Source organism: Mesorhizobium sp. M0676, assembly GCF_040320535.1.
In the GTDB taxonomy this organism is placed as follows: Bacteria; Pseudomonadota; Alphaproteobacteria; order Rhizobiales; family Rhizobiaceae; genus Mesorhizobium.
This window is the reverse complement of the sequence record NZ_JAMYPU010000008.1, coordinates 1-225276: the sequence shown is the minus strand read 5'-3', so window position 1 is coordinate 225276 and position 225276 is coordinate 1. Positions and strand designations below refer to the sequence as shown.

The window sequence follows — 225276 nt, the reverse complement described above, 5'->3', positions numbered from 1 at the left end:
TCCGCTCCGAAAACAGCGACCGCAAGGTCTCCGATCGCAACAACGAGAACCGCGCCCCGGAACGCGGTGATACACGTCCGCAGCGCGCCAGCAGCAACAGCCGCCCTGCCCGCGGCAACAACCGCGGTGAAGACAATGACGGCACCGTCGGCTTCGGCGACGACATGCCGGCCTTCATGAAGATCGTCGCCAAGGTCTGATCCCATGAGCCGCGGCGTCCCGAGGACGCGCGGCTTGCCTGGACGCGACGGGGATGTGAGATCTGGAGCCCGCTCCAGGATCGGCGCCATGCGCGGTAACTGCAAAACAGGCTCGATCTACCCGATCGCTTCCGGTCTGGAGGCTTAAATAGCCCGTCGATGCTACAGGCTTTTCAGTTCCAGGCGGGATGCCAATAAATCCAGAAACGCCCGAACCTTGGCCGAAGATGACCGGCCTTCCTGCCACAAGGCATGGATCGGCACCGGTGCCGGCTCGAATTCCGTCAAAACCAGTTCGACGAGACCGTCGTCGACCAAATGTCTTATCTGCCACAGAGGCGAGAAGCCCAAACCCAGTCCGTGGATTGCGGCGGCATAGACCGAGGTCATCAGATTGGAGCGAAAAGTGCCTGCGACCTTCACGGTCCGGGGTTTCCCGTCGATCTGAAACGTCCATTCACCTGGACGCTCGTTAGCGGTTCTGATGATGCAACTGTGCTCACTCAGCTGGAAGGGATGGGCCGGCCGGCCACACCGCGCGAAATAGGAAGGCGCGCCGAACACAACGCGCCGCAACGCCCCCAGGCGTTTGGCTTTCAATTTGGAATCCGGCAAATCGCCGATGCGTATTGCCAGGTCGAGACCTTCGGCGCCAAGATCGGCAAATCCATCGGAAAGTTGAAGATCGACCTCGACCCGGGGAAATGTCCGCATGTATTCCGCGATGACAGGCATCAGGACGTTCGGGCCAAACAGAACCGGCGCCCCGATGCGCAGGACGCCTGCCGGCTCCGATCGTTGATTGATCGCCTGAAGTCTTGCGTCGTTTATTTCGTCAACCGCGGGTTTGATCCGGTTGAAAAAGGCTGCTCCGACTTCACTCGGTGTCGAGCGACGCGTTGTCCTGTGGATCAGCTCGACGCCGACTGATTCCTCCAGTGCCGCCAGGGACCGGCTGACCGACTGCAGCGAGCGGTTCAGCCGATGTGCGGCAGTCGTCAGACTTCCATGCTCGACGATCGCGATGAAAGCCTCGAAATCGTCCATCCGGCTCATGTATTCTCCCGATCTTCGACATAATATATCGCAAAAACGGGTAATTGTAACGACAATTGCGACGTCGTACCTCTCTGCAAGTTGTCCCGCGAGGACAGGCTTGATGGAAGGGAATCGTCATGCAAGTAGCCAATCCAACTGTTCTGGTCGTTGGTGCCACAGGCCGAGTTGCGGGACTTGTCGTGCCTGAACTTGTCCGACGCAATGCCAATGTTCGAGCGCTCGTTCGCGACCCTGCGAATGCCGAAAAGGCCAGGAAGCTAGGGGCATCCGAGGTTGCGACAGGAGATTTGCGAAATCGTCAGAGCCTCGAAAGGGCGGTCGAGGGCGTCGACGGCGTCTTTCACATTGGGCCGGCTTTTGCTCCCGATGAAGCAGCCATGGGCGTTGCCATGGTTGAGGCCGCCACGCGAGCAGGAGTTCGAAAGTTCGTCTTCTCGTCGGTGATCCAGCCTACCAATACGCGACTGAAGAACCATGCCAGCAAGGTGCCTGTCGAGGCTGCTCTCTACTCGACAACGATGGAATATACGATTCTGCACCCTGCCAATTTCATGCAGAACCTCGCAGCGGCCTGGCCGTCCGTCGTTGAACATGGTGTTTTCTCGGAACCGTTTCCAAAGACGGCGAAGCTGGCCCGCGTCGACTACCGCGATGTCGCTGAGGTGGCGGCGATCGCCCTAACCGAAGCGCGATTGTCCTACGCGACCCTCGATCTGTGCGCTGACGGCATGCACAGCCGGGAAGACATCGTTGCGATGATGAGTGAGGAACTTGGCCGACCCATCTCTTCTGGTGAGCCGACATTTGGCGAGTGGGCGGCCGAGGCACGCCTTCCCTACAATGAGCGCCAAATGCAGGTGCTGGCCAAAATATACGCCCACTACGCCCACTATGGCCTTGGTGGGAACAGTCTGACATTGCGCGCCGCCCTGGGCCGCGAACCGCGTTCGTTGCGCGGCTTTATTCGAAACCTTGCCCAGCAAATGGCGCAGGCCGCCTGACTGCGCCCAGCCGCGCATACTTCCACTTTTCGAGAAGGAGATATTTGATGCGACCGTCATCCCACAAGGTTTTGAAATCGAGGAAGCTACCGGCCTCTTACAATGCGCTGGTAATGCCATTCGTACTTTCCATCCTGATGTCGTGCATTGTTTCCGCGGTAGCGACGCTGATCAATGCGGGCTGGACAACCGGTTTCGTGGCGACCTGGCCGTATGCATGGGGAGCATCATGGCTAGTGGGCTTTCCAAGTCTGCTGCTGGTCTTGCCGATCGTGCGCCGTATCGTTGCGGCAATTGTCGATCAGCCGACCTCGTAGGCCTTGATTACAGAGTCCGACATGCCAAACAAAAACGGCCCTTGCGGGCCGCTTCTACCTTCGACTGACGGCTCGCAGCGCCATTGTCGGCTTCCGCGACCAGATACCCGTCTTCAAGCGGGCAGCCTTCATGCGCGCCGGCCCTCATGCCGATCGTCCTCCGAGCCCGATCCCGAGCGCTCTCAAATGCAGCCGGCCAGCTTGCACTCTTGGCACGCTCCTATCCTGGCCCGTCCGTCACATCGGGCCGGGCATCATCTTGGTCGGTTTTTCCAGCATCGGAAACTCTGCCTTGCTGCATTTCACGTTCGGGTTGGTCGGACTGAACATGCCGTTCGGATTGTCTCTGAACAGCCAGGCATGAAGGTCGTAGTGGACGAACTCCCTCGGAATGAGCGGATAGTGCCCTTCCATCGGTCCCATGAAGGTCTGGCCAAATAGTTTTGGAGGTTCCTTGGTGTCCGGCGTCAGGGGCACCAGCCATTCCACGCCAACCAATCTCAAGCCTTTCTTGGTCGGCTCGTAGATCAGCACATTGGGGCGCATCGGATCGAGTTTCTGACCGACACTCGGGACGTTGACGAAATGGATGCCCATAGCGCCCTTCGGATAGTCCATTGCGCCCTCGATCCTGTCCCCGCTGTAATAGACGCACCCGACAGTCGACAGATAAAGGTCGCGGACGGCGACCGTGTAGTCTTCATATTTGGCGAGCGATTTCTTCAACGCTTCGATGTCGGCTTTGTTGGCGTCCTCGGCTTGAGCCGTGGCCGCTGCGCACCAAGCAGAGACCAGACCTGTCAAAATGAGGACGCCGCAACGCCCAAAACGAGCTGTTCTTGTCATGCATTCCTCCCAGATTTCCTTATCTGGCCGTGCAGGACCGGGGCCGACTAAGTGACTGCGCGGCCGTTTGTACCGCCCCATCCCTCTGGAACCGCACCAATGCTAATCCCTTCCAAGGCCTCCGGAAAGGGATTATTAGAAATCTCTAATGCGTTAGACCTTTTGGCGGACCACAGGAGCCCAAAAAGAAAGCGGCCCTTGCGGGGCCGCCTTCGCATTTCGATGCCGAACAATTCAGGTCAGCGGCGAAAGCTGGATCTCGACGCGCCGGTTCTGCGCACGGCCGGCCGCCGTTCCATTGGACGCGATCGGACGGGTCTTGCCGAAACCGGTGACGGCGAAGCGGCGCGAATCGACACCTTGGCCCGAGAGATAGTTGGCGACCGCCAATGCACGGCGCTGCGACAGATCGAAATTGTGTTCGTCGCCGCCGGTCGAATCGGTATGGCCGAACACATCGACCGTGGTCTGCTTGAACTTCTTCAGCACCAGCGCAACCGAGTTCAGCACCTGGTAGAAGCCAGGCTTCACCGCATCCTGGTCGACGTTGAAAGTAATGTCGGACGGCATGTTGAGGATGATCTGGTCGCCGGTGCGGGTGACGCTGACGCCGGTGCCTTCGAGCTGGCGGCGCAGTTCAGCCTCGTTCTGGTCCATGGTCGCGCCGATGGCGCCGCCGGCCAGCGCGCCGATACCGGCGCCGATCAGCGCGTTGCGGCGGTCATTGCCGCCGGCAAGCAGGCCGAGGCCCGCGCCCGCCAGGGCGCCAAGGCCGGCGCCGGCTGCGGTGTTCGAAACCTTCTGCTCCCCGGTGTACGGATCGGTCGTGGTGCAGGCACTCACCAGCACAGCCGTCGCAACGGCGACGAGCACAGTCTTTTTCATAGAATCGTCCCTCTCCAAAGCGCGGCCTTTGCGGCTCGCGCATATAAGCCCTTCTCCGGTCTTGTAACATGAAATGCGGCGAAAAACCGAGCGGCGAAAGCGGCTTTTCCCCGCTCGCGCCACTCTTCCGCTTCGGTGGCTGGTGCTGGCCTACCAGAGGTTCTTGCCGTCAATGACGACCACCTCGACCTTATCGAGGTCGAAATCGTCGAACAGCCGCGAATTGACTGATATCTTGGGATTGTCGAAGTCCGGTTTGCCGGTTGACCAGTCCGGTGTTTCGGTGAAGGTGCCGCAGCCGCAAATGGCGCAGAACCCGTGTTTGACGGTCTTCGATCCCCATTGATAGAAGGAAACGTTTTCCGGCGAGCTGGTGAGCTTGAATTGCGACGGAACGTAGTAAGCCCACAGCGAACCGCGCTTGGAGCAGAACGAGCAGGTGCATTGCGTTACCGTCTCGGGCGCCTGCGAGACCTCGAACGTCGTCGCCTTGCAATGACAGCTGGCCTTGATGGTCATGAAAAGCTTTCCTCTCCGTTGCCCGCCACCCATGCGGCAAGGCACCATAAAGGAAGGCTCCTGACAACTGTCTGTCAGCAGGCTCTGATCGATCGAGCCGAGCGGCGCTCTGGCTGAAGCAGGCCCCTCGTCACCTCCCAATCGTCGTCACCTGCCGATATAGGCGGCCAGTTCGTCCGGCGTCCCGTTTGGGAAAGCCTGTTTCAGAAAATCCAGGAACGCCGACACGCGCGCGCTGAGCAGCCGTCGGGAGGGGTAGAGCGTCCATAGAGAGATCTCCGGGCCGTCGATATCCCCCCAATTCACCAGTGTGCCGTCAGCCAGGTCGTGGGCCACCAATGAAATGGGAAGCCGTCCTGCGCCGATGCCGGCTCGCACCGCATCCCGGACCATGATGAGCGTCGACAAGGCGAGGACCGGCTCGATTCTAAGTGTTGCCCGGCCACCTGGTGTCTTCACCTGCCATGTTTGCCGCTCGCCTGTCCCGCGCGCAACGCTAGGAGCGGCGAGCCCATCGGCCGGGCGAGGAAGGTCCGGGCTCGCCACAACGACCAGGCGGTCGCGGAGAAACGCCCGTCCGACCAGGCTTTCATCGGGATCCGGATTGACCCGGATTACCAGATCGTAGCCTTCCTCGATCATATCGACATGCCGGTCTTCGGTGGTCACTTCAAGCCTCACCTCAGGATACCTCAGGGCAAATCCCGCAGCGATCCTCCCCATTGCAGTCTGCGAAAAATGCAAAGGCGCGCTGATCCGCAATCTGCCCTTGGGTCTCTGACCGCCCGAGGCAATCGCCGATGCCGTCTCGTCCAGCTCGGCAAGCAACGCCCCCGTCCGCTCGAAGAGCGCCCGTCCTTCTTCGGTCAGCTTCAGGTTACGCGCACCCCGTTCGAACAGACGCAGATCGAGACTGCTTTCCAATTCGCCAACGCGCCGGGACAACGTTGCCTTGGGCCGGCCGGTGGACCTTGCCGCTTTGCCGAAGCCGCCATGGCGAGCCACGAGGTTAAAATCGGCAAGGGCTAAAAGATCCATGACTGTCCCACCAGTGAGACGACGTGTCTAAAATTGCCGTCTACTGGGCTCTTTGTGAGCCACACATATTGGGACTGTCAAGCAACCCAACAGGAGAAATTCCATGACCATTCTCGTTACCGGCGCCACCGGCAATATCGGCCGCCAAGTCGTCGAACAGCTCGCCAAGCGCGGCGCCGATGTGCGTGCTCTCGTGCGCGATCCGTCGAAAGCCAGTTTTCCGGCAGGCGTATCCGTCGTGCAAGGCGACTTTCTCGATGTCGATTCGCTGCGCAAAGCCATGTCTGGCGTTTCCACGCTGTTTCTCTTGAACGCCGTGGTGCCGGACGAATTCACCCAGGCTTTGATCGCCTTGAACGTCGCCCGATCGGCCGGCATCGAGCGGATCGTCTATCTCTCGGTGATCCACGCTGACGTCTATGTGAACGTGCCGCATTTCGCGGGCAAGTTCGGCGTCGAGCGAATGATCGAGCAGATGGACTTCAAAGCTACGATCTTGCGCCCGGCCTACTTCATCCAGAACGATCTGACGGTCGAAGACGTCATCACCGGCTACGGCACCTATCCAATGCCGATCGGCCCCAAGGGTCTCGCCATGATCGATGCCCGCGATATTGCCGAGGTCGCCGCTCTTGAGCTGCTGCGTCGCGAACGGTCCAAGGAGCCGCTTGCGTTCGAGAGGATCAACCTCGTCGGTCCGCAGACACTGACCGGGACGGACATTGCCGCAATCTGGTCAGACGTACTCGCCCGCCCGATCAGCTACAGCGGCGACAATACGGAGGGTTTTGAGCAAAATCTCAAGCAGTTCCTGCCCGCCTGGATGGCCTACGACATGCGCCTGATGGGCGAGCGTTTCTTCACCGACGGGATGCTCCCCGAGGCCGGCGACGTCGAGCGCCTGACGGCACTTCTGGGTCGCCCACTGCGCCCGTATCGCGACTTCGCCTCAGCACTCGCTGCTTCCGTCTGACGCAAGCGCCTTCAGCACCAAGGCCGGCCTTCCGACGAGAACTGCCACCAGAACTCAGTAGGAACGCGGTGGCACGAACAGGCAGATCGTCTTGCCTGCGTCGAGGCCGGCCTGGTGCGCGCACCAGTGGAAATCGCCGTCGGGTGAGTCCTTGACCCGCTTGTCGCTCATCGGAACGACCTCCCCCGTTCCGGCGATGACATAGCCCTCCGGCTTTTCCAGCACCTCGCCGGTATGGGTGGTGCGGCAGTCGTAGTTTGCGCAGCAGGCGAAGGGATAGCTCCAGCCTTGCGGCTTCGCCGCCGTAGGCTTGGCGTCATGGGCGAAGGCGGGTGCGGTCAGCACCGCCATCGCGATTGCAAAGATCGGGGTGACGAACAAGGAAAACAGGAGTCGGCCAGCCGGTTGAACGGCTCTGGCCGATCGGAGAGTGGCAGCAGACATGGAAGCGTTCCTTTCAAACGAGCATCAAGCGTTTCGCTTGCCCGTTCCCGGAACGTGTCTTCCCAGTGGCCGGATCGTCAGGTCGCAGATATGCCGCGTCCGGCCATAAATGCTTTTTCTCTTCCAGCCCTCGGATGCTGGGCTGATTCCTTGGCCGGCGCAAGAAGTTGCTGCGCGAGGCCGCACATCTACGCCGCTATCTGCAACCGCTGACGAGATCCAAGGCCAGGCTCAACTCCCGGCAGACGGGCAACGAAACAACGGGATTGGCCGTATGTGGTTCCAGCCTATACGTCGCCTGGACCGGCGATCACATGCCCTTCATATTGCGGCAAGTCGTCGGCGATGGTGAACCATGGCGCCTTGGAGCCGACGAAGATGTGCGCGGTCGGCCGGATCGTCGGATCGTCGACCAACGTGCCCATGGCGACATGGACATAGGCGCCGTCGCGGACCAGCGAATACAGCAACGAGCCGCAGCGGCTGCAATGCGCGTCGTGGCCGCTGTCATCGCCGAAATGGATGAGCCCGTGATGCCCTTCGGCAAGGGCAAGTTTCTCGCGCTCGATGCCGGCGAAGGGCTTGAAGGCGGAACCTGTGGTGCGCCGGCAGTTCGAACAATGGCAGATCGCGGCATAGACGAACTCGTCCGCCACTTCATACTGAACCGTGCCGCAAAAGCATTTGCCGGTGAGCCTGCGACTCATGGTTCCTCCTTCGCTCCCCGCCAAGGGATGTTCTTATTCAAGTCAGCCGAGTCGAAAGTGGCGGAAGCGCAGGTATCAGCCATTCGCAGGCCGGCCTCAGCTGAATATGAACATATCCTAGTCGAGGTCGGCCACGGCTTCACCGGCACCGCCCTCGATGCGCTGCGACAACGAGGCTTCCATGAAGTCGTCGAGGTCGCCGTCGAGCACGCTCGACGGGCTGGTGCTCTCGACGCCGGTGCGCAGGTCCTTCACCAACTGGTAGGGCTGCAGCACATAGGAACGAATCTGGTGACCCCAGCCGATGTCGCTCTTCGACGCTTCTGTGGCATTGGCCACCGCTTCGCGCTTCTTCAGCTCTTCCTCGTAAAGGCGCGAGCGCAGCATTTCCCAGGCCTTCGCCTTGTTCTTGTGCTGCGAGCGTTCGGCCTGGCAGGCAACCGCGATGCCGGTAGCGATATGGGTGATGCGAACCGCCGAGTCCGTGGTGTTGACGTGCTGGCCGCCCGAACCGGATGAGCGGTAGGTGTCGATGCGTACATCGGATTCCGAGACGTCGATCTCGATCCTGTCATCGACGACCGGGTAGACCCAGACGCTGGAGAAGGACGTGTGGCGGCGCGCATTGCTGTCATAGGGTGAAATGCGGACCAGGCGATGAACGCCCGACTCGGTCTTCAGCCAGCCATAGGCATTGTGGCCCTTGATCAGGAGCGTGGCGGACTTGATGCCGGCCTCTTCGCCGTCATGGACTTCCAGCACTTCGACCTTGAAACGGCGACGCTCGGCCCAGCGCGTGTACATGCGCAGAAGCATCGAGGCCCAGTCCTGGCTCTCGGTGCCGCCGGCGCCGGCATGGACTTCGAGATAGGTGTCGTTGGCGTCGGCCTCGCCCGACAGCAGCGTCTCGACCTGGCGGGCCTTGGCCTCGCCCTGCATCGAGCGGAGGGCTGCTTCCGCCTCGGCGATCACGCTCTGGTCGCCCTCTTCCTCACCCAGTTCGATCAGGCCGATATTGTCTTCCAGCGCCTGAGTCAGGCTTTTGACGCCGGCGATCCCGTCTTCGAGGCCTTGGCGCTCGCGCATCAGCTTTTGCGCTTCCAGCGGATCATTCCAGAGGCTGGAATCCTCGGCGCGCACGTTCAGGTATTCAAGCCGCTTTATAGCCTGATCCCAGTCAAAGATGCCTCCTCAGCAGGGTGATCGCCTGCCTGATCTCGTCGACAATATTCTGCGTTTCCGCGCGCATGGCTGGTTGTTCTGTCCTGTTTTTGAAGTGGCGCTTGGGTCGGCGCGATACATAGGCACGGCATTGCTGCCTGTAAAGCGAAATGGGCCGGCTCAACAAGCCAGCCCACTCGACGTAAAAAATCAGGTCGTCAGTAGAGTCCGCCGCCGGGTGCCTGGATGGCTTCCGTAGCCTGCGGCGATAGCGGTCCGCCGGCGCCGTTGGACCCGTCGGCGCCCATGCCGATCACCCAATAGCTGTCGGCTGGGCCGGTGCCAGGCTTGAAGGCTTCGATGATGGTGCCGGGATCGCCCGACGCGGCACGCATGCCGGTCTTGCGGTTGATCGCGACCAGGTTCATGCCTTCCGGCACCTTGAAGTCGACATTCGGCGTGCCGTCCAGCGCAACGCGCATGAAGTCCTTGAAGATAGGTGCCGCCAGACCGCCGCCAGTGGCGCCATGGCCGAGACCGCGCGGCGTGTCGTAACCCATGTAAAGGCCGACGACGAGGTTCGGCGTATAGCCGATGAACCAGGCGTCCTTCTCGTCATTGGTCGTTCCGGTCTTGCCGGCGATGTGGCGGCCAAGCTCGGCGATGGTGGCGCCGGTACCGCGCTGGACGACGCCTTCCATCATCGAGGTGATCTGGTAGGCGGTCATCGGATCGAGCACCTGCTCGGAATTGTCGACCAGTTCCGGTTCGGGCTGGTTGTTCCATTCGGGCGCATTGCAACCTTCGCAGCCGCGCTCGTCCTGCTTGAACACGGTCTTGCCGTAGCGGTCCTGGATGCGGTCGATGAGCGAGGGTTTGATCGACTTGCCGCCATTGGCCATGATCGAATAGGCCGACACCATGCGCATCACCGTCGTCTCGCCGGAACCCAGCGCCATCGGCAGATACGGCGCCAGATGGTCGTAGACGCCGAAACGCTCGGCATATTCCACCACCAGCTTCATTCCCATGTCGTTGGCGAGCCGCACCGTCATCAAATTGCGCGACTTTTCGATACCGGAGCGCAAGGTCGCGGGGCCGGCCACCGTGCCGTCATAGTTCTTCGGCGTCCAGGTCGTGTTGCCGCTCTGGATGGTGATCGGTCCGTCCATGATAACCGAGGCCGGCGTATAGCCATTGTCGAGCGCGGCCGAATAGACGATCGGCTTGAAGGACGATCCCGGCTGGCGCATCGCCTGCGTGGCGCGGTTGAACTCCGACTGCGCATAGGAGAAGCCGCCGACCATGGCCAGCACGCGGCCGGTATGTGGATCCATGGCGATCAGGCCGCCCTCCACTTCCGGCACCTGGCGCAACGTGTAGGCGGCTTCCGACCCTTCGTTCTTCTGCACGAAGATGACGTCGCCGGGCTGCAGTACATCGGCCGGAGACTTGGCCTTGACGGTCTTGCCATCGACCACATGGCGCATGGCAAAGCTCATGTCTTCCTTGCTGACGGCGCCTTCGATGCGTTCCTTGACGATATCGCCCGAAATCTGCCGCGTCGGCTGCAGGCCGATGGAAAGGCCGGTCGCCGAGCTGTCGAGCACGACGGCAAGCGACCATTCCGGCACGTCTTCCAGCCCCTTGACGTTGCCCAGCGCCACGCCCCAGTCGCCGGAAGCATCGATATGCGTCACCGGTCCGCGATAGCCGCGCAGCGTGTCGTATTTGAGCAAGCCGTTCTGCATCGACTTGCGGGCGATGAGCTGGATCTTCGGATCGAGTGTCGTGCGCACCGAAAGGCCGCCCTCATAGAGCGCGTTCTCGCCATAGCGCGAGATGATCTGGCGGCGCACTTCCTCGGTGAAATATTCGCCCGCAAACAAATAAGAGCCATTGCGGCGCGGAGTCACGCCGAGCGGCTCGGCCTTGGCCTTGTCGCCTTCCTCGCGCGTCACGTAGCCGTTCTCGACCATCTGGTCGATGACCCAGTTGCGGCGCTCGATGGCGCGGTCGGCATGCTTGAAGGGATGGTAGTTGTTGGGCCCCTTCGGCAGCGACGCCAGATAGGCGGCTTCCGCGACGGTGAGTTCGTTGACCGACTTGTCGAAATAGGTCAGTGCCGCGCCCGCAACGCCATAGGCGCCGAAACCGAAGAAGATTTCGTTGAGATAGAGCTCAAGGATGCGGTCCTTCGAATAAGCCTGCTCGATGCGGAAGGCCAGGATCATCTCCTTGATCTTGCGCTCGTAGGTCTGGTCCGAGGACAAGAGGAAGTTCTTCGCCACCTGCTGGGTGATGGTCGAGGCGCCGACCTGGCGCCTGCCCGAACCCAGATTCTGCAGGTTGACGTAGATGGCGCGGCCAAGCCCGGTGATGTCGATGCCGGGATGGTTGTAGAAATTCTTGTCCTCGGCCGACAGGAACGCCGCCTTGACCCGGTCCGGAACCGCCTGGATCGGCAGATAGAGCCGCCGTTCGCGCGCATATTCGGCCATCAGCGAGCCGTCGGAAGCATGGATGCGGGTCGTCACTGGCGGCTCGTACTTGGCCAGGACCTCGTAGTCGGGCAGGTCTTTCGACAGATGGCTGATGTATATCGCCACGCCCGCGGCGACCATAAGCGCCAGCGTCGTGCCGATACCAAAGAAATAGCCGATAAGACGAATCATGCCCGCTCCAGTCCGAGGTTCGGGAATTTCCTAGACGAAGGCGCCTTTCGCGCAAGCCTTCGCAACTGTCCCGATCCGTGATGGAAAACCCATGTCGCCACCATGTGGGCAAAATACGGCAGTGCCCGGTTTCGGCATCCCCCACCGGAAATAAAAGCGCCTGGTGTTGTCCCCGTGCAACGCTGCCTCCGGTCGTGGGCGGCGGCGACCATCTCAGCCTCCGGTTCCCGTTCCCATCTTGGCGGAGGCAAACAGGGCGACGGCGTTGGTGATGCTCTGCGCCGCCTTGCCGCGCCAGTCGGCGTCGAGCAGTTGCGCCTCATCCTTGGCGTTGGAGAGATAGCCGAGTTCGACCAGCACCGACGGCACATCGGGCGCTTTCAGCACTTTGAAGCCGGCCGAGCGCTGCGGATTGTTGATCAGGCCGACGCTGGTGGACAACTGGCCGACCAGAGTGTGGGCAAAGCTCATCGAGAAATTATGCGTCTCGCGGCGGATCAGGTCGATCAGTATGTCGGTGACTTCCTTGTTGTCGTCCTTGATCACCATGCCGGCGAACTGGTCGGAGAGGTTTTCGCGGTCGGCAAGCGCCTGCGCTTCCGGGTCGGATGCCTTGTCGGAGACGGTATAGACGGTGGCGCCTCTGATACCCTTGACGCTGATCGTGTCGGCATGGATCGAGATCAAAAGGTCGGCCTCGTGCTGCCGGGCGATGCGCACGCGGTCATCGAGCCGCAGGAACTCGTCGGTATCGCGCGTCATGAACACGTCGTAGTTGGCGACGGCGGCGAGCTTGTCGCGCAATTCGGTGGCGAAGGCCAGCGTCACGTTCTTCTCGATGGTGCCGTTGAGGCCTTCGGCGCCACCGTCGATGCCGCCATGGCCGGGATCGATGACGATGGTGAAGCGATGCCCGGGATTGGAGATCGGCCCTGTGCCGACCCTGGAGCCCTTGTCGGTGGAGACGGTCGAGCCAGTGGTCAGCGCCTGGTTGGCAAGGGCTTCGTCGAACTCGCGGTCGGAGGCTGCCGACATGTCGATGGCGATGCGATAGCCTGCGCCGTCCTCGTTCTTGAGCACCTCGAGCTTGTCGACCGAGAACGGCCCCTTGCCGGTCAGGATCAGCCGCGATCCCTCGCCCTGATCGCCATAACGCACCGCTTTGACCAGGCCGCGGGCCTTGGCGTCCTTCGCGCCAATGGCGAATCGGGTGCGCGGCAGGTCCACGACCAGCCGGTTGGGGCCGCGCAGCAGGAACCATTTGATGTCGGGCTCGCGGTCGAAATCGATGACGATGCGCATCTTGGTTGCGTCGCCGGCCATCTTGTAGGCGGTGGCGCCGAGTGGCGAATCGGCGGCGCGTGAAACCGGCGCAAAAGCAAGGCAAAGCGCCAGCAGCAACAGCACACAGGCCGCGCGCAGGAAACGGCCTGCACGGTCATGGCCCTTGTCTGTGGTGCCCGCCAGTCCCATTTCTTTGCAGTCGCTCCCGGTTTGGCGCCTTGCGCCGCGTGGTTGGTCGAAATGCCGGTCAGGCCGCAGACTCGATTAATGATTGGTATCCAGAGAAGGTTAACCAAGCCTTTTCATTGAGGATTAAGGCCTGTGCTTCCGTTACGGCACTGCTTTTTGCCGGCATCCGAAATCGGGGTTGCCTTCCACCCCGTCAAATCATAAAAGCGATGGTGGATCACTGCAATCCTGGAACCGCTTCTCCCGCAGCTTCCTGCTACAGGTCAGATGAAAGGCGGCTCCTTTCGCTCCAGCGAAAAGGCTTAGGTGATCGCGACGAATTTCGCAGGTGTGCGCCCGTGGCGGGGGAATCGCCTGCGTGAGGAAAACGGCCGGGTTTGTTCCCGTGCCGGCTCTGTATGAGCAAACAAGCTGGTCCGGTTCGTCCGGGCTTTGGTTCAAAAGGTTCTGCTGGTGACGATGGCTTCAAGCGCAATCATGGAAAGGTCCGCATCAAACCGCGCCATTGTGGCTGCGGGCGGCACCGCCATGGCGCTCAAGCGGCGTCCGGCGGACATTCAGACATCCGGCACCCACATCCCAGACACGCAGCAGCGGGCTTTGCCTCGCAAGCTGCGGCTGACGGCTGCCGGGAGGAAACGAAATAATGCCCAACAAAATGCTGATAGACGCCTCCCACCCGGAGGAAACACGCGTTGTCGTTATCCGCGGCAACCGTATTGAAGAATTCGACTTTGAATCTCAGGACAAGAAGCAGCTCAAAGGAAACATCTATCTCGCCCGCGTAACGCGCGTCGAACCTTCCCTTCAGGCAGCCTTTGTCGAATATGGCGGCAACCGTCACGGTTTCCTCGCCTTCAGTGAAATTCACCCCGACTATTACCAGATCCCGGTCGCCGATCGTCAGGCTTTGCTGCGCGCTGAAGCGCAGGAAGCCGAGGACGAGGAGAACGAGGACAATGACGGCGACGACCGCCAGAGCCGCGATCGCGGCCGGCGCGGCCGCCGGCGCGGCGGCAAGGGTCGTGAGCGGGGCGAACACAAGCGCGACGCCGGCGCCGATGATGAGAACGGCGAACATGGCGATGCCGGCAGCGATGCCGTCTCCGAAGCGCCTGCTTCCGAGCATGCCGCGGCCAATACCGCCGGGCATGACGATCATGCCGGGCATGGCGACAGCGAAGCCTCCGACGCCGAGACATCCGGGACCGAACCGTCGGAAGGCGGCCCGACATCGATCGCGGCAAGCGTCGAAGCGGATGTGATCTCCGAAGCTGTCCCTGCGGCGGAGCCGGGTGACGAAAGGTCGTCCAGCGAGGCAAGTGGCGAAGCCACCTCCGAGGACAATGATCGCGGCATGCTGGAAGAGGTGCAGTCCTCGCATCCGGACGACCACGAAATCGAATCCGTAGGCGCCGAGGATGCGCTGGAAGAGGTGCGCAGCCGCCGCAAGCCGGTGCGCCGCCAGTACAAGATTCAGGAAGTCATCAAGCGCCGGCAGATTCTGCTGGTGCAGGTGGTCAAGGAAGAGCGCGGCAACAAGGGCGCTGCACTCACCACCTATCTGTCGCTTGCCGGCCGCTATTCCGTGCTGATGCCCAACACCGCACGCGGCGGCGGCATTTCGCGCAAGATCACCAGTGCGGTCGACCGCAAGCGCCTCAAGGAGGTCGTTGCCGATCTCGATGTGCCGCAGGGCATGGGCGTCATCCTGCGCACCGCCGGCGAAAGCCGCACCAAGGCGGAAATCAAGCGCGACTACGAATATCTGATGCGGCTTTGGGAAAACGTCCGCAATCTGACGCTGCAATCCACCGCCCCTGCCCTCGTCTATGAGGAAGGCAGCCTGATCAAGCGCTCGGTGCGCGACCTCTACAACAAGGATATTGACGAGATTCTTGTCTCCGGCGAGGAAGGCTACCGCGAGGCCAAGGATTTCATGCGCATGCTGATGCCGAGCCACGCCAAGGTGGTTCAGCCGTTCCGCGACACGACGCCGATCTTCGTGCGCAACGGCATCGAGGCGCAGCTCGACCGCATGCTGCAGCCGCAGGTGACGCTGAAGAGCGGCGGCTATATCATCATCAACCAGACCGAGGCGCTGGTCGCCATCGACGTCAATTCGGGCCGCTCCACCAAGGAGCACTCGATCGAGGACACCGCTCTCCACACCAACCTTGAAGCGGCGGAAGAAGTCGCCAGGCAATTGAGGCTGCGCGATCTCGCCGGCCTGATCGTCATCGACTTCATCGACATGGAGGAGAACCGCAACAACCGCTCCGTCGAGAAGCGGCTGAAGGATCACCTCAAGAACGACCGTGCCCGAATCCAGGTCGGCCGCATCTCGCATTTCGGCCTGATGGAGATGTCGCGCCAGCGCATCCGCGCCAGCGTGCTGGAATCGACCATGAAGCCGTGCCCACATTGCGGCGGCACCGGCCATGTGCGCTCCGATTCGTCCGTGGCGCTGATGGTGGTGCGGGCGATCGAGGAATTCCTGCTCAAGGATTCGCGCAGCCACATCACGGTGCGGACCCCGGCGGCGACCGCTCTCTATGTGCTCAACCACAAGCGCGGCACGCTGGTGGAACTCGAAAGCCGCTTTGGCCTGACCATCACCGTCGAGGCCGATGATACGGTCGGTGTGCAGCACTACGCGATCTTCCGCGGCGCCATTGCCGAAAAGCCGGAAGGCTTTGTCGAAGCGCGAACCTTCCCGGCCTATGTCGAGCCGGAAGAGCCCGAGGACGAGATCGTCATCGAGGAGGAAGACGACGAGGTTGTGGTACAGGCCGAGCAGCTGCGCCAGGCGCAGCCGCAATCGCAGCAGCAGCAGCCGAGATCGGCTGAGGACGGCGAAGGCCGCGACCGCAAGCGTCGCAAGCGCCGCAGGCGGCGCGGCGGCAAGGATCGCGAACGCGAACATGGCGATCGCGAGCATGGCGCCGAAGGTGCTTCGGTTTCGGCGGCAAGCGACGACTTTGCCGCTGAACCAGGCGATGACGATGCAACACAGCAAGACGAAGCCCAGGTTGGCGCCGTCGAAACGGTGGAAGCATCAGATGACGCCCAGGGCAAGAAGCGCCGTCGCGGCAAGCGCGGCGGCAAGCGCAATCGTCGCGAAGACGGCACGGAGACCGAAGCCGGCGAAACCGCCTCGGTGGCCGAGGCCGCTGAAGTCGGAACGGCCGCAAGCGAGCCCGTAGCAGCCGTAGCGGTTGAAGAAGCAGCGGCTCCCGCCGCGGCGAACGACGACGCTCCAGCCGAAAAGCCGAAGAAGAAGCGCGCTTCAAGGGCAAAGAAGGCTGTGGTGGAAGTCGCCGATGAGACGGCGGCCGAGGCTGCACCGGAAGCTGCCGTCGAAGCTGCCGCCCCCGCTGCGGCCGATGCCGCCACGGAAACGACCGTCGACGACGAGCCCGCCAAGGCTCGCCCGTCACGGCGCAAAGCCGTGGCCGCGGATACCTCCGCGGTGCCGGTGGTTTCCTCCAGCGTTGCCGACGAGGCAAAGGCCGAGGAAAAGCCGAAGCGCGCCGGCTGGTGGCAGCGGAAGGGCTTTTTCTAAGCTATTCAGCCGATTAAAATAGGTTCCTGACAAAAATCCCGCGCCGTTCAAACCACGGCGCGGGATTTTTGCATGCGCGAATGACGGAAGGCGTCAGGGGGCGAAAATCGACCAGTTCATCATCCTGGCCAGTTTTTCCAAGGCGATCGACCCCAGCTTGGAATTGCCGTTGGCGTTCAAGCCCGGCGACCATACGGCGAGCGAAGCAACACCCGGCACGATCCCCAATATGCCGCCGCCGACGCCGCTTTTGCCGGGAATGCCGACACGGAAGGCGAAATCGCCGGAACCGTCATAGTGGCCACAGGTCAGCATCATGGCGCCGATGCGCCGCGCCCGCTCGGCAGACACCACGGAGTGCCCGGTTGCCGGGTTTCTGCCGCCATTGGCGAGGAAGCGGCCGGCCAGCGCCAATTGCCGGCAGCTCATGGCGATGGCGCAATGGTGGAAGTACACGCCCAGCGCCAGCTCCGGTGCATGGTTGAGATTGCCGAAGGATTTCATGTAGTTGGCAAGCGCGAAGTTGCGATAGCCGGTGGCGCGTTCGGAAGCCGCGACCTCGCGGTCGATGATGATCGCTTCGTCATCGGCAAGGAACTGGATGAAGCGCAGGATTTCGCCGATCGCCTCGCGCGGCTGGTGGCCGGCAAGCAGTATGTCGGAGACCACGATGGCGCCGGCATTGATGAACGGATTGCGCGGAATGCCGTTCTCATGCTCGAGCTGCACGATCGAGTTGAACGGATTGCCCGACGGCTCGCGTCCGACACGCTGCCACAGCGCGTCGCCGACATTGCCGAGCGCCAACGTGAGCGTAAACACCTTGGAGATGGACTGGATCGAAAACGCCTGGTCGGCGTCGCCGGCGACCAGCACGCGGCTGTCATTGGTCACCGCGGCAATGCCGAATTTCTTCGGATCGACCTTGCCGAGCTGCGGAATGTAGGTGGCGACCTCGCCGCGATCGGAGCGCTCGGCCATCTCGGCGGCGACGTCGGCCAGCGCTTGTTTAAGATCCGGCATGCTCGTCCCCGCTATTTCAGCCAGCGCTCGATGCGCGCCATCGCCTCGACCATGTCGTCATGGCTGCCGGCATAGGAAAAGCGCATCGTGCGGTGTCCTGCCAGTGGATCGAAATCGCGACCGGGCGTCGCCGCCACATGCGCCTCGGCCAGCATCTTGCGCGCAAAGGCCATGCTGTCATTGGTATGCCGGGTAACATCGCAGAAAGCGTAGAAGGCGCCGTCCATCGGCGCCGCCAAGGGAAATCCGAGTTCCGGAAGGCGCCGCATCAACAGCTCGCGGTTCCAGGCATAGCGCGCCTTCACCGCTTCCAGCTCTTCCGCCGCCTTGAAGGCTTCGATCGCCGCGATCTGCGACAGTTCCGGCGGCGAGATGTAGAGGCTCTGGGCGATGCGCTCGATCGGCCTCACCAGAGCTTCCGGCAGCACCATCCAGCCGATGCGCCATCCGGTCATGCAATAATATTTCGAGAAGGAATTGATCACCGTCACGCCTGAGCCATGGGCCAGCGCCGTGGTGTCGGGCGCGGCATAGGCCAGCCGGTGATAGATTTCGTCCGATATCACCGCGATGCCGAGTTCTTCGGCCGTTCTCACCAGTGCGGACAACTCGTCGACGGGAATGACCGCACCTGTCGGATTGGCCGGGCTGGCGAACAACACACCCTTCAGCGGTTTTTCCCGGTGCGCCGATTTCAAATGTTCGGCATGAAGATAGGCGTCGCTGCCGAGCTCGATCTCGACGATCTGGATACCGAGCGCGGCCATGATGTTGCGGTAGGCCGGATAGCCGGGTGCTGCGATGGCGACGCGGTCGCCGGGATCGAACATCGCAAGGAATGCCAGATTGAAGGCGGCCGACGATCCCGTGGTCACGGCGATCCGGTTCGGCGCGACATCGATCCCGTAATGGTCGCCATAATGCGTGGCGATCGCCTTGCGCAGATCCGCCAGACCGAGCGTGTCGGTATAGCCGATGCGTCCGATCCTCAGCGCATTTGCGGCTGCTTCCCTCACGCCCACGGGCGCCGGATCGGATGGCTGGCCGACGGCCATGGAGACGACAGGCACGCCCGTCGCCTTCAGCCGGTTGGCTTCGGCCAGAATGTCCATGGCGTGAAACGGCTCGACTTCACCGCGGCGCGACAGCGAAACTACCATTTGACCTCCGTCCGGCCCGCCGCTCGAAGCCATGAACCGGCGGCAGCGCCGCACAAATGCCCGATTGATGTGAGGATCACAAGTTCGCCTAGTTTCGGTGCCGTGACTTTTCATCGTTCGCCCGCTCGTTTACCAGTGTACCTCATGCTGAGCCGACCCAAATCGACGATGTCCAAATCTTCCATCGGGAAGACAGCGCGCGGCTTCGCGACGCTTTTGCTTGCGGCCGCCATCGCTGTCACCGGCTCGGTGACGGCCTTCGCCCAGGCGGTGCCGGTCGTGCGCGATGCCGAGATCGAGGCGCTGGTGCGCGACTATGCGCGGCCGATCTTCAAGGCGGCCGGTCTTGCCAATGACGGTGTCGATATCGTTCTGGTCAACGATCAGAGCTTCAACGCCTTCGTTACCGGGCGCCGGCTGTTCATCAACACCGGCGCGCTGATGCAGGCCGAAACGCCCAACGAGATCATCGGCGTCATCGCCCATGAGGCCGGCCACATCGCAGGCGGCCATCAGCAGAAATTGCGCGACCAGCTCGAGCGCGCCAAGACCATGGCCATCATCGCCACGCTGCTTGGCGCCGGCGCCATCGTTGCCGGCGCCACCACCAACAGCCGCGGCCTTGCCGGCGCCGGCATGGGTGTCGCCGCGGGCGGCGGCGAGATGGCGCAGCGCAGCATTCTTGCCTACCAGCGCACCGAAGAGTCGACCGCCGACCGCTCTGCCATCACCTATCTCAATGCCACCGGCCAGTCCGGCATGGGCATGCTGAAGACCTTCGCCCGCTTCCAGAGCGCGCTGTCGCTTTCCGGCACGCAGGTCGATCCCTACCGCATCAGCCACCCGATGCCGCAGGAGCGCATCGCCAATCTCGAAGTGCTGGTCAAGCAGAGCCCTAACGTCGACAAGGTCGATCCGCCGGCACTGCAGCAGCGGCACGACATGATGCGCATCAAGATCGCCGCCTATATGGGCGGCCAGGCCGCGGCCACGCGGCTGATCCGCAAGGCCCCGGGCAGCCTCGCCTCGCGCTATGGCGAAGCGCAGATGGCCTATCTCTACGGCAATCTGGGTGCGGCGCTGACCAAGGCCAATGCACTGATCAAGGAACAGCCGAAGAACCCCTACTTCCAGGAAATGCGCGGCGACATACTGATGAAGGCCAACAAGCCCAAGGACGCCGCGGACGCCTATGCCAAGGCGGTCAGCCTCGATCCGGTGAGGTCGGGCCTGTTGCCCGTTTCTCTCGGCCAGGCGCTGATGGCCATCGGCACGCCCGATTCGCTGAAGAAGGCGGTGGTGCAGATCAACAACGGCCTCGGGCGCGACAAGGAAAACACGGTCGGATACCGCTATCTCGCCCAGGCCTATGGCGAGCTTGGCAACATTCCGGCGGCGGAACTCGCCACCGCCGAGGGCCACTTTTATTCCGGCGATTACACGAATGCGAAAATTTTCGCCATGCGCGCGCAAAAAGACTTGAAGCGCGGCGAGCCCGGCTGGATTCGGGCGCAGGACATCATAAACTACAACCCTTCAGGCAAACTCAAGAAATGAACCTTCCGGTCGCCCGCTGCGACTAGGAAAGATCGGAACCGGCAAGAGGATCAGACGATGAACAAGGCAATATTGCTCGGCACGACGGGAGTGGCGGCTGCTCTTGCCATGCTCGCTTTCGGGTTCGTCGCCGGCAGCCCGCAGGTGGCTAAGGCCGGCACGGCGCAGACCGTGCAGACCGCCTCTGCCGACACCAAGATCGATCGCACCGAGGTCGAGGGTATTATCCGCGACTATCTCCTGAAGAACCCCGAAGTGCTGCTCGAAGTGCAGGAGGCGCTCGAGGCCAAGCAGAAGGAAGAGCAGCGCATAGCCAGCCTCGGCGTCATCGAGAAGGCCAAGTCCGAGATTTTCAACTCGACCTTCGACGGCGTCGTCGGCAATCCGAAGGGCAAGGTCACCATCGTCGAATTCTACGACTACAATTGCGGCTTCTGCAAACGCGCCATCGACGACATGCAGGCTCTGACAAAGGCCGATCCGGAGCTGCGCTTCGTGCTCAAGGAATTCCCGATCCTCGGGCCGGATTCGCAAAAGGCCAGCGTCGTCTCGATGGCTTTCCACCTGATGCATCCGGAGAAATACGGCGAGTTCCACAACGCCCTGCTCGGCGGCCAGGGCCGCGCCACCGAGGCGGCGGCCATCAAGGTTGCGCTGTCGCTAGGCGCCGATGAGGCGAAATTGCGCGAGAAGATGAAGGACCCGACCATCACCGAGGCCTTCGCCAAGACCTTCGACCTTGCCAACAAGCTGGCCATCACCGGAACGCCGTCCTATGTCGTCGGCAATGAAGTTGTGTTCGGCGCGCTCGGCCAGGAAGTGCTGGCTGAAAAGATCGAGGCGGCGAAAGCCGCACTCTGATCTTGCACGCGAGCCTATTTCTCACGGGCACATTTCCGCCTGTTGTGGACAGTGAAAGATCGCACTTGTGCTCTTTCCGCGGGCGGCTATGCCCATTATAGAAGGCCCTGCGCGCCGGCTTGAGGTCGGCGTCGGAAAAGGTCGGCATTTTTGAAAACGATTTTCGTCCTGAACGGCCCCAACCTGAACGCGCTCGGCAAGCGCGAGCCGGGCATCTATGGCGGCAAGACGCTTGCCGCGATCGCCAACGACTGCAAGCAGGCGGGCGCCGCCCTTGGCCTCGAGATTGATTTTCGCCAGTCGAACCATGAGGGCGACCTCGTCGACTGGATCCAGGAAGCCGGCGACAAGGCAGCCGGCATCGTCATCAATCCGGGTGCCTACAGCCACACCTCGATTGCCATTCACGACGCCATCCGCGCTGTCGCGCCGCTGCCCGTCGCCGAAGTTCACCTCTCCAACATCCACGCGCGGGAACCATTCCGCCACGTCTCCATGGTCGCGCCGGTCGCTGTCGGCATGATCTGCGGGTTCGGGCCGCTTGGCTACTCGCTGGCGCTGCAGGCGCTGGCGGCACGCCTATGACCGGCCCACAAACAGAAGGCTCGAAAATGTCGATAAAGAAGACCGGTGTTGACCAGCAACTGATCCGCGATCTCGCGGGCATACTGAACGACACCAATCTCACCGAGATCGAAGTCGAGCTCGGCGACCTGAAGGTGCGCGTGTCGCGCCAGGCGCCGGCCGTCCACGCCATCGCCGCCCCGCAGGCCGGTTATGCTCCGGCAGCGCAGCAGCCCGCGGCGGGCGCGGCTGCCGCACCAGCAGTGGCCGACCCGTCCAAGAACGCGGTCCCCTCGCCGATGGTCGGCACCGCCTATCTCGCGCCCTCGCCCGACGCCAAGGCCTTCATCGAAGTCGGCCAGAAGGTCAAGGAAGGCCAGACGCTGCTGATCATCGAAGCGATGAAGACGATGAACCAGATCCCTTCGCCGCGCGCCGGCACGGTGACGGCGATCCTGTTCGAGGACGGCCAGCCGGTCGAGTACGGCATGCCGCTCGTCGTGATCGAGTAGAGCGGGCCGGATGTTCCAGAAGATCCTCATCGCCAACCGCGGCGAAATCGCGCTTCGGGTGCTGCGCGCCTGCAAGGAACTCGGCATCCAGACCGTGGTCGTGCATTCGACCGCCGACGCTGACGCCATGCATGTCAGGCTCGCCGACGAAAGCGTGTGCATCGGTCCGCCGCCGTCGCGCGACAGCTATCTCAACATCCACCAGATCGTCGCCGCCTGCGAGATCACCGGCGCCGACGCCGTGCATCCGGGCTACGGTTTCCTGTCGGAGAACGCAAAGTTCGCCGATATCCTCGCCGCCCACAACATCACCTTCATCGGTCCGTCGGGCGACCATATCCGCATCATGGGCGACAAGATTGAGGCCAAGCGCACGGCAAAGCGGCTCGGCATTCCGGTTGTGCCGGGCTCCGACGGCGCCGTCACCGATCAAAAGGAAGCCAGGCGCATTGCCGCCGAGATCGGCTATCCCGTGATCATCAAGGCTTCGGCAGGCGGTGGCGGGCGCGGTATGAAGGTCGCCCTTACCGAAGCCGATCTCGAGATCGCCTTGCAGACAGCCAGCACGGAAGCCGGCGCGGCCTTCGGCGACGATGCCGTCTACATCGAGAAATACCTGGAAAAGCCGCGCCACATCGAGGTGCAGGTATTCGGCGACGGCGCCGGCCGCGGCGTGCATTTCGGCGAGCGCGACTGTTCGCTGCAACGCCGCCACCAGAAAGTCTGGGAAGAGGCGCCCTCGCCGGCCCTCAACGCCGAGGAGCGCGCCCGCATCGGCAATATCTGTGCCAAGGCCATCGCCGACCTCGGCTACTCCGGCGCAGGCACCATCGAATTCCTGTACGAGAATGGCGAGTTCTACTTCATCGAGATGAACACGCGGCTGCAGGTCGAGCATCCGGTGACGGAGGCGATCACCGGCATCGATCTCGTCCACGAACAGATCCGCGTTGCCTCCGGCGGCGGGCTTTCGGTGCGCCAGGAGGACATCAAGTTCAACGGCCACGCCATAGAATGCCGCATCAATGCCGAGGACCCGCGCACCTTCACGCCTTCGCCCGGCACGATCACGCATTTCCACACGCCTGGCGGTCTCGGCATCCGCGTCGATTCCGGTGTCTATTCCGGCTACAAGATCCCGCCCTATTATGACAGCCTGATCGGCAAGCTGATCGTGCACGGCCGCAACCGCGTCGAATGCATGATGCGGCTGCGCCGGGCGCTCGACGAGTTCGTCGTCGATGGCATCAAGACGACGCTGCCGCTGTTTCGCGACCTGGTCGGCAATGCCGATATCGCCAATGGCGACTACGACATCCACTGGCTGGAAAAGTATCTGGCCAAAGAGGAATAGCGCCCGACTTGCCGCTATGATGCCGCGATGACCCGTCCTTACGCTCCCGGCTATCGCATTCCGACCGACCTGTTGCTCAAGGCCTATGCCTCGGGCGTCTTCCCGATGGCCGAGAGCGCTTCCGACCCGGAAGTGTTCTGGGTGCGGCCGGAGACGCGCGGCATCATTCCGCTCGATGGCTTCCACACGCCGAAGAGCTTGAAGAAGACGATCCGCAAGCACCCGTTCGACATCCGCTTCGATTTCGATTTCGAGGCGACGATCGACGGCTGCGCCGAAAAGCGCGAGGAGCGCCGCTCGACCTGGATCAACGCGCCGATCCGCGAAGCCTATATCGAGCTGCATCGTCTTGGGCACTGCCATTCGGTCGAGGCATGGCGCGAGGAACGGCTGGTCGGCGGCCTCTATGGCGTCTCGCTCGGTCGCGTGTTCTTCGGCGAAAGCATGTTCGCCCGGGAAACCGACGCGTCCAAGACCTGCCTGTATCATCTGGTCGAGCGGCTGAAGGCGCGCGGCTTTGCCCTGCTCGACACGCAATTCACCACCGAGCATCTCAAACGCTTCGGCGCGGTCGACGTGCCGCGCGTCAAATACGAGAAGATGTTGGCCGACGCGCTGAAGGGCGAAGCCGTTTTTTATCCCTGACCGGAGACCGAGCGGCCGAGCCGGCTCGACCGGTGAAAGGGGTCAGCCCTTCGCGGTTTCCATCGGCGTTTGCGAATGGAACATCATCTTCCAGCCGTTGACACGGTGGACATAGCCAGTGCTGACCAGCGCCGCGTAGGGCTCGCCGTTTTCTCGTGTCGCATGAGCCTCATAGGTCAGCATGATAATGTCGCTGCCGGGCTCGATGATACCCTTGAGGTCGATCTGAAGGTCGCGCCAGCGGTTGGGCTTGGTCGCGGTCTTGGCCAGATCGGCATTGTCCATTGCCTGTGCCATCTCAGGAAATGCCACCAGGCATTCTGTGTCGACATTGGCGGCGTAGTAAGCTTCGTCGCCCGTCCAGAACCCCTTTTCGAGTTCGAGCAGGTCGTCTTTGCTGGCCGTGATCCGTTTGCTGTCCGACATCAGAATATCCTCCAAGCGCGCAAATGCGCGGTCGTCCATTGCCCAACGCATGGTGGCCATGACGGTTCCGGAGGATCAGTTGGTGTTGGTCGCGTCAGGTTCCGTGGGGTCTGGCTGTTCGGCGGCCGGAGCAGCGGCGGGCTTTGGCTTGGACGTGTCGACCTTGGGCGTCTCGGCATTGGCCGCGTCGGGCGGCGGCACATCCGACTTCTGCTTGCAGCCCTTTAGCCAGACGTCATAGACGGCGTGCTCGACGGCGTTTAGGCCGGGGCTCTCGGCGAACATCCAGCCGGTGAAGATGCGGCGGATCTTGCGGTCGAGCGTGATCTCGTCGACTTCGACGAAGGAATCGGTCTTCGGCTCTTCATTCTCCGGCCGCGAATAGCAGATGCGCGGCGTCACCTGCAAAGCGCCGAACTGCACGGTTTCGTCGATGTAGACATCGAAGGTGATGATACGGCCGGTGATCTTGTCGATGCCGGCAAATTCGGCGACCGGATTGGTGATGCGATCGGAGATTGCGGGTGCTGCCGCAGGCGCCTGCGCCGCCGCAAACGCTGTCGGGAACATGGCGACAGCGCCAATTGCCGCCAGTCCGGCCATCGATGTCAGGCTGAAAATGTTCATGCGGAGATACCGGTGGTTTGGGCCCGGGTGATTCTGTCACGCCCAAGGCTATTCGCCGTTGTCATATCAGCAAGCAGCTAAACGCCAATTGTGGCGACAAAGGACCGGCCGGCGGTCAAGAACCAGGCGTCCACGCATCGTAGTCGCCCGTCACCTGCGGACGGTGCTGATTGGTGAGCACGGAACCCTTCGGGCGATAAGCCGCCGGTGTTCCCGTCAGGTTCGGCTCGTGCGCCTTTTCCCATTCGCGCGGGCGATAGTCGTCGCTTGGCGGCGCCACATCGACGCGGTGATGCATCCAGCCGTGCCAGCCCGGAGGGATCGCCGACGCCTCCGAATAATTGGCGTAGATGACCCAGCGGCGGGTGCGGCCTTCCGAATCGACGCCGCCTTCGTAGTAGACATTGCCGGCCCCATCCTGGCCGACCTTGTTGCCGTGGCGCCAGGTGTGAAAACGGGTTCCCAGCGTCTGGCGGTTCCACCAGGTGAAAAACTGCAGAAGGAAAGTTTTCATTCAGATCCTCGCGGGCGCGCGGCGGTGGCTGTTCCCTGCTTATGGCGTCAGGCCTTGGCGAAGGCAAGGGTTTTGCGGCGCCTGCGGCACTGACGACATGCCGAAACGCTCGGTCATTGGCCGATCCATTTCGCACCTGCGAACCGACGCTTGCCAAGCCGGCTGCGTCTTCCTAAAGCTCTCATCGCCCGGCGCTGCCGCATGACCCCGAAAATCGAGATCGATTTTCGGAAAGGATCATGCGCAAACCAAAGTGCTACAGCGTCCTTTGCGCGTCCACGGGACGCGCGGCGCTGTAGTCAACGCCGGCTGCGGGAGGTGAGGAATGGCCCCAGCTGTCGCCAGGATCAGTGCGGAGACAATACGCGCCCGCAAGGGCGGCGTGCCGGTCGTATGCCTTACCGCTTACACCTATCCCGTCGCCCGCCTGCTCGACGATCATGTCGACCTTCTCCTGGTCGGCGACAGCGTTGCCATGGTGCTGCATGGCCACAAGACCACGCTCGGCGCCTCGCTGGAGATGATGATCGCCCATGGCCAGGCCGTGATGCGCGGTTCATCAAAGGCCTGCGTGGTGGTCGATATGCCGGCCGGCAGCTACGAGACTTCAGAAGCGCAAGCCCTCGCCTCGGCGCGCCGCATCTCTGAGGAAACCGGCTGCCAGGGGGTGAAGCTGGAAGGCGGCGGCGACGTCGCCCTCCAGATCGCCGCAATCGTCGCGGCCGGCATTCCAGTGATGGGCCATATCGGCTTGCAGCCGCAATCGGTGGAAAAGGATGGTGGCTACAAGATCAAGGGCCGCACGCCGGGGAATGTTGCCGCGCTCATGCGCGACGCCGACGCGGTCGAGAAAGCCGGCGCGTTTTCGCTGGTCATCGAGGGCACGGTCGAGACCGTTGCCGCCGACCTCACCCGGCGCATTGCCATCCCAACCATCGGCATCGGCGCCAGCCGCGATTGCGACGGCCAGATCCTGGTCATCGACGACATGGTCGGCCTGACGGTCGACCGGGTGCCGAAATTCGTCAAGGAATACGCCGATTTGCGCAGCGTGGTCGCCAATGCCGCAGCGCGCTACGCAGCGGAGGTGCGCAGCCGCACCTTCCCCGGGCCGGGCCACGTCTTTTCAGCCGCAAGCGACAAGGACAAGGCATGAACCGGCCCCCCATCAGCCAGCCGCTCGTCGTCGACACCGTGCTTGGCCTTCGCGCGCAGATCCGCGACTGGCGGCGCCATGGCCTGACCGTTGCCATGGTGCCGACCATGGGCGCTTTGCATGACGGCCATATCTCGCTGGTCAGGGCCGCGCTCGCAACGGCCGATCGCTGCGTCGTCTCGATCTTCGTCAACCCGGCCCAGTTCGCCCCCACTGAAGATCTCGACAAGTATCCGCGGCAGCTGGCCCGCGATCTCGACCGGCTGACCGAGGCCGGCGCACAGCTTGCCTTCACGCCTACGGTTTCCGAAATGTATCCGGCAGGCTTTGCGACGAAGATTTCGGTCGGCGGCCCGTCTTCTGGCCTGGAATCGGATTTCAGGCCGACCTTCTTCGAGGGCGTCGCCACGGTCGTGGCCAAGCTCTTTCTGCAAGCCCTGCCCGACTACGCCATCTTCGGCGAAAAAGACTACCAGCAGCTTTGCGTCGTCCGAAAGCTCTGCCGCGATCTCGACCTTCCGGTGGACATCGTCGGCGCGCCTACCGTGCGCGATGCGCACGGCCTCGCAATGTCGTCGCGCAACGCCTATCTCGACGCCGCCGAACTCGACGTCGCGCGACAGCTCAATGTCATCTTGCGCCAGACGGCGGCAGCGCTCGCGGCCGGTGCCGATGAAAACGGCGTGACCGGTAAAGCCACTGCCGCGCTTCTCGAGGCAGGCTTCGACAGCGTTGACTATGTCGCCGCGCGCGAGAGCCTGACGCTCACCTCGTGGCGGCGTGACGGCGATGGCCGCCTGCTTGCCGCGGCGTGGCTTGGCAGAACCAGGTTGATCGACAATGTGGAAGTTTCCTCATTTATTCCCTGAAAAATTGCAATTCCGTTCACTTTGATTTGTATCGCAGAGCGGCCCGAGTGCTCTTAGACAACGGCTCATCAGGCACGTTCTGGCCATCCCGTAAGCGCTCACAATACACCGAACGCCGCTGTGAGACGTTTCACAGACGTAACCAAGCCGGCTATGTTGTGTGCGACCTCAGGCGGAGACAGTGTGTGACCTGCCACTACGCTGCAATCCTTACGAGGCTCTACGTGTCTGTCCAGGCCAACATATTCGGTCGCGCCCTGCCGCAGATCGTCGAAGCGATTTACGATTCGATTGCCGATGTCGGCCGTTGGCCATCGACGCTTGAATCAATCTGCAAATTGGCGCTCGGCCGGCTTGCCATGCTGGCGGTCGTCGATACGGCGAGAAACTCGGCCCGGTTTTCGACTTCCTGCGGCGATCCGGTCCTGCTTGAGCCGCTGCAGCGCGACTACGCCTGCGAGGTGCCCTTCTTCAAGGCGGTGCCGAAGATGGAAATCGACATGCCGTTCACCGTCGATAGCGTCTACGCCCTGCAAGGCCCTGACGCCCGCCAGAACTGGCTCGAAAGCCGCATCGTGCGCGAGTGGGTGGAACCCAACCGTCTCGACGATTTCTTCTGGGTGGCGCTGATGAAGCAGCCGGTGCGGGCCGGCACGCTGATGGTGGTTACCGACAAGGACAGGCCCCAGATTTCAGCCAGGGATATCGACCTGATGTCCACGCTCGCCCCCCATGTCCGGCGTGCGGTGACCATCGGCGACCTGTTCGAGGCCGAGCGGCGCAAGGCCGACGTCTTTCGCTCCATCCTCGAGAGCCTCGACCATCCGGTGCTGATCGTCGCCGACGATATGCAGATCATTTTCGCCAATCGGGCAGCCGAAGCCCTGCTCACCGAAACCGCCTCAGTGTCCTCGGTGCGCGGCCAGCTGTCCTTCGCCTATGCCAACGCCAACACCGCCATCGGCCGCGCCGTCCAGCTCGGCACGCGCGACGAATTCGCGCTCGGACCGTCCGGCATCAACATTCCGCTGGTGAAGGCCATGTCTCCGGCGGTGGCGCATGTCATGCCTCTGGCGCGACGCGACATTTCGGCCCGCATGTCGCCGCGCGCCGCCGCGGCCATCTTCATTGCCGCCGCCGGCGCCGCATCAGTGCCGGCGCTGGAAGCGATCGCTGCGCTGTTCGGACTGACCGCAGCGGAAAAGCGTGTCGCCGGCCATGTCGCCGCCGGGCTGACACGGCGTGAAATCGCGGTTGCCAGCGGCGTCTCGGACGGCACCGTCAAATCACAGCTGGCAACCATCTTCGACAAGACCGCCACCGGCGACCAGCGAGAGCTGGAACTCCTGATGCGCGAATTGACGCCGCCGCTGCGCTCGGCCTGAAGCCATACTCGGAGCCAATCGTCAAATCTTTCAACTATTTGCCGGTACGCAGGCGTAATCCACAATACCAAGCCGGCATCGTTGCAATTCGGCCAAAATCATGGTGCGGTTCTGCTCCGGTCCGGAGACGGTGCATCGTGCACGACCGGACGTGGAAACGATTTCCTGGGCGGTCCCCGAACTTGATACCGACACGAATTGAACGGCTGCTGCCTTACCTCTTCCTGCTGGCCCTGCTTTGCATCGCGCTCGCTTTCCGTCCGCTACTGCCGGTCGATGAGACGCGCTATCTCAGCGTCGCCTGGGAGATGTATCTCGGTGGACATGTCTTCGTACCGACGATGAACTTTGCGCCCTATCTGCAGAAGCCGCCGCTGTTGTTCTGGCTCATCGATCTCGTCTGGAACATCTTCGGTGTGAGCCGCGCGGCGGCGATGCTCGTCATCTTCGCCGCCTCGTCGCTGGTCATCTGGCTGACGACGCTTCTGGCCAAAACCCTGTTTCCCGAGCGCCAGGACATCGCCAGCCGCATCCCCTGGCTGGTGGCCGGCAGCACCGTCTCTGTCATCTATTCGACCCTGATCCTGTTCGACATGCTTTTGACGGCCTGTGTGGTCGCCGCACTGCTGGCGTTGCTGGGCTTCGCCAGGACCGGCAACCGGTGGCAGGCGGTGCTGGCGGGTCTGTTCATCGGGCTCGGCGTGCTGGCCAAAGGCCCGGTCGTGCTCATTCACATCGGCGCGCCCGTCCTGCTCTATCCCCTCTGGCGTGACCGGCGAGCCGGCCTTGCCCCTTTGCAGTTCTTTGCCGGAGCCGGCCTGGCAATTCTCGCCGCCCTTGTCCCGGTCGCTATATGGCTGGCGCCCGCGACCATCCTGACCAAGGGCAGTTTCGTCTACGATCTCGTCTGGAACCAGTCGGCAGGTCGGGTTACCGGAAGCCTGCACAATTCGCATGGCCGGCCGTTTTACTTTTACCTGATGCTGTTGCCGCTCATGTTCGTGCCCTGGGTCTTTATCCCCCCGGTGTGGCGGCTGAGGCCGGTTGCCCGGATACGCAGCCTGATCGACACGAAATCCCCGGATCTGCGTGCCCTGCGCCTGCTGTCGTTCTCGTTCATTGCGGTGCTGCTGGTCTTCAGCGCCATATCCGGCAAGCAGCCGCACTATGTCGTGCCGGCACTACCGTTCGCGACCATTCTGCTGGGCTACTTCATGGCCGAGATTTCAGTCGCCAGGCTGAGGGCTACGGCCTTTGTCATGCTTGCCCTTTTCGCCATCGGCCACGCCGCCGCCTCGGCGACCGTGTTCATACGCTACGATCTCACGCCGCTGGCGAGCTTCATCGACGAACGAAAGGACGCGGACTGGGCCGTCGCTTACGACTATCAGGGCGAGGTCGGTTTCCTTGGGCGAATAGAGAAGCCATTCGAGAACGCCGACAAGCCCGAGGAATGGCTCAAGTCTCACCCCGGCGGCTACGTCATCGAAAAGCAATCGAAAGATCCGGGCACATCCGAACAGATCGCCTTCCGGCAGCCGGTGGAACGCGGCTATCTGGTCGTGCTGAAAGGACAGCACTGAGCGTTTCGTCGGGCGCCTATCCCAGCGGTTTCTCGAAGATCAGCGCCGGCAACCCCGAACCGCCGCCGCAATCGGCGGTGCTGCCGACCGGCAAAAATCCCTTCGAACGGTAGAAGGCGATGGCCGGCACGTTGGCCTCTTCCACCTCGACGCGCAACCTGTTCGCCTCGGGAAAGCTGGCTTCGACCTCGTCCAGCAAGGCCTGGCCGATGCCTTGCCGCTGGCAGGCCGGCAGTACATAGAGCTGGTTCAGCAGCACGATCTTCGCATCCGTCGTTGCGGCGGCAAAAGCCATGCCGCCGATACGCTTGCCGTCATCGGCGACCAGGAATTCCGAGTTCGGCCTTGTCAGCCGCGCCTTGAGCAAGGCGATCGAATGCCAGTCGTCGGTAATTTCGATCACCCGCTGGGCGCCATAGATCGCGTCGTAGGTTGCGTGCCAGGTTTCGACCAGCAGCGCGCGGACAGCGGCAAGGTCACGTTCGCTGGCGGTGCGGACGAACATTGTTCTATTCGATACCGAGCTTGGCCTTGACCAGATCGTTGACCGCCTGCGGGTTGGCCTTGCCGCCGGTGGCTTTCATCACCTGGCCGACGAACCAGCCGGCCATGGTCGGCTTGGCGCGAGCCTGCTCGACCTTGTCGGGGTTGGCGGCGATGACTTCGTCGACCGCCTTCTCGATGGCGCCGGTGTCCGTGACCTGCTTCATGCCGCGGCTTTCGACCAGCTGGCGCGGATCGCCGCCCTCGTTCCAAACGATCTCGAACAGATCCTTGGCGATCTTGCCGGAGATGGTGCCTTCCTTGATCAGGTCGATCACGGCACCGAGCTGCTCCGGTGTTACAGGAGCATTTTCAATGTCCTTGCCGGCCTTGTTAAGCTGGCCGAGCAGGTCATTGATGACCCAGTTGGCGGCAAGCTTGCCGTCGCGGCCCGAGGCCACCTGCTCGAAATAGTCGGCGATCGGCTTTTCCGACACCAGGATCGAGGCGTCGTAGATCGACAGGCCAAGTGAGGAGATCAGGCGCGCCTTCTTGTCGTCGGGCAGTTCCGGCAACTCCTTGGCCAGCGCGTCGACATAGGCCTGATCGAATTCCAGCGGCAAAAGGTCGGGATCGGGGAAGTAGCGGTAGTCATGCGCCTCTTCCTTGCTGCGCATCGAGCGCGTCTCGCCTTTGACGGCGTCGAACAGCCTGGTTTCCTGATCGATCTTGCCGCCATCCTCGAGGATGGCGATCTGGCGGCGCGCCTCGAACTCGATGGCCTGGCCGATGAAGCGGATCGAGTTGACGTTCTTGATCTCACAGCGCGTACCGAATTCGCCGCCGGGCTTGCGAACGGAGACGTTGACGTCGGCGCGCATCGAACCTTCGTCCATGTTGCCGTCGCAAGTGCCTAGATAGCGCACGATGGTGCGCAGCTTGGTGACATACGCCTTGGCCTCGTCGGCGGAGCGCATGTCGGGCTTGGAGACAATCTCCATCAGCGCCACGCCGGAGCGGTTGAGATCGACATAGGACATGGTCGGATGCTGGTCGTGCATCGACTTGCCGGCGTCCTGCTCCAGGTGCAGGCGCTCGATGCCGATCTCGATGTCCTCGAACTCGCCCTGCCGGTCGGGACCGACCGAAATGACGATCGTGCCTTCGCCAACGATCGGCTGCTTGAACTGCGATATCTGGTAGCCCTGCGGCAGGTCGGGATAGAAATAGTTTTTCCGGTCGAACACCGACTTGTGGTTGATCTGCGCCTTCAATCCGAGGCCGGTACGGATCGCCTGCTTGACGCATTCTTCATTGATGACCGGCAGCATGCCGGGCATGGCCGCGTCGACGAGGCTGACATTGGCGTTGGGCGCCGCGCCGAAAGTCGTCGACGCCCCGGAAAACAGCTTTGCTTCCGAGGTCACCTGCGCATGAACCTCGAGGCCGATGATGATCTCCCAATCGCCGGTAGCGCCGGGAATAAAACGTTTGGCATCGGGCGTGCGGGTATCGATAAGGGTCATGGTGCCTGCGCTTTTGGCTCGCGAAAACTGCGATTTTCGCGAATTTGGGTATCAGTCTTCGCTAGTGCAAACCGCTTCGCGAGACAAGCGCCCAAAGCAGCGCAGAGCAGCGGGCTGGCCTTTTCAGCCCCTTTCGGCCGCTCGGCAACCGATAGAATGAACGCCGCCGGCCGGTATTCGGTCGGCGGTTTCTTCGTCAGGTCAGGCTGTTGCGATGTAGGCCCTGATCTCGTCGGCCTCGCGCTCGACATCCTCGATGCGGCGCTTGACCACGTCGCCGATCGACACGATGCCGTCGAGCAGCCCGTCCTTTTCCACCGGCAGATGGCGGAAACGGCCTTTGGTCATGATCTCCATCACCTCGTTGACCGTGTGGTTCTCGTTGCAGATCTTCACTTTCGGCGTCATCGCCGAGCGTACCGTTATATCAAGTGCGGCAGCGCCTTCCCTGGCAACGACCCGCACGATGTCACGCTCGGAAAGGATGCCGACGATCTTGCGATCGCCGTTGGTGATGACCAGTGCACCGATCTTGTGGTCGGCCAGGATTCGAATGGCTTCGCTGAGCTTTACATTCGGCCCGAGCGTGAACACGTCATGGCCTTTTCTCTCGAGAATTGCCTTAACCGTCATGGCGTCCTCCTCCTCCTGCTTGGCTAGCCAGCTCCCGCCCTGACCGGCTTCACATAAGAGTGAACATCGTGCGCCGTGATCGGTTGCTTTTCAAGTGTGCCAGTGGGGTGTGCCAGTGGGGTGCGCCAATAGAGTGCGCTAGTCGGGGGTGCGCTGGTCGTCGGGGATCTCCCATTCAGGCGCCCGCCAGCGCCGGTCGAACCAGCGCAATCCGAAGAAGCCTGCGACGAGGCCGCCAATGTGCGCTTCCCAGGCGATCTGGCCGGGTTCTCCGAGCCCGAGACCGTAAAGGCCGGTGGCGAGATTGATGACCATCCAGGCGCCGAGAAAATTGACGACGCCGCGCATGCGCAAAACGACTGCGATCGGCAGCACGGGACCGGCAAAGGCCGCCCTGCCGGAGTAGCGGTCGGTACGGAACCCGAAGCGAGCCGCCGCACCCATCATGCCCGATATCGCCCCGGAAGCGCCGACCAGCGGTGCTTCGCCGTATGGATGGACCGCCCAGAACAGCACCACCGCGGCCAGCCCGGTGGCGGCGAAAAACAAGGCGAACCAGAACCAGCCGAGACGGTTGGCCAGCGGCGACCCGAAGGCGGCCAGCGCAACCATGTTGATGGCAATGTGGGCAACTCCACCATGCATGAAGGCATAGGTGAAAGGACGGGTGAAGAGGAACCAGTCGAAACCGTATTGGCCGGTGTAGAGGACCGGAATGAAGGCGCCATCGGTGAGCAATGTTATCTGCTGCTCTTCGGTCAGCACATATTGCTGCAGCAGGAAGACGGCGACGCAGATGCCGATCACCGCCAGCACCACCGGTGGCAGGTTGAACACCGGCTCGCGGCGCGGCGGCGGCGCCTCCGCGGTCTGTTCGGTCTCCAGGGGGCCGGCCGGTTCGCTCATATGCTCTGATCCAGGGATTTGCGTGTCGTCGCGAGCATCTAGGCCATGCCCGGACAAATCACAAACTACGAATCACAACCGCGAATCACCAGGGGCGCGAATCAAAAAGAAGCCGTCCAAGGTTTCCCTTGAACGGCTGGTCGAGCCCCCTGCTCCCCTAAACTATTGACCGAAGTGCTGTTGGTCGTCGCGAAACGACCGCTTCTGGAGTGGTTTTGGTGTGCCATGGCAAGCCTGCGCGCGCAACGTAAACCACTTGTTAACCTTAACGCCCCCGACCCGTGAACAAGTCTTAACGACGCTGGCACGCATCCTGCTCCGGAACGCATGTAGGTCATCGGAGGGCGCCCTTTCTGTTCACCGATGGGACCATCAGACGGCAGAATGCGCGGAGTTTCATAGCATGAACCAGAACGGATCAATCGCGCTGTTCCATTATTGGAATCGCCTGCGTGGTGGACGTCCTGCCCCAAAGCGTTCGGAGATCGAACCTGCCGACATCAAGGCGCTTTTGGCCGACACCTTCATCCTGGAAAGGGATACGCGTGGCGAAGCGGTGTTCCGGCTTGCCGGCACCAGGCTTTGCGCCGGCTACGGCCGCGAGCTCAAGGGTTTTTCGTTCCCCTCGCTATGGCGCGAGAAGGACCAGCGGCTGGTGTCGCGCCTCATTCACGGCGTTTTCGAGCAGAAATCCGTGGTGCTGATCACTTATGAGGGGTTCAGCCGCAACGGCCGTTCCAACCACTTCGAACTGCTTGCGCTGCCGCTCGACGGCGGCGTCGAGAACCCGCGCTGCCTCGGCGTCATCAGCGCCGTGGAAAAGCCGTTCTGGCTGGGCGCCGACCCGATCACCGATGCGCTGATCGATGCCATCCGCGTCATCGATCCCGACAAGGACCCGATGTTCCTGAAAAACCGGCCGGAAATATCCGTTCCGTCGTTGGCTCCCGAACTCGAAGCGCCGGAGACCATCTCGGCGCTCGGTCGGTCGCGCCGTATCCGCCACCTCGTCGTGTTCGACGGCGGGCGCGAGCAATAGTCTCCAAGCCGGCGCTAATCTTAACTATCGGGGGCCCACTTTTCCCCTTTGTTAACCTGCTTGGCTGTAGTTTTTGCCGAGATTCCACGCACGACGCGGGAATGCCAACGGGGTGTAGGCAGTCATGAGGTCAGCGGCGGTCGAATACGCACCGTCCCGCGCCGAAAGGCGTAATTTCCAGCGCGTCCGGGTCAAGATCTACGGGCGCTTCATGCTGGAGGACCGCACCGAGCACCCCTGCCAGGTCGTCGATATGTCGCCGGGCAATGTCGCGCTGCGCACCGAGCGCGTCGGCATGCCGGGCGAAAAAATCATTGCCTATATCGATCATATCGGCCGCATCGAGGGCGTGGTGACGCGCACTTCGCAGGACGGCTTTGCCATGACCGTCATTGCCTCGGATCGCAAGAAGGACAAACTGGCCGCGCAGTTGACCTGGCTCGCCAACAAGCATGAACTCGACCTGCCGGAAGACCGCCGCCACGAACGCGTGGCGCCGCGCAACCCGACAAGCGTGCTGCAGCTCACCGATGGGCGGCAGTACCAGTGCCGCATCATCGACCTGTCGCTGTCGGGCGCGGCGGTCGAGATCGACGTCAAGCCGGCGCTCGGCATCCAGGTGATGCTGGGCACCATGCGTGGCCAGGTGGTGCGTCATTTCGAGGATGGCGTCGCCATCGAATTCGCCGTCATCCAGCGCCCGGAAACGCTCGATTCCGAGTTCAACGCTCCGCGCGCCTGAACGATCGGCAACAGGCAGCAAAAACGAACCGGCCCTGCGCGGCCGGTTTTTGTTGCCGGCGTTCCGCCTGCCTCTGCAGCTTGTAGCGGCACGCAGCAAATCCACGGCTCCACCCGGAAATCCGCGCCCCGACACCGCGGTTTTACGCCGAGACCCTGAACGATTTTATATTAAAATAGGTCAAATTTTACGCGTATTCTATTGAGCTTTTACTCAATGTCTACTTCGGGTTTTTGCGTCAAATAAATCCAGCGCTGTCATTGTCTCCTCAAACGGGGAGACAGACCAATGGCGAAGATTTGGGGCAAGCTGTTGCTCTTGGCAATGGCGATGCAGCTTTCCGCTTGGGGAACTGCGCAAGCAGCAGGACCGGCCTACATGCACACTGGCGGCCGCACGACACAGCCGGTCGGTCACTACGAATTCTGCCAGAAGCTGCCGCAGGAGTGCGCTCAGCGCACGCCGAAGCAGGCACCGGTCGAACTGACCCGCAAGCTGTGGGCGGCGATCGTCGACGTCAACAATTCGGTCAACACCCGGATCGTGCCGCGCACCGATATGGAAATGTGGGGTAAGGAAGAGGTCTGGTCCTATCCCGACAGCGGCTTCGGCGACTGCGAGGACTATGCGCTGGAGAAGCGCCGCGAATTGATGGCGCTCGGCGTTCCCGCCGGCAATCTCTTGATGACCGTGGCGCGCCAACAAAATGGCGACGGCCACGCGGTGCTGACCGTGCGCACCAGCCTCGGCGAGTTCATCCTCGACAATCTGGAGTCCAAGGTGCTGTCCTGGACCGACACCGACTATACATACCTGAAGCGCCAGTCCGACCAGAATTCCGGCGTGTGGGTGACGATCAATGACGGTCGCGCCGACGCGGTTGCCAGCGTCCGCTAGGACGCCATCACAGAGGTCAAGCACATCGAATAATGCGACGTGCCTAACGAGAAAGCCCGGTCGAGTCCCCACCCTCCCCGTCCCCAACGACCGGGTTTTAAGGAGCCGGCCCCGTCCCCGGGCCGGCTCCACCATTTCAGACCATGATCCCGAACCGAAGGACCGCGGCAGCGAAAAGTGAGAACCGGTTTTTGCTGCGCTGACCCGCCGTTCGGAAAAGATCATCGCCAAACAGGAATAGAGTTCAGGCCTTCTTCAGCCCGGCCTTGAAGCGCTTGCCGTTGGCGACATAGTGCGCGGCCGAGGCGCGCAGCCTGGCGACAGCGGCATCGTCCAGCGTCCTGATCACCCGCCCGGGCGAGCCGACGATCAGGCAATTGTCGGGGAACTCCTTGCCTTCGGTGACTAGCGCGCCGGCGCCGACCAGGCAATTCCTGCCGATCCTGGCGCCGTTGAGTACTATGGCGCCCATGCCGATCAGGCTGTTGTCGCCGATCGTGCAGCCATGCAGCAAGGCGCGGTGGCCGATCGTGCAGCCCTGCCCGATCGTCAGGGGAAAACCGGGATCGGTGTGCATCACCGTGTGTTCCTGGACATTGCTGTCGGCGCCGATGACGATCGCCTCGTTGTCGCCGCGGATGACCACGCCAAACCAGAAGCCGGCATTGCGACCGACGCTGATGTCGCCGATCAACGTCGCATCGGGCGCGATCCAGTTGCTGTCGGCATCCTCGAAACGGGGCGATTTTCCGTCGATTACATAGGTCGGCATTTCCAGTCTCCGATTCGTCGCAGCCGGGACAAACCCTAGAACAATCCTGGGAAAACCGCGTAGCGGTTTCCCCAGCAATTGCCTCAAGGCAAATACCGCGCCAGCGATTCCACCAACAGCTGAAGCGCACCAGGAGAGCCAATGCCCCAGGAGGCAATGGCGATCAGCACGATGCCCAGCACCAGCGCCCAGGCGATCACCGTGCAGCCGCAGGACATCAGCATGAGCGTGGAAATGCGGCCTTCGCGCCGCGCATCGAGCGCATCGTTGGCGAGCATGAACGGCCCGGCGCAAGCGGTCGTGGCCAGCGAGCGCAGGATGTACGCCGGCGACACATAAGGCTCGGCAAAGGCAAGCCGGCGGCCCGCCGCCAGTTCCATCACGGACCCGGTAAGCCCGCAGGCTGTGAGCCCGACGGCAAAAGCGAAGAGAACGGGCAGCAGCAGGCTCATCTTTACCTTCCGTTTACCATGAAATCGCACAGTCGCGTCCAGCGCAGCAAGAGCCATGCCGCGGCATGTGTGCCGCCCAGGGACAGAGGGCGGCGACTATGGGGATTGCGATGAAGCAGGCAGCGACCGCAGAAGAGTTCAACGTCGTCGATTCCGTGCTGATGAAGCGGGTGTTCTATGCTTTTGCCGCATTGGCGCTGCTGTCGCTGGCGATCAGCCTTGGCGGAAAATGGTTCGGCCGCTCGATCGCCATGGCCGGCTACACCGACGACACCACGGTCCACAAGGTGGTGATCGGCAACAATGTCATTGCCGTGCCGGCCAACGCCATCCGCTTCCTGCAGGCGCGGCGCGACGGCATCGCTTCGCGCCTCGACCTCTATCTGCGCTATCCCCAGATGGACGGCTACAGCGAAGCCGCACGCGACGATTTCAACCACACGGGCACGGCCAAGAACATCATCTTCCTGTCGTTCGAACCGCAGATGATGTCGCGCGACATGAGCGGCCGTTTCGCGCCGATCTATAGCGCGCTGATCAGCCAGCCCGGCGCGCCCGGCCCCGGCGGGACGACGATTTACGGTTTTACGGAAAAATCAGGCTATCTCAACGAGGTGCTTGCGGTCGCCGGCCGGCCCGGCAAGGACCCGTTCGTCGCCCGCTGCCTGAGCGGACCGAACGCTGAGGAATCGCTGGCGCCCTGCGAGCGCGACATCCAGGTCGGCGACAGCCTCAGCCTGACCTACCGCTTTCCCCGGGAGTTGCTGGGCAACTGGCCGGCGCTTGACGCCGCTATCGTCGCCGAGGCCACGCGCGTCTTAAAGACCGCACGGTAGCGGCCCTCTGCTTTTGTCATACATGGGCGCGAAGCCGCGCGGACCCGAGGATCCGTTCCATGCCCTTAAGGCAGCGAAGCGGTGCAGAATTACTGTTGGGAAGCAGCAGAGGCAGTTCTGGACCGCCACATTCCTGAGCCGAGGCCTGGAATATATCCCAGGGTCTCAGCGACGCCGCTGTGCGGCTGCTTCTCCCCGGGATGACGATGGCGCAGCCGGCTGCCGCCAATCGCCGAAGTCCGTAGCCGTCTGGGCTCAGGCCAGATCGATGTCGAGGATCGCCATCGAGAAATTATAGTCGCCGTCGTCCTCGTCCTTGAAGACGATGCCGAGGAACTCGTCGCCGACATAGACCTCGGCCGAATCTTCCTTGCGCGGCCGCGCCTTCACCTCGAGTTTGGGATTCTGGAAGACGCGCTTGAAATAGGCGTCCAGCTTTCTGATTTCGTCCGGCTTCAAAAGTCTTCTCCGATCGTCGGGCTTGCTCGTTGGAACGCGCTTCTGGCACGTCGACAATGGCGATGTAAAGGCAAGCCGGCTGGATAGAACGCGAACCCTGGGGCCGGATGATTTCAGGTCGAATCCAAATCCGCCTCTAAATCAAGGAGGTAGAGCATGATGTCGTCCGAAAACCGCCTCACACTTTTCGGCATCATGCTTCAGAGGCAACGGCGCCGGCAACCGGACTTCAGTCCGGCGCGCCGGGTGTTGCAAATCAGATGTCGAAGCTGACGACCTGGTCCATCGATTGCGACGGCAAAAGCTGGTCCATCTGGCGCGAAGGCTGGTCGCAGCCGGTCTCGCCGACGACGCGGGCCGGTACGCCGGCAACCGTCTTGTTGTGCGGCACCGGCGACAGCACGACCGAGCCTGCCGCGATCTTCGAGCAATGGCCGATCTCGATATTGCCGAGAATCTTGGCGCCGGCGCCGATCAGTACGCCGTAACGGATCTTGGGGTGGCGGTCGCCGCCGGCCTTGCCCGTGCCGCCCAGCGTCACGCCGTGCAGGATCGACACATCGTCCTCGATCACCGCCGTCTCGCCCACGACGAGGCCGGTGGCGTGGTCGATGAAGATGCCCTTGCCGATGCGGGCGGCCGGGTTGATGTCGGTCTGGAACACCGAGGACGAGCGGCTCTGCAGATAGAGCGCGAAATCCTTGCGGCCCTGATTCCACAGCCAATGTGCCAGCCTGTGCGTCTGGATGGCATGGAAACCCTTGAAATAGAGCACCGGCATGATGAAGCGGTCGCAGGCCGGATCGCGGTCGTAATAGGCCTGGATGTCGACACGCACGATCGACGACCATTCCTTGTCGTCGGCCAGCATCGACTTGAACGTCTGGCGGATGAGGTCGGAGCCGATGTCCTGATGCGCGAGCCGCTCGGCGAGCCGATGGATGACAGCTTCCTCCAGGCTCTCCTGGTTGAGGATGGTCGAATAGAGGAACGCCGCCAGAAGCGGGTCGCGGTTGACCGCGTCCATCGCCTCGTCGCGGATCGAACGCCAGATCGGATCGACCGGCTGCACCATTGTGGGGCGGGCAATCGTAATGCTGTTCATCGACGTCTCCGGCCTGCCGGCTTGTTGTCCGGCCGCACATATAGGCCAGATCATAGCACGATTGAACTCAATTTTCCTTAAGTAGCTCATCAAATGGATTTGGTTCACGCGGATTCAAGCCGCCATGGAAAACGAACCCTTGATCGTGACGGCCGCCGACCGCGTCACTATATTATGTCCACCACCTGTTGATGACCTCCAGCCACAGATGCAGAAAATGACTGATGAAACGGTTCTCTCAGTTGATACAGACGCCCGTCGATTGGCTTTGCAGATCATTGCCAGCTTGGTCAACGTGAAGAAAACTGCCGCAGACCTACTGCTACGACGCGCCGGAGCGTCCGACGATCTCGTCAGAAAGTTCCTAAGCGAAAGGAACTCAGTCACCGGCGCAAGGCAGTCAAAACGTGAATCCGGAGCAGCACTTATCGATGAATTGATGCGCCTGGGGCAAGACGGGACATTTGTTCGCAAAATTATCTCAATAGCCGCAAATTGGGAGGCATTCCATCTCGCGCAAAACGAGTATGATGCACGAGCGACGGTGCAGAAGGCCCGGGAAATGCAGGGGTTGCTTTCTGAAGCCGACGCGAGAGAACGAACAGCATTCGATAAGCGACAAGCTGAGGCCGAACTTCAGAAACGAAAAGCCAACGACGTGCTTATCCAGAATGAGAGCCGGCTCCTTTTGGCGCAGTTCGAACATGCCGCCAAGTCAGATGACGCGCAACAGCGTGGCTATTTTTTAGAAGATTTGCTGAATCGACTTTTTACCGTCCATGGAATTTCGGTAAGCCACGCCTTTCGTAGAAATTCCGGTGCGGAACAGATCGATGCAGCGTTCAGTATGAACGGATGGCACTACATCGTTGAATGCAAATGGAGAGCTAAGCCATCCGACACGAGAGATTTGGACGGATTACTGGGGCTGGTAGGTCGATCGGGTCGACAGACTATGGGGGTTTTTCTTTCAGTCAACAGTTGGTCGGACAATGTCGTGCCAATGCTAAAGCAGAATCAGAACAAGGGCATATTTCTGTTCGACGGCTATGATCTGCGTTGCGTTCTTGATTGCCAAGTCGGGCTGAAAGAACTTTTGGAGGCTAAGGTTGCGGCCCTCAATATCGACGCCGAGCCATATTTTTCGGTGTCTCGTTTGCTGATGTCAAAATAGCTATACGCGTTGGATCGCCTTGAGTCTTTCGTGAGCGGAGTAGTGAGCGTTCCCTTGATCGACGAACCACTGAAGCAGGAACTTTCAGGCTTCTACCGCGCCGAAGGCCGCCACTACCACAACCTCGCCCATATCGAGGCGATGCTGGCGCTGGCCGGGAATTATCGCGCATCGCTGCATGACCCCGAAGCCGTCGAAGCCGCGATCTGGTTCCACGACGCCATCTATGACAGCAAGGCCAAGGACAATGAGGCGCAAAGTGCTGCCCTTGCCGAGGAAAGGCTGGCCGGACGGACCGACGCCGGGCGCCTGGACCGCATCGGCGCGATGATCCTCGCCACATCAACGCATCAGTTGCCGTCGTTTGACGACGCGGCGGCGCTGCGCGACGCCAGCCTGTTCCTAGACATGGATTTGTCGATCCTGGGCGCCGCACCCGACGCCTTCGATGCCTATGAGCGCGCGGTCCGGCGCGAATATGCCTGGGTCGAGGAGCCGATGTGGCGCGCCGGCCGCGGTGCTGTCCTGAAGAGTTTCCTCAGCCGCAACCACATCTTCCACACCGACGAATTCCGGCAGCGATTCGAACCGCAGGCCAGGCAGAACATCGCGCGCTCGATCGAGGCTCTCGCAGCCGAGTGATCGGAATCCCGAAGGCAAGCCAACTCAGTCCGGAAATGTCTCCATGCGCTGCACATACGGCTTGAAGCCGGCGCGTCTGTAGACCAACTGCGCGGCCGGATGGTCGTATGTGTCGGTATGAAGCCAGACCTTTTGCGGCGCCCGCGACCAGATGGCGCGAAGCGCCTGGTCGAGCAGGAACGGGCCGAGCCTGCGACCCTGGAAGGCGGGAACCAGCCCGAAATGAACCAGCTCGACCTCAGGCTGGCCGACGCCGTTGAATTCGCACAGACCAGCGGCCTCGCCCTCGACGCGCAGCACATGGATATGTGTCGAGGGCAGCGCCAGCAGGAGCTCGAGGTCTTCCGCCGGCATGCGCAGCCGCTGGTCCCACTGCACCGGCTCGCCGACAGCGCGGTAGAGGTCGATGTAAGCGGCGCTGTCCAGCCTTTCCAGCGCCACCGTGGTCGCTGCTGCAGGGCTGACGCGTGCAGGCGCCAAATCGCGCGGGCGCATGTCCATATAGGTGACGAGAAGGTCAACCAAAGCGGCACCGCCTCGGGCTGCAAGCCAGACGAAGATCGATCACCTGAAGGCGCCAACGGACTTGGTCGCCGCCCAAACAAAGAACAGGCCGATCACCAACGACAGCCCGTTGAGGATGATACCGACGATGCCGAGGACACGATTGTCGTTTGAACGTCCCAGTGCCATCAAGCCAAAAACCACGCCGGTGATGTGCGCCAGCGGCGCCGCAACGAGAAACACCACCAGAAAAACCCCGCCGAGGACGTTTTGAGCGGCCAGCGACGCCTCGCCTGGCATCAACGCCAGCGTGACCACCGCCGCAAAATCCATTGCGAACGCCAGCAGGGCCAGGATCACCGAGCGTTTGCCGAAGCTGCTCCGCCCCACCACGCCGGGCATTGCTATCGTGCTTCTTCCCCATCCGGCCATTCCTCGTCCCCGATCAGGTGAAAGCGCCTATCGTCGATGCCATTGCCACAAGCAGCAGGAAGCCAATCGCCAGGGAGCCGCCGTTGAGCAGGATGCCGACGACCCCAAGCACGCGGCTATCATTCGAACGCACCAGCGCCATCAGCCCGAAAATCAATCCGGCAATATGCGCCAACGGCCCTGCCAGCAGGAAAACCGCCATGAAGAAAGCCGTGGCGATGTTCTGGGCACGCTCGGATGCGTGGGCCGGCAGCGCCACCATTGTGGTCAGCGCTATCACACCGGCACCGAAGGCGAGCAGCGCCAGGATGACGGAACGCTTGCCGAACTTGCTTGTCACGACGGCGCCCGGCAGAGCGTCGGCGCTTCTTCCCCATTGTGCCATTGTTTGCCACCCCTCGCCGGCCGCCCAATCCATATCGCCCGAAAATCGCTTACCGGTTAAAGCGGATTTTCGGCATAAAACTCCAAAACCCGCTGCTTGAAGGTCTTGTCGCCCACAGCCAGCATATGGTCGCGGCCGTCTATGTGAAACACCTTGGCGTTCGGCATCAGCGCCGCCAGTTCGTCGGGCGAGCCGCCAATATCGTCTGTCGTGCCGACGGCAATCAGCGTCGGTTGGGCGATGCGCGCCATATCGTGTTCGCTGAGCAGTTCGCGCGACGTGGCGATGCAGGCCGCCAATGCCCGGCGGTCGCTGCGCGTCTGATCCGCAAAGGCGCGAAACGAGCGGCCGCGCGGATGGCTGGTGGCGGCCGGATCGTCGGCCAGCAGCGCCTCGGCGATCGGATCCCAGTCGCCGACCCCGTCGACCATGCCGATGCCGAGCCCGCCGAAGACCAGCGTCGCAACCTTGTCCGGATCCGACAGCGCCAGGAACGCCGAAATGCGCGCGCCCATCGAATAGCCCATGACATGGGCGCGCCCGATGCCGAGATGGTCGAGCAGGGCCGCCGCGTCCGAAGCCATTTTGGCCGGGGTGTAGTCGGCCTCGTCATAGCTTTTCGACGACGAGCCGTGGCCGCGATTGTCGAAGGCGATGGCGCGATAGCCGGCATCGTTCAGCGTCTTGAACCAGCCGGGCGATACCCAGTTGACATAGTGGCTGGAGGCAAAGCCGTGGATCATCAGCACCGGATCGCCCGCCCCCGACGCCGGCTGGCGGTCGAGGAAGGCGAAGTCGAACCCGTCATGGGAGAAGAATTGCATCGGGAGCGGCTCAGCCGGCGCCGGGCGTGGGCGCGTTGCCCTTGTCCGATGGCGGCATGCCGGGGCCGGACACCGTGCCGACGGCCGGATGGCGCAGCAGATCGCCATGGTCGATGCCGTTTTTGGCGGCGGTGCCGGCCTTGAGCTCCAGCACGAAGCGCACTGGCACACCCGGCGAGATGACTGCATCGGACAATGGAGTGCCGTGCTTGACGGCCCGGACCTTGCCGTCCTGTCCAACAAAGATCAGGTCGAGCGGCATCGGCGTGTTGTGCATCCAGAAGCCGACCTGCTTCTGCATCTCGAAGACGAACAGCATGCCATGATTGTCGGCCATATCCTGGCGATACATCAGGCCGGCCTCGCGTTCCGAGTCGGTGTCGGCGACTTCGATCGAAAAGGATTTATCGCCGCCTTTCGTCGCCACGACCAAGGGTGTCGGATCGACGGGAAGGATCATCGCCTGACCGCCGGCGATCGTCTGCTGGGATGCGGTCGGCTGCCCGGAATAGAAGTAAGCGGCTGCGGCTACCGCAACGATGACGCAGAGCGCGCCCGCTGTCAGCCAGTTCCTGTACGCCATTGGAAATCCTCGACCAAAGACCATGATCCCTAAAAGTGGTCTCAGGTATTCGGATAAGATCGTGGTGAAACCAAGAAAAAGAGCCGTCCTGACTTCCTCAGGAAGGCTCGCGTCCTAATGCGCGACCGGCAAGGTGCCCATATCGGGGTGAATCTCGGCAGCCATGAGGCCCTTGTCACCGCGTCCGAAACGCACCAGCACGACCTGTCCGGGCCTGAGCTCGGTGATGCCATAGCGGCGCAGCGTCTCCATATGGACGAAGATATCCTCGGTGCCCTCCCCGCGCGTCAGAAAGCCGAAGCCCTTGGTGCGGTTGAACCACTTAACCAGCGCCCGCTCGAGCCCGCTTTCCGGCGTCACCGCCACATGGGTGCGCTGTTCCTGCATCTCGGCCGGATGGATCGCCGTAGTGGTGTCCATGGACAGCACCCGGAACGCCTGCAAACCACGGTCGCCGTGCTTGACAAGGCACACGACACGCGCGCCCTCCAATGCCGTCTGAAAACCGTCCTTTCGAAGGCAGGTGACATGGAGGAGGATGTCGCCCGAAGAACCGTCATCGGGTAGTATGAAACCGTAGCCCTTGGCCACGTCGAACCATTTGATGGCGCCGGCGATTTCGACAAGGTCGGCGCTATCGCCGCCACTGTCGCGCTTCAGGGCGCCGTCAAGGTTCTCATCCCGCCTCGTGAAAGAGGCCTTATCCCCCATAAGAACGCCCCCTTTTTTTCAAGAAAACTGCAAGTGATTCTTGACATTAGATTAACACCGCCGCTTCCGGGGTGTGCAAGACCTGCCGTGCCTTTTTTCACGGTTGAATACAGGAATAGCTGACTTGTTGTTTGCCGGCGTCGCTGCCGGCAGCAATGACGATCCATCAAGGCGGTCAACCGGTCGGCAATTTGCAAGGGATTTTGCCGAAATCGGCAACCACTTGTGTTCGACGCTTTTGTCAGAGCAATCTGATTTTTCCAAAACCGGTGACCACTTTTCCAGTCCGATGCTCGTTGCCCTTCGGCGGGGTGGACCTTATGTTGCCTCGCAACCCAAACATCCCCGAGGAAATCCCATGCGCTACCTCCACACAATGGTCCGTGTCGCCGACGTCGATGTCTCGCTTGATTTCTACTGCAACAAGCTCGGCCTTAAGGAAGTGCGCCGCTACGAAAACGAGCAGGGCCGCTTCACGCTGATCTTCCTCGCCGCCTCCGAGGATGTAGAAAGCGGCATCACTGAGAAGGCGCCGCTGATCGAACTGACCTACAATTGGGATCCGGAGGAGTACAAGGGCGGCCGCAATTTCGGCCATCTCGCCTATGAGGTCGACGACATCTACGCCACCTGCCAGCATCTGATGGACAATGGCGTCATCATCAACCGGCCGCCGCGCGACGGCAACATGGCCTTCGTCAAGTCGCCGGACGGCATCTCCTTCGAACTGCTGCAGAAGGGCCCGGCCAAGCCCAAGGCCGAGCCGTGGGCATCGATGCCGAACACCGGCACCTGGTAGCGATCACGCCATCTTGAGCGAGGCGGCCGCGCCGACAAGCCGGCCGCCTTTGCCATTTCGAGCAACGGCACCTATTTACCTGCCTGTCGCGCCAGCCAAACAAAGCCAGTGCCTCATCCAGGAGAATTCATTTATGCCGACCAGCCGTGCCGATGTCACCACCGCATATGCCAGCCGCTATTTGCAGCAGCTGTGCAAGCACTGGGCGCACAAATTTCCCGTCGAGTTCGATCCAAACCACGGCACCATCGATCTGTCGCTCGGCCGCACGGTTCTCGATGCCGATGCGGCAGCGCTGCATATCACGGTGTCGACGGATGAAAGTGGATCGCTGGAGCGCATGGAGAGCGTCGTTGCCGATCACATCAAGCGCTTCGCCTTCCGCGAGGAGCTGACTTTCGAGTGGAAGCAGGCTCCGGCGACCTGATCTGCTGTCAGCCGCAACGCCGAACGCCGGAAGCTGCCAGCCCCGGACAACGTTATGGCGTCACTTGGTTGCGACGCCATCTGAATTGTCGGAACGACGGATCGATCAGAACTTGTAGTTCAGGCCGATCTTGATCGTATGGGCGTCGATCTTCACCCTTGCGTCGTTGCCCTCGATATCTGTCAAACGGACCTTGCCGAAGTCGAAGTACTGGTATTCCAGCTTCGTGGTCCATTTGTCGGCGAAGGCCCATTCGACACCGCCACCGATCGTATAGCCGAAGCGGCCTCCGCTCCTCGATGCGCTGCTGTCCGGGTCGGGCACCCCGTCAAAATCGAAAGTATCGCCATAACTCAATTTGTAGTGAGTCGCCGCCGCGCCGCCCTTGGCGTAGATCAGCAGCCTGTCGGTGGCGTAGCCCAGACGTGCCGTCAGATCGCCATAGACGCCCAGTTTCGCCGATCCGAAATTGTCCGGCTCTTCGACGATAGTCCTGTCGCCGTCGAGGCCGAGATAGCCCAGATCGGCTTCGACGCCATAGACGAATGCTCCGGACTGCCAGTTGTAACCGGCCTGAACACCGCCGAGGAAGCCGTCGGTATCGACGTCATGGGTCTGACCAAGCTCCTCGTCGAAGAAGGAATCCGTCTGGTCGACCGCGTCACCGCGTCCCCAGCCATAGCCGGCGTTGATGCCGACATAGCCACCCGACCAGACAAACCCTGCCGGCACGGTCTCAATCACGTCGGCGGCGAACGTCGCGCCGCAAGCCGAAATCAGGAAAGTGGATGCGAGAAGCAGACGTTTCATGAAACTCCCCAATGCAGTCGGAAAGAGCATAGCACAGACATGCAGTATTCATTAAGCTGCCCAGGCCGGAAAATCGGAAATTGTTGCAGAAAAACAACTGTTTAGCCGAGACTAATTAGCATCGCAACCGCAACGCAGATCTAAGCGATTCAAAGCGAACGCGCCATCTGCAGCAGCGCCAGCACCGACCGCCAGTTGCGCGCGGTGCCTGGCACTTTCAGAACGCGTGGAATGAGGTTGGCAAACACTGATTTACCCAGCCCGTCTGGCGCTTTGAGGTAGAGCACGTCGCCCTTGACCTCGAAGCTTTCCGGGCCGGTGCATTTTTCGGCAAGCCTGGCGATCTCGTCCGCCGTCGGCTGGCGCTCCAGCGTGTAGGCGTGAAGCTTGGTCGGATCGCCGGCGACTTCCGGATAAGGATTCTCCTTCACCAACCGTTCGAACCAGGAGAGATCGCGCACCATGATGCGCGAGTGAAAGCCCCATTTTTTCTCGAAGGCCGCCTCTATCTGTTTGGTCAGCGTGGCGGCGTCGCCCTTCTTGGTCCGGAACACGACATTGCCGCTCTGCACATAGCTGGCGACATCGGTGAAGCCTAGCGCCTCGAATAACGCCCGCAACTCCGCCATCTGGACGATGCGGTTGCCGCCGACATTGATGCCGGAAAACAGTGCGACGAAGACCACCCTTCGCTCTTCGAGCTTCGGGTGGCAGGCTGTACCGCTCATATGATGAACCCGGCCAGGGTCTCGTTGTCGGTGATGTCCTGATAGTGCACGCCCTCGGCCTCGAAATTCGCCCTCAGCAAATCGAAGTTTCGCCGGTCTTTGGTTTCGATGCCAATAAGCACAGAGCCGAAATTGCGCGCCGATTTCTTCAGATATTCGAAGCGCGCGATGTCGTCGTCGGGACCGAGCAGTTCGAGGAAGTCGCGCAGCGCGCCCGGCCGCTGCGGAAAGCGGATGATAAAATATTTCTTCAGCCCCTCGAAGCGCAGCGCCCGCTCCTTCACGTCGGGCAGCCGCTCGAAATCGAAATTGCCGCCCGACACCACCGCGACGATGGTCTTGCCGCGGATTTCCTTGCGCGAAAAATCCTTCAACGCGTCGATCGCCAAGGCACCGGCCGGCTCCAGCACCACACCTTCGATGTTGAGCATCTCGATCATGGTGGCGCAGAGCCGGTTCTCAGGGATCAGCCGCACCGCCTGAGCAGCGAACTCCTTGAGGTGGCGCAACGGCTCGCGGCCGATCTCGGCCACCGCCGCGCCGTCGACGAAATTGTCGACATTGGCGAGCCGGACGCGCTTGCCGCTGGCGAGGCTCTGATGCAGGCTCGGCGCACCGGCCGGTTCGCAAAAGACGTAGCGCGCGTCACGTTGCTGATCGGCGAAATAGTGCGTCACCCCCGCGGCCAGGCCGCCGCCGCCGACCGGCAGCATGATGATGTCGGGCATGCGCGCGCCTGGCATCTGGTCGGCGATCTCATAGGCGACCGTCGCCTGCCCCTCGATAATATCCTTGTGGTCGAAGGGCGGCACCATATGCGCGCCGGAACTTTCGGTGAATTCGAAGGCGGCGCGGTAGCAGTCGTCGAAGAAGTCGCCGACCAGCCTGATCTCGACGAAATCGCCGCCGAACAGCCGCGTCTTGTCGATCTTTTGCTGCGGCGTCGTCACCGGCATGAAGACCACGCCCTTCTTGCCGAAATGGCGGCAGACGAAGGCAAAGCCCTGCGCATGGTTGCCGGCCGAGGCGCAGACGAACAGCTCGGCCTCGTTGCCGGCGGCAAGCGCCTTGCGGAAAAAGTTGAAGGCGCCGCGGATCTTGTAGGAGCGCACCGGCGAAAGATCCTCGCGCTTCAACAGCACCCGAGCCCCCGTCTTCTTCGACAGATAGTCGTTTTCCTGCAGCGGCGTTTCGGGAAAGATCTCGCGGATCGCGGCTGCGGCGGTGGCGACACGGGAGGAGAAACTGTTCATGGCGCCGTCACCTCTGGATCGAATGGTTCGAAGGCGAAGCCTATTGCACAATTCGCCGTTTGCAGCCACCGATGCGGCGCGGCCGCTTTGACGCGCCAGCAGGAAATCCATTGGAGCCATCTTCATGCCTGTTTCGGCTGTCGCCCTGAAGACCGTAGACCTTCCTGAATTCGGCGAGCCAACAGTGATGCCGCTAGTTCAGCGGCGGACCTACGAAGCGCGCATCGAGGCTCTGCTGGCGCGCGGCGCCAAGGCCGGGCTCGACGCCTTTGCCGTCTATGGCGACCGCGAGCACGCGGCCAATGTCGCCTATCTCAGTGGTTACGATCCGCGTTTCGAGGAGACGTTGCTGGTCATCGTCCCCGGCAGCCAGTCAAAGCTTCTCGTCGGCAATGAGGGCTGGGGCTATGCCGAAATCTGCGACGGGCCTTACGAGCGCGTCCTCTACCAGACCTTCTCGCTGCCGGCGCAGCCACGCGACCGCTCGGCCTCTCTATCCGACACGCTTGCCGCCTGCGGCCTGAAGGCCGGCCAGAAAATCGGCGCCATCGGCTGGAAGCCGTTCGGCCCCGGCGATGGCGGCTTTGGCGAGACGACGCTCGACCTGCCGTCCTTCATCGCCGATACGCTGCGCACACTGGCCGGAGACAGAGGCGCGGTGGTCAACGCCGCCAACCTGTTGATGAACCCATCCGACGGCCTACGCGCCATCAACGAGGCAGACCAATTGGCGTCCTTCGAATTCGCCGCGACCTTTTCCTCGCAGGGCCTGCGCAACGTGCTTGGGAATATCGAGCCCGGCATGAGCGAATTGCAGGCCGCGCGGCTGATGGGGATCAACGGCCTGCCCCTGTGCTGCCACCCGATGCTGTCCGCCGGCAGGCGTGCGCCCTACGGCTTGCCTAGCCCGCGCCTCGACATCATCAAGCGCGGCGATCCCGTCACCATGGCCTATGGCATCCAGGGCTCGCTCAACGCCCGCGCTGGCTTCCTGGTCGAGAGCGCCGCGGAACTGCCGCGCGAGATAGACGATTATGTCGACAAGCTGGTTGCGCCCTATTTCGCCGCCGTCGTCGACTGGTACGAGACCATCGGCATCGGCGTTGCCGGCGGCGTGCTGTGGAAAGCCGTGCACGACCGCATAGGCGACCCGTTCTTCGGCGTCTCGCTCAACCCCGGCCATCTCGTTCACATCGACGAATGGATGCATTCGCCGGTGTTTTCGGGCTCGGACATCAAGCTGCAATCGCGCATGGCGCTGCAGGTCGACATCATTCCGGCGACCGGAACCAGCTATTTCACCACCAACATCGAAGACGGTATCGCGCTTGCCGATGAGTCCCTGCGCGAGGAGATCGCGGCCCGCTATCCCGAGGCATGGCGCCGCATCGAGGCGCGCCGCGCCTTCATGCGCGACGTGCTGGGCATCAGGCTCAAACCCGAGGTATTGCCCTTCTCCAACATTCCGGCGTTCCTGCCGCCATTCTGGCTTTCGCGCAACAGTGCGATGGCTGTGACCCGACGCTGACCACATTTCGGCTGGACACGACTTACTTCTGCCGCACTCTCACTGTCCGGGAGGTGTCGCGGAGGGTAGACGGGCCGAGGGTAGACAGGCCTTTGGGCCTCAAAGTGAATTCTAAGTGAATTCATCTTTCGATTGGAATTTTTGACGTGCGTTTGAAGACAATTTGCATTCTTGCACTTGCCCTGTTGATCGCCGGCTGCGGCGGCCGCAAAACCGAGGAACTGCTCGGCAGCGCCGTCATGTCCACGCCGGTGACCGAAATCTCGGGCAATCACTCGATCTTCATTGCCACCACACGCAAGAAATCCGACGATCCCAACAAAGTTTTCGACGGCGAACGCTCGGCGACGCTGAACTACGCCCGCGTCACCGTCACCGTTCCCGGCACCCACCAGACCGGCCAGATCGAGCGCCGCTCGCGCGGCAAGTCGAACGACCCGGCGAAATACTTCATGGCTTCCGAGGTCGTCGGCTACGATGCGCAGCCTCAATTCTCAAGCGCGCTCAACGCCGACATCGCCGCGCGCGGCGGCCGCGTCATGGTCTTCGTGCATGGCTACAACACCGGCTTCGACGACGCGGTCTACCGCCTGACCCAGATCGTCCACGATTCCGGCTATCCCGGCACGCCGGTGCTGTTTTCCTGGGCATCGGGCGCCAGAACCACCGACTATGTCTATGACAAGGAAAGCGCCAGCGCCGCCCGCGATCAGCTGGAGGTGACATTGCGCATGCTGCAGCAGTCCGGCGCGCGGCGCATCGACATCGTCGCCCACTCGCTCGGAACCTGGGTGACCATGGAAACGCTTCGCCAGATGGCCATCACCGGCGACCGCGATCTCGGCGGCAAGCTCGGCGATGTCGTGCTGGCCTCTCCCGACATCGACGTCGACGTCTTCAAGAGCCAGATGCGCCGCTACGGCAAGCCGGACAAGCCGTTCATCCTGCTGCTCTCCGACGACGACCGGGCGCTGCGGCTCTCGGGCCTGATCGCCGGCTCGCGGCCACGCGTCGGCGACTACAAGGATGCCGCCGACCTCGCCGCTTATGGCGTCACCGTGGTCGACCTCTCCAAGGTCAAGGGAGGCGACAGCTTCAACCACACCAAATTCGCCGACAATCCCGAACTGGTGAAGATGATCGGCCAGCGGCTGCGCGAGGATGACGGCTTTGCCAGCGACCAGACGGTGACCGACCGTATCAGCGCGCTCGGACAATAAGGCTGTCGCCTTGCGGCGACCGTCGCCGCGTGAGGTTGCGAATGCCGCTCGGCCCGATCACTTTCAACTGGACCGGGCCGGTCTCTGCCTCTACGACATTGAAATCGGCGCCAATGCGCCAGCGGGAGCCCGCGTGAACGAGCGTTGGAAGACTGTCCTGGTCCTTGCGTTCGCGCTCGCTGCCGCCGGCTGCGCCGGCCCGAACACCCATGACCTGTTGAACAAGACGACGGTTTCGGTGCCTGCCTCCGACATCGCGGCCACCCACGAAATTTTCGTCGCCACCACCCGCAAGCAGGCGACCAAGGACCCACGCCAGGTGTTCGATGGCGATCGCTCGCTGACCACCAGCTACGCCCGCGTCGACGTCACCGTGCCGAAGGTCCACCAGGTCGGCGCCATCGAGCGCGCCAAGGGCTCGGCCAATTCGAACCCGGCCAAGCAATTCACCGCCACCGACGTCGTCCACTATGGCGACGCCTCGCAATTCGCCAAGGCCGTCGGCGCCAACATCACCATGAATGGCGACCGCGCGCTGGTCTTCGTCCACGGCTTCAACAACGGCTTCGACGATGGGGTCTACCGGCTGACACAGATCGCCCACGACACCGAATATCCGGGTACGCCGATCTTGTTTTCGTGGGCTTCGAGCGGCAAGACCACGGGCTATATCTACGACAAGGACAGCGCCAACGCCGCGCGCGACGACCTCGAGGCGACGCTCAGGATGCTCGCCAAGACAAAGGTCAAGAGCATCGACATCATCGCGCATTCGATGGGAACCTGGGTGACGATGGAAGCGCTGCGCCAGCTCGCCATCACCGGCGACCGCGATCTCGACGGCAAGCTCGGCCGTGTCGTCCTGGCATCGCCCGATATCGATGTCGACGTCTTCAAGAAGCAGATGATCCGCTACGGCAAGCCCGACAGGCCGTTCGTCATCCTGCTTTCCGCCGACGACCGTGCTCTGAGACTGTCCAGTCTGCTATCCGGCGACAAGCCGCGCGTCGGCGACTACGGCAACGCCGCCGACATTGCCAGTTACGGCGTCGTTGTGGCCGACCTCAGCCAGATCAAGGGCGGCGACCGCCTGAACCACGCCAAATTCGCCGACAACCCGTTCCTGGTGCAATTGCTCGGCGACGGTCTGCGCGCTCCAGCCGGCCTGGCATCGGACGAACCCACGCAGGGCCAGATCGACAATCTCGGCCGAGGCCTCGGCAAGGCAGTCGGATCCGTCGCCGAGATCATCATCACCACGCCATTCAAGGTGCTGACCATCGCCACCGGCGGATGAGAGCCAAGCACCGGGCTGATCTCAGATAAAAAGATCGACCTTCTGGAACGTCGTCACGTCGATCAGGCCGACATCGGAAATCCTGAGCTCCGGAATGACGACCAGCGCCAGCAGCGAGTGCTGCATGTAGGCGTTGTTGAGCGAGCAGCCCATCTTGCGCATCGCCTCGGTCAGTTTCTCCGCCTTGACCGCCACGATTTCCGCCCGCTCGTCCGACATCAGCCCGGCGATCGGCATTTCGACCAGCGCAAGCTCCTTGCCCTTCGAAAACAGCACCACGCCCCCGCCGACCTCGCCCAGCCGGTTGACGGCCAGCGCCATGTCTTCCTTGTTGGTGCCGACGCAGATGATGTGGTGGGCATCATGTGCGACGCTCGACGCCATGGCGCAGTCGCCCATATAGCCGAAGCCTGAGACGAAGGCATTGGTGACGCCGCCGGTGCCGCGGTGGCGCTCGACCAGCGCGATCTGGCAGATGTCGTTGCGGCGGTCCATGGCGACCAGCCCGTCCTCGACCGGCAGGTCGGCCTCCAGCGCCCGCGTCGGCGCCTGGTTTTCGATCACGCCGATGACCCGCACCCGCACCTCGTTGGCGCCCTTGGGCGCCGCAATGTCGAAGTCGCCTGGCTTCAGCTTCTTGCCGAGCTTGACGGTGTTCTTCGCCGATTTGGGGTAATCATAGGCCGGAATGTCGATCTCGAGCTTGCCGCCCTTGGCCAGCCTGATACCGCGGCCATAGACCTCGTCGATGGTCATGGCGGCAAGATCGGAGACGATCAGCAGATCGGCCAGCCGTCCCGGCGCGATCGAGCCCAGTTCGCGCTCCAGCTTGAAATGCTGGGCGGTATTCAGCGTCGCCATCTGGATCGCCGTCACCGGCTTCAATCCCTGTTGGATGGCGTGGCGCACCACCCGGTCCATATGGCCTTCATGCACCAGCGTGCCGGAATGGCTGTCGTCGGTGCACAGGATGAAGTTGCGCGGGTCGAGACCGCTCTCGGTCACCGCCTTGATCTGCGAGGCAACATCGTACCAGGCCGAGCCCAGCCGCAGCATTGCCTTCATACCCTGGCGCACACGGGCGATTGCGTCCTCGGCGCGTGTGCCTTCATGGTCGTCCTCCGGCCCGCCGGCGACATAGCCATGGAACGGCAGGCCGAGATCGCGCGACGCATAGTGGCCGCCGACCGTCTTGCCGGCCTTGATCGTTGCGGCGATCTCGCCCGACATGACCGGATCATTGGCCACGACACCGGGAAAATTCATCACTTCGCCGAGCCCGATGATGTTTTCCCAGGTCATCGCCTCGGTGACATCGGCGACCGTCAGTTCGGCCCCGGCATGCTCCAGACCCGGCGCCGACGGCACGCAGGACGGCATCTGGACGTGCACGTTGATCGGCATGGCGACGGCCTCGTCATGCATCAGCCGCACGCCGGGCAGGCCCAGCACGTTGGCGATCTCATGCGGATCGATGAACATCGAGGTGGTGCCGTGCGGGATGACGGCGCGGCAGAACTCGGTCACCGTCACCATGCCGCTCTCGACATGCATGTGCGCGTCGCACAGGCCGGGCACGAGATAGCGGCCGCCGGCATCGACCACCTTGGTGCCCTGGCCGATGGCATGGCTGGCATTCGGCCCGCAATAGGCGAAGCGGCCGCCGGCAACGGCGATGTCGGTGCCGGCTATGATTTCGCCGGAGTGCACGTTCACCCAGCGGCCGTTGCGAATGACGAGATCGGCAGGCTTGCGCCCCGTCGCGACGTCGACCAGATGCGTCGCCATCTCGGTCCAGGGCTTGGGTTTCGTCGCCGACGGCTGCTTGGCCATGAAAGACTCCTGTTTGCCAGACTGTGCCAAGCCGGCAAGGTTTTGGCCAGCGATCACGGACGAAATCCGCTCGATGAGAATTCGCCGGCGGATGCGCTGCACCTGTTCACACCGGCGAGCGTCACGGCGGTCATTCAGTTTGGCTTGTGCCGGCACTTATGCTACTATTCTGCCGACGGTGCTGATTTGCGCCGACGACCCGCCGCGAGGCGGGTTTTTGTTGTGATGAGGCCGAAACCTCCTGAGGTGAAGTCATGACCCGGTTCCTGAAAGCACTCGCCTTCGTCACCCTGTTCCTGATCTCGGCCGGCTTTGCATCCGCCGAGGAACGTTGGCAGACCTTGCCCGAACCGGCGGCCATGCCCAAGCCTGAACAGAGCGGATATGCGCCGGTCAACGGCATTCAGATGTACTACGCCGTTTTCGGCGCCGGTGATCCGATTTTCCTGATCCATGGCGGCCTTGGCCATGGCGACATCTGGGCAAGCCAGGTGGCGACCATGTCCAAGACGCACAAGGTTATTATCGCCGACAGCCGCGGCCATGGCCGCTCTACCCGCACCGAGCAGGCTTACGGCTATGACCTCATGGCGTCGGACTATCTTGCGCTGCTCGACTATCTCAAGATCGACAAGACCGCTCTTGTCGGCTGGAGCGACGGCGGCATTATCGGCATCGACATCGCGCTGCATCATCCGGAGCGGCTGACACGGCTCTTTGCGCAGGCCGCCAACGTCACCACCGATGGCGTCGATCCGGGTGTGCTGACCAACAAGACCTTTGCCGCCTATATCGACCGCTCGGGCCGCGACTACAAGAAACTGTCGAAGACTCCCGACCAGTACGATGCCTTCGTGGCGCAGATCAGCCACATGTGGGAGTCGGAGCCGGCCTGGACCAAGGAACAGCTCGGCAAGATAACCACGCCGACCGCGATCGTTGCCGGCGACCATGACGAGGCGATCAAGCGCGAACACACCGAATACATGGCCTCCGTCATTCCGGGCGCCAAGCTCATCATCCTGCCCAACGCCAGCCATTTCGCCATGCTGCAGGCGCCGGACGAATATAGCAAGGCGGCGCTGGACTTCATCGACGCCAAATAGCGCCTCCCAAGATAGAGCACCCAGCGCAGCAACGGGTGCTTCCGATTGTTGAACAATGGGTTCCGTTTTGCGGCGAATAGGATTACCTTCCGGCAAGGCGCCTTCTGAACCGCCTTTTCGGAGAACTCGATGCGGTGTCTGACGATTGCCAGTGCCGGATTCCTGATCGCTCTGGCCGCGCCGGCATTCGCCGCCGACCCGATGGCGGTGCCGATGACCGAACCAGGCTTCGACTGGACCGGCTACTATGCCGGCCTGCAGGCCGGCTACGGCTGGGGCCAGTCCGACATATCAGTGACGGAAGGCGCGCCGTTTTCCATCTCGCCCGACATTGACGGCGGTTTCGTCGGCGGCCATGTCGCCGGCCTGTGGCAGTTCGATCAGGCGGTGCTCGGCGCCGAGGCGGAGCTCAATTATTCCGCCGTCGACGGTACGGCGGTATCAGGCCTTGGAAGCACATTCCGCACGGACATCAAGTGGTTCGGATCTGTAAACGCCAAAGCGGGCTTCGCCATGGACCGCGTGCTGGTCTATGGCGTCGGCGGCGTCGCCTTTGCCGGCATCGAAACTTCGCAAGTCGCGGGCGCGTCGTTCGCCGGCACACGCACGAATGTCGGCTGGACCTTGGGCGCCGGCGTTGACTATGCGCTGACCGACAAATTCATCGTCGGCGCGCAATATCGCTATTACGATTTCGGCTCCGAGCACTATGACGTGGCGGAACCCTTCAACGATCGGGATCAGGATGTGAAACTGAACGCGGTCGGTATCAATCTCAGCTACAAATTCTGAGCGTTCTCGGCGACTGAGATTTTCGCGACAACCAATTGTTTTGAAATCACGAACCCCCTTTCATGAGTTCGACACTCGGCAAAAGATGGCTTGACGGGTTTTCGCTGGCGTCTGAAAAGGGCTGGCCTGCGGACGTGGCGGAATTGGTAGACGCAAGGGACTTAAAATCCCTCGATCTCTGATCGTACGGGTTCGATTCCCGTCGTCCGCACCAATTGAAATACTTAGGATTCGTTCTGTACGAACTGACTGGCTACCATAGAAAAGGCTGACGCGGGTAGCCGTAGGGCAGCCGGGATACAAAGCCGGGAACTGCCATGCTGGATTTTCAAGACTTGGTCGCTCATTGGGAAGCTCTGCTAAATCAGCAGTTGAGGCCGAGATGCAGGAAAGCCTAAGCCTAGACTTCAAGACACTGCGGTTGGAAAACAGGGGCCCGCTTTCACAGCTCACGAACAACCAACTAAGGATGGTCGGGCGGCGTTGGCAAAAGCACTGTCAGCCTTCCAATTCGGCCGGTGGTGTTTTGGTGTTCGGTATTGGCTGCCGTAAGAACAGTGACGGGCTGACTGCGCAACTGCGCTTGAGCCAATCCCGAACTGGAAAGTAGCCCCTTCGGTCGTAAGCTCGGCAGTTGGGGATCTACTGCAGCCGAAAAACGACGGTATCCGTGTCCGGATTTGCATCGAATGCCGACCAAAACGCCGGTTTCATAGTCATCGACGTGCCACGGTCGGAACGTCGACCACACCGCAGCGATCAAATGCTATATTAGAAGCGTGCTGGTAGCTCTTCATACGCTATGGAGCATGTCGACATCGAGGATGCCTTCCGAAGGATCTCCGTACGGGAACTTACAATGACATGAGAAATACGCGTCGTCCGGCCTTAACGGTCATTATGACATCAGGATGTGGCTGCAGAACGTCTCAAAGACCTTTGCGAGCCGCTTATCATATCGATGCCACTAGGGCTTGGCTTTGATAAATCGCATTGGCAGAGAAGAGGGACAAAACTGAAGAGGTTTTAACACTCTTGCTGGAATACCTGCTGCAACACTCCTGTCGGTAGCGACCGACCGCGCGGCCAGGCCAAGGCACTCCCTTAGGAGCCGGCTGGGGCCGCAGCGGCCCCAACCCGGTGGGCATGCTCCGTCGCGATTTTAAGAAGAGTTGCAGCCGTTTCCTGTGGCGTCCAACCTTGCGCTTCTGACGCAGTCACCAAGGCCGCAAACGCGGCTTCTAATGCGACTTCACAGTTCACCTCACGGTCTGGGCTATCCTCTGGCAATATCGGGGGTTCGACGGATTGGGACATTGTGACTTCTTTCAAAGGGGGAAAACCCGCCGCCCCAGCCTTTTGCCACTAGAAAATTTCAGCAAAGGATCATTCCAGCTATCAGCAGCGTGATTAGAACTGACAACGGCACGGCCAGAAGACCGACCAACTCAACATTTCTTGTGTTTTGTCGCTTGTCCATCTTCGTCGCCCGCATGTCGTTGGCTTTGGCATCTTGCCGTCAACGTGCAGCTGTTGGAACCAACCACAAGTGCCGCTGATCGGAGATTCAGTCGGTGCTGCATATTAGCAACACATTGTGGAACGATCGGGCGGCATCAGCCAATTGCTTTTGAATGCCCTTGCACTTGCTTCGTACGATTCCGTACAGTTTCCCCCATTGGGGAGGCGGCCGATGGACCATGACGAGGAAGGCTACAGCATTGACGCCTTCGATTTCGATGTGGTGTGCGAGACCTTCAGGAGATCCGTTCGGGAGCTGAACCTGGCTGAAGAGCATTGGGTAGACCACGCGAAGGCGCTCCTACGGGAATTCACCGACAGCGCACCTGATGACGACATGATTAGCCGGATCGTCGGGCGCTAGTGGCCTATACAGCCCTAGTTGGTTAGAATCGTACCCCGGTCCTGCCACGGAAACCTTTTCCAAGGTTTGCCGCGTCATAGAGGCGTCACAGAAGCTCTTGGAACAGATTGCCCAGCGCGGAGGGCCCTATGACGAAAAAGCTCGCCACCGTGAGGCAGCGGGCAGTTTTGGGACAAACAGAAATGGGAACAATGGACCCCCGAATTGCCAACGGGCCATCGCCAATGCCGTCAGAGAGCCCTGCCTGGACGTGTGGAGTCCTGTCCGGCCCTCGCCATTGATTTCGTCGGCAAGCTTGTCTTTGGCCTCGTCATAGGAGTTGGCATCGGGATGGCAATCGCCGGCTGCCAAGGATGCCGGGCCGCTGGCCGACCCATCAGTTAGGCGTCCGTAGCCAGAGCGTTATAAAGCAGCAAACACGCCAGGATAGGAACGGCGCTGCCTAGCAGCTGGTCTGCCGTGAGGCCGGAAAAATAGACAAGATGAAACGTCACCATCGCTCTACCAATCACGGTTCGGAACACTGCCGAATTAACCGTTAGCCGACGCTAATGTTCCGCTCTGGACTCACTACCGCTTTGGAAGAATCCTGCATCAGCGCCCCGCCGACCTTGATCTCAACGTCGGTGCCACAAGGCTTTCCTTCGTTCGCATGGTTCGCAGAGATTAGCACGATCGCATACTCTCATCTCATCCGGCGTCGTCTCCCTCACAAAGCAGCGCCGGTAAGGCTCGGCGACCTTCTTGTTTGTCCCGTGTGCCAAAGGAGGTCGCCGGGCCTGCCGTTGCTCATCTTTGCTGGTGGTTGCTCCTGATGGCTGCGCTTGGCGCCGTCGCCCTACTGCTACCTGCGGGATAAGGCCGGCGAGCCCTCTTGTCAGGCAGTCCGGCATGTAGGATTATAGTCCTCGTTGCGGCGACCCCTCAATGGAGAGCGCCAATGGCCAGAACCAAACCTTCGGAACAACTTTCCCGGGCTGAAATCGAGCGCTTCCTGGCGGCAGCCGAAGCGCTGCACAAGAGCATCGTCGGGCCGCTCCTGGCGTACCACGGCGAGCACTACCAAGCTCTACGTAAGGTCCATGGACCCCTGTTGAAGTCGATCGAGACCATCACCGGCCAGAAGTCGAAGTTCATCCAGTGGAACGGGACAGGACCGGCACAGCCCCGGGACAAGCCTCCGGGCTAAGTCTCCTCCCGGAAATCCAGCAGCTTGGCATGGCGAAGCTTCTCCTCGCCCTTCAGGAACCGCACGCGGCCGACCAGGCCCGGCTTTAGCCATTCGGCTTTGTCACTTTTGAGCCCTTTCGGCGCCGGCCCGCCAATCTTGCCTTGCACGCGGTCCCATAGGCGCTGGCGCTTGTCCGCCTTGAAGGTGACGAAGGCGCCGCCGGCATAGTGGCCTTTGTCGGCCATCAGCACCATGGCAGGCTTGCCGGGCTCGCGCTGCACGCCGATGATGTCCATCTCCTTTTCGGCATAGCACTTGATCTTGCGCCAGTTCGTCGTCGTACCCGACCGATACTTGCTGCCCTTCCGCTTTGAAACGATACCTTCAAGCCCAGCCTGGTCGACCAGATGAAAGACGGCGTCGCCAGTGCCCGGCATCGCTTCGCTGAACTGAATTCGGCCGCCGTCCGGGATCAACGCCCGGAGTATCTCGCGACGGTCTTCCACCGGCGTGTTCCGCAAGTCATGCCCGTTCAGGTGCAAGAGGTCGAATGCTAGCAGATACAGATCGCGCGACGGCTTGCGGCTGGTCGCGGCTGATTGATGCGCATGGAAGTCGGATAGGCCAGCCTCATTGATCGTAATGGTCTCGCCGTCGATGATGAAGTCTTTCGCCTCGATCGCTTCCGCCTCACCGGCAAGTTGGATGTAGCGGCCCGTCCAATCATAACCGTTCTTAGTGATCAGCCGAATCCCGTCATCATCCTTGATGACCTGGGTGCGGTAGCCATCGAATTTGATCTCATGAATCCATTCATCGCCCATCGGCGGCGTGTCGACCAGTTCGGGTTCCATGGGCTTAATGAATTTCAGACGCATGCACTGACTCGCAGAACTGCGACTTCAATTAGCTAGCGCTAAATTAGTTCCGGAACATTTTAGACGAATTGGATGTTTGAAGGGCTATGAAGATCGAAGCCGACCAATGCCGGGCAGCGCTGACGCTCATCCGGCGCACAATGGAAGAGCACTGTCCTCCTGGCGTGCTGCCGAGCGAAGAGATGGTCAATGGGCTCTATGGTCCGGAACTGATGCATGAGGCGGAAGCCATTGCCGCCGGCATCGTCGCAACCATTGACCAGCTGCAATTGCACGTGATGAAACCGCCGCCCCCTAGTATCAAATAGAGACCGACACAGGGAAGGTCGCTTGGCCGCGCGATCGTGGGCTCGCAACGACCGGCGAGGCGATGCCGGCCTCACCAAGGGTTACAGCCCTCGACCAGCAGCGAAGGCGGCTCGCGGCAGTGCAACGCCCGAAGTGTTTCGAGACGACGATGTCCACCGAGCGTAGCCAGCGCGCGTCGTGCTGCACAAGGACCGAGGCAGCGGCACGGCCGCCCGGGTTACTCCAAAGGCGGCTCTTCGCTCTGTGGAGCCAAAACGGTGATATCCATCCTGGCGATTGTCGATGCGGCGCGCCCCTGGGCGCCAGAATCCGTGTCGCCACTTTCTGCCGCCATTGCCTTGGCGCGATGTCCTACGCTGTCTGCGCTTTTGCCTGGCGCAAATCCTTCGCCCGGTTCTGTCTTTGCGGGTTTCGGTCGAGTTTCAGCTGCCTGCCGATGTTGGTTTCCAATCGCCGAGACCATTGATACCTCCCCTTGATGAGGCCGCGACTGTACCTGTCAAGGCTGTAGCGAGGCTGATCACTTAAGTGATCGGGTTGCGCCCGCTCGTAGTGGCCCTCCGATCACTGGGCTCTCGATGCCTTGGCGCTCGCGGACGTCTGGTCGGGTGGGAAGTTCAAACTCAGCCGCCCTTTGCGGCACCGGCTTCGCCCGACAACTAGGAACGATTTCGGCCGCCATGTGTTACGCAATCATGAATCTCGCGGATCCCGGATCAACAATGGCAACCGATCTTTTCACGATGCAACTCGCTGATGCTCAGCAGCGCATCAAACAGACCGAGTTCGCGCTGGTACTCAGCGAGAAAATGGTGGCTGAGAACCTCGCTTTATCCAGCAGGATACGATCGGCGAGGCGGCGTGTCCTGAAGGCCGGAAGGCCTCTGGCGACAGTCGACTCAACAAGCTGAAAGAGTTCTTCAAATGATCTCGACCCAGTCGGGACGTGGGAGAGCTTGCCGGTAACCTTAGCGGTAATCGGCCGAGTCGCAGCAGGAAGCGCGCCGAAAACTTGCTCGACGAAGACTGCGGCGTCGCTATGAACGCTACGGCTCAGTTGAGGCAGCACTTCGAAATCACGGCTATTGACCTGCTGAGCTATCAGTTTCCCTCGATCTCTAATGGTATGGGTTCTCCGCACCACCCTTCGCTCTTCGAGCTTCGGGTAGCACGCCACCAAGGCAGCCATCTCAAACGTCGAGATAGCCGGCGGCGACGAGCATTGCCTTGTACCGTTGGGCAAATCGGCTGGGCAAACGGCTGAGGTAACTTGACGCGCCAATATCCCAATGCGCGCCCAGTTCGCGGTCGAAGGCAGCCGGGTCGAATTGCAGCAAGCCGCTGCGTGGGTAGACCGTGAATTCTCCGAAGATCGGCTCCCCCTCCTCCTCGTAGAAATCGACACGCACCATGTCGAACTCGCTGCCGAGCGCCTCGGCTGCCTCGATCATCCGCGCCAGGCTCTTGGGAGGGGGAATTTCCAGGCTCGAGTCGATCGCGCCCTGGACGATGTTCAGCGGGCGCCAATCGCGATCCAGGTGGGCGGTATTCTTGACCGTGGAACGGAAGGCGACGACGACGATGTAGGCGACGCGGCCAGCCAGCACACAGAATTTGTAGTCGACCGGGTCATAATCCTGGTCCTTGCCGACAAGCGCTTCGACGAAAACCCGCCGCTCTATGTGCGCATAGCTGCGCTCCAGCTTGCGGGCGCCATAGGTTTGGCCAAGGTATTCCGTCATCTCGGCAATGATCGCCTCCCGGTCGGCGTTGGCCGGATCGCGAACGATGACATTCATGGCGCAACCGTGGTTGCATTTGACGGCGTAGGGGATTTTCAGGTCATCGAAGGGGATCTGGCGCGGATCGTCGCCCTGCCACAGCACCTCCGGGATGGCGAGCCCGGGAAGCCGCTCCCTGACGATTTCCTTGGACTTGAGCTTGTCGAGAAGGCCGATAAAGCGAGGATCGTCATCGAAAATCTTGCGCCAGTGGACCTTTTCCGTGAACGTCACCGGGGCTGCAAAATTCGGCAGATGCCGCATTCGCTCAAGGAAACGCTGGGTCAACCGGCGATAGCGGACAAGCAGCGCGGCGTTCAGCAACAGGAGAGATGCCCGCGCGCTGTTTCGCTTCAGCCATGCCTTTGCGCCACGCGCCATTCAGGTGTCCTTGCAACTTGCGCAACTTCATCCGCGAAGTGGACGGCCACCCTGCCCGCAGCAGTGAGGCACGTCGAGCTTCGCCGAGCTAGCCCTTCATCGGGTACAGTTTCAAATGCTGGATCAGGATGATCGTCTTGGCATCGATGATGCGGCCGTCTGAAATGCCGGCCAGCGCTTCATCAAGCCGCATTTCCAGAACCTCGATGTCCTCGCCCTCGTCGGCCGCGCCGCCGCCGGCCGAGATGCGGTCGGCGGGTGAATAGCGCGCCACGAAGAACCATAGCCGTTCGGTGACGCTGCCCGGGCTCATATAGGGGGAAAACAGCCGCTCGATGTTCTGTAGGCGATAGCCGAGCTCTTCCTCGGCCTCCTTGAGGATGGCGGTTTCGGGATCGTTTTTGTCGAGCAGGCCGGCGCAGGCCTCGATCAGCGGTTCGCGGTGGCCGGTGACGTAGGCGGGGTAGCGGAACTGCCGCACCAGAAGCACCGTCTGACGCTCGGGATCGAAAGGCAGGATCACCGCGCCGTCGCCACGATCGTAGGTCTGGCGAATCTGCGTCTCCCACTGCCCGTCTCGCCGACGGTAATCGAGAACGGTCTTCTTCAGGACCGCCCAGTCGTCGGACAGGACTTCCTCCGAGCGGATGCGGATACGATCTTCCATGATGAGCTCCAAGCTGTCGGCGCCATGGCGTAACCGCGAACGGTTTTGCGCGCAACCGGAACGGCGAAGCTTTCACCGCCTCGTGTCTGGTGCCGGCAACTGCCATCGCCTAAATAGCTGCAGTCCCTCTCCGGAGTTTTTTGATGACCGCAGCGCTTTTCCAGCCGATCGTCCTCGATGGCCTGACCTTTCCGAATCGTATCGCGGTGGCGCCGATGTGCCAGTATTCCGCCGAAGACGGCTCGGCCAGCGACTGGCATCTCTATCACTGGATGAACCTGGCGATGTCGGGCGCCGGCATGGTCACCGTCGAGATGACCGACGTCGAACGGCGCGGCCGCATCACTCATGGCTGCCTCGGCCTCTATTCCGACGACAACGAGGCGGCCGCCCGGCGCACGCTGGATGCAGCAAGGCGCGTCGCCGCGCCGGAAACGAAATTCGGCATTCAGCTTGCCCATGCCGGCCGCAAGGCCTCCAACCGAAAGCCCTGGGAAGGCGGCGGCCCATTGCAGCCGGGCGAGGATCCCTGGCAGACCGTCTCAGCCTCGGCCGTCGCCTATGACACCGGCTGGAATGTGCCGCATGCGCTGGAGGAGGATGAAATCCTGCAGCTCATCGAGCGCTTCACTCAAGCCGCGAGGCGGGCCGAGCGCGCCGGCTTCGACTTCCTTGAGTTGCACGCCGCGCACGGCTATCTGATCTTCCAGTTCCTGTCGCCGCTCTCCAACCAGCGCACCGACCGCTGGGGCGGCTCGCTGGAAAACCGCATGCGTTTCCTCATCGAGATCGCCAAATCGGTGAGGAAGGCAGTTCCAAACCTGATGCTTGGCGCCCGCCTGTCGGTAAAGGACTGGGTCGATGGCGGCTTCGAGGTCGACGAGGCGATCGAGGTGGCCAAAGCCTTGAAGGCGCTTGATGTTGCCTATATCTGCTGTTCGAGCGGCGGCAATTCGCCGTTGCAGAAGCTGCCGACCGGCGCCGGCTATCAGGTGCATCTGGCCGAAGCGGTGCGCAAGGGCGCCGGCATCCCGACACGGGCTGTCGGCCTGATCGACGATCCCGCGCAGGCAGAAGCGATCGTCGCCGACGGCCGCGCCGACATGGTCGCGCTGGCCCGCGCCTTCCTCGCCGATCCGCGCTGGGGCTGGCGCGCCGCCGCCACCTTCAGCGAGAAAATCCATCCCGCGCCACAGCTCGCCCGCTCGGTGACGACGATGCAGCATTGGACGAAGGGCTGAACAGGCAGCGCCGACGGATGCGCCAAACGCATCTGCTGGACAGATTGCCGCAGCTTCGCTTTAATCCGCCCGCTATAGTCCCTGGGGGCAGGCCGCCTTGGCGGCCGGATTGGGAGCAAAGTCCATGGCATCAAGGGCAATCTATCCGGCGGCAGCCGCTCTGGTGGTCGCACTGTCGTTCGCCGCGTCGTCTCCGGTCGGCGCGCAATATTGCGAAGGCACGGTGCACGGCCTGTCCAGGCACTACGATCTCGATACCGGCAGCGGGTTTCTCGCCGTGCGCGCACGGCCGAACTCGTCGTCGCGCATGATCGGGCAATTGTTCAACGGCGACCACACCGAGATTTTCGACCGCCGGGGCAACTGGTACCAGGTCGAAATCGGCGGACGGACCGGCTGGGCCAACGCCCACTGGCTGCGCAACGACTGCGGTTACTGAGACCAACGATTGCGGTTGCTGAGACGCCAATGCATGTCGCCCAAAAGTGGGACCCGGTTTTGGGACAACGACATGCATTAAACAGAAATCAAAAGCGCGTCGCAAACGCGACGCGACTTTTGGGCGCAGGCTGACGGCCACTTTTGCAACCATATTGGCTGCTTTGCGTTGCGGCCATCATGGATAACAAACCTTTTGAAACCCCGGTCGTGGTCGAACTCGGCCATGTCGGCAAATATCGCCAGATCCGCAGCACCCAGGAAGCGGCGGAGTGTCTGATGACGGTGTGGCCGCTCAATCGCGGCCCGCGCCATCGTGATGCTCTCGACACTTGCCTCAAAGTGCTGGAAGGTTATCGTTCGACGGCCGATGCACGCAGGGCCTTGATCGAAGCGGCCAAGGAATCGGAAGTGCTGGTTCCCGAAGACCGGCTGCCAGACGCCAAGTTGCATTGAAGCCCAAATTGCAATGAAAAGCGGGCCGCATTGAGCGGACGGACGAACCGGAGGATTTCATGGCGAAGCTGACTTACAAGATCGTCGAGCATGACGGGGGCTGGGCCTACAAGGTCGGTTCGACATTCTCGGAGACATTCCCGACCCACCAGGATGCGCTACGCGCCGCCGAGATCGCCTCGGCCGAACAGCAGATCGCCGGCGCCACGGACGGTATCCAGTATGAGGATGCCGAAGGCAAGTGGCACGACGAACTGGCCGACGGCCGCGACCGGCCGCAGACCGAAGTTTCCGACTGATCTTTGCCCCTCAGCTTTCGCTGCCGGCCTGGATGCTCGCCTAAGCAATCCGTCGGGAATTGCGTCAAAACAAACAGGCGGTACATCCTGCCGGTTAGTCGAAGCCGCGGCTTGATCACTTGCCGCAATATTGATCGTTCACGTTGGGCCTCACATTTCCATAGGGTCCTGACGGGTCGGAGGCGCACGGCCCCGTAGCGCCGCCATAGCCTTGGCTGCCGTCGGCATTGATGCTGCCGGTGGTGCTCTGGTCGACGGTCGATGACTGCTCGTTCCCGAACGGCCACCAGCTGTGATGGTTGGAATACGTGCCGTCCGATGACTGCGCCATCGCCGATGTGGCAAGACCGTTCGTCAGGACGCTTCTGCAAAAACTTTCCTGTACATTGAATTACTCCGTATCTGCCGCCTTGGGTGCGACACGGGGTAAAACCGGATATCAGCCGAATGGTTCAGTGAAATTGTTGTGAGGCTGTGGTGAGGTCTTGGCCGGCGAATGCCCGCTCGGCAATGCGCTTGATGAAGGCGATGACGCGGTCCGGCTCGACGAATTGCGGCATGTGGCCGAGGCCTTCGACCGTCTCGAAATCCAGCCCTTCGATCCTGTCCTTCATCGGCTCCCCATGTATGCGCATGGCGATGACGCGATCGGCTGTCCCGAAGAAAATGCCGGCCGGCATGGCGATCTCTCCATAGCGCTCTTCGATGCGGCCAAGATCCTGTTCGACCGCTACGAAATCGGTGGAGGTCGCATGGAAATGGCTTGGCCTTAGCCCGAGCCATCCGCCGCCATCGATCATGTAGTCGGCGGGAACGGCCTGCGGCGAGAAGATGAACTCCAGTGTCTGCCGCGCATATCTGAGGCTTGTCGGTATCGCGACGGTGTAGGCCATGATCCAGCGCCAAAGCCGCGAACGGATATAGAGCAGGCCCGCTTTCTCGCGGACGCCGGCTTCCAGATGCGTCAGCGGCGCCAGCAAAGCGATGCCGGAAATCGCGCCGGGATGTTCCACGGCCAGGGTCAGCGCGACGGCGCCGCCCAGGGAATGCCCGACCACAAGCGGCCTTTCCAGCGCGAGCGTTTCGATGAAGCGCCCTATGATCTCGGCCTGCTCAGGCAAGCGGCCGGTGGCTCCTTTGGCCCGCACCGAATAGCCCGATCCCGGCCGGTCGAGCGCGATCAGCCGGCAACCGGGGCCGAAGCGGTTGAACAGCGTGTGCTGGAACTGATGAAGCTGGGCGCCAAGTCCGTGCACGAACAGGATCGGCCGTCCCTCGCCCGTTTCGACATAATGGATGCGGCTGCCGTCGATCTCGACGAAGTTTCCGCTGGCCGGCACCAGCCTTTCGGCCTTGGCGGCAATCCAGAGCGTAGCGGCCACCAGACAGGCCACGATGACGAGAGCCAGCACGGACAGGCCGGCAACAAGCCACAGCAGAATCGATACCAGCATGTTTCACCCGGGAGCGGACCGGCGCGCACCATCACCCACTGACGAACGCTCGGCAAGGCAGATGACGGCTTGTGTCGGCATTGCCGCCAGTTCGATGTCGCGCTATCTCAGGCGACCTTCTTTCTGCCTCAGGCGACCTTGTCTGCCAACGGGCCTGTTTGCCGGAGCCTTCCATGCCTGAAATCGTCACTGCCGCCATGCTTGTCATCGGCGACGAGATTCTGTCCGGCCGCACCAAGGATAAAAATATCGGCCACCTCGCCGATATCATGACGGCTATCGGCATCGACCTGAAGGAAGTGCGGATCGTTCCCGACGAGGAGGACGAGATTGTCGCTGCGGTGAATGCCGTACGCGCCCGCTACACCTATGTCTTCACCACCGGCGGCATCGGCCCAACGCATGACGACATCACCGCCGATTCGATTTCCAAGGCTTTTGGGGTGCCGTGCGAATACGACGCCAAGGCCTATGCCATGCTGGGCGAGAGCTATGCCGCGCGCGGCATCGAATACACCGAGGCGCGCAAGCGCATGTCACGCATGCCGCGCGGCGCCGACCATATCGACAATCCGGTCTCCGTCGCGCCCGGCTTTCGCATCGGCAACGTCCATGTCATGGCCGGCGTGCCGGCGATTTTCCAGGCCATGCTCGACAATGTCGTGCCGACGCTGAAGGCCGGCACAAAAATGCTGTCGGCCACCGTCCATTGCCCGTTCGGCGAAGGCCTGATCGGCGGTCCCCTGGGCGACATCCAGAAGGCGCATCCCGACACCGTCATCGGCTCCTATCCGAAATATGGCGACGGCAAGTTCTGGACGGAGCTGGTGGTCCGCGCCCGCAGCCAGGAGGCGCTGGATTCGGCACGCAAGGACGTCGAGGCGATGGTGGCCGGCTTCACCGCCGCCAAGTGACCCTGGGTTCGCGGACCATCGCCGGGCCGGAACCAAGCACCGCACTCCCACGTTTTCCCTCGGGCGCAGCACGCGCTGGCAGATTTGAGGGATTTCGCATGCGCTTCAAGACCATCGTCGCCATATTGCAGAACGAACAGGACGCCGAACGCGTGCTCGACTGCGCCATCCCGCTTGCCGACCGGTTCGAGAGCCATCTCATCGGCATCCATGCCGAAGCGCTGCCCGTTCCCTACACCTCGGCAACCGGCTTCCCCGACACCGAGTTCCTGCAGGTCTCCGCCGACATGAACCGCGAGCGCGCCGAGAAATTGCAGGCGCTTTTCGTTCGGCGGATCGAGAATTCCGGCCTTTCCTTCGAATGGCGCAGCCTCGAGAGCTTTTCCGGCGACAGCGCGCTGACGGGTATTTCCAGCGTGCGCGCCGCCGATCTGATTATTGCCGCGCAGCGCGAGACCGGGGGCGACACGAGCGCCGATGTCGACACGCTGGTTTACGATGCCGGCCGGCCAGTGCTGGTGGTGCCGCATGAGGGGCCGTTGGTCACCACATTCAAACATGTGCTGCTGGCCTGGAACGGCAGCAAGGAGGCGGCGCGTGCCGCCTTCGACGCGCTGCCCTTCATCATCGAGGCCGAAAAGACCGACATTCTGGTCATCGATCCGCCGGATACGCTGGATGACAACCCGGAAGCCGCTGGCGCCGAGATCGCCGCGGCACTCTCCAGGCATGGCGCAACGGTCAGCGTGTCGGTGCAGAAATCGGGTAATGCTTCGGTCGATGACGTCATCCAGACCCGGATCGCCGAGACCGGAGCCGACCTTCTGGTGCTCGGCGCCTACAGCCATTCCTGGCTGCGTCAGCTTTTGTTCGGCGGCGTCACGCGCACCGTGTTGCGCAGCGTGCCGGTTGCGGCCTTTTTGTCGCGGTAACTCCACAGACTGGCCCCGCCCTTGCCAATGCCCTGACTTTCCAGTTAATTCCGCGCGCATTCCACAATGGTGCGCGCGGAGTGCAGAATGTCCCTTCCCGAAAAAGCCTTTCCGGTCTCCTGGGACCAGTTCCACCGCGATGCCCGGGCGCTCGCCTGGCGGCTTGCCGGCGCCAACAAGGGACAGTGGAAGGCCATCGTCTGCATCACCCGTGGCGGCCTGGTTCCCGCCGCCATCATCTCGCGCGAACTCGGAATACGCGTGATCGAGACGGTCTGCGTCGCCTCTTATCACGACTACACCAGCCAGGGGCAGTTGCAGGTGCTGAAGGAGATCACCCCGGCGCTGCTCGCCGATGATGGCGCGGGCGTGCTGATCATCGACGACCTCACCGACACCGGCAAGACGGCAGGCATCGTGCGCGCCATGATGCCCAAGGCGCATTTCGCCACCGTCTACGCCAAGCCGAAAGGCAGGCCGCTGGTCGACACCTTCATCACCGAAGTCAGCCAGGACACCTGGATCTACTTTCCCTGGGACATGGGTTTCACCTACCAGAAGCCGATCGCCGACGATCACGCCGGCTGATTCGCGCCAGCCCCATTTCTGCCCAGACGGCCAAACCCGCCCCGTTTGCTATGAAAACACGCACTGGAAGGCACATTATTCTGTCGAATCGACGCCTGTTGGCGCATTGGACGGTTGGTGTGATGTTTTTTACTTTTAAGACTTACACTTGTCGGTAAGATTCATACGGCGGCTAACGATTCTGAGGGCTGGGGTAGCTTTCACTGATGCTGACGACACCGGCGACACACGACCATCTGGCTGAAAGGGTCCGCAAGCTCTTCGGCACTTCGCCTTGTCGCCTGCAGGTTGCCGCTTTGCCATGGCGCAATAACGACGACGGCGTCGAGATCATGCTGATCACCAGCCGAGACACCGGGCGTTGGGTGCTGCCGAAGGGCTGGCCCGAGGCCAGGGAGCCGCTCTGCGAGGCAGCGGCGCGCGAGGCGGGCGAGGAAGCCGGATTGCGTGGCAAGATTTCGCTTTTCGAGGCCGGTCGTTACTTCTACGCCAAGGCCCTCGCGTCCGGCGAGGAAGTCCCTTGCGAAGTGCTGGTGTTTCCGCTGCAGGTCGAGCACGTTGCCGACCGCTGGAAGGAAAAGCGCGCGCGCACCCGCAAATGGGTCAATGGGGCCGAGGCCGTACGCATGGTCAACGAGCCGGACCTCTGCCAGACCATCGCCCATTTCTGCGGCGATCCCGACAAGTTCGTAGTTAGAGCGTAGCTCACAGCCACCGCTGCATAGTCCTGCGCGCCCGCACCGGTTCTTGCCCCGATTCCGGGCTCGGTGCTTCGCTCCGCGCGCCAGCAATCCGACACTATTCCCTCCCCTTCAGGCCAAGCTTAGCCACAGCTTGACATGCAGGCATTTACCTGCATATTGTGTCTTCAAGATGAGTGAGACCAATGGACGCCGACAAGGTTTTCAAAGCGCTGGGCGACCCGACCCGCAGAATGCTGCTCGATCTTCTGTGTGAGAAGAACGGCCAGACGCTGGGCGAGCTTTGCCAAAACCTCGACATGGCAAGGCAATCCGCGACCCAGCACATCGATCTTCTGGAGGCGGCCAATCTGATCAGCACGGTCAAGCGTGGCCGCGAGAAGCTGCATTTCATCAACCCCGTGCCGCTGCACGAAGTCTACGAGCGGTGGGTGCGAAAATTCGAACGGCAGCGGCTGAGCCTGCTGCACGACCTGAAACAAGAACTCGAAGGAGACGACCAATGACCCGGGAAACCACCAGTTTTGTCTACGTGACCTACATCAGATCGACGCCACAAAAGGTGTTCGAAGCCATCACCAGGCCCGATATCGCCAAGCGCTACTGGGGCCACGAAAACGTCTCCGACTGGAAGCCCGGCTCGAAATGGGAACACATCCGCGCCAATGAGGAACGGACCGTCGAACTCGTCGGCGAGGTCGTCGAAATCTCGCCGCCGACACGCCTGGTCATGAGCTGGGCCAACGCCTCGCAGGCCGACGATCCCACCAAGCATAGCCGGGTGACGTTCGCCATCGAGGAATACGACACCATGGTCAAGCTGACCGTCAGCCATGACGAGCTCGAAGCCGGCAGCGGCATGGCCAAAGGCATCAGCCAAGGCTGGCCGGCCGTGCTGTCCAGTATGAAATCCTTCCTCGAAACCGGCACGGGCATTGACCTTTTCGCCAAGCCGAAATCGGCCTGAAGCAACCGCGGAGAACGACGATGACCAAGCACTTTACCGGCGGCTGCGCCTGCGGCGCGATCCGCTATGAGGCCAGCGGCGAGCCGATCTTTCAGAACCACTGCCAATGCCTCGATTGCCAGAAGCGCAGCGGTACTGGCCATTGTTCCTATGTGACCTTCGGCCGGCGCACTGACGTAAAGATCACCGGCGAGCCGAGCACATGGCGGATGATCGCCGACAGCGGCAATGAAAAAGCCCAGGCCTTTTGCCCGACCTGCGGCACGCCGGTCTACGTAACGTTCGTCGCCATGCCGGAGGTGACGGCGATCCAGGCCACGAGCCTCGACGATCCCGGCCAGTTCGACCCGCAGGCGGTCACCTACACCGTGCGCGGCCACGCCTGGGACACGATCGACCCAGCGCTTCAGCCATTCGAGCGAATGCCTGGATGAACCAAGCAGAGCCCTATCCCTCGGATAGGGCTCTGCGTTCAGCTCAGATCACCAGGCCCTTGGTCAGTTCCAGCGCCTGCCGCTCGAACAGGCGGCGGTAGATGCCGCCCTTCAGCCGGATCAGCTCGTCATGCGAGCCTTCCTCGACGATCTTGCCACTGTCGAACACGAGCAGCCTGTCCAGCGCCCGCACCGTCGACAGACGGTGCGCGACGACCAGCGTCGTGCGGCCGACCATCAGCCGCTCCATCGCCTGCTGGATCAGCACTTCCGATTCCGAATCGAGGCTCGATGTCGCCTCGTCCAGGATCAGGATGCGCGCATCCGCCAGGAAGGCACGTGCGATCGCCACCCGCTGGCGCTCGCCGCCCGACAGTTTCACGCCGCGTTCACCGACCAGCGTGCCGTAGCCCTTCGGCAGGTTGGTGATGAAATCATGCGCGCTGGCGAGCTTCGCGGCATGCTCGATCTCGGCCTGCGTGGCGTCCGGTCGGGCGTAGGCGATGTTTTCCGCCAGCGAGCGGTGGAACAGGATGGGCTCCTGCTGGACGATGGCAATCTGTGCGCGCAGCGACGCCTGTGCAACCTGCGAGATGTCTTGGCCATCTATCAGGATCCTGCCGCCGCTGACATCATAGAGACGCTGGATCAGCTTCACGAAGGTCGTCTTGCCCGAGCCGGAATGGCCGACCAGTCCGACCCGCTCGCCCGCCGCTATCTCCACCGAAAAGTCGCGGTAGAGCGGCAAGCGATGGCTACCATAGTGGAAGGTGACGTTATCGAAGGCGATGTGGCCATGCGTGATCCGGATCGGCTTGGCGCCGGGCCGGTCCTCGACGCCGAGCGGTTGCGACTGGAAATCGACCAGTTCCTCCATGTCGTTGACCGAACGCTGCAAATTGCGGATATGCGTGCCGATGTCCCTGAGGTAGCCCTGCAGCACGAAGAACGAGGTCAGCACGAAGGCGACATCGCCCGCACTTGCCTGGCCCCAGGCCCACAGCATCAGCGACAGGCCGATTACTGCCGTCCGCAGCACCAGCAGCATGGCGCCTTGCGTCGTGCCGTTGATGGTGCCGCGCACCCAGGTGCGGCTGGTCCGCGCGCGCCATTTGGCGACGACCTTGGCAAGCCGCGCTTCCTCGCGCGTCTCGGCGCCGAAACCCTTGACCACGGCATTGCAGCTCACGGCATCGGCAAGCGAGCCGCCAAGCCGCGTATCCCAGCTGTTGGCGAGCCGTGCCGCGGGCGCGACATAGCCGAGCGACAGCAGCGCCGTCACGGTGATGAACAGCAGCGAGCCGACTGCCACGACCAGCCCCATCAGCGGCCAGAACCAGCCGAGCAGCAACGTCGAGCCGACCAGCATGGCGACCGACGGCAGCAACGCAATCAGGATGGTGTCGTTGAGCAGGTCGAGAGCCCACATGCCGCGCGTAACCTTGCGCACCGTCGATCCGGCAAAGCTATTGGCGTGCCAGTCGGTTGAGAAGCGCTGCACGCGATAGAACGCGTCGGCGGCGATGTCGGCCATCATCTTCAGCGTCAGTTCGACAATGCCCATGAAGGCGAGGTTGCGCAGCACCACGCCGGTCAGCGCCAAAGCGATGAGCGCGAAGAACGCCGCCATTGCCGCGTTCCACGCGACATCGTCAGCCAACGCACTGCTGGCGACGGCGTCGACCAGCCGGCCGGAATAGAGCGGCGTCAAGACGTCGGCCAGGGTCGACAGCAGGAAGCTGCCCATGATCAGCGAAAGCCGCCACGGCTGGCGCCGCCAGTGGCTGAGCGTGAAGCCAAGAACGCTGCGAAAGGCGCTTGCACGCAGATCGATTCGAAAACGAGTCATGATGTCATCCGGGCGCAAATCTGCCCGGTCCCGGTAAGGTCTGAAAATTGAAAACCGCGCTGGGCAATTCGCCCGGGGCTGCGGAGGTTCGGCATAGGTGGCGGCGCGCCCGATTCGTCGGGTGGCGACCGGCATCGGCAGAAGCCTGTACTCGACCCGGCATCGGCGCGAAGGACAAACCTTCGCCGGACGCCAGGTGAGACCTAGGCTTCGCGGCCTCGCATTACCATGTGAAATACTGCCATTCGGACCTCCCGCAAGACACTTGCGGAGCGGTCCTTATAGAGACGCCATGAAGGATCGCCAAGGCCGGGCACGTGGCAAAGCGTAACTGGTCCAACCAGTGAGGTGATTTTGCAACAACAGCCGGTCAACCCCCTCGCTATGCCTCATTCCGGGTTGCGATCGAGGCGCATGTAGCGGCCGTCGGTCGATGCCTTGAAGCCCAGCTTCTCATAAAGGCCATGCGCGTCACCGGTCGACAGGCTCCAGTGCGAGACCGTGCTGAGTTCAGGGTGGTCGATGAGCGCCCGCACCAGTTGCGTGCCAATGCCTTGGCCGCGATGCTGCGGCCAGATGATGATGTCGGCGAGATAGGCAAACACCGTACGGTCGGTGATGGCCCGGCCAAAACCGACTTGGTTCCCATCGATATAGGCCGCGGTGCAGAACGAGTTGGCAAAGGCGCGGCGATGAAAGTCATCGCTGCGGCCGGCGCCCCAATAACTCGCCATCAACAGATCGGAGGTCGCCCGGAAATCGATCCGTGACATGTCGAAGCTGATTTCACAGTCGGGCATGGTGCCTCGCAAAGAATGGAGGGCGGCCGAATTCAGTCCGGCCGGTGATTTGGCTGCCCACGTGGCGCGCTTATGGCACCACGAGATAGGCCTTCTGGTCGGCGATCGCGATGGCCACGTGGGTGCCGGAATTGAACTCGACGAAATCGAGCTCCATGCCGTCGCTGAAGATGACGCCGCCCCTGCTCTGCCGCGAAGAAACCACCAGCGGCCGGTCGCGGGTGATGACCCCATGCACAAGCGACACGCCGGTCGTGTTGCTCGGAAACGGTTCGCGCACCGAAAAGAACAGCTGTTCGCCTTCGCGGTCATAGCCTTGCGGCGGCACGGTCGGCACGGAGTTGTCACCATAGGCCGCAGCCAGTCCCGCGGCGCCCGCCATCACCGAGCGTAGCCAGCCGGTAGAGCCGGCGCCCGTGGAGATGATAATGCCGCTCGACGACTGGCGCTCGGTCCTGCCGCCATAGGTCAATTCGTAGCGCGCCGAGACATGCGTCGAGGCGCCAACGAACAGATCGTTGAAGGCGATCAGCCGGCGTCCGTCATTGGAGCGCGCTTCGGCCATCACCACCGCCTGGCGCTTCGCCTTGCCGGCGATCGTAAGGCCGAGGACCTTTTCGGTATCGTCGGCATTCCACGGCAGCAGCACGCCGTCGAAAAGCGCCGGGTTCGGGTTGATGCCGATCAGCGGCTGGTACGGGAGGTACTTCGCGGTGTTGGACACCAGCCCGTCCTGACCGAGCGCGATCACCGCGTCGGAGCCGAATTCGAACTGCGGGACCAGTTCGCGGTCGAGCCGCAACTGTTTGAGGCCTTGGGGAAGCGAACCCATCACCCGGTCGAGCGCCTGGTGATAGACGTCATGCGCCGCCTTGACCAGGTCGAAATTCATGCCGGCCTGCCGGAGATAAAAGCGCGCCTGTCCCTGCGTGTTAAAGCGCGTCGTCAGCTCCTCCAGCTCGGTCTTGCGGGTGACGACGATCACCCGGTCGATCGGCCTGCCGCTCTGGTCGCTTGCCACCCGAGCTTGCCTTTCAGGACCCGGCTTTCGGAGTGGAAAGCTGGCTGAGCGCGCTGGTGAGCATATCAGGCGTGATCGACAGATTGCCGACCGAACCGCCCTTTTCCGCCCAGGCCTTGAAAGCCATCGCCGTCAGCACGTGCGCCGGCGCCGACGAATAGACGGTGAGTTCGAGCTGTTGGGCCTTGGCTTGCGCCTCGGCAAGCGTCAGCTTGTTGCGCGCCTCGGTATCGACCAGCAGCTTGTTGCGTTCGGCAAGCTCGATTTCGGTCGCCAGCTCGCTCTGCTTGATCTCGCGCTCCTTCTCCACGCCCCAGGCACGGCGCCCATAGATCGCGGCATCGGCCTGGCGCTGCAGCGCCTCGCGATATTCGGTCTGGAGCGCCTTGCGGATCTCCGGCGTCGGCTGGACCGAGGTGATGTGAACCTCCTCGATCGACAGGCCGGCGGTCGCGGCAATCGGATCGTTGCGCAGCAGTTCGGCCAGATTGCCACCGAGCTTGGTCACCTCGGCCAGCGCCTGTTCCAGCGTCATGCTCGAAACCACCGCGCGGGCGCGGCTCTGTATCGCCAGCACCAGGCGTTCGGCGATCTTCTCACGGCCGTCGCCGACGACGTCGGCACGGCTGAGCTTGGCGCTGAAATCAAAACCTTCGGCTGCCTTGAGCGGATCGATGATGCGGTAGCTGACCGACCCCTGGATTGCCAGATCCTGAAAATTCGCCGTCGTCTCGGTGAAGATGAAGGGGTTATCGAGCGACGTCACCGGCACCATCGCTATCGTGGTGCCGAACGTGCCGTGCCAGAAGGAGATGCCGCGCCCCTGCTCCCTGATCTTGCCGTTCTTGAAGCGCAGGATGTGATACTCAGGCGTTCCCTTGAAATAGCTGATAAACATGCGCCCCCCAAGGTTCATCAATTCAATCAGATGTTTAGCCGCGATCCCTGAAACGGTTGGTGATGGGATAGCGGCGGTCGCGGCCAAAATTCTTCCGGGTGATCTTCACACCCGGCGCCGCTTGTCGGCGTTTGTACTCGGCAATGTAGAGCAAATGTTCGACGCGCGTCACCGTCGCCCGGTCGTGGCCGCGCGCGACGATGTCGTCGACGCCCATTTCGTTCTCGACCAGGCATTCCAGAATGTCGTCCAGCACCGGATAGGGCGGCAGCGAATCCTGGTCGGTCTGGTTCTCGCGCAATTCCGCCGACGGCGCCTTGTCGATGATATTCCTGGGGATCACCTCGCCTGAGGGACCGAGCGCGCCCGGCGGCACATGGCTGTTGCGCCAGCGCGACAGCGCATAGACCTGCATCTTGTAGAGGTCTTTTATCGGGTTGAAGCCGCCATTCATGTCGCCATAAAGCGTGGCGTAGCCCACCGACATCTCGCTCTTGTTGCCCGTGGTGACGACCATCGAGCCGAACTTGTTGGAAATCGCCATCAGGATCGAGCCGCGCGCGCGGCTCTGTAGATTCTCTTCGGTGATGCCTTCCTTGGTGCCTTCAAAAAGCTGCGCCAGCGTGTGTAGGAAACCCTCGACCGGTTCGAAGATCGGCACGATGTCATAGCGGCAGCCAAGCGCACGGGCGCAATCCTCGGCATCCTTCAGCGAATCCTCCGAGGTATAGCGGTAGGGCATCATCACCGCCCGCAGCCGCTCCTCGCCGAGCGCATCGACGGCCAATGCCGCGCAGATCGCCGAATCGATGCCGCCGGAGAGACCCAGCACGACGTTCTTGAAGCCGTTCTTGTTGACGTAGTCGCGCAGGCCCAGCATGCAGGCACGGTAGTCCGCCTCTTCGCGCTCGGGGATTTTCGACATCGGCCCTTCCGAGCAGACCCAGCCGTCAGAGTTATCTGCATTTTGCGCGCCTGCGGCGACACGGCTGCGCTTCCAGGTGGTGACATCGACAGTTTCCTCGAACTGGCTCATCTGGAAGGCGAGCGTCTTGTCGGCGCCGATGGCAAAAGAGGCGCCGTCGAAGATCAGCTCATCCTGGCCGCCGATCTGATTGGCATAGATCATCGGCAAACCGGTCTCGATGACCTGGCGCATAACGACCTGATGGCGCACGTCCATCTTGGCGCGGTAGTAGGGCGAGCCGTTCGGCACCAGCAGGATTTCCGCGCCGCTCTCGGCCAGGGTTTCACAGATGCCGACGTCGCCCCAGATGTCCTCGCAGATCGGAATTCCGATGCGCACACCACGGAAGTTGACGGGTCCCTGAGCCTCGGGCCCGGCCTGGAAGACGCGCTTCTCGTCGAACTCGCCATAGTTTGGCAAATCGAGCTTGTAGCGCTCGGCGAGGATCTTGCCGCCATCGGCGACGATGATCGAATTGTGGGTGCCGCTCTTGCGCTTCAGCGGCGTGCCGATGATGACGCCCGGCCCGCCATCGGAGGTATCCGCGGCGAAATCCTGAGCGGCCTTCTCGCAAACCTTGAGGAAGGCCGGCTTCAGCACCAGGTCCTCCGGCGGATAACCGGCAAGGAAAAGCTCGGTGTAGAGCACGATGTCGGCGCCCTGGCGGGCGGCATCCGCCCTCGCCTCGCGCGCCTTGGCAAGATTGCCGGCGACATCGCCGACCGTCGGGTTGAGCTGGGCAACGGCGATGCGCAGAATATCGGGTGCGGTCTTCTGGGTCATCTGTGCGGTTTAGCGCGGCAAATTTGCCCGGGCAATGGCGTTCGTTTGGACCAATTCGGTGATCAGTCGTCGCCCATATATTCGCGCAGCGATTGCGGCGAATGGTTCTCTCCGATCGACATCGCCAGAATGCGCGAAATGTGCCGGCGCGGCAGGCCGGTTTCCTGCGCCCATTTGTTGATCTGCGCCTGAATCCTGTCGAGATCCCTCTTCGACGTCGGACTTTCGGCGATGTCGAGGCCGGCGTCACGCAAAGCCGCGACCATATCGGCCGAGATGACGAAGGCGTCCCATTGCAGCCAGCGCAGGAAATACTGGCCGGTGTTGCCGCCAAGCCGGCTGCCATGCTTGCCGAGATACGCCATCAGCCCGACCTGGTCGTCGTCAGGCCACTCCGCGAGGAATTTGCCGAAACCGCCATGTTCCTTCGACACACGCTCAACGAAGGCGGCGTTGTCGCGGACGGATTTGATCTTCTGCGGGTTGCGCACAATCCGTTGATCAGCCGTCAGGTCGTGCCAGAAGTCATCAGGCTGAAACAACAGCCGTTTCGGCTCGAAATGGAGAAACGCGCCCTCGAACCCAGGCCATTTCTGTTCGATAACGCGCCAGACGAAGCCGGCGGCAAATACCCGCTCGGCCATCGTCGACAGGATGCGATCGTCCGTAATGTCGGCAATCGCAGCATTGTCAGGCGCCGGCCCGAGCAGCGAGGTCAGCACCGCGTCGCCGCCTTTGCGTTTTGCTGCACGGGCGCGAATCTTCGCGAAATCGGGCATCCTGCATCCTCGCGCCGCGCTTTTGACGAAACGCCATCTTCCTATATGCAAACGAGGCTGCCAAGCCGACGCTTTTCCTATGGAGACATCCATGCACAAGACCGTGCCAGAACTGGCCAACCGCTGGCTGAAGCGAACGCCGGAGGGCCTCAGCGAGCTCGAGCGGCGGGTGTTGCAGAGCACTGTCGACCGCAAGCCCATCTCGCAGGATATCAACGACAGCCTCACCGGCCTTCAGGGCGCCGGCGACCGGATCGCCGATGCCATTGCCCGCATCGGCGGCTCGTGGACGTTCATCCTGTCCTTCATTGCTTTCCTAGTGCTGTGGATCGGCGCCAATTGGTGGCTGCTCGGGCGAGACTCGTTCGACCCCTACCCCTTCATCTTCCTCAACCTGGTGCTGTCGATGATCGCCGCCTTGCAGGCGCCGGTGATCATGATGTCGCAGAACCGACAGGCCGCGCGCGACCGCATCGACGCCGCGCATGACTATGAGGTCAACCTCAAGGCCGAGATCGAGATCATGGCTCTGCATGAAAAGCTGGACGAACTGCGCCACAGCCAGATCATCGGCGTGCGCGAGGACATCGCGCGCCTGGCCGAACAGGTGAACCGCATAGACGAAAAACTGTCGGGCCGGCAAACCTCTCAATGACCGGGATCGTCCATCACCTCATCGAGCAATATGGGTTGATCGCGGTTTTCATGGGCTGTGTCGCCGAAGGCGAAAGTGCGGCCATCCTCGGCGGCTTCTTCGCCCATCAGCATGTCTTCATCCTCTGGAAGGCTTTCCTCACGGCCGCCATTGGCGCCTTCGTCGGCGACACGTTTTTCTTCATTCTCGGCCGCAGCTTTGCCGACCATCCCAGGGTGCTGAAACTGAAGGCGAGGCCCGGCTTCAACCACGCCTACCGTCTCGTCTCGTCCCATCCCAACATATTCGTCCTGTCCAACCGCTACATCTATGGCCTGCGCCTGGTCGGCGGCATCGCGGCCGGTTTCGCCAGCATTTCGGTAGCGCGCTTCGTTATCCTCAACGCGGTGTCGTCGCTGGTCTGGGCGGCTTTGTTCTGCGGCATCGGCTACGTCTTCGGCCTCGGCGCCGAGCAGATGATAGGCAAGGCACTGCTCCATCACGAACGGCTGCTGATCGCGCTTGCCATAGGCCTGGGTGTCGCCATCCTTGCCTGGCTCATCGCCCGCACCGTCGCCGGTAAGGAGCGCGCCAAGGACGCCCGCGACAGCGAAACCACATCGTAAGGTTCAGTCGTCGTCCTCGACCAGAGCCCGGTCGCCGCGATCGAGGATCAGCGGGATGATGAGATCTTCCTCGTCGGCCAGATGCCGCTTCAGCATGGCAATCAGCCGGCTGTTCTCGTCCGCATAGGCGTCGGCGGCGAAGCGCTGCCTGTCCTCGCTCTCCTCGAGCGTGCGGATGAAGGCGTTCGCCGTCTCGGCGTTGCGCTCCAGCCCCTCATGAATGGTGTGATGGTCGGCATCGAGGATTTCGAAGCCGCGCTTCAGGCGCGGCTCCGCCTTGGCGAAAGCCGGGAAATATTGGTAGTCCTCGACATTGTGGTGGCCGTCGAGATTGCCGAGAAAGTGGTTCAGCCGCGGCGCGAACCAGCGCGCGAAATCCGGCGCCGTCAGCCTGCCTTCGCGATAGTCGCCAATGCCGTTGGTGAGCATGCCGCCCAGCTCTCGGAACATGTCGTGCCGCTGCAGCCACATGTTTGCCATGCCGTGGATGTTGGCGTGGCCCTGCCATGTCTCGCGCGGATATTTTTCCGCCAGCCAGCGCAGGTCTTCCGGCAGGCCGGCTCTTTCAAGCAGCAGAAAATTGGCTTCCACGACGTCAGTCTCCTTTGGTGACTAACATATGGGAGCGTTCAGATCAGATCGGTAGTCCCGTGATGCGCTCGATGAGGGCGATTCCCCAGACGCCGGCGACGATAATAACCGAAATCAGCACCGCCAGCGAGCCGCAGTCCTTGGCGAGCTGGATGTCGACGTTGAACTCGCGACTGAAGGCATCGCAGGCTGCCTCGATGCCGGTGTTCAGCACTTCGACCATGATGAGCAGCAGCACCGCGCCGATCAACAGCGCGTAGCCGCGCCACGAGACCGAGACGAACCAGCCGAGCGGCAGCGCCAGCACCAGCAGCATCAGTTCCTGCTGAAATGCCCTTTCGCTGGCGGCGAGCTTGCGAAAGGCTCGCACAGAATTGAAGTAAGCACCGATCAGCCGCTGCATGCCGCATCCCCTTCGAATCACCGGCAGGGGATATCGCAATGGCTGGATCAAGGGAATAAGGCAGCCGCCGCAAAATCACTCCTCCGCAACCTTGATCGGCGGCGTCGACTTCTCGAACTGCGGCAGTCCATCGTCGATCGTATAGTAATCGCCCTTGTCGCCGACAAAGATGTGGCATTGGCCTTCGAGCCCGGTCGGGTTGTCGAACGATCCGGCCAGAACCGAGACATAGGCATCCTGACCCGGCTTCCAGAACAGCACCGAGCCGCAGATCTTGCAAAAGCCGCGCTTGGCAAAGGAAGACGATTCGTACCAGCTGATGTTGTCGGCGCCGGTTATCGTGATGTCGCCGTCGGCGACGTTGGTCGCGGCGTAAAAATGCCCGCTCTGCTTGCGGCACTGCGAACAGTGGCAATAAATGACTCCGCGCAACGGCCCTCGCGTCTGGAAACGCACGGCTCCACACAGGCAAGATCCGCTGTGGTTGTTGCTCATCCCTGCCTCCACCAGCCATCGTTCACGGCTTCGCCGCTGGCCGAGAGGATTTCAGTTTTGCCGCAGCCGGGCACCGGCAAATGCGACATGGGGTGGGCGTGTTCGGACCTGACCTCAGGATCTTTGCAAACCATTTCTGCAGCCTGCGGTAGAACGGACGCGTTACCTGGCGGCACATTAAGGAAACTTTAGCGCCGGCGCATCTATGGTCGTTGCCAAGCGAATGTCGCGATTGGGGACGTGTCTTTCGCAGGATGATCCGAAATACGGCTGGCACTCTCCGGTCGGCGGCATCTCGCACGGTCTGCGATGGTTCCCAGAGGCAGAGTGAACAGAACATGCAGCCGGCAGCCGTCCAGACCGACCGAAACAGCGACATTGCAACAGCCGTTGTGGCGACCATGCGTCAGCTCGGCGTGCTTGGCCTGCCGCGCAATTACGAAATCTTCTACGAAGCACTGAAAGGCACCAATCGCGAACTCGGCCTGGCCGTCGTCGCGCTGGGCAACCAGCCGACGCAGGACGATCTCGACCGCATCGGCCGCGCTTTCTTTGCCCAGCATCACGGTCCCGGCATTGTCGAGCAGGCGCGCGACGTGCTGGCCAGGGAACTCGAGGACATCGCCTTGCTGCTGCGCAGCGAACGTAGCCATATCGAGAAATACGGCAAGATCCTCGATGAGACGTCGAGTGGCCTCGCCAACCGCAGCCTGCTTTCGCAGGATCTGCTGCAGAAGGTCGCCAGCGCCATGGCGGCAGCCACCAACTCGACCCTCGACCACGGCAAGCAGGTTGCAACCACGCTGAGCGACAAGACGGCGGAACTGGAGAGCGTCAAGTCGAAGCTTGAGGAGTACAAGCGGCTCGCCGACACCGACCCCTTGACCCATATCTGGAACCGCCGCGCCTTCGACAAGCAAATCACGGCGATTTACACCTCCAACAAGGGGATCCTGTTCAACGCCCTGATCCTTGCCGACATCGACCATTTCAAGGGTGTCAACGATCGCTACGGCCACCCGGTCGGCGACAAGATCATCCAGATCGTCGCTGAAATCTTCCAGACCAGCATCCGTGAAGACATGTTCGTTGCCCGCACCGGCGGGGAGGAATTCGCGCTGATCGTCGAGGGCGCCAGCGAGGATACCACTTACGAGATCGCCGAACGCATCCGCGTGCTGATCGAACAGACGCCGTTCACCAGCAGCCAGACCGGCGCCAATTACGGCACGGTGACCGTTTCCATGGGCATCTGCATGGCTTCCGAAGCGGAAAGCCCGGAGGATCTTTACACCAAGGCGGACCGGGCGCTCTACCGCTCCAAGGTTGGCGGGCGCAACCGCGTCACCCGGCACTCGACAATGGCCGGCCGCACCGGCAAGAACTGGCTGCTATACAAGAAAGACTGACGCTTCGGCGTGCAGCCAATTCCCGGGCACAGGCAAATTTATCGGATCCCGCCTCTTTCCATATGAATTTCAGTGGACTATATTTTCCATGGAAAGAGAGAGGCCATGTCTGTTACACAACCCAATGCCGCCCCTGATCTCACCGCGACGGCGGCCGAAAACGCGGTTCTGACCAAGGCCACGCTGCGTGCCGCCGAACTCCTGGATATAACCGCCAGGGTGCTTGCGTCGATCATCGGCGTCTCGGAAGCCACGGTTTCACGCATGCGCAGGCAGGAATTCCTGCTGGAGCGCGGCACCAAGCCGTTCGAACTCGCGGTGCTGTTCGTGCGGCTGTTCCGTTCGCTCGATGCCATTGTCGGCGGTGACGAGACGATAGCCCGGGCATGGCTGAAGAACGCCAACACGGCTTTCGATGGCAGCCCGCTTGAAAAGATCCTCACCATTACCGGGCTTGTCGATGTCATTGCCTATCTGGACTCCCGACGCGCTCTCGTCTGAAGCCGTCCGGCTCGACGGCAAATACTGGCGCATGGTCGAGGCGCAGCACCGCGTCTCGACGCTGAAGATCGTCGACACGCTGGACGAACAGGCGCTGCTCGAGGATCTGATCGAGGAGACCAAGCCGCAGATCCCCATGGAATGCCGGCATCTCCACTATCTCTTGGCGACGCCCTTCCGCTACGGCTCGATCTATCCCTACGGCTCGCGCTTCCGCCGCGCCGGCCGCACCCTGGGCGTCTACTATGCGGCGGAGACGATCATGACGGCGGTCGCCGAAATGGCCTTCTACCGCCTGCTGTTCTTCGCCGATTCGCCCGACACGCCATGGCCGCGCGACGCCGCCGAATACACCGCCTTCGCCGCCGCGATCCATACCGACAATGCCATCGACCTGACGCGGCCGCCGCTCGACCGCGATCGGGCCCATTGGACGCATCCGACCGACTATGCCGCCAGCCAGGCGATTGCCGATGTCGCGCGTGAGGCTGGGCTGGAGGCGATCCGTTACCGTTCGGCGCGCGACCCGAAGGGCGTCAATGTGGCGCTGCTGACATGCCGCGGCTTTACCAAGGCCAAGCCGCTGGAGCCGCACACATGGCGCATCCGGCTAGGCTCCCTCGGCGTCCAGGGGATCTGCGAATTTCCGGAAAGGCGCATCGAGTTTTCCAGAACCGCCTTCGCCAATGATCCCCGGCTCAACGGATTGTGCTGGGAACGCGGGCGTTGATCAAACGAAAAAGCGCCGGATTTCTCTGGCGCTTATCATTTCAATTCTGAAAACGGGTTCAGCCGTTAGCCACCTGCTTGTGCTGCACCGGATGGCTCTTCTTCAAGAGATCCGACACCAGGAACGCCAGCTCGATCGCCTGGTCGGCGTTGAGGCGCGGGTCGCAATGGGTGTGATAGCGGTCCTGCAGCTCCTCGGCGGTGATGGCGCGGGCGCCGCCGGTGCATTCGGTGACGTTCTTGCCGGTCATCTCGACATGGATGCCGCCGGGGTGCGTGCCTTCGGCGCGATGCACCTCGAAGAAGGTCTGCACTTCCTTGAGGATGCGGTCGAACGGCCGCGTCTTGTAGCCGGCAGCCTCGATCGTATTGCCGTGCATCGGGTCGGACGACCACACGACGCTGCGACCTTCCTTCTGCACCGCGCGCACCAGCTTCGGCAGATGGTCGGCGACCTTGTCGGAGCCGAAGCGGGCGATCAGCGTCAGCCGGCCCGGCTCGTTCTCCGGATTGAGCAGGTCGATGAGCTCCAGCAGGCCGTCAGTCGTCAGCGACGGGCCGCATTTGAGGCCGAGCGGGTTCTTGATGCCGCGGCAATATTCGACATGCGCATGGTCGGGCTGTCGGGTGCGGTCGCCGATCCAGATCATGTGGCCCGACGTTGCGTACCAGTCGCCGGAGGTCGAATCGACGCGGGTCAGCGCCTCTTCATAGCCGAGCAGCAGCGCCTCGTGACTGGTGTAAAAGTCGGTCTCGCGCAGCGCGTAGTTGGTCTCCGAGGTGATGCCGACGGCCTTCATGAAGTCCATCGTCTCGGTGATGCGGTTGGCGAGCATGCCATACTTCTCGCCTTGCGGGCTGTCGGAGACGAAGCCCAGCATCCAGCGATGCACATTCTCCAGGCTGGCGTAGCCGCCTTGGGCGAAGGCACGCAGCAGGTTAAGCGTCGCCGCCGACTGGCGGTAGGCCATTTCCTGGCGGGCCGGGTCGGGAATACGCGACTTGGGGTCGAACTCGATGCCGTTGATGATGTCGCCACGGTAGCTTGGCAGCGTCACCTCGCCCTTGGTCTCATTGTCGGACGAGCGCGGCTTGGCGAACTGGCCGGCGACACGGCCGACCTTCACCACCGGCTGCGCGCCGGCAAAGGTCAGCACCACCGACATCTGCAGGAAGACGCGGAAGAAGTCGCGGATGTTGTCGGCGCCATGTTCGGCGAAACTCTCGGCGCAATCGCCGCCCTGCAGAAGGAATGCGTCGCCGGCAGCGACAGCCGCAAGCTGCTTCTTCAGCTTGCGCGCCTCACCGGCAAAAACCAGCGGCGGAAAGGTGGCGAGCTGGGCTTCCGTGTTCTTCAGCGCGGCGAGGTCCGGATAGGCAGGAACCTGCTTGATCGGCTTTGCTCTCCAAGAATTCGGCGACCATTTCGTCATCGCTGCACCCAAACGCTCTTTCCAGCAGGCTTTTGCCCGCCATTCCCGCCCCATATGGGGATGGCGGCTCCATACACGAAGCCGATTTTCTATTCTAGACCGGAATTCAAGCGCTGGCGAATGGTAGCCGGCGGGCTATGCGGCCTTCTCCACCAGCCGCGCCAACTGCGTCATGACGACAGCCGAGCCCGCCAGACGCTTCTCGGCTGTCGGCCAGTCGCGGATGAAGACCACGCTGTGGTCGGCCCTGATCTTGGCCAGCGAGCCCTGTTCGCCGATGTACTTGACCAGCCCGACCGGGTTGGAAAACTCGCGCTTGCGGAAATGGATGACGACGCCCTTGGGGCCGGCATCGAGCTTTTCGACATTGGCCCTGCGGCAGAGCGCCTTGATGAAGACGATCTTGAGCAGATGCTTCACTTCCTCCGGCAGCGGGCCGAAGCGGTCGATCAGCTCGGCGCCGAAAGCATCGATCTCCCCCGTGTTTTCGAGATCGCCAAGGCGGCGGTAGAGCGCCAGCCTGAGCTGCAGGTCCGGCACGTAGCTTTCCGGGATCATGACAGCCGTACCGACAGCGATCTGCGGCGACCAGCCGCCGTCCTGGACCTCGCCGGAGTCCTTCACCTCGGCCACCGCCTCTTCCAGCATCTGCTGGTAAAGCTCGAAGCCGACCTCCTTGATATGGCCGGACTGTTCTTCGCCGAGAAGATTGCCGGCGCCCCTGATGTCGAGGTCGTGGCTGGCGAGCTGGAAGCCGGCGCCAAGCGTGTCCAGCGACTGCAGCACCTTCAGCCGGCGCTCGGCCGTGTCGGTGAGCTTGCGGTTGGCCGGCAGCGTGAACAACGCATATGCCCGCACCTTGGAACGGCCGACGCGGCCGCGCAGCTGGTAGAGCTGCGACAGGCCGAACATATCGGCGCGATGGATGATCAGCGTGTTGGCGGTCGGAATGTCGAGCCCGGATTCGACGATGGTGGTCGACAACAGCACGTCGTACTGGCCGTCATAGAAGGCGTTCATGATGTCGTCGAGTTCGCCCGGCGGCATCTGGCCATGGGCCACCGCCACCTTCAGCTCGGGGACGGATTCGCGCAGGAAATTATGGATTTCGGCGAGATCGCTGATGCGCGGAACGACATAGAAGGAATGGCCGCCGCGGTAGCGTTCGCGCAGCAGCGTCTCGCGGATGACCAGCGGGTCGAAAGGCGAGATGAAGGTCCGCACCGCCATGCGGTCGACCGGCGGCGTGGCGATCAGCGACAGTTCGCGCACGCCGGTCAAGGCAAGCTGCAGCGTGCGCGGGATCGGCGTCGCCGACAACGTCAGCACGTGGACGTCGGTCTTGAGGTCCTTCAGCCGTTCCTTGTGCTTGACGCCAAAATGCTGCTCCTCGTCGATGATCAGCAGGCCGAGATTCTTGAACGAGATCGCCGACCCGAGCAGTGCATGGGTGCCGATGACGATGTCGACCTGCCCCTCGGCGATGGCTTTCTTGGTTTCCACCAGTTCCTTGGCGCCGACCAGCCGCGAGGCCTGGCCGACGCGGATCGGCAGGCCGGAGAAGCGCTGCGAAAAGGTCTTGAAATGCTGGCGCGACAACAGCGTCGTCGGCACCACGACCGCGACCTGGAACCCTTCCATCGCGGCGATGAAGGCGGCGCGCAACGCCACTTCGGTCTTGCCGAAGCCGACATCGCCGCAGATCAGCCGGTCCATCGGCTTGCCGGCGCCGAGATCGTCCACGACGGCATCGATCGCGCCCTGCTGGTCGTCGGTCTCCTCATAGGGAAAGCGCGCCGAGAATTCGCCGTAAAGCCCTTCCGCCGGCACCATGGGCGGCGCGGTACGCATCTGGCGCTCGGCGGCAATGCGGATCAGCTGTCCGGCCATGTCGAGCAGGCGCTTCTTCAGCCGCGCCTTGCGCGACTGCCAGGCGCCGCCGCCGAGCTTGTCCAGCGTCGCCTCGGCTGTGTCAGAGCCGTAGCGCGACAGAAGCTCGATGTTTTCCACCGGCAGGAACAGCCGGTCGTCGCCGGCATAGTGGATTTCCAGGCAGTCATGCGGCGCGCCGACCGCCTCGATGGTGCGCAGGCCGATGAAGCGGCCAATGCCGTGATCGGCGTGGACGACGATGTCGCCGGCCGACAGCGACGACGCCTCGGCGATGAAATCCGACGCGCGCTTCTTGCGCTTCGAGCGGCGGATCAGCCGGTCGCCCAGAATGTCCTGCTCGGCGACGACAACCAGCTGTTCGGTCTCGAAGCCGGATTCCAGCGGCAGCACGGCGAGTGCCGCCTGCCCCGGCTCGAGCTTTTCCGCCTCGGCCAGCGTCGCCACAGGCACCAGATTGCCGAGATGGTGCTCGGCCAGGATCTGGCCAAGCCGATCGAGCGATCCTTCGGTCCAACCGGCGACGATGACCCGCCGGCGTGCCGCGCGCTCGTCGGCAATATGCTTCACCACGACGTCGAAGACGTTGGCGTTGGGGTCGGCACGTTCCTCGGCGAAGCTGCGGCCGTGGCGCGAACCGCCATGGAACACCTTTTTGGCCCCGACATCGGGCGCGTCGAAGGCGGTGAAGTCGATGGCTTCGCGCGGTCCGAGGGACGCTACGAGGTTTTCCGGTGAGAGATAGAGCAGGTCCGGCGCCACCGGCTTGTAGGGCACGGCGTCCTTCAAGGCGGCGTCGGCCTGTTTGCGGCGCGCTTCGTAGTGGTCGAGGATCAGCGTGTGACGCTCAGCCAGCGCTTCGTGCGCCAGATGGTCGAAGATGACAGGCGCATCCGGCAGATAATCAAACGCTGTCTCCAGCCGCTCGTAGAACAGCGGCAGCCAGTGCTCCATGCCGGCAAAGCGCCGCCCTTCGCTCACCGCCGCATAAAGGCCGTCGTCGCGCTGCGGCGCGCCAAAGGCTTCGATATAGGAGCGGCGGAAGCGGCTGATGGTTTCGGGGGTCAGCGCCACTTCACTCATCGCCTGCAGCGCCATCGACTTGCGCTGGCCGGTGGTGCGCTGCGTGGCGGCGTCGAAGACGCGGATCGATTCCAGCGTGTCGCCGAAGAAATCGAGCCGCAGTGCTTCCGTCCAGCCGGGTGCGTAGAGGTCGAGGATGCCGCCGCGCACGGCGAATTCGCCGATACCGCGCACCGTCGGCACCCGCTCGAAGCCGGAAATCTCCAGCCGCGACACCAGCGCGTTCATGTCGATCTGGTTGCCAGGCTTTGCGTGGAAAGTCTGCGCTTCGACCAGATCGGCCGGCGGAATGCGCTGCAGCAGCGCATTGGCAGTGGTCAGGATGACGGCGCGATGCGGCTTTTTTGCCAGCGCGATCATCGCCGTCAGCGCATCGAGCCGCTTGGCGGCGGCATCGGAGCCTGGCGAAACGCGGTCATAGGGCAGGCAATCCCAGGCCGGCAACTCCAGCACCGGCAGGCCGGGGGCGGCAAAGGTCAGCGCCTCGATGATCGACGGCAGGCGCTGGCCGTCGCGCGCCACGAACAGCACCGGTTTGTCAGGCGCAATCTCATGGATCGCCTGCACCAGCGCAAAGGCTTCGTAGCCATCGGCAACGCCGTCGACGATGAACTGGCCGGCGCGGCCTTTCGGCAGACCGATTTTGGGAATGAGGCTCATGGTTGCACGTTTAAAATGTCATGGTCCGGCGCGATGCCAGGATCTTTTGCAGGACGGCACAGTCGATATTCCCGGGAACCGGGCGTTCGCCGGTGACCATGGGCAGGAATTCGGTGTCGGGAATGTCGAGCAGCCTTTCATATTGGTCGATTTCATCGCCGGTCAAGGCGCCGATCTCGTTGTCGGCGAACGTACCGAGGATAAGGTCCATCTCGCGCATCCCGCGATGCCAGGAGCGGAACAACAGCTTGCGGCGCCTGATATCCAGCCCCTCGCTCGATCGTTTCGTCCCGGTCATCGTGCCGCATCCTTGCTTGGTGCGGCGCATATAGCGTGGATAGAGGGCGGTGTCAGCCTTGCAACGCACGGGTGGGCGGCTAAACATCCCGGGTGTGAAGAACACTCCTGACAACGCTGGTGCCGGACACCGCCCGCACTTCACCCTCCCCCTTGTGGGGAGGGTCGGCGAGCACGCTTCGCAAAGCGAAGCGAGTGAGACGGGGTGCGGCGCTGGTGCGCCGCCTTCTTCTGAAGTTAGACGCGCACCTACCCCCACCCCGCTCCGCTTCGCGGATCGACCCTCCCCACAGGGGGGAGGGTAAAGGCATGCGCCCCTCCCTCCTCGACCCTCTCTTCGTCCCCATCACTTCGCTTGCCGGCGTCGGCCCCAAGGTTGGCGCTCTGATCGAGAAGGTGGTGGCGGCCGATCTCGGCGAACGGCCGGCGCGCGCGGGCGACCTGTTGTTCGTGCTGCCGCACACCGTCATCGACCGTCGCAATCGTCCCAGCATCGCGCTTGCGCCTGCAGGCGCCATCGTCACGCTCGACGTGCGCATCGACCGCCACCAGCCGCCGCCGCGCGGCAACCGGTCGGTGCCTTACCGCGTCTATGCCCATGACGACACCGGCGAGATCGGGTTGACCTTCTTCCACGCCCATGCCGCCTATCTCGAAAAAGCGATGCCGGTGGGCGAGCATGTCGTCGTCTCCGGCCGTATGGAATGGTTCAACGGCCGCCCGACCATGGTCCATCCCGACCATATCGCTTTGGCAGGTGACACTGAGAACCTGCCGCTGGTCGAACCGGTCTATCCGCTCACTGCGGGCCTGTCCGGAAAAGTGCTGCGCCGCGCCATCGGCCAGGCGCTCGGCCGGCTGGCGGAATTGCCGGAGTGGCAAGACGACGCCTTCATGCGCAAGCAGACCTTTCCGGCCTTTGCCGACGCGCTCGCCCGCATCCACTATCCCGCGGACCCCCTCGATGTCGCCATCGAGGGGGTGGCATGGCGCCGCCTTGCCTATGACGAGCTTCTCGCCGGCCAGGTCTCGCTGGCGCTGGTGCGGGCAAAGGTGCGCCGGCTGTCGGGCCGGCCGCTGATCGGCGACGGCCGCATCGTCGAGAAACTGCGTGCGGCCCTGCCCTATTCATTGACCGGCAGCCAGGAATTCGCGCTTGCCGAAATCAATGCCGATCTGGCCGACCCCGAGCGCATGCTGCGCCTGCTGCAAGGCGATGTCGGCTCCGGCAAGACGGTGGTGGCGCTGCTCGCCATGGCGCGCGCGGTGGAGGCCGGTGGCCAGGCGGCGTTGATGGCGCCGACCGAAATCCTGGCGCGCCAGCATCTGGCGACAATCACGCCGCTGGCCGAACAGGCCGGCCTGCGCGTCGCCATCCTCACCGGTCGCGAAAAGGGCCGCGAGCGCGCCGATACGCTGGCGGGCCTGGCCAGCGGCGACATCGACATCGTCGTCGGCACCCATGCGCTGTTCCAGGAAGCGGTGACCTATCACGACCTCTTGCTTGCCGTGGTCGACGAGCAACACCGCTTCGGCGTCCACCAGCGGCTTGCCATCACCGCCAAAGGCGACGCCCCGGACATGCTGGTGATGACGGCGACGCCGATCCCGCGCACTCTGGTGCTGACCGCCTTCGGCGACATGGACGTCTCCAAGCTGACGGAAAAGCCGATTGGCCGCCAGCCGATCCGCACCGTCACGCTGCCACTGGAACGGCTGGACGAACTGGTCGGTCGCATGCTGGACGCGGTTGCCGACAGCCAGAAGATCTACTGGATCTGCCCGCTGGTCGAGGAATCCGAAGAGATCAAGTTGATGTCGGCCGAGGACCGTTTTGCCTCGCTGCAGCCCTTGTTCGGCGATCGCATCGGCCTCGTCCACGGCCGCATGAAGGGCGCCGAAAAGGACGAGGCGATGCGCGCGTTCAAGGCCGGCGAAACCCGCATCCTGATCGCCACCACCGTCATCGAGGTCGGCGTCGACGTGCCGGACGCCACCATCATGGTCATCGAGCATGCCGAACGTTTTGGCCTGGCGCAACTGCACCAGCTGCGCGGCCGCGTCGGGCGCGGCGACAAGCCTTCTTCCTGCGTGCTGCTCTACAAGGACCCGCTCGGCGAGACGGCAAAGCGCCGGCTGTCGGTGATGCGCGAGACCGAGGACGGTTTCCTGATCGCCGAAGAGGATCTGAAGCTGCGCGGCGAAGGCGAATTGCTCGGCACCCGCCAGTCCGGCACGCCGGGCTTCCAGGTGGCGCGCATCGAGATGCACGCCGACTTGCTCGAAGCAGCCCGCGACGATGCAAGGCTGGTCCTGTCGCGCGACCCGGAACTACAGTCTGAGCGCGGCGAGGCGCTGCGGCTGCTGCTCTATTTGTTCGGCCGCGACGAGGCCGTGCGGCTCTTGCGTGCCGGCTGAGCACCCTCGGCGATCAGCCCGCCAAGCGGCGGGTTGGCGAGATCTCCGTCGATCGGCTGGCCGTTCATCGTCACCATTTTCGGCTTGACTTCGGGCGCCACCAGCCCGGCCGAGACGATCAGCCTGGCGCCGTCCTCGATCGTCATGTCGAGCAGCACGATGTCGGATTTCGGCACGTACATCAGGAAACCGGTGGTAGGGTTCGGCGTGCACGGCATGAACACGGCGATCATCGGGTCGCCTGCATGGTCGAGCTTCTGGTTGATCTCGGTTTCCTTCTCGCTGGCGACGAAGACCAGCGACCAGACGCCTTTTCGCGGATATTCGACCAGCCCGACCTGGCGGAACATATCGCCCTTGTTCGACAGCACCGTCTGGAAAATCTGCTTCAGCGAACCGTAGATGCCGCGCACCAGCGGCATACGGCCAAGCAGCCGTTCGCCGAAATTGACGATGGCGCGACCGACGATGTTGGCGGTCATGAACCCGATCAGCGTGATCAGCACGAGCGCCACGATCAGGCCGAAGCCGGGCACCGGAAACGGCAAATAGGTGTCGGGGCTGTAGCGCGCCGGAATGTACGGCTTCACCCAGGAATCGACCCAGCCGACGAACGACCAGGCGATATAGGCGGTGATCGCCAGCGGCGCGCAGACGATAAAGCCTGTGAGGAAATAGTTCCTCAGCCGGGTCATGCCGGAAGTTCTGGGAGCATCGGACATGGTTCACCGGGGACGCGGGTTGCAGCGCCACACTAGTGAAGCGGACGGCGCTTTGGAACCGCGAAGTTTTTAAGACCGCCGATGAGCGCCGACTACTCCACCGTCACCGATTTCGCCAGATTGCGCGGCTGGTCGACGTCTGTCCCCATAAACACGGCGGCGTAGTAGGCCAGCATCTGGATCGGCAGCGCATAGATGATCGGCGAGATGATTTCCGGCACGTCGGGCAGGATGATCGTCTCCATCGTCTTGACGCTGACCTGCGCCGCGCCCTTGGCGTCGGTGATCAGGATGATCTTGCCGCCGCGCGCCGCCACTTCCTGCATGTTCGACACGGTCTTTTCGAAGATACGGTCATGCGGCGCGATGACGATGACCGGCATGTTCTCGTCGATCAGCGCGATAGGCCCATGCTTCAGCTCGCCCGCGGCGTAGCCCTCGGCGTGGATGTAGGAGATTTCCTTGAGTTTCAGTGCGCCTTCCATGGCCAGCGGGAAATTGGTGTCGCGTCCGAGATAGAGCACGTCCTTGTAGCGCGAGATTTCGCGCGCGATGCGCTCGATCTGCTCCTCGAGCTTGAGCACCTGGTTGGCGTAGCGAGGCGCCTCCGAAAGAGCGCGCACCAGCGTCTTTTCCTCGTCCTTCGAGATCGTGCCGCGGGCCACGCCGGCGCGCACCGCCAGCGAGGCCAGCACCGAAAGCTGGCAGGTGAAAGCCTTGGTCGAGGCGACGCCGATCTCCGGGCCGGCCAAGGTCGGCAGCACGACATCGGATTCGCGCGCCATGGTCGATTCTCGCACATTGACGATGGCGCCGATCTTCATGCCCGCCTTGCGGCAATAGCGCAGCGAGGCCAGCGTGTCGGCGGTTTCGCCGGACTGCGAAATGAAGAAGGCCGCGTCATCAGCCGATAGCGGCATTTCGCGGTAGCGGAACTCCGAGGCGACATCGATGTCGACCGGCAGCCGCGCATAGCGCTCGAACCAGTATTTGCTGATCAACCCCGCGAGATAGGCGGTGCCGCAGGCCGAGATCGCCAGCCGGCCGATCTTGGCGAAGTCGAACGGCAGCTCCAGCGGCTTCGACACGCCGGAGACGAAATCGACATAATGCGCCAGCGTGTGCGAGATCACTTCCGGCTGTTCATGGATTTCCTTTTCCATGAAATGGCGGCGGTTGCCCTTGTCGACCATGAAGCTGGTCGACAGTGATTGCTGGCGCTTGCGGGCAACCTCTTTGCCGTCGATGTCGAAGATGGTGACGCCATCGCGGCGCACCACCGCCCAGTCGCCGTCTTCAAGGTAGGTGATGGAATTGGTGAAGGGCGCCAGCGCGATGGCGTCGGAGCCCAGAAACATCTCGCCATCGCCATGGCCGACGGCCAGCGGCGGGCCATTGCGGGCGCCGACGATGAGGTCCTCGTCGCCGGTGAACATGATGGCCAGAGCAAAGGCGCCTTCCAGTCGCTTCAGCGCCTGATGCGCCGCCTCGATCGGCTTCAACCCTTTGGCGAGTTCGCGCGCCACCAGGTGCGCCACGACCTCGGTGTCGGTCTGTGATGAGAAGGAATAGCCGTCGCGGATCAGTTCGTCGCGCAGTTCGGCGAAATTCTCGATGATGCCGTTATGAACGATGGCGACGCCGTCGGAAAAATGCGGATGGGCGTTGGTCTCGTTGGGCACGCCATGCGTGGCCCAGCGCGTGTGGCCGATGCCGATCGTGCCATCGAGCGGCTCGTCCTTCAGCCGGCGTTCGAGGTTGATCAGCTTGCCTTCGGCGCGGCGGCGGCCAAGCCGGCCATGCTCGACCGTGGCGACACCGGCCGAGTCATAGCCGCGATATTCCAGCCGCTTCAGCGCATCGACGATGAGCGGCGCGACCTGGCTCTGGCCGACAATTCCGACGATACCGCACATATGCCTGCCCCCAATTCCCGCTGGAAAACCAGTCCCGATGGAAAACCAGCGCTATCTAGGGATTGCCGGCCCGCCGCGAAAGTCACTTTGCATTTCGTCTGGTGTAACGGAACGCTTCTCAACCCGATGCACCATGACACACCGCTCTTGCAATCCGGTTACCGCAATTCCTCGGTTGTTCAATTGCTTCGGCGGTTAATGGTCGGTGCCGGCCTTTTTCTTCGCCGCAGCGGCCGAGGCAAAGCGCTCGCGCAATTCCTTGCCTTTCCCGGGAATGGTCTTCTGGCGGGCGCGGCCGAAGGCCAGCGCATCGTCCGGCACAGTTTCGGTGACGACGCTGCCCGAGGCGATGTAGCCACCCTTGCCGATGGAAACCGGCGCCACCAGCGACGAGTTCGAGCCGACAAAGGCACCCTCGCCGATATCGGTGAAGAACTTTGAATAACCATCATAGTTGCAGGTGATGGTGCCGGCGCCGATATTGGCCCCCGCGCCCACACGGGCATCGCCGATATAGGTCAGATGATTGACCTTGGCGCCCTCCTCGATGACCGCCTGCTTGACCTCGCAGAAATTGCCGACCTTGGCCTTTTGCCTCAGATCGGCGCCAGGCCTGAGCCGCGCGAACGGACCGACGTCGCAATTGGAGGCGATGGTGGCGCCCTCTATGTGGCTGAAAGCGTGTATCTTGGCCCCGGTTGCAATTTTCACGCCCGGGCCGAACCAGACATTGGGCTCGACGATCGTGTCGGCGCCGATTTCGGTGTCGTGCGAGAAATACACGGTCTCCGGCGCGATCAGCGTTACGCCCGACAGCATCGCCTCGTGCCGGCGACGCGTCTGCCAGATGTCTTCCGCCTGCGCCAGTTCGGCTCGGTTGTTGATGCCTAGCGCACTCTCGAAGCTGGTTTCGGTGGCAACGACATCGACGCCCTGCGCGCTGGCGATCTCGACGATGTCGGTGAGATAGAACTCGCCCTTGGCGTTCTTGTTGCCGACCTTGTCGAGCAGTTCGAGCGCATGAGCGCCGGCCACCGCCATCATGCCGGCATTACAGAAGCCGATCTTCTTTTCCTCGGCGGAGCAGTCCTTCTCCTCGCGGATGGCGGTGAGCTTGCCGCCCTTTTCGATCAGCCGGCCATAGCCGGTCGGGCAGGGCGGGCGGAAGCCGATCACCACAACGGCCGCGCCATCGGCAAGCTTTTGCCGCGCGGTCACCAGGGCTTCAGCGTCGATCAGCGGCGTGTCGCCGAACATCACGAGAATGTCGTCATAACCCTTTGATATCGCATCGCGCGCAGCCCGCACGGCATGCGCAGTGCCGAGCCGCTTCTCCTGCACGAAGGTCTCGGCCTTGGGCGCGAATTTCGCCGCCGCCTTGCGCATATCATCGGCGCCATGGCCGATCACCAGCGCCTGGCTGCGGGCGCCGGCGGCCTCGGCCGCTTTCACCACATGGGCGACCATCGGCAGTCCGGCGATCTGGTGCAGCACCTTCGGCATCGCGCTCTTCATGCGCGTGCCTTCACCGGCGGCGAGAATGACGGACAGGCAGGATCTCTGGCTCATGGATGGCAACCGTATGAAAGGGATCAGGAATCGCAGAGTGGTAGCATCTGGCGTCATGCTGCACCAATGCGGTTAAATTCCGGTGAGGTGATGAGGCAGTTCACTCTCGATCAGCGGATCGCTACCCCAGCCGGCCCAGCACCGGAAAATTCTCGAGCAGCCAGTAGGACACCGTCTGCACGCCGCCGGTGAGGAAGAACACGCCGGCGACGACCAGCAGCGCGCCGATGGCTTTTTCGACGCGGCCGAGATGGACGCGGAACCTGCCGAGGAAGCGCATGAAGGCGCCGGAGAACAGGGCAGCAATCAGGAACGGAATGCCGAGGCCAAGCGAATAGGCGGCAAGCAGAAGAGCGCCCTCGCCCACCGTCTCGCGGCCGCCGGCCAAGGTCAGGATCGGCCCCAGCACCGGGCCGATGCACGGCGTCCAGCCAAAGGCGAAGGCCAGCCCCATGACATAGGCGGCGACCATGCTGGCAGGCTTGCCCTGCGACTGAAAGCGCGCCTCGCGCGACAGAAGTGGTATGCGCAGGATGCCGAGGAAATTCAGCCCCATCAGGATGATCAGCACCCCGGCCGCCACCGCCAGCGGCTCCTGCCAGACGCGCAGCCAATGGCCGATGGTCGAGGCGCCAGCGCCGAGCGCCACGAACACGGTGGAGAAACCGAGTACGAAGGCGAGCGAGGAATAGATGAGCGCGCCGCGGGCGCCGGCCTTGGCCGCGACGCCGGCACCGCCACCGCGAAAGTCGTCGACCGACACGCCGGCCATGTAGCAGAGATAGGGCGGCACCAGCGGCAGCACGCAAGGCGACAGGAACGAGATCGCCCCCGCTCCGACCGCGCTGACATAGCCGATGTCCAATGGCATTCCAGAACTCCAGATTCCTTGGCGCCGATATAGCGACGCAAAATCGTGTTCGCCAATCACCATCGTGTGGAATTTGGCTACAGATACGATCCGGCCGGACGAATTGTTGTCGGCCAATCCCAAGTTGACCAAGCCGGGGAAGAAATGTCCCTCGCCGAACGTTCACAAAGCGAAGCCGCGATTTCTGCGCGCTTCGTCGGATCACCAGGGAGATTTCCATGAAAACGATCACCGTCGGCCTGGCCGCCCTTCTGCTCAGCACCGCCGCATCCTTCGCCGCCGAAGCGTGGAAGGAAGCCGAAGTCGGTGGCACCAAGATCTACACCGATGCCAATGGCATGACGCTCTATACCTATGACAAGGACGAGAAGGGCAAGACCAACTGCTACGACAAATGCGCCACCAACTGGCCGCCGCTGAAGGCCGAGGATGGCGCCAAGGCGGACGACGAATGGACCATCGTCGAACGCACCGACGGCACCAAGATGTGGGCCTATGACGGCAAGCCGGTCTACACCTTCATCAAGGACAAGAAGGCCGGTGACATCACCGGCGACGGCGTCGGCGAAGTCTGGCACATCGTCAAGGCCGACTGATCGTCCGAACCTCTATCCCGCACCCCATCGGCGGGACTCGGCTGGCCGCCGGCTCCAAGCGACCCGGCGACCAGTTCGGCATTTACGGGCAGCACGAACTGGTCGCGGCGCCTTTCCCGGTGGCTCGAAACACGAACCCTCCCAGACAAAAATTTTGTGATCTTCTCCATACACTCTAAGAGTGTATTGCGGCACACGCCTCCGCATTTTGGCCGCTTGCCCTTGACCGATCGCAAAAGCGCGGCCATGTGAGCGACCAATTGAATGCGTCACGCAGCGGAATTCTTCTGCCGCCCCACAGCTGATATGAGACCTCATGGACGTCGTCGTCGTCGAATCGCCGGCCAAGGCAAAGACAATCAACAAGTATCTCGGCAAGAACTTCAAGGTTCTGGCCTCGTTCGGCCATGTCCGCGATCTGCCGGCCAAGGATGGTTCGGTGCGTCCCGACGAGGATTTCGCCATGTCCTGGGCGGTCGACACCGCGTCCGGAAAGCGTCTCACCGACATCGCCAACGCGGTCAAGGATGCCGATGGCCTGATCCTCGCCACCGATCCGGATCGCGAGGGCGAAGCCATTTCCTGGCACGTGCTGGAGGTGCTCAAGCAGAAGCGCGTGTTGAAGGACAAGCCGGTCAGCCGCGTCGTCTTCAATGCCATAACCAAGTCGTCGGTGCTGGAAGCGATGGCCAATCCGCGCCAGATCGATGCACCATTGGTCGATGCCTATCTGGCTCGCCGCGCACTCGATTATCTCGTCGGCTTCACGCTGTCGCCGGTGCTGTGGCGCAAATTGCCGGGCGCCCGTTCGGCCGGCCGCGTCCAGTCGGTGGCGCTGCGCCTGGTCTGCGACCGCGAATCCGAGATCGAGCGCTTCATCCGCGAGGAATACTGGCAGATCGCTGCCCTCCTCGGCACGCCACGTAACGACAGCTTCGAGGCGCGGCTGACCGCGTTCGAGCGCAAGAAGCTGCAGAAGCTCGACATCGCCAGCAAGGCGCAGGCCGACGATATCAAGGGCATGCTCGAAGGCGCGACCTTCAAGGCTCTGTCGGTGGAAGCCAAACCGACAAGGCGCAATCCTGGCCCGCCCTTCACCACTTCGACGCTGCAGCAGGCGGCATCGTCGGGCCTCGGCTTTTCGGCGACGCGCACCATGCAGGTGGCGCAGCGCCTCTATGAAGGCATGGAGATCGGCGGCGAGACCACCGGCCTGATCACCTATATGCGAACCGACGGCGTGCAGATGGCGCCGGAGGCGATCGACGCCGCCCGCGACACCATCGCCAAGGAATTCGGCCCAAGATACCTCCCGGAAAAGCCGCGCCAGTACACAGCCAAGGCCAAGAATGCCCAGGAAGCGCACGAGGCGGTCCGCCCGACCGATTTCATGCGCACGCCGGCTTCGGTCAGGCAGTATCTCGATTCCGACCAGCTGCGGCTTTACGAATTGATCTGGAAGCGCGCCATCGCCAGCCAGATGCAGTCGGCCGAGATCGAGCGTACCACGGTCGAAATCGAGGCGGTCAATGGCGCTCGCACCGCGGAGCTTCGCGCCGTCGGTTCCGTCGTTCGCTTCGACGGCTTCATCGCCGCCTACACCGACCAGAAGGACGACGACGCCGAAGACGAGGAAAACCGTCGCCTGCCCGAGATCCGTGCCGGCGAGCAGCTGGCCCGTCAGGCGATCAATGCCACCCAGCACACCACCGAGCCGCCGCCGCGCTACTCCGAGGCGTCGCTGATCAAGAAGCTGGAAGAGCTCGGCATCGGCCGTCCATCGACCTACACCGCGATCCTGAAGACGTTGGAAGACCGCGACTACGTCACCATCGACAAGCGCCGGCTGGTGCCGCAGGCCAAGGGCCGGCTGCTGTCGGCTTTCCTCGAAAGCTTCTTCGAGCGCTATGTCGAATATGACTTCACGGCCTCACTCGAGGAAAAACTTGACGAGATTTCCGACGGCAAGCTCGCCTGGAAGGACGTGCTGCGCGACTTCTGGAAAGATTTTTCCGGCGCCGTCGCCGACATCAAGGAACTGCGCGTCACCGACGTGCTCGATGCGCTGAACGAGGAACTGGCGCCGCTGGTGTTCCCCGCGCGGGAGGATGGCTCGAATCCCCGCATCTGCCCGAAATGCGGCTCCGGCAATCTGTCGCTGAAACTCGGCAAGTTCGGCGCCTTCGTCGGCTGCTCCAACTATCCGGAATGTTCCTTTACCCGCCAGCTCGGCGACGCCGCCAACCCGAATGGCGAGAATGGCGGCGGCGAGGACGGTACCAAGGTGCTCGGCAACGATCCCTACACGGCAGAGGAAATCACGCTGCGCTCAGGCCGCTTCGGTCCTTATATCCAGCGCGGCGACGGCAAGGAAGCCAAGCGCTCCAGCCTGCCCAAGGGCTGGACGCCCGACTCGATCGACCATGAAAAGGCCTTGGCGCTGCTGTCGCTGCCGCGCGATATCGGCAAGCATCCTGAATCCGGCAAGATGATCTCCGCCGGGCTTGGCCGCTATGGTCCATTCGTTTTGCATGATGGCACCTACGCCAATGTCGACAGCATAGAGGATGTGTTCTCGATCGGCCTCAACCGCGCTGTCACCGTGATCGCCGAGAAGCAGCTGAAGGGCAAGGGCGGCCGCAATGGCGGCACTGCGGCGGCGCTGAAGGAACTCGGCGACCATCCCGATGGCGGCGGCAAGATCGTCGTGCGCGATGGCAAATACGGGCCCTATGTCAACTACGGCAAGGTCAACGCGACGCTGCCCAAGGGCAAGGATCCGCAGTCGGTGACGGTCGAAGACGCGCTGGCGCTGATCGCCGAGAAGGAAGCCAAGGGCGGCGGCGGCAAGAAGCCGTTCCGCAAGGCGGCAGCCGCCAAGGCCCCCGCAGCCAAGACAACCACTGGCAAGACAACCACTGGCAAGACAACCACTGGCAAGAAAACCACAGCCAAGAAGTCGGCGACCAAGAAGCCGGCGGCGAAGAAAAAGGGATAGCAGCGTGGCGCGCAGGATCACCGGTAGAAGCCACGGCGATCCGCGCACCGCCGACACGAGGGCCAAGGTCAAAGACGACTACAGGCCTTCGCGTGACGAAATCCTGCGCTACATCGCCGAGAACCCCGACCGCGCGGGAAAACGCGACATCGCCAAGGCGTTCGCGCTGCGCGGTGACGACCGCATCTGGCTGAAGGACATCCTGCGCGACCTGCAGGACGAAGGCATCCTGACCAAGGAGCGCAAACGGCTGGCCCGTGTCGGCGCTCTGCCGCACGTCGCCGTACTCGACATTTTTGGCCGCGACGGCGACGGCATCCTGCTGGCGCATCCGGCGGAGGCCGTCGGCACCGGCGAACCGCCGGTCATCTCGATCCGCGTCTCCCGCGGCGGCAATGGCCCGCAGCCGGGCATTGGCGACCGTGTGCTGGCCAAGACCTTCCCGACCGACGATGCGACCGGGCCCGCCTATACGGGCCGCGTAATGAAGATTTTCGAGAAGCGGACAGATGCCGTGCTGGGCGTCTTCCGTATCCTGAGGGACGGCACCTTCCGAATCGAGCCGGTCGAACGTCGCCAGCCCGAACTGATCGTCGACAAGGAATTCCAGAACGGCGCCAGGAACGGCGACCTTGTCGAGGTCGAGCCGGCGCGGGCCTCCCGGTATGGTTTGCCGCGCGCAAAAGTGCTGGCGGTGCTGGGCTCGCTGACCAGCGAAAAGGCGGTCTCGATGATCGCCATCCACGCGCACGACATTCCGCATATCTTCCCGGCCGACGTCATCGCCGAATCCGAGGCGGTAAAACCGGCGACGCTTGCTCACCGCGAGGACTGGCGCGACCTGCCGCTGGTGACCATCGACCCGGCCGACGCCAAGGACCATGACGACGCCGTCTTCGCCACGCCCGACCTCGACGAGAAGAACCCCGGCGGCGTGATCGCCACGGTGGCGATCGCCGATGTCGCGGCCTATGTCCGCTATGGCACCGCACTCGATCGCGAGGCGCTGAAACGCGGCAATTCTGTCTATTTCCCCGACCGCGTCGTGCCGATGCTGCCAGAGCGCATCTCCAACGACCTGTGCTCGCTGCGCGAAGGCCAGGACCGTCCCGCGCTTGCCGTGCGCATGATTTTTGCCGCCGATGGCCGCAAGCTGCGTCACACCTTCCACCGCGTCATGATGAAATCGGCGGCAAAGCTCGCCTATCCGCAGGCCCAGGCCGCGATAGACGGCCTTCCTGACGACAAGACCGGCCCGATCCTCGATACGGTGCTGAAGCCGCTGTGGGACGCCTACGCCATCCTCAAGCGCGGCCGCGATGGCCGCCAGCCGCTCGAGCTTGATCTGCCGGAGCGCAAGATCCTGCTCAAGCCGGACGGCACCGTCGACCGCGTCATCGTCCCGGAGCGGCTCGACGCCCACAAGCTGATCGAAGAATTCATGATCCAGGCCAATGTCGCCGCCGCCGAAACGCTGGAAGCGAAGAAGCAGGCGCTGGTCTACCGCGTCCACGATGCGCCGTCGCTGGCCAAGCAGGAATCGCTGCGCGAGTTCCTGCAGACGCTCGGCCTGTCGCTGGCGCGTGGCGCGCAGATGCGGCCCGCCCAGTTCAACGGCATTCTCGAGCGCGTGCGTGGCGCCGACAATGAGGGGCTGGTCAACGAAGTGGTGCTGCGCTCGCAGAGTCAGGCCGAATATTCGCCCAAGAACATCGGCCATTTCGGCCTCAACCTGAAGCGCTACGCGCATTTCACCTCGCCGATCCGCCGCTATGCCGATCTGATCGTGCATCGCGGGCTGATTGCCGCACTTGGGCTCGGCCCCGGCGGGCTGACGCAGGACGAAGAGACGCGGCTGGAAGACGTCGCGGTGCTGATCTCGGGCACCGAGCGCCGCGCCATGGCGGCCGAGCGCGACACCGTCGACCGGCTGATCGCCGCCTACCTCGCCGAGCGCATCGACGACCGCTTCGACGCCCGCATTTCGGGCGTCACCAAATCGGGACTATTTGTCCAATTGCCGCAGTTTGGCGCAGATGGCTTCATCCCGGTGTCAAGTCTGGATGGCGATTACTATATATATGACGAAACCGCGCGATCGCTGTTCGGAGAACGCACCGGCAAGGGCTATCAGCTTGCCGACCGCGTCGAGGTTCGCCTGATCGAGGTGGCGCCTATGGCCGGCGCGATGCGTTTCGAGATGCTGACCGACCCGAAGCCCCTGCCCGGCTCCAAACGGTCGTTTCACAAGGCAAAAGGCCGCGCCCGCGCGTCGCAATCGCGCCCGGGGTCGCGCGGCAGGAGACGATAATGGCAAGCGAAATGGGAATCCAGAAGCAGGTTTTCGGCGGCGAACATCATTCGGGCCGAGTCGCCCGCCCGCTGTGGACGGCGATGAAGCGCGGCGCCCTTGGCCGCTGCCCGCATTGCGGCGAAGGCAGGTTGTTCGCCGGCTTCACCAAAAGCGTCGACAAATGCGCCGCGTGCGGTGAGGAGTTCCACCACCACCGCGCCGACGACCTGCCCGCTTATCTCGTCATCGTCATCGTCGGCCACATCGTTCTCGGCGCCTTCATGGGCGTCGAGGCGACGTCGACGCTCTCCATGTGGCAGCACATCGCCATTTGGGTGCCGTTGACCATCGTGCTGTCGGTCGCTCTGCTGCAACCGGTCAAGGGCGCCGTCATCGGACTGCAATGGGCGCTCTATATGCACGGCTTCGGCGGCGAAAAAGACGGCACCGAGCCGCATCCCGGAACCTAGTTTGCGTCAGGGCAATGTCGCCTGGCGCAACATGCCGACCGTGAAAGGCCACTTTCGTTTGCCAGAAGTTTCCGCTAGGTCCTGCGCATGGAAGGTATAACCAAGGCGGAAGTCAGCAGGATGGACCGTGGCGCAGCCGCCCACAGCGGCCTGCCCATACGCCCGCGCGATGCCGCCACCCTGATCCTGCTCGACCGCGACGGCGACGAGATTCTGGTGCTGATGGGCCGGCGCCATGCAGGCCACGTCTTCATGCCCGGCAAGTTCGTCTTTCCCGGCGGCCGCACCGATTCGGCCGACAGCCGCATTGCCGTTGCCACCCCATTGCTTCCGGAGGAAGAAGCCAGGCTGACCGCCGGCGTCGGCCGCATCAGCCCGTCGCGGGCCCGTGCCATCGCGCTCTCGGCCATCCGCGAGACTTATGAGGAAGCCGGCCTGCTCATCGGCCGCAAAGGCTCGTTCGCAACCGACAAACGCGACTGGCAGGGCTTTGTCGAGCACGGCGTCCAGCCTTCGCTGGCGCCGCTGCGCTTCATTGCCCGCGCCATCACCCCGCCCAATCGCGTGCGTCGTTTCGACACCCGCTTCTTCAGCGCCTGGCGCAGCGATGTCGCCGTGGAACTGCCGGGTGGCGGCCCGACCAATGAGCTGGAAGAACTGGTCTGGCTGCCGCTCGCCAAGGCCAGAGAGGCCGATATCCCCGACATCACCCGAACGATCTTGCAGGAGCTGGAGACGCGGCTTGCCGGCGATCCACGCCTGCGACCCGGCGGGTCCGTGCCGTTCTACCGGCTTATCCGCAACCGCTTCGTTCGCGAAATTCTTTAGAGCAATTCCAGGAAAAGTGTGACGCGGTTTTCCGTCCGGAATTACGCAATATCAAACAGACAGAGTATTCAGGCATCACATGACGGTCGATACCCAGCAAGAGGGCGACGAGCGCGTACATTGGCTACCGATGATCGCCGCGATCTCGTCGATCAGCGTCGTCGGCATCGCCATAGGCCTCGGCATGCCGCTGCTCAGCGTTATTCTCGAGAGCCGCGGCCACTCGGCATCGATGATCGGCCTCAACACCGCGGTCGCCGGCCTCGCCTCGATCGCCGGCGCCCCGCTGGCCACGCCGCTGGCGATGCGCTTCGGCGTCGCCTGGACGATGATCGCCATGATCGCCGCCGGCGCGCTCGCCTTTGTCGGCTTCCACTTCGCGCCGGACTTCTGGATGTGGTTCCCACTACGCATCGTGCTGCACATCGCGCTGACGGTGCTGTTCATCCTGTCGGAATTCTGGATCAGCACCTCGGCGCCGCCGCGCCGGCGCGGCCTGGTGCTCGGCATCTACGCCACCGTGCTGTCGCTCGGCTTCGCCGCCGGGCCATGGATCTTCTCCCATATCGGCAGCACCGGCTTCTTGCCGTTTGGCGTCATCATCGTCCTGGTCGCGCTGGCCGCAATCCCGGTGCTGGCCGCACGGAATGAAAGTCCCACAATCGTGGTTGACGGCGAAACCAGCAACTTCCTGCGCTATATCTGGCTGGTGCCGACAGCGACCGCCGCCGTGCTGGTGTTCGGCGCCGTCGAGACCGGCGGCTTTGCGCTGTTCCCCGTCTATGGCAACCGCATCGGCTATTCCGAGGCGGATGCAGCCCTCCTGCTCACCATGATCGGCCTCGGCAACGTGCTGTTGCAGATCCCTGTCGGCATGATCAGCGACCGCGTCTCAGATCGCCGCTATCTGCTTTTGGCCTGTGCCACGGTCGGACTTGCCGGCACCATCTTCATGCCGTTCTTCGCCGGCAATTGGCACCTGATGGCGGCGCTTCTCTTTGTCTGGGGCGGTGTGGTGGCCGCCATGTACACGATCGGCCTTGCCCATCTGGGCTCGCAGCTGTCCGGCCATGAACTGGCCTCGGCCAACGCCGCCTTCGTGCTCTGCTACGGCGTCGGCATGGTGCTTGGCCCGCAGGCGATCGGCATCGGCATGGATGCCTTCGGGCCCTCCGGCTTCGGCTGGTCGCTCGGCCTGTTCTTTGCCGCCTATATCGCCTTGGTCAGCGCCAGGCTGATCCGCAAGATCTGGTAGCCTGTCCGTCGCCAGCCTGCGCAATCCTGACGGGATGTCGCCGCTGCTGACAGAACCGTGTCAGGAGACCTCAGCTAAAAGGGTGTCCCAAAAAACCCGAGTTGAGGATACGGCGATGATCGACAGCGGCTTTGAAACCACATCTCTGCGCATGACGCTTCTGCTGCTTGTCAGCTTCCAGGCCCCGGCAGCCGATGTCGACCGCATCATGGACGCCGTGGTCGCGATCGCGCCGCTGGCAATGGGCAAATACGACCGCAACGCCTATCAAACGGCGCACGGCATCGAACGCTACCGACCGCTGGAAGGTGCAGCCGCCGGGGTCGAAACCGAACTGCGCCGCCGCCCCGGCACCGTCGAGGTCTCGTTCGAGTTGCCCGACGACCAGGCGCTCGCCGCCCGCGTCGTCGAGGCGATTTTCCAGGCGCATTCCTACCAGGAGCCGGTGATCCGCATCCAGCCAATCCTCGCCAGCCGCTCCAAGGGCCTGGACGACCGCGCCAATCCGAATCGCTGGTGGAACACCACCGGCGACTGGAAGAAAGCGCTTCCAGTTAAGGAAGAAGCCTAGAAATCCGGCCCCGCTGAGGGCGAGCAACAGCGACCTTACCTTCTCTCCTTGTGGGGTGAGAAGCGGCCTCGTAGCGGACGAAAAGCCAATTGCTTGGTTTTCGAGATTCGAACGCCCTGAGCCTCAGCCTCCATCGAGCCGGTGATAAAACCGGACAACTCATGTGCTACCTAATCGGGACAACTCATGTGCTTACGACACGGCGGCCGCGCCGGGCTTGACTTTCCGGGCACGTTCTTTATGTGTCGCGCCAAGTTTCCCGCGTCCGGGTGTTTTCCCCCGCTCCAGCGGCCAAAACCCCACGAACATAACGGACTGATACAATGGCCAAAGCCGCAAACATCAAGATCAAGCTTCTGTCGACCGCCGACACCGGTTTCTTCTACGTGACCAGCAAGAACAGCCGTACCAAGACCGACAAGCTGTCGTTCCGCAAATACGACCCGGTCGCCAAGAAGCATGTCGAGTTCAAGGAAACCAAGATCAAGTAATCTGGTTTTCATACGCTCTGTCAAAAGCGCCGCCCCTTCGGGCGGCGTTTTTGATTCAAGGCCCCGAAAAGCCAGAACCCTCTGCTGTTTGGCGCGAAGTGCTCATCTCATTTTTTGGCAAAAAAGGGGGCCGGTCGGCGTATGGCAGCGGTACGAGGAGGCCACTATGTGCCAGCGCCGGCCGGCCGACCCCACGGACCCAGGAGATGCGGCGGACCTGAGCATCATGGGGTATTCGGCGAAGCGATGCGGCTGTCTACCCTCGTGCCCGCATCGCCCTTGTTCTTGCACCGCACATTTGCGCAACAATGTTTGAAAATCAATAGTTTCTTAACCAAGCCTGCCGAATCGCTTGGATTAAGGTAAATTCCTAACCCTGTCCGATTGACTGCATAATCGGTGGTCTAGCCTACGCTGCCTTGGCGACGACCCGGTTGCGGCCGCCACTTTTGGCTTCGTAGAGCGCCACGTCGGCACGTTTCATCAACGCCGCGACCGTGTCCGCGCCCTTCAGAACCGATGACACGCCGACGCTGACCGTGACTTCGATCGCCTTGCCTTCAGGGCCGATGGCAAACGGCAGCTGGGCGATTTCAGCGCGAATGCGCTCGGCAACCTTCTCCGCCACCGCGCCGTCCGTGTCCGGCATCACAACGACGAATTCCTCGCCGCCGAAGCGGCAGGCAAGGTCGATGCCCCTGACGTTCTTGCGCAGCCGCCTTGCGAACTCGCGCAGCACATCGTCGCCGCCATCATGGCCATGCGAGTCATTGACGGTCTTGAAGCGGTCCAGATCGGTGATCATCACCGACAGAGGCCGCCGCCGCGCCACGGCGCGGTCGAACAGCGTCTGCAAATGGCTGTCGAGGTAGCGGCGGTTGTGCAGCCCGGTCAACGCGTCGGTCACCGCCATCTCGATGGTCTGGGTGACACTGGCGCGCAGCTGGTCGTTGTAGCGCTTGCGGCGCACCTGCGTGCGCAGCCGCGCCGTCAGCTCCTGCTGGTCGATCGGCCGCATCAGATAGTCGTTGATGCCGAGCTCGAGCCCGCGAATGATGCGCCCCTCCTCGCCGTCATCGGCAATCAGGATGATCGGCAGGAAGCGGGTGCGGTCGAGCGAACGCAATTGCGAACACAACCGCAGCGGATCGAAATCGGTAAAACCGGTCGAGATCAGCACGCACTCATAGGGCGCCTCGGCGGCCTGGAAGAAGCCGGCATGCGGATCGGTGGCAATGTCGAGCTCGGCGCTGCCGCGCAGCATGTTCTGGATGCGCTCAACCGACGATTTGCGCTCGTCGATCAACAGCACCTTCGGCGTGGCGTCCTCCGACGCGAAGCTGCGGCTCAACAGCGCCTCGATGCCGATGTTGCGGGTGGTCGATGCGCGCAGCCGCAGCTCGTCGGTCAGCGACTTCAGCCTGACCAGGCTCTTCACCCGCGTCATCAGTTGCAGATCGTTGACCGGCTTGGTGAGAAAGTCGTCGGCGCCTGCCTCGAGGCCGCGCACCCGGTCGGCAACATGGCCCAGCGCGGTCACCATGACCACCGGTATATGCGCGGTCGCCGGATCGCTTTTCAGCCGCTTGCAGACCTCGAACCCGTCCATGCCGGGCATCATCACGTCGAGCAGCACGACATCGACCTTGCCGTTTTCGCAGGTCTCGATCGCGTCCGGCCCGTTGGAGGCCGTCAACACCTCGAAATATTCGGCCAGCAGCCGAACCTCGAGAAGTTTGACATTGGCAGGGATGTCGTCGACGACGAGGATCCGCGCGGTCATGTCACAAGGCTCCGGCTGAAGGCATCAGGCATCACCGAGATAGGATTTGATGGTCTCGATGAAACGCGGCACCGAGATCGGCTTGGAGATGTAGGCCTCGCAACCGCCCTGGCGAATGCGTTCCTCGTCGCCCTTCATGGCGAAGGCGGTGACGGCGATGACCGGAATGGAATGGAGGTCGTCGTCCTCCTTCAGCCATTTCGTCACTTCCAGCCCCGACACTTCGGGCAGCTGGATGTCCATCAGGATCAGGTCGGGCCTGTGCTGGCGCGCCAGATCGAGCGCCTCGAGCCCGTTGCGCGTGCGCACCGTCTCGTAACCGCTGGCTTCGATGAGGTCGCGAAAGAGCTTCATATTGAGCTCGTTGTCCTCGACGATCATGACCTTCTTAGGCATCGATTTCCCGTCCCGGCCAGGCTTCTGCCCGAAGCCCTGCCGCTATGCGCCCTTGTCGAAGCACACCAACCCTCGCTCACCCTTAAGGCAATATGATTGACGAAATGGAAACCCGAAGCGGCAAAAGCCATTCGGATTCCACCTCGAAAACCACATTGGATCGGGGCTGTGGCTTGCCGCAGGCGACGCTTGCGATTACTGCGGAAAAGAGACTCATTTCCGCAACGAGAAAGTAGTGATGGCAAACGCAGCGTCGATGCGCGAGGAAGCGGAAACCATTGCCGTGAAGGCACTGGGCTTCGTCGCCGCCGACCCCGAACTCCTGCCGCGCTTCCTGGCCATCACCGGCATCGAGGCGTCCGCCATCCGCCGCGCCGCGGCCGAACCGGGATTCCTTGCCGGCGTGCTGCAGTTCATCCTCGCCCACGAGCCGACCTTGCTGCGCTTTGCCGAGGAAACCGGCACCCCGCCGGCCTCAGTCGGCAAGGCGTTGCGCGCGCTGCCTCTTGGCGGCGACGACCATGAGCATTCGATATGAGCGACGATCCCGAGACGGCACGCCAGATCGCCGAACTTGCAGCCGACGACCGGCCTCTGCTGATCCTCGATGTCGACGATGTCGTGCTCGAATTCATCCGGCCGTTTCCGCATTTCCTGAAATCGCGCGGCTTCGGCCTGACCCTGGCCTCCTTCCGTCTCACCGGCAACATTGCCGAAACGGCGAGCGGCCGGCTGATCGAACAGCCGGAGGTGACGGCACTTCTCGGAGATTTCTTCGATACGCAGGCCGACTGGCAGAGCGTTACCGACGGTGCCGAACAAGCGCTTGCCAGCCTCAGCGACCGCGCCGAGATCGTCCTTTTGACCGCCATGCCGCACCGGCATCGCGCTGCGCGCCGCGCCCATCTCGATGCGCTCGGGCTGCCCTATCCGCTGTTGACCACCGAGATGGCCAAGGGACCGGCGGTGGCGAAACTGCGCGGCAAGAACGGCCGGCCGGTGGCCTTTGTCGACGACCAGCCCGCCAATCTTATCTCGGCGCGCAATTCCGTCGCCGACGCGCATCTCTTCCACCTGATGGCCGACAATTCGCTGCGCGCCTTCATGCCGCCGGTGCCCGACGACATCATCTCCGTCGAGGACTGGCGCGATGCCGCGCCGAAGATCGCGAGTGCGCTCGGGCTTTAAGCCCAAGCGCCTCCAAGCTTGGCGATCAAGGCTGCAGCTTCGCCCCTGCTCCGCCATTGTTGCCCTCGCCAGGGATCGCATCCTGATCGGTGTTGTCTTCCACGACCGGATCCGGCCCCTTCAGCATGGCGCCGTTGACCGTCACCGACCCATCGTGCCTGGCGTTGATCACCCATTCGATACGGCCATCCGGCAGCGTCTTGGCAAATCCCTTGATGGCCAAGGCGCCGGTAAAAGCCTGTGAGGCCTGCGGGTCGGTCTTCGCCGCCTCCTGCAGGCTTGCCACGATCTTGTCGTAGCCGGTCACGTCGATCGTCACGTTGGCATCGGGCTTCTCGCCATCGGGAAACGTCATATCGCCCTCCAGCCCGATTTCGGCACCGCCGCCCTTGACCGTGCTGTGGCCGATGAGGATCTTGGGGCCGTTCGCCAGAAAATCTTTCTTCACGCCGTCGCCGAAATCCGCCGAAAGCGGCGGGTTGTTGTTGAGATCGAAGGCCTCGATAGCCTTCTTGGCCATTGTGTCGAGATCGATGTTGGCCCCACCGAAATTGAGGTCGATGTCGGTGGGCAACAGCGCGACGCTCCAGGCTGGAACAAGATTTTGCGGTATCGAGAGCCCAGACGCTTTGATCCCGTAGCTGATCGTCCCGTTGCGCGAGACACCGTCCATGCCGAAGGCGATGCCGAGTGTTGCTGCGCCGAAACTGCCGATCGGGCTGCCGACGCTGAAATCCTTGAGACTGTAAGCCCCATCAATCCGCTCCCATATCGGCAGCGCGGTCAGAAGATGCGACTTGAGCTCCGCCTGATTGGCTTTCAGTTTCGCCTCGTCCTCATTGGCAACGGCGAAAGCCAACAGGTCCAGAATAGGCTTCGTGCGCAGCCCCTTGCCTTTCGCGTCGACCGAAAATTCGGGCGACTTGACCGTCAGCGGGATTTTCTGCCCGCTGTTGGGGTTGTCGATCGTGATGACCTCTGCAAAATCGGCAATCGTCTGAACCATGCTAAAATCGACACCGCCATTTGCGCCCTTGGTAGCGCTCATTGTGGCGGTTCCAGCACCAGAACTCATCTCCGTGCGCTGCCTGGCGTCCTGCGACGCCATATTCATGCCTTCAAGTGACGACGTGGCGCTGCTGAAAGCCGCCAACTCGGGATCGTAGACACCAACGAACTTCCCGCCCTTGATAGACATCTTCATGCTTTGCGGCCCCTGAGGGCCGTTGAACTCCATCGACCCTTCCGGCGCCAGATTGCCTGAGACATCCCACGCGCCATCGCTGCGTGGTTTGGTCAACAGCGTATAAGGGGTGAGATCGAGCTTCAGGCCATCCTGTTTTGCCAAGAGTTCCACGACGGGCTTGAAATCGAATGCGAGCTTGTAGGCGTCGCCTTCGACCGAGACCTTCAGAAATCCGATCTCGAACGGCTTCTTGCTGAAATAGCGCGCCAGATTGTCGGTAAGCTGCTTGGCGCCCTCGCTGTCGACCGTCTGCCCAAGCGCCGGCGCACTGCAGGCTAGAAGCAAAGCGAATGGCAAAACGCGCTTCATATCGATCCTCCACTTTATTGCAGTCGTCAAAACCGCTTCTACCACTGGTAGGAAAATACCATCACAGCCGCAAGACAAGACCTATGGATTGCTGCCGCCTACAGCACAAGCCGCATCAGCGGCCGGCCGGCCTTGCGTTCGAGGAGCCGCTCGAAGCCGGCCCTTTCGAACACACGCGACGAGCCGACGAACAGTCCGATCGAACGCGAATCGCGCGACACGTCGATCGGACACGCCTCGACCAGCCGCGCCTTGTTCTGGCGGGCAAAAGCGATGCCGCCCTCGACCAGGCGGTGGCTGACGCCCCGGCCGCGCGCGCTGGCGCGGATGAAGAAGCAGGAGATGGCCCAGACGCCGGGATCTACGGCGTCGGTTGGATCGACCGGCGCGGAGCCCCGGCCCCGATTGTTCCATTCGGGCACGTCGGCGCGCGGGCCGATCTGCATCCAGCCGACCGCTATGCCGTCCTCGAAGCCAAAAGCCCCGGCGGCGGCCCTGCCTCGATGCGCGCCTTGATATGATCCTTGTTGCGCTGCTTGTCGCTGGCCCGCCGGACCGCCGGCGCCATCCGGAAATGCGTGCACCAGCAGCCGTAACAGGCGCCCTGCTTGCCAAAAAGATCCTCGAAATCCGCCCACAGGTCAGGCGCCAGCGGCGCTATGGTGGTGCTCATGAGTTCTCTCCCGGCTAACCGCTTGTGGCGGCTTCCGTCCTGGCGTACCATTGCATCTGTTCTCTTTATGTTCGCAGCGATGGCGGCCCCTGTCAACAATCCCGAGCACGGTTTTTGCCGCGACTGCCTGACCTTTCAGCGCAGCGATACCAGGCGCTGTGAGCGTTGCGGCAGCCCTCGACTCACCCGCCATCCCGAGCTCTACCAGCTGCATCTGGCGCATATCGATTGCGACGCCTTCTATGCGGCGATCGAAAAGCGCGACAATCCGGCGCTGAAGGACAAGCCGCTGATCATCGGCGGCGGCAAGCGCGGCGTCGTCTCCACCGCCTGCTACATCGCCCGCATCAAGGGAGTGCGCTCGGCAATGCCGATGTTCAAGGCGCTCGAAGCCTGTCCGGAAGCGGTCGTCATCCCGCCCAATATGGAGAAATACGTCCGCGTTGGCCGCGATGTCCGCGCCTTGATGCAGGCGCTCACGCCGCTGGTCGAGCCGCTCTCCATCGATGAGGCGTTTCTCGACCTTGCCGGCACCGAGCGCCTGCACGGCATGCCGCCGGCGGTGGTGCTGGCGCGCTTTGCGCAGACCGTCGAAAAGGAAATCGGCATCACCGTTTCGGCCGGCCTTTCCTACTGCAAGTTCCTGGCCAAGGTTGCCTCCGATTTCCGCAAGCCGCGCGGCTTTTCGGTGATCGGCGAAGCCGAGGCGCTGGGTTTCCTGGCCGAACAGCCAGTGACGCTGATCTGGGGCGTCGGCAAGGCTTTTGCCGCAACGCTCGAACGCGACGGCATCCGCAGCATCGCCCAGTTGCAGCGCATGGAGCGCGCCGATCTTATGCGCCGCTATGGCGTGATGGGCACCCGGCTCTACCATCTCTCGCGCGGCCAGGACGACCGCCGTGTCGATCCCGACCAGGATGCGAAAAGTGTGTCGGCCGAAACCACTTTCGACACCGACATAGCTGAAATGGGCGAACTGGTTCCAGTGCTGAGGGGATTGTCGGAAAAGGTCTCGGCGCGGCTGAAGAAGTCAGGCATTGCCGGGCGCACCGTGGTGCTGAAGCTGAAGACGCAGGATTTCAAGCTGCGCACCCGCAACCGCCAGCTCGGCGACCCGACAAGGCTGGCCGACCGTATTTTCCAGACCGGGCTCGACCTGTTGCGCAAGGAGGCGGACGGGACAAAGTACCGGCTGCTCGGCATCGGTGTCAGCGATCTCTCGGATGACGAGAAGGCCGATCCGCCCGATCTCGTCGACGTCGGCTCGCGCAAGCGCGCCATGGCCGAAAGCGCCATCGATACGCTGCGCGACAAGTTCGGCAAGAAGGCGGTGGAAACCGGCTACACCTTCGGTAAAGGCCGCAACGCCAACCCGCCGGAGCCGATCGAGGAGTGAGACGGCTTAGATACGCTTGAGATCGATGCGGCTCGTCACCACGTTGTTGCCGGTTTTCGGATCGACGTCGGTAACGGTCAACCGCATTCCGTCGCCGCTGGTTTTCTCCACCGTCAACCGCGCCTTGCGATCGCCATTGACCTCCGCCGCCCAGCGATTGCCGAGACTGATCGCGTTCCCGGAACGGCTGCCGGCGAGCTGTGCCGGCCCGGTGCGCGACCCGACATAGACGCCTGTATACTTCGCCCCGCGGGCCTTCAGATTGGCGCTGATGGCGCGCGTCACCACGACAAGACCACGGCAATTGCCGTCAAGCGACAATGAGCTCGAGGTCGCGTCGGAATTGAAGGTGCAGGACACATTCACCGTCGGTGCGTCGGTGGTGACCTTGACTGTCCCCTTGCCGGAGAAATTCCCTTGCAAGGAGCTGAGAAAATTCGCCTCGTCGGCATGGGCCGCGGCGCTTGCAGTTAGCAGGCAGCCGGCTAGCAGAAACCGCGCGAATGATTTCATCGGAATCTCTTCCCCGTTGATGTTGAAGAAACGATGCGTCCAGCAATTGGCCAATACCGGGAACCAACGCCTGCCGTTTCGTCAGGTTCCACTTCCAGCATGGCTGTTTTCGCAACGGTCTGGCCCAGTCGAATGCGTCGCCTAACGGTTGCGATAGAAGTCCCGGCTTGCGACATAGCGCCTATGGCACCTTCCCCATCGATCCCCAAAGCCGCGTTCTGGATGGCGCTGTCGATCGCCTCGTTTCTGGCGATGTCAGTCGCCGGCCGCGCAACCACCGCCGAGCTCAACGTCTTCCAGGTGCTGGAACTGCGCTCGGTGATCGGCTTCTTCATCCTGTTGCCGCTGGTGACGATGAGCGGCGGATTCGCCGCAATGCGCACGCAGCGCCCGTTGGCCCATATCGCTCGCAATGTCATCCACTATACGGGCCAGGCGGCATGGCTCTATGCGCTGACGCTGATCCCGCTTGCGGTGCTCATATCGATCGAATTCACCACGCCGATCTGGACCGCGATCCTGGCGGTGACCTTTCTTGGCGAAAGGCTCTCCCGCCCGAAAATTGCGGCGGTCGTGCTTGGCCTGATCGGCGTGGTGGTCATCGTTCGCCCCGGCGTCGGCTCCATGGATCCGGGTCACCTCGTCGTTCTCGGCGCGGCCGTGTGCTTTGGCGTATCGGTGGTGTTGGTCAAGTCGCTGACCCGCACGGACAGTGTCGTGCGCATCATCTTCTGGATGCTGATCATCCAGTCGGTGGTCGGCCTGATCCCGGCGCTTTATGAATGGCGCAACCCACCGCTCGAACTCTGGCCATGGATCCTGCTGATTGCCTTCACCGGCATGTCGTCGCATTTCTGCATGGCGCGTGCCCTCACCTATGCCGACGCTACGGTGATTTCACCGATGGATTTCCTGCGCGTGCCACTGTCGGCGCTGATCGGCTGGCTGCTCTACAGCGAACAGATCGACATCTTTACAGCCGGCGGCGCCCTGCTGATCCTGATGGGCAACCTGCTCAACCTGCAGCGCAAGGCGCCAAAGCCGGCCGAGGTCGCGGCCTCGTAGCGGTCGGTCAATTCCCCTCATCCGGTATGTTGAGAAGATGCCCGCAGGCCTTGCAGTGCACGGCGTCCGGCTCATGCCGTTGCAGTCCGCACTGCGGACAGGGAAAGAACACCTTGGCGGGTCGAAAAATCGCCGTCGCCAGTCTGACGAACAGCGAGATGCCGATGATCATGGTGGCGATCGCGGTCAGCTTGCCGGCGACCCCCGGCAGCACGATGTCGCCGAAACCGGTCGTCGTCACCGTGGCAACGGTGAAATACAGCGCATCAATGTAGTTTTCGAGGCCGGCGCCGGTGCGGAAGAAGAAGGTGTAGACGAAGCCGGTGATGACGAACAGGAACGTCAACAGGTTGATGACCGCGTGGCTCGCCTCGCGCCAGGGCCTCAAGCCACGCATTTCGAAATGCCGCCACAGCGACCCGCTGCGCGACAGCGACCACAGCCGCAGGATGCGCAGGAACGCCAGATTTGCCAGCGCCGTCGGCATCAGCAGCGTCAAAAGGATGAAGACATCGACCCAGGATGTCGGCTGTTTCATCAGCCGCAACATGTCGTTGGAGGCTAACAGTCGGGCAATCAGGTCGGCGGCGACCAGCGCCGCGACGGTATAGTCGAGCCACAGGAATGACGGCTTGTCCTGGAGCACCGGCGTGGCAACGAAGAAGGCGATGATGGCGAGGTCGATGATGACCGCCACCAGTTGAAACCGGAACGCCGCCGGCGTGCGTCCGTGATAGAGCTTGCGCAGCCTGTCACGCAGCCGCGCGATGGCAGAGCTTTGCTGCGATCCGTCCTTCTCGGCTGCTTTCATCACCAAGTGCGTAACGGTCCCAGGCGGGGCCGTCTAGAGCATGATCCCAAAAAGTGGGTGCCGGTTTTTGGAAAAGATCACGTTCCAACAAAGGGTTAGATCATGATGAGATTTCTACCGAATCTCATCATGATCTAGTGGCCCCGGTGATCGTCAGCCCTCCACCACCTTGCCGTCCGGCCCGACGAGGCGCCAGGCCGAGGCGGTGTCGTAGACGAACCGCTCCTCCGCAATCCGGTCACCACGCCAGCGCTGCAGGGCCACCTCTTCCAGCCGGCGCACGGTGCCGGCCTTGTCGACACGGTCGAAGGTCCAGCGGATGGCGACATTGTCGCCATCGACCAGGAATGTCTGGACAGGATGGGTGTGCATCTTCTCGATCCGGTCGAGTGCTGCCTGCTCATGCGCCATCAGTGTTTCCTTGCCGCGCCGCGGGACGCCGAGATTTTCCTGCATGGTGGCATCGTCATGGTAGAAGTCGGCGATCGCTTTGACGTGGCTGCCTTCGACCACCTCCTTGAGGAAGGCTTCGACGCGTTCGCGGCTGGGCATGATTGTGCGTTCCTGTGAAGTTTCTGCTCAACGCATGTGGTTCAAAGGAAGGTCAGGTCAACCACGTCCTGCACGCTGGCCCTATCGGCTGCAATGTCAGGCCCAGAGCATCTTTAGGCCGTGATGCACTGGCCGACGTCGATGCGATTGCCGTGTGTATCAGCGCAGCCTAGACGAGCTCGACTTCGACCACACCCGGCACCGCGCGCATGGCCGACGCGATCTGCGGCGAGATGCGGTAGCGATTGGGCAATTCGATCTCGATCTCACCTTGCCCGGCTTCCTTGATCAGCACGAAGCTGACCTGGCCCTCGCCCTTTACCGCCAGTTGGCCGGCCAGCATGCCGATCGGAGCCGCATCGCGCACGAAGATGCGCAGCGCCTTCTGGATACGGCTGGCCTCATCCTCCAGCGACTGCACCGTCTGGATGCGCAGATTGACCCCTTCGGGCCTATCCTCGGCCGAAACGGTGATCACCACCGAACGTCCGGGCTCGAGCAGGTCGCGATACTGCGCCAGCCCTTCCGAAAACAGCACGGCTTCATATTGGCCAGATGTGTCGGAAAAGGCGATGACGCCCATCTTGTTGCCGGTTCGGGTCTTGCGCTCCTGCTTGGTGGTGACGGTGCCGGCGAGCCGGCCCGCGGCGGCACCGCGTTTGACCGCAGCCGAGAACTCGCCCCAGTTTTGCACCCGCATCTTCTGCAGGGCCGCCTTGTACTCGTCGAGCGGATGCGCCGAAAGATAGAAGCCGACGACCTGGAATTCGCGGTGCAGCCGGTCGGCGGCAAGCCACGGATCGGTCTGCGGCAAATTGAGCGCCTGCTGCTGCGCGCCGAGCGACGCGCCGAAAATGTCGTGCTGGCCCGAAATGGCATTCTGCTGCGCCAGAGAAGCCAGCCCCATCATCCGTTCGACGCCGGCCATCATCTGGGCGCGGTCGTGGCCGAAGCAGTCGAGCGCGCCGGCCATGATCAAGCTTTCGAAGACGCGCTTGCCGACGATCTTGGGATCGACCCTTTCACAGAAATCGGCGAGATTCTTGAACGGCTTTTCGCCGCGCATGGCGACGATGTGCTCGACCGCAGCGTCGCCGACGCCCTTGAGGGCCGCCAGCGAATAGTAAATGCGGTTCTCGCCGACCTCGAAATTGCGGAAGCTGGTCATCACCGACGGCGCCACCACCTCGATGCCGAGACGCAGCGCATCCTGGCGGAAATCGGCGAGTTTGTCGGTGTTGCCCATGTCGAGCGTCATCGACGCCGCCAGGAACTCGACGGGGTAGTGCGCCTTGAGATAGGCGGTCTGGTAGGACACGACGGCGTAGGCGGCCGCGTGCGATTTGTTGAAGCCGTAGTCGGCGAACTTGGCCAGAAGGTCGAAGATGAAGTCGGCCTGCGGCTTGCCGACACCGCGTTCGACCGCACCGGTGACGAAGCGCTCGCGCTGCTTGTCCATTTCGGCGCGGATCTTCTTGCCCATGGCGCGGCGCAGCAGGTCGGCTTCGCCGAGCGAATAGCCCGACAGCTCCTGCGCGATTTGCATCACCTGTTCCTGGTAGACGATGACGCCTTGCGTCTCCTTCACCAGATGGTCGATCTTGGGATGGATCGAGGCCATCTCCTCCTCGCCATGTTTTCTGGCATTGTAGGTCGGGATGTTCTCCATCGGGCCGGGACGGTAGAGCGCCACCAGCGCGATGATGTCCTCGATGCAGTCGGGCCGCATGCCGATCAGCGCCTTGCGCATGCCGGCACTTTCCACCTGGAACACACCGACCACTTCGCCGCGCGACAGCATGGCGTAGGTTTCAGGATCGTCGAGCGGGATCGTCGCCAGGTCGATCTCGATGCCGCGCCGGCGGATCAGCTTCACCGCCGTCTCCAGCACCGTCAGCGTCTTCAGGCCGAGGAAGTCGAATTTTACCAGCCCGGCCTGCTCGACATATTTCATGTTGAACTGGGTGACCGGCATGTCGGAGCGCGGATCGCGGTACATCGGCACCAGTTCCGACAAGGGCCGGTCGCCGATGACGATGCCGGCGGCGTGCGTCGAAGCGTGGCGGTAGAGCCCTTCCAGCTTTTGCGCCATATCGAGCAGCGTCTGCACGATTGGCTCCTTCTCGGCCTCCTCGGCAAAGCGCGGCTCGTTGGCGATGGCATCCGCCAGCTTGACCGGATTGGCGGGGTTCTGCGGCACCATTTTGGAGAGCTTGTCGACTTGGCCGTAAGGCATTTGCAGCACGCGGCCGACGTCGCGCAGCACCGCGCGCGCCTGCAGCGTACCGAAGGTGATGATCTGCCCAACCTGGTCGCGGCCATATTTCTGCTGGACGTAGCGGATGACCTCTTCGCGCCGGTCCTGGCAGAAGTCGATGTCGAAGTCGGGCATCGACACGCGGTCGGGGTTGAGGAAGCGCTCGAACAGCAGCGAGAAGCGCAGCGGATCGATGTCGGTGATGGTCGTGGAATAAGCGACCAGCGATCCGGCGCCCGAACCACGGCCCGGCCCGACCGGAATGCCTTGCGCCTTGGCCCATTTGATGAAGTCGGCGACGATCAGGAAATAGCCGGGAAACTTCATCTTCTCGATGATGGAGAGTTCGAAATCGAGCCGCTCGCGGTATTGTTCGACCGTGTAGCCGGAAGTGGGCCCATGCGCAGCCAGCCGCGCCTCCAGCCCCTCATGCGCCTGCCGGCGTAGCTCATCGGCCTCCGCTTTCAGCGCCACCTCATTGTCGGCGACATCGCCGCCGGTAAAGCGTGGCAGGATCGGATTGCGGGTCTTGGGATAATAGGAACAGCGCAGCGCGATCTCGACGGTGTTGTCGATCGCTTCCGGCAGGTCGGCGAACAGCCGCGCCATATCCGCCTGGCTGCGCAGGAAATTGTCCGAAGTCAGCCGGCGACGGTTGTCGGCGGCAACCACCGAACCCTCGGCAATGGCGATCAGAGCATCATGCGCGTCATAGTCGTCGCGGGCGGCGAAGAACGCCTCATTCGTGGCGACCAGCGGCAGATCATGGATATAGGCAAGGTCGACCGATGATTTCTCGATAGCGCGGTCATAACCGGAAACACGGTCCAGCTCGACATAGAGCCGGTCGCCGAACAGCGCCTTGAGGGCCAGAAGCCGCGTCTCGGCAAGATCTCGGCGATCCTCCTTCAGCGCCCGGCCGATCGGGCCGCGCGGCCCGCCGCTGAGGCAGATCAGGCCATCGCTATGGCCTTCCAGCATTGCTGACGTCAGATGCACGGGCTCGCCCGGCGGCGTCTCCAGATAGACCTGGCTGACCAGCCTGACGAGGTTGCTATAGCCAACCTCGGTGGCGGCGAGCAGCACCACGGCGTTCATCTCCGGCCCGTGGCGGCGGCGGTCGCGCTGTGCGTCACTGGTCTCGCCGGAAAAGGCGAGATCGATCTGGCAGCCGATGATCGGCTGGATGCCTTCCTTCATTGCCTTCTGGGCAAATTCCAGCGCGCCGAACAGATTGTTGGTGTCGGTGACGGCGATTGCCGGGCACTCGTCCTTGACGGCATGGCCGACGACAGCGGCGACCTGCAAGGCGCCCTCGAGCAGCGAATACGCCGAATGCACGCGCAGATGGATGAACCGCCGCGCCGGTGCCTCCGGGCGCGCGGCAGCGAGCGCTGCTTCGCGCTTCAGGGGATCGCGTGGAAGTTTGTCATCCGCCATGGTGTTTCAAATTGCTCGAAAGGCTTTGAGTCGATGGAGATGTATTGTCCCGGACCGGGCGATGCCAGTCCAGCACAAATGACCGCCGACCACAGGCTTCCGTACCCCGCCGCACGGCTCAGAGATTGTTTCGAAATTCGCTCTGGCGAGTCATATGATGGCGGTTCGAGAACCGGAGCGCAGCGGCCATTGGTCCGTGAGCACGGGAAGCGCAGAAACCACCTTCAGATGGCCGCCGGAGTAGAATTCCAAACAATCTCTAGGCGAACTCCATGATCACCGCATCCACAGCCAGGCTGTCACCCGGCTTGGCGTTGAGCTTCGACACGACAAGATCGCGGTCGGCGCGCAGCACGTTTTCCATCTTCATCGCCTCGACCACGGCCAGCGTCTCGCCGGCCTTGACCTCCTGCCCCTCGGCAACCGCGATCGACACGACCAGGCCCGGCATCGGGCAAAGCAGCATCTTGGACGTGTCCGGCGCCACCTTCTCCGGCATCAGCCTTTCCAGCTCCGCCGTGCGCGGCAGCATGGCGCGCGCCGTCACCGACATGCCTTTCCAGGCAATGCGCAGGCCGTTCGGCGCCGGCCTGATCTGCGCCGTGACCTTGCGGGCACCGACAGTGCCGCGCCAGATGAGGTCGCCCGGCCGCCAGTCGGACGCCACGGTCAGCGCTTTGCCGCCATCGACCGACAGATCGATTTCCATCGGAATGGAGATCATGCCCTCGATGATCGAAGCCTGGAGATAGTCGTCGCCGAGCTTCACCACCCAATCGCGCTTGAGTGCGCCCGAATGCGGCGCCAGCCGCCCGCCCAGCCGGTCAAGCCGATCGCGGCGCAGAAGCTCGACCGCGGTGGCGATCGCCGCCAGCACTGCCTTTTCATCGCCATTGGGCACGATCGGCGCGAAGCCGTCAGGATATTCCTCGGCGATGAAGCCCGTCGATATCCGCCCCTCGCGCCAGCGCGGATGCTGCATCAGCGCCGCCAGGAACGGGATGTTGTGCTCGATGCCGTCGACGACGAAACTGTCCAGCGCTTCCGACATGGCATCGATGGCCTCGATACGCGTGGGCGCCCAGGTGCAGAGTTTTGCCACCATCGGATCATAGAACATCGAAATCTCGGAGCCTTCGGTGACGCCGGTGTCATTGCGGATGAAGACATCGCCGAACTTGCCCTCCTCCGGCGGCCGGTAGCGCGTCAACCGGCCGATCGAGGGCAGGAAATTGCGATAGGGATCCTCGGCATAGAGCCGGCTTTCCACCGCCCAGCCGTTCAGCTTGACGTCGCTCTGCTCGATCGCCAGCTTCTCGCCGGCGGCGACACGGATCATCTGCTCGACCAGGTCGATGCCGGTAACAAGCTCCGTCACCGGATGCTCGACCTGCAATCGTGTATTCATTTCAAGGAAATAGAAGTTCTTTTCAGCATCGACGATGAACTCGACGGTGCCGGCGCTCTGGTAGTCGACCGCCTTGGCCAGCGCCACGGCCTGCTCGCCCATGGCCTTGCGCGTCCTGGCATCGAGGAATGGCGACGGCGCCTCTTCCGCAACCTTCTGGTTCCGGCGCTGGATCGAGCATTCGCGCTCGCCGAGATAGAGGGCGGTGCCATGCGCGTCGGCCAGCACCTGGATTTCGATATGACGCGGATCGACGACGAACTTTTCGATGAAGACTCGGTCGTCGCCGAACGAGCTTTTCGCCTCCGAGCGCGCCCGGTCGAAGCCGTCGCGCACTTCCGACTGGCTCCAGGCAATGCGCATGCCTTTACCGCCGCCGCCGGCCGAGGCCTTGATCATCACGGGATAACCGATCTCGCCGGCGATCTTTTCGGCATGGTCGGCATTTTCGATGACACCAAGCCAGCCGGGAACCGTCGACACCTCAGCGGCCTTGGCGAACTTCTTCGATTCGATCTTGTCGCCCATCGCCTTGATAGCCTTGGGTTTCGGACCGATGAAGACAATGCCCTCAGCCTCAAGCGCTTCGCAGAAGGCGGCCCGCTCCGACAGAAAACCGTAGCCGGGATGCACGGCCTGCGCGCCCGTCTCCTTGCAGGCAGCGATGATCTTTTCAGGCAGAAGATAGCTTTGCGCGGCAGGCGATGGCCCGATATGCACGGCTTCGTCGGCCATTTCGACGTGCACGGCGTCGCGATCGGCGTCGGAATAGACCGCTACGGTGGCAATCCCCATCCTGCGCGCCGTCTTGATGACGCGGCAAGCAATCTCGCCGCGATTGGCGATCAGGATTTTCGTGAACATCGAAGGCGTTTCCTCGGTCTTTCGTCCTTCTTATGGGCTTCGGCAGCCGGGCTCAAGCACCGCCGGCAGCGCACCCATCAAGACACTCCCTGCCCGCCCAGGGCCGTGCCGAGGGGCGAAGGTTGGGCTCGCCGACGACTGGGCCAAGATTTGCGCCATATTTGGTCGCCAAATCGGGTTGAAACAGTATAAAAACCCTGAAAGCCTGAAGACCAATCGCCTTGGGAGGAATTGCCTAATGAAAACCCGCGCCGCTGTCGCTGTCGCCGCCGGAAAGCCGTTGGAAATCATGGAGGTCGACCTCGACGGACCGCGCGAAGGCGAGGTGCTGGTCGAGATCAAGGCGACCGGCATCTGCCACACCGACGAGTTCACCCTGTCGGGCGCCGATCCCGAAGGCCTGTTTCCGGCAATCCTCGGCCATGAAGGCGCTGGCGTTGTCGTCGATGTCGGCAAGGGCGTCACCTCGGTCAAGAAGGGCGACCACGTCATCCCGCTCTACACGCCGGAATGCCGGCAGTGCCCATCCTGCCTGTCCCGCAAGACCAATTTGTGCACCGCCATCCGCGCCACGCAGGGCCAAGGCTTGATGCCCGATGGCTCCTCGCGCTTCTCGATCGGCAAGGACAAGATCTTCCACTATATGGGCTGCTCGACCTTCTCCAATTTCACCGTTTTGCCCGAGATCGCCGTCGCCAAGGTCAACCCGGACGCGCCCTTCGACAAAATCTGCTACATTGGTTGCGGCGTCACCACCGGCATCGGCGCGGTCATCAACACCGCGAAGGTCGAGCAAGGCGCGACTGCTGTCGTCTTTGGTCTCGGTGGCATCGGCCTCAACGTCATCCAGGGCCTGAAGCTCGCCGGCGCTGACATGATCATCGGTGTCGACCTCAACAACGACAAGAAGGCATGGGGCGAGCGCTTCGGCATGACGCATTTCGTCAATCCGAAGGAGATCGACGGCGACATCGTTCCTCACCTCGTCAACTTGACCAAGCGCGGCGCCGACCAGATCGGCGGCGCCGACTACACATTCGACTGCACCGGCAACACCAAGGTGATGCGCCAGGCGCTGGAAGCCTCGCATCGCGGCTGGGGCAAGTCGGTCGTCATCGGCGTGGCCGGCGCCGGCCAGGAGATTTCGACCCGGCCGTTCCAGCTGGTCACCGGCCGCACCTGGATGGGCACCGCCTTCGGCGGCGCACGCGGCCGCACCGACGTGCCAAAAATCGTCGACTGGTACATGGACGGCAAGATCCAGATCGACCCGATGATCACCCATTTGCTGAAGCTGGAAGACATCAACAAGGGCTTCGACCTTATGCATGAGGGCAAGTCGATCAGGAGCGTCGTCGTTTATTGAGGAGAAGAAGCCGCCGACCGAAGGGCCAGCGACTGTAGTTGCATGGGTTCAACAAGGGAGGAAGATAATGCCTGAGAAACTGCATCCGAAAATCGACAATGGCCTGCCGAAGGAAAGCGCAAGCTTTGCCGGCGGCACGCTGGTCTGTGCCTGCACCAGCAAGCCGGTGAAGGTGAAGGTCAAGGGCCAGATCGCCCACAACCATGCCTGTGGCTGCACCAAATGCTGGAAGCCAGACGGCGCGGTGTTCTCGGTCGTGGCGGTCGCCGGCACCGGCGATGTCACCGTGACCGAGAATGGCGACAAGCTGAAGGTGGTCGACCCCTCGGCGCTGATCCAGCGCCATGCCTGCACCGGCTGCGGCGTCCACATGCACGGGCCGGTCGAACGCGACCATCCGTTCAAGGGCCTGTCCTTCATCCATCCCGAACGTTTCGAGGAAGACGGCTGGTCGCCGCCGGGCTTCACCGCTTTCGTCTCGTCGATCATCGAATCCGGCGTCGACCCGAAGCGGATGGACGGCATCCGCGGCCAGTTGAAGTCGATCGGCCTAGAACCCTATGACTGTCTCAACCCCGGCCTGATGGACTATATCGCCACCTGGACCGCGAAGAAGTCGGGCGCGCTGCCGGCCTGACAGTACGAGATTTCTGGCATGGGGCCGGGTAAAATGCCGGCCCCATGTCCGTTTTGGAGAGATAATGCCCGCACCCGCCATCTACGTCGACGCCGACGCCTGCCCGGTGAAAGCCGAGGTCGAGAAGGTCGCCGAGCGCCATGGCGTGGTCGTCACCTACGTCTCCAATGGCGGGCTGCGTCCGTCGCGCGATCCTATGATCCGCAACGTCGTCGTCTCTAAAAGCGCCGATGCCGCTGACGATTGGATCGTCGGGAACGCAAAACCCAACGACATCGTGATCACCGCCGACATCCCGCTTGCCGCTCGCACCGTGGCGCTCGGCGCGCATGTGCTTGGGCCAACCGGCCGGCCGTTCACGCCGGAGACCATCGGCATGGCGGTTGCAATGCGCGATTTGAAGCAGCATCTGCGCGAAACCGGCGAGAGCAAGGGCTACAATGCCAGCTTTGCGCCACAGGATCGCTCGCGTTTCCTGGGTGAGCTCGACCGTATCTTGCGGCGCGCCCTGAAATCCGTCACACCCGACCAGACGTGAAGCACCATCCGAGGTCGGGTATGGCCGACATATCGCCGAATATCCCCTTGCAGCGGCACAAGCAGTTCTTTGTGTCGCTAGCCGTCGGTCTGGTCGTATTTGCCGCGGTATTCCCTTTGATTGGATCGCTCCCCGTCTCCACGCGGCTTGCTTATTCGATCTCGATTGCCGCCGATTCCTTCTTCGTCGTCTTCATCGCGCTCGTCATCGCCAAGATGCCGCTGCTGTCCGGCCGCTATCTCAGCAAGAACGCGCGCGAACTGGACCTCCCAGTGCTGGGCATCTTTTCCATCACGCTCGGCATCGTCGCCATGGCCATCGTCCTGCTGTTCCTTTTGATCAATCACAAGGATCGCGACCCCATCGAACTCGGCTTCGCCATGCTGTCGATCCCGCTTGGCTGGTTCACCATCCATGCCATGGCCGCCCTCCACTATGCGCATGTCTACTGGATGGACGGCGACGCGATCGATGCCGAAACCAAGAAGAAAATGCCGGTCGGCGGCCTCGATTTTCCCGGCAGCAAACGGCCGGACGGTTGGGACTTTCTCTATTTCGCGACGGTGATCGGCATGACGGCGCAGACCGCCGACACGGCGATCACGACCTCGCATATGCGCCGCGTGGTGCTTGTCCATTCGATCCTGTCGTTCTTCTTCAACGCCGTCATCGTCGCCGCCGTCGTCAATCTCGCGGTGAGCCTCGGCAATTGAGTATCCGTGCCCGCGATAAACCCGTGCCCGTAATAAAAACGTGATCGCATGAAACATCGCTTTCGATAGCGACGTATTGGGAGGACAAGGACGAGCGTGGCCATCCCAGGATCGCGCAGCCGGAAGGCGAGGAAAAGATGGAAACCATTGCCATGAGTCAGCCCGGCGCAGGCGCCAATGCCGCCTCACCGAAGGATACGACGCTGATCTACCGGCAATCGCGCTGGACCCGCCTGACGCACTGGCTGTGGGCGATCTCGCTGTTCTTCATGCTTTTGTCCGGCCTGCAGATCTTCAATGCCCGGCCGCAGCTCTACGTCGGCAAACAGTCCGGCTTCGAATACAACAACACCGTCTTTGCCATCGGCGCCGAAAACACCGCCACCGGCCCGCGCGGCTATACCGAAATCTTCGGCCATCGCTTCGACACCACAGGCGTGCTCGGCTGGTCGGGCCCGGCCGGGCAGCAGACGTCGCGTGCCTTCCCGTCCTGGGCGACCATCCCGTCCTACTACGATCTCGGCACCGCCCGCGTCGTGCATTTCTTCTTCGCCTGGATACTGACAACCACCTTGGTCGTCTGGCTGGTCGCCAGCCTCGTCAACGGCCATCTGCGCCGCGATCTGGCGCCGCGCCTTGACGATCTCAAGCGGCTGCCGCAGGACATCATCGAGCACGCCAAGCTGAGGTTCCACCACACGCGCCAATACAACACTCTGCAGAAAATGGCCTATGGCGGCGTGCTGTTCGTGCTGCTGCCGCTGATGATCATCACCGGCCTTGCCATGTCACCGAGCATGAACTCGGTGCTGCCCTGGCTCAACGAACTGCTCGGCGGAAGGCAGACGGCGCGCACCATCCATTTCACGGTGATGGTGCTGCTGGTCGGCTTTTTCATGGTCCATATAATGATGATCCTCGCCGCCGGCCCGATCAACGAACTGCGCTCGATCATCACCGGCTGGTACCGCACCGATCCGCCAAGGCATGGCGACACCGAGAGGAGTGCGTGAGATGGCCAAATTCCCGATCAGCCGCCGAAAGTTCCTGACGGGTGCCGGCCTCGGTGTTTCCGGCATCATGTTGTCGGGCTGCGATGCCTTCGACAGCCAGCTCGGCATGGGTGATGGCCTGCGCAGTTTCCTCGAAAACGCCAATGGCCTGACCTACCGCGCGCAACGCTGGCTTGCCGGCCGCGATGCTCTGGCGCCGGAATTCACCGAGGCCGATATCCGCCAGCCACAGCGGCCGAACGGCGTCACCGCGCCCGACGATGACACCTACAAGGGCCTGCTCGCCAACAATTTCGCCGACTGGCGGCTGGAGGTAACGGGCCTGGTCGAAAAGCCGCTGTCGCTGAGCCGCGAGCAGTTGGAGAACATGCCGAGCCGCACCCAGATCACCCGCCACGACTGCGTCGAAGGCTGGAGCTGCATCGCCAAATGGACCGGCACCCCGCTGTCGTTGGTGCTCGACCAGGCGGTGGTCAAGCCGCAAGCCCGCTATGTCATGTTCCACTGCCTCGACACGATCGACCGCAGCCTCTCCGGGGAAATCAAATATTACGGCACCATCGACCTGATCGACGCCCGCCACCCCCAGACGATCCTCGCCTACGGCCTCAACGGCAAGCCGCTGCCGGTCGAAAACGGCGCACCGCTGCGCGTCCGCGTCGAACGCCAGCTCGGCTACAAGATGCCGAAGTATCTCTACAAGATCGAGCTCGTCGACAGTTTTGCCAATATCGGCGGCGGCCGCGGCGGCTATTGGGAAGACAATGGCTATGACTGGTATGGCGGGATTTGATGGCCTCGCATTCTGACCGAGCACGATCTGACTCCGACGGAACCGAGCTTGCCTGAGGAAGCCGGTTTCGAGCGCGCGTGGCCGAACTTGGCGATTGGCCTGAAGACACTCCAATATCGTCCTCTGCAAAACGGTCGCAGAAAACGGCGCGGCTTAAGCAACCTTGTCGAGCATCGGCTTGAGCGCCGGATGTATCTCCGGCGAGGCGAGTTTGATCAGCGCCAGCAGGGCGCGTTCGTTCTCATGCAGCGGGCGGTCGGTGCCGATGCGATCGGCCAGCCATTTCGCCTCGCTGGCGTCGATCGACTCGGCGCGGCGCGCGAGTGCCTCGGCGGCACGGTTCTTCGATTCCCATTCGGCCTCGATGTCGCCGGGCGAACGATAGGCTTCCATGATGCCGGCCAGTCCGCCCGACACCATGCGGCTGAAGAAGCCACCACCTTCGGGCTCGGCCTGGTCCAAGAAACTGTCACGACGCAGCGCCACATCGCGCGTCGGCGCTTCGTAGCCGGCCGAACACATGACGAAATTGGCGAGCGCGTTGACGAACAGGTCGTTCCAGGACGGGTCGTTGTGGGCCGCTGCGGTCTGCTCGTTGATCTGGAACAGCACCTCGGCCTCAACCCGTGTGATGGCGATGTTACCGTCGCCGCCATAGGCATGGAGAATGCGGCGCAACAGATCGACCTCGGCCTTGGCGACCAGTCCGGGAACCAGCGCGCCGCCGAGCATCAGTGGTCCCTTGCCGTCGAGCACCGCGTTGGCGACCTGCTCGAGCGCATAGGCGGAGAGCCGGCCGGGGGATTATTTCGCCCTTTCCAGCACATGCACCAGCAGCTCCAGTTCGGTCACACTGTCGACCATTCCGTCGCGCGAGATGGTCTGTATCAGCCAACCGGCATTGTCTTCAGAGATATAGCCTGCCGGCTTTTCCTGGTGGACGATGTAGTCGGTAACGGCCTCGACGAAGAACTCAGGCCATTGCGGGCATTTGTCCGTCGCTGTCGCATCGAGCGCGGACAGTGCTTCAGCCTCGCCGCGCGTCACCACGCCGTCGGCGAACACTTCGCGACGCAGCATGACGACATCTTCCGCCGTGATGCGGTCCTTCGCGGCCAGCCCCGCCACCGGCGCGCTGCCGATCCGTCCGCCCATCTGTCAATCCCCATCCGCCGTGCCCAACGCAATTGCCGGCCAAACTATCAGCCCAGAATATCGGCATTGTCTTGAAAAACCGGCAAACGGCGTGGTTAGCGAGGACTGTAAAGACGACGCGCTTTACGGTCTCTGGCAGGTGACAAGGTGTCGCCGACAAGCTATGGATGGCGCGTCGAGGGCTTAAGTTTTGAGTCCTACCTGTTTGCGGGAGAGAGCAGCGCGAGCTGCCGCCGAAGGGGAAATCGCCCGAAATCTCTCAGGCAAAAGAACCGTAGACGGGAAAGACACTCTGGAAAGTCGGGGCTTGCCCCCGCGCCGAAGGTGTAAGCGTCGCCGACAGAGTTCCGGTTGCGCGAGTCTCTCAGGCTTCAGACAGAGGGGCACGGACTGGTCGCCAGCAGCGGCCGATTGCGTGCGACTCTGGAGATGACATGACGGGCGACGACACCAAACACCTTCCTCTCCAAGATCTGCACACCGCCGCCGGCGCACGCTTTGGCGCCTTTGCGGGCTGGTCGATGCCGCTGACCTATCCGGCCGGCGTGATGAAGGAGCACCTTCACACCCGCGAACATGCCGGCCTGTTCGACATTTCGCATATGAAGCTGTTCGCTGTCAGCGGACCGGGCGCTGCGGCACTGCTCAACCGCGCCAGTCCGCTCGATGCCGGCGCGCTTGAGATTTCACAGTCCAAATATAGTTTCTTCCTCAACGAGGCCGCCGGGATCATCGACGATCTGATCGTCACCCGGCTCGGCGCCGAGCGCTTCATGGTGGTCGCCAACGCCGGGAATGCGGTCGAGGACGAGAAGCATTTGCGTGCGCTGGCCGCGGACTTCGACGTCAAAGTCGATGCGCTCGACCGCGTCTTCCTGGCGATCCAGGGGCCGGAAGCCTGGGCTGCCTTGTCCCGCGCCGGCATCGAGACCGGCTCGCTCTTGTTCATGCATGGCATCGAGCCGAAGCAAAACTGGTTCATGAGCCGCTCCGGCTACACCGGCGAGGACGGCTTCGAGATCGGCCTGCCGGAGGCGGATGCGCGCGCTCTGGTCACGAAACTGCTCGAGGACGAGCGTGTGTTGTGGATCGGCCTTGCTGCCCGCGACTCGCTGCGGTTGGAGGCCGGCCTGTGCCTGCACGGCCAGGACATCACGCCGGAGATCGATCCGGCGAGTGCCGGCCTGATGTGGGCGATCCCCAAAGATCTCCGCGCGGGCGGGTCCTTCATCGGCGCCGATGCGCTGCGGTCCATCCTGGAGCGCGGGCCGTCGCAAAAGCGCGTCGGCCTGAAGCCGGACGGCCGCCAGCCGGTGCGCGCCGGCGCTGCTTTGTTCGATGCCGACGGCGATCCGGCCGGCTACGTGACATCAGGCGGCTTCGGCCCGTCGGCCGGCCATCCCGTCGCCATGGGCTATGTGTCAACGGCCTTGGCCAAGCCGGGCACGAAACTGTTCGCCGACGTTCGCGGGACGAAAATCCCGGTCGATATCAGTTCCTTGCCCTTCACTCCTCATCGCTACCGCAAAGGATAATTCCGATGGCAAAAACCTATTTCACACAAGATCACGAATGGCTGAGCGTCGAGGGAGGCATCGCCACCGTCGGGATAACCGACTATGCGCAGGAACAGCTTGGCGATCTCGTCTTCGTCGAACTGCCTCAAATCGGCACCAAACTCAGTAAGGGCGACACCGCCGTGGTCGTCGAATCCGTCAAGGCGGCCTCCGATGTCTATGCGCCGGTTGATGGCGAGATCACCGACGCCAACGGCGCGCTGTCCTCGGACCCGTCGCTGGTCAACTCCGCTGCGACCGGCGACGGCTGGCTGTGGAAGATGAAGCTCGCCGACGAAGGCCAACTCGCAGGCCTCATGAATGAGGCCGCCTACAAAGCCCATATCGGTTGACATCAGGACCTATTGCCATGAGCGCAGCACTTACCCCCTTCTCGGCCCGCCACATCGGTCCTGATGTAAACGACGTCAGAGCCATGCTTGCCGTGATCGGCGTTCCCTCCGTCGAGACGCTGATCAGCCAGGCCGTGCCGCAGTCGATCCGCCTCGATCTGCCGCTAGCCCTTCCCGCGCCGGCGAGCGAAGCCGAAGCGCTGGCCGAATTGGCTGCGACCATGGCAAAAAACAGGGTGCTGAAGAGCTTCATCGGCGCCGGCTATCACGGCGTCCATGTGCCGCCGGTCATCCAGCGCAACCTGTTCGAGAACCCGGCCTGGTACACCGCCTATACGCCCTACCAGGCCGAGATCAGCCAGGGCCGCCTGGAAATGCTGTTCAACTTCCAGACCTTGGTCACCGAATTGACCGGCCTGCCGGTGGCTTCGGCCTCCCTGCTCGACGAAGCGACGGCGGTGGCCGAAGCGGTCGGCATCGCGCTGCGCCATCACCGCGACAAGCGCACCAAGGTGGCGCTGGCCGGCACGCCGCATCCGCAGACGCTGGACGTCGTGCGCACCCGCGCCGAGCCGCTCGGCATCGAGATCGATGGCGAGACCATCGACGACAACACCGCCGCCCTGCTGGTCTCCTGGCCGGACACGTTTGGCGTCTATGGCGACCACAAGGCGGCGATCGAGAAGGCTCGCGCCACCGGCGCCGTGGTCGTCTTCATCGCCGATCCGCTTGCGCTCACGCTGACCGAAGCGCCGGCCAGGCTTGGCGCCGACATCGCCGTCGGCCCGATGCAGCGCTTTGGCGTGCCGATGGGCTTTGGCGGCCCGCACGCCGCCTATTGCGCCGTCTCCGACAAGCTGACCCGGCTGATGCCCGGCCGCCTCGTCGGCCAGTCGATCGACAGCAAGGGCCGTCCCGGCTATCGCCTCGCCCTGCAGACGCGCGAACAGCATATCCGCCGCGACAAGGCGACCTCCAACATCTGCACCGCGCAGGCGCTGCTTGCCAACATGGCGACCGCATACGCGATCTGGCACGGGCCTACTGGTTTGCAGGCGATCGCAGCCCGAATTCATGAGCTCGCCAACGGCCTCGCAGCAGGCCTGAAAACCGCTGGTGTTTCCGTGCTCGGCTCAAGCCGTTTCGACACGGTGACGGCCGAAGTGAAGGGCAAGGCAGATTCGATCGCCGCTGCCGCTGAAAAAGGTGGCCGGCTGCTGCGCGTCATGGATGCCGACCGCATCAGCATCGCCTTCGACGAAACCTCGACCGAGGCGGATCTCGAGGCTATCGCCGCCCTGTTCGGCGCCAAGTCCGGCGCTACTGAGGCCGGCGCGATGCCCGGCAAGCCGCGCGGCAAGGAGTTTCTGACCCAGCCGGTTTTCCGCGAAAACCACTCCGAGACCGACATGATGCGCCTGCTGCGCAGGCTAGCCGACAAGGATTTGGCGCTCGACCGCACCATGATCCCGTTGGGCTCCTGCACCATGAAGCTCAACGCGGCGGCCGAAATGACGCCGGTCAGCTGGCCTGAAGTCGCCAACCTGCATCCCTTTGCGCCGGCCAGCCATTCGGCCGGCTATCGCGCCATGGTCGGCGAGCTGGAAGGCTGGCTGGCGCAGATCACCGGCTTCGACGCCGTCAGCCTGCAGCCCAATGCCGGCAGCCAAGGCGAATATGCCGGCCTGCTCGCCATCCGCGCCTATCACCGTTCGCGTGGCGAAGGCCATCGCACCATCTGCCTGATCCCCCAGTCCGCGCATGGCACCAATCCCGCGAGTGCGGCGATGGCCGGCATGAGCGTCGTCGTCGTGCGCTGTCTGGAGGACGGCAATATCGACATGGACGATATGCGAGCCAAGGCCAACGAGCATTCCAAGAATCTCGCAGCTCTGATGTTCACCTATCCCTCGACGCACGGCGTCTACGAGGAAGGCGCGCGCCACCTGTGCGCTCTCATCCACGAGCATGGCGGCCAGGTCTATTTCGACGGCGCCAACCTTAACGCGCTGGTCGCGCTGGCGCGGCCCGCCGATATCGGCGCCGATGTCTGCCACATGAACCTGCACAAGACCTTCTGCATCCCGCATGGCGGCGGCGGTCCGGGCGTCGGTCCGATCGGCGTCAGGGCGCATCTGAAACCCTATCTGCCGGGTCATGTCACCGAAGGTTCGGCGCATGCCGTGTCGGCCGCACCGTTCGGCAGCGCTTCCATCCTGCCGATCACCTGGATGTACATCCGCATGATGGGCGCCGCCGGCCTGAAGCAGGCGACGGAGACGGCGATCATCTCGGCCAATTATGTGGCGACGCGGCTCGCGCCGCACTTCCCGCTTCTCTACAAGGGCAGGCACGATCGCATCGCGCATGAATGCATCCTCGACACGCGCGTGCTCAAGGAGAGCGCCGGCATCAGCGTCGACGATATCGCCAAGCGGCTGATCGACTACGGTTTTCACGCGCCGACCATGTCGTTCCCTGTCGCCGGCACGCTGATGGTCGAGCCGACCGAATCCGAGCCCAAGCGCGAACTCGACCGGTTCTGCGAGGCGATGATCGCTATCGCCGGCGAGGCAGCGAAAGTGGCGAAGGGCGAATGGCCGCTCGAGGACAACCCGCTGGTCAATGCCCCGCACACGGCGGCCGAAACCCTTGCCGGCCAGTGGACTCACCCCTATTCGCGGCTGGAAGCGGCCTACCCCGCCGGCGATGTCGACAAAGCGGCCAAATACTGGCCGCCGGTCTCGCGCATCGACAATGTCGCCGGCGACCGCAACCTCGTCTGCTCCTGCCCGCCGCTGTCGGAATATCTCGGCGCCGCCGAATGACACTCTGGCCTGTCAGGCTGAACGCAAGGCCGGCCCATCGGCCTTGCTTACCCGGTTCAGCACAAGCACGCGGTTCCGCCCCGCGTGCTTGGCCGCGTAAAGCGCTTTGTCGGCCTCGGCCAGGACGTCCTCGAGGCTGCTGCCGTCTTCCTTACCAAAGCCGATGCCGCCGCTGACGCTGCTGCGCAACGGCCCGCGCGGCGTCGGCACCACTTCCGTGCCGAAAGCGACGCCGATCTTGCTGGCGAGGTCATGGGCCTTGTCTTGCGGCATCCGCGACATGACCAGCGCGAACTCCTCGCCGCCCAGCCGAAAGGCGTCGACGCCAACCCGATCATATTTCTTGATGATTGCCGCGAAGCGGCACAGGACCCGGTCGCCGACCGGATGGCCGTAGACATCGTTGGTCCGTTTGAAATGATCGAGGTCGAACATGGCGATCGACATGAACGGACCGAAGACGCGCTCGCCATAGAGCGAGTTCAAGGCACGCCGGTTCATCAGCCCGGTCAACGGGTCGGTCAGAGTCTCGGCCTTCAGTTCGATCTGTGCCTGAAGATGATGCAGCGACAGCGTCAGCGCGCCGAGAGCCGTCATGCAGGCGACCGCCACGACCGAATTCAACCGCTCGGCCCAATTGTCGGGTGCGACGCCGAGCACCCACTGGCCCTTAACCAGAAGCACGGCGCCGCAGAGCCCGAAGGATACGCCGCAGACGCCGCTTAGCGCCGAAACGACCAGCAGAATGCCGCGATCCTGACCGCCCTTGATCCAGAACATCACCCCGATCGAGGCGAGCAGCACTGTTACCGTCGTATAGGTGAGGATGAAGCCGACACCATCGAAACCGAGATAGGTCACGCCGGCGCAGACAGCCATCGCAAGCAGGGCCGGCAGGACAGCGCGACTGTAGTTGCGCACACCGAGATATTGCATGGCCGAAAGTGAAAGCGCCAGGAAACCGAGGCTGAGCAGCGCCAACGCTGCCTGACAAAGCAACGGAGTGGGCTCCCTCGTGTAGCGCCAGAAGACGATGACGTGGGCGACAAGGACGAGAATGCCGCACGCCACCGTCAGCACGAAGCGTGCACGCGGCGCCGTGAACCAGATCACAAACATGGTGACGCTCAGGCATGTGCCCGACAGCGCAGCCGCCAGCAATAGCGAACTGAAATCCAGCATGGATGAGCGGCAACCTTTGGGATCCTCGATTTGTGGCGCATCATAGGCATGCAACCGGCCGGAGATACCGTTTTCGGCCGGTTTTCAAAGCAACCTGCCGACAGGGTTTACAAAGCGTCGACTGCCGTCCCCGCGAAGAGTCTCAGCCCTTGTTGAGCAGCGCCAGATTGGCGTTGATCACGCTCGGGTCGGCCATTCCGGCCCTTGCTTCCATGAGCAGCGCCCTCGCCTTCTTCTTGTTGCCGCGCAGCAGCTGCGAATAGCCCATATTGTTGACAATCTGCGGCTTGCGCCCGGCAACCTTCAAAAGCTGGTCGTAGGCGCGGTCGGCGAAGTCGAAGCGGCCGAGTTCGTCATAGGAGGCGGCAAGCCCCATCCATCCCTCGGCACTGTCGGCCTTCAGTTCCACGGCCTTGCGGAAATGCTGTTCGGCAAGGCCGTAATTGGCCTCGCGGAACTGCGCCTTGCCTTGCGCAAGGTCGGAGGTGCTGACGTCTTTTGCCACCGGTTGGATCGACGTGGTCTTGGTCTTATCGACGTTCTCAGTCGTACAGCCGCTGACCATCAAGACGGCCGCTAGCGCGGCCATTGCCGTGAAAATTCTGTGACGCATGCCCCTGGCCCCAATCGCCCGATTTACCGGGTCGTTCTTCAGGAGGCAGACTACAACAGGGCAATTAAACTTCAGTGCTGAAACGCCCCTAAAATTTGGTTTCGGGCACACCAGCCATTAACCAGCCGAGGGCTAGTCCGGCTCCATCGACTTGAGCCCCGCCGGAAACTGATAGCGGCTGCCGTCATAGCGCAGCCGGTAGGTTCGTTTCATGGACCTTCCGGGATGGGACTGGCACTCGCCGTTCTTGTCGACAGACGGATTGTCGGTGTCCAACCGCTCGAACACTGTGATGTCGTGATAGCCGTGATGTCTCGCCGGGCTCATCGCCAGGCTGACCCGGCTGGATTGAAAGGATCCTGCGCAATTGGTGTCGCCTTCGCCGCCAAAACCGGCCACGATGATGCCGTCGAGCACCAGGCGCAGATCACCGCCGTCAAGGGCATAGAGCCGCAGGTCGGTTTCGCTGAAGGGATTGGGCCGCGAATGGCTCGCCATTTGGATGCGCAGGCCAAAGCCGGTGACACCGGGCGCCAGGCCATAGCGGCCGGTATCGAATTCGACCTTGTTGATGGCGATGGCATCATCGGTCATCAGCCCGGGCTGGAGCAGGCGCTGGCGCACCTGCCTGGTCTTCCTGTCGACGACCAGAAGGTCGACATCGCCGACATGCCCGTCGTCGCTGGATTGGCTGCTGTCGATGAGCGGCACCGCGACCAGCAACAGATCGTCATGGGCAGGCCATATCTTGCAGACGAGGCCAAACGGCGTATCCGGGAGCGTCACGGCGATGCTGGTATGGGGTTCGAGCGTGAACGAGGCGCCGTCTGCGCTCTTTTGGGCCCTGGGATAGGCCTGTTGCACCAGGGCGGCAGCATCGCCGCAATCGTCGGCCGCGGCCGAGGCCGGCGACAGACTGGTGGCGGCCAGGCCGAGGAAAGCGGTGCACAAGACTATTCGCATGGACGGCTCACTCATTTTGCTTTGCGGATTTTGCCGAAGGAGAGCGACCGAACCGGCCGGGTTTCGACATCCAGATGAAGCGTAGTTGGAGTGAGTAACCGCAAGAAGCCGCCGGGCAATCCCCTAGGTATCTACTGAACCGCCGTCATTTTGACGATGATCGGGATGACGGCGATCATCAGCACCACCGGCAGGATGCACACCACCACCGGCACCGACATCTTGGCCGGCAAGGCATGTGCCTTCTCCTCGGCCAGCGACATGCGCTTGTGGCGCATTTCGTCGGAGAACACGCGCAGCGCCCCGGCAAGGCTGGTGCCGAGTTCCTTCGACTGCTGCAAAAGCGTGGCGAAGGAGCGCACCTCGTCCAAGCTGAGGCGGTCGGCGAGCGCCTTCAAGGCATCGTCGAGGCTGCGGCCGGCCCTGAGTTCCAGCGACACCAGCTGCAGGTTTTGGCTCAGCGACGGATAGGTCTTGGCCAGTTCCTTCGAGACCCGCTCGATGCCTGCCTCCATGCTCATGCCCGCATCGGAGCAGACGATCATCAAATCCATGAAGTCGGGAAAGCCGTTGCGGTATTCGCGCATCTTTTCCCGCACCTTCTGGCTGAGCACCAGGCCGGGCACGAAATAGCCGGCGGCTCCCGACAGGATGATGAAGGTCCAGCGGCTGGTCGCGGTGGAATCGGCGCTGCCCATCCAATGGTTGACCAGGAACGCGCCGATCGTTGCGCCCACCAGGCAGGCGAAGCGGATCAGGAAGAATGTGCCGATCGCGCGCGGCTCCATATAGCCCGCCTGGATCAGCTTCATACGCAACCGGGCGACATTTTCCGGATCGCTCTTGGCGTAGAATTCCTGCGCCCGCTTCACTGCCTTCTCGCGCACGACGCTCTGGTTCTTCTTCGGCGCCGCCTCGGCCTGTTGGGGAGTCTTGCTGTCGTCGATCTTGAGCCGGCGCTTGAGATCGTTGCGGTCGCCTTTGGCTACCACGAGCGGCCATGCCACCGCGCTGCCACCCAACACCAGCAGCAGCGCGGCTACCGGCATCAGCGACGTCGGCGCCAGCGATGCAAGAAACTGGATCATCTGCTCCATCTCAGAACCGGAAGTTCGACATCTTGAACATGATGATGTTGCCCAGCATCAGCCATGTCACGGAACCGCCCAGCAGATACCACGTCTTCGGTACATCCCAGACGCTCTGATAGAATTGCGGCATCATCACCATGATGGTGGCGAACAGCAGTGCCGGCACCGCCGTCAGGATATAGGCCGACATACGACCCTCAGTCGAAATGGCGCGCACCTTGCGGCGCAGCTTGCCGCGTTCGCGGATCGTCGTCGACAGCCCGTCGAGGATCTCGCGCAGATTGCCGCCCGAACTCGTCTGGATGGAAACCGCGGTGACGAACAGCGGCAGATCCTCCTGGCCGACGCGGTCGAACAGTGAATTCAGCGCAGAAACCAGGTCGGAACCATAAGTCACCTCGTCGGAGATAACGCCGAATTCGGTGCCGATCGGATCGGACATCTCGCGCGACACCATCGAGATCGCCACCGGAACCGGATGCCCGGCCTTCAAGCCGCGCGTGATCAATTCCAGCGCCTCCGGCAACTGCACGCCGAAACGCTTCACCCGCCGGGCACGCTTGGAACGCAGCACAATTACCGGCAGCAGCGCTGTCAGCACCACAAACAGCAAAATGGCGAGCAACAGCGGCAGCCCGTACCAGAGCGCGACGAGCATCATCGCCAGCGCCACGCCCGTCGTCATCGTCAGGAATTTCGGCAACGGCATCACCATGCCAGACTGCGTGCGCAGCGCGCGAAAACGGTCGGGCGAGAAGAATGACGTGCCGGAATCGAGGCCGCGTTCCTTGCGCAGCTGAATCAGCACCTGTTCCTGGCTGATCTTGTTTTCCTGCAGCCTCATGCGCCGGTTGATGGCCAGGCGCTTGTCGCTGCGGCCGGCATAGAGCAGATAGCAGCCTTCGGCGATCATGATGCCGGTCAGCGCTGCCGCGGCATAAACGACATAGATCGGGCTGAAATTCTCGAACACCCGGCTACTCCTGCGGCCGGCCGGGTTCGAAATATTTGCCGGGGAATTCAATGCCCATATTGCGCAGGTCCTCGAGGAAACGCGGGCGAATGCCGGTCGCCTCGTAGTGACCGAGGATCTTGCCGTCGGCCTCCATGCCAGTGCGCACGAAGCGGAATATCTCCTGCATCTGGATGACGTCCCCTTCCATGCCGGTCACCTCGGCGACGCTGGTCACCTTGCGCTTGCCGTCCGACAGTCGCGTAAGCTGGACGATAAGGTCGAGCGCGCTGGCGATCTGACTGCGGATCGACTGCACCGTCATCGGCATGCCGGTCATGCCCAGCATCTGCTCGAGGCGTGAAATGGCGTCGCGCGGCGTGTTGGCGTGGATGGTCGCCATCGAGCCTTCATGTCCGGTGTTCATCGCCTGCAGCATGTCGAAGGCCTCCTCGCCGCGGCACTCGCCGAGGATGACGCGGTCGGGGCGCATGCGCAGCGCGTTCTTGACCAGGTCGCGCTGCTTCAGCTCGCCATGACCTTCGATGTTGGCGGGGCGCGTTTCCATGCGCGCGACATGCGGCTGCTGCAGCTGCAGTTCGGCCGCGTCCTCGATGGTGATCAGCCGTTCGTCTTCCGGAATGAAGGCCGACAATGCGTTGAGCATCGTCGTCTTGCCGGTGCCGGTGCCGCCCGAGATGATGGTCGTCTTGCGGGCGTGGACTGCAGCCGCCAGCACCTCGGCCATGTTCTGGGTGATGGCGCCGAACTCGACCAGCTTGTGCAGGCCGAGCTTGTTCTTTGAAAACTTGCGGATCGACACCAGCGGCCCGTCGACGGCGACCGGGCGAATGGCGGCGTTGAAGCGCGAGCCGTCGAGCATGCGGGCATCGACCATCGGCTGCGATTCGTCGACCCGGCGGCCGACGGCGGCGACGATCTTGTTGACGATGCGCAACAGGTGCGCCTCGTCCTTGAACGGGATATGGACCTGCTGCAGCTTGCCCCGTTTTTCGACGAAGCAGTTCTGGTGGCCGTTGATCAGGATGTCGTTGATGTCGGGGTCCTTGAGCAGCGGTTCCAGCGGGCCGAGGCCGACCATCTCATCGACGATGTCATCGACCAGCGCTTCAAGTTCGACGGTGTTGATCGCCATACGCTCCTGGCGGGTCTTTTCCGACACGAACTCCTGCACCTGCCGGCGCATCTCATCCTTGGGCAGGCGCTCCAGCGCGACCAGGTTGATTTCCTCGAGCAGCAGCCGGTGGATGCGCACGCGGGCATCGAGCACCTTGTTGGCGCTTTTTCCCGGTGTTGTCTCCGGCTTCGGCGGCAAGGCCTTGCGGTTCGTCGGGATGACCACGGCGTGATGCGCGACCGGCGCCGCCTCGGCCGGCTTCAGCCCGCGGACGTCACGGTTCTGCAGGGTCGAGAAGCGGCTGGTCATCCGGCTTTCCTCTTCAGGAGGCCCCTGCCGATGCCGAACAGCGAGCGCGATTTCTCCGGCGTCACCACGGCTTCTTCCGGCAGGATGATCCTCTTCAGATCGTTGACGACATTGGCGTTCGGGTCGATCTCATGCAGCGGCACGCCGCGGTCGACCGCTTCACGCACAAGCCGGTAATTGTTGGAGATGCCGCCGACGAAATGCTCGCCCAGGATTTCCTGGACATCCGCCTGCTTGATGCCGTTGTCGAACATCTTCTGCTCGAAACGGTTGACGATCACGTTCGGCTTCACTTCCTTGCCTGCCGTCTCGTAGACCGCCTGGATCAGCCGCTGCGTGTGGCGCAGGCACGGCACCGTCATTTCGGCGACGATGTAGAGCTTGTTGGAGCCGAGCAGCACTGTCTCCGTCCACGGAAACCAGGTGCGCGGCATGTCGATGACGACGTTGTCGAAATAGGCCGAGACGAGATCGAGCATGCGCACCACGACGTCGGTCTTGAACGAGCGCATTTCCGACGGATGCGTGGGCGCCGCCAGCACGCACAGCCCGCTCGCATGCTTGGACAGCATCACGTCCAGCAGCTGACGGTCGAGACGCTCGGGCTGGTTCTCGATTTCGGTGATGTCGAAGCGGGGCTCGAGGTCGAGATATTCGGCGCAGGCGCCTTGCTGGAAGTTGAGGTCGACCACGCAGGTCGACGCGCCGCGCGTCACCGAATGATGCAGCTGGAAAGCGGTCTGCAGCGCCAGCGTCGTGGTGCCGACGCCGCCGGCGGCCGGCATGAAGGTATAGATCTGCGACTCGGTGTTTTCCTCGCGCCCCGGCCCTTGCAGCGCGCGCACGACAGACCGCACCAGATCGGCGGTGGTGATCGGCTTGACCAGGAAATCGGCGACCTGGAGCTGCACCAGGATACGCACTGCGGCTGCGTTGAATTCCTGGGTGACGACGACCACCGGAACGCGGCCTTCAAGCCGGCGCATGATGCGCTGCAGCGACTCGATCTCTTCCAGCTTTGCCGCATCCATGTCGACGATGAGCGCGCCGAAATCGGCTTCCTGGACCTCGCCGCGCAGTTCGGTAATGTTCTTCTCGACGGTCGAAAGCTGGATCACCTCCGAGGCCGCGAACGCGGTGCGCGTATCCTGCGCAAAGGTCCGGTCGCTGGACACCAGCAGGATCTTCTTGGTCTTGATGCCGCTTGCCATTTTGTCAGCCTGTCAGGTCATTCCCGGTCAAATCACCGGGCAAATCAATCGGTTGTCGCTGTCGGTTGCACGGCCTTGGCAGCAGCAGCCTGGTCGGCGGCGTTGACTGCCGCCTCACTGCGCTGCGCCGGCACCAGCAGCCTGGTGTTCTGGACGCCGTATTTCCAGGGATCGACCATCTGCATGGCCGTATTGGCGGCCTGTGCGTTGCCGGCGGCAATCGTCGGTCCCTCGGAGCGGACATAGTCGTCGCTGGTGCAGCCGCCGGCGAGGCCGGCGATCAGCAGGGCGATGCATGATTCCACGCGCATGGCTTCAATCCTTCGGCAGGTCGAGGAAATGCCCGACGGTGGTGACCGCGGCCGGCTGTGCCGTACTGCCGCTGGCCATTGCCACTGCACGATTGGCTTCGGACGATTTCACTTCCTCGGTGTTGTTGAGGAAATAGTCGACATTGCTGGCCGGCTGCGTGCCGTCGGTCGGCTCGAGCAGCTTCTTCGACGGATCGACCGGCTTGACCAGATAGGGGGTGACGATGATCACCAGATCGGTCTCGCGCCGCTGATAGGATTTGGAAGAGAACAGCGAGCCGAGCACCGGCAGCTTGCCGAGGCCGGGAAGACGCGATGTGGTAATGTCGTTCTGTGATTGCAGCAGGCCGGCGATCATGAAGCTCTGGCCATTCTTCAGGTCGACGGATGTCTTGGCGCGGCGCACGATAAAGCCCGGGACCGAGATATTGCCGATATTGTAGGAGGCCGAAGCGTCGATCGAGGACACTTCCGGCGCGATGTCGAGGCTCACCAGCCCGTCCTTGAGAACCGTCGGCGTGAAGTCGAGGCTGACGCCGTATTTCTTGTAGCTGACGGAAATCTTGCCATTGTCCTCGGAGACCGGGATCGGGAACTCGCCGCCGGCGAGGAAGCTTGCCGTCTGGCCCGAACGGGCGATCAGGTTCGGCTCGGCCAGCCGCCGGGCGAGACCACGTTCCTCCAGCGCCTTGATGGCGACGTCGATCGACAGGCCGTTGGACAGCAGCCGGCCGATGATCTCGCCATTGCCGGCTCCCGGCACCGAGCCCGGCTCGATGGTGACGTCGCGCCCGCCAATGCCGTAAGCAAAATTGGCGCTGTATTTGGCGCCGAGATCCTGTCCGGCCTGGCGATTGATCTCGACGAAGCGGACGTTGAGCTGAACCTGCTGCGAGGACGAGATGTTGACCGAATTGATCACTTCCTCATTGCCGGAGAAACGGCTGGCGATCTTGCTTGCCTTCTCGGCGGCGACCGCGTCATCGGCCTCGCCCGACAGCACGACGCGGCCATTGGCCGAGCCGACCTTGATCTTGGCGTCCGGCACGCTGGCGCGAATGGTGCTGGCCAGCTGGTCGGTGTCCAGCGTCACCTCGATGTCCACGGTGCCGACCAACTGCTTGTTCTCGTCGAACAGCGCGATGCCGGTGGTGCCGAGATTGTTGCCCAGCACATAGAAGGATTTGTCGGTCAGCGGATTGACGTTGGCGATCTCCGGATCGCCGATGACGATCTGGTAGAAAGCGGCATTGGTCATGACCGTCTTCGGCTTGCCCTTGGCTACCTTGATCGACGCATTCGTTGTCGACGAGACATGGACGATATCGTTGTCGGCCTTGGCTGGCGCACTGAGGCCGAGCATTGCGGCCGCGGCCAGGCAAGCCCCCACCGCAAGCGCCCGCATTGGGCGCAGCCCTTTCGTAGTTCGAAATGCATGAAGTCCCGACATCTGTCCCGTCCCTCGCCCGGTCCCCACCGGCAGTTATTGCTGGTCCCGCGCAGGAACCTGGTATTCTTCGACCTGCGTGCCGCGCGTCACGATGATCGTCTTGAATTTCGGCTTCTCAGGCTCCTTGGTCGCGGCAGTGAACAGCGCGCCGGCAGCGGCCTGGACGCCTGAGGCGACCGATCCGCCGAAGGACGAGATGGTGGTGACGCCGTCCTTGGCGGCCCCTCCGTCTGCGGCCGAGCGGAGCGACAGCGACAAGGTGCCGACGGTGCGGGCAAGCGCCACTTTCTGCGCGCCTTCGGTCGTCACCTCGATGGTCACGGAATTGGCGATCTGCGGTGTGGTCTGGCGCTCGTCGGCGCCCTGCCCCACGGTCAGCACCTTGGCGTCGGAGACGACGATCTCGGAGGTAACGGTCGATCCGGCAGCGCCCTGCGCGTTCTTGGCCACTTCCTGGATCTCGCCGGCATCGCGTGTCAGCACCACGTCGACCCGGTCGCCCGGCATGACGAAGCCGCCGACACCGGCTATCTCGTCGGTGCGGATTGTCACCGCCCGCATGCCGGGCGTCATCGTGTTGGACAGCGTCGCGCGGCCGTTCGGCCCCGACAATTTGCTGATCAGCACCGGCTCGTTGATCTCGATCGGCGACAATACCACGCGGCTGCCTTCGGCGAGCAATGCATTGACTGTGGTGAACGCGCCCTGCGGCACCGAATCCTCGGACCATGGGATTTCGCTGAGCTGTGCCCGGTCAAGCTCCATGCCGTAACGCAGCGGCGCGTTGGCCACCACGATGGTCTTGAAGACGACCTTGGGGACGGCGGGCGCCGGGATCGACGCCGTTTTCTCTTCGGCATCGGCCTTGGCCTGGCTTTTCACCCAGAAATCCGCGGCAAAGATTGAAATCGCGCCGAAGACGGCAGCGATGCCAATCATCGTTATGGCCTTGCCCCTCACAACCAACCCCTGACTCTCGTGGTCTTTTGTTTTGTTGGGGCGACGCTAGGCCGCTTTGTTAAAGATTCAGGAATCCCAGCGGCTCCGCACGGACCTATTTCCGCCGGCTTGGTTATCGAAAGGTTTTAGGATAAGAAGGGGTTAATCCCCGAACGTAACAGGAACTTCCGTCGCTTGGCGCCGAAAAGCGTGGCAGTATCGACGGGTGATTCGCGGCACCGGATTCTATGGCAGGCATGGACGACAACAACGATCTTTTCGGCAATCTGGAAAAGCAGCCGCAACCGGCTCGGACACCTTCGCGCCCGGCCGACCCGCTGGTGCAGGCCACGAAGCGTCCTGCCGCGACCAAGGACGGCAGCGAGGGCTATAGCGCCGCCGACATCGAGGTGCTGGAGGGGCTGGAGCCGGTGCGGCGCCGTCCCGGCATGTATATTGGCGGCACCGACGACAAGGCGATGCACCATCTGTTTGCCGAGGTCATCGATAATTCGATGGACGAGGCGGTCGCCGGCCATGCCACCTTCATCGATGTCGAGCTGTCGGCCGACGGGTTTCTGACCGTTACCGACAATGGCCGCGGCATCCCGGTCGATCCGCATCCGAAATTCAAGAAGCCGGCGCTCGAAGTCATCATGACGACGCTGCATTCGGGCGGCAAGTTCGATAGCAAGGTCTATGAGACCTCCGGCGGTCTGCACGGTGTCGGCGTCTCGGTCGTCAATGCGCTGTCGGACCATCTCGAAGTCGAGGTCGCGCGCGGTCGCCAGCTTTACCGCCAAAGGTTCTCGCGCGGCGTTCCGGTGAGCGGGCTGGAGCAGCTCGGCGAAGTGCACAACCGGCGCGGCACCAAAATCCGCTTCCATCCCGACGAGCAGATTTTCGGCAAGGGCGCCGCCTTCGAGCCGGCACGGCTCTATCGCATGACCCGCTCGAAAGCCTATCTGTTCGGCGGCGTCGAGATCCGCTGGAGCTGCGACCCATCGCTGATCAAGGAAAAGGACCAGACGCCGGCCAAGGCGGAGTTCCATTTCCCCGGCGGCTTGAAGGACTATCTCAAGGCATCGCTCGGCGATGATTTCCAGGTGACCCGCGAAATCTTCGCCGGCAAGAGCGAGAAGCAGGGCGGCCACGGCTCGCTGGAATGGGCGGTGACCTGGTTCGGCGGTGACGGCTTCGTCAACTCCTACTGCAACACCATCCCGACTGGCGAGGGCGGCACGCATGAGGCCGGCTTTCGCAATGTGCTGACGCGCGGGCTTCGCGCCTATGCCGACTTGGTCGGCAACAAGCGCGCCTCGATCGTCACCTCCGAAGACGTCATGATCTCGGCGGCCGGCATGCTGTCGGTTTTCATCCGCGAGCCGGAATTCGTCGGCCAGACCAAGGACAGGCTGGCAACGATTGAAGCCATTCGCATTGTCGAGACCGCCATCCGCGATCCCTTCGACCACTGGCTGGCCGACAATCCGCAGGAAGCCTCCAAGCTGCTGGAATGGGTGATTGCGCGCGCCGACGAGCGGGTGCGCCGGCGCCAGGAAAAGGAAGTGTCGCGCAAGAATGCGGTGCGCAAGCTGCGCCTTCCCGGCAAGCTCGCCGACTGCACGCAGAATGCCGCCGCGGGCGCCGAATTGTTCATCGTCGAAGGCGACTCGGCCGGCGGCTCGGCCAAGCAGGCGCGCGACCGCGCCAGCCAGGCGGTGCTGCCGCTGCGCGGAAAAATCCTCAACGTCGCCAGCGCCGGCAACGACAAGCTAGCCGCCAACCAGCAGATTTCGGACCTGATTCAGGCGCTCGGTTGCGGCACGCGCTCGAAATACCGCGATGAGGATTTGCGCTACGACCGCGTGATCATCATGACCGACGCCGACGTCGACGGCGCTCACATAGCCTCGCTGCTGATCACCTTCTTCTACCAGGAAATGCCGAACCTGGTGAACGGCGGCCATCTCTATCTGGCGGTGCCGCCGCTCTATTCGATCCGGCAAGGCGGCAAGGTTGCCTATGCCAGGGACGATGCGCACAAGGACGAGCTGTTGCGCACCGAATTCACTGGCCGCGCCAAGGTCGAGATCGGCCGCTTCAAGGGCCTGGGCGAGATGATGGCCGGGCAGCTCAAGGAAACCACCATGGACCCGAGGAAGCGCACGCTGCTCAGGGTCGATGTTATCGACGCCGTGGCGGCGACCAAGGATGCTGTCGACGCGCTGATGGGCACCAAGCCGGAAGCCCGCTTCCGCTTCATCCAGGAACGCGCCGAATTCGCCGCGACGGAAGTGCTGGATATCTGAGCGCCGGCCAACTCTTCGTTTTGACGCAGTTCCGGGCGGAAAACCGTTTCACACTTTTCCTGGAACTGCTCTAGCCTGCGCTTCCGATACGGAGACCAGCTTGTGATCTGGGCGCGGCTGAAGAGCGACTTCGAAACCAGTTTGGCGGGCCTGACGCAGCCGACGCGCTCGGATTGGATTTTCGCCCTGCGCACGGTTTCGGCCGGTCTGATCGCGCTTCTCGCCGCTTACGCGCTAAAACTCGACCACCCGCAATGGGCGATGATGACGGTCTTCATCGTCGCCCAGCCGGTCGCCGGGATGGTGCTGGCGAAAGGTTTTTACCGGCTGCTCGGCACGCTGGCCGGTGGACTTGCGGCGATCGGCATCACCTCGGTTTTCGGCACCAATCCCTGGCTGCTGGTCACGGCGCTGTCCGTCTGGATTGGGCTGTGCACGCTGGTTTCGTCGCTGCTGCGCAATCCGGAAGCCTATGGCGCCGCACTTGCCGGCTATACCGCGATGATCATTGGGCTGCCGGCTTTCGGCCAGCCGCACGTGGTCGTCGATCTCGCTGTCGCGCGCTGCGCCGAGATCGTGCTCGGCATCGTCTGCGCCGGCCTGACCAGCCGGCTGATCCTGCCCAAGCTGGCCGCTGATGCCATCATCTCCAGGTTGAAGCGCAGCATCCTCGACCTCGCAACCTATGCAGGCGGCGCTTTTTCCGGCGGCGACCCGGCGACGCTGGCCGGCCTGCACCGCAAGCTGATCAGCGACGCCCAGATGCTGGCCGAGATGCGCACCTATGCTCGGCTCGAAGCACCGAGCTTCGCCACCCGCGCCCATCCGGTCCGCCTCACCATCGGTCAGCTTCTGTCGGCGCTGTCGGCGGCACGCGCGCTGCATTCGCATGCCGCGCCGAAAAGCGCAGCCCTCATTCCGGTGCGCTCCGAACTGCAGTCGCTGGTCAGCGAGCTGGCAGCCACGCCGGAGGCGCTGGACGACACGTCGCCCTGGGTGACGCGGCTCGACGCCATCACCGGCAAGGCCCGGCAAATGCCCGACGCCTCGACCGATCAGGGCGACGACAGGGTCGGCACCATAACCCGCCTCACCATCGCCGCCGATTTCGCCGAAGCCTTCAAGCAGGTGCTGCGCGGCCTCGACGCCCTGCGCGCACCGGTGACGCGCCCTATCCGGAGCAACAGGCAGCCGCCTGCGCTGGTGGTGCACCGCGATTATCCCGGGGCTTCGCGCAATGCCATACGCGCCGCCCTTGCCACGTTGGCGGTCGCCGCCTTCTGGCTGACGACGAAATGGTCCGATGCGGCCGGCACCGTCATCCTCGTTGCCGTCGTCTCCAGTCTTTTCGCCGCGCGGCCTGACCCGGTGCGGGTGTCCTGGGGCTTCTTCAAGGGAACGCTGCTGGCTTTGCCCTTTGCCTTCCTTGTCGGCCAGGTCGCGCTGCCTGCCCTGCCCGGCTTCGGCTGGTTCACGCTGTTTGTCGTGCCGATCCTGGTACCGACGGCGCTGGGCATGGCCAATCCACGCACCGTCGGCGTGGCGACGGCGTTTGCAATCAATTTCCTCGCCTTCCTCAGCCCGCATCAGGCGATGACCTATGCCCCAGGCCCGTTCTTCGCCGGCTCGGCGTCGGTGCTGGTCGGCATCCTGCTGGCCATCGGCGTCTTCATCGTGGTGCTGCCGGTGGATCCATGGCGCGCGGCCAACCGCATCGTGCGCGCCATGCGCGAGGATCTGGCGCGGCTGTGTCTGCACGAGCGGGTACCGCGGCGTTCGGCCTTCGAGAGTCTGGCCTATGACCGCATCAACCAGCTGATGCCGCTCTTGCAAAATGCCGGCAGGAAGGGCGATGCGATCTTGGGCGGCGGGGTCGCCGCCGTTGCCGTCGGCCTCGAAATCCTGCGCCTGCGCGCCGCGCAGCAGAGCCCGTCCACTCCTTCCGACACCGCGCTCTCGATTGCCAATTTCCTGCGCGGCCTGGCGCGTGAACTGCTCTTTCGCGCACCCGGCGATCCGCAGACAGCAACTGTCACTGTGGCCCGGCAATATGCAGCCAGCCTTTCAGAGCGCAGCGGCGGTGCGGATATGCTGCAGATCGCAGCCTCGCTGCGCATCATCGCCGCCGGGATCGAGGATTTCCCGGATTTCTTCGCCAAGGACCGAGTTTAGGGCGTCAGGCCGCGGCTATCGCCAGCGCATGCCCGCGCGCGTTTTCCCGCAGCGCGTCGAGATGGATCGACTTGACCAGGCCGGCGAGATCGCCCTCGGTGGCCGGACCGCCGAGCTCCTTCAGCATCAGCCAGCTGACCTCCTGCACGCCGGCGAGGCGCTTGCCGTTGGCGACTTCGCGCCAGATTTTGAGCGCGCGCAGGAAGATGCCGTGGGTGGAAGCGGCGAGGCCGGCGCTGCGGAACAGCGCCTGCAGCGCAACGTCCTGGCCGCCTGCGAGCAAGGCCCGCACCCGCTGCTCCGACTGCTGGCTGAGCGCAACCAGGGCCGAGCCGAAAAAGTCGACCTTGCCGTGGGCAATGGCACGGATGATGAAACTTGCGGTCAGGTCGCCGCGCAGGCGCAGATGTTCGATGAGTGCCGCATGTTCCTCAGTGCGCGTGCCTTCGACCAGCCGCACCGAAGCCTTGACGCAAGCATCGCGCGTGACGCGCTCGGCTCTGGCCGCCCCCATCAGCGCCATCACCAGCGGCGAAGCCTTCAGCGTTTCGCCGAGCTTGACCAGCAGCATGTGCCGGCAGTCGGCCGGCAGCCGCACATCCGTGACCATTGCCTCGCGCAAATGAGCGATATGGCCATGCCGCTCGGCGATGCGGCGGAAAGAGAGTGAGGCTATATCGGCGCCGCCATTGGCGAGCAGCGTCGCACACGCTTCCGGTTCGCCGATCTCGGCGATTGCCGCGGCAACCGCCATCGAAACGACCGGCCGGTCGGCGATCAGTTTTTGCGTCGCCTTGTGCCCGGCCGCGACGCGGTCGATCAGGTCGGCATCGGTGAGCAGCGGCGACCGCGCCAGCACCAGGGCTGCCACTTCCGGCTGATCGGAGGCAAGCGCGCTGATGATCTGCAGCGGCGCGTGATGGCTCATCGACAGCGCTTCGGCCATCGCCAGCCGCACCTTCGACGAGGCGTCGTCGAGCAGCAGCGTCAGCGCCGCTTCGGCAGCGCAACGGTCTTCGAAAGGCAGGTCGGAATTGACGTAGGCGCGGGCCAGCGCGCTCGCCGCTGCGGCGCGCTCCGAAACCCTCGCGGTGTAGATCCATTTGAGAAAATGCGAGACAACCATACTGCCTGCTACGCCCCTTGCCGGAAAGCTTCCGGCCCCAGGAATGACCATAGGCAGAAATGGTTTACGAACGGTTCACCATGTTTATTAACTGGCTTGCGGCTGGCATGGGCAGCGCCTATCAACCGTCAGGCAGCGGAGGAGAAAAACGATGCCCGGGCTTTATCTCGAAGAGTTCGTCGTCGGGCATGTCTTTCGGCACACGCTGCGCAAGACCGTCACCGAAAGCGATAACATGCTGTTCTCGGTGATGACGCTGAACCCGCAGCCGCTGCACATCGACTTCGACTTCGCCGCCAAGAGCGAATGGGGCAGACCGCTGGTCAATTCGCTGTTCACGCTCGGCCTGATGATCGGCATTTCCGTCAATGACATCACCGTCGCCACCACAATTGCCAATCTCGGCATGAGGGAGACGGTGTTTCCGCACCCGGTCTTCCATGGCGATACCATCCGTGTCGAAACGACGGTGATCTCGGTCAGGGACTCGAAATCGAAGCCGGACCGCGGCATCGTCGAGTTCGAGCATCGCGCCTACAATCAGAACGATGTCCTCGTTGCCAAATGCACGCGCCAGGCGATGATGATGAAAAAGGCGGCCTGATGCGCTCGCTGCTGTTTGTTCCCGGTGAGTCCGAAAAGAAGCTGGACAAAGGCTTTGGCGCCGGCGCCGACGTGGTCATCGTCGATCTCGAGGATTCCGTGGCGCCACAAAACAAGGCGGCGGCACGCGACATCGCGGCACGCTTTATCGCCGGCAACAGGCAGCAGACAAGCTCCGCCATCTATATCAGAGTCAACGATCTCTCGACCGGATTGACCGACGATGATCTGGCCGCGCTGGTTCCTGCAAAGCCCGACGGCATCATGCTGCCGAAGTCGAACAGCGGCCAGGATGTGCAGCAACTCTCGGCAAAGCTCAGGGTACACGAGGCCGAAAACGGATTGCCGGACGGCGGCATAAAAATCCTGACGATCATCACCGAGACCGCTGCCGGCGTGCTGGCGGCCGCGACCTACACCGGGGCAAGCGCCCGGCTTGCCGGCCTCACCTGGGGCGCTGAGGATCTGTCGGCGGCGATCGGCGCGCGCGCGTCGCGCGACGAGAACGGCCGCTACACCGATGTCTTCCGCCTTGCCCGCACCATGACCATCCTTGCCGCCGGCGCAGCTGAAGTCGCGGCGATCGACACGGTTTTCCCCGCCTTTCGCGACATGGCCGCCTTCGAAGCCGAATGCACGGAGGCCGAGCGTGACGGCTTTACCGGCAAGATGGCGATCCATCCGGCGCAAGTGCCGGTCATCAACGCCGCCTTCACACCGTCGGCGGAGGCAGTGCAACGCTCGCAGGCCATCGTCGCGGCCTTCGAGGCGGCCGGAAATCCTGGCGTGGTCGGCATTGACGGCAAGATGTATGACCGGCCGCATCTCAGGCTCGCCGAGCGGCTTCTGGCTCGCGCCAAGGCAGCCGGGCTTTAGTCCCGCGCCAGCACGATGACCCGGTCCTCCGGCAGGTAGGCCAGCGCTTGCGACTTCAACGGGTTGACGGTGACGCCGCCCAGAGCCCGCTCATCATTCTGCGCAGCGCGAACGCGCCTATGCCCGATGGCGATCTCGCCGCGCAGACGCGCCGATTCCGCGATCGTCCAGAACGTCACCGGATGGCCGATGGCGACATAGTCGCCGACCGGACGCATGTAGATTTCGGAGCCCTCCTCGTCGAGCAGATCATCGAAGATCGCGGCGAGATGCTGGTTCTCCGATGCCTGCGCCAGCATCAGGCTGACCAGCCGGTTGCTGACGACGAAATCATCGGCCTTAGTCACCGCCGCCAGCTCGCGGTTGCGCACGTCGATCATCTCGCTGACGATCGAGATGTGCGTGCCGGCATCGTCTGCGATTTTGCGCAGATGCAGCAGCGTCACCAGCGTGCGCGTATCGGCGGGCTGCGCTGCCATGGTCTCGCTGTAGCCAAGGACGAGCACGTGGTCGTAGGAAGGCACGTCCAGGCTTGCCAGTGCTGTGCTGCTCGACGTGTCGGTGATGCGGCAGGAAACCGACAGATTGTCGCCGACGACCGGCAGGCCGGCAACTTCCTGCTCGAGGCCTGGCGTATCGGCGGCGATGGTCAGGATCGAACCCGGCGCGACGTAGCGCGACAGTTCATAGGTGATGATCGGACCGCGCCGGTTCCAGCCAAGGATCAGCGTGCGCTCCGGCTTCGCCTCGACAGGCTGATGGCGAAGGATTGCCGCGGTATCGATCTTGGCCCCCGCGCCTCCCAGCTTGATAGCGGCATCGTCCTCGGCAATGATGATGGCGCGCATGTCCTTGCCGATCACCAGATCCGACGGCGGGTTGAGATTGACGCGCCCGGTTTGGTCGCAGAGCCCGATCAGCGTGCAATGCTCATACGCCATCACCGCCTCACCGAAGGTCTTGCCGGTGAGATCAGGCTGCTCGGTCGTGTAGATTTCGCAGCCGTCGAAATCGAGCAGTTCCGAATAGACGCCGCTGAGACCCGACTGCCGGCTCGAATGCACGACGATGCGCGAGATCAGCTGGTCGGCCAGCACAAGCTGCACCTCGGCCCCGCCAACGACGCGGGCGACCTCGGCGTTCTTGCCGTCGCGGATCTCGGCGGCGATGTTGTAGGCCGGCGTGCGCCGGTTCGGGTCGTTGGCCAGCGCGAGCACTGTCTTGATGACCTGCGAATCCGGGTCGTCGCCCTCCGGCGACAGCACGATGATCGAGCGCGAGCTCTGCGGGTTGACGATGGCCAGGTCGTAGAGGTCGGTCGGGTCGCCGCTGCGGCAGATGATGCGCGTGTTGCCCAGTTTGTCGACCTTGGCCGCGATCTCGTCCTCCATCGCGACCTTGTCCATATTGGCCATTACGACAATGCGCGGATGGCGGCGGCTGGTATTGGCAATGACGAGTTCAGAGATGACGTCGAAGATCGACGGCGACCAGTTGAGGATGATGGTGTGGTCGCTCTCAAGCACCCGAGAACGACCCTTGCGCAATTCATCGAGCTTGCTGTCGACGCCGGCGCTGAGCACGCCGATGAGGGCCGACACGACGAAGATGCCGGCAAGCGTGACAAACAACATGACGAGACGGAAGGCCCAGCCGGTGTCGCCGCCCATCGTGCCCGAATCGAGCGTGCGCATCAGCGATTCCCAGAACGCTTCGAAGAAGCTCAGCGGTTCGCCGCCCTCCGGCGCGATGCGGGTCACCGCAAGGAAAGCCGCGGCGGCGATGATGATCAGCAGGGAAGCGACGGCGAGCCAGCCGATCAGCGCGATAGGGCCGGCGGCCATGCTCTTGTCAAACCCGTAGCGCAGCCGGGTTCCCAGCGAGTCTCGTTTCTTCATGTCGCCGGCGTCCCCCAATATCCCTATGGTCGATGCGCCAACCCCAACGCATCGCCGAAGCCGCTGTCTTAGCCTGTGTTTAAATAAAGGGGAATCGCTTTCGGGTGTCAGCCGTTCCACGGCCCCTCATAATCGGCATAGAGCTTTGCCGGATCGGGTCGCGGCCGTTCCGGCGCCGGGCCCTGGTAGGAGCCGATATGGATAAAGCCGACGACGCGCTCCTGCGGCGCCAGCCCCAGGATCGCCCTGCCCTCGGCCACATCGGAATACCAGTTGCTGATCATGTTGGTGCCATAGCCCAGCGCATTGGCTGCAATCATCAGGTTCAGCGCCGCCATGCCGCCGGACAGGAACATTTCCCATTGCGGGATTTTTGGATTGTCCTTCGGAACCGACACCACGCCGATCACCAGCGGCGCGCGGGAAAACCGCGCAAGCTCCTGGTTGCGGCGGTTTTCCGGCAGCGGCCCTTCGCGCTGTTCGGCGAGCGCCGCCAGCTTCCTGCCGATCTCGACGCGCGCCTCGCCGCGATAAACGATGAAGCGCCACGGCTCCAGTCGGCCGTGATCGGGCACACGGCTTGCAGCCGCGATCATGGTCGCGATATCGCCATCGCTGGGCGCCGGTTCCTTCAATTCAGGAATCGGTGCGGAGTTTCGGGTCAGCAGGAAGTCGATGATCGGCGACGCCATGGGGGCCAGGTCTCCTAAAGCACTCGATTTTGAGCTGAAGCGCGCCATTGCGGATCGGGGCGGCTCGGGCATTGGCGCGGGCGCGCCGGACGAAAGAACCTGTTGCCAAGGCGGTCGGACTCTTAAGCCTTGAAATTGCCACCGCCTTGGGCTTCAACGCAAGGCATGTTTGAGGGGACATCGCGCCTTTTCCTGATTTGGCTCGCCGTAGCGCTGTTTGCGCCGGCCTCGATGGCCATGGCGCAGAATGCCGACGGCATCGGCAATCTGAAACTTCCCGATATTTCGAGCTATGCGACGCCCAAGGGCGAGACGCCGCTGGCGCTCAGTGGCGGCGGCGCCATAACGCTGTCGGCGCAGTTGACCGACAAGGGCGCCGACATCACGCGCGGCATCGTCTGGCGCGTCTTCAAGCCCGAGGCCGCCGGCGACGGCAAGCTGCCGATGGTGGCTTCCGCGCATGGCGGCAGCGCTGTGTTCCAGCTCGAGCCCGGCAGCTATCTGGTCCACGCCTCCTACGGACGCGCCGGCGCCACCAAGCGCATCACCGTCGGCAAGGACGCCAGGCGCGAAAGCCTGGTGCTCGATGCCGGCGGCCTCAAGCTCGACGCGGTGCTGTCGGGCGGCGTGCGTATTCCGCCGAAAAAACTGCGCTTCTCCATTTATGAGGGCACCGCCGAGGCCAATGGCGACCGCGCTTTGATCATTCCCGATGTCGAGCCGAACAGCGTCGTGCGGCTCAACGCCGGCGTTTATCATGTCGTCTCCACCTATGGCGCGGTCAATGCCGTCATTCGCTCCGACATCCGCGTCGAAGCCGGCAAGCTGACCGAAGCCACCGTCGAGCATCGCGCGGCGGAGGAGACCATGAAGCTGGTGCGCGAGACCGGCGGCGAGGCCATCGCCGATACATCCTGGTCGCTGCTCAACGAATCCGGCGATCCGATCAAGGAGGCCGTCGGCGCCTTCGCCTCGATGGTGCTGGCCGAAGGCCAATACACCATCATCGCCAAGAACCGCGACCGCATCTACCAGAAGGATTTCACCGTCGTTGCCGGACAGAACCAGGAGATCGAGGTCCTGGCCACCGAAGCCTCGGCCATCGATCCCGAGGAAGGCGCCGACTAGGTTGTGGACTCATAAGCCCGAAGCCACAGCCGGACGGATCGACCTTGCGATTCGTTTCTAGGCACCGGTTGGAGTGGCCACGATCCGGCATTCGTGGTATTTTTTTGCGGCCTTGAAAGCATGACCCGTACCGCAGTTTGCCTTGGGAGATGCCAAATGCGCATGTCCTTGCTTTTCATTCCACTACTGCTTGCACCGATTGTATCGCATGCCGCCGGCATTCACGACGCCGCCATGAAGGGCGATGTCGCGGCGATCACGGCAGCGCTCGACGCTGGTACCGGCGTCGATGAGAGCGACGGGCGCACGACACCACTCTATCTTGCGGTCAAAGGCGGTCATTTTGCAGCGGCAAAACTGCTCATTGAACGCGGTGCCGACGTCAACGCCGTCCCGGACCCGCGTTTGGGTCCTGCCCTTATTCTGGCTTTGGCAAAACGCAGGACCGATTTGATCAATCTGTTGCTGGACGGGGGCGCAAATCCAAATTCGAAGCGCAGCCGCGAAAACGCTATCCACATCGCGGTCAATCTCGGTTGCCTCGATTGCGTGAAAGCACTGGTTGAGGCCGGCGCGGACGTGAATGCGAAGACAAAGGACGGCAAGACACCGCTCCATCTGGCAAAATTCAAGGGGCAACGCGAAGTTGCTGACTATCTCATGTCGCACGGCGTCGTGTTGCCAACGCCAGCTCCGATCTCGATGAAGTTGGCTGCTGCCGATGTCGAGAAAGGCCGAACCTACTTCACACACGTGTGCCACGGTTGCCACAATGCCGAGCCACAGGGAGGGATCAAAACGGGACCGAACTTATGGGGCGTCGTCGGCCGCGACAAGGCATCCATGGCAAATATGCGTTACTCCGACACCTTGCTGGCCTTAGAGGGTGTATGGACGTACGAGGACCTGAACACATATCTGCTTGAGCCCATGCTCACCACGCCGGGTGTTTACATGGAGGTGCCTGGCGTCCCGGACGAGACCGAACGGGTCAACCTGATCGCCTACTTGCGTACACTCAGCGACAAACCGCTCCCACTGCCCTAGGAGCTATTGAGCAAAAAGGCCGAGGTTGTCGAAAAGTTGACCGACTGAACGTCGTTTATGAGTACACGCCCTAGTTAGCGTCTCTCAGGCTGCCTTGCGCATACGGCGCGGCAGGAAGTGGACGCGGCTGCGCGGTGCGTCGGGCGCCAGATCGAAGACGCCGCGATGAAGGCGATCAAGCAAGGTCTTGCGGTCGCGCAGCTGCTCCAGCTCATCCCAGCGCAGTACGTTGCCGACGCGAACGTCGATCGCTTTGCCGGACAGCCGCGCGAATTCGCGGATGAGCATTGAAAGGCGCAACGTCAGCGACGCCTTGCCGACGAATTTCGCCAGCCTTCCTTCGCGCTCCCCCATGTTCATCGGGCCGCTGACCAGATGGAACAGCCGGCCGTTCTGCCCGGAAAAATGCATCGGCACCACCGACGCCTTGGCGTCCTGCACGAGGCGCGCCGGAAACATCTTCCACGGCAGGTCGCGCGCCCGGCCAAAGCCTCTCGGCGCGGTGGCGACGCCGCCGGCCGGAAATACCACTATGGTGACGCCCTCTTTCAACAGCCGCACTGCCTCGTGGCGCACCGCCATGTTGTTCTTCACCGCGTCCTTGGTCTCGGAAAAGTCGATCGGCAGCGAGTACGGTTCCATTTCGCGGACCTTCAGCAGATCCTTGTGGATCATGACGCGGAACGGACGCCCGAGCTGCTCGACCAGCGACAGCACTGCAATGCCGTCGCCAATGCCGAACGGGTGGTTGGCGACGATCACCAGCGGCGTGTCCGGCAGCCCCGCCGGCGGCCACCGATCGGTGCTGCGCACCTTGACGTCGATCAGCTCCAGCATGCGGCTGAACACCCGCTCGCCCGTCGGCGCCACCTGGCGGCGCCAGAAATCGTAGAGCGCGGCATACCGGTCACGCCCCGAGAGGCCTTCAATGGAATGGATGAACCAGCGCGTCAGCGCCGGCTGGCTCGCATTGGCGTAGGAGAGTTCGGGAAACGGCCTTTCCCGTATCTTCAGCTTGAGCATGGGGGCTCGTTACAAGGTTGGCGTGACAGGCATGTGAAAATGGCGGTGGATCGCTCCACCGCCATTTCTCCGAAATATTGATTGCTCAGGCCGCGCTGCGCCTTCGGTCGGGCGAAACAGCCTCGTCGGAAAGCAGCTTCAGCGCGTCGGCCAGCTTGAGCGATTCCTGATCGCGCGAGCCAAGCCGGCGGATGTTGACCGTCTCCTCCTCCGCCTCGCGCTTGCCGCAGACGAGGATCACAGGAACCTTGGCCAGCGAATGCTCACGCACCTTGTAGTTGATCTTCTCGTTGCGCAGATCCGGTTCGGCCAAAAGTCCTGCCGCCTTCAACTGTGCGACAACCTTTCGCGCATAGTCGTCAGCATCCGAGGTGATCGTCGCCACAACCACCTGCAGCGGCGCGAACCACAGCGGGAAATGGCCGGAATAATGCTCGATCAGGATGCCGAGAAAGCGTTCCATCGAACCGCAGATGGCGCGATGCACCATCACCGGCTGCTTCTTTTCCGAGTCCGAACCGATGTAGAAGGCGCCAAAGCGTTCCGGCAGATTGAAGTCGACCTGCGTGGTGCCGCACTGCCATTCGCGGCCGATCGCGTCCTTCAGCACATATTCGAATTTCGGCCCGTAAAAAGCGCCCTCGCCCGGATTGATCGAGGTCTTGATGCGGTTTCCCGAGCGCGTCCTGATTGTATCCAGCACGTTGCCCATGATCGCCTCGGCATGATCCCAGGCCTCGTCGGTGCCGACGCGCTTATCCGGCCGCGTCGACAGCTTCACGCTGACATCGTCGAAGCCGAAATCGGCGTAGGTCGACAGGATCAGATCGTTGATGCGCAGGCATTCCGCGGCCAGCTGCTCCTCGGTGCAGAAGATGTGCGCATCGTCCTGCGTGAAGCCGCGCACGCGCATCAGCCCGTGCAAGGCGCCGGACGGTTCGTAACGATGCACATTGCCGAATTCCGCAAGTTTTACGGGCAGATCGCGATAGGATTTCAACCCATGCTTGAATATCTGCACGTGGCCCGGACAATTCATCGGCTTCAGCGCGAACACGCGGTCGTCGTCGGTGTCGTCGCCGGCCACCGTCACCTTGAACATGGCATCGCGATACCAGCCCCAGTGGCCCGACGTCTCCCACAGGCTCTTGTCGAGAACCTGCGGTGCGTTGACCTCCTGGTAGCCCTGCTCGTCGAGGCGGCGGCGCATGTAGTTGACCAGATTCTGGAACATCTTCCAGCCCTTGGCGTGCCAGAAGACGACGCCCGGCCCCTCTTCCTGGAAATGGAACAGGTCCATCTCGCGGCCGAGTTTGCGGTGGTCGCGCTTCTCTGCCTCTTCCAGCATCGTCTGGTAGGCATCGAGTTCAGCTTGCTCGGCCCAGGCCGTGCCGTAGATGCGGGTCAGCATGGGGTTGTTCGAATCGCCACGCCAATAGGCGCCGGCCACCTTCATCAGCTTGAAGGCGTTGCCGATCTGCCCGGTGGAGGCCATGTGTGGGCCGCGGCAGAGGTCGAACCAGTCACCCTGGGAATAGATCTTGAGATCCTGGTCTTCGGGAATGGCGTCGATCAGCTCGAGCTTGTAGCGCTCGCCCTTCTCGGCAAAGACCTTTTTCGCCTTGTCGCGCGACCAGACTTCCTTGGTGAACGGCTTGTTACGCGCAATGATCTCGCGCATCTTCTTTTCGATCACCGGGAAATCGTCAGGCGTGAACGGCTCGTTGCGGGCGAAGTCGTAATAGAATCCGTTCTCGATCACCGGCCCGATGGTCACTTGCGTTCCCGGCCACAGTTCCTGCACGGCCTCCGCCAGCACGTGTGCTGCATCATGACGGATGAGCTCCAGCGCGCGCGGATCGCTGCGGGTGATGATCTCGACCTTGCCGGACTTGCCAAGCGGGTCGGAAAGATCGCGAACGGTGCCGTCGATGGCATAGGCGACAGCCTTCTTGGCCAGCGACTTCGAGATCGATTCGGCGAGGCCCGCACCGGTCATCGCCGCGTCATAGTCGCGGACGGAGCCATCGGGAAATGTCAGGGAAACGGAATTCAGCATCGGGTATCTCCTATCCAGTCCCGCAAACGAGCGCGGGTGGTCGTGGTGTGAAGCCGGAGGCATCCGGCAGCCGGCGGGTTTTAGAGGCAGCACGGTGTGAGGTAAAGAGCGCTGGTAGTGTGTCAGTTTGAATTCCAGTTGGAACGTTGCCATTGGCCTCCCCGATCGGAACGACCAAGGACCGCCACTTTGCAGCCGTTCAAGGCTAGCGCGAGCTTTCACTCACTCGCGCAGGCCTGCCTTGCGCAAGTTCTCGCGAAGATGTTCCAAGTCACCTGAGTTCTTGTATGGCGCCATGTCCGAGGTCGTTCTCATCGTGATTGTGGCTCGCGGCTCCAGCTGCAAAATGTGCTCGATGACCTGCTGCGCTTCGTCTTCGCTCCCTAAAGCCGCGTAGCTCGCTGCCAGGTATAAGTGTTGGTATACGGTGTCGAGGGTTCGTAGACCTTCCAACGCCGCGATCGCTTCACGATATCTGCGAACGTCGTAGTAAATCTGGCCAATCTGTAGGATGTACCACTCGGGGTAGTGAGGGTTGAGACGCATGGCTTTTTGCGCCGTCTCAAGGCCTTCCTGTGCCCTCCCACAATAGCTTAGGCAGGAACCGTAATCCAACAGCACGTCGGCGTCATTTGGATTAAGCTCAAGGGCGCGTTGATACTCAACGATAGCGCGTTCGTATTGTCCGCAAAATAGGCAGTGCCCTGCGAGCGCATAGTGCCCCCATGCCTCGGCGTCGTCCCGTTCGATCGCCAAATTGGCGTATTTCAGGCCACATGCCAGTGAAGCCTCGGGATTCGCGCTCCAACCGTCGCTTGCGTCGATCATGTGCGTCCAAGCGAGCTTCGCAAACGCCTTTCCGAACTTCGGATCGAGTTCGCCCGCCTTCTCAAAGAGTTCCCGAGCACGCAAGTTGTCTTGTTTTGTGTAGCGGTTGAGAGACTCCATGCCGCGCACGAAATAGTCCAGCGCCTCAAAATTCCGCGTCCCCGCGACTTCCGGGCGCTCTTGCCACGCCTTTAACAGTCGGCCTCCGTACGCTGTGGCTAAACTGCCGATTATTCTTTCAGTGACATCGTCCTGCACGGCAAAGATGTCCTCGATGCCTCGGTCGTAGCGCTCTGCCCAAAGGTGCCGCCCAGTCTTGCCGTCAATGAGCTGGGCGGTAATCCGGACCCGGTCCTTCGACCTCTGTACACTGCCCTCCAAGATATAGCGGGCACCCAGCTCTCGGCTGGCATCCTGTATCTTCGTGGCTTTGCCCTTGTAAGCAAACGTCGAATTACTGGCGATGACGGAAAGATCGCGAAACCGAGACAATCCGGTGATGACGTTCTCTGTGATCCCATCCGCAAAGTAGTCCTGCTGACGGTCGTCGCTCATATTGACGAACGGCAGCAAAGCGATGGATGGCTTATCAGCAAGCGACGCCGGCGAAGTGGGGGCCCCTTCGGGACCGTCGAGGCGCACCGCATAACCTCGCACGGGGCGTTCAATATTTTTAAGTATCTGCTCACCAATGTCGTCGAATTGCAGTTCAAGCCGGTTTCCGAGGTGATCTCGCACCGTGCCCGAAACCATAACACCTCCAACAGGAGCGATGCCTTCGAGCCTTGTCGCCACGTTCACGCCGTCACCCAACAGATCGTCATCCTCGACGATTACGTCACCGAGGTTGATCCCAACGCGGAATTGTATTCTTCGGTCCTCGGACAGTTTTGCGCTGCGACCCGACATGGCACGCTGCATAGCAACGGCACAAGCCACGGCGTTCACGACACTTGGAAACTCGGCGAGGATGCCGTCGCCAGTCGTTTTGAAGATGCGACCTTGGTGCTCGGCCATATTTGGGTCGATAAGGTGGGCCCGTATCTCCTTCAGTTGGGCAAGTGTGCCGGCCTCGTCGCTGCCCATCAGGCGCGTATACCCCACCACATCAGCGGCCAGAATTGCGGCAAGACGGCGTTGGACGCGTCCTTCGGTCATGTGGTGCATTGCTTTCAAGAGCAACAGGACCGGGATTGTAAGGGCGACGGCCGACAGAGTCCACGAGCCGGAACGTCGACTGATACATTTCCGCAGCGGTCATTGGCACAGCCGTTTGTCGCGGCAACTCACTTCACCAGCTGCGTCAAATCCTTCAGGAACGCCGCGCGTGTCGCCAAGCCCTTCGGTGTGTCGATCGGTTTGGTATCGACGACCAGCCGGGCGAAGACGATCCGCCGGCCGCCCTTTTCGGCCCAGCCGACGAACCAGCCCAGCGAGCGCTTGTCCTTGCTGTTCCCCAGCCTGGTGCTGCCGGTCTTGCCCTGCACCGTCCAGCCGTCGGCCTGAAAACTCGGCAGGATGGCTCGGGTCATCTCGTGCGCCTTGGCAGAAACCGCATCTTGCCGGCGAGCAGCTGGCGCAGGAAGGCTGTCTGTTCGATCGGCGATATCTCAAGCGAGCAATTTATCCAGGATTGCGTGAGCCCGTTGTCCTTGCCGACATCGCCCGAGACATCCATGTTGCCGTAGCCGAATTTCGAGACGTAGCCGGCAAAGCTTTTTGCGCCGAGCCGTCGCACGATTTCGCGCGAATACCACACGATCGAGTCTCGCTCCCAGATCGTCGGGTCGACGGTTTTGTGGTCGCGCTTCACAGCGTTGAACTCAGGCTTGTAGTCCCAACTCGGCGTATGCGCGTCGCTAAGAATACCGGCGTCGTAGCCGATCAGCGCCAACGGCACCTTGAAAGTAGACGCCGGGCTGAAGCGCTGGTCGCAAACACCATTCTGGTGGAGCGTCTGGCCGCTTGTCGCGTCCTGGATCAGCGTGCATTCGACATCGCCAAGCGGAGCCGATTGCGCCCGCATCGGAAATCCCAGAAACCAGGCCAGCAGGAAGAGGACCGCGGCAATGATGAAGGGGTGGGTTTCGATCCGACGCATGTGGGCTCTCCTGGGAATGAACAGGAGGCGCTTAGCGAAGTGTCTTGGCTCGATTTTGACTCAAATGCGCAGTCTTTGTGCAGCCCGTTGTTAACCTTACCGGATTGTAAAGAATGCCGCGCTGGCGATCTGGATCAGGGACCAGCGCGCCCGCCGTCAGGCCTCGCCGCGCTTCCTGCCGATCTGCCAATAACGCCATGGCATGAACCAGACATAGCGCTGATCGAGTACCTCCGGCACGCGATCGATGCCATGCGAACCGAAAGGGCCGCAGCGCAGCACGCGGAACAGCCCCATGAAGCCGCCGGCCCACAGACCATGGCGGGCGATCGCCTCATGCGCGTATTCGGAACAGGTCGGCAGATGCCGGCAGGAATTGCCGACAAATCCGGACAGCGTCAGTTGATAGAGGCGCACCAGCGACGTGCCGAAAATGCGGCCGGGTGTTTTGCGCCAGGGACCGGGCCAGTTGCGCCCGCGCCGGGTCCGTCCGGCGGCATGCACATGCCGATGCTGGTCGCCCACCGCAGTCTCTTTCCGAACGCGACCCGAAACCGGCTTCCGGGTCAGCTTGCGTTTCCAAACCGATAGATGTGAGCTTCGGCCGGCAAACGCAATCCTCTTCACTCGCCTCTTTGTCGGCTTCAGGGTCGCGAGCGGCGAAAGGGATGCCGCTCCGCTGGAGCCGCCCAGCGGGTGGCCGGCCTTTGCTCGGTGCGCTGCACATGATGCCGCCTGTCGCCATGCCACTGAAATGTCGCGATCCGCATCACATCGCAAAAGATCTTCAGTAACTGGATCATGGCGCATCTCCTTTGAGGCGGATTAGACGCCCGCTGGCCTTCGCCTTCAAACGAGTATAATTTCCGGTTCGGATAACTTCGGGTTATGCGAAATGAAGCGCGGACGGTTGCCCCTGACGGCGTTGCGAAGTTTCGAGGCAGCCGGCCGGCAATTGAGCTTTAGCCGGGCCGCCGAGGAGCTGTTCGTCTCCCAGGCCGCCATCAGCCGGCAGATCCGCGAACTCGAGCAGTTCCTGCGCCAGCCCTTGTTCCACCGTCATCACCGTCGCGTCGAGTTGACCGAGGCCGGCCAGCGCCTGCTCGATCAGTTGGTCAGGAGTTTCGATGACATCGACAGGCTGGTTTCGGACCTGGTGGCTGCCCCGGCGCAGTCGGTGGTCCGCGTCAGTGTCGAGCCGTCGCTGGCCTCGGTATGGCTGTTGCCGCGGCTCAACCGCTTCAGCCAGTTGCGGCCCGATATCGACGTTTCCCTCGAAGTCGACCCAAGGCCGATCGAGTTCCGCAGCGATCAGCCCGAACTCGCCTTGCGCTTCAGCGCGCGCGCCACCTCATGGCCGCGCAGCGAGGCCGAATGGCTCGCCTCGACCGTCGATTCACCGGTCCTGTCGCCGGCATTGCTGGCATCGGGCCCTGCCCTCGAAAAGCCGCTCGACCTTGCCCGCTACACGCTGTTGCACGAGGAGAATCGTCAAGGCTGGGCGCGCTGGTTCGAGGCAGCCGGCGTTGCAGCCGACACCATTCCGGCGCGCGGCCCTATGCTGGCGGATGTGTCGCTGTCGAAGCAGGCGGCCCTGCTCGGCCACGGCGTGGCGCTGGGCGACCTCTTGCAGATCGGCGAAGAGATTGCATCCGGCGCGCTGATCAAGCCGTTCGACATCGACGTCGCATCGGGCGCCTACTGGCTGGTGGCCAGGAGTTTGAAGGACCTGCCGGAGCCGGCTAAGGCGTTTGCAGACTGGGTGAGAAGCGAATTCGCCGAAAGCAGACGGGCGCAGCAAACCAAGGCATGAGCCCGGTTACGTGAGAAGCTCCTCGACGTGTTCAGCGCCCAATTTTGACAATTCACCGGCTGTTGGAGGAGCCGTCATGTACCAACATCACCGCTTGTTCGGCGCGTTTCTTCTCGATCTGACCGATGGCATCGACGACCGCATCGAAGGTCAGCATGGTCGAGGCATGGCGCGCCTTGTAGTCGCGCACCGGCTCCAGATATCTCAGATCGGCAAAGCGGCCTTGCGGCGGCGCGCCGTTTTCCTTGAGCATCTTCAGCATGGTGTCGCGCACCGCCCGCAATTCGTCGGCGCTGGCGCCGATGACATGTTGAGCCATGATCGAGGACGAGGCCTGGCCGAGGGCGCAGGCCTTCACGTCATGCGAGAAATCGGTGACGACGCCATTGTCCATCTTGAGGTCGATGGTCACCGTCGAGCCGCACAATTTGGAATGGGCCTTGGCCGTCGCATCCGGATGATCGAGCCGGCCTATGCGGGCGATGTTTCCGGCAAAACCCAGAATTTTCGCATTGTAGACGTCGTCAATCATATTTTTCCAATCCGTCGCCGCCAAGCGAACAGCGATTGCCGCTGTGGCGTCTTTCATTCGCTGCGCACGACCATATATAATGCTGGCAGTCGGGTATCGACAAGGCAACGCAAAGCCGCCGTCCTTGCCCGTTTCGTTCACGCCGCTTGCGGGCTGGAAACAGGGCGAGTTTTCAGCACCCGAAAGGTCGTGGTCCGTTCAACTCGTTCCTTCTGAGAGAGGAACTACGGGAGACGCCTTTATGGATGCCGTCATCAAGAAAATCATGCCCCCTTCCGACTATCTGGACAAGCCGGTCACCGACAGGCCGAGCGAAGCCGAGGTCGAGGCCGCCGTGCGCACGCTGTTGCGCTGGACCGGCGACAATCCGGACCGCGAGGGCCTGATCGACACGCCCAAGCGCGTCACCAAGGCCTTTCTCGAAATGTTCAACGGCTATGACATGTGCCCGGCCGAAGAACTCGGCCGCACCTTCGAGGAAGTCGCCGGCTATGACGATCTCGTCATCGTCAGGGACATCCAGTTCCACTCGCATTGCGAGCACCACATGGTGCCGATCATCGGCAAGGCGCATGTCGGCTACCTCCCGGACGGCAAGGTCGTCGGCCTGTCCAAGATTGCCCGTGTGGTCGATATCTTCGCCCATCGCCTGCAGACGCAGGAGGCCATGACTGCACAGATCGCCGGCGTCATACAGGACGTGCTCAATCCGCGCGGTGTCGCAGTCATGATCGAGGCCGAGCATATGTGCATGGCCATGCGCGGCATCCGCAAGCAGGGCTCCACCACGCTGACCTCGACCTTCACCGGCGTATTCAAGGACACGCCCGAGGAACAGGTCCGTTTCGTCACCATGGTGCGCGGCCTCGGGGCGTAAGCCGCTCGCCGCCATCGCTAGATCAAGGACCGGCGATGTCGGCACTAACATTTCCCAAGGCTCCATCGGACAAGAAGGCTCTCGAAGAAGGCGCGGTGTTTTCCCCGCGCTTCGATGCTGCCGGGCTGGTCACCGTCGTCGTCACCGACGCCGCTGACGGTATGCTGCTGATGGTCGCGCATATGAATGCCGAGGCGCTGGCGCTGACGCTCGAAACCGGCATCGCGCACTACTGGTCGCGCTCGCGCAACGCGCTGTGGAAGAAGGGCGAAACATCAGGCAATTTTCAGACCGTCGTCGAGGTGCTCACGGATTGTGACCAGGACGCCATATGGTTGCGCGTCAAAGTGTTGGGCCACGACGCAACTTGTCACACCGGCCGGCGTTCATGTTTTTATCGGACGGTGGGGCTAATCGGCGGCAAGGCAACGCTTGCCGACGATGGCAGCACGCCGCTGTTCGATGCGGAAAAAACGTATCGGAAGCCCGCGTGAACCATTCAACAGTCGCAAACCACTCATATTCACTATTCTCAAACGTCCTTCCTGTAGAACGGACGCGGGACAAGGGAGATCATGATGCTCGAGTGGGCGTCATTGCGTAGCAGACCGGACGTGCGGGAGGCCAATGGCCCCTCATCGTCCGGCGGCGTGCCTGACCCGCAACCCGCGGGCAAGACAGGCATTTCGCTCGCGCTGGGCGGCGGCTGCGCACGCGGCTGGGCGCACATTGGCGTGCTGCGCGCGCTCGACGAAGCCGGCATCGAAGTCTCGATGATCGCCGGCACCTCGATCGGCGCGCTGGTTGGCGGCTGCTATCTCGCCGGCAAGCTGGACGAACTCGAGGAGTTCGCCCGCAGCCTGACCAAGCGGCGCATCTTCGGCCTGCTCGATCTCAATCTGCGCGGCAGCGGCCTGTTCGGCGGCATGAAACTGGACGTCAGGCTGCGCGAGCACATGGCAGGCATCCGCTTCGAGGATCTGACAAAACCCTTCGTCGCCGTTGGCGCCGAAATTCGCACCGGCCATGAGATCTGGCTGTCCAGCGGTTCCCTGATCACCGCGATGCGCGCTTCCTATGCGCTGCCCGGCGTGTTCGAACCGGTGAATTGCAACGGCCGCATCCTGGTCGACGGCGCGCTGGTCAACCCGGTTCCGGTTTCGGTCTGCCGCGCCTACGAGCAGCCGCTGGTCGTCGCGGTCAACCTTCACTACGATCTGTTCGGCCGCGCCGCCGTCATCAAGCACAGCGCCGGGGAACTGCTCATCGAGAAGGACGCGCCCCGTCCAGGCCAGGCCGACCCGAACCACCAGCCGCACCAGAGCCGTCTCGGCATCACCGGCGTCATGGTCGAAGCCTTCAACATCATCCAGGACCGGATTTCACGCGCAAGGCTGGCGGGCGATCCGCCCGACATGTCGCTCCAACCGAAACTCAGCCATATCGGCTTGACCGAATTCCACCGCGCGGATGAGGCGATCAGCGTCGGTTACCAGGCGACGATCGCGCAGATCAGCGAGTTGAAGCGGCTGCAGACGGTTCTGGCTTAAACCAATTCGGCAATGTCAGGCTTTGGCCGCATCGGTGATGCGGAACTGCACCGTACGGTTGCCGTTCCAATAATTCCCCGACAGCGAGCCGGCGACATGGATCGTGTTGCCCCTGTTCTTGAACAGGAATTCGCCCAGCGCGGTATCGACGGATCGAAAGGCGATGCCCTGGATGCGGCCGCCGCTTTCCGACTGCAGATCAGCCCGGATGTGGTTGGTGCCGACGGCCCGCGCGTCGGCCAGCCGATGGCGCGGCAGCGCGAACACCGGCGCGACATGGCCGGCGCCGAAAGGCCCGGCCTTTTCCAGTGCATCGAGCAAAGCAATCGTCGCGCCCTCGGCGGCGAGCGCGCCGTCGACGGCCAGACTTTCTTCGTCCTGCAGCCGGAACACTTCGGCCGCCGCGCGCTCCTCAAAGAAAGCACGGAGTTCGCCGAGCTTGGCGCGTTCCACCGTGATGCCGGCGGCCATGCCGTGGCCGCCGCCCTTGACGATCAGCCCGGCATCGGCGGCTGCGCGCACCAGCCGTCCGAGATCGAAGCCCGACACCGAACGGCCAGAGCCGGTGCCGATGCCATTGGCGTTGAAGGCGATGGCGAAGGCCGGCCGCCGCGCATGGTCCTTCAGCCGCGAGGCGATCAAGCCGACAATGCCAGGATGCCAATTGGTGCTGGCGGTGACGATGATGGCCGGCCCGTTGCCGCCGGCAAGTTCGGCGTCAGCCTCGGCGCGCGCCGCTGCCAGCATCTCCAGCTCCATCTGCTGGCGTTCCTGGTTGAGCCGGTCGAGTGTCTCGGCAATGGTCCCGGCCTCAACCGGATCGTCGGTGGCGAGCAGCCGGCTGCCAAGTGCTGCATCGCCGATGCGGCCGCCGGCATTGATGCGCGGCCCAATCAGATAGGCGAGATGAAAGGTGCTTATCGGCTCACCGATGCGGGACACCCGCGCCAGTGCGGCGAGCCCCTCATTCTTCTGCTGCCGCGCCATCTGTAGTCCCTTGACGACGAAAGCGCGGTTCACGCCGATGAGCGGCACCACATCGCAAACCGTGGCCAGCGCCGCCAAGTCGAGCAACGACAACAGGTCCGGTGGCGCTGCGTCGGGCAATCGGCTGCGCAGGACCCTCGCCGTCTGCACCAGAGTAAGGAAGACGACACCGGCGGCGCACAGATGGCCTTGCCCGGATAGGTCGTCCTCGCGATTGGGATTGACGACTGCGGTCGCCTCCGGCAGCGGGCCGCCGACCTGATGGTGGTCGAGCACCACCACATCGGCGCCTGCGGCCTTGGCGGCATCAATGGAGACAGCGCTGTTGGTGCCGCAATCGACGGTGACGATCAGCGTCGCGCCGCGCGAGACCAGTTCGCGCATAGCCTCCGGATTGGGGCCGTAGCCCTCGAAGATGCGGTCGGGAATGTAGATCTCCGAAGGCACCGAGAAATGCGTCAGGAAGCGCTTGAGCAACGCCGAAGAGGCGGCGCCGTCGACATCGTAGTCGCCGAAGATTGCCACCTTCTCCTTGGCCATGACCGCTTCGGCGATGCGGGTCGCAGCCTTGCCCATGTCGGTCAGCGAAGCCGGATCCGGCAACAGATTGCGAATCGTCGGATCGAGGAAGCGCTCGGCCTGGTCGGCGGTGACGCCGCGCCCGGCGAGCACGCGAGCCACAATGTCGGGCACGCCGTGGCCCTGCGCTATGGCAAGCGCGGTCATGTCCTGCCGCTCGCTCAACCGGTGTTCCCAGGAAACACCGGTCGCCGACTGCCTGATATCGAGGAAGAGGCGTTTGTCGCCCGTCATAGGAGGCGTAATCTATAGATTGTCATTTCCGGCAATATGCGACGGCTAAACAGGAAAGTCTCAAAACTTTTCCACATCCTGGTGACGCGCCTTGATCTCGCGGCTCACGCCTCCGCCAGAGCCCGATGATGATTGGTGGGTTCGACCTGAAATCTCAATCCGGCTCCAAATCAAAGAGATAGAGCATTATGGCGTCTGAACCACTTTTCAGCAGGAATATCAAATCGGTTAAGGAGAAAAATGACTTGGCCTAACCAGCGCGCTCAATGCGGATAACCTGCGGCTTGTCTGTGAGGTGGCCGTCCTTGGTGATGCCGTCGACAGCCTTGCGCACCGCTGCTTCCGTCGTCTCGTGGGTGACCAGGATCACCGTCTTTTGCGCGTCCGTCTCGCCGCTGACGGCATGCTGGACGATCGATTCCAGCGAAATGTCGTTGTCCGCCATGCGCTTGGCGATCGCGGCGAAGACGCCGATGCGGTCGTGCACGGTCAGCCGGATGAAATAGCCGCCGGCATGGCTGCGCATCTGCGCCTTCTTGTAGGGGCGCAGTTCCTTGGCCGGCAGGCCGAACACCGGACCGTGCTGGAAGCCCGGCCGGCTCTTTGCGATGTCGGCGATATCGCCGACCACGGCGGACGCGGTGGCGTTGCCGCCGGCGCCCGGGCCGGAGAGCAGCAGTTCGCCCAAAATGTCGGTTTCGATGGCCACCGCATTGGTAACGCCATGCACCTGTGCGATCACCGACGCGGTCGGCACCATGGTCGGGTGCACGCGCTGCTCGATGCCGCTGTCGGTGCGCTGCGCGACACCGAGCAGTTTTATCCGGTAGCCGAGATCGGCGGCAGCGCGGATATCGGCCTGGCTGATATTGGAAATGCCTTCCATGTAGATGTCGTTGGCGGCGATCTTGGTGCCGAAGGCCAGGCTGGTCAGGATCGACAATTTATGCGCCGTGTCATGGCCCTCGATATCGAAAGTCGGATCGGCTTCGGCGTAGCCCAGCCGTTGCGCGTCCTTCAGGCACTCGTCGAAGGAGATGCCCTCGGCCTCCATGCGGGTCAGGATGTAGTTGCAGGTGCCGTTGAGGATGCCGAAAACGCGAGTGACCGAATTGCCGGCCATCGCCTCGCGCATCGTCTTGATGACCGGGATGCCGCCGGCAACTGCCGCCTCGTAGTTGAGCAGCACGCCCTTCTTCTCGGCGATTTCGGCAAGCGCCACGCCGTGCTTGGCCAACAGCGCCTTGTTGGCGGTGACGACATGACGTCCGGCTTCAAGTGCTGCCTTGACCGACGCGCGCGCTGCCCCTTCGTCGCCGCCGATCAGTTCGACGAAGACGTCGATATCGGCGGCCTGCGCCATCTTGATCGGATCGTCGAACCATTTGGCGGCGCTGAGGTCGACGCCACGGTCGCGCTTGGGATCGCGCGCGGAAACGGTCGTGACGATGACATCGCGTCCGCACTGGCGCGTCAGCTCCGCTGCCTTGTCGCGCAGCACGCGCGCCACCGAGGCGCCAACCGTACCCAGACCCGCAATTCCAACACGCAACGCTTCAGCCATGCCCGGCGACGCCCCTCAAAAAATCTACTCGAATAAGATGTGCGGCGACTTTAGCGATGCGCGGCGAGCGGCACCACATTGTTCGGCTGCTTGGCGCTGGACGCCAGGAAGCGCTTGATGTTGCGCGCCGCCTGCCGGATCCGGTGCTCGTTCTCGACCAGCGCGATGCGGACATGATCGTCGCCATGCTCGCCAAAGCCGATGCCCGGCGCCACCGCCACGTCGGCGTGCTCGATCAGGAGCTTGGAAAACTCAAGCGAGCCGAGATGCTTGAACGGCTCCGGGATCGGCGCCCAGGCGAACATCGAGGCAGCCGGTGCCGGAATGGTCCAGCCGGCGCGGCTGAAGGCGTCGACCATGACGTCGCGGCGCTTCAAATAGACCTCGCGCACTTCGGCGATGTCGGCGCCGTCGCCATTCAGCGCATGCGCCGCCGCAACCTGGATCGGCGTGAAGGCGCCGTAGTCGAGATAGGACTTCACCCGCGTCAACGCCGAGATCAGCCGCTCATTGCCGACGGCAAAGCCCATGCGCCAGCCGGGCATGGAGAAGGTCTTCGACATCGAGGTGAACTCGACGCAGACATCGATGGCGCCCGGCACTTGCAGCACCGAAGGCGGCGGATTGCCGTCGAAATAGATCTCCGAATAGGCAAGGTCCGACAGGATGATGACGTCGTTCTTCTTGGCGAAGGCGACCACGTCCTTGTAGAAATCGAGCGAGGCGACCAGCGCCGTCGGGTTCGACGGATAGTTGAGGATCAATGCCAGTGGCTTCGGGATCGAATGACGGACACCGCGCTCGAGCGCCGGGATGAAGCCGTCATCCGGCTCGACCTGCAGCGAACGGATGACGCCGCCCGACATGATGAAGCCGAAAGCATGGATCGGATAGGTCGGGTTGGGGCACAGGATCACGTCGCCCGGCGCGGTGATCGCCTGCGCCATATTGGCGAAGCCTTCCTTCGAACCGAGCGTCGCCACCACCTGCGTGTCGGGATTGAGCTTCACGCCGAAACGGCGCTGATAATAGGCGGCCTGGGCGCGGCGCAGACCTGGGATGCCGCGCGAGGAGGAATAGCGATGCGTGCGCGGATCGCGCACCACTTCGCACAATTTGTCGACGATCGCCTTCGGCGTGGGCAGGTCCGGGTTGCCCATGCCAAGGTCGATAATGTCGGCGCCGCGCGAACGGGCGCTGGCCTTCAGCCGGTTGACCTGCTCGAACACGTAGGGCGGAAGCCGGCGGACCTTGTGAAATTCTTCCATGTCAGTTCCAGACGATTTAAGATTGGCTTTAGCACAGTTGGCTTGGCTAGGCGCCTTTGGCAAAGACCGCTTTCGGCGCGCGATATAGCCTTATTTGCAGGTAGGGTCGAGGGCGGGATCGCATTTGGCTTCGATCTGCTTCAGCGTGTCCTTGCCATGGTTCTTCGCCAGCGAATTCAGCGCCGCCGGGCTGGTGGACGGGGCACCGCCGCCGCCCTTGGCCACTTGCCCCTGCTGTTCGCCCTTCAACTGGGCAAGCTTGGCCTGCGTCTCCTCAGGGGTGAGTTGCTTTGCCGCCACCTGCGGTGGGATGTTGAGATTGGGATAAGAGCCGGTGTCCTGCGCGCCCTGGGTCAGGCCGACATTCATCCCGTTGCCGGTGTTGGCGCTCGTGCAGCCACTTGCCGCCAGCAGCCCTGGCGCCAGACATGCGATTGCAACCGCGATGCGGCAAAAGCGGCCTGCCCCCGAAAAAATGGTCTCGCCGGTGTTAATCGTCATATTGTTTTCCTGGCAGCCGGGGTACAGCGCATTGGACCCGGTCAGATGTCCCATGATAATATGTCAAGAAAACGCCTCGGGAGGAACCCCGCGAGCCATGTCCAAAACACCTGATTCGAGCAAAGCGGAAGATGATCAATCTTCGACCGTCGAGCAATATCTGGTGAAAGACCCGGAACGCTTCGCGTTGAACATGGCGCGTATGGTCGAACAGGCCGGCAAAGCCGCCTCCGCCTGGGCCGAGCCGCGCGAAAAGGGCGAGGTGCGCGATCATGTCGCCGAACCCGTGGTCGACATGGTAAAAACCTTTTCCAAGCTCAGCGAATATTGGCTGGCCGACCCGCAACGCGCGCTGGAAGCGCAGACGCGACTGTTCGCCGGCTACATGACGGTCTGGGGCAACGCCATCCAGAAGGTTAGCCCGAATGCCGAGGCGCCCGAAGATGCGGTCAAGCCCGAGCGCGGCGACAAGCGTTTTCAAGACCCCGAATGGGGTCGCAACGCTTTCTTCGATTTCCTCAAACAGGCCTATCTCGTCACCTCGCGCTGGGCGGCCGACCTGGTCGAGCACGCCGAAGGCCTCGACGACCACACCCGCCACAAGGCGAGCTTCTACGTCAAGCAGGTGTCCAATGCCATCTCGCCGTCGAACTTCATCCTGACCAATCCGGAGCTGTTTCGCGAAACCATCGCCTCGAATGGCGAAAACCTGGTGCGCGGCATGAAGATGCTGGCCGAAGACATCGCCGCCGGCAAGGGCGACCTGAAGCTGAGACAAGCTGACTATTCGCCCTTCGAGATCGGCAAGAACGTCGCGACATCTCCCGGCAAGGTGGTCGGCCGCAGCGATGTCGCCGAAATCATCCAGTACGATCCGACGACGGAGACGGTGCTCAAGCGCCCGCTGCTGATCTGCCCGCCCTGGATCAACAAGTTCTACATCCTCGATCTCAACCCGCAAAAGTCCTTCATCCGCTGGGCGATCGAGCAAGGCCATACCGTTTTCGTCATCTCCTGGATCAATCCCGACGAGCGGCACGGCGCCAAGGGCTGGGAAGCTTACATACGGGAAGGCCTGCAATACGGCCTCGACATGATCGAGAAGGCGACCGGCGAGAAAGAGGTCAACGCCATCGGCTATTGCGTCGGCGGCACGCTGCTGGCGGCCGCACTCGCACTGCTGGCACAGGAAGGCGACAACCGCATCAAATCGGCGACCTTCTTCACCACGCAGGTCGACTTCACCCATGCCGGCGACCTGAAAGTCTTCGTCGATGAGGACCAGGTGGCAGCGGTCGAGAAATCGATGAACGAAAAGGGCTACCTCGACGGCACCAAGATGGCGACCGCCTTCAACATGCTGCGCTCGGGCGACCTGATCTGGCCTTATGTCATCAACAATTACATGCGCGGCAAGGATCCCCTGCCCTTCGACCTGCTCTACTGGAACGCCGATTCCACCCGCATGGCGGCTGCAAACCACTCCTTCTACCTGCGCAACTGTTATCTCGAGAACAATCTGACTCGTGGCGTGATGGAACTCGCCGGCCGCACTGTGTCGCTGGCCGACGTCACCATCCCGGTTTACAACCTGGCGTCGAAGGAAGATCACATCGCGCCGGCCCTTTCGGTGTTTCTCGGCTCGCAATATTTCGGCGGCGACGTCGAGTTTGTGATGGCTGGTTCCGGCCACATTGCCGGTGTGGTCAACCCGCCGGCAGCCAAGAAATACCAGTACTGGACCGGCGGCAAACCGACAGGCGATTTTGGCCAGTGGCTCGCCTCGGCGGTGGAGCATCCCGGCTCCTGGTGGACGCACTGGCAGCACTGGATCGAAACCCAGGACGACACCCTCGTTCCGGCCCGCAAACCGGGCAAGCATATGAAAACCCTGGGTGATGCCCCCGGCACCTATGTGAAGGTGCGCGTGTAACGGCCGGCACCTTTTGCAGGTGCCTGTGTGTAACGGAATGTAATGTCTGGTGAGTTGACGGGCCGGCAAAACGGGGCGAAATGGTGTCGTCAACCTTCAAGAAGCCTCAATTGGCCTCCAACGAGCAAATAATTCAGAGGCTTGCAGAATTGACACAAGTCTCGTTTCCGGTTTGGGAACACAAGGTTATTGGATGTGAACGTTTCGACGCCGCACCAATAGCAGGCCGACCGGACGCCGAGGGGGAATTTAGTTTTGAAATCAGTAGGATCGCGTCTCGCGGGGAGAGAAGGTCGCACTATAGCGGCAGCGCTTTTCTCCGTGCTTCTGGCGTCCTGCACCTCCGCTGGCGACCCCACAATGTCCGCCGGCATGCCTGGCTACAACGCGACCGCTTCTGACATCGCCGCGGCTTCCGGCGCCAGCCCTGCGGCGCCGGGCGATTCGACCGTGCAGGTCACATCCACCGGGCCGCAGATGATGATGACGGCAGCGGGCGATGCGACACTGCCCGAGCAGGTCGCCTATGTGCCGGTGGCCAAGCCCGGCACCGGCTTCCCGGTCAATGTTCCCGCCGGCTCCGAAACCATTGTCGGCCAGACGCCGCAGTCGCTGCAGCAGTCAGCACAGACCGCGGCCGCAACGGACGCCGTGGCGCAGAAGATCGCCGCCGCCGATGCCGGCGTGACCGCACCGAAAGCGACGGCAGCGGCACCCGCGACCAACGAGGTCTACGTGACCGCCGCGCCCCAGCAGATCGACACGCCGAAGAAGGGCTTCCTGGCCTCACTGTTCAGCACCACGCCAACCTCGGCGGCACCTGCTCCGCTGGTCAACTCGCGCTCGGGCGAACAGCCTGCGGTTGCTTCCCAGAAGGCCGTCCCGGCAAAGCCGATCATCACGCTAGCGTCAGCCAATTCCGCCGACAAGCCCTTGCAGCTTGCCTCGCTTGGCAACGAGAGCAACCACATCACCGGCAGCGATGCCTTGCCCGGCGTGCGCCAGACGGCGCTGTTCGAGATCAAGCGCAAATCCGGCCTCGACGACGAAAGCGACGTCGACCTGAACGAGGACGAGGGTTCGGGCGGCGCCTATCAGGTGGCCTCCGCCGCCGGCCTCGCCCGGCTGGCGCCCAATGGCCTGTTGAAGCAAAACGAGAGCGTCGACGTCGCCTGCCTGAAGCCGTCGCTGGTGCGTGTGCTGAAGACCATCGAAGGCCATTACGGCCGCAAGATGATGGTCACATCAGGCTACCGCGACCCGGCCCGCAACCGCCGCGCCAACGGCGCCAAGAATTCGCTGCACATGTATTGCGCCGCCGCCGACATCCAGGTTCCCGGCGTCTCCAAATGGGAACTGGCGAGCTACATCCGAACCATGCCCGGCCGCGGCGGCGTCGGCACCTACTGCCATACCGAATCCGTTCACGTCGACGTCGGCCCCGAGCGCGACTGGAACTGGCGCTGCCGCCGGCGGGGTTAGCATCCCCATTCGGCAAACGGGCCGAGGGGCCGTTAGCAGCCTGCCGTTTTTCCCGATTAGCTATCAGCGACGTTCGAGATTAGCCGAGGCACCCGCGACTTCGTCATCCTATGGCGAAGCAAGGCGCGCAGCGACGCGGCGCAGACCATAGGATGACGACTGCGCGGGGCGTTCAGGCTAATCTCCAAAGATGTGCAATGACGCGAGGGCAGAAAACCTGGGCTGGCTCACCAAACTGGCCCTTTTCGCCCCTCTTGAAAAAAGTTTCCGCATCTGGCGGCTGATGGGTTGCCGGTTGGCAACAACGCAATTATAAGCCGCTTCGTCTGAGCGCGCCCATCGTCTAGCGGTTAGGACACCGCCCTTTCACGGCGGTAACAGGGGTTCGATTCCCCTTGGGCGTACCAGATCTTTCAGGAAAACAAGAAGCCTCGCGGCAGCCGCCGAACTAGCAGCGGCTGGAAGGGTGGCGCGGCGCATCGGTTGAAACGGCGAACAGCGGCTGCCGTGCCGAGGTTTCCCTCGGCGCCTGCTCGCGGCAATCTCCGGCCACTCACCCTTGGTCGTGCGCTACCTGCGGCCAGCGCTGTAACGCCGCGTGGCCACCCTCGGTCAGCGCGTAGACGCCGCGCTCGGCCCTGGCGAACCAGCCATAGACATTGTCCAATAGGATGCTGGCCGCGCGCGGCGAAATCGCTTTCAGATCGCGCGGGCGTTTCGGCCCGTCGGTCATGGCTGCGGCGCAGGCCAGCGCATCCTGCCGGTAGGCGGTCATGATCGGGGCGCGCGAGCCACCGCCGACCACCGGATCGCCGCGCCGGCGACGGTGTTCCTCCATCAGTCGGGAGCGGCGCTTCGGATCGCGACGCGGCGGCAGAGCCGCCGGGCTGAGCAGCAATTCGACCTCCCCCTTGCCGCTGACAGCCAGAAGCCCGAAGCCGAGCCGCCGGCACAGCGCGCGAAAACGGCGGTCGTGCTCGCGGCCTTTGCCACGCGCCGACATGCGCGCGGCCAGCCACACTTCGTCGCATGCCGCCGCGCGATCGACACCTTGCAGCACCAGTTCGAGGTTGAACTGCATTTTCAGTTCGCAGATGACCAGCACAGGCGGCTCGCCGTCGCGCACCGCCACGATATCGCAGTGGCCGACTTCGCCCTTCACCGTGAATTCCAGGCTCTCGAGAAACCGCTTCACCGGGATGTAGAGAGACGTTTCCTGCATCGCGCAGGCATAGCCGATTCGGATCGGGTCGGCACAGGGATCGCCGAGAGGCCGACGCCTTGCGCTAAACAGCGTCGATCCCACCATCTGCAAAAGCCATCCGTAAGGCAGGTTCTCCGGCGTGATGGTCCCGCCATAGCGCTCGACGATTTCCTTGGCGATGACCGACGTCGCCAGGGCCGAGCGCGACCAGTATTTCATCGCCTGTCTCGCGTTCAACAAGGCGCTCGCCGTGGCTGGGACGGCACGATCGACAGCGCAAGGCCCGAGATCGTCGACGCCAAGACCGGTCCACGGTTAGCCACAGTGAGCGCGTGTCGGTGCTCTGTTCGAAGCTAGAGGCGGGTGCGCGTCCGGCGCTGCCCTGGTGCGGCATCGTCCGCCTTGAAATGCATCTCGTCCTGGACCGCGGCAAAAAACCGGCGGACATCGTTGGCCGCCGAAGCCGCATCGCAGCCGGCCGCGACCGCCTTGTCGAGGAGTTCGCGCGCCGTGGCCTTCCAGAACGACGTGGCCGTGTCGCCGTGCAGTCTGCCCAGCCTTGCGGCGACCTCGCGCACCAGCACGGTCTGCCGATCTAGCGGGAAGGTACGCACATTGGCTGAAGACATGTTCTGCACCATGAAACCGACGCAACGAATCAGACGCTGCTCTATGGCTCATGCCTAGCTGTGAAGTCGGAAACGGAACCTTAACGCCGCGGAGTCCGCGCCGATTGGAACGAGTCGGTTGGCCGGCCTCCAGGCCAAGCAGAACTCTAGACCCTCAGGCCCCTCGCCTCGCCGGCGCGCTTGGCCGTAACCATCATGTCCCTGGCCAGCAGGCCACTGACCCGGCAAAACGCCATGAAGGCGCGCCATGCGTCCTCAGTCCTGACCACATCCACCGTGGCCCCGAAACAGGCATTGAACGCCGCTTCATAGACCTTGCCCTGTCGCTTCTTTGGCCAGTCATGCAGGATATCCAGCGCCTGTTCGACGCTGTATATTTCCTCTACCGGCAGCCCGGGCGCGGGCGCGATGCGCACCGGCACCTCGAATTGCAATCTGTCCATTCTATATCTCCCGAACTGGCGTCGACCACAGCAACGCCGTTCGTCGTCAAAAGTTGCTTTGGCTGCTTTTGCGCGAAAATGTGTCGTCAGTGCGATCTCGGCATTCGGAGGAGATCGCGCACCTGGATGTCATCTGAGCGGCCGCGCAAGCCAGGAATATCGCCAGTATCAGTCCATTGCCGGCAGTTCTTCCTTGAACCTTGCGGCTTGCAGTGCCAAATCTGAGGAAATTTTCTAACGGGCTGATATGCGCCGCCCGCTTACAGGCAAACGGACACTATGGTCACCTATCTCGACGCCGCCACGGCACCCCTCAGGAATACCGGCCAGATCCGCCTCTATGGCGAAGAAGGATTTGCCGGCATGCGCAGGGCCTGCGATCTCACCGCGCGCTGCCTCGATGAACTGGTGCCGATGGTCCAGCCGGGTGTCACCACCGAGACCATCGACCGTTTCGTCTTCGAATTCGGCATGGACCAAGGCGCGCTACCGGCGACGCTCAACTACCGCGGCTACACCAAATCGTCCTGCACCTCGATCAACCACGTCGTTTGCCACGGCATTCCAGACAACAAGCCGTTGAAGGATGGCGACATCGTCAACATCGATGTCACCTACATCCTCGACGGCTGGCACGGGGATTCCTCGCGCATGTATCCCGTCGGCACCATCAAGCGCGCCGCCGAACGCCTGCTCGAAGTCACCCACGAGTGCCTGATGCGCGGCATCGCGGCGGTCCGGCCCGGCGCCCGCACCGGCGCCATCGGCGCCGCCATCCAGACCTATGCCGAGGCAGAGCGCTGCTCGGTGGTGCGCGATTTCTGCGGCCACGGCGTTGGCCAGCTGTTCCACGACGCACCAAACATCCTGCACTATGGCACCGCCTCGGAAGGCGTCGAGATGCGGCCGGGCATGATCTTCACCATCGAGCCCATGATCAATCTTGGCCGGCCGCATGTGAAAGTGCTGTCGGACGGCTGGACGGCGGTGACGCGCGACCGCTCGCTGTCGGCGCAGTACGAACACACGATCGGCGTCACCGAAACTGGCTGCGAGATTTTCACCCTGTCGCCAAACAAGCTCGACCGCCCCGGCCTGCCGGCGGTCAGCTGAAAACAAGATCGCCTCAAGCCGCGGCTTTGAGGCGCCGTCGCCGAAAAAACTCGACCGCGCGCTGCTTACCGCTCTAATCTGCCGTCGAAGCCTTCGGGGAGTGTGGGGGGGTCGATGGGGAAGAGCGGTGACGACGAACGGGGGTTCTTCTCCGAGCGGTGGCTTGAACCGCCGGCGAAGGACAAGACGCCCAAGGACAAACTGACCGAGACGCCACACTATCACGGCCATCGCGACCGTTTGCGCGAGCGCTTCGTTGCCGGCGGCGCGGACGCCCTGCCCGACTACGAACTTCTCGAACTGCTGCTGTTTCGTCTGATCCCGCGCGTCGACACCAAGCCGATCGCCAAGGCGCTTTTGGCGCGCTTCGGCACTTTTGGCGAAGTGCTTGGCGCACCGGTGGCGCTGCTGCAGGAGGTGAAGGGCATAGGCCCCGCCGTGGCGGTCGACCTGAAGGTGATTGCCGCTGCCGCGCAGCGCATGGCGCGGACCGAGGTCCGCGACCGCGAGGTGCTGTCCAACTGGACGCAGCTTCTTGCGTACTGCCGCTCGGCGATGGCGTTCGAGAACCGCGAACATTTCCGCATCCTGTTCCTCGACAAGAAGAACGTGCTGATCGCCGACGAGGTACAGCAGGTCGGCACCGTGGACCACACGCCGGTCTATCCGCGCGAAGTGATCAAGCGCGCGCTCGAACTGTCGGCCAGCGCCGTCATCCTGGTGCATAATCACCCATCAGGTGATCCGACACCATCGCGTGCGGACATCGAAATGACCAAGCAGATCATCGACAGCGCCAAGCCGCTCGGCATCGCCGTCCACGACCACATCATCATCGGCAAGAAAGGCAACGCCTCGATGAAGGGCCTGCTGCTGATCTGAGCCTGATGGGCGCCGGTGCCGTCATCCCAAACGCCACCGCTCGCGAGCCAATCAGCAACATTCCGGCTTGGCTCAAACGCCCACGCTTGCGGTGTAGAAGTGATATTGCGACGGAAGCGCCCGCTTCGGCGACAATGTCGTAGACTCGCGAATACGAAGCAGCCAGTTCCCGTCAACCATTGCAGGAGATCTATTCAATGACGCTCGAATGCATAAATCCAAATGATCTGCCGATTCCGGAAATGTACTCCCAGGTCGTCGTTGCGACAGGAAGCAAGCTGGTGTTCGTCTCGGGCCAGCAGCCAGAAGACATACACGGCAAGCTCGTTGGCCATGGTGATTTCGCAGTCCAGGCGCGCCTGGCGTTCGGGAATCTCGGCCGAGCGCTTGCTGCCGCCGGCGCTCGGCCTGAGCAAGTCTGCAAGATGACGATCTACATCGTCGATTACAAACGCGACGAACACGTGCCGATCATCGAAGCGGCCCAGATCGAGCTGTTCGGCGATCACAAGCCAGCAAACGTGGTGGTCGGGATAGCTGTAATGTCTCCCGGCTACCTGATAGAGATCGATGCGATCGCGGTCATCGACCCGTAGGCCAAGCGAGGACGCGTCAAGTCGCCCAAACAAATCCCGGAACTCGCTGCGAGATTGCCACGACCTTGATCTCTCCATCCATCCACGATCACATCGTCATCGGCAGGAATTGCGATGTCTCGATGAAGAGCCTGCTGCTCACCTGATCAACGTCGGAAACAGGAAACACGCAATGCCCCAGCCCGGCGACGAACCATGGCCGTTCGACAAGCAACGCGCAGCCCTCCTGGTCATCGACATGCAAAGCGACTTCGTCGATGAGGGCGCCGTCATGGAAGTGGCCATGGCCCGCCATCGCATTCCGGCGATGCGGCAGGTGGTCGAGCTTTGCCGCGCGCAAGGCGTCCCGGTGATCTACACCCAGCATGTGCTCAGCGACCATTTCGATATCTCGCCGCTGGAAACCAGCTATCAGCCGAAGCTGAAAACCAAAGGCATGCGGGAAGGCAGCGCCGGCGCCGAAATCGTCGCCGCGCTTGCGCCCTTGCCTGGGGATGTCGTCATCAAGAAGCACCGCTACGATGCCTTCCACAACACGCAGCTCGAGACCGTGTTGCGCAACATCCGTGGCGCAGGCCGGGTCGACACGGTGATCATCATCGGCACCGTGACCAGCATCTGCTGCGAATCCACCGCGCGGAGCGCCTTGATGCGCGACTACAAGGTGGCTTTCATCAGCGACGCCAATGGCGGACTGGACGAGGCATCGCACAATGCAACCCTCGACATCATAGGCAAGGTGTTCGGGCGCGTGATGACGGTTGCCGAGCTTGGGAACCTGTTGCGGAGTTGAACCCCAGCGTCAGCTGGCGTGCGTCTCAAGCTCCGGCGCCGAGCCTGCCCTCAAGAAGGTCGCGCCGCTGCTGCAATTCGCCGGAGACGAATTTGGTGAAGGCGTGGACGCGCGCCGTGCGGCGCAAATCGTCGTGCACCAGCACCCACAGCGCCGAGCCGATCTCCTCGATCAGCCCTCCGACCCTTACAAGCCCGGGCAGGCTGTCGCCGAGATAACAGGGCAGCGCCGCAACCCCGATTCCGGCGCCCGCCGCATGCGACATCGTCACCAGGGAATCGGCGCGTATGGCGATCTCGACATCGGGCAGCGACGACCGCATCCAGCGGGCGACGCCGGTGTTGGCCAGGCTGTCGTCGGGCGCGATCCAGCGCAGCGCACCCAGTCTCGGCTCCGGGGGTAGCGTTTCGGCATAGGAACGTGTCGCGTAGGCGGCGAAGGCGACGCCCGAAATGCGCCGGCCGACCAGGATTTCCTGCGGTTGCGACACCGGCCTGATCGCCACGTCTGCATCCCTTTGCGTCAGGTTGGCGATGGAATTCTGCGTCATCGCCTCGACCCGTATGCCGGGATGGAGCTTATGAAACGCCGCCAGGATCGGCGGCAGCACCGATGCCATCAGCGTATCGGTGGTGGTGACCCGCAACCTGCCTTCGAACCTGAGATCCTGCCCCGACAGTTTGCGCGCCAGTTCATTGACCGTCTCGGCCATTGTGCGTGCCGCGCCCAGCAGTTCCTCGCCGCCCGCGCTGAGGGCATAGCCAGTCGGCAGCCGATCGAAAAGGCGGATACCCAGCCGCGCCTCGAAGGCGTTGACGCGCCGCAGCACAGTCGTGTGGTTCACGCCTAGGATCCGAGCCGCCGCCGCCAGCGAAGCGCCATCGGCGACGGCCAGCACCATGCGCAGATCTTCCCAGTCGATATCGCGTGAGCTGTGCATTCTTGCAGAAAGATAAAAGAAAGCGCTGCGCTCTGCGAGTCAAAATGACGCTTCGCTGTGCAAAAACGCAGAGCAAGCGGGCGAATCGGCATGTCGATCTGCGCATGCACGCACGCCATATGGAGTCCGACGACAAAAGAAACAGTCGCGGAGAAGAGCCATGACGCCGATAGAACTCTACACCTGCCAGACACCCAACGGGCACAAGGCCTCGATCATGCTGGAAGAGGTCGGCCTGCCCTACTCGGTCCGCTTGGTCGACATCGAAAGGGGCGACCAGACCAAGCCTGATTTCCTGGCGCTCAATCCCAACAACAAGATCCCGGTGATCGTCGACCGGGACGCCGGCCGCACGGTCTTCGAATCCGGCGCCATCCTACACTACCTGGCGCGACGGTCGGGCAAGCTTCAGCCGGTGGGCGCGCAGGAGGCGGACGATACGCTGACCTGGACCTTGTTCCAGGCGGCCCATGTCGGCCCGACGCTTGGCCAATTGTGGAATTACAAAATCTTCGCGCCGGAAAAAATCCCTTATGTGATCGAGCGTTTTGAGCGCGAAACCGGACGCGTCTTCCGAGTGCTCAATAGCCGGCTCAAGAACTATGAGCACATCGTCGGCAAAAGCTACGGCATCGCCGATGTGATGACATGGCCATGGATCAACGCGGCCGTCACCAGGCTCGGCCTCAGCCTCGATGACGCGCCAGACCTGGCGCGTTGGTATGCCGCCATAGGCCGACGCTCCGCAGTTGTCAGAGGCATTGCCGTTCCCGCCCTGCCCGAAGCATCGGCTGCCGCTTAGATCATGATGAGATTTGGTTGAAATCTCATCATGACCTAACCCTTTGTTGGAGCATGATCTTTTCCAAAAACCGGCACCCACTTTTTGGGATCATGCCCTAGCCGCCGCACCCCGCATTCAAGGAATACGATCGTGGAAATCCTCTTCGTCCCTCTGGCGCTTGTCGCCGGTGGCCTGCTTGCGGTGCAAGCCGGCGCCAATGCCCAACTTTCAAAGGCGGTCGGCTCACCCTTTGCCGCGACCACGCTTCAGCTCGCGGTCGGCGCCATCGTGCTGTTGTCGATCACGGCCCTCACCGGAACGACACCGGCTCTGCTTGCCGTTCGGCAAGCCGAATGGTGGCATGCGATCGGCGGCATGGCTTCGGCCTTCTACGTTGTTTCGACCATTCTTCTGTTCCCTCGCCTTGGCGCCGTCGTGTCCGTCGGGCTCTTCATCGCTGGGCAGATGCTTGCATCCTTCGCCCTCGACACGTTCGGCTGGCTCGGGATCCCCGAAGCCGGACTGCGAGCCGGGCCTGCCTTCGGCATGCTCGTCTTGCTTGCCGGGGCTGCCCTCATCGTTCTGGGACAGAAGGGCGCGGCCGACAATACCGCATCCTCAAGACCAGGGTGGATCGGACTGGCGCTGCTGGCAGGCGCCGTGCTTCCGGTGCAAGGCGCTGTAAACGCCTTGCTTCGGCACGACCTTGGCGGCGCGCCGTTTGCGGTCGGCACCATCTCGTTCCTGGTGGCGATGCTGGCCATGGCCGCGGTGCTTCTGATCGCGCTTGCCCTGACGAAGACGCCCCGCCCTCGCCTCGCCGGCTTGTCGTCGATGCCCTGGTGGGGCTGGCTCGGAGGTTTTGCCGGCGCCACCTATGTCACGACCGTGTTCACCGCCATCCCCGTCATCGGAGCGGCAGCTGCCGTCAGCCTGACGGTGGCCGGCCAGCAGGTCGCCGGCATCTTCGTCGACACCTTCGGCTGGTTCCGCCTGCCGCAGCGGCTTGTCTCCGGCATGCGGCTCGCCGGCGTCGTGCTGCTTTTGGCCGGCTGCATCATCATCAAGGCGCTTTGATCCCGCTGGAACAAGGCAAGCCGAATCAAACCAGCCCCTGCCCTCCCTGATTTTGGGGGGTCAGGTGTCGCTCCGGCGTCACCAACGAAGCAAGGTCCGGGCGCCGCAGAAGCAATTTTTCGCTCCTTCCACAACCGGCTCTAGAATTTCGATCGCAAATCACGCATGATGCACTTGGTATTTTCCCGGGACGGCTTCGCGCCCCCTGAAATACCGGGAGGAACGGGACATGCCCATAGTGGTTGTACTCGTTTTGATCGTCGTGGGCTCGGTGTTGTTCCACTTCCTGAGCCCATGGTGGTGGACTCCGATTGCCTCGAATTGGGACTATATCGACAACACCATCATCATCACCTTTTGGATTACCGGCGTCGTCTTCGCCGCAGTCGTCCTATTCATGGCCTATTGCGTTTTCCGCTTCCGTCACCGCGAAGGCAACCAGGCGGCCTACGAACCGGAGAACAAGCGGCTCGAATGGTGGCTGACGATCGTCACCGGAGTGGGTGTTACCGCCATGCTGGTTCCCGGCCTGTTTGTCTGGAGCCGGTTCGTCAACGTTCCAAGCGACGCAACCGTGGTCGAAGTCGTCGGCCAGCAATGGCAGTGGAGCTTCCGCTTGCCCGGCAAGGACGGCAAACTCGGCACATCCGACACCCGCGACGTCACCGCTGAAAATCCGCTGGGCGTGATCGCCAAGGATCCCAGCGGCCAGGACGACGTCGTGGTCGAAGCGGCCGACCTGCATCTGCCGGTCGGCAAGCCGGTCAAGATGCTGCTGCGCTCGATCGATGTGTTGCACGATTTCTACGTTCCGGAATTCCGCGCCAAGATGGACATGATACCGGGCTCGGTCACCTATTTCTGGTTCACCCCCACCAAGACCGGGACCTTCCAGGTTCTGTGCGCCGAACTGTGCGGCCAGGGGCACCCGATGATGCATGGCATCGTCATGGTCGATACCGAGCAGGACTATGTGGCCTGGCTCGACCAGCAGCAGACGTTCGCGCAGTTGTCGGCGCCGCAGCAGACGGGCTCGGTGGAACAGGCGCCGGGCAACGCGACGGCGTCAGCTCTAGAAGTTGCGGCAAAACTCGAAACTGTCGGGTCCCGCTGAAGGGCACGGAGGTGCTCCGCCTATGGTCGATATCACGCCTGCAGATGCCGTCCCGCCCGCCGAAGTCGCGGAAATGGAGCTTTACCATCCGCACAGCTGGTGGACGAAGTATGTCTTCTCGCAGGACGCCAAGGTCATCGCCATCCAGTATTCGGCGACCGCAACGGCCATCGGCCTGGTCGCGCTGGTGCTGTCCTGGCTGATGCGGCTGCAGCTCGGCTTCCCCGGCACGTTCGATTTCATCACCCCCGAGGCCTACTACCAGTTCATCACCATGCACGGCATGATCATGGTGATCTACCTGCTCACGGCACTCTTCCTCGGCGGCTTCGGCAACTACCTGATCCCGCTGATGGTCGGCGCCCGCGACATGGTCTTTCCCTATGTCAACATGCTGAGCTACTGGATCTACCTCCTTGCCGTGCTGGTGCTGGTGTCGAGCTTCTTTGCGCCCGGCGGACCGACCGGCGCCGGGTGGACGCTCTATCCGCCGCAAGCCATCATGACCGGCACACCTGGCGGCCAGGAATGGGGCATCATCCTGATGCTCGTCTCGCTGATCCTGTTCATCATCGGCTTCACCATGGGCGGTCTGAACTATGTCGTGACGGTGCTGCAGGCCCGCACGCGCGGCATGACGATGATGCGCCTGCCGCTGACCGTCTGGGGCATCTTCACCGCCACCGTCATGGCGCTGCTCGCCTTTCCGGCGCTGTTCGTCGCCTGCGTGATGATGCTGCTTGACCGCGCGCTTGGAACCTCCTTCTTCATGCCCGCGGTTGTCGAGATGGGGGAACAACTACAGCACAATGGCGGCAGCCCGATCCTGTTCCAGCATCTGTTCTGGTTCTTCGGCCACCCGGAAGTCTACATCGTGGCGCTGCCGGCCTTCGGCATCGTCTCCGATCTGATCAGCACGCATGCGCGCAAGAACATTTTTGGCTACCGGATGATGGTCTGGGCCATCGTTGGCATCGGCGCGCTGAGCTTCGTGGTCTGGGCGCACCACATGTATGTCAGCGGCATGCACCCCTATTTCGGCTTCTTCTTCGCCACCACGACACTGATCATCGCCATCCCGACGGCGATCAAGGTCTACAATTGGGTGCTGACGCTGTGGCGGGGCGACATCCATCTCACCATACCGATGCTGTTTGCCATGGCTTTCATCGTCACCTTCGTCAATGGCGGGTTGACCGGGCTGTTTCTCGGCAACGTCGTCGTCGACGTCCCGCTGTCGGACACGATGTTCGTCGTCGCCCACTTCCATATGGTCATGGGTGTTGCTCCGATCGTCGTCATCTTCGGCGCGATCTACCACTGGTACCCGAAGGTCACCGGCCGGATGCTGAACGAGACGCTCGGCCGGTTCCATTTCTGGGTCACATTTCTCGGCGCCTACCTGATCTTCTTTCCCATGCATTACATCGGCCTGATGGGCGTGCCGCGGCGCTATGCCGAACTGACCGACGTGACGGTCATGACGGAGTCGGCGCATCACCTGAACTCGTTCATCAGCATCATGGCGTTTATCGTCGGCTTCGCCCAGATCGTTTTCCTGTTCAATCTTATCTGGAGCATCCGCCATGGGCGCGAGGCCGGTGGCAATCCATGGCGGGCCACGACACTCGAATGGCAAACGCCGCAGACACCACCCGCGCATGGCAATTTCGGCAAGGATCTGCCGATCGTCTATCGCTGGGCCTATGACTACAGCGTGCCGGGCGCCAAGGAGGACTTCATTCCGCAAAACATGCCGGGCACGTTCGGCCCCTCCAGGGAGCCAGCATGAGCGTCATCCTGGTCTTCCTTCTCGTGATCGCCGGCTTTGCCGGCTGGTGGCTCTCGCATCAGCGGCTGATGGCGAAACCATGGCTCGAGCAAGGTGTGGCAGGAGATTTTGTCGCCTTCGACCGATCGAGCCTGCCGACCGCCAAGATCGGCCTCGGTGTCTTCCTCGCCGTGGTCGGCTGCCTGTTTGCGCTGTTCACCAGCGCCTACTTCATGCGTATGGCGCTGTCGGACTGGCAGCCGCTGCCCATCCCACGCCTGCTCTGGCTCAACACCGGCATGCTGGTGCTGAGCAGCATCGCGCTGCAATGCGCCTCGATCGCGGCGCGCAAGCGCCAGATGGACACGGTCAGGCTCGGCCTTGCCGCGGCTGGGCTCACCGCGATCGCCTTCCTCATCGGGCAGCTCATGGCATGGCGGGACCTGACCGCCGATGGCTATTTTCTGGCCTCCAATCCGGCCAACAGTTTTTTCTACCTGATAACCGGGATGCACGGCCTGCATATCGTGGGAGGGCTGGTGGGCCTGGGCAGGACAACCGCCGGCGCCTGGAACGGGGCACGGCCGGAACGGCTTCGCCTCAGCGTCGAATTATGCGCCATGTACTGGCATTTCCTGCTTTTCGTCTGGCTCGCCATCTTCGCTCTTTTAGCCGGCTGGGCCGCGACGTTCATCGATATTTGCCGGCAGTTGCTGACCTAGGAGGTCGAGGAGCATGGCAGAAACGACACTGACGCATACCGGCCAAACGGAGACGCGGCCCGCAGGCTGGCAAGGCATCGCCGCCGATTGGTCCTCGGATCAGCGCGCGTTCAAGAACGTGTCCTGGGGCAAGGCCATGATGTGGATCTTCCTGCTCAGCGACACCTTCATCTTCGGCTGCTTCCTGCTCTCCTACATGACCGCGCGCGTCTCCACACGTGTGCCGTGGCCCAATCCGAGCGAGGTCTTTGCGCTTCGCATCGGCGGTTCGGACATTCCACTGATCCTGATTGCCATCATGACCTTCGTGCTGATATCGAGCAGCGGAACGATGGCCATGGCGGTCAATTTTGGCTATCGCCGCGACCGCCGCAAAACCGCAATCCTCATGCTTCTGACGGCAGCGCTAGGAGCCACCTTCGTCGGCATGCAAGCCTTCGAATGGACCAAGTTGATCACCGAAGGGGTACGGCCGTGGGGCAATCCCTGGGGCGCGGCACAATTCGGCTCGACTTTCTTCATGATCACCGGCTTCCACGGCACGCATGTGACGATCGGGGTGATCTTCCTCATCATCGTGGCGCGAAAGGTCTGGCGTGGAGACTACGACGTCGGTCGTCCCGGCTTCTTCACCAGCCGCAGGGGTCGCTACGAGAACGTCGAAATCATGGGGCTCTACTGGCATTTCGTCGACCTGGTCTGGGTGTTCATTTTCGCATTCTTCTATCTTTGGTGAGAGGCTGACATGGCTGAAGCAACCGCAAACGGCCTCGGGCAACACGCGCTGCACTCTGATCATGCGCATGAAGGGCCATCGACCGGCGTCGCGGAGGTTCATCAGGAACATCCGATCAAGCTCTATCTGGTGGTCTGGGCATGGCTGTTCATCCTCAGCGCCTGCTCCTACATGGTCGATTATCTCGGCATCCACGGCTATCTCAGATGGTCTCTGATCCTGATCTTCATGATCCTCAAGGCCGGGCTGATCGTCGCCGTGTTCATGCACATGGCCTGGGAGCGGCTGGCGCTGACCTATGCGATCATCCTGCCGCCGCTTCTGATATTGGTGTTCGTGGCGATGATGCTCTTCGAAGCGGACTACACGCTTCTCACCCGGTTGTCCTTCTTCGGACCGGGGCCCTGACGCACAGTCTTCATCTCCGGTCAAAGACCGGAGATGAAGCTTCCCATCAGCTGATCTGCGGGGTCAGAGGCCGACCCGCGTCGGGGACGATGGCGGCTCCACAACCTTGCGGTAGACATGCCAGGTGGCGTGACCCAGGATCGGCAGCACGACCGCCAGCCCGGCAAACACCGGCAGCGAGCCTATGATCAGGGCGACGGCGACAATCAGTCCCCAGACAGCCATGGGGATCGGGTTCGCCAGCACCGCTCGCACCGACGTGTGGATGGCTTCGTAGGCGCCGACGTCGCGGTCGAGCAGCAATGGGAAGGCGACAACCGTCGTGCACAACACCACCGCGGCGAAGACGAAGCCGATGGCGTGCCCCAGGACAATCAGAGACCAGCCGCGTCCGGTGGCAAATATTTCATTGATGAAGCCCGAAATCGATGCAGGCGGAGCCGGGCCGAAGAGATATTCGTAGAACACCTGCGCCGCCAAAAGCCAGGCGATGAAGATTGCAACCAGCATGATCCCGACTGCGGCGATGGCTGGCAGGGCCGGAGAATTCCTGACCTCGAACGCGTGCGTCCAGGAGGTGTCGAGCCCGGCTTCTCGTCTGCGGCTGATCTCGTAAAGGCCGATCGCCGCGAATGGACCGATAAGCGCAAAGCCGGACACCAGCGGAAACAACATCGGCAACGCATTGGCACCCGAAGTCCAGGCAGCGAGCACCACGCCGACAAGCGGATAGATCAGGCAGAGAAAGACGATGTGCGACGGTTTGACCATAAAATCGTCAACACCGCGCTTGAGCGCATCGAAAAGATCGGAAACACTGATTTTTCGGATTTTGGTGTGTTCCAGCGTTTCGCTGGCGCCTGCAATCACGTGAAAACTTGTCATGCCCGTTCCTCCAGACCAGGTCCGGCAAGGTCGCGGTATCACGGTGCTGCCGTTCTGCATGACTGGCCACGCGAACCGCGACCTGCACCGCAATCAATATACTCCATTGACTGGAGCTTGTCGCCCGTTCTTACAAAAGGCTCCCGGAAGGCGAGGTTTCCGAACACAGCGTCATGCCGTCACCCTCCGGCTGACATGAACGCGCGTATCGCTATGGTGTCGGCAAGCAGCACGGCAAAGATCGCGAAAAGATAGAAGATCGAATAGGCAAACAGCGCCTTGGCCGGCTTCATCTCCTTGTCGAGGATGACCAGGGCGTTCCAGGCATGCCAGATGAAACCCGCGCCCAATGCAGCCGAAACAATCCCATAGACCCCGCTCGTAAATCCGAACGCCCAGGGCAGCACTCCGATCGGTGCCAGGAGCAGTGAATAGGCGAAGATCTGCCTTCTGGTCGAGGCCTGGCCGGCCACGTTCGGCATCATCGGGATGCCGGCAGCGGCATAGTCGCCGGCCTTGAACAGTGCGAGCGCCCAGAAATGCGGCGGCGTCCACAGGAAAATGATCAGGAACAGGATGAGGCTTTCAATGCCGATGGCGCCGGTGGCCGCCGCCCAGCCGATCATCGGAGGAAGGGCACCCGCCGCGCCGCCGATGACGATGTTCTGCGGTGTCGAGCGCTTCAGCCACATCGTATAGATGACGACGTAGAAAAAGATGGTGAAGGCCAGCAGTGACGCGGCAAGCCAGCCCACCAGCACGCCGAGCGTCATGACCGAAAGTGCGGAAAGCACCAGGCCGAAGCCGAGCGCTTCGCCGGCCGTGACGCGGCCCGACGGAACCGGCCGCTTTGACGTGCGCGACATCAGCGCGTCGATGTCGGCGTCGTACCACATGTTGAGCGCGCCGGCCGCTCCCGCTCCAACCGCAATCGCACCTATGGCGATCACGGCGATGACCGGGTTCATCGCGCCGGGCGCCACCATCAGACCGACGAAGGCGGTAAAGACGGCAAGGGCCATGACCCGAGGCTTCAAGAGCGCAAAGAAATCACTGGCCGTCGCTTCCGAGAGGCGGACGCCGGTATCCTTAAGGCTTTCCTTGACCGACATTTGAGACGACCATCGATGGAAACCGGGCAGCCTAGAGCAATTCCAGAAAGAGCGTATGCGGTTTTCCGTCCGGAATTGCGTAAGAACAAAGAGATCGAGCGGATCGCCGTTTCCGTGAGACGGTGAAACGCTCTGGCCGGCCGACGAGCCAGGTTACGGGGAAAATTGCTTCAGATAGGCGATGACGTTGGCGACGTCCTCGTCCTTCTTGAGACCGGGAAACGCCATCTTCGTCCCTTTGACCATTGCCTTGGGGTCGTGAAGATACGTCGTCAGTGTCGGTTCATCCCATTTGACGCCGGATGTGCCGGCCGCGATCATGGCTTCGGAATATTTGAAATCCGGATGCGTGCCGGCCGTCCGGCCGATAACGCCATGCAACGAAGGGCCTATCTTGTTGGTATCTTGGTCTGCGACGTGGCAGACCTTGCATTTGGTGAAGACCTTCTCGCCCGCCGCGGCGTCCTGTGCCCGCGATGGATTGGCGATGAAAGTTGCAACGGAAACGACGGCGAAAAACGCAACCAAGCGCATGGCATTCCTCCCTGATCGTCAAATTTGCCTGAGACGGTCTGCACATGCCGGTAGCACCAGCATGCGCCCTGCACGGCAGAATAGATTCTCCGCTCCTCCCCAGATGGAATTGCGGCACTTGTGTACCACAGAATCTGGCCGGTAGGTAGAACAGGTCGACCGTACAAAGGTTCAGGTGGGCTGCGGTGGCTCAAGGCACATCCGCCACAACGAAAAAGGCCGCCTCGAGGGCGGCCTTTTCTGATCTTGTCGTCAGGCGCTTATTCGGCGTCCTTGGCGGCCTTCTTTTTCGGGGCTGCCTTCTTCTTCGGCTCTTCCGCGTCGTCGGCCTTTTCAGCCTTGTCGGCCTTCTTGGCAGCGGCCTTCTTCGCCGGCTTGGCCTTGGCTGTATCGCCCTCTTCGTCGTCAGCCATCAGCTCTTCCTTGCTGACCTTGACGTCGGTGACCGAGATCTGGCTGAGCAGATGGTCGACGACCTTCTCCTCGAACATCGGCGCGCGCAGCGTGTTCAGGGCTTCCGGATTGCTGCGATAGAACTCGAAGGCTTCCTGCTGCTGGTTGGCCGGGTAGCGGCGCACCTGCTCGAACAGGCCGCGCTGCAGTTCCTCGTCGGAAACGGTGACGCCGGCCTTCTCGCCGATCTCGGCCAAAACCAGGCCGAGACGCACGCGGCGCTCGGCAAGCCGCAGATATTCGGCGCGTGCCTCTTCTTCCGTCGTCTCCTCGTCGGCGAAGGTACGGCCGGCGGCTTCGAGATCGCGGTTGACCTGGGTCCAGATGTTGTTGAACTCGGCATCGACGAGCTTCGACGGCGCCTCGAACGAATAGGCCGCGTCAAGCTGGTCAAGCAGCTGGCGCTTGACCTTCTGGCGGGTCATCGAACCGAACTGGTTCTCGATCTGGCCGCGCACCACGTCGCGCAGGCGCTCCAGCGATTCCAGGCCGAGGTTCTTGGCCATTTCGTCGTTGATTTCCAGCGCGCCGGGCTTGGACACTTCCTTGACGGTGACGTCGAAGGTGGCTTCCTTGCCGGCCAGATGCGCTGCCTGGTAGTTTTCCGGGAAAGTGACCGTGACCTGCTTCTCGTCGCCGGCCTTGGCGCCGATCAGTTGGTCCTCGAAGCCCGGAATGAATTCCTTGGACCCCAGAACCAGCGGCTGGTCGGTGCCGGCGCCGCCGGAAAAGGCCTCGCCGTCGATCTTGCCGACATAGTCGATCGAAACGCGATCGCCTTCGGCGGCCTTGCCGGTCTTCGGCTCGAAGCTTCGCGCCGATTCGGCAACGCGCTGGACCTGCTCGTCGATCTCGCTGTCCGGCACTTCGAATACCTGGCGCGTCACCTTGATGTCGGAGAAATCCTTGATCTCGATCGCCGGGATGACCTCGTAGTTGAGGCGGAATTCGAAGTCGGCGCCGCCGGCCAGGATCTTCTCGGCCTCTTTCTCGTCTTCCGTCATGATCACTTCAGGCTGCATGGCGGCCTTTTCGCCGCGCCCCGTGATGATCGAACGGGTCGAATCGTTGAGGATCTCGTTGACCACTTCGGCCATGAACGACTTGCCGTAGACCTTGCGCAAATGCTGCACAGGCACCTTGCCGGGACGGAAACCGTTGATGCGGACCTTGTTCCTGGCGTCGGACAGCCGCGCCATCAGCTTGGCTTCCATATCACCGGCCGGCACGGTGATCTTGATCTCGCGCTTGAGACCGGAGTTGAGCGTTTCGGTGACCTGCATCGTAAAACCTTTATCTTCACCAAAGAGGCTGCCACGGCGTCTTGCCGTTCACAGCCTGCCGGTACAATCTTGCCGGGAATGGCTTTTGGTACGGAACCTGGCGATTTGACCGAAATTACGGCTCAAATTGTTCCAAACTGCGTTCCAAGATGTGAATAAGTTCTTGTTTTTCCTACTTCTTATCACATTCTGCAGAAGCGGATCGGCACGTCCCGTCACATTTGACACGCCTTTTGTCACAGGCGAGGCCAATTTTCAACCATCTTCGCGTTGCAGCGAATGACCGCCCCAACGGCAGACATTTTCGCCCCGACATTGACAGAATGATGGCTACATGGGATTGCCGACAAATGCGGATGTGGCGGAACTGGTAGACGCCCTGGATTTAGGTTCCAGTGCCGAAAGGCGTGGGGGTTCGAGTCCCTTCATCCGCACCACCCTTCACTCTATCGGGCTTCGGGTGGCAGGCCACCTGAGAGCTTGTTAGAGCGAAAGGTGTCCTCCGAAGCCTTGGCGCAGCAGGACTGGCGGCGACGGCCTACACTTCAAACACCTTGCCGGTGAACCACTCGGCCAGCTTTGCCAGCTCCGGTCCCAGCACGCGGTCATCCTCGACCGGCGGCACGATCTTCCTGATATCCGCGACAAAATCCTGCAATGCCGGCGGCGCGGCGCGTTCAGTGACGTACAGGGCCTGCGAGGCGATCATGGCCAGCATCGCGATCGCCGCGTCGAGGCAGCGGCCGGCGGTCGCTTCCTTGGTCCAGGCGAAGAAAGCGGTCGTGGCGACGTCATCCTGGCCGGCGCCGGCCGATTCGGTGCCTGGAATGAAGGTGCGCTGCGCCGCCAGCTTGGCTTGTTCGAGATAACCGGTGATCGCCATCGGGACATAGCCGACATTGCCGTGGCCGTCGCTGTCGGCCCAATGCCGCCCGGTCATCAACAGGTCGGGCAGCAGCGACACCTTGCCGTTCAGCAGCTTTGAGGCGTGGCGGTCGCAGAGCAGGCAGAGATCGGCCCAGATCGCCGCCAGATCGTCGAGCGCCGGCGTCGCCATGGCATTGTGATAGCCGCCGGTCGAGATGCAGCGCCCCAGCGGGTGCGCCGCGTCGGGCGGGATATAGACTGGATTGTCCGAGATCGAGGCCAGCGATACGGTCGCCGCCTGCTCGGCGCCGGCCAGCGCCCGATGCGCATGGCCGAGCACACGTGGCACGATGCGGTAGCTGACCGGCGCCTGATAATTGCGCCGTCCATCCCCTGCGCCGACCAGAAACTGCCGCAACCCTTGCAAGGCGGCCGCTTCGTGTTCGTCGCCCCAGAGCCCGTCGAGCGCTGCATCATAATGCTCGAGCGGCGCACGAAACGCTTCGATCGACAGCGCGAACACCTTGTGCGCCATGGCGAGGCGACGACGCGCGGCAAGTGCTGCGTCCGCCACCAGTGCCGCCGCGCAGGGCGAGCCGTTGATCAGCGAACCGCGCTCCTTCACCTCAAGCTCAAGGCTGGCGGTAAGCGCAGCAAACAGCGGATAGAGCGCCAGGATCTCGCCGGCGCCACCCTGCCCTTGCGACGGCACCACCGGCATCGGGCCGCCGTCGAGCATCGCCGCGACCGCCCGTGCGATGCGCGGCGTGGTCGCGGCATTGCCTTCGATAAAGTTGGTCAGCCGCGCCAACACGATCGCCCTTACGACGCGCTCAGGCAATGGCTCACCGAACGATGTGGCGGCAGCAAAAGCCTTGATGCGCGCATGGCGGTCGCGCTCGTCAAGTTCGAGCTTGCGGCTTGCCAGCTCGCCCATCGCGGTGGTGACGCCGTAGATGACCGGCGGCGGATCGGACTCAATGAGTTTCAGGAACGAGGCGCGGCATTCGGCAATGCGTTGCAAGGCCTTGTCGCCGATTTCGACCGTGTCGTTTCTCCAGGCGACGCGCAAAACGGCATCGAGATTGATATCTTCGCGCGTCGTCACCGTAATCGGCATTGTCTTCGCCCGTCTGGTTTGCATGAGGGCGAAGCGATCGATCGTTGCCGAAATCCATGCCCTGGGTAATGTCTTCTAGTAGAGCGGTTCCTCAAACAATGTCTTGTCGCCGTCCATCAGCGCCTTGATCTGTGCCTGGCCACTGGCGGCGAGCGCGATGCGCACGCCGAATGGCCGCACCCGCATGTCGTTCTGGATCGCCATGCCCTGGCCCTCAGGTAGGTAGAAGCGGTCGATGCCGTATTGCGGTGCGATCGTGGATTCAGGATCAAGCGTCCAGCCCGGCGCGACCTGGCCGACAATATCGGCTTCGTCGGCGGTCGCCGGCGTCGGAGCCTTGCCGAACCAGGCCGTGGTCGCATGCCAATAGCCGTCGGCACCCGGCTTCAGCCGGACCACGATCGGCGTGTTCTCGCTCACGAGCTGGCCGGCCGGGATGTTGGCGATCAGCTTCACCGGCAAGCGCGATATTTCATAGCCGAGGATAATATAGTCGCCGCGCAGCAGATCGCGCGGATCGACCGGCTCGACTTTCAGCAAGACCTCCTTGCCGTTGCGCAGGATCGCCGCGCGGCCGGCGATGATCCAGCTCAGGAAGCCGATCTGGACGAGCGCCAGGACCAGCGCCGAGATGACAAGTTTCTTTCCCGACATCATGCTGCCGCTCCTTCCGGGGCCTTCATGCGTTTTTCCACACGGATGATGACGAGAGCCAGGATGCCGAACAGCACTGCGGCAGCCAGGAAGAAGCCGGCCGTGCCGAGCATCGTCTGCAAGGTCACGACATAGATAATGGCGAGCTCGAAGGCAAAGCCGGCATAGGCAACCCAGCGCAGCCCCCTGCTCTCGCGCCCGCCCAGCATGATCGCCGCGGCAATGCCGGCCAGTGCGATGACCGACGCAATGGCAAAGCCGTTGCTGAAGGCGTTGTCATCGCCCAGTTCGATCTGCATCATCGCCAGCCCGGTGAGAAAGCCGATCAAGGCGTGCAAAGGCAACCGCCCGCCGAGCTGCAAGATCCGGTCGGCCGGCCCAGCGGCGAAGATCGAAACCGCAAACAGCAGCGCCGACACCACGACGAGAGGAATAGCCAGGGCGAGCGTGTTCTGGTCCAGGCCGCGCACCGCGATATAGAAAATGACCGAGAGAATGATCAGGTGGCGTGCCGGCTGGCTGCGCGTCCACAACGAGACGACAAAAAGCACCGGCGCCATGATAACGAAGAAATCCGGAAATACGGGGCGGTCATAAAAGTCGAACGCGCGCACGAACAGCCAGGCAACGGATATGCCGACGGCAGCGACCGTCAGCGGGTTCGAGCGCAACGCCACCGCGGCTAATGCCGTGCCGATGCCCCAGGTGACGATGGCCGAGGCTTCGTCACCCGTGAGATGGTACATCTGGCCGATCAGCGCGATCGATCCGCCGAAGGCCGCGGCGGCCACGATCCACAGCGCCTCGCCGATCGCCGCATGGTCGCGCATCTTCAACACCGCGCCGCCGACATAGCCGGCGAGAATGACGGCAAACAGCGCCGCGACCCGCACCAGCCGCGGGATCGCGTCCCAGTTGGCGGCGACGAAGAGCAGGATCGCGGCGCCGAACAGCAGCGCTGCCATCATGGCCAATATAGTGCCGAAGCTCAGCGATTTGCGCTCGTTTGCGTCGATGTCGCGCTTAAGCGCATCGGCCGTCTTCGCGTCGATCAGGCCAGCCTGCAGCCACCGCCCGATATCGGCCCTCGCCCGTGACGAATAACTCGCCATGCCGCTTCTCCCCCAGCTTGGTCTTTCTGACAGCCGATCCGCTCAAATCGTTGACGCAACGTCATTTTCCGATTCGGGTTTCTTCATGACGAAGCCGTGAACGCGCGTTAATGTTGCATTGCACAATTTGCATTGCTGCCATGCGCCAACAGCACTTTTAAATCGATATAACCCAGCCTATTTACTGTTCGTACACAAACGGAATGATCCGAAGAAAGACGAAACGAGCACTACCATGAACCTGATCCGCAACTACCGCAACTGGCGCCGCTACCGGGACACCGTCTCCGAGCTGAGCCGCCTGTCGAACCGTGAACTGACCGACCTCGGCATCAGCCGCAGCGACATCCACTACGTCGCCCGCAAGGCGGTCTAATCCTCTTCGGATCGCAAATGGTCCGAACCAGTTTTGAAAAAGAGAACGACAATGAACCTGATCCGCAACTATCGTAACTGGCGCGTTTACCGCGACACCGTTACCGAGCTGGGTCGCCTTTCGAACCGTCAGCTCCATGATCTCGGCATCGTCCGCGACGAGATCAAGATCATCGCCCGCAGGGCGACGATCTAACCAGAATTTCGCCAGGGTCGACCTCCTCCCCGACCCTGACGGATACGGTCAGCCTTCACCTCCTCCCGAGGGTTGACCACCAAAACGGCGCCCGCCGCACCTCCTCCCGCGGCGGGCGCTGTTTCCAAACCGAACGCAGTTCGTCTCCAAAGTGAACGCAGTTCGCCTTCCAGGGATTTCGCCTCCCTCGATCCGGCGAAAAGAATTTCGTCAAAGCCGACCTCCTCCCCGGCGATGACGAATACGGCCGATCCCCACCTCCTCCCGAGGATCGGCCCCAAAAACGACACCCGCCGCACCTCCTCCCGCGGCGGGTGTTGTTGTTTTTGGGCAGGCTTTTCAATTGCGCATGCAGTCGATCGAGGCGCTTTACGCCGCCATCAGAGCGTCGCCGCGGACATAAGAAAGTCGAGCTCCGTCGTTGCACGACAATGACCCACGCTCGCACCGGCCAATTGCAAACGGCGCGCCAAGCGATTATTCCGGCGCTCATGAGCAAAAATCCTATCCACATCGTCGGCGGCGGCCTCGCCGGCTCCGAAGCCGCATGGCAGGCAGCACAAGCCGGCGTTCCCGTCATTTTGCATGAGATGCGCCCGGTGCGCGGCACCGATGCGCACAAGACCGATGGGCTGGCCGAACTCGTCTGTTCCAATTCCTTCCGCTCCGACGATGCCGAGAACAATGCCGTCGGCCTGCTGCATGCCGAAATGCGACTGGCCGGCTCGCTGATCATGAGCGCCGGCGACGCCAATCAGGTGCCGGCCGGCGGCGCGCTGGCCGTCGATCGCGACGGCTTCTCCGACGCGGTGACGAAAAGGCTCGAAACGCACCCGCTGATCACCATCGAGCGGGAGGAAGTGCCGGGCTTGCCGCCGGCGGAATGGGACCAGGCGATCATCGCCACCGGCCCGTTGACCGCGCCGTCGCTCGCCCAGTCGATCGCCGAGGCAACCGGCGCCGACGCGCTGGCCTTCTTCGACGCCATCGCCCCGATCATCCATTTCGACACGATCGACATGGACACCTGCTGGTTCCAGTCGCGCTACGACAAGGTTGGGCCCGGCGGCACCGGCAAGGACTACATCAATTGCCCGATGGACAAGGACCAGTATCTCGCCTTCGTACAGGCGCTGGTCGACGGCCAGAAGACCGAATTCAAGCAGTGGGAAGGCACGCCCTATTTCGACGGCTGCCTGCCGATCGAAATCATGGCCGAGCGCGGCGTCGAGACGCTGCGCTACGGGCCGATGAAGCCGATGGGGCTGACCAATGCCCACAATCCGACGGTAAAAGCCTATGCCGTGGTGCAGCTGCGCCAGGACAATGCGCTGGGAACGCTCTACAACATGGTCGGTTTCCAGACCAAGCTGAAGCATGCCGAGCAGGTGCGCGTCTTCCGCACCATTCCGGGCCTGGAAAACGCCGAGTTCGCCCGTCTCGGCGGCCTGCACCGCAACACCTACATCAATTCGCCGACCTTGCTCGACGCCTCGCTGCAGCTGAAGTCGCGGCCGGGCCTGCGCTTTGCCGGCCAGATCACCGGCTGCGAGGGCTATGTCGAGAGCGCGGCGATCGGCCTGCTCGCCGGCCGCTTCGCCGCCGCCGAGCGGCTCGGCCACGCGCCATCGCTGCCACCGCTCACCACCGCCTTCGGCGCCTTGCTCAACCACATCACCGGCGGCCACATCGTTTCCGACGACGAGCCGGGCAAACGCTCGTTCCAGCCGATGAACGTCAATTTCGGCCTGTTCCCGCCGGTGGAAGCACCGAAGACCGAAGGCAAACGCCTGCGCGGCAAGGACAAGACGGTGGCCAAGCGCCACGCGATCACCTCACGCGCGCGGGCAGATTGTCGGGAGTGGCTAGGGCTGCCGGCGCAAACATCGGAAGCTGCTGAATAGCCAAGTCTCAGAGTCCTAACGCGATTGACGTTTACGTCAACTCGCTGGCCAACCCCGCGTTGCGCGCCTGAGCAACAGCCAATGCCGGCGCAGAGCCGAAAGCCGGGCTGCGCCACCAAGCGGCGAGCGGCCATTGGCCATCTTGCCGAGATAGGCGCTGGTCAGCGCCAGCGGCAGGAACGCCGGACGCAGCGTTTCCGGAAGTGCGGACGCCCCTTGCTCGAAAGCGCGGAGATGCTCCTGCGCCAATGCAATCATCGCAGCCACCGCGCGCTGAGCGCCGGGGCCGCCGTCGCCGCTTACGAACTCCTCCGGCGACGAGCCGGCCGCTGCAAGGATATCCGCCGGCACGAAGCATTGCCCGCGTCGGCGATGCAGCGGCAACAGCAGCAACAGGCCGGTCATCGCCTGGGCGCAGCCGGCCCTGCCCGCCAGTTCGGCAAAGCGCGGCGCCTGATTGGGATCGAGCACCATCGCCGCCAGCTGGATCAGCGCGGCCGCCGTCTCGCCGCAATAGCCCTCGAGATCGGTGCGCGACGGCATCGGATCGTCATAGAGGTCGAAGATGCGGGCCTCGAGCATGTTGTCGAAGGCAGTTTTGGGCAGGCCATGGGCAGAAATCGTCGCCTTCAGCGCATCGGCGAGCGGGTTGCCTGTGGCTGCGGCTTCAGCAGCGATGACATCGCGCCACCATTGCAGCCTCACTTCGCCCGGCAATGCCTCGTGGATGCGGTCGCGGACAGACGCGATCTCGGCATTGAAGGCGTAAAGCGAAAACAGCGCCGCGCGCTTGTCGGCCGGTGCATAGAGTGCGCTGACATAGCGGTCATGGTCGCCGGCGCGCACCGCCTCCATGACGATGTCAGCTGTATCGGTCACGTCAGTCGACGGCGATGAGCGCCGCGGCCACGGCGCGGTCTTCGGCAAGCAGCACATTGTAGGTCCGCACCGCTGCCCCCGTCGACATCGGGTCGGAGCCAATGCCAGCCGCCTTCAGCGCCGCCCGAAGTGCTGCCGGCAAGGGCCGCAAATCCTTGCCTGTGCCGACCAGCAGGATCTCGACCTTGTCGGCCTCGGCCAGCAGCAGGTCAAAGTCCGCCGCCGTCAGGGCCAGCGGATCGGCCGGCTCCCAGCCATGGATGCCGGAGGGCAGGCAAAGAAGCGAGCCGCGATGCGACATGTCGGCGAAGCGGAAGCCGCCATTGCCGTAGGCTTCGATCGGCGCCCGTCCGGGGAAATGCGCCTCGCGTATGACGATGCCTTTTGCCACCAGCGCAGCCGTCAGGTCGCCATGGCCTTGCCGCCACCAACCGGCTTCTCCTCATCGGCGCTCGCTCCCTGCGGCCTGAGCCTGAACAGGATCAGCAAGGGCGCTGCGATGAAGATCGACGAATAGGTGCCGAAGACGACGCCGAACAGCATCGCCATGGTGAACGAGCGGATCACCTCGCCGCCGAACAACACCAGCGCCAGCAGCGCCAGGATGGTCGTCACCGAAGTCAGCGTCGTTCTCGAAAGCGTCTCGTTGATGGCGTTGTTCAACAATTGCGGCAGCGGCATTCGTTTGTATTTTCGCAAATCTTCTCGAACACGGTCATAGACGACGATCGTGTCGTTGAGCGAATAGCCGATAATGGTCAGGATCGCAGCCAGCGAAGACTGGTTGAATTCGAGCCCGGTGATGACGAAGAAGCCCAGCGTCATCACCACATCGTGCACCGTCGCCACGATCGCGCCGACCGCGAACTGCCATTCGAAGCGGAACCAGACATAGACCAGGATGCCGATCAGCGCGATGATCATGGCGATCGTGCCTTGCTTGGCCAACTCGCCCGAAACGGTGGGACCCACCACCTCGACGCGGCGAAAATCGTAATTGTCCTGGAGCTCGCCGCGCACCTTGTCGATGACGGTCTGCTCGGCGTTCTCGCCGCCATCCTGGGTGCCGACGCGGATCAGCACGTCGTTCGGCGCGCCGAATTGCTGGACCTGCACTTCACCGATGTTTAGCTCCGACAGCCGGCTTCTGATATCGCCAATATCGGCGTCGCCTTGCTTGGACTGCACCTCGATGATCGAGCCGCCCTTGAAGTCGATGCCGTAATTGATGTCGACGGTCATGAACAGCACGACCGAGAGGACAGACAGCAGGCTGGACAGTGCGAAGGTCCAGCGGCGGATGCCCATGAACGGGATTTTCGTGCCGGCCGGAACGAAGGTCACCGGCGCACGCGGCAATTCCTTCGGACGCGCGCGGCGCAGCCAGATCGACACCAGCAGACGGGTGAAGGTGAAGGCGGTGAACACCGTGGTCAGGATGCCGATGGCATAGGTGATGGCGAAGCCCTTCACCGGTCCGGTGCCGAGATAGAACAGCACGACCGTGGCAATCAGCGACGTCACGTTGGAATCCACGATGGTCGCCAACGCCTTGGTGAAGCCGGTGTCGATCGACTGGATGACCGAACGGCCGGCCCGTCGCTCCTCGCGGATGCGCTCATAGATCAGCACGTTGGAATCGACCGCCATGCCGATGGTCAGCACGATACCGGCAATGCCGGGCAAGGTCAGCGTCGCGCCAAGCAGCGACAAAACCCCGACGATCATCGCCACGTGCACGGCGAGCGCAATGTTGGCGAGGAAGCCGAGAAGTCCGTACGCGACGAACATGAAGGCGACGACGAGAATGGAGCCGATGATGCCGGCGACCTTGCCGGCATGGATCGAATCCTGGCCGAGGCCTGGGCCGACGGTGCGTTCTTCGATCACGGTCAGCTTTGCCGGCAGCGCGCCGGCGCGCAGCAGCACGGCGAGGTCGTTGGCGCTTTCGGCGGTGAAATTGCCTGAAATCTGGCCGCTGCCGCCGAGGATCGGTTCGCGGATCACCGGCGCCGAAATCACCTGATTGTCGAGGATGATGGCGAACGGCTTGCCGACATTCTGCTGGGTCGCCTGGCCGAACCGTGTCGCACCGCGCGAGTTGAAGACGAACGAAACCACCGGCTCGTTGTTTCGGGAATCATAGGTTGCCGTCGCCTTGGCAAGATCTTCGCCGGACACGATGACGCGATTTTCCACCAGATACGGAACCGGCGGATCGTCCTGCGAATAAAGCACCGAGGAGCCTGCCGGCGGGCGGCCGTTGAGCGCATCCTGCACCGACATCGAGGTATCGACCATCTGGAAGGTCATCTTGGCGGTCTGGCCGATGATCTCCTTCAGCCTTTGCGGATCCTGCAGGCCCGGCACCTGGACGAGTACACGGTCGTCGCCCTGCCGCTGCACGATCGGCTCGGTGGTGCCGAGTTCGTTGACGCGACGCTCGACGACTTCGATCGACTGCGCCAATGCGGCCGAGGTGCGGTATTTGATGCCGGCGTCGGTGACGGTGAATTTGAGCAGCCCGGCTTCGGAATCATCCAGGGACATCTCCTGGATGGAGCCACCGGTGAACAGGCCGGCGGCGACCGGATCGGTCAGCGGCTTAAGCGCCGCCTTGGCGGCATCGATCTGGGTTGGATCGGTGATGCGCACTTGTACGGTCCTGCCGGTGCCGCCAAGGCCGGTATAGCCCACCTTGGCATCGCGCAGCAGCGTGCGGATCTCGTCGCGCGTCGTTTCCAGCTGCGCCTTGACCAGGTCGTTCTGGTCCATCTGCAAGAGGATGTGCGAACCGCCCTGCAGATCGAGACCAAGCGTCATCTGCCGCTTCGGCACCCAGTTGGGCAATTGCGCCAATGTGCTGGCCGGGAAGAGATTTGGCGCGGCAAGGATGAATGTGACGGCCACGGCGATCCAGATCAGGATCATCTTCAGGCGCGAAAAATACAGCATATGGCGTTGTCCGTCAGGGCGTACTGGCGGATCGTTCCGCCGACAATTCGGTTATTTCTTGGCGTTCTTATTTGCCACCGGCTCGCCCTTAACCCGCACTTCGCCGATTGTCGAGCGCGCTGAGGTCAATTTGGCGCTGCCGCCGGCAGCGGTTTCGGCGTCAATCGCCTCTGTCGGTTCCATTCTAATTCTGATCACCGCCGGGCGCTATCGTGCGCTACTCGACTATTTTCAATTGTGCAGGCATCGGTCCGGAACGCAAAAGCAAGGCCAGATCATCGGCGTTCTCCTTTGTAAGGTTGCCCGATATCTGGCCGCGGCCGTTAAGAATTGGCTCGCGGACGACTGGCACCGAAAGCACTTGGTTGTCGAGGATCATCGCAAATAGCTTGCCGACATTCTGCGAGGTCGCCTGCGCAACGCGTGCCGTTGCCCTGGAATCGAAGGTGAACGAAACCGCCGGCTCATTTGTGACGGAGTTGGGAGTCGCCTGAGCATTGACAATGTCGTCACTGGAAACGATCGTTCGGCTCTCAACCAGATAGGGAACCGGTGGATCGTCCTTCGAATAAACCACCACCGAGCCAGCGGGCGTCCGGCCATTGATCGCATCAGCGACCGGCATCGACTCATCAACCCACTGAAAAGTCAGCATTCCGGTTCGGGTGAGAATTCTCCTCAGCCTTTGCAAATCCGCAACGCCCGAGGTCCGGACCAGCATACCGTCTTCGCCCTCTGGCCGCACTACTGGGTCGGCTACACCAAGATCACGCAGGCGATTCTTAATGACCACGATCGACTGCGCAAGCGCGATCGACATCCGATACTTGATACCTGTGTCTGTTACCGTGAACTTGAGCAACGCTGCTCCGGTATCATCCAGGATCACTTCCTGGACCGGACCAGCGCTGCCAAGGACAGGATCAGTCACCGCCTCCAATGCCATCTTGGCCGCGCCGACCTGAGCGGCGTCGGTGATATGCACCTGAACGGCCCGACCCGACTTAGCAAGACCAGTATAGCCGATCCTTGCATCGCGCAGCAGCGTCCTGATTTCGTCACGCGTCGCCTCCAACCGGCGATCGATCACATCGGTCGCGTCCAATCGAAGCAGCACGTCCGCGCCGGCAGCGTGAAGACTGGGCGCGTCGACGAGCATTGTGGCCATAGCAAGCCAGATCAGGATCATTTTCAGGCGCGAAAAATGGACCATACGCCGTCTTTTGTCAGAGCTCTGCCCGCGGATCGCTCCGCTTGGGAAACTGGCTTACTTCTTGGCGTTCTGGTTGGCCACCGGCTCGCCCTTGACCCGAACATCGGCGATCGTCGAGCGCAGCGCCGTCACCTTGGTGCCGCCGCCAAGGTCGATCTCAAGCTCATTGTCGTCGATCACCTTGGTCACCTTGCCGACGAAGCCGCCGCCGGTGATGACCGTGTCGCCACGGCGCACGGCCGAGATCATCTCCTGGCGCTTCTTCAACTGGGCGCGCTGCGGCCGGATGATGAGGAAATACATGATCACGAAGATCAGAACGAACGGGAGTATCATGCCGATATCCCCGAACGGACCAAGCGGAGTTCCGGTAGCTTGGGCGTATGCCGGTGTGACGAACATCAAGAACTCCTGGTTACGAAGAAGGCCGTAGGGCGGCCTCGCCAAATTTGGCCGGAATATAGTGGGTAAAGTTACCAATGCAACTGCGCGGCCGGGCTTTCAGCTGCTTTTCCGGCCGGTTGACCCGTGTTAGAGCATGCTCCCGGAATACGGGCGTGGTTTTCGCAAAAGATCATGCCCAAACAAAAGCTTGGAACCAGTTTCTATCTCGCCCGGATCAAGACGATTTCGGCCCCTACGCACGTTCGTGCGGAAACATAAAAGACGACACATGACCGACAGCACCATCGAGGCCCTGAACCAAAAGCTCGACCGCCTGATCGAGGCGGTCACCCGCCTCGCCCCGCCGCCGGTGCCGCAAACCGATCTTGCGGTTGCCGATTGCTTCGTCTGGCAGGCCGACCCCGGCTATCTCGAGCCGGTGCGCAAGGTCAACCGCGTCGACATCGGCCTGATCCGCGGCGTCGACCGCGTGCGCGACATTCTGGTCGAAAACACGGAACGCTTCGCCGCCGGCCATGCCGCCAACAATGTGTTGTTGTGGGGTGCGCGCGGCATGGGCAAATCCTCGCTGGTCAAGGCCGTGCATGCGCAGATCAACGCCCAGGCCAAATCCGACCTGCCGCTCAAGCTGATCGAGATCCATCGCGAGGATATCGACACGCTGCCCAGGTTGATGGGCCTGCTGAAGGCGGCGCCGTTTCGCTTCATCCTGTTTTGCGACGACCTCTCCTTCGACCATGACGACACCTCCTACAAGTCGCTGAAGGCAGCCCTTGAAGGCGGCGTCGAGGGCCGCCCGGCCAATGTCATCTTCTACGCCACGTCGAACCGCCGGCACCTGTTGCCGCGCGACATGATCGACAATGAGCGCTCGACCGCCATCAACCCGTCCGAGGCGGTCGAGGAAAAGGTTTCGCTGTCCGACCGTTTCGGCCTGTGGCTCGGCTTCCACAAATGTTCGCAGGACGAATATCTCGACATGGTCAACAGCTATGCCAGCCATCACGGGCTCACTATCGACCCGGAGCAGCTGCGCGCCGAGGCGCTGGAATGGGCAACGACGCGCGGCAGCCGCTCGGGCCGCGTCGCCTGGCAGTTCACCCAGGATCTGGCCGGCCGGCTCGGCAAGCCGCTGAACGACTGATTGATTTGCGTCAGGTCACTGAAAAAGCCCGCCCCTTGCGGAGCGGGCTGAGCCGGCGGGCCGGACTGGAGGTCAGACGGCCTGCAAAACGTTTATTGTTCTATTCGAGATAGCCAGAGGGGTCGACCGGGGCCGAGTTCTTGCGCACTTCGAAGTGCAGTTTCGGCGAGTCGGTGGTGCCGCTCATCCCCGACAGCGCGATTTCCTGGCCGCGCTTGACCTTCTGGCCGCGCTGCACTTCGATCGACCTGGCGTGACCATAGACGGTGACCAGCCCGTTTTCGTGGCGCACCAGAACCGTATTGCCGAATTCCTTGAGGCCGTCGCCGGCATAGATGACCACGCCGTTTTCGGCCGCCTTGACCGGCGTCCCCTCAGGCACGGCGATGTCGACACCATCCTTGCCGCCACCAAAATTGGAGATGACGCGGCCACGCACCGGCCAACGCATCTTGCCGATGCCGGTGGCATCAGGCGCGACAGCATCGTCGTCCTCGGCCTGCTGGATGACCTTGGCGTCCTTCTTCGGCGGCGTGTAGGTAGCGAGCGTCTCCGTCGGCTTTGCCGCAGGCTGGGTTGCGGCCGTCGTCACCGGATCAACTTTGGCCGGCTTGGCGCTTGCAACCGTTGCGGTGCCACCGGCGGGAACCTTCAGCGTCTGGCCGATCTTGAGCAGGCCGTCTTGCATGCCGTTCGCCTGCTTCAGCGCCACGACGCCAACCCCGGTCTTCCTGGCGATGGAGGACAGGCTGTCGCCCGACTGCACCGTGTAGGTGCCAGCACCTGCCTTTGGCGCCGCTGCGGCCGTCTGCTGCGCCGGCTTGTCGGTCTTCGGCTTGTTCGCGGCCGAAGCGTCGACCTGCGCGGCGGACTTGCCGTCCTTGAGTTTCGGCTGCTGCGGCAGCACGGCGACCTTCTCCGGCGCCGGCGTCTTGGGGCTGTTCGCCGGCTTGCCGTCGGCAAGTTTCGGCTCGGTCCCCTTGCTCGAATAGGCATAGGCCGGGATGACCAGCTTCTGGCCGGTCTTCAGCCCCTTGGTGGCGCTCAAGCCGTTGACCTTCATGATGACGTCGGCCGGCACGTGATAGCGATGGGCGATGCCGGAAATGGTCTCGCCGTCGCTGACGACGATCTCCGTGGCGTGCGGCGTGCCGGCGGCAACTGGTTTCGGATCGGAGTCACCGGCATTCTTGAACGGCCTTGCCGGCTGCACGGTGCCGGTGGTCGTTCTGTCGACATGCGGTGCCGGCGCAAGTGCAGGCGCGGAAGCGGTGCGCATCGGAGCGGCTTTGGGCGCGCTCGGCGGCGGCAGCAGCTGGACGGTGACCGGCTCCAGGCTGGAGCGGCTGACCGACTGGTTATGGCTGCCATCGACAGGTGCTGCAGCGATCGGCTCGGGCGCCACATCGCCCGGATAGGGCTGCGCGGTGCTCTGCTTGTCGATGATGGCGCGCTGATTGTTGGTCGAGGAGGTGAAGACGTCGTCGACACCGTTGAACCGCGAGACCTGGGAGCTACACCCCGCTGCCATTCCGGCTAGCATGAGGACAGCGCAGCCCCGCGACAGAGTACGCCCGTTTGCCTTCATAACACTGAATTGCATCGCACTAACCCGCAGACCCGGTACACACTGGTCATGATTAAAGCGCGTTAATGTTACTGGCGGGTTAACCCCATAAAATCAGACGCAAATTTTCTTAAAACATTTTCGAATGCGCCGAAGCTGCGTTGATTCAGATCGGCCCGAGTCGAAAATGACAGGTTCTGAGAACCGGCCTACGCCGGCCGTAGCCTTCATAGAGCGGAGGCATTTATGACGGCTTCGGCCGGCGAAGGCCGGAGCGGAGCGTACTCAAACACGTGAGCATCGGATGCGCAGGAAGCTGGCATTTGCAGGCCGGCCTCACCTGAATATCGGTGCACCTAAATAACCGCCGCAACGCTGCGCAGGATCGGCTGCAGGCGCACGGTGCCGATATCCTCGCGCTCGAAGCGGCTGCCGACCTTGGTCAGCTTGGCCAGCACCTGCTCGCCCTCCTCCGGCCCGATCGGGGCAATGACGATGCCGCCGCTCGACAATTGGTCGAGCAGGAAGCGCGGCAGGCTGTCGAAAGCCGCCCAGGCTACGATGCGGTCGAACGGCGCTTCGTTGGCAAGGCCGTTGGAACCATCGGCCTGGCGCACGATGACATTGCCGATGCCGAGCGCCTCGAAGCGTTGCCTGGCCTGCTCGGCCAGCGTCTTGTAGCGGTCGACGCTGACGATGCGAGCCGCGAGCCGCGACATCACCGCTGCCGTGTAGCCCGAGCCGGTGCCGATCTCGAGCACCCGGTTGCCGGGCTCTATTGCCAAGGCCGCAATCACCGCCGCCTGCAGATCGGCGCCCTCGATCGCCTCGCCGCATTCGATCGGCAGCATGCCGTCCGACCAGGCGATCGAATGGAACTGGCCGTTGAGGAAGCCGCGCCGCGGCGTCGCCTCGAAGGCTGCGATCAGCGCCTTCGGCACCGCGCCTTGGCCGCGCAGGCGCAGCAGGAAAGCGGCAAAACCCTCGCGATCGTCGAGCGGCAAGTTCATGCCAGAACCTTCTTCATGCGAACACCTTATTCAGACAGCGCCTTGGTCAGTTGGTCACGGATTTCATGCGCGGTGAGGTCAAGCTGCAGCGGCGTCACAGACACGAGCCGGTTGCGCAGAGCATGGAGATCGGTGCCCTGCTTGCCCTCGACCGGCTCGCGGCCGAAGCGCAGCCAGTAATAAGGCAGGCCGCGCCCGTCGCGGCGCTCGTCGACCCACAGGCTGTGCACCAGCTTGCCTTGCGACGTCACGACGGTGCCGGCGACCTCGTCAGGCAGGCAGTTGGGAAAGTTGACGTTGAGCAGCACGCCGTCCGGCAGCGTCATGGCGACGAGCTTTTTCAGCAACGCCGGCGCCAGCGCCTCGGTGGTCTCATAGGGAACGACGCGGTCCTCGCCGACATAGGAATAACCCTGGCTGAGTGCGATCGATCTGATGCCGAGCAGCGCGCCTTCCATGGCGCCGGCGACGGTGCCGGAATAGGTGACGTCGTCAGCGATGTTGGCGCCGGAATTGACACCGGACAGGATCAGGTCCGGCGCGCCAGGCAGGATCTTCTTGACGCCCATGATGACGCAGTCGGTCGGCGTGCCGCGCACGGCGTAGTGTTTCTCGCCGATCTTGCGCAGCCGGAGCGGCTCCGAGATCGACAGCGAGTGCGCGTAGCCGGACTGGTCCTGCTCCGGCGCCACCACCCAGACATCGTCCGACAGCGTGCGGGCGATGCGTTCGAGCGACGCCAGGCCCTCGGCATGGATGCCGTCATCATTGGTCAGAAGGATGCGCATTACTTCGATTCGATCTTCGCCAGACCGCCCATATAAGGCCGCAGCACTTCAGGAATGGTTACGCTGCCATCCTCATTCTGGTAGTTTTCGATGACGGCAATCAGCGCACGGCCGACAGCGGTGCCCGAACCGTTCAGCGTGTGCACAAAGCGGTTGCCCTTGCCATCCCGGTCCTTGTAGCGGGCATCCATGCGCCTGGCCTGGAAGTCGCCGCAGACCGAGCAGGACGAGATTTCGCGATAGGCGTTCTGGCCGGGCAGCCAGACCTCGATGTCGTAGGTCTTGCGCGCGCCAAACCCCATGTCGCCCGTGCACAGGACCATGGTGCGGAACGGCAGCTCCAGTCGCTTCAGCACCTCTTCCGCGCACTGCGTCATCCGCTCGTGCTCGGCGAGCGAAGACTCCTGGTCGGTGACCGAGACCAGCTCGACCTTGTAGAACTGGTGCTGGCGCAACATGCCGCGCGTGTCGCGGCCGGCGGAGCCCGCTTCCGAGCGGAAGCACGGCGTCAGCGCCGTATAGCGCAGCGGCAGCTTTTCATGGGCCGTGATTTCTTCGCGCACCAGGTTGGTGAGCGGGACCTCGGCGGTTGGAATCAACCCGAGCCGGCCATCGCCATGTTGCACGAAGAACAGGTCGTCCTCGAATTTCGGCAGCTGGTTGGTCCCGAAAAGCACTTCGTCGCGCACCATCAGTGGCGGGATGACTTCTTCATAGCCATGCTCGGTCGTGTGCAGATCGAGCATGAACTGGCCGATGGCGCGCTCCATCCGCGCCAGCCCGCTCTTCAGCACGGTGAAGCGTGATCCCGACAGCTTTGCCGCCCGCTCGAAATCCATCATGCCGAGCGCTTCGCCGATCTCGAAATGCTCCTTCACCCAGTTCGGCCGGGTCGGCACCTCGCCGACGATATGCTTGACGACATTGTCGTGCTCGTCCTTGCCGACCGGCACGTCGTCGAGCGGCACATTCGGCAGCACCGCCAGCGCATCGTTCAGCGTCTTGTCGAGCTCGCGCTCGCGCGTCTCGCCATTCTGGATGAAGGTCTTGATATCGCCGACTTCGGCCTTGAGCTTTTCGGCAAGTGCCGTGTCGCCCGAACGCATGGCGTTGCCGATCTCCTTCGAGGCGGCGTTGCGGCGTTCCTGCTTGGTCTGCAGCTCGGTGACGTGCTCGCGCCGCGCTTCGTCCTTCTTGATCAGCTCATCGACCGTGGACTGCGCCTCGTCAGCCGACCACGAGCGCTTGGCCAGCGCCTCGACAAGGGCCTTCGGGTTGTCGCGAATCCATTTGATATCAAGCATGGTTGGTTCGTCCTCAGAATAAGGCTGAGGGGGTAAACCGCATCGTTCATCGATGCAAGATGAGGGTCAGCGGCTGTCGCGTTTTTCCGCTAACGCGGATACCCGAACGCGACAGCCTATGAACGAGCCTGCTTTGAGGACGCGTCCGCCGCCTTTTCGGCCACGGCTTCGGCGGCTTCCTGCTTCTCGCGCGCCAGCTTCTGCTTGACCTGATCGCGCTCGATCAGCCGGGCCGCCCAGATCGACACCTCGTAGAGCAGGATGGTCGGGATGGCCAAACCGATCTGGCTCATCGGATCAGGCGGCGTCAGCACCGCCGCGACGACGAAGGCGATGACGATCGCCCATTTGCGCTTCTCGGCCAGCGCCTTCGACGACAGCATGCCGACGCGCGTCATCAGGCTGGTCACCACCGGCAGCTGGAACACCAGGCCGAAGGAGAAGATCAGCGTCATGATCAGGCTGAGATATTCCGACACTTTCGGCAGCAGCGAAATCTGCACCTGGTCGTCGGTGCCGGCCTGCTGCATGGCGAGGAAGAACCACATCACCATCGGCGTGAAGAAGAAATAGACCAGCGACGCGCCCATCAGGAACAGGATCGGCGATGCGATCAGGAACGGCAGGAAGGCGTTGCGCTCGTTCTTGTAGAGGCCTGGCGCGATGAATTTGTAGATCTGCGTGGCGATCAGCGGAAAGGCGATGACCATGCCGCCGAACATGGCGAGCTTGACCTGGGTAAAGAAGAATTCCTGCGGCGCCGTATAGATCAGCTCGACCTTGTGCGGATCGAGCCCTGCCCATTGCGTCGCCCATTTGAACGGGACAACCAGGAGGTTGAACAGCTTCTTGGCGAAGAAGAAGCAGACGAGGAAGGCGACGAAGAAGCCGCCGATCGACCAGATCAGCCGCCGCCGCAGCTCGATCAGATGCTCCATCAGCGGAGCCGACGACTTCTCGATCTCGTCCTTTTCGCTGTCGGCAATGCTCACTTGGTGGCCCCCGCCGTCTTTTTGGCTGCAGGCTTTTTGGCCGGCGCAGGCTTCGGCTCAGCCTTTGTGACTGCCTTCGGTGCTGCAGCGGGCTTGGTGGCGGCTTTTCCAGGTGCAGCCTTGGCGGGCGCCGCTGACGGCTTGGCCGCAACCTTCGCCGCAGGCGCCGGCTTTGCCGGTGCTGCCTTGGCTGCCGATATCGCGGCCTTCTTGGCGCGCGCGTTTCGTGGCGCTGCTGTTGCTGCAGCCGGTGTCACCACCGCCTGATCGGTCATCGCCGGAAGGATCGGCGCCGCCGGCGCTGTTTCCGGTCCGTTGAGACCCGGCATCACCGTCGCGCCGTTCTTGAGCGGCTCGGCCGGGTGTGGTGTTTCTGCCGCCGGCGTTGAGGGGTCGACGGCGGGCTTCGGCTTCATCACCGCATCGACGCCGGAGCGAACCTCGGCTGCCGCCTGTTCGAACGGATTGAGCTGCTTGCGGATTTCGGCCGCCGGATTGAGGCCGCGCAGCGTATCGACAGACTTCTTGACGTCGTCGAGCTCGGCTTCCTTCAACGCCTCGTTGAACTGCTTCTGGAAGTCGGAGGCCATGGCACGCAGCTTCGCCGTCGTGCGGCCGAAGGTGCGCAGCATATTGGGCAAATCCTTGGGTCCGACGACCACGATCATGACGATCGCGATCACCAGCATTTCGGTCCAGCCGACTTCAAACATGGCAATCAGTTCCGACTAGTGCTTGTCGCCCAAAAGTGCGAAGCGGTTTTGGGACAACGACTTGCACAAAAGCAACAACCTTCGGCTCAGCTCTTGCTGGCCTTTTCCTTCACTGCCGAAACGGTCTCGTCCGGGCGGTGCTCGACGGTGCGCTTGTCTTCGGCGGTATCGTCGTCGGCCATGCCCTTCTTGAAGCTCTTGATGCCCTTGGCCATGTCGCCCATCAGCTCGGGTATCTTGCCGCGGCCGAACACCAGCAGCACGATCACCAGCACGATCATCCAGTGCCAAATCGAAAATGAACCCATTGTAACTCTCTCTCGAATGTTTTCCCTGGCGATGATCTATGCGTTTTCGCGTTGGGATTCAAACACAACAGCGACAAAGTTTATGAAGGCGTGGCTTATGTCACGCATTTTCGGCAAAGCTGCCCGCTACCAATCGGCGCATCTACCGCAGCAATGCAGCTTTTTGACAGCGGCTTGCGGTCAATCTTCCGTGACGCGCGGCGTCAGCAGGCCGAGTTCCTCGAGATCGATGTCGGTCAACGCATCCTCGTCCTCGGTCAGCGCGTCCGGATCGGCCGGCGGCAACGGGATGGCGAAATTCGACGGCATGCGGCCGGAGAGCAGCCCTGCCCCCTTCAGTTCGTCCATCCCGGGAAGATCGCGGATCTCCTCCAGTGCGAAATGGTCGAGGAAAGTGTCTGTCGTGCCGTAGGTGACGGGACGGCCGGGCGTGCGGCGGCGGCCGCGCATGCGCACCCATTCCGTTTCGAGCAGCGTATCCAGCGTGCCCTTCGAGGTCTCGACGCCTCTGATGTCCTCGATCTCGGCGCGCGTCACCGGCTGGTGGTAGGCGATGATCGCCAGCACTTCGAGCGCCGCGCGCGACAGCTTGCGCTGCTGCACCGTGTCGCGGCTCATCAGGAAGGCGAGATCGCCGGCGGTACGGAACGCCCAGGCATCGCCGACCCGGACCAGATTGACGCCGCGCCGCGCATAGATCTGCTGCAGCTCAGCCATGGCAGCGGCTATGCTGATGCCGTCGGGCAATCTGGCTGCGAGCTGCTTTTCGCTGACCGGCTCGGCGCTGGCGAACACGATCGCCTCGGCCATGCGTATGGCTTCGGCCATATGCAGCCGTTCGCCAGGATTCAGAAGCAGGGTATCAGTCGGATCCTGGGCGACAATGCCCTCCTCGGTCTCTTCTTCGACCTTGAACGGAATGACCGAAGCGTTGGCGCGTTCGCTCATGATGCCACCTCGACTGCCTTGATTGGCTGCGCGCGGCCGCGCAGATAGAGCGGCGCGAACACCTGGTCCTGCCGCATCTCGATGCTGCCTTCGCGCACCAGTTCCAGCGACGCCGCAAACGAGCTGGCAATCGCGGTACGCCGTTCGTCCGGGCTGGTCAGGTAATTGATCAGATAGCTGTCCAGCGCCGTCCAGTCGCGCAGCGAGCCGATCAGCCGGGTCAGGATATCGCGCGCATCCTTGAGCGACCACACGCCACGCCGGGCAATTGTCACATTGGTGATCGCCTGTTTCTGGCGCTGCTGCGCATAGGCGGTGAGCAAATCGTAGAGCGAGGCCGAATAGGCGTTACGCTTCTCGACGATGACCATTTCAGGCATCCCGCGTGCAAACACGTCGCGGCCGAGCCGGTTGCGGTTGACCAGCCTTGCCGAGGCGTCGCGCATGGCCTCCAGACGCTTCAGCCGGAACTGCAGCACCGCGGCCAGTTCCTCGCCGCTTTCGCCTTCCTCGCCGGGCTGCTTGGGGATGAGGAGCTTCGACTTGAGGAAGGCCAGCCACGCCGCCATCACCAGGTAGTCGGCGGCAAGCTCAAGCCTCAGCGCCCTCGCCGTCTCGACGAAGGTCAGATATTGCTCGACCAGCGCCAAGATGGAAATCCGCGACAGATCGACCTTTTGGTTGCGGGCGAGATGCAGCAAGAGGTCGAGCGGACCTTCGAACCCGGCGACGTCGACGACAAGCGACGGGTCGCCGGTGACCCGTGAATCGTCGTTCTCGGCCCACAGACGGTCCATCGGTGCGGCCTTCGCAGCCTTGCTGTCCAATGTCTCCGCCACTTGTTCCTTACCTCTGGTTAGAGCATGATGCCGAAACGTGTGAAGCGGTTTTCGGACGACATCATGCTCTCTCTATCTAATTTAGAGACGGATTCAGATTTCAGGTCGAACAGACCTGAAATCATCCGTCTCTAGGCCACCGCGTCGAAATAGGTGGCAAACTCGGCGCGTATCTCGGTTTCGTCGGCCCGGTCGCGATCCCTTATATAGGTCAGCGCCCGCTTGGCGCGCTCCAGCGACGTCCCTTCAAGTCCCGTGGTTCGCGATGCGATGCCCGCCATCTCCTCGAAAACGCCATTGCAGTGAAGGACCAGATCGCAGCCCGCCGCAAGGATCGAGGCCGCCTTTGTCGGGAAATCCCCAGAAAGTGCCTTCATCGAGGTGTCGTCGCTCATCAACAGCCCGTCGAAGCCGATCTCGCGGCGGATGATCTCGTCGATGACCTTGCCCGACTTGGTCGCCGGGTTGTTCGGATCGATGGCGCTGTAGACGACATGCGCCGTCATCGCCATCGGCAGATGGCTAAGCTCGCGGAACGGGGCGAAATCATGCCGCTGCAGGTCGCTCAGCGAGGCATCGACCACAGGCAGTTCGAAATGCGTGTCGGCAAAGGCGCGCCCATGGCCCGGAATGTGCTTCATGACCGGCAGCACGCCGCCCGACATCAGCCCTTCCGCTGCCGCGCGGCCGAGTTCGATGACCGGGCGCGGCTCCTTGCCATAGGCGCGCGCGCCGATGACGTCGCTGGCGCCCTCGATCGGCACGTCCAGCACCGGCAGGCAATCGGCCGAGATACCGTAGCGCAACAGGTCGAAGGCGTGCAGCCGCGCCATCAGCCAGGCAGCCCGGGTGCCGGCATCATGGTCCTTGCGCCACAATGCGCCGAGCGCGCCGCCGGCGGGATAGTTCGGCGCCAGCGGCGGCCGCAGGCGCTGCACCCGGCCACCTTCCTGGTCGATGAACACCAGCGCATCGGGGCGCCCGATACAGTCGCGCATTTCGGCAACCAGATCGCGGATCTGCTCCGTTTCGCCGATGTTGCGGGCAAACAGGATGAAGCCCCACGGGCATTCATTGCGATAGAAACGGATTTCTTCGCGGGTCAGCGATTTCCCGGCACAGCCGAGGATCATGGATTTTGATTCGGTCATTCCGCCAGTTTAGGGCTTCGCGCCGCCAAAGGGAATCTCCCCGGACGGCAAGCGCCTCAACCTCTCGCCCATCCACATGAAAAAGCCGGCGCGACCCTTGGGAAACGCGCCGGCTCTGATAGTTGGATCCGGCCTTACCGCGACACGAAGCAGTTGCCGCCGGCAGCCTTGTAGCTGGTGCACAGATTGATCGCATCGTTGCGCGACTGCGCAGGCACCCGGACACGGTAGAAGGTGCCCTTGCCGGCGATCTCCGCCTTGACGATGTTGGCGGTGCGACCGGCGAGCACATTTCCATAGCGGCGCTGCAGGTCGGCGTAGTTGGCCTGGGCGCTTTCGACCGTCGGCTGCGAAGCGATCTGCATCGACCACGAACCGCCCGATGTCGAAGCCGTCGCCGGAATGGAGGCAACCTGGTCGGGCTTGACCTCGCCGACCACGTCGACCGGCTGGTCGGACGGGCGCTGCGGCGCCACGGCAACCGTCTGCGGCGTGTTGGCGGACTGGGTCTCAGCCTTCGGCGCAGCCGCCGGCTTCACCGGCTTGGCGGTCTCGGCACTTGCCTGGTCGCTATCTGCCTGATCGACAGGCGCCACGGTGCCGGTCTGCTCGGCATCGGCCGAAGGGGCGACGTGCTGCGGCGCCGGGTCAAGCGGCTCAGTCGCCGCAACCTGCGGCGCGGCCGGCGTCGAGTCCTCGCGGGCCACCAACGAGCCGTCGGGCTTGACCACCATGGTCCGAACCTTGCGCGGGGCAACGGCGACGGTATCGGGGTTCTTGTCGGCTTCCTGCAGCACCTGCGCGATGCGGTCCTCGGACTTTGGCGCCGGCGCGACAGCCGCGTCGGGGTTGCCGGCAGCTTCGGGGTTGCCGGCAGCGTCGGGGCCTGGGGCAGCGCCGGTATCGTCGGGCGACAGATCGACGACGCGGCTTTCAGGCTCCTGCGCCTTCACATCGACCGGCTCTTCGGTGTTGGTGACCAGCTTCTCCTGAACCGGCTCGGCCGGCTTGGTGCCCTTGGCGACCGCATCATAAACCTTGTTGTCCTGGTTCGGCACCACGGCGCCGCCCGGATTTTCGGGCTTGACCTTGATCGGCCTGTTGTCGGCTTTGACAATGACCGGCGCATCGCTGCCGCCCTTGCCGCCGTACGACAAGGCGAAGGCGCCAAGACCGCCGGCAATCGCCACCGCAGCAACGACCCCCGCGACCAGCAGGCCGCTCCTGCGCGGCCGTGCGGCTTCCTGCTCGGCGAGGCCCGGCACCGCCATCGCCTCGTCCAGATCCGGATCGTAGTCGAGTTCATCGACCGCGAAATCGTCGGCCTGCGAAACCGGCTGGCTGCCGGGCAGATCGTCCATGTCGAAGCCGCCGGCGGCATCGGCGTGGTGAGCTTGCGTGGCTGCAAGCACTTCGGCTGGCCGCGCCGCATAGGCGCGCCGGTCGAGCTCGTGGCCCGAACTGAAGCAGGAACTGTAGGAATCGTCATCATAGCCGGCACTGCGTGCGGCAGTGGGCGGCGCCACTTCCACCGCGTTCATGTCGTTGAGCATGCCGGCGAATTCGGCGTCGATGTCGTCATAGGCGGCCGGCTCGTCTTGCTCGAAGCTGAGTTCTGGAATGTCGAGGTCGTCGGCAATCGCCACCACACGCTCCGGCACATCGACCGTCTCAACATCCGGCATCTCGTCATAGGCCTGAGGCGGCGCCTGGCGCGATGGCGTCGGCGCCACATAGGCAGCAGCGGCAACCGGCTGGTCGCGATAGCTTGGCGCTGCCGCCGGCGGCATGGACGGCTTTTCTGCAAAAGAAGCTTGCGGCTGCGCTGCAAAAGAAGGTTGCGGCTGCGCTGCAAAGGAAGGCTGGGCCGGGGTGGGAGTCACGCGGCTCCACGAACGCGCCGGCTCCGGCGGCGTCGAGCGCCAATCGCCAGCGACCGGTGCTGCCGTATCGTCATGACCGAGATCGATGCCCTTGGCCAGCGCCGCGTCGAAGGCATGATCATCGAACTCGATCTCGGGCACATGGCCTTCAAGTTCGCCGGCAAGCAGATCGTCGAAATCGGCATCGTCCGCCTGGGCCTCCTGAGGAGCAGGCGCGTGTTCGTCTAGGTCCCAGTCGAGATTATCGACCGGAGCGACCGGCGTCGCGACGGACCGCTGCACCGGGGCAACCGGCTCATAAGTCCTGGTGGGCTCGATGGCGGCAGCCCTGGTGGGCTCGGTGACCACCGGAATCGGGGCGACTGGCGCCGGGCGTGGTGTGGTCATGGCGCCAAGCAGCGCGTTGAGTTCATCTTCCAACGTCCGTTCGTCAGCGACCGGAGCGGCCGGGGTCGCCATATTGGTAGGCGCCACATAGGCTGGTGCGACCGGAGTTGGCTGAACCGGAGCGGGTGCGGTCTCGGCCACCGGCTCGTGATCGGCAAGCGCATCATCGATGCTCAGATCGAAATCGTCGAATGCTTCGTGCGCAGTCTCATGAGAGGGGCTGGCCTCCACGGTCCAGGCCGGCGTCTCGTCCACTTCCGGCGCATCCATCTCAACCGGCGCGCTGACCTGCAGATCGCTGACATCCAGATCGCGCTCTTCCGGATCCTCGGCCTCAACAGGCTGAGCCTCGAAAGCCTGAGGCTCGAATTGCTCGGCTGCAAAGTCCATGTCGACATCGGCCATCGCGTCATCGAAATGAACCGCAAAATCCTCGTCGGCAACAGCGTGGTCGGCGGCGCCGACGACCGGCGCCTCGGCTACTGGCGCGGCATACTGGTCCTGCTGCGCCGGCGCAGGACCGTCCAGCGTCAGCTCGTCTTCCAGCGACATCGAGACGGCATTGTCGAAATCATCGTCGAACGCGAGATCGTCGGCAGGCGCAGCAGCAACCTGCGCGACATCTGCGGCATGGGCGACGGTCGCGCCGTCATCGAGCAGCAATCCCTGCTCGAGCGAAGCGGCAAGGTCGTGATCCATCGGCAGGTCGTCTTCGAGCGGCGATACGTTTTCCAGCGAGCTGGCGACGGCATTGTCGAAATCATCGTCGAATGCAGCTTCGTCGAATGCGGGCTCGGCAAACGAAGGTTCGGCAAACGAGGGTTCAACGGGAGCAGCCGCAGCCTGCGGGGCAGCGCCGAAATCCAGATCGGCGGCATCGTCGAAGACGAAATCATATTCCAGCGAAGCAGCCAGCGCATCGTCCATCGCGGCATCGGTGGTTTCGAAAGCCGGCTCGCGAATCTCGGCAGCAGAGTCGTAGGGTTCAGCGGCAGGCTGGTGAACCTCGGGAGCTGGCTGGCTGGCCTCCATGGAACCGACTTCATCGCCGAATTTGCCCATCAACTCCTTCTCGAGGTCGATGTCGAAATCGCCCTCGTCCGCAGCCGTCTCGACGGCTGGCGCCTGCGGCTTGACCGGCTGGCGCGGATCGAAACCCATGATCCTGGTCAGTTCAGCGAACGGATCATCTTCGGCGATGTCGTTGTTGTCGGCTACTCTCAGCTGGGTTCTGTCTGCCATTATTGTTCCCGAACTCGCACTCATTCGGACGCCATGGACGTCGCGTAGGGTTGGCCCTTACCAGCGCAATGTGGGCAAATGGTGACAGGTGTTTTAGTTAAACCTAACGCATCTCAGTGGGCGCATCAGCCCCAATCAGCGTCAGGCCGGAAGTCAAAACATCCGAAACAGCCTGCACCAGCCCTAGTCTGGCATGAGTCAATTGTCGGTCGTTAACCTTAACAAAACGTAAGTCGGGATTCTCGGTGCCCCGATTCCAGTGTCCATGGAAGGTGGAAGCCAGATCGTAGAGGTAGAATGCCAGCCGGTGCGGCTCCAGCGCAAGGGCCGCGGATTCGATCAGCCTTGGATATTCAGCCAGCTTCCGGATCAGGCCGATCTCGCCCTCGTCGGTGAGCGACGCCGAGGCCGCGGCCAGGCTGTTGCGGTCGAAATTGGCCTCGCCCAGTTGCTCGCTCGCCTGCCGGAACACCGAATGACAGCGCGCCGAAGCGTACTGCACGTAGAACACGGGATTGTCCTTGGACTGTTCCGTGACCTTGGCGAAATCGAAGTCGAGCGGCGCGTCGCTCTTGCGGTAGAGCATCATGAAGCGGATAGCATCGCGGCCCACCTCCTCCACCGCTTCGCGCAAGGTCACGAAGTCGCCCGACCGCTTCGACATCCGAACCGGTTCGCCATCGCGAAACAGCTTCACCAGATTGCACAGCAGCACCGTGAGTTGCAGCTTCAGATCATCGCCTGCAATCGCCCGCGCCAGCGCTTCCAGCCGCTTGACGTAGCCGCCATGGTCGGCGCCCAGCACATAGATCAGGCCGACGAAACCGCGGTCGACCTTGTCCTTGAGATAGGCGACGTCGGCGGCGAAATAGGTGAACGAGCCGTCGGACTTGACCAGCGCCCGGTCCATGTCGTCGCCGACCGCCGTCGAGCGGAACAGCGTCTGCTCGCGGTCTTCCCAGTCGTCCGGCTTCTCGCCCTTGGGCGGCGGCAGCTTGCCCTTGTAGATATGGCCCTTCAGCGTCAGATCGTTGATCGCCGAGCGGATCCTCCTGGCATTGTCGGCATGCAGCGTGCGCTCGGAGAAGAAAACGTCGTGATGGACATTGAGCAACGCCAGATCCTCGCGGATCATCACCATCATGGCGTCGATCGTGCGGTCCTTGACGATTACCAGCGACTCATCGTCGGGCATCTGCAAGAGCTTGCGGCCAAATTCGGCAGCCAGCGCCTGACCGACCGGCACAAGGTAATCGCCGGGATAGAGACCGGCCGGTATCTCGCCAATGTCGTCGCCCAGCGCTTCGCGGTAGCGCAGGAAGGCCGAACGCCCGAGCACGTCGATCTGCGCGCCGGCGTCGTTGATGATGTATTCCTTGGTGACGTCATAGCCGGCGAAGGCCATCAGATTTGCAAGCGTGTCGCCGACAACCGCGCCCCGGCAATGGCCGACATGCATCGGCCCGGTCGGATTGGCCGAGACATATTCGACATTGGTCTTCTTGCCGCCACCAATGGTCGAGCGGCCGTAGTTTTGCCCCTCGCCCAGCAGCGCAGTCAGATGTGCCTGCCAGAAAGCGTCCTTGAGCCGGAGATTGACGAAGCCGGGACCGGCGACGTCGGCTTCGGCAACATCGGCGTCGCTGCGCAGCACTTCCACCAGCCGCTCGGCCAGCGCGCGCGGGTTCTGCCCGGTGGGCTTGGCCAGTACCATCGCCGCATTGGTGGCGAGATCGCCATGGCTGGCGTCGCGCGGCGGCTCGACGGCTATGCGCGACAGGTCGGGCGAAACGCCATTACTGTCTTTCAAATCAAGCGCTTCGACGGCTTTTGTGATTCGCGCGCTGAAATCGGCGAAGATGTTCATGGGTCTTGCTCTGGCGGACTGTGCAGGGGAACCGGCTCATTGGCCGGCAAATCGCGCCCGCCCTAGCTTAAATCGGGCGTATGGTCAAACAGACGGCGGTGTTCCTTCAAGGCGTAGGTATCCGTCATCCCCGCCAGGAAATCGGCGACGCTGCGCGCCTTGATGCGGTCCTCCGCCCGGTCGAGCCCCTCCCGCCAGCCGTCCGGCATGGCGCGCGGATCGGCGAAATAGACATCGAACAGGTCGCGCACGATCTGCTCGGCCTCAGTGCGAACGCGCATCACCTCGTCATGCCGGTAGAGATGCTTGTAGAGAAAGGTCTTCAATTCCTTCTCGGTCGCCGCCACGTCAGCGGAAAAGGTCACCATCGTTTCGCCCGCCGCCCGCACCGCTTCGGCGCTGTCAGGCTTGATGCGCTCAAGATTGGCGGTGGTGGAAACAATGACATCCTCGACCATCATCGTGATCTGCCGGCGCATCAGCTCATGGCCGGTGCGCACATCGTCCAGGCCCGGATAGCGCGCGCGCACGCTTGCCAGGATCGATCCCGGCAGCGCCACCGTTTCCAGCATGTCCAAGGTCAGGAAGCCGGAGCGCAGGCCGTCGTCGATGTCATGGGTGTTGTAGGCGATATCGTCGGCGATCGCAGCACATTGCGCCTCGATGCCGGCGAAATGGTCGAGTTCGAGGTCGTGCAGCTCGGAATAGTCGCGGATCGCCTGCGGCACCGGGCCTTTGAGCCCTTTTCCCTTGGCATCTGTCAGCGGCCCATTGTGCTTGACCAGCCCTTCCAGCGTTTCCCAGGTCAGGTTTAGCCCGTCGAACTCGGCATAGCGCCGCTCCAGCCGCGTCACCACGCGCAGCGACTGCGCATTGTGGTCGAAGCCGCCCCATTGGGCCATCCGCTCGTTCAGCGCGTCCTCGCCGGTATGGCCGAACGGCGTGTGACCGAAATCGTGCACCAAGGCGACCGCCTCGGCCAGATCCTCGTCGCCGCGCAGCGCTCGCGCCAGAGCCCGCGCAATCTGCGCGACCTCGATCGAATGCGTCAGCCGGGTGCGATAGTGGTCGCCTTCATGGGCGACGAACACCTGCGTCTTGTGCTTCAGGCGGCGGAAGGCGGTGGAATGGATGATGCGGTCGCGGTCGCGCTGGAATGGCGTGCGAGTCGGGCTCTCGACCTCGTCATAGAGCCGCCCGCGCGACCTGGCTGGGTCGCTGGCATAGGCCGCGCGCGGCCGATAGCCGAACCCAATGTCGCCAAGCTCATTTGTCATGGCTGATGCCGCCGCAGTTGACTTGCCCCTTCCCGCTTCATACCTATCATGTGAAACCGAAAGCAAGGTGACGCCCATGGGCGCTGATGCCAAGACTGCCATGAAAGTCGAGATGACCGAGTCCGCCGCCAGGCGGATCGCGAAAATCGTCTCTGGCGAGGCCGGCAAGACGGCGCTGCGCGTCTCAGTAGAGGGCGGCGGCTGCTCCGGCTTTTCCTACAAGTTCGACCTGGTCGATACGCGCAATGACGACGACGTCGCCATCGAAAAGGACGGCGCCACCGTGCTGATCGACGATTTGTCGCTGGTCTATATGGGCGGCTCGGTGATCGACTTCGTCGACGATCTGATGGGCCAGTCGTTCCAGATCCGCAACCCCAATGCAGTCGCCTCCTGCGGCTGCGGCACCAGTTTCTCCATCTAGGCAGATGTCCGGCGTCGGCGCGGTCCGTCAGGTCGCACTGTCGGCCGGGCGCGACCTCGACGTCACGCTGGCCTTCTGGCACGATGTGCTCGGCCTCAGCGTTCATGCCCGCTACGATCCGCCGGGCATCGCCTTCATCATGGCCGGTGATATCAGGTTGCTGTTCACCGATGGCGTTCCGGCCGGCACCGTCTATCTCGATATAGCCGGGCTCGAAGCCTTCCACGCCGAGGCGAAAGCGTGCGGCGTTCCCTTCACCGCACCGCCGGCGCTCGTCCACAACGACACCGAAGGCACGTTCGGAACGGCGGGGGAAAGCGAGTGGATGGCCTTTCTAAAGGACCCGGCAGGCAATACGATCGGGCTTGTCGAACGTCTTTCGCCCGAACATCCCTGAGGCCGCCCATGAAAATCGTCACCTGGAACATAAACGGCATTCGCGCCCGCATCGGCAACCTCACCCACTGGCTGAGCGAAAGCCAGCCCGACATCGTCTGCCTGCAGGAGATCAAATCGGTCGACGAGCAGTTCCCGCGCGCCGAGATCGAGGCGCTTGGCTACAACGTAGAAACCCATGGCCAGAAGGGCTTTAACGGCGTCGCCCTGCTGTCGAAACTTCCGTTCGACGAGGTTATCAGAGGCCTGCCAGGCGACGAGACTGATGAGCAGGCGCGCTTCATCGAGGGCGTGTTCTCGACCGACCAGGGCGCGCTGCGCGTCGCCTCGCTCTATCTGCCCAACGGCAACCCGGTCGATGACGAGAAGAAGTTTCCCTACAAGCTGGCCTGGATGGAACGGCTGCATCGCTGGGCCGAGCAGCGGCTGCTTCTGGAGGAGGCGCTGGTGCTGGCCGGCGACTACAATGTCATCCCCGAGCCGGTCGATGCGCGCTTCCCCGAGAACTGGCTTGGCGATGCGCTGTTCCAGCCGCAGACCCGGCAGGCCTTCCGGCGGCTGAAGAATCTCGGCTTTACAGAGGCGGTGCGCGCCGTCACCGATGCGGCCGACGTCTACACCTTCTGGGACTACCAGGCCGGCGCCTGGCAGAAGAACAACGGCATCCGCATCGACCATCTGCTGTTGTCGCCCGAAGCGGCCAACCGCTTTTCCTCGGCCTCGATCGAAAAGCATGTGCGCGCCTGGGAAAAACCTTCCGACCACGTGCCGGTGGCGATCGATCTGGCGCTGCTGCCGGCCTGATATCAGACGAAACCCTGATATCGCCACAATCGCGCCATTCAGTCAGAGATCAGCATGGCGGCTGGGGTTCCATGGCACTACGATTCCTCCTTTGCCCGATCGGCCTGGCATTTGCCATGGCCTCCCCTGCAGCGGCACTTGCCGACCAGCAGTGCCTGGCCAATGGCAAGTCCTACCAGGTCGGCCAGGTCACCTGCCTGACGGTTTCAGACAAGAGCCATATGGCCCGCTGCGACCTGGTGCTCAACAACACCTCATGGACCAAGATCGGCGACAGCTGCCCCGACAGCACGATGAAGCCGCATCTGCACGTCACGCCGATCTCGGTGCCGGTACACAGAGCGGCGCCGGCGGAACTCACCGAGAACTGATGGATGTGAGCTAATCTCCCCCCTTCGAGGGCATAGGCGCTAAGATAGGTATTGCCCTGCGGAATCGGGTGTGATTCTACGCTGCGATGACACACGAATCGCTTGTTGATGACGGCTGGGCCGAGACGATTGAGCTTCTGGGCGGCGAAGAGTTGATCGCAGGAAG

General features: G+C 62.6%; 216 protein-coding genes, 3 tRNA genes, 2 pseudogenes and 1 riboswitch (1 of these 222 only partly in view). Of the genes and pseudogenes, 104 read left to right on the top strand and 117 right to left on the bottom strand.

Going from position 1 to position 225276, the window contains the following annotated elements; all coding sequences use genetic code 11:
- Window positions 1-200 carry the final stretch of a DEAD/DEAH box helicase gene (locus NKI35_RS11675; protein WP_027050433.1) on the top strand. 1417 nt of this gene lie to the left of the window's left edge, so 200 of the gene's 1617 nt are visible here — the last part of the coding sequence; its start codon lies beyond the left edge, outside the window; the stop codon is at window positions 198-200.
- A 162-nt stretch (window positions 201-362) separates the two neighbouring features.
- Here NKI35_RS11675 and NKI35_RS11670 read toward each other — a convergent pair whose 3' ends face one another.
- Window positions 363-1256 (bottom strand): LysR family transcriptional regulator, encoded by an 894-nt coding sequence (locus NKI35_RS11670; protein ID WP_023715781.1) that lies wholly within the window; start codon window positions 1254-1256, stop codon window positions 363-365.
- A gap of 119 nt (window positions 1257-1375) precedes the next feature.
- Here NKI35_RS11670 and NKI35_RS11665 point away from each other — a divergent pair, with 119 nt between their 5' ends.
- Complete coding sequence (locus NKI35_RS11665) at window positions 1376-2260, top strand: NmrA/HSCARG family protein (protein WP_023741410.1); 885 nt, start codon at window positions 1376-1378, stop codon at window positions 2258-2260.
- A 47-nt stretch (window positions 2261-2307) separates the two neighbouring features.
- Window positions 2308-2577 (top strand): DUF2798 domain-containing protein, encoded by a 270-nt coding sequence (locus NKI35_RS11660; RefSeq protein WP_023667468.1) that lies wholly within the window; start codon window positions 2308-2310, stop codon window positions 2575-2577.
- 237 nt (window positions 2578-2814) lie between these two features.
- Here the strand turns inward: NKI35_RS11660 and NKI35_RS11655 are convergent, their stop codons facing one another.
- From NKI35_RS11655 to NKI35_RS11640, 4 genes are all read right to left on the bottom strand, one after another.
- Complete coding sequence (locus NKI35_RS11655; RefSeq protein ID WP_023715783.1) at window positions 2815-3423, bottom strand: hypothetical protein; 609 nt, start codon at window positions 3421-3423, stop codon at window positions 2815-2817.
- Window positions 3424-3657: 234 nt separating this feature from the next.
- Complete coding sequence (locus NKI35_RS11650) at window positions 3658-4308, bottom strand: YiaD family glycine zipper/OmpA-like lipoprotein (protein WP_023667470.1); 651 nt, start codon at window positions 4306-4308, stop codon at window positions 3658-3660.
- A 150-nt stretch (window positions 4309-4458) separates the two neighbouring features.
- Window positions 4459-4827, bottom strand: coding sequence for a GFA family protein (locus NKI35_RS11645; RefSeq protein WP_023667471.1), 369 nt, complete (start codon window positions 4825-4827; stop codon window positions 4459-4461).
- Between the two features lie 147 nt (window positions 4828-4974).
- Entirely contained in the window at window positions 4975-5865 is an 891-nt protein-coding gene (locus NKI35_RS11640) for a LysR family transcriptional regulator (RefSeq protein WP_023715784.1), read from the bottom strand.
- A 103-nt stretch (window positions 5866-5968) separates the two neighbouring features.
- On the opposite strand from NKI35_RS11640, the gene NKI35_RS11635 reads away from it, so the two are divergent.
- Window positions 5969-6838 (top strand): NmrA/HSCARG family protein, encoded by an 870-nt coding sequence (locus tag NKI35_RS11635; protein WP_023741412.1) that lies wholly within the window; start codon window positions 5969-5971, stop codon window positions 6836-6838.
- Window positions 6839-6892: 54 nt separating this feature from the next.
- Here the strand turns inward: NKI35_RS11635 and NKI35_RS11630 are convergent, their stop codons facing one another.
- From NKI35_RS11630 to NKI35_RS11610, 5 genes are all read right to left on the bottom strand, one after another.
- Window positions 6893-7282 (bottom strand): hypothetical protein, encoded by a 390-nt coding sequence (locus NKI35_RS11630; protein ID WP_023715786.1) that lies wholly within the window; start codon window positions 7280-7282, stop codon window positions 6893-6895.
- A 287-nt stretch (window positions 7283-7569) separates the two neighbouring features.
- Entirely contained in the window at window positions 7570-7989 is a 420-nt protein-coding gene (locus tag NKI35_RS11625; protein ID WP_352740084.1) for a GFA family protein, read from the bottom strand.
- 117 nt (window positions 7990-8106) lie between these two features.
- Window positions 8107-9238 (bottom strand): peptide chain release factor 2 gene (prfB, locus tag NKI35_RS11620; RefSeq protein WP_155922402.1). Its coding sequence is split into 2 segments (ribosomal slippage): window positions 8107-9171 and window positions 9173-9238, totalling 1131 coding nucleotides; the frame shifts between segments, so codons are not numbered across the junction.
- A gap of 130 nt (window positions 9239-9368) precedes the next feature.
- Entirely contained in the window at window positions 9369-11825 is a 2457-nt protein-coding gene (locus NKI35_RS11615; protein ID WP_352740082.1) for a penicillin-binding protein 1A, read from the bottom strand.
- Between the two features lie 213 nt (window positions 11826-12038).
- Complete coding sequence (locus NKI35_RS11610) at window positions 12039-13298, bottom strand: N-acetylmuramoyl-L-alanine amidase (RefSeq protein ID WP_352740080.1); 1260 nt, start codon at window positions 13296-13298, stop codon at window positions 12039-12041.
- Between the two features lie 646 nt (window positions 13299-13944).
- Here NKI35_RS11610 and NKI35_RS11605 point away from each other — a divergent pair.
- Window positions 13945-16863 (top strand): Rne/Rng family ribonuclease, encoded by a 2919-nt coding sequence (locus NKI35_RS11605; RefSeq protein ID WP_352740078.1) that lies wholly within the window; start codon window positions 13945-13947, stop codon window positions 16861-16863.
- Window positions 16864-16956: 93 nt separating this feature from the next.
- Here the strand turns inward: NKI35_RS11605 and NKI35_RS11600 are convergent, their stop codons facing one another.
- Window positions 16957-17886, bottom strand: coding sequence for a glutaminase (locus NKI35_RS11600; protein WP_352740076.1), 930 nt, complete (start codon window positions 17884-17886; stop codon window positions 16957-16959).
- A gap of 11 nt (window positions 17887-17897) precedes the next feature.
- Entirely contained in the window at window positions 17898-19046 is a 1149-nt protein-coding gene (locus NKI35_RS11595; RefSeq protein WP_352740074.1) for a pyridoxal phosphate-dependent aminotransferase, read from the bottom strand.
- Window positions 19047-19190: 144 nt separating this feature from the next.
- Here NKI35_RS11595 and NKI35_RS11590 point away from each other — a divergent pair, with 144 nt between their 5' ends.
- From NKI35_RS11590 to aat, 6 genes are all read left to right on the top strand, one after another.
- On the top strand, window positions 19191-20603 hold the full coding sequence (locus tag NKI35_RS11590; protein ID WP_023667483.1) for a M48 family metalloprotease: 1413 nt from the start codon (window positions 19191-19193) through the stop codon (window positions 20601-20603).
- Window positions 20604-20660: 57 nt separating this feature from the next.
- A complete protein-coding gene (locus NKI35_RS11585) occupies window positions 20661-21464 on the top strand; it encodes a DsbA family protein (protein ID WP_352740072.1) in 804 nt (267 codons plus the stop codon).
- A gap of 150 nt (window positions 21465-21614) precedes the next feature.
- On the top strand, window positions 21615-22049 hold the full coding sequence (aroQ, locus tag NKI35_RS11580; protein WP_352538203.1) for a type II 3-dehydroquinate dehydratase: 435 nt from the start codon (window positions 21615-21617) through the stop codon (window positions 22047-22049).
- 26 nt (window positions 22050-22075) lie between these two features.
- Window positions 22076-22540 (top strand): acetyl-CoA carboxylase biotin carboxyl carrier protein, encoded by a 465-nt coding sequence (gene accB, locus NKI35_RS11575; protein ID WP_023681496.1) that lies wholly within the window; start codon window positions 22076-22078, stop codon window positions 22538-22540.
- Between the two features lie 10 nt (window positions 22541-22550).
- Window positions 22551-23894, top strand: coding sequence for an acetyl-CoA carboxylase biotin carboxylase subunit (gene accC / locus NKI35_RS11570; protein ID WP_023681497.1), 1344 nt, complete (start codon window positions 22551-22553; stop codon window positions 23892-23894).
- Window positions 23895-23921: 27 nt separating this feature from the next.
- Window positions 23922-24539, top strand: coding sequence for a leucyl/phenylalanyl-tRNA--protein transferase (gene aat, locus NKI35_RS11565; RefSeq protein WP_023688381.1), 618 nt, complete (start codon window positions 23922-23924; stop codon window positions 24537-24539).
- 42 nt (window positions 24540-24581) lie between these two features.
- Here aat and NKI35_RS11560 read toward each other — a convergent pair whose 3' ends face one another.
- The 3 genes from NKI35_RS11560 to NKI35_RS11550 form a co-directional block, all read right to left on the bottom strand.
- Window positions 24582-24965 carry a hypothetical protein gene (locus NKI35_RS11560; protein WP_023667489.1) on the bottom strand — a complete coding sequence of 128 codons (384 nt, stop codon included), beginning with the start codon at window positions 24963-24965 and terminating at the stop codon, window positions 24582-24584.
- A 75-nt stretch (window positions 24966-25040) separates the two neighbouring features.
- On the bottom strand, window positions 25041-25592 hold the full coding sequence (locus NKI35_RS11555; RefSeq protein WP_023681499.1) for a DUF2155 domain-containing protein: 552 nt from the start codon (window positions 25590-25592) through the stop codon (window positions 25041-25043).
- A 115-nt stretch (window positions 25593-25707) separates the two neighbouring features.
- On the bottom strand, window positions 25708-26106 hold the full coding sequence (locus NKI35_RS11550) for an NADH:ubiquinone oxidoreductase subunit NDUFA12 (protein WP_023667491.1): 399 nt from the start codon (window positions 26104-26106) through the stop codon (window positions 25708-25710).
- Between the two features lie 325 nt (window positions 26107-26431).
- Here NKI35_RS11550 and panB point away from each other — a divergent pair, with 325 nt between their 5' ends.
- The 4 genes from panB to NKI35_RS11530 all read left to right on the top strand — a co-directional run bounded on the left by panB (window position 26432) and on the right by NKI35_RS11530 (window position 31099).
- A complete protein-coding gene (gene panB, locus NKI35_RS11545) occupies window positions 26432-27262 on the top strand; it encodes a 3-methyl-2-oxobutanoate hydroxymethyltransferase (RefSeq protein ID WP_352740070.1) in 831 nt (276 codons plus the stop codon).
- An 11-nt stretch (window positions 27263-27273) separates the two neighbouring features.
- Window positions 27274-28131 (top strand): pantoate--beta-alanine ligase, encoded by an 858-nt coding sequence (panC, locus tag NKI35_RS11540; protein ID WP_352740116.1) that lies wholly within the window; start codon window positions 27274-27276, stop codon window positions 28129-28131.
- Window positions 28132-28355: 224 nt separating this feature from the next.
- A complete protein-coding gene (locus NKI35_RS11535) occupies window positions 28356-29516 on the top strand; it encodes a helix-turn-helix transcriptional regulator (RefSeq protein ID WP_352740068.1) in 1161 nt (386 codons plus the stop codon).
- 182 nt (window positions 29517-29698) lie between these two features.
- Entirely contained in the window at window positions 29699-31099 is a 1401-nt protein-coding gene (locus tag NKI35_RS11530) for an ArnT family glycosyltransferase (RefSeq protein ID WP_352740066.1), read from the top strand.
- 16 nt (window positions 31100-31115) lie between these two features.
- On the opposite strand, the gene NKI35_RS11525 is transcribed toward NKI35_RS11530, so the two are convergent.
- The 4 genes from NKI35_RS11525 to NKI35_RS11510 all read right to left on the bottom strand — a co-directional run bounded on the left by NKI35_RS11525 (window position 31116) and on the right by NKI35_RS11510 (window position 34647).
- Window positions 31116-31604, bottom strand: a complete 489-nt coding sequence (locus NKI35_RS11525) for a GNAT family N-acetyltransferase (protein WP_352740064.1) — start codon at window positions 31602-31604, stop codon at window positions 31116-31118.
- A gap of 4 nt (window positions 31605-31608) precedes the next feature.
- Entirely contained in the window at window positions 31609-33108 is a 1500-nt protein-coding gene (gene gatB / locus NKI35_RS11520) for an Asp-tRNA(Asn)/Glu-tRNA(Gln) amidotransferase subunit GatB (protein ID WP_352740062.1), read from the bottom strand.
- A 201-nt stretch (window positions 33109-33309) separates the two neighbouring features.
- Window positions 33310-33741 carry a CBS domain-containing protein gene (locus tag NKI35_RS11515; RefSeq protein WP_023667498.1) on the bottom strand — a complete coding sequence of 144 codons (432 nt, stop codon included), beginning with the start codon at window positions 33739-33741 and terminating at the stop codon, window positions 33310-33312.
- 138 nt (window positions 33742-33879) lie between these two features.
- Window positions 33880-34647, bottom strand: coding sequence for a rhomboid family intramembrane serine protease (locus tag NKI35_RS11510; RefSeq protein WP_352740060.1), 768 nt, complete (start codon window positions 34645-34647; stop codon window positions 33880-33882).
- Window positions 34648-35050: 403 nt separating this feature from the next.
- Between NKI35_RS11510 and NKI35_RS11505 the strand changes: the two genes are divergently transcribed.
- The 3 genes from NKI35_RS11505 to NKI35_RS11495 all read left to right on the top strand — a co-directional run bounded on the left by NKI35_RS11505 (window position 35051) and on the right by NKI35_RS11495 (window position 37325).
- The gene (locus NKI35_RS11505) at window positions 35051-35686 is read left to right on the top strand and encodes a PAS domain-containing protein (RefSeq protein WP_352653786.1); all 636 of its coding nucleotides are present in this window, start codon (window positions 35051-35053) and stop codon (window positions 35684-35686) included.
- A 124-nt stretch (window positions 35687-35810) separates the two neighbouring features.
- Complete coding sequence (locus NKI35_RS11500; protein ID WP_023667501.1) at window positions 35811-36428, top strand: PilZ domain-containing protein; 618 nt, start codon at window positions 35811-35813, stop codon at window positions 36426-36428.
- A 288-nt stretch (window positions 36429-36716) separates the two neighbouring features.
- On the top strand, window positions 36717-37325 hold the full coding sequence (locus NKI35_RS11495; protein ID WP_023681509.1) for a transglutaminase-like cysteine peptidase: 609 nt from the start codon (window positions 36717-36719) through the stop codon (window positions 37323-37325).
- A gap of 244 nt (window positions 37326-37569) precedes the next feature.
- Here the strand turns inward: NKI35_RS11495 and NKI35_RS11490 are convergent, their stop codons facing one another.
- Window positions 37570-38097 (bottom strand): gamma carbonic anhydrase family protein, encoded by a 528-nt coding sequence (locus tag NKI35_RS11490; protein WP_352740057.1) that lies wholly within the window; start codon window positions 38095-38097, stop codon window positions 37570-37572.
- 83 nt (window positions 38098-38180) lie between these two features.
- Window positions 38181-38549: a DUF6949 family protein gene (locus NKI35_RS11485; protein ID WP_352740056.1), complete on the bottom strand. Its 369-nt coding sequence runs from the start codon at window positions 38547-38549 to the stop codon at window positions 38181-38183.
- A 110-nt stretch (window positions 38550-38659) separates the two neighbouring features.
- Between NKI35_RS11485 and NKI35_RS11480 the strand changes: the two genes are divergently transcribed.
- A complete protein-coding gene (locus NKI35_RS11480; protein ID WP_352740054.1) occupies window positions 38660-39385 on the top strand; it encodes a hypothetical protein in 726 nt (241 codons plus the stop codon).
- 255 nt (window positions 39386-39640) lie between these two features.
- Here NKI35_RS11480 and NKI35_RS11475 read toward each other — a convergent pair whose 3' ends face one another.
- Window positions 39641-39844, bottom strand: a complete 204-nt coding sequence (locus NKI35_RS11475; RefSeq protein ID WP_006200852.1) for a DUF3126 family protein — start codon at window positions 39842-39844, stop codon at window positions 39641-39643.
- A gap of 256 nt (window positions 39845-40100) precedes the next feature.
- A complete protein-coding gene (gene cysE / locus NKI35_RS11470) occupies window positions 40101-40949 on the bottom strand; it encodes a serine O-acetyltransferase (protein WP_352740052.1) in 849 nt (282 codons plus the stop codon).
- Window positions 40950-41073: 124 nt separating this feature from the next.
- On the opposite strand from cysE, the gene NKI35_RS11465 reads away from it, so the two are divergent.
- A complete protein-coding gene (locus tag NKI35_RS11465) occupies window positions 41074-42123 on the top strand; it encodes a hypothetical protein (RefSeq protein ID WP_352740050.1) in 1050 nt (349 codons plus the stop codon).
- A gap of 54 nt (window positions 42124-42177) precedes the next feature.
- Window positions 42178-42765: an HD domain-containing protein gene (locus NKI35_RS11460; RefSeq protein ID WP_352740048.1), complete on the top strand. Its 588-nt coding sequence runs from the start codon at window positions 42178-42180 to the stop codon at window positions 42763-42765.
- Between the two features lie 24 nt (window positions 42766-42789).
- Here NKI35_RS11460 and NKI35_RS11455 read toward each other — a convergent pair whose 3' ends face one another.
- The 6 genes from NKI35_RS11455 to NKI35_RS11430 all read right to left on the bottom strand — a co-directional run bounded on the left by NKI35_RS11455 (window position 42790) and on the right by NKI35_RS11430 (window position 46204).
- A complete protein-coding gene (locus tag NKI35_RS11455) occupies window positions 42790-43290 on the bottom strand; it encodes a GNAT family N-acetyltransferase (protein ID WP_352740046.1) in 501 nt (166 codons plus the stop codon).
- A gap of 39 nt (window positions 43291-43329) precedes the next feature.
- A complete protein-coding gene (locus tag NKI35_RS11450; protein WP_352740044.1) occupies window positions 43330-43671 on the bottom strand; it encodes a hypothetical protein in 342 nt (113 codons plus the stop codon).
- 43 nt (window positions 43672-43714) lie between these two features.
- Entirely contained in the window at window positions 43715-44086 is a 372-nt protein-coding gene (locus NKI35_RS11445; protein ID WP_352740042.1) for a hypothetical protein, read from the bottom strand.
- A gap of 56 nt (window positions 44087-44142) precedes the next feature.
- Window positions 44143-44910: an alpha/beta fold hydrolase gene (locus tag NKI35_RS11440; RefSeq protein ID WP_352740040.1), complete on the bottom strand. Its 768-nt coding sequence runs from the start codon at window positions 44908-44910 to the stop codon at window positions 44143-44145.
- Between the two features lie 10 nt (window positions 44911-44920).
- Complete coding sequence (locus NKI35_RS11435; RefSeq protein WP_352740038.1) at window positions 44921-45493, bottom strand: DUF192 domain-containing protein; 573 nt, start codon at window positions 45491-45493, stop codon at window positions 44921-44923.
- Window positions 45494-45607: 114 nt separating this feature from the next.
- Window positions 45608-46204: a cold-shock protein gene (locus tag NKI35_RS11430; protein WP_352650237.1), complete on the bottom strand. Its 597-nt coding sequence runs from the start codon at window positions 46202-46204 to the stop codon at window positions 45608-45610.
- A 358-nt stretch (window positions 46205-46562) separates the two neighbouring features.
- Between NKI35_RS11430 and NKI35_RS11425 the strand changes: the two genes are divergently transcribed.
- Together NKI35_RS11425 and NKI35_RS11420 are read left to right on the top strand one after the other, a co-directional pair.
- Window positions 46563-47003: a VOC family protein gene (locus NKI35_RS11425; protein WP_023667513.1), complete on the top strand. Its 441-nt coding sequence runs from the start codon at window positions 46563-46565 to the stop codon at window positions 47001-47003.
- A gap of 133 nt (window positions 47004-47136) precedes the next feature.
- Window positions 47137-47430 carry a DUF2218 domain-containing protein gene (locus NKI35_RS11420; RefSeq protein WP_023681521.1) on the top strand — a complete coding sequence of 98 codons (294 nt, stop codon included), beginning with the start codon at window positions 47137-47139 and terminating at the stop codon, window positions 47428-47430.
- 105 nt (window positions 47431-47535) lie between these two features.
- Here the strand turns inward: NKI35_RS11420 and NKI35_RS11415 are convergent, their stop codons facing one another.
- From NKI35_RS11415 to ilvA, 3 genes are all read right to left on the bottom strand, one after another.
- Window positions 47536-48240: an outer membrane protein gene (locus NKI35_RS11415; RefSeq protein WP_023706612.1), complete on the bottom strand. Its 705-nt coding sequence runs from the start codon at window positions 48238-48240 to the stop codon at window positions 47536-47538.
- A gap of 149 nt (window positions 48241-48389) precedes the next feature.
- Entirely contained in the window at window positions 48390-48968 is a 579-nt protein-coding gene (locus tag NKI35_RS11410) for a DUF1697 domain-containing protein (protein ID WP_352740036.1), read from the bottom strand.
- Window positions 48965-50221, bottom strand: coding sequence for a threonine ammonia-lyase IlvA (gene ilvA / locus NKI35_RS11405; protein ID WP_023715803.1), 1257 nt, complete (start codon window positions 50219-50221; stop codon window positions 48965-48967). Before ilvA ends, NKI35_RS11410 begins: the two co-directional genes overlap by 4 nt.
- Before the next feature lie 124 nt (window positions 50222-50345).
- On the opposite strand from ilvA, the gene NKI35_RS11400 reads away from it, so the two are divergent.
- The 3 genes from NKI35_RS11400 (at window position 50346) to NKI35_RS11390 (ending at window position 54266) form a co-directional block, all read left to right on the top strand.
- Window positions 50346-51749 carry an aminopeptidase P family N-terminal domain-containing protein gene (locus NKI35_RS11400; protein ID WP_352740034.1) on the top strand — a complete coding sequence of 468 codons (1404 nt, stop codon included), beginning with the start codon at window positions 50346-50348 and terminating at the stop codon, window positions 51747-51749.
- 146 nt (window positions 51750-51895) lie between these two features.
- Window positions 51896-52969, top strand: a complete 1074-nt coding sequence (locus NKI35_RS11395) for an alpha/beta hydrolase (RefSeq protein WP_023695396.1) — start codon at window positions 51896-51898, stop codon at window positions 52967-52969.
- A gap of 133 nt (window positions 52970-53102) precedes the next feature.
- Window positions 53103-54266: an alpha/beta hydrolase gene (locus NKI35_RS11390; protein ID WP_352740032.1), complete on the top strand. Its 1164-nt coding sequence runs from the start codon at window positions 53103-53105 to the stop codon at window positions 54264-54266.
- A 21-nt stretch (window positions 54267-54287) separates the two neighbouring features.
- Here the strand turns inward: NKI35_RS11390 and ade are convergent, their stop codons facing one another.
- Window positions 54288-56099 carry an adenine deaminase gene (ade, locus tag NKI35_RS11385; protein ID WP_352740030.1) on the bottom strand — a complete coding sequence of 604 codons (1812 nt, stop codon included), beginning with the start codon at window positions 56097-56099 and terminating at the stop codon, window positions 54288-54290.
- A 254-nt stretch (window positions 56100-56353) separates the two neighbouring features.
- Here ade and NKI35_RS11380 point away from each other — a divergent pair, with 254 nt between their 5' ends.
- The 5 genes from NKI35_RS11380 (at window position 56354) to NKI35_RS11360 (ending at window position 61071) form a co-directional block, all read left to right on the top strand.
- Window positions 56354-57205 carry an alpha/beta fold hydrolase gene (locus tag NKI35_RS11380; protein WP_352740028.1) on the top strand — a complete coding sequence of 284 codons (852 nt, stop codon included), beginning with the start codon at window positions 56354-56356 and terminating at the stop codon, window positions 57203-57205.
- A gap of 129 nt (window positions 57206-57334) precedes the next feature.
- Entirely contained in the window at window positions 57335-57997 is a 663-nt protein-coding gene (locus NKI35_RS11375; RefSeq protein ID WP_023691195.1) for an outer membrane protein, read from the top strand.
- 128 nt (window positions 57998-58125) lie between these two features.
- Window positions 58126-58211, top strand: a tRNA-Leu gene (locus NKI35_RS11370).
- A gap of 1479 nt (window positions 58212-59690) precedes the next feature.
- Window positions 59691-59882 (top strand): hypothetical protein, encoded by a 192-nt coding sequence (locus NKI35_RS11365; RefSeq protein ID WP_023667524.1) that lies wholly within the window; start codon window positions 59691-59693, stop codon window positions 59880-59882.
- 940 nt (window positions 59883-60822) lie between these two features.
- Window positions 60823-61071, top strand: coding sequence for a hypothetical protein (locus NKI35_RS11360; protein ID WP_352520436.1), 249 nt, complete (start codon window positions 60823-60825; stop codon window positions 61069-61071).
- Here the strand turns inward: NKI35_RS11360 and NKI35_RS11355 are convergent.
- Window positions 61068-61931, bottom strand: a complete 864-nt coding sequence (locus tag NKI35_RS11355) for an ATP-dependent DNA ligase (protein ID WP_352538222.1) — start codon at window positions 61929-61931, stop codon at window positions 61068-61070. The two genes, NKI35_RS11360 and NKI35_RS11355, sit on opposite strands and share 4 nt — an antisense overlap.
- An 86-nt stretch (window positions 61932-62017) precedes the next feature.
- Between NKI35_RS11355 and NKI35_RS11350 the strand changes: the two genes are divergently transcribed.
- Together NKI35_RS11350 and NKI35_RS11345 are read left to right on the top strand one after the other, a co-directional pair.
- A complete protein-coding gene (locus tag NKI35_RS11350; RefSeq protein ID WP_352538223.1) occupies window positions 62018-62239 on the top strand; it encodes a hypothetical protein in 222 nt (73 codons plus the stop codon).
- A gap of 723 nt (window positions 62240-62962) precedes the next feature.
- Complete coding sequence (locus NKI35_RS11345; RefSeq protein ID WP_023688348.1) at window positions 62963-63151, top strand: hypothetical protein; 189 nt, start codon at window positions 62963-62965, stop codon at window positions 63149-63151.
- Window positions 63152-63430: 279 nt separating this feature from the next.
- Here NKI35_RS11345 and NKI35_RS11340 read toward each other — a convergent pair whose 3' ends face one another.
- Together NKI35_RS11340 and NKI35_RS11335 are read right to left on the bottom strand one after the other, a co-directional pair.
- Window positions 63431-64402, bottom strand: coding sequence for an ATP-grasp fold amidoligase family protein (locus tag NKI35_RS11340; protein WP_352538224.1), 972 nt, complete (start codon window positions 64400-64402; stop codon window positions 63431-63433).
- An 88-nt stretch (window positions 64403-64490) separates the two neighbouring features.
- Window positions 64491-65069, bottom strand: coding sequence for an NUDIX domain-containing protein (locus NKI35_RS11335; RefSeq protein ID WP_023688346.1), 579 nt, complete (start codon window positions 65067-65069; stop codon window positions 64491-64493).
- Between the two features lie 143 nt (window positions 65070-65212).
- On the opposite strand from NKI35_RS11335, the gene NKI35_RS11330 reads away from it, so the two are divergent.
- From NKI35_RS11330 to NKI35_RS11315, 4 genes are all read left to right on the top strand, one after another.
- Window positions 65213-66310 carry an NADH:flavin oxidoreductase/NADH oxidase gene (locus tag NKI35_RS11330; protein ID WP_352740025.1) on the top strand — a complete coding sequence of 366 codons (1098 nt, stop codon included), beginning with the start codon at window positions 65213-65215 and terminating at the stop codon, window positions 66308-66310.
- A gap of 124 nt (window positions 66311-66434) precedes the next feature.
- A complete protein-coding gene (locus tag NKI35_RS11325; RefSeq protein WP_023691186.1) occupies window positions 66435-66749 on the top strand; it encodes an SH3 domain-containing protein in 315 nt (104 codons plus the stop codon).
- A 176-nt stretch (window positions 66750-66925) separates the two neighbouring features.
- On the top strand, window positions 66926-67204 hold the full coding sequence (locus NKI35_RS11320) for a DUF982 domain-containing protein (protein WP_032891817.1): 279 nt from the start codon (window positions 66926-66928) through the stop codon (window positions 67202-67204).
- 59 nt (window positions 67205-67263) lie between these two features.
- Complete coding sequence (locus tag NKI35_RS11315; RefSeq protein WP_023667535.1) at window positions 67264-67503, top strand: DUF2188 domain-containing protein; 240 nt, start codon at window positions 67264-67266, stop codon at window positions 67501-67503.
- A gap of 115 nt (window positions 67504-67618) precedes the next feature.
- Here NKI35_RS11315 and NKI35_RS11310 read toward each other — a convergent pair whose 3' ends face one another.
- A complete protein-coding gene (locus tag NKI35_RS11310; RefSeq protein ID WP_352740023.1) occupies window positions 67619-67834 on the bottom strand; it encodes a hypothetical protein in 216 nt (71 codons plus the stop codon).
- Between the two features lie 121 nt (window positions 67835-67955).
- Window positions 67956-68957, bottom strand: a complete 1002-nt coding sequence (locus NKI35_RS11305) for an alpha/beta fold hydrolase (protein ID WP_352740021.1) — start codon at window positions 68955-68957, stop codon at window positions 67956-67958.
- A gap of 173 nt (window positions 68958-69130) precedes the next feature.
- Between NKI35_RS11305 and NKI35_RS11300 the strand changes: the two genes are divergently transcribed.
- The 7 genes from NKI35_RS11300 to NKI35_RS11270 all read left to right on the top strand — a co-directional run bounded on the left by NKI35_RS11300 (window position 69131) and on the right by NKI35_RS11270 (window position 73493).
- Window positions 69131-69871 (top strand): competence/damage-inducible protein A, encoded by a 741-nt coding sequence (locus NKI35_RS11300; protein ID WP_023738953.1) that lies wholly within the window; start codon window positions 69131-69133, stop codon window positions 69869-69871.
- 98 nt (window positions 69872-69969) lie between these two features.
- Window positions 69970-70803, top strand: coding sequence for a universal stress protein (locus NKI35_RS11295; RefSeq protein ID WP_023741435.1), 834 nt, complete (start codon window positions 69970-69972; stop codon window positions 70801-70803).
- Window positions 70804-70890: 87 nt separating this feature from the next.
- Window positions 70891-71391, top strand: coding sequence for a xanthine phosphoribosyltransferase (gpt, locus tag NKI35_RS11290; protein WP_023667540.1), 501 nt, complete (start codon window positions 70891-70893; stop codon window positions 71389-71391).
- A gap of 206 nt (window positions 71392-71597) precedes the next feature.
- Window positions 71598-72095: an NUDIX hydrolase gene (locus NKI35_RS11285; RefSeq protein ID WP_352740019.1), complete on the top strand. Its 498-nt coding sequence runs from the start codon at window positions 71598-71600 to the stop codon at window positions 72093-72095.
- Window positions 72096-72277: 182 nt separating this feature from the next.
- A complete protein-coding gene (locus NKI35_RS11280; protein ID WP_023741436.1) occupies window positions 72278-72598 on the top strand; it encodes an ArsR/SmtB family transcription factor in 321 nt (106 codons plus the stop codon).
- Complete coding sequence (locus NKI35_RS11275) at window positions 72595-73059, top strand: SRPBCC family protein (protein ID WP_352740017.1); 465 nt, start codon at window positions 72595-72597, stop codon at window positions 73057-73059. Before NKI35_RS11280 ends, NKI35_RS11275 begins: the two co-directional genes overlap by 4 nt.
- 20 nt (window positions 73060-73079) lie before the next feature.
- Window positions 73080-73493, top strand: coding sequence for a GFA family protein (locus tag NKI35_RS11270; RefSeq protein WP_352740015.1), 414 nt, complete (start codon window positions 73080-73082; stop codon window positions 73491-73493).
- 43 nt (window positions 73494-73536) lie between these two features.
- Here the strand turns inward: NKI35_RS11270 and NKI35_RS11265 are convergent, their stop codons facing one another.
- From NKI35_RS11265 to NKI35_RS11240, 6 genes are all read right to left on the bottom strand, one after another.
- The gene (locus NKI35_RS11265; RefSeq protein ID WP_352740013.1) at window positions 73537-75342 is read right to left on the bottom strand and encodes an ABC transporter ATP-binding protein; all 1806 of its coding nucleotides are present in this window, start codon (window positions 75340-75342) and stop codon (window positions 73537-73539) included.
- 389 nt (window positions 75343-75731) lie between these two features.
- The gene (locus NKI35_RS11260) at window positions 75732-76142 is read right to left on the bottom strand and encodes a GNAT family N-acetyltransferase (RefSeq protein ID WP_352740011.1); all 411 of its coding nucleotides are present in this window, start codon (window positions 76140-76142) and stop codon (window positions 75732-75734) included.
- A gap of 70 nt (window positions 76143-76212) precedes the next feature.
- Window positions 76213-77163 carry a diacylglycerol kinase catalytic domain-containing protein gene (locus NKI35_RS11255; RefSeq protein ID WP_352740009.1) on the bottom strand — a complete coding sequence of 317 codons (951 nt, stop codon included), beginning with the start codon at window positions 77161-77163 and terminating at the stop codon, window positions 76213-76215.
- 13 nt (window positions 77164-77176) lie between these two features.
- A complete protein-coding gene (locus NKI35_RS11250) occupies window positions 77177-78061 on the bottom strand; it encodes an SPFH domain-containing protein (protein WP_352740007.1) in 885 nt (294 codons plus the stop codon).
- Window positions 78062-78095: 34 nt separating this feature from the next.
- Window positions 78096-79811 carry an NAD+ synthase gene (locus NKI35_RS11245; RefSeq protein ID WP_352740005.1) on the bottom strand — a complete coding sequence of 572 codons (1716 nt, stop codon included), beginning with the start codon at window positions 79809-79811 and terminating at the stop codon, window positions 78096-78098.
- Between the two features lie 62 nt (window positions 79812-79873).
- Complete coding sequence (locus NKI35_RS11240; RefSeq protein WP_352740003.1) at window positions 79874-80590, bottom strand: DNA-3-methyladenine glycosylase I; 717 nt, start codon at window positions 80588-80590, stop codon at window positions 79874-79876.
- 91 nt (window positions 80591-80681) lie between these two features.
- Between NKI35_RS11240 and NKI35_RS11235 the strand changes: the two genes are divergently transcribed.
- Both NKI35_RS11235 and NKI35_RS11230 read left to right on the top strand, forming a co-directional pair.
- Window positions 80682-81245: a DUF1003 domain-containing protein gene (locus NKI35_RS11235; RefSeq protein WP_023691179.1), complete on the top strand. Its 564-nt coding sequence runs from the start codon at window positions 80682-80684 to the stop codon at window positions 81243-81245.
- Complete coding sequence (locus NKI35_RS11230; RefSeq protein WP_023729841.1) at window positions 81242-81850, top strand: DedA family protein; 609 nt, start codon at window positions 81242-81244, stop codon at window positions 81848-81850. Before NKI35_RS11235 ends, NKI35_RS11230 begins: the two co-directional genes overlap by 4 nt.
- 3 nt (window positions 81851-81853) lie before the next feature.
- Here the strand turns inward: NKI35_RS11230 and NKI35_RS11225 are convergent, their stop codons facing one another.
- From NKI35_RS11225 to NKI35_RS11215, 3 genes are all read right to left on the bottom strand, one after another.
- A complete protein-coding gene (locus NKI35_RS11225) occupies window positions 81854-82441 on the bottom strand; it encodes a hemerythrin domain-containing protein (RefSeq protein ID WP_023667553.1) in 588 nt (195 codons plus the stop codon).
- 43 nt (window positions 82442-82484) lie between these two features.
- A complete protein-coding gene (locus NKI35_RS11220; RefSeq protein WP_023681553.1) occupies window positions 82485-82844 on the bottom strand; it encodes a diacylglycerol kinase in 360 nt (119 codons plus the stop codon).
- Between the two features lie 75 nt (window positions 82845-82919).
- Window positions 82920-83339 carry a GFA family protein gene (locus NKI35_RS11215; protein WP_023681554.1) on the bottom strand — a complete coding sequence of 140 codons (420 nt, stop codon included), beginning with the start codon at window positions 83337-83339 and terminating at the stop codon, window positions 82920-82922.
- 338 nt (window positions 83340-83677) lie between these two features.
- On the opposite strand from NKI35_RS11215, the gene NKI35_RS11210 reads away from it, so the two are divergent.
- The 3 genes from NKI35_RS11210 to NKI35_RS11200 all read left to right on the top strand — a co-directional run bounded on the left by NKI35_RS11210 (window position 83678) and on the right by NKI35_RS11200 (window position 85979).
- Window positions 83678-84748, top strand: coding sequence for a GGDEF domain-containing protein (locus tag NKI35_RS11210; protein ID WP_023681555.1), 1071 nt, complete (start codon window positions 83678-83680; stop codon window positions 84746-84748).
- Between the two features lie 105 nt (window positions 84749-84853).
- Window positions 84854-85249, top strand: coding sequence for an MbcA/ParS/Xre antitoxin family protein (locus NKI35_RS11205; RefSeq protein ID WP_023667557.1), 396 nt, complete (start codon window positions 84854-84856; stop codon window positions 85247-85249).
- A complete protein-coding gene (locus NKI35_RS11200) occupies window positions 85209-85979 on the top strand; it encodes an RES family NAD+ phosphorylase (RefSeq protein WP_352740001.1) in 771 nt (256 codons plus the stop codon). The genes NKI35_RS11205 and NKI35_RS11200 overlap by 41 nt, the downstream gene beginning before the upstream one ends.
- Before the next feature lie 58 nt (window positions 85980-86037).
- On the opposite strand, the gene NKI35_RS11195 is transcribed toward NKI35_RS11200, so the two are convergent.
- The 3 genes from NKI35_RS11195 to NKI35_RS11185 all read right to left on the bottom strand — a co-directional run bounded on the left by NKI35_RS11195 (window position 86038) and on the right by NKI35_RS11185 (window position 91342).
- Window positions 86038-87411: a class II 3-deoxy-7-phosphoheptulonate synthase gene (locus NKI35_RS11195; protein ID WP_023688326.1), complete on the bottom strand. Its 1374-nt coding sequence runs from the start codon at window positions 87409-87411 to the stop codon at window positions 86038-86040.
- Window positions 87412-87546: 135 nt separating this feature from the next.
- The gene (gene mfd, locus NKI35_RS11190; protein WP_352739999.1) at window positions 87547-91044 is read right to left on the bottom strand and encodes a transcription-repair coupling factor; all 3498 of its coding nucleotides are present in this window, start codon (window positions 91042-91044) and stop codon (window positions 87547-87549) included.
- Between the two features lie 10 nt (window positions 91045-91054).
- Window positions 91055-91342 (bottom strand): FAD assembly factor SdhE, encoded by a 288-nt coding sequence (locus NKI35_RS11185; RefSeq protein ID WP_023735327.1) that lies wholly within the window; start codon window positions 91340-91342, stop codon window positions 91055-91057.
- A 308-nt stretch (window positions 91343-91650) separates the two neighbouring features.
- Here NKI35_RS11185 and recG point away from each other — a divergent pair, with 308 nt between their 5' ends.
- Window positions 91651-93759, top strand: coding sequence for an ATP-dependent DNA helicase RecG (recG, locus tag NKI35_RS11180; RefSeq protein WP_352739996.1), 2109 nt, complete (start codon window positions 91651-91653; stop codon window positions 93757-93759).
- Here recG and NKI35_RS11175 read toward each other — a convergent pair.
- From NKI35_RS11175 to NKI35_RS11160, 4 genes are all read right to left on the bottom strand, one after another.
- Window positions 93711-94481, bottom strand: coding sequence for a DUF502 domain-containing protein (locus NKI35_RS11175; RefSeq protein WP_031193123.1), 771 nt, complete (start codon window positions 94479-94481; stop codon window positions 93711-93713). The genes recG and NKI35_RS11175 overlap by 49 nt on opposite strands.
- A gap of 92 nt (window positions 94482-94573) precedes the next feature.
- On the bottom strand, window positions 94574-96397 hold the full coding sequence (glmS, locus tag NKI35_RS11170; protein ID WP_352739994.1) for a glutamine--fructose-6-phosphate transaminase (isomerizing): 1824 nt from the start codon (window positions 96395-96397) through the stop codon (window positions 94574-94576).
- A 195-nt stretch (window positions 96398-96592) separates the two neighbouring features.
- Complete coding sequence (gene glmU, locus NKI35_RS11165; protein WP_352739992.1) at window positions 96593-97966, bottom strand: bifunctional UDP-N-acetylglucosamine diphosphorylase/glucosamine-1-phosphate N-acetyltransferase GlmU; 1374 nt, start codon at window positions 97964-97966, stop codon at window positions 96593-96595.
- A gap of 121 nt (window positions 97967-98087) precedes the next feature.
- Window positions 98088-98837, bottom strand: a complete 750-nt coding sequence (locus NKI35_RS11160; protein ID WP_352739990.1) for a cytochrome c biogenesis CcdA family protein — start codon at window positions 98835-98837, stop codon at window positions 98088-98090.
- Between the two features lie 218 nt (window positions 98838-99055).
- Here NKI35_RS11160 and NKI35_RS11155 point away from each other — a divergent pair, with 218 nt between their 5' ends.
- From NKI35_RS11155 to rpmG, 8 genes are all read left to right on the top strand, one after another.
- A complete protein-coding gene (locus NKI35_RS11155; RefSeq protein WP_023701184.1) occupies window positions 99056-99433 on the top strand; it encodes a COG4315 family predicted lipoprotein in 378 nt (125 codons plus the stop codon).
- Window positions 99434-99749: 316 nt separating this feature from the next.
- Window positions 99750-102431: a type I DNA topoisomerase gene (topA, locus tag NKI35_RS11150; RefSeq protein ID WP_352739988.1), complete on the top strand. Its 2682-nt coding sequence runs from the start codon at window positions 99750-99752 to the stop codon at window positions 102429-102431.
- A 4-nt stretch (window positions 102432-102435) separates the two neighbouring features.
- Window positions 102436-104742 (top strand): ribonuclease R, encoded by a 2307-nt coding sequence (gene rnr, locus NKI35_RS11145; protein ID WP_352739987.1) that lies wholly within the window; start codon window positions 102436-102438, stop codon window positions 104740-104742.
- Window positions 104742-105194 (top strand): DUF983 domain-containing protein, encoded by a 453-nt coding sequence (locus tag NKI35_RS11140; RefSeq protein WP_027050375.1) that lies wholly within the window; start codon window positions 104742-104744, stop codon window positions 105192-105194. Before rnr ends, NKI35_RS11140 begins: the two co-directional genes overlap by 1 nt.
- 87 nt (window positions 105195-105281) lie before the next feature.
- Complete coding sequence (locus NKI35_RS11135) at window positions 105282-106022, top strand: NUDIX hydrolase (RefSeq protein WP_352739985.1); 741 nt, start codon at window positions 105282-105284, stop codon at window positions 106020-106022.
- Window positions 106023-106101: 79 nt separating this feature from the next.
- The gene (locus NKI35_RS11130; RefSeq protein WP_352739983.1) at window positions 106102-107277 is read left to right on the top strand and encodes an MFS transporter; all 1176 of its coding nucleotides are present in this window, start codon (window positions 106102-106104) and stop codon (window positions 107275-107277) included.
- Between the two features lie 115 nt (window positions 107278-107392).
- On the top strand, window positions 107393-107848 hold the full coding sequence (locus NKI35_RS11125) for a YqfO family protein (RefSeq protein ID WP_352511631.1): 456 nt from the start codon (window positions 107393-107395) through the stop codon (window positions 107846-107848).
- 323 nt (window positions 107849-108171) lie between these two features.
- Window positions 108172-108339 carry a 50S ribosomal protein L33 gene (gene rpmG, locus NKI35_RS11120; protein ID WP_006201775.1) on the top strand — a complete coding sequence of 56 codons (168 nt, stop codon included), beginning with the start codon at window positions 108172-108174 and terminating at the stop codon, window positions 108337-108339.
- Window positions 108340-108748: 409 nt separating this feature from the next.
- Here rpmG and NKI35_RS11115 read toward each other — a convergent pair whose 3' ends face one another.
- Together NKI35_RS11115 and NKI35_RS11110 are read right to left on the bottom strand one after the other, a co-directional pair.
- Window positions 108749-110122 carry a PleD family two-component system response regulator gene (locus NKI35_RS11115; RefSeq protein WP_352739981.1) on the bottom strand — a complete coding sequence of 458 codons (1374 nt, stop codon included), beginning with the start codon at window positions 110120-110122 and terminating at the stop codon, window positions 108749-108751.
- 24 nt (window positions 110123-110146) lie between these two features.
- Complete coding sequence (locus NKI35_RS11110; RefSeq protein WP_023667574.1) at window positions 110147-110518, bottom strand: response regulator; 372 nt, start codon at window positions 110516-110518, stop codon at window positions 110147-110149.
- A 238-nt stretch (window positions 110519-110756) separates the two neighbouring features.
- Between NKI35_RS11110 and NKI35_RS11105 the strand changes: the two genes are divergently transcribed.
- Window positions 110757-111056 (top strand): DUF3572 domain-containing protein, encoded by a 300-nt coding sequence (locus NKI35_RS11105; RefSeq protein ID WP_023691161.1) that lies wholly within the window; start codon window positions 110757-110759, stop codon window positions 111054-111056.
- Window positions 111053-111706, top strand: a complete 654-nt coding sequence (locus tag NKI35_RS11100) for a hypothetical protein (RefSeq protein WP_352739979.1) — start codon at window positions 111053-111055, stop codon at window positions 111704-111706. The genes NKI35_RS11105 and NKI35_RS11100 overlap by 4 nt, the downstream gene beginning before the upstream one ends.
- A gap of 25 nt (window positions 111707-111731) precedes the next feature.
- Here NKI35_RS11100 and NKI35_RS11095 read toward each other — a convergent pair whose 3' ends face one another.
- Together NKI35_RS11095 and NKI35_RS11090 are read right to left on the bottom strand one after the other, a co-directional pair.
- Window positions 111732-113261 carry a hypothetical protein gene (locus NKI35_RS11095; protein ID WP_352739977.1) on the bottom strand — a complete coding sequence of 510 codons (1530 nt, stop codon included), beginning with the start codon at window positions 113259-113261 and terminating at the stop codon, window positions 111732-111734.
- A 98-nt stretch (window positions 113262-113359) separates the two neighbouring features.
- Window positions 113360-113934, bottom strand: a pseudogene (locus tag NKI35_RS11090) (GNAT family N-acetyltransferase).
- Between the two features lie 67 nt (window positions 113935-114001).
- On the opposite strand from NKI35_RS11090, the gene NKI35_RS11085 reads away from it, so the two are divergent.
- Window positions 114002-115330 carry a DNA polymerase IV gene (locus NKI35_RS11085; RefSeq protein WP_352739975.1) on the top strand — a complete coding sequence of 443 codons (1329 nt, stop codon included), beginning with the start codon at window positions 114002-114004 and terminating at the stop codon, window positions 115328-115330.
- Window positions 115331-115336: 6 nt separating this feature from the next.
- Here NKI35_RS11085 and NKI35_RS11080 read toward each other — a convergent pair whose 3' ends face one another.
- Window positions 115337-115843, bottom strand: a complete 507-nt coding sequence (locus tag NKI35_RS11080) for a hypothetical protein (protein WP_352739973.1) — start codon at window positions 115841-115843, stop codon at window positions 115337-115339.
- A 183-nt stretch (window positions 115844-116026) separates the two neighbouring features.
- On the opposite strand from NKI35_RS11080, the gene NKI35_RS11075 reads away from it, so the two are divergent.
- Window positions 116027-116908, top strand: a complete 882-nt coding sequence (locus NKI35_RS11075; protein WP_023710632.1) for a DMT family transporter — start codon at window positions 116027-116029, stop codon at window positions 116906-116908.
- 7 nt (window positions 116909-116915) lie between these two features.
- Here the strand turns inward: NKI35_RS11075 and NKI35_RS11070 are convergent, their stop codons facing one another.
- The 4 genes from NKI35_RS11070 to NKI35_RS11055 all read right to left on the bottom strand — a co-directional run bounded on the left by NKI35_RS11070 (window position 116916) and on the right by NKI35_RS11055 (window position 124240).
- Complete coding sequence (locus NKI35_RS11070; RefSeq protein ID WP_352739971.1) at window positions 116916-117719, bottom strand: potassium channel family protein; 804 nt, start codon at window positions 117717-117719, stop codon at window positions 116916-116918.
- A gap of 153 nt (window positions 117720-117872) precedes the next feature.
- A complete protein-coding gene (locus tag NKI35_RS11065) occupies window positions 117873-118271 on the bottom strand; it encodes a nuclear transport factor 2 family protein (protein ID WP_023667583.1) in 399 nt (132 codons plus the stop codon).
- 169 nt (window positions 118272-118440) lie between these two features.
- Window positions 118441-121968 carry a DNA polymerase III subunit alpha gene (dnaE, locus tag NKI35_RS11060; RefSeq protein WP_352739969.1) on the bottom strand — a complete coding sequence of 1176 codons (3528 nt, stop codon included), beginning with the start codon at window positions 121966-121968 and terminating at the stop codon, window positions 118441-118443.
- Between the two features lie 259 nt (window positions 121969-122227).
- The gene (locus NKI35_RS11055) at window positions 122228-124240 is read right to left on the bottom strand and encodes an acetyl-CoA carboxylase biotin carboxylase subunit (protein ID WP_023729859.1); all 2013 of its coding nucleotides are present in this window, start codon (window positions 124238-124240) and stop codon (window positions 122228-122230) included.
- Window positions 124241-124478: 238 nt separating this feature from the next.
- Between NKI35_RS11055 and NKI35_RS11050 the strand changes: the two genes are divergently transcribed.
- From NKI35_RS11050 to NKI35_RS11025, 6 genes are all read left to right on the top strand, one after another.
- Window positions 124479-125606, top strand: a complete 1128-nt coding sequence (locus NKI35_RS11050; protein ID WP_023681583.1) for an S-(hydroxymethyl)glutathione dehydrogenase/class III alcohol dehydrogenase — start codon at window positions 124479-124481, stop codon at window positions 125604-125606.
- Between the two features lie 67 nt (window positions 125607-125673).
- Window positions 125674-126243, top strand: a complete 570-nt coding sequence (gfa, locus tag NKI35_RS11045) for an S-(hydroxymethyl)glutathione synthase (RefSeq protein WP_023748530.1) — start codon at window positions 125674-125676, stop codon at window positions 126241-126243.
- A 64-nt stretch (window positions 126244-126307) separates the two neighbouring features.
- The gene (locus NKI35_RS11040; RefSeq protein ID WP_023667588.1) at window positions 126308-126781 is read left to right on the top strand and encodes a YaiI/YqxD family protein; all 474 of its coding nucleotides are present in this window, start codon (window positions 126308-126310) and stop codon (window positions 126779-126781) included.
- Between the two features lie 20 nt (window positions 126782-126801).
- Window positions 126802-127494, top strand: a complete 693-nt coding sequence (locus NKI35_RS11035) for a DUF1345 domain-containing protein (protein WP_352739967.1) — start codon at window positions 126802-126804, stop codon at window positions 127492-127494.
- Window positions 127495-127646: 152 nt separating this feature from the next.
- Window positions 127647-128507 (top strand): cytochrome b/b6 domain-containing protein, encoded by an 861-nt coding sequence (locus NKI35_RS11030; RefSeq protein ID WP_352739965.1) that lies wholly within the window; start codon window positions 127647-127649, stop codon window positions 128505-128507.
- A 1-nt stretch (window position 128508) separates the two neighbouring features.
- The gene (locus NKI35_RS11025; protein WP_023822981.1) at window positions 128509-129300 is read left to right on the top strand and encodes a molybdopterin-binding protein; all 792 of its coding nucleotides are present in this window, start codon (window positions 128509-128511) and stop codon (window positions 129298-129300) included.
- Window positions 129301-129453: 153 nt separating this feature from the next.
- On the opposite strand, the gene NKI35_RS31330 is transcribed toward NKI35_RS11025, so the two are convergent.
- Both NKI35_RS31330 and NKI35_RS31325 read right to left on the bottom strand, forming a co-directional pair.
- The gene (locus NKI35_RS31330; protein WP_502897136.1) at window positions 129454-130056 is read right to left on the bottom strand and encodes a hypothetical protein; all 603 of its coding nucleotides are present in this window, start codon (window positions 130054-130056) and stop codon (window positions 129454-129456) included.
- A 48-nt stretch (window positions 130057-130104) separates the two neighbouring features.
- Window positions 130105-130455 carry a hypothetical protein gene (locus NKI35_RS31325; RefSeq protein ID WP_502897135.1) on the bottom strand — a complete coding sequence of 117 codons (351 nt, stop codon included), beginning with the start codon at window positions 130453-130455 and terminating at the stop codon, window positions 130105-130107.
- Window positions 130456-130653: 198 nt separating this feature from the next.
- Window positions 130654-130740: riboswitch (glycine riboswitch) on the top strand.
- A 149-nt stretch (window positions 130741-130889) separates the two neighbouring features.
- On the opposite strand from NKI35_RS31325, the gene gcvT reads away from it, so the two are divergent.
- The 3 genes from gcvT to gcvP are packed head-to-tail and all read left to right on the top strand — an operon-like array spanning window position 130890 to window position 135192.
- Window positions 130890-131990, top strand: a complete 1101-nt coding sequence (gene gcvT, locus NKI35_RS11015) for a glycine cleavage system aminomethyltransferase GcvT (protein WP_352739963.1) — start codon at window positions 130890-130892, stop codon at window positions 131988-131990.
- 5 nt (window positions 131991-131995) lie between these two features.
- Entirely contained in the window at window positions 131996-132364 is a 369-nt protein-coding gene (gene gcvH, locus NKI35_RS11010; RefSeq protein WP_023681591.1) for a glycine cleavage system protein GcvH, read from the top strand.
- 17 nt (window positions 132365-132381) lie between these two features.
- Window positions 132382-135192 carry an aminomethyl-transferring glycine dehydrogenase gene (gene gcvP, locus NKI35_RS11005; RefSeq protein ID WP_352739961.1) on the top strand — a complete coding sequence of 937 codons (2811 nt, stop codon included), beginning with the start codon at window positions 132382-132384 and terminating at the stop codon, window positions 135190-135192.
- 12 nt (window positions 135193-135204) lie between these two features.
- Here gcvP and NKI35_RS11000 read toward each other — a convergent pair whose 3' ends face one another.
- From NKI35_RS11000 to cpaB, 10 genes are all read right to left on the bottom strand, one after another.
- Window positions 135205-136374, bottom strand: coding sequence for a GGDEF domain-containing protein (locus NKI35_RS11000; RefSeq protein ID WP_023681593.1), 1170 nt, complete (start codon window positions 136372-136374; stop codon window positions 135205-135207).
- Between the two features lie 142 nt (window positions 136375-136516).
- Window positions 136517-136987: a hypothetical protein gene (locus NKI35_RS10995; protein ID WP_023681594.1), complete on the bottom strand. Its 471-nt coding sequence runs from the start codon at window positions 136985-136987 to the stop codon at window positions 136517-136519.
- Between the two features lie 132 nt (window positions 136988-137119).
- Complete coding sequence (locus tag NKI35_RS10990; protein WP_031193122.1) at window positions 137120-137950, bottom strand: PA3715 family protein; 831 nt, start codon at window positions 137948-137950, stop codon at window positions 137120-137122.
- Between the two features lie 131 nt (window positions 137951-138081).
- Window positions 138082-139047 (bottom strand): type II secretion system F family protein, encoded by a 966-nt coding sequence (locus tag NKI35_RS10985; protein ID WP_023681595.1) that lies wholly within the window; start codon window positions 139045-139047, stop codon window positions 138082-138084.
- Between the two features lies 1 nt (window position 139048).
- On the bottom strand, window positions 139049-140014 hold the full coding sequence (locus tag NKI35_RS10980; RefSeq protein WP_023704530.1) for a type II secretion system F family protein: 966 nt from the start codon (window positions 140012-140014) through the stop codon (window positions 139049-139051).
- A 4-nt stretch (window positions 140015-140018) separates the two neighbouring features.
- Window positions 140019-141440, bottom strand: a complete 1422-nt coding sequence (locus NKI35_RS10975) for a TadA family conjugal transfer-associated ATPase (protein ID WP_352739958.1) — start codon at window positions 141438-141440, stop codon at window positions 140019-140021.
- On the bottom strand, window positions 141437-142651 hold the full coding sequence (locus NKI35_RS10970; RefSeq protein WP_023667601.1) for a CpaE/TadZ family protein: 1215 nt from the start codon (window positions 142649-142651) through the stop codon (window positions 141437-141439). Before NKI35_RS10970 ends, NKI35_RS10975 begins: the two co-directional genes overlap by 4 nt.
- A 44-nt stretch (window positions 142652-142695) precedes the next feature.
- A complete protein-coding gene (locus NKI35_RS10965; protein WP_023667602.1) occupies window positions 142696-142962 on the bottom strand; it encodes a hypothetical protein in 267 nt (88 codons plus the stop codon).
- A gap of 4 nt (window positions 142963-142966) precedes the next feature.
- Window positions 142967-144367 carry a type II and III secretion system protein family protein gene (locus tag NKI35_RS10960; RefSeq protein WP_031244501.1) on the bottom strand — a complete coding sequence of 467 codons (1401 nt, stop codon included), beginning with the start codon at window positions 144365-144367 and terminating at the stop codon, window positions 142967-142969.
- A gap of 78 nt (window positions 144368-144445) precedes the next feature.
- On the bottom strand, window positions 144446-145351 hold the full coding sequence (gene cpaB, locus NKI35_RS10955) for a Flp pilus assembly protein CpaB (RefSeq protein ID WP_352739956.1): 906 nt from the start codon (window positions 145349-145351) through the stop codon (window positions 144446-144448).
- Between the two features lie 257 nt (window positions 145352-145608).
- On the opposite strand from cpaB, the gene parE reads away from it, so the two are divergent.
- Entirely contained in the window at window positions 145609-147663 is a 2055-nt protein-coding gene (gene parE / locus NKI35_RS10950) for a DNA topoisomerase IV subunit B (protein WP_352739954.1), read from the top strand.
- A 102-nt stretch (window positions 147664-147765) separates the two neighbouring features.
- On the top strand, window positions 147766-149835 hold the full coding sequence (locus tag NKI35_RS10945) for an FUSC family protein (protein WP_352739952.1): 2070 nt from the start codon (window positions 147766-147768) through the stop codon (window positions 149833-149835).
- A 4-nt stretch (window positions 149836-149839) separates the two neighbouring features.
- Here the strand turns inward: NKI35_RS10945 and NKI35_RS10940 are convergent, their stop codons facing one another.
- Entirely contained in the window at window positions 149840-150961 is a 1122-nt protein-coding gene (locus NKI35_RS10940; protein ID WP_352739950.1) for a DUF2336 domain-containing protein, read from the bottom strand.
- A 91-nt stretch (window positions 150962-151052) separates the two neighbouring features.
- On the opposite strand from NKI35_RS10940, the gene NKI35_RS10935 reads away from it, so the two are divergent.
- Window positions 151053-151565, top strand: a complete 513-nt coding sequence (locus NKI35_RS10935; protein ID WP_502897137.1) for a MaoC family dehydratase — start codon at window positions 151053-151055, stop codon at window positions 151563-151565.
- A complete protein-coding gene (locus tag NKI35_RS10930) occupies window positions 151565-152440 on the top strand; it encodes an HpcH/HpaI aldolase/citrate lyase family protein (protein ID WP_352739948.1) in 876 nt (291 codons plus the stop codon). The genes NKI35_RS10935 and NKI35_RS10930 overlap by 1 nt, the downstream gene beginning before the upstream one ends.
- Here NKI35_RS10930 and NKI35_RS10925 read toward each other — a convergent pair.
- Complete coding sequence (locus NKI35_RS10925; protein ID WP_352739946.1) at window positions 152437-154338, bottom strand: CASTOR/POLLUX-related putative ion channel; 1902 nt, start codon at window positions 154336-154338, stop codon at window positions 152437-152439. The two genes, NKI35_RS10930 and NKI35_RS10925, sit on opposite strands and share 4 nt — an antisense overlap.
- 107 nt (window positions 154339-154445) lie before the next feature.
- Window positions 154446-155030 carry a nitroreductase family protein gene (locus NKI35_RS10920; protein WP_023741478.1) on the bottom strand — a complete coding sequence of 195 codons (585 nt, stop codon included), beginning with the start codon at window positions 155028-155030 and terminating at the stop codon, window positions 154446-154448.
- A gap of 165 nt (window positions 155031-155195) precedes the next feature.
- Between NKI35_RS10920 and NKI35_RS10915 the strand changes: the two genes are divergently transcribed.
- Window positions 155196-156158 (top strand): RgsD C-terminal domain-containing protein, encoded by a 963-nt coding sequence (locus NKI35_RS10915; RefSeq protein ID WP_023735302.1) that lies wholly within the window; start codon window positions 155196-155198, stop codon window positions 156156-156158.
- 156 nt (window positions 156159-156314) lie between these two features.
- Window positions 156315-157205, top strand: a complete 891-nt coding sequence (locus tag NKI35_RS10910; RefSeq protein ID WP_352739943.1) for an ankyrin repeat domain-containing protein — start codon at window positions 156315-156317, stop codon at window positions 157203-157205.
- Between the two features lie 84 nt (window positions 157206-157289).
- Here the strand turns inward: NKI35_RS10910 and NKI35_RS10905 are convergent, their stop codons facing one another.
- The 5 genes and pseudogenes from NKI35_RS10905 to yidD all read right to left on the bottom strand — a co-directional run bounded on the left by NKI35_RS10905 (window position 157290) and on the right by yidD (window position 163741).
- Window positions 157290-158228 carry a lysophospholipid acyltransferase family protein gene (locus tag NKI35_RS10905; RefSeq protein WP_352739941.1) on the bottom strand — a complete coding sequence of 313 codons (939 nt, stop codon included), beginning with the start codon at window positions 158226-158228 and terminating at the stop codon, window positions 157290-157292.
- 85 nt (window positions 158229-158313) lie between these two features.
- The gene (gene thrS / locus NKI35_RS10900; protein ID WP_023667614.1) at window positions 158314-160287 is read right to left on the bottom strand and encodes a threonine--tRNA ligase; all 1974 of its coding nucleotides are present in this window, start codon (window positions 160285-160287) and stop codon (window positions 158314-158316) included.
- A 222-nt stretch (window positions 160288-160509) separates the two neighbouring features.
- The gene (locus NKI35_RS10895; RefSeq protein WP_352739939.1) at window positions 160510-162273 is read right to left on the bottom strand and encodes a tetratricopeptide repeat protein; all 1764 of its coding nucleotides are present in this window, start codon (window positions 162271-162273) and stop codon (window positions 160510-160512) included.
- A gap of 128 nt (window positions 162274-162401) precedes the next feature.
- Window positions 162402-163216, bottom strand: a pseudogene (gene blaOXA, locus NKI35_RS10890) (class D beta-lactamase).
- A 156-nt stretch (window positions 163217-163372) separates the two neighbouring features.
- Window positions 163373-163741, bottom strand: coding sequence for a membrane protein insertion efficiency factor YidD (gene yidD, locus NKI35_RS10885; protein WP_023667617.1), 369 nt, complete (start codon window positions 163739-163741; stop codon window positions 163373-163375).
- A 370-nt stretch (window positions 163742-164111) separates the two neighbouring features.
- Between yidD and NKI35_RS10880 the strand changes: the two genes are divergently transcribed.
- Window positions 164112-165029 carry a LysR substrate-binding domain-containing protein gene (locus NKI35_RS10880; protein WP_023681610.1) on the top strand — a complete coding sequence of 306 codons (918 nt, stop codon included), beginning with the start codon at window positions 164112-164114 and terminating at the stop codon, window positions 165027-165029.
- Window positions 165030-165081: 52 nt separating this feature from the next.
- Here the strand turns inward: NKI35_RS10880 and NKI35_RS10875 are convergent, their stop codons facing one another.
- A complete protein-coding gene (locus NKI35_RS10875) occupies window positions 165082-165561 on the bottom strand; it encodes an iron-sulfur cluster assembly scaffold protein (RefSeq protein WP_023751535.1) in 480 nt (159 codons plus the stop codon).
- Between the two features lie 241 nt (window positions 165562-165802).
- Between NKI35_RS10875 and folE the strand changes: the two genes are divergently transcribed.
- The 3 genes from folE to NKI35_RS10860 all read left to right on the top strand — a co-directional run bounded on the left by folE (window position 165803) and on the right by NKI35_RS10860 (window position 167988).
- The gene (folE, locus tag NKI35_RS10870) at window positions 165803-166438 is read left to right on the top strand and encodes a GTP cyclohydrolase I FolE (RefSeq protein ID WP_023667622.1); all 636 of its coding nucleotides are present in this window, start codon (window positions 165803-165805) and stop codon (window positions 166436-166438) included.
- Window positions 166439-166473: 35 nt separating this feature from the next.
- The gene (gene hisI / locus NKI35_RS10865) at window positions 166474-166932 is read left to right on the top strand and encodes a phosphoribosyl-AMP cyclohydrolase (RefSeq protein ID WP_023681612.1); all 459 of its coding nucleotides are present in this window, start codon (window positions 166474-166476) and stop codon (window positions 166930-166932) included.
- 84 nt (window positions 166933-167016) lie between these two features.
- Window positions 167017-167988 carry a patatin family protein gene (locus tag NKI35_RS10860; RefSeq protein WP_023681613.1) on the top strand — a complete coding sequence of 324 codons (972 nt, stop codon included), beginning with the start codon at window positions 167017-167019 and terminating at the stop codon, window positions 167986-167988.
- Between the two features lie 15 nt (window positions 167989-168003).
- Here NKI35_RS10860 and recJ read toward each other — a convergent pair whose 3' ends face one another.
- From recJ to NKI35_RS10840, 4 genes are all read right to left on the bottom strand, one after another.
- Window positions 168004-169788 carry a single-stranded-DNA-specific exonuclease RecJ gene (recJ, locus tag NKI35_RS10855; protein WP_023714253.1) on the bottom strand — a complete coding sequence of 595 codons (1785 nt, stop codon included), beginning with the start codon at window positions 169786-169788 and terminating at the stop codon, window positions 168004-168006.
- 250 nt (window positions 169789-170038) lie between these two features.
- Window positions 170039-171352 carry a homoserine dehydrogenase gene (locus NKI35_RS10850; RefSeq protein WP_023681614.1) on the bottom strand — a complete coding sequence of 438 codons (1314 nt, stop codon included), beginning with the start codon at window positions 171350-171352 and terminating at the stop codon, window positions 170039-170041.
- A 50-nt stretch (window positions 171353-171402) separates the two neighbouring features.
- Complete coding sequence (locus NKI35_RS10845; RefSeq protein ID WP_352739935.1) at window positions 171403-172620, bottom strand: LL-diaminopimelate aminotransferase; 1218 nt, start codon at window positions 172618-172620, stop codon at window positions 171403-171405.
- 90 nt (window positions 172621-172710) lie between these two features.
- Complete coding sequence (locus tag NKI35_RS10840; protein WP_023667627.1) at window positions 172711-173121, bottom strand: hypothetical protein; 411 nt, start codon at window positions 173119-173121, stop codon at window positions 172711-172713.
- Window positions 173122-173218: 97 nt separating this feature from the next.
- On the opposite strand from NKI35_RS10840, the gene phaC reads away from it, so the two are divergent.
- From phaC to NKI35_RS10825, 3 genes are all read left to right on the top strand, one after another.
- Window positions 173219-175054, top strand: a complete 1836-nt coding sequence (phaC, locus tag NKI35_RS10835) for a class I poly(R)-hydroxyalkanoic acid synthase (RefSeq protein ID WP_352518669.1) — start codon at window positions 173219-173221, stop codon at window positions 175052-175054.
- A gap of 360 nt (window positions 175055-175414) precedes the next feature.
- Window positions 175415-176536, top strand: coding sequence for a D-Ala-D-Ala carboxypeptidase family metallohydrolase (locus NKI35_RS10830; RefSeq protein ID WP_245261858.1), 1122 nt, complete (start codon window positions 175415-175417; stop codon window positions 176534-176536).
- Between the two features lie 332 nt (window positions 176537-176868).
- Window positions 176869-176943: transfer RNA gene (locus tag NKI35_RS10825), tRNA-Glu, on the top strand.
- Between the two features lie 146 nt (window positions 176944-177089).
- Here the strand turns inward: NKI35_RS10825 and NKI35_RS10820 are convergent.
- The 3 genes from NKI35_RS10820 to NKI35_RS10810 all read right to left on the bottom strand — a co-directional run bounded on the left by NKI35_RS10820 (window position 177090) and on the right by NKI35_RS10810 (window position 178812).
- Window positions 177090-177758: a DUF2161 domain-containing phosphodiesterase gene (locus NKI35_RS10820; protein ID WP_352740114.1), complete on the bottom strand. Its 669-nt coding sequence runs from the start codon at window positions 177756-177758 to the stop codon at window positions 177090-177092.
- A 335-nt stretch (window positions 177759-178093) separates the two neighbouring features.
- On the bottom strand, window positions 178094-178369 hold the full coding sequence (locus NKI35_RS10815; protein WP_023691124.1) for a DUF6074 family protein: 276 nt from the start codon (window positions 178367-178369) through the stop codon (window positions 178094-178096).
- Between the two features lie 146 nt (window positions 178370-178515).
- The gene (locus NKI35_RS10810) at window positions 178516-178812 is read right to left on the bottom strand and encodes a DUF982 domain-containing protein (RefSeq protein ID WP_023688240.1); all 297 of its coding nucleotides are present in this window, start codon (window positions 178810-178812) and stop codon (window positions 178516-178518) included.
- A gap of 279 nt (window positions 178813-179091) precedes the next feature.
- Between NKI35_RS10810 and map the strand changes: the two genes are divergently transcribed.
- The 4 genes from map to NKI35_RS10790 all read left to right on the top strand — a co-directional run bounded on the left by map (window position 179092) and on the right by NKI35_RS10790 (window position 182196).
- Entirely contained in the window at window positions 179092-179925 is an 834-nt protein-coding gene (gene map / locus NKI35_RS10805; RefSeq protein WP_352596552.1) for a type I methionyl aminopeptidase, read from the top strand.
- Window positions 179926-180039: 114 nt separating this feature from the next.
- The gene (gene radC, locus NKI35_RS10800; protein ID WP_023667655.1) at window positions 180040-180807 is read left to right on the top strand and encodes a RadC family protein; all 768 of its coding nucleotides are present in this window, start codon (window positions 180040-180042) and stop codon (window positions 180805-180807) included.
- 197 nt (window positions 180808-181004) lie between these two features.
- On the top strand, window positions 181005-181403 hold the full coding sequence (locus tag NKI35_RS10795) for a RidA family protein (protein WP_023701658.1): 399 nt from the start codon (window positions 181005-181007) through the stop codon (window positions 181401-181403).
- A 172-nt stretch (window positions 181404-181575) separates the two neighbouring features.
- A complete protein-coding gene (locus NKI35_RS10790) occupies window positions 181576-182196 on the top strand; it encodes an isochorismatase family protein (RefSeq protein ID WP_352739931.1) in 621 nt (206 codons plus the stop codon).
- Window positions 182197-182221: 25 nt separating this feature from the next.
- On the opposite strand, the gene NKI35_RS10785 is transcribed toward NKI35_RS10790, so the two are convergent.
- Complete coding sequence (locus NKI35_RS10785) at window positions 182222-183136, bottom strand: LysR family transcriptional regulator (protein WP_352739929.1); 915 nt, start codon at window positions 183134-183136, stop codon at window positions 182222-182224.
- 160 nt (window positions 183137-183296) lie between these two features.
- Between NKI35_RS10785 and NKI35_RS10780 the strand changes: the two genes are divergently transcribed.
- The 7 genes from NKI35_RS10780 to NKI35_RS10750 all read left to right on the top strand — a co-directional run bounded on the left by NKI35_RS10780 (window position 183297) and on the right by NKI35_RS10750 (window position 189748).
- Window positions 183297-183938 (top strand): glutathione S-transferase family protein, encoded by a 642-nt coding sequence (locus tag NKI35_RS10780; protein ID WP_027050354.1) that lies wholly within the window; start codon window positions 183297-183299, stop codon window positions 183936-183938.
- A 132-nt stretch (window positions 183939-184070) separates the two neighbouring features.
- On the top strand, window positions 184071-184997 hold the full coding sequence (locus NKI35_RS10775) for a DMT family transporter (RefSeq protein ID WP_023667660.1): 927 nt from the start codon (window positions 184071-184073) through the stop codon (window positions 184995-184997).
- 229 nt (window positions 184998-185226) lie between these two features.
- Complete coding sequence (locus NKI35_RS10770; protein ID WP_023667661.1) at window positions 185227-186111, top strand: cytochrome c oxidase subunit II; 885 nt, start codon at window positions 185227-185229, stop codon at window positions 186109-186111.
- A gap of 22 nt (window positions 186112-186133) precedes the next feature.
- Window positions 186134-187903, top strand: coding sequence for a cytochrome c oxidase subunit I (gene ctaD, locus NKI35_RS10765; protein WP_023681631.1), 1770 nt, complete (start codon window positions 186134-186136; stop codon window positions 187901-187903).
- The gene (locus tag NKI35_RS10760) at window positions 187900-188604 is read left to right on the top strand and encodes a cytochrome c oxidase subunit 3 (protein ID WP_023681632.1); all 705 of its coding nucleotides are present in this window, start codon (window positions 187900-187902) and stop codon (window positions 188602-188604) included. Before ctaD ends, NKI35_RS10760 begins: the two co-directional genes overlap by 4 nt.
- A gap of 13 nt (window positions 188605-188617) precedes the next feature.
- Complete coding sequence (locus NKI35_RS10755; RefSeq protein ID WP_023667664.1) at window positions 188618-189340, top strand: heme-copper oxidase subunit III family protein; 723 nt, start codon at window positions 188618-188620, stop codon at window positions 189338-189340.
- A gap of 9 nt (window positions 189341-189349) precedes the next feature.
- Window positions 189350-189748, top strand: coding sequence for a cytochrome C oxidase subunit IV family protein (locus NKI35_RS10750; protein ID WP_023667665.1), 399 nt, complete (start codon window positions 189350-189352; stop codon window positions 189746-189748).
- A gap of 63 nt (window positions 189749-189811) precedes the next feature.
- Here the strand turns inward: NKI35_RS10750 and NKI35_RS10745 are convergent, their stop codons facing one another.
- The 4 genes from NKI35_RS10745 to tig all read right to left on the bottom strand — a co-directional run bounded on the left by NKI35_RS10745 (window position 189812) and on the right by tig (window position 194015).
- Window positions 189812-190633 carry a DUF2189 domain-containing protein gene (locus tag NKI35_RS10745; protein ID WP_023691119.1) on the bottom strand — a complete coding sequence of 274 codons (822 nt, stop codon included), beginning with the start codon at window positions 190631-190633 and terminating at the stop codon, window positions 189812-189814.
- Between the two features lie 179 nt (window positions 190634-190812).
- On the bottom strand, window positions 190813-191745 hold the full coding sequence (locus tag NKI35_RS10740) for a heme o synthase (protein WP_023688232.1): 933 nt from the start codon (window positions 191743-191745) through the stop codon (window positions 190813-190815).
- A gap of 153 nt (window positions 191746-191898) precedes the next feature.
- Window positions 191899-192279 carry a c-type cytochrome gene (locus tag NKI35_RS10735; protein ID WP_023667668.1) on the bottom strand — a complete coding sequence of 127 codons (381 nt, stop codon included), beginning with the start codon at window positions 192277-192279 and terminating at the stop codon, window positions 191899-191901.
- A 260-nt stretch (window positions 192280-192539) separates the two neighbouring features.
- Window positions 192540-194015: a trigger factor gene (gene tig, locus NKI35_RS10730; RefSeq protein ID WP_023681635.1), complete on the bottom strand. Its 1476-nt coding sequence runs from the start codon at window positions 194013-194015 to the stop codon at window positions 192540-192542.
- Between the two features lie 352 nt (window positions 194016-194367).
- Between tig and NKI35_RS10725 the strand changes: the two genes are divergently transcribed.
- A tRNA-Leu gene (locus tag NKI35_RS10725) sits at window positions 194368-194452 on the top strand.
- A gap of 101 nt (window positions 194453-194553) precedes the next feature.
- Here NKI35_RS10725 and NKI35_RS10720 read toward each other — a convergent pair.
- The 3 genes from NKI35_RS10720 to NKI35_RS10710 form a co-directional block, all read right to left on the bottom strand.
- Window positions 194554-196002, bottom strand: a complete 1449-nt coding sequence (locus NKI35_RS10720) for an aromatic amino acid lyase (protein WP_031193117.1) — start codon at window positions 196000-196002, stop codon at window positions 194554-194556.
- Between the two features lie 75 nt (window positions 196003-196077).
- Window positions 196078-196659, bottom strand: a complete 582-nt coding sequence (locus NKI35_RS10715) for a GDYXXLXY domain-containing protein (RefSeq protein ID WP_023697610.1) — start codon at window positions 196657-196659, stop codon at window positions 196078-196080.
- Window positions 196656-197768: a DUF2157 domain-containing protein gene (locus NKI35_RS10710; protein WP_023667672.1), complete on the bottom strand. Its 1113-nt coding sequence runs from the start codon at window positions 197766-197768 to the stop codon at window positions 196656-196658. The genes NKI35_RS10715 and NKI35_RS10710 overlap by 4 nt, the downstream gene beginning before the upstream one ends.
- Before the next feature lie 235 nt (window positions 197769-198003).
- Here NKI35_RS10710 and NKI35_RS10705 point away from each other — a divergent pair, with 235 nt between their 5' ends.
- The 3 genes from NKI35_RS10705 (at window position 198004) to trmFO (ending at window position 200243) form a co-directional block, all read left to right on the top strand.
- A complete protein-coding gene (locus tag NKI35_RS10705) occupies window positions 198004-198144 on the top strand; it encodes a DUF1127 domain-containing protein (protein WP_006335194.1) in 141 nt (46 codons plus the stop codon).
- A 51-nt stretch (window positions 198145-198195) separates the two neighbouring features.
- Window positions 198196-198339 carry a DUF1127 domain-containing protein gene (locus tag NKI35_RS10700; protein ID WP_023667673.1) on the top strand — a complete coding sequence of 48 codons (144 nt, stop codon included), beginning with the start codon at window positions 198196-198198 and terminating at the stop codon, window positions 198337-198339.
- Between the two features lie 491 nt (window positions 198340-198830).
- Window positions 198831-200243, top strand: coding sequence for a methylenetetrahydrofolate--tRNA-(uracil(54)-C(5))-methyltransferase (FADH(2)-oxidizing) TrmFO (gene trmFO, locus NKI35_RS10695; RefSeq protein ID WP_023818118.1), 1413 nt, complete (start codon window positions 198831-198833; stop codon window positions 200241-200243).
- Between the two features lie 36 nt (window positions 200244-200279).
- On the opposite strand, the gene NKI35_RS10690 is transcribed toward trmFO, so the two are convergent.
- From NKI35_RS10690 to yajC, 5 genes are all read right to left on the bottom strand, one after another.
- A complete protein-coding gene (locus NKI35_RS10690) occupies window positions 200280-201098 on the bottom strand; it encodes a phytoene/squalene synthase family protein (protein WP_023739010.1) in 819 nt (272 codons plus the stop codon).
- Window positions 201099-201123: 25 nt separating this feature from the next.
- Entirely contained in the window at window positions 201124-201513 is a 390-nt protein-coding gene (locus NKI35_RS10685; RefSeq protein WP_023667676.1) for an Mth938-like domain-containing protein, read from the bottom strand.
- Window positions 201514-201524: 11 nt separating this feature from the next.
- Window positions 201525-204077 (bottom strand): protein translocase subunit SecDF, encoded by a 2553-nt coding sequence (secDF, locus tag NKI35_RS10680; RefSeq protein WP_023705998.1) that lies wholly within the window; start codon window positions 204075-204077, stop codon window positions 201525-201527.
- Window positions 204078-204294: 217 nt separating this feature from the next.
- A complete protein-coding gene (locus NKI35_RS10675) occupies window positions 204295-205290 on the bottom strand; it encodes a SecDF P1 head subdomain-containing protein (RefSeq protein ID WP_023688225.1) in 996 nt (331 codons plus the stop codon).
- A 54-nt stretch (window positions 205291-205344) separates the two neighbouring features.
- Window positions 205345-205692 carry a preprotein translocase subunit YajC gene (gene yajC, locus NKI35_RS10670; protein WP_023667680.1) on the bottom strand — a complete coding sequence of 116 codons (348 nt, stop codon included), beginning with the start codon at window positions 205690-205692 and terminating at the stop codon, window positions 205345-205347.
- Between the two features lie 271 nt (window positions 205693-205963).
- Between yajC and NKI35_RS10665 the strand changes: the two genes are divergently transcribed.
- Window positions 205964-206839 (top strand): ATP-binding protein, encoded by an 876-nt coding sequence (locus NKI35_RS10665; RefSeq protein WP_023688224.1) that lies wholly within the window; start codon window positions 205964-205966, stop codon window positions 206837-206839.
- Window positions 206840-206939: 100 nt separating this feature from the next.
- On the opposite strand, the gene NKI35_RS10660 is transcribed toward NKI35_RS10665, so the two are convergent.
- From NKI35_RS10660 to NKI35_RS10600, 13 genes are all read right to left on the bottom strand, one after another.
- On the bottom strand, window positions 206940-208442 hold the full coding sequence (locus tag NKI35_RS10660) for a peptidoglycan DD-metalloendopeptidase family protein (protein ID WP_352739924.1): 1503 nt from the start codon (window positions 208440-208442) through the stop codon (window positions 206940-206942).
- A 320-nt stretch (window positions 208443-208762) separates the two neighbouring features.
- Entirely contained in the window at window positions 208763-209416 is a 654-nt protein-coding gene (locus NKI35_RS10655) for a protein-L-isoaspartate(D-aspartate) O-methyltransferase (RefSeq protein ID WP_023667683.1), read from the bottom strand.
- A gap of 26 nt (window positions 209417-209442) precedes the next feature.
- Window positions 209443-210204, bottom strand: a complete 762-nt coding sequence (gene surE, locus NKI35_RS10650) for a 5'/3'-nucleotidase SurE (RefSeq protein ID WP_352739922.1) — start codon at window positions 210202-210204, stop codon at window positions 209443-209445.
- Window positions 210204-211508, bottom strand: a complete 1305-nt coding sequence (gene serS / locus NKI35_RS10645) for a serine--tRNA ligase (RefSeq protein ID WP_352739920.1) — start codon at window positions 211506-211508, stop codon at window positions 210204-210206. The genes surE and serS overlap by 1 nt, the downstream gene beginning before the upstream one ends.
- Before the next feature lie 116 nt (window positions 211509-211624).
- Complete coding sequence (tatC, locus tag NKI35_RS10640; protein ID WP_352739918.1) at window positions 211625-212500, bottom strand: twin-arginine translocase subunit TatC; 876 nt, start codon at window positions 212498-212500, stop codon at window positions 211625-211627.
- Window positions 212497-213213 (bottom strand): Sec-independent protein translocase protein TatB, encoded by a 717-nt coding sequence (gene tatB / locus NKI35_RS10635; protein ID WP_352739916.1) that lies wholly within the window; start codon window positions 213211-213213, stop codon window positions 212497-212499. Before tatB ends, tatC begins: the two co-directional genes overlap by 4 nt.
- A gap of 86 nt (window positions 213214-213299) precedes the next feature.
- The gene (locus NKI35_RS10630) at window positions 213300-213521 is read right to left on the bottom strand and encodes a twin-arginine translocase TatA/TatE family subunit (RefSeq protein ID WP_023681650.1); all 222 of its coding nucleotides are present in this window, start codon (window positions 213519-213521) and stop codon (window positions 213300-213302) included.
- 180 nt (window positions 213522-213701) lie between these two features.
- Window positions 213702-214469 carry an SMC-Scp complex subunit ScpB gene (scpB, locus tag NKI35_RS10625; RefSeq protein WP_023707870.1) on the bottom strand — a complete coding sequence of 256 codons (768 nt, stop codon included), beginning with the start codon at window positions 214467-214469 and terminating at the stop codon, window positions 213702-213704.
- Window positions 214466-215266, bottom strand: a complete 801-nt coding sequence (locus tag NKI35_RS10620; RefSeq protein WP_023667690.1) for a segregation and condensation protein A — start codon at window positions 215264-215266, stop codon at window positions 214466-214468. The genes scpB and NKI35_RS10620 overlap by 4 nt, the downstream gene beginning before the upstream one ends.
- A 173-nt stretch (window positions 215267-215439) precedes the next feature.
- Complete coding sequence (nagZ, locus tag NKI35_RS10615) at window positions 215440-216459, bottom strand: beta-N-acetylhexosaminidase (RefSeq protein ID WP_352739914.1); 1020 nt, start codon at window positions 216457-216459, stop codon at window positions 215440-215442.
- A 134-nt stretch (window positions 216460-216593) separates the two neighbouring features.
- Window positions 216594-219971 (bottom strand): SPOR domain-containing protein, encoded by a 3378-nt coding sequence (locus tag NKI35_RS10610; RefSeq protein WP_352739912.1) that lies wholly within the window; start codon window positions 219969-219971, stop codon window positions 216594-216596.
- A gap of 103 nt (window positions 219972-220074) precedes the next feature.
- Window positions 220075-221838, bottom strand: a complete 1764-nt coding sequence (gene argS, locus NKI35_RS10605) for an arginine--tRNA ligase (RefSeq protein ID WP_023739016.1) — start codon at window positions 221836-221838, stop codon at window positions 220075-220077.
- Window positions 221839-221900: 62 nt separating this feature from the next.
- Window positions 221901-223115 carry a deoxyguanosinetriphosphate triphosphohydrolase gene (locus NKI35_RS10600; RefSeq protein WP_023716245.1) on the bottom strand — a complete coding sequence of 405 codons (1215 nt, stop codon included), beginning with the start codon at window positions 223113-223115 and terminating at the stop codon, window positions 221901-221903.
- A gap of 76 nt (window positions 223116-223191) precedes the next feature.
- On the opposite strand from NKI35_RS10600, the gene erpA reads away from it, so the two are divergent.
- From erpA to NKI35_RS10580, 4 genes are all read left to right on the top strand, one after another.
- Complete coding sequence (gene erpA, locus NKI35_RS10595; RefSeq protein ID WP_027050337.1) at window positions 223192-223539, top strand: iron-sulfur cluster insertion protein ErpA; 348 nt, start codon at window positions 223192-223194, stop codon at window positions 223537-223539.
- A gap of 4 nt (window positions 223540-223543) precedes the next feature.
- A complete protein-coding gene (locus NKI35_RS10590) occupies window positions 223544-223936 on the top strand; it encodes a VOC family protein (RefSeq protein ID WP_352739910.1) in 393 nt (130 codons plus the stop codon).
- A gap of 8 nt (window positions 223937-223944) precedes the next feature.
- Complete coding sequence (xth, locus tag NKI35_RS10585; protein ID WP_023688213.1) at window positions 223945-224739, top strand: exodeoxyribonuclease III; 795 nt, start codon at window positions 223945-223947, stop codon at window positions 224737-224739.
- A 71-nt stretch (window positions 224740-224810) separates the two neighbouring features.
- Entirely contained in the window at window positions 224811-225110 is a 300-nt protein-coding gene (locus NKI35_RS10580; RefSeq protein WP_352625646.1) for a hypothetical protein, read from the top strand.
- Window positions 225111-225276: the final 166 nt, after the last annotated feature.

What these genes read in the sequence shown, in the direction of transcription:
- NKI35_RS11630 (WP_023715786.1), bottom strand. Translation starts at nt 7,282, where the DNA reads ATGTCTGCTGCCACTCTCCGATCGGCCAGAGCCGTTCAACCGGCTGGC.
- NKI35_RS10840 (WP_023667627.1), bottom strand. Translation starts at nt 173,121, where the DNA reads ATGACGATTAACACCGGCGAGACCATTTTTTCGGGGGCAGGCCGCTTT.
- NKI35_RS10675 (WP_023688225.1), bottom strand. Translation starts at nt 205,290, where the DNA reads ATGGTCCATTTTTCGCGCCTGAAAATGATCCTGATCTGGCTTGCTATG.
- NKI35_RS11425 (WP_023667513.1), top strand. Translation starts at nt 46,563, where the DNA reads ATGCGCTACCTCCACACAATGGTCCGTGTCGCCGACGTCGATGTCTCG.
- NKI35_RS10930 (WP_352739948.1), top strand. Translation starts at nt 151,565, where the DNA reads ATGCGCTCGCTGCTGTTTGTTCCCGGTGAGTCCGAAAAGAAGCTGGAC.
- NKI35_RS10995 (WP_023681594.1), bottom strand. Translation starts at nt 136,987, where the DNA reads ATGCGTCACAGAATTTTCACGGCAATGGCCGCGCTAGCGGCCGTCTTG.
- gpt (WP_023667540.1), top strand. Translation starts at nt 70,891, where the DNA reads ATGTCCCTTCCCGAAAAAGCCTTTCCGGTCTCCTGGGACCAGTTCCAC.
- NKI35_RS11500 (WP_023667501.1), top strand. Translation starts at nt 35,811, where the DNA reads ATGAGGTCAGCGGCGGTCGAATACGCACCGTCCCGCGCCGAAAGGCGT.
- NKI35_RS10820 (WP_352740114.1), bottom strand. Translation starts at nt 177,758, where the DNA reads ATGCAGGAAACGTCTCTCTACATCCCGGTGAAGCGGTTTCTCGAGAGC.
- NKI35_RS10895 (WP_352739939.1), bottom strand. Translation starts at nt 162,273, where the DNA reads ATGACCGAAGGACGCGTCCAACGCCGTCTTGCCGCAATTCTGGCCGCT.
- NKI35_RS10660 (WP_352739924.1), bottom strand. Translation starts at nt 208,442, where the DNA reads ATGCAATTCAGTGTTATGAAGGCAAACGGGCGTACTCTGTCGCGGGGC.
- NKI35_RS11355 (WP_352538222.1), bottom strand. Translation starts at nt 61,931, where the DNA reads ATGCGTCTGAAATTCATTAAGCCCATGGAACCCGAACTGGTCGACACG.
- NKI35_RS11445 (WP_352740042.1), bottom strand. Translation starts at nt 44,086, where the DNA reads ATGGCACAATGGGGAAGAAGCGCCGACGCTCTGCCGGGCGCCGTCGTG.
- NKI35_RS11295 (WP_023741435.1), top strand. Translation starts at nt 69,970, where the DNA reads ATGCGCTTCAAGACCATCGTCGCCATATTGCAGAACGAACAGGACGCC.
- NKI35_RS10600 (WP_023716245.1), bottom strand. Translation starts at nt 223,115, where the DNA reads ATGACAAATGAGCTTGGCGACATTGGGTTCGGCTATCGGCCGCGCGCG.
- serS (WP_352739920.1), bottom strand. Translation starts at nt 211,508, where the DNA reads ATGCTTGATATCAAATGGATTCGCGACAACCCGAAGGCCCTTGTCGAG.
- NKI35_RS11465 (WP_352740050.1), top strand. Translation starts at nt 41,074, where the DNA reads ATGGAAAACGAACCCTTGATCGTGACGGCCGCCGACCGCGTCACTATA.
- NKI35_RS11490 (WP_352740057.1), bottom strand. Translation starts at nt 38,097, where the DNA reads ATGCCGACCTATGTAATCGACGGAAAATCGCCCCGTTTCGAGGATGCC.
- recG (WP_352739996.1), top strand. Translation starts at nt 91,651, where the DNA reads ATGCGCCCCTCCCTCCTCGACCCTCTCTTCGTCCCCATCACTTCGCTT.
- NKI35_RS11590 (WP_023667483.1), top strand. Translation starts at nt 19,191, where the DNA reads ATGCTGAGCCGACCCAAATCGACGATGTCCAAATCTTCCATCGGGAAG.
- NKI35_RS11365 (WP_023667524.1), top strand. Translation starts at nt 59,691, where the DNA reads ATGGACCATGACGAGGAAGGCTACAGCATTGACGCCTTCGATTTCGAT.
- NKI35_RS11495 (WP_023681509.1), top strand. Translation starts at nt 36,717, where the DNA reads ATGGCGAAGATTTGGGGCAAGCTGTTGCTCTTGGCAATGGCGATGCAG.
- recJ (WP_023714253.1), bottom strand. Translation starts at nt 169,788, where the DNA reads ATGACGGGCGACAAACGCCTCTTCCTCGATATCAGGCAGTCGGCGACC.
- NKI35_RS10720 (WP_031193117.1), bottom strand. Translation starts at nt 196,002, where the DNA reads ATGCCGATTACGGTGACGACGCGCGAAGATATCAATCTCGATGCCGTT.
- cysE (WP_352740052.1), bottom strand. Translation starts at nt 40,949, where the DNA reads ATGAACAGCATTACGATTGCCCGCCCCACAATGGTGCAGCCGGTCGAT.
- NKI35_RS11305 (WP_352740021.1), bottom strand. Translation starts at nt 68,957, where the DNA reads ATGCTGGTATCGATTCTGCTGTGGCTTGTTGCCGGCCTGTCCGTGCTG.
- NKI35_RS10750 (WP_023667665.1), top strand. Translation starts at nt 189,350, where the DNA reads ATGGCTGAAGCAACCGCAAACGGCCTCGGGCAACACGCGCTGCACTCT.
- NKI35_RS10755 (WP_023667664.1), top strand. Translation starts at nt 188,618, where the DNA reads ATGGCAGAAACGACACTGACGCATACCGGCCAAACGGAGACGCGGCCC.
- NKI35_RS11135 (WP_352739985.1), top strand. Translation starts at nt 105,282, where the DNA reads ATGGAAGGTATAACCAAGGCGGAAGTCAGCAGGATGGACCGTGGCGCA.
- NKI35_RS11175 (WP_031193123.1), bottom strand. Translation starts at nt 94,481, where the DNA reads ATGTCCGATGCTCCCAGAACTTCCGGCATGACCCGGCTGAGGAACTAT.
- NKI35_RS11275 (WP_352740017.1), top strand. Translation starts at nt 72,595, where the DNA reads ATGACCCGGGAAACCACCAGTTTTGTCTACGTGACCTACATCAGATCG.
- NKI35_RS11025 (WP_023822981.1), top strand. Translation starts at nt 128,509, where the DNA reads ATGGCCAAATTCCCGATCAGCCGCCGAAAGTTCCTGACGGGTGCCGGC.
- NKI35_RS11215 (WP_023681554.1), bottom strand. Translation starts at nt 83,339, where the DNA reads ATGAGCAACAACCACAGCGGATCTTGCCTGTGTGGAGCCGTGCGTTTC.
- NKI35_RS11125 (WP_352511631.1), top strand. Translation starts at nt 107,393, where the DNA reads ATGATCGACAGCGGCTTTGAAACCACATCTCTGCGCATGACGCTTCTG.
- erpA (WP_027050337.1), top strand. Translation starts at nt 223,192, where the DNA reads ATGGGCGCTGATGCCAAGACTGCCATGAAAGTCGAGATGACCGAGTCC.
- NKI35_RS11435 (WP_352740038.1), bottom strand. Translation starts at nt 45,493, where the DNA reads ATGGCGTACAGGAACTGGCTGACAGCGGGCGCGCTCTGCGTCATCGTT.
- NKI35_RS11350 (WP_352538223.1), top strand. Translation starts at nt 62,018, where the DNA reads ATGAAGATCGAAGCCGACCAATGCCGGGCAGCGCTGACGCTCATCCGG.
- NKI35_RS11450 (WP_352740044.1), bottom strand. Translation starts at nt 43,671, where the DNA reads ATGCCCGGCGTGGTGGGGCGGAGCAGCTTCGGCAAACGCTCGGTGATC.
- NKI35_RS11240 (WP_352740003.1), bottom strand. Translation starts at nt 80,590, where the DNA reads ATGCCCGATTTCGCGAAGATTCGCGCCCGTGCAGCAAAACGCAAAGGC.
- NKI35_RS10940 (WP_352739950.1), bottom strand. Translation starts at nt 150,961, where the DNA reads ATGGTTGTCTCGCATTTTCTCAAATGGATCTACACCGCGAGGGTTTCG.
- NKI35_RS11330 (WP_352740025.1), top strand. Translation starts at nt 65,213, where the DNA reads ATGACCGCAGCGCTTTTCCAGCCGATCGTCCTCGATGGCCTGACCTTT.
- NKI35_RS10810 (WP_023688240.1), bottom strand. Translation starts at nt 178,812, where the DNA reads ATGGACAGATTGCAATTCGAGGTGCCGGTGCGCATCGCGCCCGCGCCC.
- NKI35_RS10850 (WP_023681614.1), bottom strand. Translation starts at nt 171,352, where the DNA reads ATGGCTGAAGCGTTGCGTGTTGGAATTGCGGGTCTGGGTACGGTTGGC.
- NKI35_RS11600 (WP_352740076.1), bottom strand. Translation starts at nt 17,886, where the DNA reads ATGCCGGATCTTAAACAAGCGCTGGCCGACGTCGCCGCCGAGATGGCC.
- NKI35_RS11080 (WP_352739973.1), bottom strand. Translation starts at nt 115,843, where the DNA reads ATGAAATCATTCGCGCGGTTTCTGCTAGCCGGCTGCCTGCTAACTGCA.
- NKI35_RS11315 (WP_023667535.1), top strand. Translation starts at nt 67,264, where the DNA reads ATGGCGAAGCTGACTTACAAGATCGTCGAGCATGACGGGGGCTGGGCC.
- NKI35_RS11055 (WP_023729859.1), bottom strand. Translation starts at nt 124,240, where the DNA reads ATGTTCACGAAAATCCTGATCGCCAATCGCGGCGAGATTGCTTGCCGC.
- NKI35_RS10920 (WP_023741478.1), bottom strand. Translation starts at nt 155,030, where the DNA reads ATGGCGTCGCCGATCATCGACTTCCTGCTGACCCGAAACTCCGCACCG.
- NKI35_RS10760 (WP_023681632.1), top strand. Translation starts at nt 187,900, where the DNA reads ATGAGCGTCATCCTGGTCTTCCTTCTCGTGATCGCCGGCTTTGCCGGC.
- scpB (WP_023707870.1), bottom strand. Translation starts at nt 214,469, where the DNA reads ATGAGCGAACGCGCCAACGCTTCGGTCATTCCGTTCAAGGTCGAAGAA.
- NKI35_RS11085 (WP_352739975.1), top strand. Translation starts at nt 114,002, where the DNA reads ATGTTCGCAGCGATGGCGGCCCCTGTCAACAATCCCGAGCACGGTTTT.
- argS (WP_023739016.1), bottom strand. Translation starts at nt 221,838, where the DNA reads ATGAACATCTTCGCCGATTTCAGCGCGCGAATCACAAAAGCCGTCGAA.
- NKI35_RS10910 (WP_352739943.1), top strand. Translation starts at nt 156,315, where the DNA reads ATGCGCATGTCCTTGCTTTTCATTCCACTACTGCTTGCACCGATTGTA.
- NKI35_RS11560 (WP_023667489.1), bottom strand. Translation starts at nt 24,965, where the DNA reads ATGTCGGACAGCAAACGGATCACGGCCAGCAAAGACGACCTGCTCGAA.
- NKI35_RS11485 (WP_352740056.1), bottom strand. Translation starts at nt 38,549, where the DNA reads ATGAGCCTGCTGCTGCCCGTTCTCTTCGCTTTTGCCGTCGGGCTCACA.
- NKI35_RS11235 (WP_023691179.1), top strand. Translation starts at nt 80,682, where the DNA reads ATGCACAAGACCGTGCCAGAACTGGCCAACCGCTGGCTGAAGCGAACG.
- NKI35_RS11415 (WP_023706612.1), bottom strand. Translation starts at nt 48,240, where the DNA reads ATGAAACGTCTGCTTCTCGCATCCACTTTCCTGATTTCGGCTTGCGGC.
- NKI35_RS10790 (WP_352739931.1), top strand. Translation starts at nt 181,576, where the DNA reads ATGCCCCAGCCCGGCGACGAACCATGGCCGTTCGACAAGCAACGCGCA.
- NKI35_RS10580 (WP_352625646.1), top strand. Translation starts at nt 224,811, where the DNA reads ATGGCACTACGATTCCTCCTTTGCCCGATCGGCCTGGCATTTGCCATG.
- NKI35_RS11650 (WP_023667470.1), bottom strand. Translation starts at nt 4,308, where the DNA reads ATGAAAAAGACTGTGCTCGTCGCCGTTGCGACGGCTGTGCTGGTGAGT.
- NKI35_RS11360 (WP_352520436.1), top strand. Translation starts at nt 60,823, where the DNA reads ATGGCCAGAACCAAACCTTCGGAACAACTTTCCCGGGCTGAAATCGAG.
- NKI35_RS11220 (WP_023681553.1), bottom strand. Translation starts at nt 82,844, where the DNA reads ATGCAGCGGCTGATCGGTGCTTACTTCAATTCTGTGCGAGCCTTTCGC.
- NKI35_RS11335 (WP_023688346.1), bottom strand. Translation starts at nt 65,069, where the DNA reads ATGGAAGATCGTATCCGCATCCGCTCGGAGGAAGTCCTGTCCGACGAC.
- NKI35_RS10700 (WP_023667673.1), top strand. Translation starts at nt 198,196, where the DNA reads ATGAACCTGATCCGCAACTATCGTAACTGGCGCGTTTACCGCGACACC.
- NKI35_RS10770 (WP_023667661.1), top strand. Translation starts at nt 185,227, where the DNA reads ATGCCCATAGTGGTTGTACTCGTTTTGATCGTCGTGGGCTCGGTGTTG.
- NKI35_RS11635 (WP_023741412.1), top strand. Translation starts at nt 5,969, where the DNA reads ATGACCATTCTCGTTACCGGCGCCACCGGCAATATCGGCCGCCAAGTC.
- parE (WP_352739954.1), top strand. Translation starts at nt 145,609, where the DNA reads ATGGACGACAACAACGATCTTTTCGGCAATCTGGAAAAGCAGCCGCAA.
- NKI35_RS11155 (WP_023701184.1), top strand. Translation starts at nt 99,056, where the DNA reads ATGAAAACGATCACCGTCGGCCTGGCCGCCCTTCTGCTCAGCACCGCC.
- yajC (WP_023667680.1), bottom strand. Translation starts at nt 205,692, where the DNA reads ATGTTCGTCACACCGGCATACGCCCAAGCTACCGGAACTCCGCTTGGT.
- NKI35_RS10970 (WP_023667601.1), bottom strand. Translation starts at nt 142,651, where the DNA reads ATGGCAAGCGGCATCAAGACCAAGAAGATCCTGCTGGTGTCCAGCGAC.
- NKI35_RS11230 (WP_023729841.1), top strand. Translation starts at nt 81,242, where the DNA reads ATGACCGGGATCGTCCATCACCTCATCGAGCAATATGGGTTGATCGCG.
- rpmG (WP_006201775.1), top strand. Translation starts at nt 108,172, where the DNA reads ATGGCCAAAGCCGCAAACATCAAGATCAAGCTTCTGTCGACCGCCGAC.
- gcvP (WP_352739961.1), top strand. Translation starts at nt 132,382, where the DNA reads ATGAGCGCAGCACTTACCCCCTTCTCGGCCCGCCACATCGGTCCTGAT.
- trmFO (WP_023818118.1), top strand. Translation starts at nt 198,831, where the DNA reads ATGAGCAAAAATCCTATCCACATCGTCGGCGGCGGCCTCGCCGGCTCC.
- nagZ (WP_352739914.1), bottom strand. Translation starts at nt 216,459, where the DNA reads ATGACCGAATCAAAATCCATGATCCTCGGCTGTGCCGGGAAATCGCTG.
- tatB (WP_352739916.1), bottom strand. Translation starts at nt 213,213, where the DNA reads ATGTTTGAAGTCGGCTGGACCGAAATGCTGGTGATCGCGATCGTCATG.
- NKI35_RS11660 (WP_023667468.1), top strand. Translation starts at nt 2,308, where the DNA reads ATGCGACCGTCATCCCACAAGGTTTTGAAATCGAGGAAGCTACCGGCC.
- glmS (WP_352739994.1), bottom strand. Translation starts at nt 96,397, where the DNA reads ATGTGCGGTATCGTCGGAATTGTCGGCCAGAGCCAGGTCGCGCCGCTC.
- hisI (WP_023681612.1), top strand. Translation starts at nt 166,474, where the DNA reads ATGTCGGCACTAACATTTCCCAAGGCTCCATCGGACAAGAAGGCTCTC.
- NKI35_RS11655 (WP_023715783.1), bottom strand. Translation starts at nt 3,423, where the DNA reads ATGACAAGAACAGCTCGTTTTGGGCGTTGCGGCGTCCTCATTTTGACA.
- NKI35_RS10740 (WP_023688232.1), bottom strand. Translation starts at nt 191,745, where the DNA reads ATGTCGGTCAAGGAAAGCCTTAAGGATACCGGCGTCCGCCTCTCGGAA.
- NKI35_RS10975 (WP_352739958.1), bottom strand. Translation starts at nt 141,440, where the DNA reads ATGACCAGCCGCTTCTCGACCCTGCAGAACCGTGACGTCCGCGGGCTG.
- NKI35_RS11110 (WP_023667574.1), bottom strand. Translation starts at nt 110,518, where the DNA reads ATGCCTAAGAAGGTCATGATCGTCGAGGACAACGAGCTCAATATGAAG.
- NKI35_RS11625 (WP_352740084.1), bottom strand. Translation starts at nt 7,989, where the DNA reads ATGAGTCGCAGGCTCACCGGCAAATGCTTTTGCGGCACGGTTCAGTAT.
- NKI35_RS11325 (WP_023691186.1), top strand. Translation starts at nt 66,435, where the DNA reads ATGGCATCAAGGGCAATCTATCCGGCGGCAGCCGCTCTGGTGGTCGCA.
- radC (WP_023667655.1), top strand. Translation starts at nt 180,040, where the DNA reads ATGGGGAAGAGCGGTGACGACGAACGGGGGTTCTTCTCCGAGCGGTGG.
- NKI35_RS11605 (WP_352740078.1), top strand. Translation starts at nt 13,945, where the DNA reads ATGCCCAACAAAATGCTGATAGACGCCTCCCACCCGGAGGAAACACGC.
- mfd (WP_352739999.1), bottom strand. Translation starts at nt 91,044, where the DNA reads ATGAGCCTCATTCCCAAAATCGGTCTGCCGAAAGGCCGCGCCGGCCAG.
- gatB (WP_352740062.1), bottom strand. Translation starts at nt 33,108, where the DNA reads ATGACCCTTATCGATACCCGCACGCCCGATGCCAAACGTTTTATTCCC.
- NKI35_RS11115 (WP_352739981.1), bottom strand. Translation starts at nt 110,122, where the DNA reads ATGACCGCGCGGATCCTCGTCGTCGACGACATCCCTGCCAATGTCAAA.
- NKI35_RS11615 (WP_352740082.1), bottom strand. Translation starts at nt 11,825, where the DNA reads ATGATTCGTCTTATCGGCTATTTCTTTGGTATCGGCACGACGCTGGCG.
- NKI35_RS11555 (WP_023681499.1), bottom strand. Translation starts at nt 25,592, where the DNA reads ATGAACATTTTCAGCCTGACATCGATGGCCGGACTGGCGGCAATTGGC.
- NKI35_RS11410 (WP_352740036.1), bottom strand. Translation starts at nt 48,968, where the DNA reads ATGAGCGGTACAGCCTGCCACCCGAAGCTCGAAGAGCGAAGGGTGGTC.
- NKI35_RS31325 (WP_502897135.1), bottom strand. Translation starts at nt 130,455, where the DNA reads ATGGGCGGACGGATCGGCAGCGCGCCGGTGGCGGGGCTGGCCGCGAAG.
- NKI35_RS11270 (WP_352740015.1), top strand. Translation starts at nt 73,080, where the DNA reads ATGACCAAGCACTTTACCGGCGGCTGCGCCTGCGGCGCGATCCGCTAT.
- NKI35_RS10715 (WP_023697610.1), bottom strand. Translation starts at nt 196,659, where the DNA reads ATGATGTCGGGAAAGAAACTTGTCATCTCGGCGCTGGTCCTGGCGCTC.
- folE (WP_023667622.1), top strand. Translation starts at nt 165,803, where the DNA reads ATGGATGCCGTCATCAAGAAAATCATGCCCCCTTCCGACTATCTGGAC.
- gcvH (WP_023681591.1), top strand. Translation starts at nt 131,996, where the DNA reads ATGGCAAAAACCTATTTCACACAAGATCACGAATGGCTGAGCGTCGAG.
- NKI35_RS11130 (WP_352739983.1), top strand. Translation starts at nt 106,102, where the DNA reads ATGACGGTCGATACCCAGCAAGAGGGCGACGAGCGCGTACATTGGCTA.
- NKI35_RS11430 (WP_352650237.1), bottom strand. Translation starts at nt 46,204, where the DNA reads ATGGGGGATAAGGCCTCTTTCACGAGGCGGGATGAGAACCTTGACGGC.
- NKI35_RS10655 (WP_023667683.1), bottom strand. Translation starts at nt 209,416, where the DNA reads ATGAACTTGCCGCTCGACGATCGCGAGGGTTTTGCCGCTTTCCTGCTG.
- NKI35_RS11205 (WP_023667557.1), top strand. Translation starts at nt 84,854, where the DNA reads ATGTCTGTTACACAACCCAATGCCGCCCCTGATCTCACCGCGACGGCG.
- NKI35_RS11160 (WP_352739990.1), bottom strand. Translation starts at nt 98,837, where the DNA reads ATGCCATTGGACATCGGCTATGTCAGCGCGGTCGGAGCGGGGGCGATC.
- NKI35_RS10735 (WP_023667668.1), bottom strand. Translation starts at nt 192,279, where the DNA reads ATGCGCTTGGTTGCGTTTTTCGCCGTCGTTTCCGTTGCAACTTTCATC.
- glmU (WP_352739992.1), bottom strand. Translation starts at nt 97,966, where the DNA reads ATGAGCCAGAGATCCTGCCTGTCCGTCATTCTCGCCGCCGGTGAAGGC.
- phaC (WP_352518669.1), top strand. Translation starts at nt 173,219, where the DNA reads ATGTCCAAAACACCTGATTCGAGCAAAGCGGAAGATGATCAATCTTCG.
- panB (WP_352740070.1), top strand. Translation starts at nt 26,432, where the DNA reads ATGGCCCCAGCTGTCGCCAGGATCAGTGCGGAGACAATACGCGCCCGC.
- xth (WP_023688213.1), top strand. Translation starts at nt 223,945, where the DNA reads ATGAAAATCGTCACCTGGAACATAAACGGCATTCGCGCCCGCATCGGC.
- secDF (WP_023705998.1), bottom strand. Translation starts at nt 204,077, where the DNA reads ATGCTGTATTTTTCGCGCCTGAAGATGATCCTGATCTGGATCGCCGTG.
- NKI35_RS10960 (WP_031244501.1), bottom strand. Translation starts at nt 144,367, where the DNA reads ATGCGGGCGCTTGCGGTGGGGGCTTGCCTGGCCGCGGCCGCAATGCTC.
- NKI35_RS11280 (WP_023741436.1), top strand. Translation starts at nt 72,278, where the DNA reads ATGGACGCCGACAAGGTTTTCAAAGCGCTGGGCGACCCGACCCGCAGA.
- NKI35_RS11665 (WP_023741410.1), top strand. Translation starts at nt 1,376, where the DNA reads ATGCAAGTAGCCAATCCAACTGTTCTGGTCGTTGGTGCCACAGGCCGA.
- NKI35_RS11195 (WP_023688326.1), bottom strand. Translation starts at nt 87,411, where the DNA reads ATGACGAAATGGTCGCCGAATTCTTGGAGAGCAAAGCCGATCAAGCAG.
- NKI35_RS10710 (WP_023667672.1), bottom strand. Translation starts at nt 197,768, where the DNA reads ATGGCGAGTTATTCGTCACGGGCGAGGGCCGATATCGGGCGGTGGCTG.
- surE (WP_352739922.1), bottom strand. Translation starts at nt 210,204, where the DNA reads ATGCGCATCCTTCTGACCAATGATGACGGCATCCATGCCGAGGGCCTG.
- NKI35_RS11375 (WP_023691195.1), top strand. Translation starts at nt 57,335, where the DNA reads ATGCGGTGTCTGACGATTGCCAGTGCCGGATTCCTGATCGCTCTGGCC.
- NKI35_RS11260 (WP_352740011.1), bottom strand. Translation starts at nt 76,142, where the DNA reads ATGCCCGACTGTGAAATCAGCTTCGACATGTCACGGATCGATTTCCGG.
- NKI35_RS11300 (WP_023738953.1), top strand. Translation starts at nt 69,131, where the DNA reads ATGCCTGAAATCGTCACTGCCGCCATGCTTGTCATCGGCGACGAGATT.
- NKI35_RS11140 (WP_027050375.1), top strand. Translation starts at nt 104,742, where the DNA reads ATGGCAAGCGAAATGGGAATCCAGAAGCAGGTTTTCGGCGGCGAACAT.
- NKI35_RS10705 (WP_006335194.1), top strand. Translation starts at nt 198,004, where the DNA reads ATGAACCTGATCCGCAACTACCGCAACTGGCGCCGCTACCGGGACACC.
- NKI35_RS11100 (WP_352739979.1), top strand. Translation starts at nt 111,053, where the DNA reads ATGAGCGACGATCCCGAGACGGCACGCCAGATCGCCGAACTTGCAGCC.
- NKI35_RS10860 (WP_023681613.1), top strand. Translation starts at nt 167,017, where the DNA reads ATGCTCGAGTGGGCGTCATTGCGTAGCAGACCGGACGTGCGGGAGGCC.
- NKI35_RS11525 (WP_352740064.1), bottom strand. Translation starts at nt 31,604, where the DNA reads ATGTTCGTCCGCACCGCCAGCGAACGTGACCTTGCCGCTGTCCGCGCG.
- NKI35_RS11340 (WP_352538224.1), bottom strand. Translation starts at nt 64,402, where the DNA reads ATGGCGCGTGGCGCAAAGGCATGGCTGAAGCGAAACAGCGCGCGGGCA.
- NKI35_RS10875 (WP_023751535.1), bottom strand. Translation starts at nt 165,561, where the DNA reads ATGATTGACGACGTCTACAATGCGAAAATTCTGGGTTTTGCCGGAAAC.
- NKI35_RS11310 (WP_352740023.1), bottom strand. Translation starts at nt 67,834, where the DNA reads ATGGCGCAGTCATCGGACGGCACGTATTCCAACCATCACAGCTGGTGG.
- gcvT (WP_352739963.1), top strand. Translation starts at nt 130,890, where the DNA reads ATGACGGGCGACGACACCAAACACCTTCCTCTCCAAGATCTGCACACC.
- ctaD (WP_023681631.1), top strand. Translation starts at nt 186,134, where the DNA reads ATGGTCGATATCACGCCTGCAGATGCCGTCCCGCCCGCCGAAGTCGCG.
- ade (WP_352740030.1), bottom strand. Translation starts at nt 56,099, where the DNA reads ATGGCCAAGCAGCCGTCGGCGACGAAACCCAAGCCCTGGACCGAGATG.
- NKI35_RS11420 (WP_023681521.1), top strand. Translation starts at nt 47,137, where the DNA reads ATGCCGACCAGCCGTGCCGATGTCACCACCGCATATGCCAGCCGCTAT.
- NKI35_RS11185 (WP_023735327.1), bottom strand. Translation starts at nt 91,342, where the DNA reads ATGACCGGGACGAAACGATCGAGCGAGGGGCTGGATATCAGGCGCCGC.
- NKI35_RS10985 (WP_023681595.1), bottom strand. Translation starts at nt 139,047, where the DNA reads ATGGAGCAGATGATCCAGTTTCTTGCATCGCTGGCGCCGACGTCGCTG.
- NKI35_RS11610 (WP_352740080.1), bottom strand. Translation starts at nt 13,298, where the DNA reads ATGGGACTGGCGGGCACCACAGACAAGGGCCATGACCGTGCAGGCCGT.
- NKI35_RS11040 (WP_023667588.1), top strand. Translation starts at nt 126,308, where the DNA reads ATGCCCGCACCCGCCATCTACGTCGACGCCGACGCCTGCCCGGTGAAA.
- NKI35_RS11250 (WP_352740007.1), bottom strand. Translation starts at nt 78,061, where the DNA reads ATGTTTATCAGCTATTTCAAGGGAACGCCTGAGTATCACATCCTGCGC.
- NKI35_RS11510 (WP_352740060.1), bottom strand. Translation starts at nt 34,647, where the DNA reads ATGAGCGAACCGGCCGGCCCCCTGGAGACCGAACAGACCGCGGAGGCG.
- NKI35_RS11440 (WP_352740040.1), bottom strand. Translation starts at nt 44,910, where the DNA reads ATGCAATTCTTCTCCCATGACGGGTTCGACTTCGCCTTCCTCGACCGC.
- NKI35_RS11345 (WP_023688348.1), top strand. Translation starts at nt 62,963, where the DNA reads ATGGCAACCGATCTTTTCACGATGCAACTCGCTGATGCTCAGCAGCGC.
- tig (WP_023681635.1), bottom strand. Translation starts at nt 194,015, where the DNA reads ATGCAGGTCACCGAAACGCTCAACTCCGGTCTCAAGCGCGAGATCAAG.
- NKI35_RS10665 (WP_023688224.1), top strand. Translation starts at nt 205,964, where the DNA reads ATGACCGACAGCACCATCGAGGCCCTGAACCAAAAGCTCGACCGCCTG.
- NKI35_RS11640 (WP_023715784.1), bottom strand. Translation starts at nt 5,865, where the DNA reads ATGGATCTTTTAGCCCTTGCCGATTTTAACCTCGTGGCTCGCCATGGC.
- topA (WP_352739988.1), top strand. Translation starts at nt 99,750, where the DNA reads ATGGACGTCGTCGTCGTCGAATCGCCGGCCAAGGCAAAGACAATCAAC.
- NKI35_RS10905 (WP_352739941.1), bottom strand. Translation starts at nt 158,228, where the DNA reads ATGCTCAAGCTGAAGATACGGGAAAGGCCGTTTCCCGAACTCTCCTAC.
- cpaB (WP_352739956.1), bottom strand. Translation starts at nt 145,351, where the DNA reads ATGATTGGCATCGCTGCCGTCTTCGGCGCGATTTCAATCTTTGCCGCG.
- NKI35_RS11400 (WP_352740034.1), top strand. Translation starts at nt 50,346, where the DNA reads ATGCCTGTTTCGGCTGTCGCCCTGAAGACCGTAGACCTTCCTGAATTC.
- NKI35_RS10780 (WP_027050354.1), top strand. Translation starts at nt 183,297, where the DNA reads ATGACGCCGATAGAACTCTACACCTGCCAGACACCCAACGGGCACAAG.
- NKI35_RS11035 (WP_352739967.1), top strand. Translation starts at nt 126,802, where the DNA reads ATGGCCGACATATCGCCGAATATCCCCTTGCAGCGGCACAAGCAGTTC.
- NKI35_RS11595 (WP_352740074.1), bottom strand. Translation starts at nt 19,046, where the DNA reads ATGGTAGTTTCGCTGTCGCGCCGCGGTGAAGTCGAGCCGTTTCACGCC.
- NKI35_RS10915 (WP_023735302.1), top strand. Translation starts at nt 155,196, where the DNA reads ATGTTTGAGGGGACATCGCGCCTTTTCCTGATTTGGCTCGCCGTAGCG.
- NKI35_RS11000 (WP_023681593.1), bottom strand. Translation starts at nt 136,374, where the DNA reads ATGCTGGATTTCAGTTCGCTATTGCTGGCGGCTGCGCTGTCGGGCACA.
- NKI35_RS10690 (WP_023739010.1), bottom strand. Translation starts at nt 201,098, where the DNA reads ATGGAGGCGGTGCGCGCCGGCGACCATGACCGCTATGTCAGCGCACTC.
- NKI35_RS10630 (WP_023681650.1), bottom strand. Translation starts at nt 213,521, where the DNA reads ATGGGTTCATTTTCGATTTGGCACTGGATGATCGTGCTGGTGATCGTG.
- NKI35_RS11200 (WP_352740001.1), top strand. Translation starts at nt 85,209, where the DNA reads ATGTCATTGCCTATCTGGACTCCCGACGCGCTCTCGTCTGAAGCCGTC.
- NKI35_RS11245 (WP_352740005.1), bottom strand. Translation starts at nt 79,811, where the DNA reads ATGACCCAGAAGACCGCACCCGATATTCTGCGCATCGCCGTTGCCCAG.
- NKI35_RS11515 (WP_023667498.1), bottom strand. Translation starts at nt 33,741, where the DNA reads ATGACGGTTAAGGCAATTCTCGAGAGAAAAGGCCATGACGTGTTCACG.
- thrS (WP_023667614.1), bottom strand. Translation starts at nt 160,287, where the DNA reads ATGCTGAATTCCGTTTCCCTGACATTTCCCGATGGCTCCGTCCGCGAC.
- ilvA (WP_023715803.1), bottom strand. Translation starts at nt 50,221, where the DNA reads ATGAACAGTTTCTCCTCCCGTGTCGCCACCGCCGCAGCCGCGATCCGC.
- NKI35_RS11380 (WP_352740028.1), top strand. Translation starts at nt 56,354, where the DNA reads ATGACCCGGTTCCTGAAAGCACTCGCCTTCGTCACCCTGTTCCTGATC.
- NKI35_RS11505 (WP_352653786.1), top strand. Translation starts at nt 35,051, where the DNA reads ATGAACCAGAACGGATCAATCGCGCTGTTCCATTATTGGAATCGCCTG.
- NKI35_RS11210 (WP_023681555.1), top strand. Translation starts at nt 83,678, where the DNA reads ATGCAGCCGGCAGCCGTCCAGACCGACCGAAACAGCGACATTGCAACA.
- NKI35_RS11480 (WP_352740054.1), top strand. Translation starts at nt 38,660, where the DNA reads ATGAAGCAGGCAGCGACCGCAGAAGAGTTCAACGTCGTCGATTCCGTG.
- NKI35_RS10965 (WP_023667602.1), bottom strand. Translation starts at nt 142,962, where the DNA reads ATGCGCGTGGAATCATGCATCGCCCTGCTGATCGCCGGCCTCGCCGGC.
- NKI35_RS11050 (WP_023681583.1), top strand. Translation starts at nt 124,479, where the DNA reads ATGAAAACCCGCGCCGCTGTCGCTGTCGCCGCCGGAAAGCCGTTGGAA.
- NKI35_RS10830 (WP_245261858.1), top strand. Translation starts at nt 175,415, where the DNA reads ATGTCCGCCGGCATGCCTGGCTACAACGCGACCGCTTCTGACATCGCC.
- NKI35_RS11670 (WP_023715781.1), bottom strand. Translation starts at nt 1,256, where the DNA reads ATGAGCCGGATGGACGATTTCGAGGCTTTCATCGCGATCGTCGAGCAT.
- accB (WP_023681496.1), top strand. Translation starts at nt 22,076, where the DNA reads ATGTCGATAAAGAAGACCGGTGTTGACCAGCAACTGATCCGCGATCTC.
- NKI35_RS11285 (WP_352740019.1), top strand. Translation starts at nt 71,598, where the DNA reads ATGCTGACGACACCGGCGACACACGACCATCTGGCTGAAAGGGTCCGC.
- NKI35_RS11065 (WP_023667583.1), bottom strand. Translation starts at nt 118,271, where the DNA reads ATGCCCAGCCGCGAACGCGTCGAAGCCTTCCTCAAGGAGGTGGTCGAA.
- NKI35_RS10795 (WP_023701658.1), top strand. Translation starts at nt 181,005, where the DNA reads ATGACGCTCGAATGCATAAATCCAAATGATCTGCCGATTCCGGAAATG.
- NKI35_RS10815 (WP_023691124.1), bottom strand. Translation starts at nt 178,369, where the DNA reads ATGTCTTCAGCCAATGTGCGTACCTTCCCGCTAGATCGGCAGACCGTG.
- NKI35_RS10845 (WP_352739935.1), bottom strand. Translation starts at nt 172,620, where the DNA reads ATGGAAGAATTTCACAAGGTCCGCCGGCTTCCGCCCTACGTGTTCGAG.
- NKI35_RS10610 (WP_352739912.1), bottom strand. Translation starts at nt 219,971, where the DNA reads ATGGCAGACAGAACCCAGCTGAGAGTAGCCGACAACAACGACATCGCC.
- NKI35_RS10785 (WP_352739929.1), bottom strand. Translation starts at nt 183,136, where the DNA reads ATGCACAGCTCACGCGATATCGACTGGGAAGATCTGCGCATGGTGCTG.
- NKI35_RS10880 (WP_023681610.1), top strand. Translation starts at nt 164,112, where the DNA reads ATGAAGCGCGGACGGTTGCCCCTGACGGCGTTGCGAAGTTTCGAGGCA.
- NKI35_RS11645 (WP_023667471.1), bottom strand. Translation starts at nt 4,827, where the DNA reads ATGACCATCAAGGCCAGCTGTCATTGCAAGGCGACGACGTTCGAGGTC.
- NKI35_RS10590 (WP_352739910.1), top strand. Translation starts at nt 223,544, where the DNA reads ATGTCCGGCGTCGGCGCGGTCCGTCAGGTCGCACTGTCGGCCGGGCGC.
- NKI35_RS11030 (WP_352739965.1), top strand. Translation starts at nt 127,647, where the DNA reads ATGAGTCAGCCCGGCGCAGGCGCCAATGCCGCCTCACCGAAGGATACG.
- NKI35_RS11105 (WP_023691161.1), top strand. Translation starts at nt 110,757, where the DNA reads ATGGCAAACGCAGCGTCGATGCGCGAGGAAGCGGAAACCATTGCCGTG.
- aat (WP_023688381.1), top strand. Translation starts at nt 23,922, where the DNA reads ATGACCCGTCCTTACGCTCCCGGCTATCGCATTCCGACCGACCTGTTG.
- accC (WP_023681497.1), top strand. Translation starts at nt 22,551, where the DNA reads ATGTTCCAGAAGATCCTCATCGCCAACCGCGGCGAAATCGCGCTTCGG.
- NKI35_RS11075 (WP_023710632.1), top strand. Translation starts at nt 116,027, where the DNA reads ATGGCACCTTCCCCATCGATCCCCAAAGCCGCGTTCTGGATGGCGCTG.
- gfa (WP_023748530.1), top strand. Translation starts at nt 125,674, where the DNA reads ATGCCTGAGAAACTGCATCCGAAAATCGACAATGGCCTGCCGAAGGAA.
- NKI35_RS11265 (WP_352740013.1), bottom strand. Translation starts at nt 75,342, where the DNA reads ATGACTCGTTTTCGAATCGATCTGCGTGCAAGCGCCTTTCGCAGCGTT.
- NKI35_RS11070 (WP_352739971.1), bottom strand. Translation starts at nt 117,719, where the DNA reads ATGAAAGCAGCCGAGAAGGACGGATCGCAGCAAAGCTCTGCCATCGCG.
- NKI35_RS11095 (WP_352739977.1), bottom strand. Translation starts at nt 113,261, where the DNA reads ATGAAGCGCGTTTTGCCATTCGCTTTGCTTCTAGCCTGCAGTGCGCCG.
- NKI35_RS11585 (WP_352740072.1), top strand. Translation starts at nt 20,661, where the DNA reads ATGAACAAGGCAATATTGCTCGGCACGACGGGAGTGGCGGCTGCTCTT.
- NKI35_RS11550 (WP_023667491.1), bottom strand. Translation starts at nt 26,106, where the DNA reads ATGAAAACTTTCCTTCTGCAGTTTTTCACCTGGTGGAACCGCCAGACG.
- map (WP_352596552.1), top strand. Translation starts at nt 179,092, where the DNA reads ATGGTCACCTATCTCGACGCCGCCACGGCACCCCTCAGGAATACCGGC.
- NKI35_RS10925 (WP_352739946.1), bottom strand. Translation starts at nt 154,338, where the DNA reads ATGAAGAAACGAGACTCGCTGGGAACCCGGCTGCGCTACGGGTTTGAC.
- NKI35_RS10620 (WP_023667690.1), bottom strand. Translation starts at nt 215,266, where the DNA reads ATGGACCGTCTGTGGGCCGAGAACGACGATTCACGGGTCACCGGCGAC.
- dnaE (WP_352739969.1), bottom strand. Translation starts at nt 121,968, where the DNA reads ATGGCGGATGACAAACTTCCACGCGATCCCCTGAAGCGCGAAGCAGCG.
- NKI35_RS10745 (WP_023691119.1), bottom strand. Translation starts at nt 190,633, where the DNA reads ATGACAAGTTTTCACGTGATTGCAGGCGCCAGCGAAACGCTGGAACAC.
- NKI35_RS10990 (WP_031193122.1), bottom strand. Translation starts at nt 137,950, where the DNA reads ATGCGAATAGTCTTGTGCACCGCTTTCCTCGGCCTGGCCGCCACCAGT.